At 54.0% G+C, this 224,303-nt stretch carries 234 protein-coding genes, 7 tRNA genes, 1 pseudogene and 1 riboswitch (1 of these 243 running past the window's edge); of the genes and pseudogenes, 142 read left to right on the top strand and 100 right to left on the bottom strand.

Features of this window, described 5'->3' with window-relative positions:
- The 11 genes from DF283_RS01205 to rpsP form a co-directional block, all read left to right on the top strand.
- Positions 1 to 129 carry the 3' portion of a cbb3-type cytochrome oxidase assembly protein gene (locus tag DF283_RS01205; protein ID WP_303672765.1) on the top strand. The gene continues 39 nt to the left of window position 1, outside the view, so the window shows 129 of its 168 coding nt (coding positions 40-168); its start codon lies off the left edge, out of view; its stop codon occupies positions 127 to 129.
- A 20-nt stretch (positions 130 to 149) separates the two neighbouring features.
- The gene (locus tag DF283_RS01200) at positions 150 to 326 is read left to right on the top strand and encodes a hypothetical protein (RefSeq protein WP_303672764.1); all 177 of its coding nucleotides are present in this window, start codon (positions 150 to 152) and stop codon (positions 324 to 326) included.
- An 18-nt stretch (positions 327 to 344) separates the two neighbouring features.
- The gene (locus tag DF283_RS01195; RefSeq protein WP_303672763.1) at positions 345 to 1,490 is read left to right on the top strand and encodes a c-type cytochrome; all 1,146 of its coding nucleotides are present in this window, start codon (positions 345 to 347) and stop codon (positions 1,488 to 1,490) included.
- 1 nt (position 1,491) lies between these two features.
- Complete coding sequence (locus DF283_RS01190) at positions 1,492 to 2,142, top strand: QcrA and Rieske domain-containing protein (RefSeq protein ID WP_303672761.1); 651 nt, start codon at positions 1,492 to 1,494, stop codon at positions 2,140 to 2,142.
- Positions 2,143 to 3,645 (top strand): cytochrome b N-terminal domain-containing protein, encoded by a 1,503-nt coding sequence (locus tag DF283_RS01185; RefSeq protein ID WP_303672760.1) that lies wholly within the window; start codon positions 2,143 to 2,145, stop codon positions 3,643 to 3,645. It begins immediately after the preceding gene.
- A 1-nt stretch (position 3,646) separates the two neighbouring features.
- Complete coding sequence (locus DF283_RS01180; RefSeq protein ID WP_303672759.1) at positions 3,647 to 3,976, top strand: hypothetical protein; 330 nt, start codon at positions 3,647 to 3,649, stop codon at positions 3,974 to 3,976.
- A complete protein-coding gene (locus DF283_RS01175; protein WP_303672757.1) occupies positions 3,973 to 4,284 on the top strand; it encodes a hypothetical protein in 312 nt (103 codons plus the stop codon). The genes DF283_RS01180 and DF283_RS01175 overlap by 4 nt, the downstream gene beginning before the upstream one ends.
- A 23-nt stretch (positions 4,285 to 4,307) precedes the next feature.
- Positions 4,308 to 5,456, top strand: a complete 1,149-nt coding sequence (locus DF283_RS01170) for a cytochrome b N-terminal domain-containing protein (RefSeq protein ID WP_303672756.1) — start codon at positions 4,308 to 4,310, stop codon at positions 5,454 to 5,456.
- A gap of 14 nt (positions 5,457 to 5,470) precedes the next feature.
- Positions 5,471 to 5,899 carry a hydrogenase iron-sulfur subunit gene (locus tag DF283_RS01165; protein WP_303672755.1) on the top strand — a complete coding sequence of 143 codons (429 nt, stop codon included), beginning with the start codon at positions 5,471 to 5,473 and terminating at the stop codon, positions 5,897 to 5,899.
- 144 nt (positions 5,900 to 6,043) lie between these two features.
- Positions 6,044 to 6,508, top strand: a complete 465-nt coding sequence (locus DF283_RS01160; protein ID WP_303672754.1) for a hypothetical protein — start codon at positions 6,044 to 6,046, stop codon at positions 6,506 to 6,508.
- A 74-nt stretch (positions 6,509 to 6,582) separates the two neighbouring features.
- The gene (gene rpsP / locus DF283_RS01155) at positions 6,583 to 6,900 is read left to right on the top strand and encodes a 30S ribosomal protein S16 (protein WP_333782272.1); all 318 of its coding nucleotides are present in this window, start codon (positions 6,583 to 6,585) and stop codon (positions 6,898 to 6,900) included.
- A gap of 91 nt (positions 6,901 to 6,991) precedes the next feature.
- Here rpsP and DF283_RS01150 read toward each other — a convergent pair whose 3' ends face one another.
- The 3 genes from DF283_RS01150 to DF283_RS01140 form a co-directional block, all read right to left on the bottom strand.
- Positions 6,992 to 7,942: a TolC family protein gene (locus DF283_RS01150; RefSeq protein WP_303672753.1), complete on the bottom strand. Its 951-nt coding sequence runs from the start codon at positions 7,940 to 7,942 to the stop codon at positions 6,992 to 6,994.
- A complete protein-coding gene (locus tag DF283_RS01145; RefSeq protein WP_303672752.1) occupies positions 7,939 to 9,210 on the bottom strand; it encodes a hypothetical protein in 1,272 nt (423 codons plus the stop codon). The genes DF283_RS01150 and DF283_RS01145 overlap by 4 nt, the downstream gene beginning before the upstream one ends.
- A gap of 304 nt (positions 9,211 to 9,514) precedes the next feature.
- Positions 9,515 to 10,090 (bottom strand): molybdopterin-dependent oxidoreductase, encoded by a 576-nt coding sequence (locus tag DF283_RS01140; protein ID WP_303672751.1) that lies wholly within the window; start codon positions 10,088 to 10,090, stop codon positions 9,515 to 9,517.
- Positions 10,091 to 10,427: 337 nt separating this feature from the next.
- Between DF283_RS01140 and DF283_RS01135 the strand changes: the two genes are divergently transcribed.
- The 11 genes from DF283_RS01135 to DF283_RS01085 all read left to right on the top strand — a co-directional run bounded on the left by DF283_RS01135 (position 10,428) and on the right by DF283_RS01085 (position 22,713).
- The gene (locus tag DF283_RS01135; RefSeq protein WP_303672750.1) at positions 10,428 to 11,519 is read left to right on the top strand and encodes an LptA/OstA family protein; all 1,092 of its coding nucleotides are present in this window, start codon (positions 10,428 to 10,430) and stop codon (positions 11,517 to 11,519) included.
- Between the two features lie 69 nt (positions 11,520 to 11,588).
- A complete protein-coding gene (lptB, locus tag DF283_RS01130) occupies positions 11,589 to 12,308 on the top strand; it encodes an LPS export ABC transporter ATP-binding protein (protein ID WP_303672749.1) in 720 nt (239 codons plus the stop codon).
- 9 nt (positions 12,309 to 12,317) lie between these two features.
- Positions 12,318 to 13,451 carry an LptF/LptG family permease gene (locus tag DF283_RS01125; protein WP_303672748.1) on the top strand — a complete coding sequence of 378 codons (1,134 nt, stop codon included), beginning with the start codon at positions 12,318 to 12,320 and terminating at the stop codon, positions 13,449 to 13,451.
- A gap of 127 nt (positions 13,452 to 13,578) precedes the next feature.
- Positions 13,579 to 14,745 (top strand): DnaJ C-terminal domain-containing protein, encoded by a 1,167-nt coding sequence (locus tag DF283_RS01120; protein WP_303672746.1) that lies wholly within the window; start codon positions 13,579 to 13,581, stop codon positions 14,743 to 14,745.
- Between the two features lie 291 nt (positions 14,746 to 15,036).
- A complete protein-coding gene (gene fliP, locus DF283_RS01115) occupies positions 15,037 to 15,819 on the top strand; it encodes a flagellar type III secretion system pore protein FliP (RefSeq protein ID WP_303672745.1) in 783 nt (260 codons plus the stop codon).
- Between the two features lie 12 nt (positions 15,820 to 15,831).
- The gene (fliQ, locus tag DF283_RS01110) at positions 15,832 to 16,113 is read left to right on the top strand and encodes a flagellar biosynthesis protein FliQ (RefSeq protein ID WP_303672744.1); all 282 of its coding nucleotides are present in this window, start codon (positions 15,832 to 15,834) and stop codon (positions 16,111 to 16,113) included.
- Between the two features lie 28 nt (positions 16,114 to 16,141).
- On the top strand, positions 16,142 to 16,927 hold the full coding sequence (gene fliR, locus DF283_RS01105) for a flagellar biosynthetic protein FliR (RefSeq protein WP_303672743.1): 786 nt from the start codon (positions 16,142 to 16,144) through the stop codon (positions 16,925 to 16,927).
- Positions 16,928 to 16,944: 17 nt separating this feature from the next.
- Positions 16,945 to 18,105 (top strand): flagellar biosynthesis protein FlhB, encoded by a 1,161-nt coding sequence (gene flhB / locus DF283_RS01100; RefSeq protein ID WP_303672742.1) that lies wholly within the window; start codon positions 16,945 to 16,947, stop codon positions 18,103 to 18,105.
- Complete coding sequence (gene flhA, locus DF283_RS01095; RefSeq protein ID WP_303672741.1) at positions 18,102 to 20,213, top strand: flagellar biosynthesis protein FlhA; 2,112 nt, start codon at positions 18,102 to 18,104, stop codon at positions 20,211 to 20,213. The genes flhB and flhA overlap by 4 nt, the downstream gene beginning before the upstream one ends.
- 31 nt (positions 20,214 to 20,244) lie before the next feature.
- Entirely contained in the window at positions 20,245 to 20,643 is a 399-nt protein-coding gene (locus DF283_RS01090) for a hypothetical protein (protein WP_303672739.1), read from the top strand.
- Positions 20,644 to 20,775: 132 nt separating this feature from the next.
- Complete coding sequence (locus DF283_RS01085; RefSeq protein ID WP_303672738.1) at positions 20,776 to 22,713, top strand: cation diffusion facilitator family transporter; 1,938 nt, start codon at positions 20,776 to 20,778, stop codon at positions 22,711 to 22,713.
- 20 nt (positions 22,714 to 22,733) lie between these two features.
- On the opposite strand, the gene DF283_RS01080 is transcribed toward DF283_RS01085, so the two are convergent.
- The 5 genes from DF283_RS01080 to DF283_RS01060 form a co-directional block, all read right to left on the bottom strand.
- Complete coding sequence (locus tag DF283_RS01080) at positions 22,734 to 23,666, bottom strand: M48 family metallopeptidase (RefSeq protein WP_303672737.1); 933 nt, start codon at positions 23,664 to 23,666, stop codon at positions 22,734 to 22,736.
- A 112-nt stretch (positions 23,667 to 23,778) separates the two neighbouring features.
- The gene (locus tag DF283_RS01075) at positions 23,779 to 24,195 is read right to left on the bottom strand and encodes a YybH family protein (protein WP_303672736.1); all 417 of its coding nucleotides are present in this window, start codon (positions 24,193 to 24,195) and stop codon (positions 23,779 to 23,781) included.
- Positions 24,179 to 24,859 (bottom strand): dTMP kinase, encoded by a 681-nt coding sequence (gene tmk, locus DF283_RS01070; RefSeq protein WP_303672734.1) that lies wholly within the window; start codon positions 24,857 to 24,859, stop codon positions 24,179 to 24,181. Before tmk ends, DF283_RS01075 begins: the two co-directional genes overlap by 17 nt.
- 74 nt (positions 24,860 to 24,933) lie before the next feature.
- The gene (locus tag DF283_RS01065; RefSeq protein ID WP_303672733.1) at positions 24,934 to 26,577 is read right to left on the bottom strand and encodes a R3H domain-containing nucleic acid-binding protein; all 1,644 of its coding nucleotides are present in this window, start codon (positions 26,575 to 26,577) and stop codon (positions 24,934 to 24,936) included.
- Positions 26,578 to 26,769: 192 nt separating this feature from the next.
- Entirely contained in the window at positions 26,770 to 27,786 is a 1,017-nt protein-coding gene (locus tag DF283_RS01060) for a 4Fe-4S dicluster domain-containing protein (RefSeq protein WP_303672732.1), read from the bottom strand.
- Between the two features lie 112 nt (positions 27,787 to 27,898).
- Here DF283_RS01060 and DF283_RS01055 point away from each other — a divergent pair.
- Positions 27,899 to 27,974: transfer RNA gene (locus DF283_RS01055), tRNA-Thr, on the top strand.
- 237 nt (positions 27,975 to 28,211) lie between these two features.
- On the opposite strand, the gene DF283_RS01050 is transcribed toward DF283_RS01055, so the two are convergent.
- Complete coding sequence (locus DF283_RS01050; RefSeq protein WP_303672731.1) at positions 28,212 to 28,943, bottom strand: AbiU2 domain-containing protein; 732 nt, start codon at positions 28,941 to 28,943, stop codon at positions 28,212 to 28,214.
- A 167-nt stretch (positions 28,944 to 29,110) separates the two neighbouring features.
- Entirely contained in the window at positions 29,111 to 29,620 is a 510-nt protein-coding gene (locus tag DF283_RS01045) for a globin domain-containing protein (protein WP_303672730.1), read from the bottom strand.
- A 247-nt stretch (positions 29,621 to 29,867) separates the two neighbouring features.
- On the opposite strand from DF283_RS01045, the gene DF283_RS01040 reads away from it, so the two are divergent.
- The 7 genes from DF283_RS01040 (at position 29,868) to DF283_RS01010 (ending at position 35,948) form a co-directional block, all read left to right on the top strand.
- Positions 29,868 to 30,548, top strand: a complete 681-nt coding sequence (locus DF283_RS01040; protein WP_303672729.1) for a Crp/Fnr family transcriptional regulator — start codon at positions 29,868 to 29,870, stop codon at positions 30,546 to 30,548.
- Positions 30,549 to 30,688: 140 nt separating this feature from the next.
- Entirely contained in the window at positions 30,689 to 31,279 is a 591-nt protein-coding gene (locus DF283_RS01035) for a hypothetical protein (RefSeq protein ID WP_303672728.1), read from the top strand.
- Between the two features lie 87 nt (positions 31,280 to 31,366).
- Entirely contained in the window at positions 31,367 to 32,455 is a 1,089-nt protein-coding gene (locus tag DF283_RS01030; RefSeq protein ID WP_303672727.1) for a glycosyltransferase, read from the top strand.
- Between the two features lie 107 nt (positions 32,456 to 32,562).
- Positions 32,563 to 33,024, top strand: coding sequence for a MarR family winged helix-turn-helix transcriptional regulator (locus DF283_RS01025; RefSeq protein ID WP_303672726.1), 462 nt, complete (start codon positions 32,563 to 32,565; stop codon positions 33,022 to 33,024).
- A gap of 65 nt (positions 33,025 to 33,089) precedes the next feature.
- On the top strand, positions 33,090 to 33,533 hold the full coding sequence (locus DF283_RS01020) for a DoxX family protein (protein ID WP_303672725.1): 444 nt from the start codon (positions 33,090 to 33,092) through the stop codon (positions 33,531 to 33,533).
- Positions 33,534 to 33,574: 41 nt separating this feature from the next.
- A complete protein-coding gene (locus DF283_RS01015) occupies positions 33,575 to 34,336 on the top strand; it encodes a pirin family protein (protein ID WP_303672724.1) in 762 nt (253 codons plus the stop codon).
- 376 nt (positions 34,337 to 34,712) lie between these two features.
- A complete protein-coding gene (locus DF283_RS01010; protein WP_303672723.1) occupies positions 34,713 to 35,948 on the top strand; it encodes a right-handed parallel beta-helix repeat-containing protein in 1,236 nt (411 codons plus the stop codon).
- Between the two features lie 69 nt (positions 35,949 to 36,017).
- Here DF283_RS01010 and trpA read toward each other — a convergent pair whose 3' ends face one another.
- From trpA to DF283_RS00965, 9 genes are all read right to left on the bottom strand, one after another.
- Complete coding sequence (trpA, locus tag DF283_RS01005) at positions 36,018 to 36,845, bottom strand: tryptophan synthase subunit alpha (protein WP_303672722.1); 828 nt, start codon at positions 36,843 to 36,845, stop codon at positions 36,018 to 36,020.
- Complete coding sequence (gene trpB, locus DF283_RS01000; RefSeq protein WP_303672721.1) at positions 36,832 to 38,019, bottom strand: tryptophan synthase subunit beta; 1,188 nt, start codon at positions 38,017 to 38,019, stop codon at positions 36,832 to 36,834. The genes trpA and trpB overlap by 14 nt, the downstream gene beginning before the upstream one ends.
- Entirely contained in the window at positions 38,007 to 38,729 is a 723-nt protein-coding gene (locus DF283_RS00995; protein ID WP_303672720.1) for a phosphoribosylanthranilate isomerase, read from the bottom strand. The genes trpB and DF283_RS00995 overlap by 13 nt, the downstream gene beginning before the upstream one ends.
- Positions 38,726 to 39,535 carry an indole-3-glycerol phosphate synthase TrpC gene (locus DF283_RS00990; protein ID WP_303672719.1) on the bottom strand — a complete coding sequence of 270 codons (810 nt, stop codon included), beginning with the start codon at positions 39,533 to 39,535 and terminating at the stop codon, positions 38,726 to 38,728. Before DF283_RS00990 ends, DF283_RS00995 begins: the two co-directional genes overlap by 4 nt.
- On the bottom strand, positions 39,516 to 40,520 hold the full coding sequence (gene trpD, locus DF283_RS00985; protein ID WP_303672718.1) for an anthranilate phosphoribosyltransferase: 1,005 nt from the start codon (positions 40,518 to 40,520) through the stop codon (positions 39,516 to 39,518). The genes DF283_RS00990 and trpD overlap by 20 nt, the downstream gene beginning before the upstream one ends.
- Positions 40,514 to 41,116, bottom strand: a complete 603-nt coding sequence (locus tag DF283_RS00980; protein ID WP_303672717.1) for an anthranilate synthase component II — start codon at positions 41,114 to 41,116, stop codon at positions 40,514 to 40,516. Before DF283_RS00980 ends, trpD begins: the two co-directional genes overlap by 7 nt.
- Positions 41,085 to 42,551, bottom strand: a complete 1,467-nt coding sequence (locus tag DF283_RS00975; protein WP_303672716.1) for an anthranilate synthase component I family protein — start codon at positions 42,549 to 42,551, stop codon at positions 41,085 to 41,087. The genes DF283_RS00980 and DF283_RS00975 overlap by 32 nt, the downstream gene beginning before the upstream one ends.
- Positions 42,552 to 42,919: 368 nt before the next feature.
- Positions 42,920 to 43,354 (bottom strand): ferritin-like domain-containing protein, encoded by a 435-nt coding sequence (locus tag DF283_RS00970; protein ID WP_303672715.1) that lies wholly within the window; start codon positions 43,352 to 43,354, stop codon positions 42,920 to 42,922.
- Between the two features lie 229 nt (positions 43,355 to 43,583).
- Positions 43,584 to 44,030 carry a hypothetical protein gene (locus DF283_RS00965; protein WP_303672714.1) on the bottom strand — a complete coding sequence of 149 codons (447 nt, stop codon included), beginning with the start codon at positions 44,028 to 44,030 and terminating at the stop codon, positions 43,584 to 43,586.
- Positions 44,031 to 44,470: 440 nt separating this feature from the next.
- On the opposite strand from DF283_RS00965, the gene DF283_RS00960 reads away from it, so the two are divergent.
- From DF283_RS00960 to DF283_RS00950, 3 genes are all read left to right on the top strand, one after another.
- Entirely contained in the window at positions 44,471 to 45,313 is an 843-nt protein-coding gene (locus DF283_RS00960) for a hypothetical protein (RefSeq protein ID WP_303672713.1), read from the top strand.
- A 121-nt stretch (positions 45,314 to 45,434) separates the two neighbouring features.
- Positions 45,435 to 46,025 (top strand): LPS export ABC transporter periplasmic protein LptC, encoded by a 591-nt coding sequence (gene lptC, locus DF283_RS00955; protein WP_303672712.1) that lies wholly within the window; start codon positions 45,435 to 45,437, stop codon positions 46,023 to 46,025.
- 42 nt (positions 46,026 to 46,067) lie between these two features.
- On the top strand, positions 46,068 to 47,048 hold the full coding sequence (locus DF283_RS00950) for a tetratricopeptide repeat protein (protein ID WP_303672711.1): 981 nt from the start codon (positions 46,068 to 46,070) through the stop codon (positions 47,046 to 47,048).
- Between the two features lie 20 nt (positions 47,049 to 47,068).
- Here the strand turns inward: DF283_RS00950 and DF283_RS00945 are convergent, their stop codons facing one another.
- A complete protein-coding gene (locus DF283_RS00945; protein ID WP_303672710.1) occupies positions 47,069 to 47,338 on the bottom strand; it encodes a hypothetical protein in 270 nt (89 codons plus the stop codon).
- 118 nt (positions 47,339 to 47,456) lie between these two features.
- Positions 47,457 to 47,530: transfer RNA gene (locus DF283_RS00940), tRNA-Met, on the bottom strand.
- A 91-nt stretch (positions 47,531 to 47,621) separates the two neighbouring features.
- Between DF283_RS00940 and DF283_RS00935 the strand changes: the two genes are divergently transcribed.
- The gene (locus DF283_RS00935) at positions 47,622 to 48,014 is read left to right on the top strand and encodes a hypothetical protein (RefSeq protein ID WP_303672709.1); all 393 of its coding nucleotides are present in this window, start codon (positions 47,622 to 47,624) and stop codon (positions 48,012 to 48,014) included.
- 26 nt (positions 48,015 to 48,040) lie between these two features.
- Here the strand turns inward: DF283_RS00935 and DF283_RS00930 are convergent, their stop codons facing one another.
- Together DF283_RS00930 and DF283_RS00925 are read right to left on the bottom strand one after the other, a co-directional pair.
- Positions 48,041 to 48,715, bottom strand: coding sequence for a hypothetical protein (locus DF283_RS00930; RefSeq protein WP_303672708.1), 675 nt, complete (start codon positions 48,713 to 48,715; stop codon positions 48,041 to 48,043).
- A gap of 113 nt (positions 48,716 to 48,828) precedes the next feature.
- Positions 48,829 to 50,157: a UDP-glucose dehydrogenase family protein gene (locus tag DF283_RS00925; protein WP_303672707.1), complete on the bottom strand. Its 1,329-nt coding sequence runs from the start codon at positions 50,155 to 50,157 to the stop codon at positions 48,829 to 48,831.
- A 271-nt stretch (positions 50,158 to 50,428) separates the two neighbouring features.
- Here DF283_RS00925 and DF283_RS00920 point away from each other — a divergent pair, with 271 nt between their 5' ends.
- The 4 genes from DF283_RS00920 to DF283_RS00905 all read left to right on the top strand — a co-directional run bounded on the left by DF283_RS00920 (position 50,429) and on the right by DF283_RS00905 (position 53,249).
- Positions 50,429 to 51,301 (top strand): flagellin N-terminal helical domain-containing protein, encoded by an 873-nt coding sequence (locus DF283_RS00920; protein ID WP_303672706.1) that lies wholly within the window; start codon positions 50,429 to 50,431, stop codon positions 51,299 to 51,301.
- 92 nt (positions 51,302 to 51,393) lie between these two features.
- Positions 51,394 to 51,585, top strand: coding sequence for a hypothetical protein (locus DF283_RS00915; RefSeq protein WP_303672705.1), 192 nt, complete (start codon positions 51,394 to 51,396; stop codon positions 51,583 to 51,585).
- A 517-nt stretch (positions 51,586 to 52,102) separates the two neighbouring features.
- Positions 52,103 to 52,336, top strand: a complete 234-nt coding sequence (locus DF283_RS00910) for a hypothetical protein (protein ID WP_303672704.1) — start codon at positions 52,103 to 52,105, stop codon at positions 52,334 to 52,336.
- A 70-nt stretch (positions 52,337 to 52,406) separates the two neighbouring features.
- Positions 52,407 to 53,249, top strand: coding sequence for a flagellin N-terminal helical domain-containing protein (locus tag DF283_RS00905; RefSeq protein ID WP_303672703.1), 843 nt, complete (start codon positions 52,407 to 52,409; stop codon positions 53,247 to 53,249).
- Positions 53,250 to 53,323: 74 nt separating this feature from the next.
- Here DF283_RS00905 and DF283_RS00900 read toward each other — a convergent pair whose 3' ends face one another.
- Entirely contained in the window at positions 53,324 to 53,716 is a 393-nt protein-coding gene (locus DF283_RS00900) for a hypothetical protein (RefSeq protein ID WP_303672702.1), read from the bottom strand.
- 308 nt (positions 53,717 to 54,024) lie between these two features.
- Between DF283_RS00900 and DF283_RS00895 the strand changes: the two genes are divergently transcribed.
- Positions 54,025 to 54,267 (top strand): hypothetical protein, encoded by a 243-nt coding sequence (locus DF283_RS00895; protein ID WP_303672701.1) that lies wholly within the window; start codon positions 54,025 to 54,027, stop codon positions 54,265 to 54,267.
- Positions 54,268 to 54,456: 189 nt separating this feature from the next.
- Here DF283_RS00895 and DF283_RS00890 read toward each other — a convergent pair whose 3' ends face one another.
- From DF283_RS00890 to DF283_RS00880, 3 genes are read right to left on the bottom strand one after another with little or no spacing between them, the layout of a single operon-like run.
- Positions 54,457 to 55,290: a carbohydrate ABC transporter permease gene (locus DF283_RS00890; RefSeq protein ID WP_303672700.1), complete on the bottom strand. Its 834-nt coding sequence runs from the start codon at positions 55,288 to 55,290 to the stop codon at positions 54,457 to 54,459.
- On the bottom strand, positions 55,287 to 56,183 hold the full coding sequence (locus DF283_RS00885) for a carbohydrate ABC transporter permease (protein WP_303672699.1): 897 nt from the start codon (positions 56,181 to 56,183) through the stop codon (positions 55,287 to 55,289). Before DF283_RS00885 ends, DF283_RS00890 begins: the two co-directional genes overlap by 4 nt.
- On the bottom strand, positions 56,180 to 57,574 hold the full coding sequence (locus DF283_RS00880) for an ABC transporter substrate-binding protein (RefSeq protein ID WP_303672698.1): 1,395 nt from the start codon (positions 57,572 to 57,574) through the stop codon (positions 56,180 to 56,182). The genes DF283_RS00885 and DF283_RS00880 overlap by 4 nt, the downstream gene beginning before the upstream one ends.
- 98 nt (positions 57,575 to 57,672) lie before the next feature.
- On the opposite strand from DF283_RS00880, the gene DF283_RS00875 reads away from it, so the two are divergent.
- On the top strand, positions 57,673 to 57,957 hold the full coding sequence (locus DF283_RS00875; protein WP_303672697.1) for a hypothetical protein: 285 nt from the start codon (positions 57,673 to 57,675) through the stop codon (positions 57,955 to 57,957).
- Positions 57,958 to 58,123: 166 nt separating this feature from the next.
- Here the strand turns inward: DF283_RS00875 and glmU are convergent, their stop codons facing one another.
- From glmU to lpxD, 5 genes are all read right to left on the bottom strand, one after another.
- The gene (gene glmU, locus DF283_RS00870; RefSeq protein WP_303672696.1) at positions 58,124 to 59,545 is read right to left on the bottom strand and encodes a bifunctional UDP-N-acetylglucosamine diphosphorylase/glucosamine-1-phosphate N-acetyltransferase GlmU; all 1,422 of its coding nucleotides are present in this window, start codon (positions 59,543 to 59,545) and stop codon (positions 58,124 to 58,126) included.
- A 93-nt stretch (positions 59,546 to 59,638) separates the two neighbouring features.
- A complete protein-coding gene (gene lpxA, locus DF283_RS00865; protein ID WP_303672695.1) occupies positions 59,639 to 60,502 on the bottom strand; it encodes an acyl-ACP--UDP-N-acetylglucosamine O-acyltransferase in 864 nt (287 codons plus the stop codon).
- 34 nt (positions 60,503 to 60,536) lie between these two features.
- Positions 60,537 to 61,049 carry a 3-hydroxyacyl-ACP dehydratase FabZ gene (gene fabZ / locus DF283_RS00860; protein ID WP_303672694.1) on the bottom strand — a complete coding sequence of 171 codons (513 nt, stop codon included), beginning with the start codon at positions 61,047 to 61,049 and terminating at the stop codon, positions 60,537 to 60,539.
- A 92-nt stretch (positions 61,050 to 61,141) separates the two neighbouring features.
- Entirely contained in the window at positions 61,142 to 61,990 is an 849-nt protein-coding gene (locus DF283_RS00855; RefSeq protein ID WP_303672693.1) for a UDP-3-O-acyl-N-acetylglucosamine deacetylase, read from the bottom strand.
- Between the two features lie 2 nt (positions 61,991 to 61,992).
- On the bottom strand, positions 61,993 to 63,159 hold the full coding sequence (gene lpxD / locus DF283_RS00850; protein WP_303672692.1) for a UDP-3-O-(3-hydroxymyristoyl)glucosamine N-acyltransferase: 1,167 nt from the start codon (positions 63,157 to 63,159) through the stop codon (positions 61,993 to 61,995).
- A 75-nt stretch (positions 63,160 to 63,234) separates the two neighbouring features.
- On the opposite strand from lpxD, the gene DF283_RS00845 reads away from it, so the two are divergent.
- The gene (locus DF283_RS00845; protein ID WP_303672691.1) at positions 63,235 to 64,521 is read left to right on the top strand and encodes a BaiN/RdsA family NAD(P)/FAD-dependent oxidoreductase; all 1,287 of its coding nucleotides are present in this window, start codon (positions 63,235 to 63,237) and stop codon (positions 64,519 to 64,521) included.
- On the opposite strand, the gene DF283_RS00840 is transcribed toward DF283_RS00845, so the two are convergent.
- Complete coding sequence (locus tag DF283_RS00840) at positions 64,518 to 64,703, bottom strand: hypothetical protein (RefSeq protein ID WP_303672690.1); 186 nt, start codon at positions 64,701 to 64,703, stop codon at positions 64,518 to 64,520. The genes DF283_RS00845 and DF283_RS00840 overlap by 4 nt on opposite strands.
- Before the next feature lie 304 nt (positions 64,704 to 65,007).
- On the opposite strand from DF283_RS00840, the gene DF283_RS00835 reads away from it, so the two are divergent.
- Positions 65,008 to 65,081: transfer RNA gene (locus tag DF283_RS00835), tRNA-Pro, on the top strand.
- Between the two features lie 330 nt (positions 65,082 to 65,411).
- Here DF283_RS00835 and DF283_RS00830 read toward each other — a convergent pair.
- From DF283_RS00830 to DF283_RS00800, 7 genes are all read right to left on the bottom strand, one after another.
- Positions 65,412 to 66,200, bottom strand: coding sequence for an enoyl-CoA hydratase-related protein (locus tag DF283_RS00830; RefSeq protein WP_303672689.1), 789 nt, complete (start codon positions 66,198 to 66,200; stop codon positions 65,412 to 65,414).
- A gap of 36 nt (positions 66,201 to 66,236) precedes the next feature.
- Complete coding sequence (locus DF283_RS00825; protein ID WP_303672688.1) at positions 66,237 to 66,614, bottom strand: hypothetical protein; 378 nt, start codon at positions 66,612 to 66,614, stop codon at positions 66,237 to 66,239.
- Between the two features lie 414 nt (positions 66,615 to 67,028).
- A complete protein-coding gene (locus tag DF283_RS00820; RefSeq protein ID WP_303672687.1) occupies positions 67,029 to 67,934 on the bottom strand; it encodes a thioesterase family protein in 906 nt (301 codons plus the stop codon).
- Positions 67,931 to 69,262 (bottom strand): (Fe-S)-binding protein, encoded by a 1,332-nt coding sequence (locus DF283_RS00815; RefSeq protein WP_303672686.1) that lies wholly within the window; start codon positions 69,260 to 69,262, stop codon positions 67,931 to 67,933. The genes DF283_RS00820 and DF283_RS00815 overlap by 4 nt, the downstream gene beginning before the upstream one ends.
- Before the next feature lie 45 nt (positions 69,263 to 69,307).
- Positions 69,308 to 70,543 carry an FAD-binding oxidoreductase gene (locus DF283_RS00810; protein WP_303672685.1) on the bottom strand — a complete coding sequence of 412 codons (1,236 nt, stop codon included), beginning with the start codon at positions 70,541 to 70,543 and terminating at the stop codon, positions 69,308 to 69,310.
- On the bottom strand, positions 70,534 to 71,979 hold the full coding sequence (locus DF283_RS00805; protein ID WP_303672684.1) for an FAD-binding oxidoreductase: 1,446 nt from the start codon (positions 71,977 to 71,979) through the stop codon (positions 70,534 to 70,536). Before DF283_RS00805 ends, DF283_RS00810 begins: the two co-directional genes overlap by 10 nt.
- Positions 71,980 to 71,990: 11 nt before the next feature.
- Positions 71,991 to 72,191 (bottom strand): hypothetical protein, encoded by a 201-nt coding sequence (locus DF283_RS00800; protein WP_303672683.1) that lies wholly within the window; start codon positions 72,189 to 72,191, stop codon positions 71,991 to 71,993.
- 177 nt (positions 72,192 to 72,368) lie between these two features.
- Here DF283_RS00800 and DF283_RS00795 point away from each other — a divergent pair, with 177 nt between their 5' ends.
- Positions 72,369 to 72,953, top strand: coding sequence for a B-box zinc finger protein (locus tag DF283_RS00795; RefSeq protein WP_303672682.1), 585 nt, complete (start codon positions 72,369 to 72,371; stop codon positions 72,951 to 72,953).
- A gap of 7 nt (positions 72,954 to 72,960) precedes the next feature.
- Here the strand turns inward: DF283_RS00795 and mutY are convergent, their stop codons facing one another.
- A complete protein-coding gene (gene mutY, locus DF283_RS00790; RefSeq protein WP_303672681.1) occupies positions 72,961 to 74,079 on the bottom strand; it encodes an A/G-specific adenine glycosylase in 1,119 nt (372 codons plus the stop codon).
- A 557-nt stretch (positions 74,080 to 74,636) separates the two neighbouring features.
- On the opposite strand from mutY, the gene DF283_RS00785 reads away from it, so the two are divergent.
- Both DF283_RS00785 and DF283_RS00780 read left to right on the top strand, forming a co-directional pair.
- Positions 74,637 to 74,834 carry a hypothetical protein gene (locus tag DF283_RS00785; RefSeq protein WP_303672680.1) on the top strand — a complete coding sequence of 66 codons (198 nt, stop codon included), beginning with the start codon at positions 74,637 to 74,639 and terminating at the stop codon, positions 74,832 to 74,834.
- A gap of 935 nt (positions 74,835 to 75,769) precedes the next feature.
- Positions 75,770 to 76,924 carry a hypothetical protein gene (locus DF283_RS00780; RefSeq protein ID WP_303672679.1) on the top strand — a complete coding sequence of 385 codons (1,155 nt, stop codon included), beginning with the start codon at positions 75,770 to 75,772 and terminating at the stop codon, positions 76,922 to 76,924.
- Between the two features lie 208 nt (positions 76,925 to 77,132).
- On the opposite strand, the gene DF283_RS00775 is transcribed toward DF283_RS00780, so the two are convergent.
- A tRNA-Arg gene (locus DF283_RS00775) sits at positions 77,133 to 77,206 on the bottom strand.
- A 758-nt stretch (positions 77,207 to 77,964) separates the two neighbouring features.
- Between DF283_RS00775 and DF283_RS00770 the strand changes: the two genes are divergently transcribed.
- From DF283_RS00770 to DF283_RS00755, 4 genes are all read left to right on the top strand, one after another.
- Positions 77,965 to 78,366 carry a flagellar FliJ family protein gene (locus DF283_RS00770; RefSeq protein WP_303672678.1) on the top strand — a complete coding sequence of 134 codons (402 nt, stop codon included), beginning with the start codon at positions 77,965 to 77,967 and terminating at the stop codon, positions 78,364 to 78,366.
- Positions 78,367 to 78,427: 61 nt separating this feature from the next.
- The gene (locus DF283_RS00765) at positions 78,428 to 80,557 is read left to right on the top strand and encodes a flagellar hook-length control protein FliK (protein WP_303672676.1); all 2,130 of its coding nucleotides are present in this window, start codon (positions 78,428 to 78,430) and stop codon (positions 80,555 to 80,557) included.
- A gap of 38 nt (positions 80,558 to 80,595) precedes the next feature.
- Positions 80,596 to 81,123, top strand: a complete 528-nt coding sequence (locus tag DF283_RS00760; protein WP_303672674.1) for a flagellar hook capping FlgD N-terminal domain-containing protein — start codon at positions 80,596 to 80,598, stop codon at positions 81,121 to 81,123.
- 133 nt (positions 81,124 to 81,256) lie between these two features.
- Entirely contained in the window at positions 81,257 to 82,477 is a 1,221-nt protein-coding gene (locus DF283_RS00755; protein WP_303672673.1) for a flagellar hook-basal body complex protein, read from the top strand.
- A gap of 116 nt (positions 82,478 to 82,593) precedes the next feature.
- Here DF283_RS00755 and DF283_RS00750 read toward each other — a convergent pair whose 3' ends face one another.
- On the bottom strand, positions 82,594 to 83,343 hold the full coding sequence (locus DF283_RS00750; RefSeq protein ID WP_303672672.1) for a CPBP family intramembrane glutamic endopeptidase: 750 nt from the start codon (positions 83,341 to 83,343) through the stop codon (positions 82,594 to 82,596).
- Between the two features lie 47 nt (positions 83,344 to 83,390).
- Between DF283_RS00750 and DF283_RS00745 the strand changes: the two genes are divergently transcribed.
- On the top strand, positions 83,391 to 84,647 hold the full coding sequence (locus DF283_RS00745; protein ID WP_303672671.1) for an MlaD family protein: 1,257 nt from the start codon (positions 83,391 to 83,393) through the stop codon (positions 84,645 to 84,647).
- Between the two features lie 705 nt (positions 84,648 to 85,352).
- Here DF283_RS00745 and DF283_RS00740 read toward each other — a convergent pair.
- The 9 genes from DF283_RS00740 to DF283_RS00700 form a co-directional block, all read right to left on the bottom strand.
- A complete protein-coding gene (locus DF283_RS00740) occupies positions 85,353 to 85,763 on the bottom strand; it encodes a ribonuclease III domain-containing protein (protein ID WP_303672670.1) in 411 nt (136 codons plus the stop codon).
- Positions 85,756 to 87,357 carry a cysteine--tRNA ligase gene (gene cysS / locus DF283_RS00735; RefSeq protein ID WP_303672669.1) on the bottom strand — a complete coding sequence of 534 codons (1,602 nt, stop codon included), beginning with the start codon at positions 87,355 to 87,357 and terminating at the stop codon, positions 85,756 to 85,758. Before cysS ends, DF283_RS00740 begins: the two co-directional genes overlap by 8 nt.
- Before the next feature lie 23 nt (positions 87,358 to 87,380).
- Entirely contained in the window at positions 87,381 to 88,001 is a 621-nt protein-coding gene (locus DF283_RS00730; RefSeq protein ID WP_303672668.1) for a CDP-alcohol phosphatidyltransferase family protein, read from the bottom strand.
- Positions 88,002 to 88,058: 57 nt separating this feature from the next.
- Positions 88,059 to 89,462: a glycogen synthase gene (locus DF283_RS00725; RefSeq protein WP_303672667.1), complete on the bottom strand. Its 1,404-nt coding sequence runs from the start codon at positions 89,460 to 89,462 to the stop codon at positions 88,059 to 88,061.
- Positions 89,463 to 89,543: 81 nt separating this feature from the next.
- A complete protein-coding gene (locus tag DF283_RS00720) occupies positions 89,544 to 89,957 on the bottom strand; it encodes an ExbD/TolR family protein (RefSeq protein ID WP_303672666.1) in 414 nt (137 codons plus the stop codon).
- Positions 89,958 to 89,960: 3 nt separating this feature from the next.
- Positions 89,961 to 90,482 (bottom strand): ExbD/TolR family protein, encoded by a 522-nt coding sequence (locus DF283_RS00715; RefSeq protein WP_303672665.1) that lies wholly within the window; start codon positions 90,480 to 90,482, stop codon positions 89,961 to 89,963.
- A gap of 25 nt (positions 90,483 to 90,507) precedes the next feature.
- Positions 90,508 to 91,182 (bottom strand): MotA/TolQ/ExbB proton channel family protein, encoded by a 675-nt coding sequence (locus DF283_RS00710; RefSeq protein WP_303672664.1) that lies wholly within the window; start codon positions 91,180 to 91,182, stop codon positions 90,508 to 90,510.
- 16 nt (positions 91,183 to 91,198) lie between these two features.
- Positions 91,199 to 92,332, bottom strand: coding sequence for a TonB C-terminal domain-containing protein (locus tag DF283_RS00705; RefSeq protein WP_303672663.1), 1,134 nt, complete (start codon positions 92,330 to 92,332; stop codon positions 91,199 to 91,201).
- A gap of 149 nt (positions 92,333 to 92,481) precedes the next feature.
- On the bottom strand, positions 92,482 to 93,453 hold the full coding sequence (locus DF283_RS00700) for a TraB/TrbI/VirB10 family type IV secretion system protein (RefSeq protein WP_303672662.1): 972 nt from the start codon (positions 93,451 to 93,453) through the stop codon (positions 92,482 to 92,484).
- A 202-nt stretch (positions 93,454 to 93,655) separates the two neighbouring features.
- Between DF283_RS00700 and DF283_RS00695 the strand changes: the two genes are divergently transcribed.
- Both DF283_RS00695 and DF283_RS00690 read left to right on the top strand, forming a co-directional pair.
- Positions 93,656 to 94,399, top strand: a complete 744-nt coding sequence (locus tag DF283_RS00695) for a hypothetical protein (RefSeq protein ID WP_303672661.1) — start codon at positions 93,656 to 93,658, stop codon at positions 94,397 to 94,399.
- A 223-nt stretch (positions 94,400 to 94,622) separates the two neighbouring features.
- Positions 94,623 to 94,919 (top strand): hypothetical protein, encoded by a 297-nt coding sequence (locus DF283_RS00690; RefSeq protein WP_303672660.1) that lies wholly within the window; start codon positions 94,623 to 94,625, stop codon positions 94,917 to 94,919.
- 189 nt (positions 94,920 to 95,108) lie between these two features.
- Here the strand turns inward: DF283_RS00690 and DF283_RS00685 are convergent, their stop codons facing one another.
- The 3 genes from DF283_RS00685 to upp form a co-directional block, all read right to left on the bottom strand.
- A complete protein-coding gene (locus DF283_RS00685; RefSeq protein WP_303672659.1) occupies positions 95,109 to 95,636 on the bottom strand; it encodes a YkgJ family cysteine cluster protein in 528 nt (175 codons plus the stop codon).
- 6 nt (positions 95,637 to 95,642) lie between these two features.
- Positions 95,643 to 96,251: a YkgJ family cysteine cluster protein gene (locus DF283_RS00680; protein WP_303672658.1), complete on the bottom strand. Its 609-nt coding sequence runs from the start codon at positions 96,249 to 96,251 to the stop codon at positions 95,643 to 95,645.
- A 238-nt stretch (positions 96,252 to 96,489) separates the two neighbouring features.
- Positions 96,490 to 97,149: a uracil phosphoribosyltransferase gene (gene upp / locus DF283_RS00675; protein WP_303672657.1), complete on the bottom strand. Its 660-nt coding sequence runs from the start codon at positions 97,147 to 97,149 to the stop codon at positions 96,490 to 96,492.
- Between the two features lie 172 nt (positions 97,150 to 97,321).
- Between upp and DF283_RS00670 the strand changes: the two genes are divergently transcribed.
- The 3 genes from DF283_RS00670 to rpsU all read left to right on the top strand — a co-directional run bounded on the left by DF283_RS00670 (position 97,322) and on the right by rpsU (position 98,907).
- On the top strand, positions 97,322 to 98,215 hold the full coding sequence (locus tag DF283_RS00670) for a hypothetical protein (protein WP_303672656.1): 894 nt from the start codon (positions 97,322 to 97,324) through the stop codon (positions 98,213 to 98,215).
- A 41-nt stretch (positions 98,216 to 98,256) separates the two neighbouring features.
- A complete protein-coding gene (locus DF283_RS00665) occupies positions 98,257 to 98,592 on the top strand; it encodes a histidine triad nucleotide-binding protein (RefSeq protein ID WP_303672655.1) in 336 nt (111 codons plus the stop codon).
- A 141-nt stretch (positions 98,593 to 98,733) separates the two neighbouring features.
- Positions 98,734 to 98,907, top strand: a complete 174-nt coding sequence (gene rpsU, locus DF283_RS00660) for a 30S ribosomal protein S21 (protein WP_303672654.1) — start codon at positions 98,734 to 98,736, stop codon at positions 98,905 to 98,907.
- 114 nt (positions 98,908 to 99,021) lie between these two features.
- Here rpsU and DF283_RS00655 read toward each other — a convergent pair whose 3' ends face one another.
- The 4 genes from DF283_RS00655 to DF283_RS00640 form a co-directional block, all read right to left on the bottom strand.
- Positions 99,022 to 100,374 (bottom strand): MlaD family protein, encoded by a 1,353-nt coding sequence (locus DF283_RS00655; protein WP_303672653.1) that lies wholly within the window; start codon positions 100,372 to 100,374, stop codon positions 99,022 to 99,024.
- A 117-nt stretch (positions 100,375 to 100,491) separates the two neighbouring features.
- Positions 100,492 to 101,298, bottom strand: coding sequence for an ABC transporter ATP-binding protein (locus DF283_RS00650; RefSeq protein WP_303672652.1), 807 nt, complete (start codon positions 101,296 to 101,298; stop codon positions 100,492 to 100,494).
- 2 nt (positions 101,299 to 101,300) lie between these two features.
- On the bottom strand, positions 101,301 to 102,125 hold the full coding sequence (locus tag DF283_RS00645) for an MlaE family ABC transporter permease (RefSeq protein ID WP_303672651.1): 825 nt from the start codon (positions 102,123 to 102,125) through the stop codon (positions 101,301 to 101,303).
- A 59-nt stretch (positions 102,126 to 102,184) separates the two neighbouring features.
- A complete protein-coding gene (locus tag DF283_RS00640) occupies positions 102,185 to 103,102 on the bottom strand; it encodes a UbiA-like polyprenyltransferase (RefSeq protein WP_303672650.1) in 918 nt (305 codons plus the stop codon).
- Between the two features lie 229 nt (positions 103,103 to 103,331).
- Between DF283_RS00640 and DF283_RS00635 the strand changes: the two genes are divergently transcribed.
- The 5 genes from DF283_RS00635 to fusA all read left to right on the top strand — a co-directional run bounded on the left by DF283_RS00635 (position 103,332) and on the right by fusA (position 108,855).
- Positions 103,332 to 104,585: a S1C family serine protease gene (locus DF283_RS00635; RefSeq protein ID WP_303672649.1), complete on the top strand. Its 1,254-nt coding sequence runs from the start codon at positions 103,332 to 103,334 to the stop codon at positions 104,583 to 104,585.
- Between the two features lie 25 nt (positions 104,586 to 104,610).
- Positions 104,611 to 105,333 carry a response regulator transcription factor gene (locus DF283_RS00630; protein WP_303672648.1) on the top strand — a complete coding sequence of 241 codons (723 nt, stop codon included), beginning with the start codon at positions 104,611 to 104,613 and terminating at the stop codon, positions 105,331 to 105,333.
- Between the two features lie 390 nt (positions 105,334 to 105,723).
- The gene (rpsL, locus tag DF283_RS00625) at positions 105,724 to 106,116 is read left to right on the top strand and encodes a 30S ribosomal protein S12 (protein WP_303672647.1); all 393 of its coding nucleotides are present in this window, start codon (positions 105,724 to 105,726) and stop codon (positions 106,114 to 106,116) included.
- Between the two features lie 40 nt (positions 106,117 to 106,156).
- Positions 106,157 to 106,627 (top strand): 30S ribosomal protein S7, encoded by a 471-nt coding sequence (gene rpsG / locus DF283_RS00620; protein ID WP_303672646.1) that lies wholly within the window; start codon positions 106,157 to 106,159, stop codon positions 106,625 to 106,627.
- 131 nt (positions 106,628 to 106,758) lie between these two features.
- Positions 106,759 to 108,855, top strand: coding sequence for an elongation factor G (fusA, locus tag DF283_RS00615; RefSeq protein WP_303672645.1), 2,097 nt, complete (start codon positions 106,759 to 106,761; stop codon positions 108,853 to 108,855).
- A 136-nt stretch (positions 108,856 to 108,991) separates the two neighbouring features.
- On the opposite strand, the gene DF283_RS00610 is transcribed toward fusA, so the two are convergent.
- The gene (locus DF283_RS00610; protein ID WP_303672644.1) at positions 108,992 to 110,158 is read right to left on the bottom strand and encodes a cytidine/deoxycytidylate deaminase family protein; all 1,167 of its coding nucleotides are present in this window, start codon (positions 110,156 to 110,158) and stop codon (positions 108,992 to 108,994) included.
- A gap of 226 nt (positions 110,159 to 110,384) precedes the next feature.
- Here DF283_RS00610 and DF283_RS00605 point away from each other — a divergent pair, with 226 nt between their 5' ends.
- Together DF283_RS00605 and serA are read left to right on the top strand one after the other, a co-directional pair.
- A complete protein-coding gene (locus DF283_RS00605; RefSeq protein ID WP_303672643.1) occupies positions 110,385 to 111,575 on the top strand; it encodes a pyridoxal-phosphate-dependent aminotransferase family protein in 1,191 nt (396 codons plus the stop codon).
- On the top strand, positions 111,568 to 113,169 hold the full coding sequence (serA, locus tag DF283_RS00600) for a phosphoglycerate dehydrogenase (protein WP_303672642.1): 1,602 nt from the start codon (positions 111,568 to 111,570) through the stop codon (positions 113,167 to 113,169). Before DF283_RS00605 ends, serA begins: the two co-directional genes overlap by 8 nt.
- A gap of 429 nt (positions 113,170 to 113,598) precedes the next feature.
- Here the strand turns inward: serA and DF283_RS00595 are convergent, their stop codons facing one another.
- On the bottom strand, positions 113,599 to 114,831 hold the full coding sequence (locus DF283_RS00595; protein ID WP_303672641.1) for a TonB family protein: 1,233 nt from the start codon (positions 114,829 to 114,831) through the stop codon (positions 113,599 to 113,601).
- Positions 114,832 to 114,991: 160 nt separating this feature from the next.
- On the opposite strand from DF283_RS00595, the gene DF283_RS00590 reads away from it, so the two are divergent.
- The 25 genes and pseudogenes from DF283_RS00590 to rplR all read left to right on the top strand — a co-directional run bounded on the left by DF283_RS00590 (position 114,992) and on the right by rplR (position 127,272).
- The gene (locus DF283_RS00590) at positions 114,992 to 116,032 is read left to right on the top strand and encodes an asparaginase (protein ID WP_303672640.1); all 1,041 of its coding nucleotides are present in this window, start codon (positions 114,992 to 114,994) and stop codon (positions 116,030 to 116,032) included.
- A gap of 63 nt (positions 116,033 to 116,095) precedes the next feature.
- Entirely contained in the window at positions 116,096 to 116,569 is a 474-nt protein-coding gene (locus tag DF283_RS00585) for a YkgJ family cysteine cluster protein (protein WP_303672639.1), read from the top strand.
- A 44-nt stretch (positions 116,570 to 116,613) separates the two neighbouring features.
- Positions 116,614 to 116,937: an MTH1187 family thiamine-binding protein gene (locus DF283_RS00580; RefSeq protein ID WP_303672638.1), complete on the top strand. Its 324-nt coding sequence runs from the start codon at positions 116,614 to 116,616 to the stop codon at positions 116,935 to 116,937.
- Positions 116,938 to 117,038: 101 nt separating this feature from the next.
- A tRNA-Thr gene (locus DF283_RS00575) sits at positions 117,039 to 117,110 on the top strand.
- Positions 117,111 to 117,131: 21 nt separating this feature from the next.
- Positions 117,132 to 117,212, top strand: a tRNA-Tyr gene (locus DF283_RS00570).
- Between the two features lie 214 nt (positions 117,213 to 117,426).
- Positions 117,427 to 117,498 (top strand) — tRNA-Thr (locus tag DF283_RS00565).
- A gap of 183 nt (positions 117,499 to 117,681) precedes the next feature.
- The gene (gene tuf / locus DF283_RS00560; protein ID WP_303672637.1) at positions 117,682 to 118,866 is read left to right on the top strand and encodes an elongation factor Tu; all 1,185 of its coding nucleotides are present in this window, start codon (positions 117,682 to 117,684) and stop codon (positions 118,864 to 118,866) included.
- A 35-nt stretch (positions 118,867 to 118,901) separates the two neighbouring features.
- Complete coding sequence (gene rpsJ, locus DF283_RS00555; RefSeq protein WP_303672636.1) at positions 118,902 to 119,237, top strand: 30S ribosomal protein S10; 336 nt, start codon at positions 118,902 to 118,904, stop codon at positions 119,235 to 119,237.
- Between the two features lie 112 nt (positions 119,238 to 119,349).
- Positions 119,350 to 120,021, top strand: a complete 672-nt coding sequence (gene rplC / locus DF283_RS00550; protein WP_303672635.1) for a 50S ribosomal protein L3 — start codon at positions 119,350 to 119,352, stop codon at positions 120,019 to 120,021.
- A gap of 13 nt (positions 120,022 to 120,034) precedes the next feature.
- A complete protein-coding gene (gene rplD, locus DF283_RS00545) occupies positions 120,035 to 120,688 on the top strand; it encodes a 50S ribosomal protein L4 (protein ID WP_303672634.1) in 654 nt (217 codons plus the stop codon).
- A complete protein-coding gene (locus tag DF283_RS00540) occupies positions 120,681 to 120,986 on the top strand; it encodes an uL23 family ribosomal protein (protein WP_303672633.1) in 306 nt (101 codons plus the stop codon). Before rplD ends, DF283_RS00540 begins: the two co-directional genes overlap by 8 nt.
- Before the next feature lie 5 nt (positions 120,987 to 120,991).
- Positions 120,992 to 121,822, top strand: coding sequence for a 50S ribosomal protein L2 (rplB, locus tag DF283_RS00535; RefSeq protein WP_303672632.1), 831 nt, complete (start codon positions 120,992 to 120,994; stop codon positions 121,820 to 121,822).
- 15 nt (positions 121,823 to 121,837) lie between these two features.
- Complete coding sequence (rpsS, locus tag DF283_RS00530) at positions 121,838 to 122,119, top strand: 30S ribosomal protein S19 (RefSeq protein ID WP_303672631.1); 282 nt, start codon at positions 121,838 to 121,840, stop codon at positions 122,117 to 122,119.
- Positions 122,120 to 122,130: 11 nt separating this feature from the next.
- Complete coding sequence (rplV, locus tag DF283_RS00525) at positions 122,131 to 122,490, top strand: 50S ribosomal protein L22 (protein ID WP_303672630.1); 360 nt, start codon at positions 122,131 to 122,133, stop codon at positions 122,488 to 122,490.
- A 12-nt stretch (positions 122,491 to 122,502) separates the two neighbouring features.
- Positions 122,503 to 123,174, top strand: a pseudogene (rpsC, locus tag DF283_RS00520) (30S ribosomal protein S3); the annotation flags it as partial.
- A 200-nt stretch (positions 123,175 to 123,374) separates the two neighbouring features.
- Positions 123,375 to 123,815 (top strand): 50S ribosomal protein L16, encoded by a 441-nt coding sequence (gene rplP, locus DF283_RS00515; RefSeq protein WP_303672629.1) that lies wholly within the window; start codon positions 123,375 to 123,377, stop codon positions 123,813 to 123,815.
- Positions 123,802 to 123,996: a 50S ribosomal protein L29 gene (rpmC, locus tag DF283_RS00510; RefSeq protein ID WP_303672628.1), complete on the top strand. Its 195-nt coding sequence runs from the start codon at positions 123,802 to 123,804 to the stop codon at positions 123,994 to 123,996. Before rplP ends, rpmC begins: the two co-directional genes overlap by 14 nt.
- 31 nt (positions 123,997 to 124,027) lie before the next feature.
- On the top strand, positions 124,028 to 124,279 hold the full coding sequence (gene rpsQ, locus DF283_RS00505; RefSeq protein ID WP_303672626.1) for a 30S ribosomal protein S17: 252 nt from the start codon (positions 124,028 to 124,030) through the stop codon (positions 124,277 to 124,279).
- A gap of 6 nt (positions 124,280 to 124,285) precedes the next feature.
- Positions 124,286 to 124,648 (top strand): 50S ribosomal protein L14, encoded by a 363-nt coding sequence (rplN, locus tag DF283_RS00500; protein WP_303672625.1) that lies wholly within the window; start codon positions 124,286 to 124,288, stop codon positions 124,646 to 124,648.
- Between the two features lie 10 nt (positions 124,649 to 124,658).
- Positions 124,659 to 125,021, top strand: coding sequence for a 50S ribosomal protein L24 (gene rplX, locus DF283_RS00495; RefSeq protein WP_303672624.1), 363 nt, complete (start codon positions 124,659 to 124,661; stop codon positions 125,019 to 125,021).
- Positions 125,022 to 125,040: 19 nt separating this feature from the next.
- Entirely contained in the window at positions 125,041 to 125,613 is a 573-nt protein-coding gene (rplE, locus tag DF283_RS00490) for a 50S ribosomal protein L5 (RefSeq protein ID WP_303672623.1), read from the top strand.
- A gap of 51 nt (positions 125,614 to 125,664) precedes the next feature.
- Positions 125,665 to 125,856 (top strand): type Z 30S ribosomal protein S14, encoded by a 192-nt coding sequence (locus DF283_RS00485; protein ID WP_303673092.1) that lies wholly within the window; start codon positions 125,665 to 125,667, stop codon positions 125,854 to 125,856.
- 35 nt (positions 125,857 to 125,891) lie between these two features.
- On the top strand, positions 125,892 to 126,287 hold the full coding sequence (gene rpsH, locus DF283_RS00480; RefSeq protein WP_303672622.1) for a 30S ribosomal protein S8: 396 nt from the start codon (positions 125,892 to 125,894) through the stop codon (positions 126,285 to 126,287).
- Positions 126,288 to 126,332: 45 nt separating this feature from the next.
- The gene (gene rplF / locus DF283_RS00475; RefSeq protein WP_303672620.1) at positions 126,333 to 126,884 is read left to right on the top strand and encodes a 50S ribosomal protein L6; all 552 of its coding nucleotides are present in this window, start codon (positions 126,333 to 126,335) and stop codon (positions 126,882 to 126,884) included.
- Between the two features lie 25 nt (positions 126,885 to 126,909).
- Positions 126,910 to 127,272 (top strand): 50S ribosomal protein L18, encoded by a 363-nt coding sequence (gene rplR / locus DF283_RS00470; RefSeq protein WP_303672619.1) that lies wholly within the window; start codon positions 126,910 to 126,912, stop codon positions 127,270 to 127,272.
- A gap of 179 nt (positions 127,273 to 127,451) precedes the next feature.
- Here the strand turns inward: rplR and minE are convergent, their stop codons facing one another.
- The 4 genes from minE to DF283_RS00450 all read right to left on the bottom strand — a co-directional run bounded on the left by minE (position 127,452) and on the right by DF283_RS00450 (position 131,217).
- Complete coding sequence (gene minE / locus DF283_RS00465) at positions 127,452 to 127,757, bottom strand: cell division topological specificity factor MinE (protein ID WP_303672618.1); 306 nt, start codon at positions 127,755 to 127,757, stop codon at positions 127,452 to 127,454.
- Positions 127,758 to 127,801: 44 nt separating this feature from the next.
- Entirely contained in the window at positions 127,802 to 128,623 is an 822-nt protein-coding gene (gene minD, locus DF283_RS00460) for a septum site-determining protein MinD (protein WP_303672617.1), read from the bottom strand.
- Between the two features lie 75 nt (positions 128,624 to 128,698).
- Positions 128,699 to 129,718: a septum site-determining protein MinC gene (locus DF283_RS00455; RefSeq protein ID WP_303672616.1), complete on the bottom strand. Its 1,020-nt coding sequence runs from the start codon at positions 129,716 to 129,718 to the stop codon at positions 128,699 to 128,701.
- A 245-nt stretch (positions 129,719 to 129,963) separates the two neighbouring features.
- The gene (locus DF283_RS00450) at positions 129,964 to 131,217 is read right to left on the bottom strand and encodes a Glu/Leu/Phe/Val family dehydrogenase (protein WP_303672615.1); all 1,254 of its coding nucleotides are present in this window, start codon (positions 131,215 to 131,217) and stop codon (positions 129,964 to 129,966) included.
- A gap of 111 nt (positions 131,218 to 131,328) precedes the next feature.
- Between DF283_RS00450 and DF283_RS00445 the strand changes: the two genes are divergently transcribed.
- The 4 genes from DF283_RS00445 to DF283_RS00430 all read left to right on the top strand — a co-directional run bounded on the left by DF283_RS00445 (position 131,329) and on the right by DF283_RS00430 (position 134,186).
- Positions 131,329 to 131,613: an RNA-binding S4 domain-containing protein gene (locus DF283_RS00445; RefSeq protein ID WP_303672614.1), complete on the top strand. Its 285-nt coding sequence runs from the start codon at positions 131,329 to 131,331 to the stop codon at positions 131,611 to 131,613.
- A gap of 87 nt (positions 131,614 to 131,700) precedes the next feature.
- Positions 131,701 to 133,017 (top strand): phosphopyruvate hydratase, encoded by a 1,317-nt coding sequence (eno, locus tag DF283_RS00440; RefSeq protein ID WP_303672613.1) that lies wholly within the window; start codon positions 131,701 to 131,703, stop codon positions 133,015 to 133,017.
- A 165-nt stretch (positions 133,018 to 133,182) separates the two neighbouring features.
- A complete protein-coding gene (gene hpf / locus DF283_RS00435; protein WP_303672612.1) occupies positions 133,183 to 133,641 on the top strand; it encodes a ribosome hibernation-promoting factor, HPF/YfiA family in 459 nt (152 codons plus the stop codon).
- 176 nt (positions 133,642 to 133,817) lie between these two features.
- Positions 133,818 to 134,186 (top strand): DUF4870 domain-containing protein, encoded by a 369-nt coding sequence (locus tag DF283_RS00430; protein ID WP_303672611.1) that lies wholly within the window; start codon positions 133,818 to 133,820, stop codon positions 134,184 to 134,186.
- 37 nt (positions 134,187 to 134,223) lie between these two features.
- Here DF283_RS00430 and DF283_RS00425 read toward each other — a convergent pair whose 3' ends face one another.
- Positions 134,224 to 135,651 carry a DUF58 domain-containing protein gene (locus tag DF283_RS00425; RefSeq protein ID WP_303672610.1) on the bottom strand — a complete coding sequence of 476 codons (1,428 nt, stop codon included), beginning with the start codon at positions 135,649 to 135,651 and terminating at the stop codon, positions 134,224 to 134,226.
- An 80-nt stretch (positions 135,652 to 135,731) separates the two neighbouring features.
- The gene (locus DF283_RS00420) at positions 135,732 to 136,535 is read right to left on the bottom strand and encodes a hypothetical protein (RefSeq protein ID WP_303672609.1); all 804 of its coding nucleotides are present in this window, start codon (positions 136,533 to 136,535) and stop codon (positions 135,732 to 135,734) included.
- Positions 136,536 to 136,571: 36 nt separating this feature from the next.
- Here DF283_RS00420 and ychF point away from each other — a divergent pair, with 36 nt between their 5' ends.
- From ychF to DF283_RS00370, 10 genes are all read left to right on the top strand, one after another.
- Entirely contained in the window at positions 136,572 to 137,675 is a 1,104-nt protein-coding gene (gene ychF / locus DF283_RS00415; RefSeq protein ID WP_303673090.1) for a redox-regulated ATPase YchF, read from the top strand.
- A 123-nt stretch (positions 137,676 to 137,798) separates the two neighbouring features.
- Positions 137,799 to 138,278: a hypothetical protein gene (locus DF283_RS00410; RefSeq protein WP_303672608.1), complete on the top strand. Its 480-nt coding sequence runs from the start codon at positions 137,799 to 137,801 to the stop codon at positions 138,276 to 138,278.
- Between the two features lie 45 nt (positions 138,279 to 138,323).
- The gene (gene tdh / locus DF283_RS00405) at positions 138,324 to 139,376 is read left to right on the top strand and encodes an L-threonine 3-dehydrogenase (protein WP_303672607.1); all 1,053 of its coding nucleotides are present in this window, start codon (positions 138,324 to 138,326) and stop codon (positions 139,374 to 139,376) included.
- 75 nt (positions 139,377 to 139,451) lie between these two features.
- On the top strand, positions 139,452 to 140,657 hold the full coding sequence (locus DF283_RS00400) for a glycine C-acetyltransferase (protein ID WP_303672606.1): 1,206 nt from the start codon (positions 139,452 to 139,454) through the stop codon (positions 140,655 to 140,657).
- Positions 140,658 to 140,763: 106 nt separating this feature from the next.
- On the top strand, positions 140,764 to 142,758 hold the full coding sequence (locus DF283_RS00395; RefSeq protein WP_303672605.1) for a bifunctional diguanylate cyclase/phosphohydrolase: 1,995 nt from the start codon (positions 140,764 to 140,766) through the stop codon (positions 142,756 to 142,758).
- Between the two features lie 106 nt (positions 142,759 to 142,864).
- On the top strand, positions 142,865 to 143,092 hold the full coding sequence (locus tag DF283_RS00390) for a hypothetical protein (protein ID WP_303672604.1): 228 nt from the start codon (positions 142,865 to 142,867) through the stop codon (positions 143,090 to 143,092).
- Between the two features lie 399 nt (positions 143,093 to 143,491).
- Positions 143,492 to 143,683, top strand: coding sequence for a hypothetical protein (locus DF283_RS00385; protein WP_303672603.1), 192 nt, complete (start codon positions 143,492 to 143,494; stop codon positions 143,681 to 143,683).
- A gap of 121 nt (positions 143,684 to 143,804) precedes the next feature.
- Positions 143,805 to 145,715, top strand: a complete 1,911-nt coding sequence (locus DF283_RS00380; RefSeq protein WP_303672602.1) for a tetratricopeptide repeat protein — start codon at positions 143,805 to 143,807, stop codon at positions 145,713 to 145,715.
- Positions 145,716 to 145,774: 59 nt separating this feature from the next.
- Positions 145,775 to 146,530 carry a DUF561 domain-containing protein gene (locus DF283_RS00375; RefSeq protein ID WP_303672601.1) on the top strand — a complete coding sequence of 252 codons (756 nt, stop codon included), beginning with the start codon at positions 145,775 to 145,777 and terminating at the stop codon, positions 146,528 to 146,530.
- Positions 146,531 to 147,034: 504 nt separating this feature from the next.
- The gene (locus DF283_RS00370) at positions 147,035 to 147,775 is read left to right on the top strand and encodes an isoprenyl transferase (protein ID WP_303672600.1); all 741 of its coding nucleotides are present in this window, start codon (positions 147,035 to 147,037) and stop codon (positions 147,773 to 147,775) included.
- A gap of 40 nt (positions 147,776 to 147,815) precedes the next feature.
- On the opposite strand, the gene DF283_RS00365 is transcribed toward DF283_RS00370, so the two are convergent.
- From DF283_RS00365 to DF283_RS00355, 3 genes are all read right to left on the bottom strand, one after another.
- Entirely contained in the window at positions 147,816 to 148,322 is a 507-nt protein-coding gene (locus DF283_RS00365; protein WP_303672599.1) for a RidA family protein, read from the bottom strand.
- Positions 148,323 to 148,353: 31 nt separating this feature from the next.
- Positions 148,354 to 148,617 (bottom strand): hypothetical protein, encoded by a 264-nt coding sequence (locus DF283_RS00360; protein ID WP_303672598.1) that lies wholly within the window; start codon positions 148,615 to 148,617, stop codon positions 148,354 to 148,356.
- A gap of 322 nt (positions 148,618 to 148,939) precedes the next feature.
- Entirely contained in the window at positions 148,940 to 149,131 is a 192-nt protein-coding gene (locus DF283_RS00355) for a helix-turn-helix transcriptional regulator (RefSeq protein ID WP_303672597.1), read from the bottom strand.
- 233 nt (positions 149,132 to 149,364) lie between these two features.
- Here DF283_RS00355 and DF283_RS00350 point away from each other — a divergent pair, with 233 nt between their 5' ends.
- Positions 149,365 to 149,781: a helix-turn-helix domain-containing protein gene (locus DF283_RS00350; protein ID WP_303672596.1), complete on the top strand. Its 417-nt coding sequence runs from the start codon at positions 149,365 to 149,367 to the stop codon at positions 149,779 to 149,781.
- 464 nt (positions 149,782 to 150,245) lie between these two features.
- Here the strand turns inward: DF283_RS00350 and DF283_RS00345 are convergent, their stop codons facing one another.
- Entirely contained in the window at positions 150,246 to 150,458 is a 213-nt protein-coding gene (locus DF283_RS00345) for a hypothetical protein (protein ID WP_303672595.1), read from the bottom strand.
- 60 nt (positions 150,459 to 150,518) lie between these two features.
- The gene (locus DF283_RS00340) at positions 150,519 to 151,337 is read right to left on the bottom strand and encodes a TrmB family transcriptional regulator (protein ID WP_303672594.1); all 819 of its coding nucleotides are present in this window, start codon (positions 151,335 to 151,337) and stop codon (positions 150,519 to 150,521) included.
- A 279-nt stretch (positions 151,338 to 151,616) separates the two neighbouring features.
- Here DF283_RS00340 and rplI point away from each other — a divergent pair, with 279 nt between their 5' ends.
- On the top strand, positions 151,617 to 152,120 hold the full coding sequence (gene rplI, locus DF283_RS00335; RefSeq protein WP_303672593.1) for a 50S ribosomal protein L9: 504 nt from the start codon (positions 151,617 to 151,619) through the stop codon (positions 152,118 to 152,120).
- 133 nt (positions 152,121 to 152,253) lie between these two features.
- Here rplI and DF283_RS00330 read toward each other — a convergent pair whose 3' ends face one another.
- Positions 152,254 to 152,856 carry a DNA-3-methyladenine glycosylase gene (locus tag DF283_RS00330; protein WP_303672592.1) on the bottom strand — a complete coding sequence of 201 codons (603 nt, stop codon included), beginning with the start codon at positions 152,854 to 152,856 and terminating at the stop codon, positions 152,254 to 152,256.
- Positions 152,857 to 152,932: 76 nt separating this feature from the next.
- On the opposite strand from DF283_RS00330, the gene murA reads away from it, so the two are divergent.
- The 3 genes from murA (at position 152,933) to DF283_RS00315 (ending at position 155,111) form a co-directional block, all read left to right on the top strand.
- The gene (gene murA, locus DF283_RS00325) at positions 152,933 to 154,237 is read left to right on the top strand and encodes a UDP-N-acetylglucosamine 1-carboxyvinyltransferase (protein WP_303672591.1); all 1,305 of its coding nucleotides are present in this window, start codon (positions 152,933 to 152,935) and stop codon (positions 154,235 to 154,237) included.
- A gap of 52 nt (positions 154,238 to 154,289) precedes the next feature.
- A complete protein-coding gene (locus tag DF283_RS00320; RefSeq protein WP_303672590.1) occupies positions 154,290 to 154,646 on the top strand; it encodes a hypothetical protein in 357 nt (118 codons plus the stop codon).
- Between the two features lie 72 nt (positions 154,647 to 154,718).
- Positions 154,719 to 155,111, top strand: a complete 393-nt coding sequence (locus DF283_RS00315) for a DUF309 domain-containing protein (protein WP_303672589.1) — start codon at positions 154,719 to 154,721, stop codon at positions 155,109 to 155,111.
- 136 nt (positions 155,112 to 155,247) lie between these two features.
- Here the strand turns inward: DF283_RS00315 and DF283_RS00310 are convergent, their stop codons facing one another.
- The 3 genes from DF283_RS00310 to DF283_RS00300 form a co-directional block, all read right to left on the bottom strand.
- On the bottom strand, positions 155,248 to 155,844 hold the full coding sequence (locus tag DF283_RS00310; RefSeq protein WP_303672588.1) for a superoxide dismutase: 597 nt from the start codon (positions 155,842 to 155,844) through the stop codon (positions 155,248 to 155,250).
- 149 nt (positions 155,845 to 155,993) lie between these two features.
- Positions 155,994 to 156,866, bottom strand: a complete 873-nt coding sequence (gene folD / locus DF283_RS00305) for a bifunctional methylenetetrahydrofolate dehydrogenase/methenyltetrahydrofolate cyclohydrolase FolD (RefSeq protein ID WP_303672587.1) — start codon at positions 156,864 to 156,866, stop codon at positions 155,994 to 155,996.
- Positions 156,867 to 157,035: 169 nt separating this feature from the next.
- Entirely contained in the window at positions 157,036 to 158,352 is a 1,317-nt protein-coding gene (locus DF283_RS00300; RefSeq protein WP_303672586.1) for a dicarboxylate/amino acid:cation symporter, read from the bottom strand.
- Positions 158,353 to 158,834: 482 nt separating this feature from the next.
- Here DF283_RS00300 and DF283_RS00295 point away from each other — a divergent pair, with 482 nt between their 5' ends.
- The 3 genes from DF283_RS00295 to DF283_RS00285 all read left to right on the top strand — a co-directional run bounded on the left by DF283_RS00295 (position 158,835) and on the right by DF283_RS00285 (position 162,272).
- Positions 158,835 to 161,105 (top strand): hypothetical protein, encoded by a 2,271-nt coding sequence (locus tag DF283_RS00295; RefSeq protein ID WP_303672585.1) that lies wholly within the window; start codon positions 158,835 to 158,837, stop codon positions 161,103 to 161,105.
- 121 nt (positions 161,106 to 161,226) lie between these two features.
- The gene (queF, locus tag DF283_RS00290; protein WP_443082978.1) at positions 161,227 to 161,598 is read left to right on the top strand and encodes a preQ(1) synthase; all 372 of its coding nucleotides are present in this window, start codon (positions 161,227 to 161,229) and stop codon (positions 161,596 to 161,598) included.
- On the top strand, positions 161,595 to 162,272 hold the full coding sequence (locus DF283_RS00285) for an Hsp20/alpha crystallin family protein (protein WP_303672583.1): 678 nt from the start codon (positions 161,595 to 161,597) through the stop codon (positions 162,270 to 162,272). Before queF ends, DF283_RS00285 begins: the two co-directional genes overlap by 4 nt.
- 94 nt (positions 162,273 to 162,366) lie before the next feature.
- Here DF283_RS00285 and DF283_RS00280 read toward each other — a convergent pair whose 3' ends face one another.
- Both DF283_RS00280 and DF283_RS00275 read right to left on the bottom strand, forming a co-directional pair.
- The gene (locus DF283_RS00280) at positions 162,367 to 163,251 is read right to left on the bottom strand and encodes a dimethylarginine dimethylaminohydrolase family protein (RefSeq protein WP_303672582.1); all 885 of its coding nucleotides are present in this window, start codon (positions 163,249 to 163,251) and stop codon (positions 162,367 to 162,369) included.
- 9 nt (positions 163,252 to 163,260) lie between these two features.
- A complete protein-coding gene (locus DF283_RS00275) occupies positions 163,261 to 163,740 on the bottom strand; it encodes a hypothetical protein (RefSeq protein ID WP_303672581.1) in 480 nt (159 codons plus the stop codon).
- Positions 163,741 to 164,147: 407 nt separating this feature from the next.
- On the opposite strand from DF283_RS00275, the gene DF283_RS00270 reads away from it, so the two are divergent.
- The 17 genes from DF283_RS00270 to DF283_RS00190 all read left to right on the top strand — a co-directional run bounded on the left by DF283_RS00270 (position 164,148) and on the right by DF283_RS00190 (position 178,526).
- Positions 164,148 to 164,717: a lytic transglycosylase domain-containing protein gene (locus DF283_RS00270; RefSeq protein WP_303672580.1), complete on the top strand. Its 570-nt coding sequence runs from the start codon at positions 164,148 to 164,150 to the stop codon at positions 164,715 to 164,717.
- A 3-nt stretch (positions 164,718 to 164,720) separates the two neighbouring features.
- Positions 164,721 to 165,497, top strand: coding sequence for a flagellar hook-basal body protein (locus tag DF283_RS00265; RefSeq protein WP_303672579.1), 777 nt, complete (start codon positions 164,721 to 164,723; stop codon positions 165,495 to 165,497).
- Positions 165,498 to 165,570: 73 nt separating this feature from the next.
- Entirely contained in the window at positions 165,571 to 166,362 is a 792-nt protein-coding gene (flgG, locus tag DF283_RS00260; protein WP_303672578.1) for a flagellar basal-body rod protein FlgG, read from the top strand.
- 33 nt (positions 166,363 to 166,395) lie between these two features.
- Complete coding sequence (flgA, locus tag DF283_RS00255) at positions 166,396 to 167,160, top strand: flagellar basal body P-ring formation chaperone FlgA (RefSeq protein WP_303672577.1); 765 nt, start codon at positions 166,396 to 166,398, stop codon at positions 167,158 to 167,160.
- A gap of 64 nt (positions 167,161 to 167,224) precedes the next feature.
- Complete coding sequence (locus tag DF283_RS00250; RefSeq protein ID WP_303672576.1) at positions 167,225 to 167,926, top strand: flagellar basal body L-ring protein FlgH; 702 nt, start codon at positions 167,225 to 167,227, stop codon at positions 167,924 to 167,926.
- A gap of 15 nt (positions 167,927 to 167,941) precedes the next feature.
- The gene (locus DF283_RS00245; RefSeq protein WP_303672575.1) at positions 167,942 to 169,075 is read left to right on the top strand and encodes a flagellar basal body P-ring protein FlgI; all 1,134 of its coding nucleotides are present in this window, start codon (positions 167,942 to 167,944) and stop codon (positions 169,073 to 169,075) included.
- A gap of 36 nt (positions 169,076 to 169,111) precedes the next feature.
- Entirely contained in the window at positions 169,112 to 169,531 is a 420-nt protein-coding gene (locus DF283_RS00240; protein ID WP_303672574.1) for a rod-binding protein, read from the top strand.
- 2 nt (positions 169,532 to 169,533) lie between these two features.
- A complete protein-coding gene (locus tag DF283_RS00235; protein WP_303672573.1) occupies positions 169,534 to 169,833 on the top strand; it encodes a hypothetical protein in 300 nt (99 codons plus the stop codon).
- Between the two features lie 16 nt (positions 169,834 to 169,849).
- On the top strand, positions 169,850 to 170,377 hold the full coding sequence (flgN, locus tag DF283_RS00230; protein ID WP_303672572.1) for a flagellar export chaperone FlgN: 528 nt from the start codon (positions 169,850 to 169,852) through the stop codon (positions 170,375 to 170,377).
- 150 nt (positions 170,378 to 170,527) lie between these two features.
- Complete coding sequence (gene flgK, locus DF283_RS00225; protein ID WP_303672571.1) at positions 170,528 to 172,081, top strand: flagellar hook-associated protein FlgK; 1,554 nt, start codon at positions 170,528 to 170,530, stop codon at positions 172,079 to 172,081.
- Positions 172,082 to 172,165: 84 nt separating this feature from the next.
- On the top strand, positions 172,166 to 173,119 hold the full coding sequence (gene flgL, locus DF283_RS00220) for a flagellar hook-associated protein FlgL (protein ID WP_303672569.1): 954 nt from the start codon (positions 172,166 to 172,168) through the stop codon (positions 173,117 to 173,119).
- A 113-nt stretch (positions 173,120 to 173,232) separates the two neighbouring features.
- Positions 173,233 to 174,261, top strand: coding sequence for a Cif family virulence factor (locus DF283_RS00215; protein WP_303672568.1), 1,029 nt, complete (start codon positions 173,233 to 173,235; stop codon positions 174,259 to 174,261).
- 42 nt (positions 174,262 to 174,303) lie between these two features.
- Positions 174,304 to 174,813: a signal peptidase II gene (gene lspA, locus DF283_RS00210; protein WP_303672567.1), complete on the top strand. Its 510-nt coding sequence runs from the start codon at positions 174,304 to 174,306 to the stop codon at positions 174,811 to 174,813.
- Positions 174,791 to 175,798, top strand: a complete 1,008-nt coding sequence (locus tag DF283_RS00205) for an RluA family pseudouridine synthase (RefSeq protein ID WP_303672566.1) — start codon at positions 174,791 to 174,793, stop codon at positions 175,796 to 175,798. Before lspA ends, DF283_RS00205 begins: the two co-directional genes overlap by 23 nt.
- 130 nt (positions 175,799 to 175,928) lie before the next feature.
- Positions 175,929 to 176,297, top strand: coding sequence for a hypothetical protein (locus tag DF283_RS00200; RefSeq protein ID WP_303672565.1), 369 nt, complete (start codon positions 175,929 to 175,931; stop codon positions 176,295 to 176,297).
- 33 nt (positions 176,298 to 176,330) lie between these two features.
- Entirely contained in the window at positions 176,331 to 177,020 is a 690-nt protein-coding gene (locus DF283_RS00195) for an ATP-binding protein (protein ID WP_303672564.1), read from the top strand.
- Between the two features lie 27 nt (positions 177,021 to 177,047).
- Positions 177,048 to 178,526: a sodium:solute symporter family protein gene (locus tag DF283_RS00190; RefSeq protein ID WP_303672563.1), complete on the top strand. Its 1,479-nt coding sequence runs from the start codon at positions 177,048 to 177,050 to the stop codon at positions 178,524 to 178,526.
- A gap of 15 nt (positions 178,527 to 178,541) precedes the next feature.
- On the opposite strand, the gene DF283_RS00185 is transcribed toward DF283_RS00190, so the two are convergent.
- Positions 178,542 to 179,516 carry a hypothetical protein gene (locus DF283_RS00185; RefSeq protein ID WP_303672561.1) on the bottom strand — a complete coding sequence of 325 codons (975 nt, stop codon included), beginning with the start codon at positions 179,514 to 179,516 and terminating at the stop codon, positions 178,542 to 178,544.
- A riboswitch (TPP riboswitch) is annotated at positions 179,505 to 179,615 on the bottom strand. Its footprint overlaps the gene before it by 12 nt.
- A gap of 228 nt (positions 179,616 to 179,843) precedes the next feature.
- Between DF283_RS00185 and hemE the strand changes: the two genes are divergently transcribed.
- From hemE to hemG, 4 genes are read left to right on the top strand one after another with little or no spacing between them, the layout of a single operon-like run.
- Entirely contained in the window at positions 179,844 to 180,899 is a 1,056-nt protein-coding gene (gene hemE / locus DF283_RS00180; RefSeq protein ID WP_303672560.1) for a uroporphyrinogen decarboxylase, read from the top strand.
- Positions 180,900 to 180,928: 29 nt separating this feature from the next.
- Positions 180,929 to 182,326, top strand: coding sequence for an oxygen-independent coproporphyrinogen III oxidase (gene hemN / locus DF283_RS00175; protein WP_303672558.1), 1,398 nt, complete (start codon positions 180,929 to 180,931; stop codon positions 182,324 to 182,326).
- Positions 182,327 to 182,358: 32 nt separating this feature from the next.
- Positions 182,359 to 183,411: a ferrochelatase gene (gene hemH / locus DF283_RS00170; RefSeq protein WP_303672557.1), complete on the top strand. Its 1,053-nt coding sequence runs from the start codon at positions 182,359 to 182,361 to the stop codon at positions 183,409 to 183,411.
- A 1-nt stretch (position 183,412) separates the two neighbouring features.
- Complete coding sequence (gene hemG / locus DF283_RS00165) at positions 183,413 to 184,774, top strand: protoporphyrinogen oxidase (RefSeq protein WP_303673088.1); 1,362 nt, start codon at positions 183,413 to 183,415, stop codon at positions 184,772 to 184,774.
- On the opposite strand, the gene DF283_RS00160 is transcribed toward hemG, so the two are convergent.
- Together DF283_RS00160 and DF283_RS00155 are read right to left on the bottom strand one after the other, a co-directional pair.
- A complete protein-coding gene (locus DF283_RS00160) occupies positions 184,758 to 186,860 on the bottom strand; it encodes an Eco57I restriction-modification methylase domain-containing protein (RefSeq protein WP_303672556.1) in 2,103 nt (700 codons plus the stop codon). The two genes, hemG and DF283_RS00160, sit on opposite strands and share 17 nt — an antisense overlap.
- A 460-nt stretch (positions 186,861 to 187,320) precedes the next feature.
- The gene (locus DF283_RS00155; protein WP_303672555.1) at positions 187,321 to 187,524 is read right to left on the bottom strand and encodes a hypothetical protein; all 204 of its coding nucleotides are present in this window, start codon (positions 187,522 to 187,524) and stop codon (positions 187,321 to 187,323) included.
- 547 nt (positions 187,525 to 188,071) lie between these two features.
- On the opposite strand from DF283_RS00155, the gene DF283_RS00150 reads away from it, so the two are divergent.
- A complete protein-coding gene (locus DF283_RS00150; RefSeq protein ID WP_303672554.1) occupies positions 188,072 to 189,151 on the top strand; it encodes a GNAT family N-acetyltransferase in 1,080 nt (359 codons plus the stop codon).
- A gap of 174 nt (positions 189,152 to 189,325) precedes the next feature.
- Here DF283_RS00150 and zntR read toward each other — a convergent pair whose 3' ends face one another.
- Both zntR and DF283_RS00140 read right to left on the bottom strand, forming a co-directional pair.
- A complete protein-coding gene (zntR, locus tag DF283_RS00145; protein ID WP_303672553.1) occupies positions 189,326 to 189,766 on the bottom strand; it encodes a Zn(2+)-responsive transcriptional regulator in 441 nt (146 codons plus the stop codon).
- A 392-nt stretch (positions 189,767 to 190,158) separates the two neighbouring features.
- On the bottom strand, positions 190,159 to 191,730 hold the full coding sequence (locus tag DF283_RS00140) for a bifunctional GNAT family N-acetyltransferase/carbon-nitrogen hydrolase family protein (RefSeq protein ID WP_303672552.1): 1,572 nt from the start codon (positions 191,728 to 191,730) through the stop codon (positions 190,159 to 190,161).
- 309 nt (positions 191,731 to 192,039) lie between these two features.
- Here DF283_RS00140 and DF283_RS00135 point away from each other — a divergent pair, with 309 nt between their 5' ends.
- Positions 192,040 to 193,887: a 2-oxoacid:acceptor oxidoreductase subunit alpha gene (locus DF283_RS00135; protein WP_303672551.1), complete on the top strand. Its 1,848-nt coding sequence runs from the start codon at positions 192,040 to 192,042 to the stop codon at positions 193,885 to 193,887.
- Positions 193,877 to 194,866, top strand: coding sequence for a thiamine pyrophosphate-dependent enzyme (locus DF283_RS00130; RefSeq protein ID WP_303672550.1), 990 nt, complete (start codon positions 193,877 to 193,879; stop codon positions 194,864 to 194,866). The genes DF283_RS00135 and DF283_RS00130 overlap by 11 nt, the downstream gene beginning before the upstream one ends.
- Before the next feature lie 79 nt (positions 194,867 to 194,945).
- Here DF283_RS00130 and DF283_RS00125 read toward each other — a convergent pair whose 3' ends face one another.
- The 9 genes from DF283_RS00125 to waaF all read right to left on the bottom strand — a co-directional run bounded on the left by DF283_RS00125 (position 194,946) and on the right by waaF (position 204,799).
- Complete coding sequence (locus DF283_RS00125) at positions 194,946 to 197,717, bottom strand: vitamin B12-dependent ribonucleotide reductase (RefSeq protein ID WP_303672549.1); 2,772 nt, start codon at positions 197,715 to 197,717, stop codon at positions 194,946 to 194,948.
- 143 nt (positions 197,718 to 197,860) lie between these two features.
- Positions 197,861 to 198,667: a flagellar biosynthetic protein FliR gene (locus DF283_RS00120; RefSeq protein WP_303672548.1), complete on the bottom strand. Its 807-nt coding sequence runs from the start codon at positions 198,665 to 198,667 to the stop codon at positions 197,861 to 197,863.
- Between the two features lie 9 nt (positions 198,668 to 198,676).
- Positions 198,677 to 199,189, bottom strand: coding sequence for a flagellar biosynthetic protein FliQ (locus DF283_RS00115; RefSeq protein ID WP_303672547.1), 513 nt, complete (start codon positions 199,187 to 199,189; stop codon positions 198,677 to 198,679).
- Between the two features lie 57 nt (positions 199,190 to 199,246).
- Positions 199,247 to 199,879 carry a flagellar type III secretion system pore protein FliP gene (fliP, locus tag DF283_RS00110; protein WP_303673087.1) on the bottom strand — a complete coding sequence of 211 codons (633 nt, stop codon included), beginning with the start codon at positions 199,877 to 199,879 and terminating at the stop codon, positions 199,247 to 199,249.
- 92 nt (positions 199,880 to 199,971) lie between these two features.
- Positions 199,972 to 200,424 (bottom strand): flagellar biosynthetic protein FliO, encoded by a 453-nt coding sequence (locus DF283_RS00105; protein WP_303672546.1) that lies wholly within the window; start codon positions 200,422 to 200,424, stop codon positions 199,972 to 199,974.
- Between the two features lie 38 nt (positions 200,425 to 200,462).
- Positions 200,463 to 201,809, bottom strand: a complete 1,347-nt coding sequence (locus DF283_RS00100; protein ID WP_303672545.1) for a FliM/FliN family flagellar motor switch protein — start codon at positions 201,807 to 201,809, stop codon at positions 200,463 to 200,465.
- Positions 201,810 to 202,180: 371 nt separating this feature from the next.
- Positions 202,181 to 202,435, bottom strand: a complete 255-nt coding sequence (gene rpsT, locus DF283_RS00095) for a 30S ribosomal protein S20 (RefSeq protein WP_303672544.1) — start codon at positions 202,433 to 202,435, stop codon at positions 202,181 to 202,183.
- Positions 202,436 to 202,595: 160 nt separating this feature from the next.
- Positions 202,596 to 203,660, bottom strand: a complete 1,065-nt coding sequence (locus DF283_RS00090; protein ID WP_303672542.1) for a glycosyltransferase family 9 protein — start codon at positions 203,658 to 203,660, stop codon at positions 202,596 to 202,598.
- Positions 203,657 to 204,799 carry a lipopolysaccharide heptosyltransferase II gene (gene waaF, locus DF283_RS00085; RefSeq protein WP_303672540.1) on the bottom strand — a complete coding sequence of 381 codons (1,143 nt, stop codon included), beginning with the start codon at positions 204,797 to 204,799 and terminating at the stop codon, positions 203,657 to 203,659. Before waaF ends, DF283_RS00090 begins: the two co-directional genes overlap by 4 nt.
- 87 nt (positions 204,800 to 204,886) lie before the next feature.
- On the opposite strand from waaF, the gene DF283_RS00080 reads away from it, so the two are divergent.
- Complete coding sequence (locus DF283_RS00080) at positions 204,887 to 206,299, top strand: tetratricopeptide repeat protein (RefSeq protein WP_303672539.1); 1,413 nt, start codon at positions 204,887 to 204,889, stop codon at positions 206,297 to 206,299.
- A gap of 16 nt (positions 206,300 to 206,315) precedes the next feature.
- Here the strand turns inward: DF283_RS00080 and DF283_RS00075 are convergent, their stop codons facing one another.
- Together DF283_RS00075 and DF283_RS00070 are read right to left on the bottom strand one after the other, a co-directional pair.
- Positions 206,316 to 207,479: a hypothetical protein gene (locus tag DF283_RS00075; protein ID WP_303672537.1), complete on the bottom strand. Its 1,164-nt coding sequence runs from the start codon at positions 207,477 to 207,479 to the stop codon at positions 206,316 to 206,318.
- Positions 207,476 to 208,897 (bottom strand): hypothetical protein, encoded by a 1,422-nt coding sequence (locus DF283_RS00070; RefSeq protein WP_303672535.1) that lies wholly within the window; start codon positions 208,895 to 208,897, stop codon positions 207,476 to 207,478. Before DF283_RS00070 ends, DF283_RS00075 begins: the two co-directional genes overlap by 4 nt.
- 348 nt (positions 208,898 to 209,245) lie before the next feature.
- Here DF283_RS00070 and DF283_RS00065 point away from each other — a divergent pair, with 348 nt between their 5' ends.
- Positions 209,246 to 210,706, top strand: coding sequence for a hypothetical protein (locus tag DF283_RS00065; protein WP_303672534.1), 1,461 nt, complete (start codon positions 209,246 to 209,248; stop codon positions 210,704 to 210,706).
- Positions 210,703 to 211,554, top strand: a complete 852-nt coding sequence (locus DF283_RS00060) for a hypothetical protein (protein WP_303672532.1) — start codon at positions 210,703 to 210,705, stop codon at positions 211,552 to 211,554. Before DF283_RS00065 ends, DF283_RS00060 begins: the two co-directional genes overlap by 4 nt.
- A 28-nt stretch (positions 211,555 to 211,582) precedes the next feature.
- On the opposite strand, the gene cdaA is transcribed toward DF283_RS00060, so the two are convergent.
- Complete coding sequence (gene cdaA, locus DF283_RS00055; RefSeq protein WP_303672530.1) at positions 211,583 to 212,557, bottom strand: diadenylate cyclase CdaA; 975 nt, start codon at positions 212,555 to 212,557, stop codon at positions 211,583 to 211,585.
- Between the two features lie 351 nt (positions 212,558 to 212,908).
- Positions 212,909 to 214,309 carry a diaminopimelate decarboxylase gene (gene lysA / locus DF283_RS00050; RefSeq protein ID WP_303672528.1) on the bottom strand — a complete coding sequence of 467 codons (1,401 nt, stop codon included), beginning with the start codon at positions 214,307 to 214,309 and terminating at the stop codon, positions 212,909 to 212,911.
- Between the two features lie 300 nt (positions 214,310 to 214,609).
- Between lysA and DF283_RS00045 the strand changes: the two genes are divergently transcribed.
- The gene (locus tag DF283_RS00045) at positions 214,610 to 216,265 is read left to right on the top strand and encodes a DNA-binding protein (protein WP_303672526.1); all 1,656 of its coding nucleotides are present in this window, start codon (positions 214,610 to 214,612) and stop codon (positions 216,263 to 216,265) included.
- Positions 216,266 to 216,268: 3 nt separating this feature from the next.
- Here the strand turns inward: DF283_RS00045 and DF283_RS00040 are convergent, their stop codons facing one another.
- Both DF283_RS00040 and DF283_RS00035 read right to left on the bottom strand, forming a co-directional pair.
- On the bottom strand, positions 216,269 to 216,616 hold the full coding sequence (locus DF283_RS00040; protein WP_303672524.1) for a hypothetical protein: 348 nt from the start codon (positions 216,614 to 216,616) through the stop codon (positions 216,269 to 216,271).
- A gap of 53 nt (positions 216,617 to 216,669) precedes the next feature.
- Positions 216,670 to 217,020: a hypothetical protein gene (locus DF283_RS00035; protein WP_303672522.1), complete on the bottom strand. Its 351-nt coding sequence runs from the start codon at positions 217,018 to 217,020 to the stop codon at positions 216,670 to 216,672.
- A gap of 536 nt (positions 217,021 to 217,556) precedes the next feature.
- Here DF283_RS00035 and DF283_RS00030 point away from each other — a divergent pair.
- The 3 genes from DF283_RS00030 (at position 217,557) to DF283_RS00020 (ending at position 221,257) form a co-directional block, all read left to right on the top strand.
- Positions 217,557 to 218,642 carry a tyrosine-type recombinase/integrase gene (locus DF283_RS00030; protein WP_303672521.1) on the top strand — a complete coding sequence of 362 codons (1,086 nt, stop codon included), beginning with the start codon at positions 217,557 to 217,559 and terminating at the stop codon, positions 218,640 to 218,642.
- Positions 218,643 to 218,655: 13 nt separating this feature from the next.
- Positions 218,656 to 219,213, top strand: coding sequence for a hypothetical protein (locus DF283_RS00025; protein WP_303672520.1), 558 nt, complete (start codon positions 218,656 to 218,658; stop codon positions 219,211 to 219,213).
- 343 nt (positions 219,214 to 219,556) lie between these two features.
- Positions 219,557 to 221,257 (top strand): DUF3987 domain-containing protein, encoded by a 1,701-nt coding sequence (locus DF283_RS00020; RefSeq protein WP_303672519.1) that lies wholly within the window; start codon positions 219,557 to 219,559, stop codon positions 221,255 to 221,257.
- A gap of 91 nt (positions 221,258 to 221,348) precedes the next feature.
- On the opposite strand, the gene DF283_RS12775 is transcribed toward DF283_RS00020, so the two are convergent.
- Entirely contained in the window at positions 221,349 to 221,741 is a 393-nt protein-coding gene (locus DF283_RS12775; RefSeq protein ID WP_443082975.1) for a transposase, read from the bottom strand.
- A gap of 169 nt (positions 221,742 to 221,910) precedes the next feature.
- Positions 221,911 to 222,216 carry a helix-turn-helix domain-containing protein gene (locus tag DF283_RS00015; RefSeq protein ID WP_303672518.1) on the bottom strand — a complete coding sequence of 102 codons (306 nt, stop codon included), beginning with the start codon at positions 222,214 to 222,216 and terminating at the stop codon, positions 221,911 to 221,913.
- Positions 222,217 to 222,425: 209 nt separating this feature from the next.
- Between DF283_RS00015 and DF283_RS00010 the strand changes: the two genes are divergently transcribed.
- Together DF283_RS00010 and DF283_RS00005 are read left to right on the top strand one after the other, a co-directional pair.
- Complete coding sequence (locus tag DF283_RS00010; protein ID WP_303672517.1) at positions 222,426 to 223,490, top strand: hypothetical protein; 1,065 nt, start codon at positions 222,426 to 222,428, stop codon at positions 223,488 to 223,490.
- Positions 223,487 to 223,927 (top strand): thermonuclease family protein, encoded by a 441-nt coding sequence (locus DF283_RS00005; protein ID WP_303672516.1) that lies wholly within the window; start codon positions 223,487 to 223,489, stop codon positions 223,925 to 223,927. The genes DF283_RS00010 and DF283_RS00005 overlap by 4 nt, the downstream gene beginning before the upstream one ends.
- The last annotated feature ends 376 nt before the right edge of the window (positions 223,928 to 224,303 follow it).

Genomic DNA, 224,303 nt, shown 5'->3' with positions numbered 1-224,303 from the left:
TATATCGCAGCTTTTGCCATTTGCGGCCTGTTTTTCCTGATAGCGTTTGCGGCCATGTTTTGGGCTTCTCGAAATGGCAAGCTGGATAATCTGGAAGATTCCAAGTTTCGCATGCTGCAAGATGATTAATCGGAGCGGAGTTTTTCTTTATGTCTGAAGAGAGCAATACAAGCGGACAACCAGCCAACCTCAACGAGGCGGCTTTGCCCAAGCCTTATGATGAATTTGAAGTTGGTGAGCATAAGGTTCCCTGGTTTTTATGGTTATTTTTCATCCTGATTGTAGGCTGGGCCTCCATTTCATGGATTCAGTTTTTTGGATATTAAGCAAAAAGGCTATATTAAATGGACTTCTCGTTTAAAATGCAGACTTTCAAAAAGCGACCGCCACTATCGGCATTGGCCTTGGTTGCAGCCATCACCTCCACTGTTTTATTGAGTGGATGCGGTAACGCTCCAGACAAGGCGAGTTTGGGTAAAGCCACCATTGCCGCTCAACCTGTGTTCAATCAACAGATGAGCGCCGAGGACTTCGCCTTCCCTTCCAAGCCGCCTTCCTTAATGAAAGGCCGGGAGGTTTTCCAGCAGCATTGCGTTAAATGCCACGCCACTTCTTTCTGGCAAACCCAAAAGGTGAAAGTGGATCTGGCGTACACCACACCGATTGATATGTATCGCTTCCTGACGCGTGGTGAAGTCAAGCAACTGGTGAATCAGCATGGTGAACTGGTGCCCGAGCTGCTCACGCCGGAACGCAAGAAATTGCTTCCCAAGGGACATCCGGCTTTCAGAAATGTCCTGAATGCCGATGAGCGCTGGTCTGCTATTTTTTATGCTCGTTACCTGGCGGGTGCGGGAGACATGAAGTCTCCGGACCCCAAGCAGGATCTGGCGGGCATTTTCGGTGGAAACTGTGCTGTTTGCCACGGTTCCAAAGGGCAGGGCGATGGCTTCTTGCATACGGGCAAAACGGGTAACCATGAGCTGCACGATGCGCCTCAACTCAAGAACTTACAGCCTGCTCCGGCCAACTTCCAGCAATACAGTCGTGTTTACAACCGAACGGACGCCCAATTGCTGAAGTACTTGTGTGAAGGGATTTATCCTTCCGCCATGCCCGCCTGGTATGGGGATGTAAACCTGGACAAAGAAACGGGTAAGCCCACCTTTGTCTTTGATGAAAAACTGTTGACCAATCTGGTTCGTTATGTGCGTGCCTGGGCCTACGACAACGATTTGAACCCGGATCTGCCAGAGGCTAAAAATCCTCCCCCAGGCCTGGGTGTTATTCAGTCTTGTGCGCCGTTGCCCACCAACCGCCCCTGGACGGAAGCCATGCAGAATAACGCGCCCAACAAAGGGGTCCGTTATCACATTATGCCTGCCGATCCCATCACGGGTGGGATGACGCATGTTGGTCCCGTGCCTGCTGATTCCGTGGTTCGGGAGGGATCTGCCTCAAAGAACGAGAAGCAAGGAGGGGCTATCTAAAATGAACCGACGAGATTTTTTAAAAATTATTGTCAGTATCCCCGTTTTAGGCGCTCTGGCTCTTTTTGTCTCTCCGTTGTTCCGCTATTTGCGCCCGTCTTCAGGCCCTTTGAAAACCACCTCCTGGGACTTTAAAGGCAAACCGACGGATTGGCACGGTATTTCCGGTTTGGTCAAGCAACCGGATATGCCTAAGGCTGAGAGAAGCGTGGAGTTTGATTTGTCCATGTTCCCTACCCCCTGGTCTTATCAGCCGTTTACTTTCAGCCAGCAGAGCAAAGAGTATACTTTTAAGCACTTTCAGGCCAGTAAAATCCCCGGCTTTGTAGTTCGCTTGCCGGAAGACAAGGACGGTAAACCTGACTTTATTGTGGTCAGTCGGATTTGTCCCCACATGGGTTGCGTGTTCAACTTCTTGCCGGATCCGGCCGAGGCAGCGGCATACAACTATCCATCCGCCAAGAATCCAATGTTTGCTTGCCCCTGCCACTTGAGCGTTTATGATCCGCTGCAATCTCAGGAAGTCAGCGGTCAATTGCTGGCCGGAAAAGTGGTAAGCGGTCCTGCACCCCGTCCGCCGCGTCATTTTCAGTATGACATGCAAGGTTCCAAGCTTGTTATTACCGCACTAGAAGCGGGAGGTATTGCGTAAATGGTAGCCACGAATACGTTTGATCCCAGACAGCTTCCTGCCCAGGCCTATAATTGGGTCATGGAGCGTGTACAGAAGATTGATTTGTTCGACGAAACCAAGGTGGATCTGCAGTCGGAGTCTCCCTGGTATCAGCTGGGTGGGCTCTATTATCTGTGCTGGGTGCTGGTCCTCATTTCCGGTGTCATTCTGGTTTCCTTGTATTTGCCAACCACCGCTCAGGCCTATAACTCGGTGGATTTGTTGTCTCACAACGCCCTGGGTTCCATCCTGCGGGGGATGCACAAGTACAGTGGAGACGCCATGATCATCGCGGCCACTTTGCGGGTCTATCGTATGTGGTTTACCGCCGAATACAAAAACAAGGGTGAACTGACCTTTATTTTGGGTATTTTGTTGTTGGTAATTGCCATGTACTCCGGTTTGAGTGGTTACCTGCTCATCTGGAACCAGCGTGCCTTCTGGGCGACCAAGGTTTTTGCCACCTTCCCAACCTACCTGGATATCACGCCAGCGAACTGGGCCTGGCCGTGGGATTTTGCGAACTATAAAAACTCCTGGCTGATCCCCAACATGATTGGTGCGGTCACCCAGTTGGTGGGAAATATCACGCACCAGGGATTCAGTACCTCGCAGATTTTGATGGGCGGTAGTTCCATTGGTCAGGCCACCATGACCCGCTTCTACTCCCTGCACTTCGCCTTATCCCTGATTTTGCTGGTTGTTTCAGAAATCTATTTCTATAAAAACCGCTTGAAGCGCATTAACCTGAAGAAGCCGCTGGTTATTTTGGTGATTGCCATGCTGGTGTTCACTGCCATTATCTTCCCAGCGGAATCTGGCACACGGGCCAACCCGGAGGTGACTCCCTTGCCTATTCTGTCTGACTGGTACTTTTTGGCCCTGTACCAGCTGCTGAAGTACATGGACCCTTATTGGGCCACCATCTGGACTCTGGGTATTCCCTTTGTGACCATTGGGTTGACCTTCCTGGATTTTGGTCCCGAGAGAAACTGGCTGAAGCGTCCCTTGTTCACCACCATTGGCATTATGGCGGCGATTGAGTTTGTGGTTTTCTCCATGCTTATCATCGCCAACATGGCCAACATTGAAACGGATCCCCCTTACTGGTTCGCGCACCTGATTGGCATGATCACCATTGGCCAGTTCTGGCACTGGGCCATGTACAAGCAGCGTTTGCCAATGACGGTGTGGGTTCTCTTTAACCTGGTGACCAGTACTTTTTATCTCATCTTCTGGCATTTGGTAGTGGAAAACACCAAGTTGGCGGGCGCTTTTGGCGGCCATAGCCTGGAGGCCTGGTTTGCCATGATGTTCCAGGGTGCTTCTGTTACCATCAACTTCTCCAATCTGTACTGGAGCTTGTTGTGGTTTGGCTTTGCCGTGGTTCAAATGCTGGTTGCCGGTTTCCTGTTCTGGATTGACCGGGCTCAGCGTGAAGCCCGCTTGGGCGCTTTGCAACCCGAAGGAGTCCGTGCCTAAGATGCCTCGGTTGTCGCAGGAGTATGATTTAGGTCAGAAGCCTTTGAACAGGATGGCTTGGTGGTTCTTCTTTCTTTTGGCTACCTTCATCGCATCGCTGGGCTTTCAGACCTTTAGAATCTTTACCCTGGAACCCACCTGGCCAAACGCTGGCTTGTGGTTGCTGGTGATGGTGCTTCTGTTTCAGTCCATTGGCATTCTGGCTTACGACAGCTACGTTCAGGAAAAGCACAAGGGTAACGTGCAAAAACCGGTAAAGTTATTTGATTGGATGATTCGGAAAGGTTTCTTACTGAGAATCACTTCTGAGAAAAAAGGAAAGAATCAATGAATTCATCAAAAAACAATTGGAGAGATTTTCTCGCTCTGCTGATTGCCGTTGCCTCATTGTTCGGGTTATGGGTCATGTTTAACGCTGAAGGCAGTGTCTGGCTGGTCACCCTGGTTGGCGGGCATCCTCAGGAGATCCTGAATCCGCTGGCTATTTCCAAGCAGTTTGAAGCTGTGATCAAGCCCGGTTTGCAGCAGTACAGCCTTGCTATCGGGGTAGTGTTATTCGCCGTTAGTATTTCTTATATTTTGCTAGGTGCGCAGGAAGAGATTTCTACTGCGTTGGATGAGCCTAAAAACAAGCAATAGACGTGCTAAAAGGAGTTAAGCCCGTGTACACCGAACCATTACAGAATGCCACACTTTGGCTTGAGAGAGGTTTAAACAAACTTTTTTCTCAAAAGTACAATCCTTTTTACTATCACGGGGCTTTGCCCAACTTTTTTATCTGGGCCCTGTTTATTTCCGGTTTGCTGTTGTTTGCCTACTACCAGCCCACGCTGGCGACTGCCTATGCGTCCGTTCGCTACATTACCTACGAGTTGCCGTTTGGTAACTTGTTCCGCTCCATCCACCGTTATGCCAGCGATGGCATGATGATTTTTGTGATTTTGCACATGTTTCGGGTATGGTTCACTGATCGTTACCGGGAATACCGGATCGTCCCCTGGGTAACCGGCGTGGTATTGCTGATTATCACATTCATCGTGGGTTTGAGCGGCTATCTTCTGATCTGGGATCAGGAGGCTGTGACTTTGGCCAACATGACTTTCAACCTGGTGGGTAAAACCCCGTTTGTGGGAGCCGCTTTGGCTGAAGCCTTGATGGCTGGCAAGATGATTACCGACTATACCCTGACCCGCATGATGTTCCTGCACCTGGGTATTCCGCTGTTTATGATGTTCATGTTGTGGCTGCATTACCTGCGCATTACCCGCCCGGTTTCCGAACCGCCTTTGGCGCTGGTGGTCATGTTGTCCGGTGTGTTGTTCCTGTTTTCCGCCGCTTTCCCGGTGGAGCTGGGTGTTCTGACCAACATGTCGGATCCCGCAGCCGCTCCCTTGCTCACGGCGGTCAGTCCGAATGTCTACTTTGACCTGCTGTACGCCTGGCCTCAATATCTTGCGGCTCACAACGTGGCTCCCTTGCTGGTTGTGTTGCTGGTGATTGCGGTGCCGGTGGGCTTGTTGATTCTGCCTTACCTGCAAAAGAAAGCACTGCGCGATCAATTTGCTGTGGTTACCCGTGAAAACTGTACAGGTTGCTCGCTCTGCTACAATGATTGCCCCTATGAGGCCATCGAGATGGTGGATCGTGGCAATGATGGCACCCGCTTCAAGCGGTTGGCTGTTGTGGATCCGGGACGCTGCGCGAATTGTGGTCTGTGTGTAGGCGCTTGTGCCTTCAAGGCCATTGAAATTCCCCGCCGGGATACCAACAATGTACTGGCTGAGATTGAAGCCGCTCTGACAGTTTCTTAATAAGGAAATCGCTGATGACTACTGAGAATCCCAAATTGATTGGCCTGGTCTGCGAGCGGAGCGTGGACTTTAAAGGTCACCTGGACGATGAAGGCAACATGCTGGATCATCCATCTGTCAAAATCATCCGCGTTCCTTGCAGCGGCCAGATTCAACCGGTTATGCTGGAAACGGCCCTCAAGAACGGTGCCAACGGTACTTTTGCCCTGGGTTGTCGTATGGGCGATTGCCACTACCGCGAAGGTAACAAGTTTTGCCGGGATCGCCTGATTGGCAAACGCATGCCCAAGTTAAAGCCCAGCGTGGATAAGCGTCGGGTGCAAGGCTACTGGCTATCGGCAGTTGAGTATGACAAGCTGAGCGAGCTGGTGGGGCAGTTTGTGGAGGACTGCAAGTCTTTACCCGCCCCGGAAGTAAAGTCCACCGCCAAGGCCGCCAAGTAGCCAGAGGAAGAGATTGAAATGGAAGATCGCAAGGATATTTCTCTATTTATCAAATACGTTTGGTTTTATCTCTTCTACTTTGCCCTAATACTATTGATCGCTAGCTTTGGTATTATTGCAGAGAGTTAGTAGGAGAGATTGATCATGTCTAATCACCCGGAGCATCCCGAAGAGCATCATTTTGACGTCAGTACCGCTGGCGGTCGTTTTTCGTGGTTTTTCAAGGAGTTTTGGCCCATCATTTTGCCAGCTTCTTGTTTTCTGTTAATGAACGCCATTCCACTGACCCTGTCCGGCATGATGCACAACTACTTCAGCGCATCGGATGTGGTTTGGGGTGGTTATGGCTTGTTGTTGATTGTTGAGTTTCTGGTGGCGGTGGCCATTGTGTGTCTGGTTCCTCACTTGCTGGGGGCTTACATGCTGCTGTTGTCCATTTATGGTTTGGTGACCGCTGAGAACGGCCACGCCTGGACTGCTGGATTTATCAGCGACGGTCACAATACCTGGATGATCAACACCATTTCCATTCTGTTCCTGACCTATGTGGCCATTGGAAATCTGGTGTTTCTGAATGCCCTGCGCAACCAAAGAAAAAGTCGCTTGTAACTCAAAACATCTTTGTGCTACAAATGTACCTTAAATAGTGTGTCCACGTGTATAACTAGGAGATTCCCCGATTTATGGTTAAGATTCGTTTGAAGCGTCAGGGTCGCAAACACCGTCCCTTCTACCGGATTGTGGTTACTGATATTCGTAATCGCCGGGATGGCGCGCCTTTGTCTGAGTTGGGGTATTACAATCCAATCTCCAAAGAGTTGAAACTGGACAAGCAAGCCGCTATGGACTGGATCCGTAAAGGCGCTCAACCCAGCGACACCGCTAAAAAGCTGATCGAGAAAGCCGATGACAATGGCAACCTGATCAAGCTGGAAGTGGTCAAGCGTGACAAGCTCTCCAAGAAAGCCGCCGAGAAGGCCAAAGCAGCCGCTGCTGAGTAAGCTGTCGCATTCTCAGGTGGTTTTTGAATAATTTAAAAAGAGGTCAGTATTGACCTCTTTTTGTATTCTGGTTGATTCTGGTTTTGTGAGCTTACAGTTTGGTGCTTGCACTCTTTTTTGAAGTCTGCTCCAAGGCAGAAATGGCGGCAGGGCCGACGAGTCCGCTGAGGGCCACCCGGCTGCTGTTGTAATTTTGTTCCGCGGTTTGCACTTCCTGTCTGGCCGATTCAACAAGGGATTGCATGAGTGGCTTGAGCGCCTCTGTGGTATTGTTGCTGCTTTCGGCCTGATTGCCGTGCTTTTCAATCATCTGCTCAGCCTCTTTGGCCAGTGCCAAGCGCTCCTTGGCGTGTTTATAGTTGTAATATAGGGTGATGAGCTGGCTTTGTAATTCCTCGACCTCTTTGGCCAAAATGACCATGTCGGCGTCGGTTACTCTGGACAGTGCGGAGTCGGAAGGGTTCCCGGCCATCATGTCCTGAATCATACCTGAGCCAATCAGTCCGGCGGGAGTGCCGGTCCACATGCTGCCTGCCACGCCGCCCAGGTGTACCAGACTGCCGATCATGCGTTTGGAGAAGTTATCGGCTTCCACGGGTTTACCGGTGGCATCTCGGCGAGAGAGTTTTTCTATGGCGTAGCGAATGGTTCCGCTGCGTTCCACGGCGGCTTCCCACAGCATGCCAATATCGGTCAGGGCCAACTCTTCATCATCCCGCACTTCATTGTAAATACCCTGATCTTCTCGCTGAATCGAGTCCGCCGTTTGATTCATCTGCTTGCGGACTTCCTGATCCAGTTTCAGTGCCGCTTCTGTAATGCTTTTATGGGTTTCCTCATCAATAACCGGTTTGGGCTCTTTTCGATGGGAGGCGGGCTTGGGTTTATTGGCCGCCGCGCTGCCGGTGGGAGAGGCCGTGGTTTTCTTGGCTTCAGGCTGTGCGGGTTTGGCGGCTTGTACAATGTTGCCCTGTGTCAGGCACAACAGGAGCAGGCTGTGAATGAGCCAGTGTTTGGGTTGTGAGGCTGGGTGCCCGTTCATTGCAGTCCAATCTCTCCTGTTTGGGCGTGATCCTCAATCAGCGAAATGGCCTTGGGGAGTTCCAGCGTGTGATGGGCGTCACTTTCATTGAGTTGTGGCCCAATTTCCATGGGCTGGAGCGGTTCGTTGTTTTGTGGTTTTTTACGGGTGTTTTGCTTGGGCATGCGCACTTTGGCTGGCGGTAGTTCGGGGCCAATAAGCTCGCCGGTTTTGGCTGTGCTGCTTTGCAGCACGCTTTCCATGGGAGAGGGGCCAATGAATTCCTCACGCTTCAGTTCTTTTATGTTCAGGCTGGCCGGTTCAATGGTCGGGGTGCTTAGGGCTGTGGCTGCGGACTCTGGCACGTGTACGGCCAACTCCAGTCGCTGGACCGCTTCCGGGCCAGCCAGTCGCTCCAGTTGTAGCCGGTTTAGCTTGGCCTTTTGCCGCAAGGCGGTTTCACTCAGCAGAGACTGATAATAGGCGGACCCTGCCGCCATAATGGCCAAATCATTCTTGGAGGCCAGCGCTTTGGAGTACAACAGGTTGTTTTTGGTGGTAATGGCGTGGCTTTGAGCCAGATTTTGCAAGGTGTTCTTGTAATCCTGGTAATTGTGGATAAGCCGGAGCTTGAGTTGATCGATCAGTCCGGCCAGCTGAATTTGCTCCGTGGCGGATAAGCTGTTGGGGTTGATCTGGGTTTTACCATTCACCAGATTCTGTAGGGCGTTACCCACGGCCATGCTGCCCATGTTCTGGTACATGCCGCTTCCCGGCAGCATGGCTGGCACCATGGTGGCCCCGGATATGAGCATGTTCAGGGTTTTGGTCATAAACCGGCTGGATTGCTTGTTTTGTAAATCAGCCGGGGTGGCCAGTTTTTCCAGAGAGAACCGGATGACCGGGTTCTTTTCCACGGTGGCTTCCCACAAGGATTCCAAATCGGCCTCGTCGATTTTTCGCTGGATTTCTATCAGGTTCTCCACCTGTGTGGCTTTAATCTGGGCGCTCAGGTCGGTGTCCAGCATTTCCACCTTGGGGGTGGCGTGCAATACCGGGGTCTGCACGGCGGATAATGCCACCGGCTCCAGGGGGTCATCAGTGCTGGTGACGGCCTGTTCCACCAAACGCGCGTTAATGGTTGCGATGGGGGGCAAAAAATCCCGTGAAGTGGTGCCAGCGGCCTGTACAGGGCTTGCTGAAAGGGTGCCTGCGGCAACAGTGACTGCCAGCCCAATGGCCAGCTGTTGTCTAAAAGCCCAGGATGCCGACGGCTTATGATGCTTCATGGTGTGATTTGCCTTGTTGTTGCTGGCCTGTGCCAATGAGAACCCTATAAGACATTATCCCAATAAAACCAGGGTATGGCGACCAATTTCTGAAGGGTGGATGAAAGTTTGTAAAAGTTAACACGCCTCAATCGCATATTATACATTTTGCAAAGTGCTAACCCTGAGCAAGGACGATATGAATGCTGTTCGGTTCCCTAAAGGGGCTGTTGGCAAAGATTCCGTTCCGGTCGTCTGCTGCGTGGGTGCCCTGCTTCCGCTTGGTGGGCCCACCGGCCTGAAGGCTGTCCGACCAGTCTGTGGGCTACCACTGCAATACTTCGCCCGGTGCCTGAATGGTTTCCATCCGCTGGAGGTCGCAGGCGTAGTAGCTTCCCGGCTGGATCAAAGCGTCGGGAGGATAGCCCTTGTTGGCAAAGTGGCCTTCGCCGCTCTCGGCAATTAGCTCCAGTTTTGTCAATTGCCCAAGGCCTTTGTGGGCGTAGCGGTCAAACACCATCAGGCGCAGTGGCCCGCCATGAGTGGCTGGTAGCCCTTTCCCCCGAACCCGCAGGCAGAATAGGGCGCGTTGCGCGTATAAATCTTTCAGGGCAATGTACTCTACCTGGCCGCAGGCATTGGTTTGTTTCAGGTATTGCGCTTCCGGTAGCGGGACAAGCCGGTGCAGCAATTCCTGCACCACAAACCCTTCCCAGGTATCCCGGTAGGTGTAGCCGTCGGCAAACACCAGTCGCCGGTTTTGCTGGATGCGGGTAAACTGGGCGAAGTCTTTTAAGGTAAATCGCTGGGGTTTTTCAACCAGGCCGTCGACTTCCAGTTCCCATTGGTTGCTGTTCACGGGGTGAAACCCATCCAGATAGCTGGCGGGCCACTTGTCCAAAGTCCCCTCGGGGGAGTGGCCCTGGGCAGTCGCGGTCGGGAGTAGGGCAGTATTATTTTGCTTGTGAAGACTGTAAAACATAGTTTCCATTCTAACATACGGGTTTTTGCCATGCGGTTTTTGCCAGAACTGGCCCCATTATCCCTTTGGACAGCCTCATCGGCCGGTGCTTGACGCGGGACGCCCTGCGTGTGCCGAGGGCCTTGGGTTGCTTTTTTCAAATTGAGCGGTTTGTTCTATCATAGTGGAGAAGAAAGTCGTACCATAGAAATGCCCTTTTCTTTTGGTTAATCCCCTGCAGGTGTTTATGAATTACTTTGTATATAAAAGAGCTGCCGTGGTAGCTTTTGCGGCCCTGTTATCCCCCTGGATTCTGGCCTCCTCTGCCACCTCCGCCATTACCCCGGATACCAGCAGCATCCGTATGACCGCTGACAAGCAGTCCTACAATCTGGAAAGTAAAAAATATATCCTGAGTGGACGGGTCACAGTGGCCTTTCAGGATATGAAAATCACCGGCAGCCGGGCCGAAGTGGATATGGACGAGGCGGGGAAGCCGCAGGTGGCCAACTTCTTCAACCGGCCCGCCTTTAAGCGTATCAAGCCCAGCGTGGGCGAAGATAGCGTGGTGGGTGATATCATCAAAGTTTATCTGGCGGAAGACCGCTACGGGGCTTTGGGCAATGTGGTGTCCCACATCGCCACGGTGGCCGCCGATCCGTTCCTGATTCGCTCGGATGTGCAGGAGTTTGACAATAAAAACAAGGTGGTTTCCGCCAGCGGGAACGTCAAGGTGGATTACAAGGGCTCCCAGGCCTTTAGTTCTCTGGCCAACGTGCGCATGAAGCCAGATGGCAAGGCCGAGCGCGTTATTTTTTCCGGCGGGGCTAAAATCAAGCAGGAAAATAGCGTCATTAACGGCGATCGGATTACTGTTATGGTGGATTCGGGCAACATGATTGCCGAGCATAATGTCACCACCAACGTTGACCTGAAAGAAGAAGCGGCCAGCCCCAAGCCCGCTGGCCCGGTGGCGGCACCCAAACCCCGCAAAGTCATCATTACTTCAGACTATCAGCAGTACGACAAGTCCTCGGACATTATGATCGCTAGTGGCCATGTCAAAATTATTTATGATGACTATGTGGCCGTGGGCCCCAAGGCTACTTTTAAGCTCAAGGGCAACGATCTGGATCGTATTTTCCTGACCGGGCGGCCCACCATTACCGAGCCGGGTCGGGTGATTACCGCCGATAAAATCACCATTACCACCAACCCCAAAAACTTTGACGCCGTGGGTAACGTCAAGGTGAACTTTAAATCTACCAAGCCGGTCCAACCGGCTACCGCTACCCCCGCTGGCAAAGGCGCGGGTGCTGCTGGCGGTGCTGGAAAGTCCCTGCCCTCGGATGATTCATCGGACTATTAACTACGTCGGGTGATGTTTTCTCCGGTCGGTTCTCCGTTTTATCTGCTTTAGTTTGGAACGCCACACACCATGCCTCTCATCGTCGAACACCTCCGTAAAAGCTATGCGGGCCGCCCTGTGGTGAATGATGTCTCTTTCGATATCAATCCGGGAGAGATTGTGGGCTTGCTGGGCCCCAACGGCGCCGGTAAAACCACCACGTTCTACTCGGTGGTCGGCATTGTCAAGCCGGATGCGGGCTTGGTGTCCCTGGATGGGCAAGTCATGTCCGATTTGCCCATTCACGAGCGGGCCCGGGCAGGCATTGGCTACTTGCCGCAGGAAACTTCTGTGTTTCGCAGCCTGAGCGTGGAAGAAAACCTGGCCCTGGTGCTGGAGTTTCAGCCCCTGACCGCCAAGCAACGCCAGCAACGCATTGATACCCTGTTGGAGGAGTTCAGCATCAGCAAGCTGAGAAGTGCTTCGGTTATCAGCCTTTCGGGTGGGGAGCGCCGACGGGTGGAGATTGCCCGGGCCATTGCCACCAACCCCAAGTACCTGTTGCTGGATGAACCCTTTACTGGGATTGATCCCATTGCCATTCAGGACATTCAAAAATTGATTGTGCTGTTGAAAGAGCGTGGGCTGGGCGTTTTGCTGACCGACCACAACCCGCGGGCCACCCTGTCGGTGGTGGATCGGGCCAATATTATTCACGATGGCCGGTTGATTTTCTCTGGTACCAATGTAGAAGTCGCTCAAAACGACATGGTTCGCCGGACTTATCTGGGCGAAGATTTCAGCTTGTAGGAGAGTCTCGTGGTCAAAGTGTTCAAGCGTTTCTCCCTACTGGACTGGTATCTGTGCAGCCAGTTGACCTTGATTATCCTGTTTGCGGTGGTCTTGTTCAGCATCATCTGGCTGGCCCCGGAGACCCTGTTCAAGCTGACCCAGTATGTATTTGGCGGTGACATCAATCCCGCCCAGGGTGCGCTGATGTTCCTGCTGCACGTGCCTCAGGTCTTGCCCCAAACCATTCCGGTGGCCGTGCTGTTGGGCACCATTATTTTGTTTCAGCGCTTAAGTCAGAATTATGAGCTGGTGGCCCTGTTGGCCAGCGGAATCAGCCCGGCCCGAATCCTGCGGGCCGTGTTGTGGGTGGGGCTGCTCTTTGGGGGGCTTCACGCTGTGGTTAACGAGTGGGTGATCCCTCAAACCGCCCCGGTGCTGGAAAAGTACTACACCGACGCCAATTTGAAAGACATTCCCGATCGCAATTTTTTGTTTGTGGAAAAGAATCACGACAAAAAACTGAGCAAGTTTTTCCTGATTGGCCAAATTCAAAAAGCGGCCCTCTCGGATTTCATCATCCTTTACTATGTGGAAACCCCGCAGGCCGGGGTGCAGATCTCTCGTATTATTCGGGCTGACAGTGGCCGCTGGGTGCCGGATCGCCACCAGTGGGAGCTGAATAACGGCATTGAGTACGTGTTGGACAGCGAAGGGGTGTATCAGGATATTCGTCCTTTTGCCCAGCAGCAGGTGCGTACCAACAAATATGCGTCTATTTTGCTGGATTACACCCGGCAAAACCCCATGATCATGCCCTGGGGCCAGCTTCGCCAGTACATCAAACTCATGAGAGAAGGCGGGCAGCTTCAGGAAATTCCCTTCTTTGAAGTGCGCTCCTGGCAGAAGTGGTCGGCCCCGGTGGCTACCCTGATATTTGCCTTACTGGGTGCCCTGCTCGGTATGGAGCGGGTGCGGGCCAGCCGAGTGTACGGGTTGCTGTTTGGAGTCGTGGTGGTCTTTTTCTACAGCATTCTGGTACCGTTTTCCGGCAGCTTCGGATCTTTGGATCTGGTGGCCCCCTGGCTGGTGGCCTGGATTCCACTGTTGGTGGCCGTGGCCATTACCTTTCTCTTGCGAAGCCTGCGACCGCAGCAAGGCTGAGCCATCCCGTTTTTTCTACGGCAGTTTGTCAGCACCCATTTGCCTGAATCTCGTCCGGCTGGATATGGTGAGGGGGCCCACACTTGCTCTAAAATAGAAGAGCCGAGGGAAAGTGTGAAGTGTTTGCATGGCCAGTTTTAAAAACTACTATCTGATTTTGGGGGTGGAGGCCTTTGCCGATGTCGATGCCGTGCGTAGCGCTTTTCGCAAGCTGGCCCGTCAGCATCACCCGGATCTCAATGCGGGCAACGCCCAGGCCGAGGAGCGTTTTAAGGAAATTAACGAGGCCTATGAGATTTTAAGCAACCCGGAGAAACGGGCCATGCACGATGCCAGTCTGCGGGCCATGAAGGGTAATGCGGGGGGCAATCCGGCGGAGGGCAAGGCGGCTTACAGCAAGCAGGGCGATCAAACGCCCAAGGGGAAGGCCAGTCCCCCGCCCGCTTCTGAAAAAAAGGCCCGGTCGGAGTCCGCCCCGGACTCCGCCGCGTCCACTGGCAAGCAAGCGGCGAATAAAGCCGAGCCGGGCAAGGACAAAGGCAGCACTACCTCCATTAATGACCTGTTTGAGTCCTTTTTGAAGAAGGGCTTTCAGGAGAAGTCGGCCAAGGCTGCCAATGCGGCAGAGGGCGTATTTAGCGCCAAAAAAGACAGCGGCAAAAAGTCTGAAGCACCTCAACGGGGCGAGGATGTGCAGGTGAAGGTCGCCATCACCCCGCAGGAGGCCATGGATGGGGTGGTGAAAACGGTCAATGTTCAGCACAATGAAATTTGCCGCCGCTGTTCCGGGACAGGCAAAGTGAACGGTCTGGTGTGTACCGCCTGTGGCGGGGATAAAATTCTGGTGCGCCTTAAAAAAATCGATGTGCGCATTCCCGCCGGGGTAAAAAACGGTTCCCGGGTGCGGGTGGCCAAAGAAGGGGGCCGTGGCTACGGCGGGGCGGAAAACGGGGATCTGTTCCTGCAAATTGAAATCAGCGTGGATGCGGGCTTGCGCATTGAAGGGCTGGATGTTTACGGGGATGTGGTGATAGCGTTGACGGATGCGGTGCTGGGCTGCGAAATCGAGGTTTCCACCTTGCATGGGCCAATGAAGATGACCGTGCCGCCGGGCACTCAGCCGGGCAAGGTGTTTCGACTGAAGGAGCGTGGGGTGCAAAGCGGCCTGACCCAGGGGGATCATTATGTCACCGTCTCTGTAGTGGTGCCGGATGCCTTGTCCGCTCGGGAGAAGGAGCTGTATCAGGAGTTGGCCCGTTTGCGTCCTGAGAAATCCCACTCCAAAAAATCTTAAAACGTGTTGGCAGGGCAGCCTTGCCAACACGTTTCTAAAACTGCGTGCAGCTCAAACAAACTGTGGAACTGCTTTGGGCAAAGTTGCCCAGCGTCTATCTTTAACTCGCTGTATTCATACAGTTACAAACGTGTGGTGAAAGCTGCCCTGACAAACGGTTTGGGGCCTGACGCTCCAGCCCGGAAGGGCCCCAAACCGACCACCCACAGCCTCCACCGTTTGGATGATGTTCACCGCCCCCAAAACCTCCATACTGTGGAGGAACGTGGTGAAAGTGTGGAGTTAGACCGGATGACCGGCTTAGGCATCAGGGCAGTTTGTGGATGGAAAACGTGGGCGCTGTTATTGGCAGGGCTGGCACTCGCTGGGCTGCTGGCCTCTCCGGCCATGGCTCAGGTGGGCATTCCCACCGTGGATATTAAAGTGGGCTCGGCCACCAACCCGCAGGAGGTCAGCAAGGGTCTGCAAATATTGGTGTTGTTGACCGTCCTGACCCTGGCTCCCGCTATTTTGGTGATGGGCACAGCCTTTACCCGGATTGTGATCGTATTATCTCTGGTTCGGCAAGCCATTGGTACGCCTCAGTTGCCGCCCAGTCAGGTGATTATTGGATTATCCCTAATCCTCACCTTTTTTGTGATGTCGCCCACCATCGATCGGATCAACAAGCAGGCCTTTCAGCCTTATCTTAAAGGTCAAATGCCGCAGGAGGAAGCCTTGACCAAGGCTATGGTGCCCGTGCGAACCTTTATGTTCAAGCAAACCGCTCCCAAGGATCTGGAATTATTTATGGGGCTGGCCAAACTGAAAAAGCCCAAAAACCGGGGGGAAGTGCCCACCTATGTGTTGCTGCCCGCCTTTACCATCAGTGAGTTGAAAACTGCCTTTCAGCTGGGCTTCATCATCTTTCTGCCGTTCTTGATTATCGATATGGTGGTCTCCAGCGTATTGGTGTCCATGGGGATGATGTTCCTGCCGCCCGCCACCATCGCCCTACCCTTCAAGCTGGTGCTGTTTGTGCTGGTAGACGGCTGGCATCTCATCTCTCAATCTCTGGTCAGTGGGTTTGGATAGGAGAGAGCGCCGATGACGGAAGCCGCATTTATCGATCTCCTGCAGAATGCCCTGTGGCTGATTATTTTGCTATCCGCGCCCATGTTGCTGGTGAACCTGATGGTGGGGGTGGCCATTTCCATTTTTCAGGCGGTCACTCAAATTCAGGAAGCCTCGTTGTCCTTTGTGCCCAAATTGCTGGCCTCGTTTCTCATTTTGATATTGGCCGGGCCGTGGATGACCCAGATGGTGTTGGATTATTCCAACCGGATTTTTGACACGCTGGTGACCGTGGCCAAAACCCCCAAGCAGTAACCGTAACGCCTTCAGGAGATGAATTGGTTTGGATTTGAGCCTGCTAACCTTAAATACCGTCATCGCCTTTTTGCTGGTGCTGTTTCGCATTACCGGCATGCTGGTCAGCGCGCCGCTGTTCAATATGCACAACATTCCAGCGCAGGTTAAAGTGGGCTTTGCCGTGGCCATGGCTCTCATTCTGTTTCCCCTGCACTCGGCCCATCTGGTTATTCCCAAGGATCTCATCCAGTTTTCCCTGTTGGTCCTTCAGGAAAGCGTTCTGGGCATTTTAATCGGCTTTACGGCCAATCTGGTGTTTATTGCCCTGCAAGTGGCCGGAGAGTTTTTCAGCATGCAAATGGGCCTATCCATCGCCAATTTGCTGGACCCGGTCACCAATACCCAATCAGCCGTGGTGGGACAGTTCTTTTTCTACTTTGCGGCCCTTCTGTTTTTAAACCTCAACATCCATCACGCCCTCATTGCCGGGGTAGACCGTAGTTTTAATGCCATCCCGCTGGGGCATTTTATCGGGGAAGGGAATTTGACCGGAGGGTTGATGGCGGAGCGTTTTATCAAGCTCAGTAGCGATATGTTTATTATGGCCATGATGATTAGCGTGCCGCTGATGTCGATTCTCATCTTGCTGGAAATTGCCCTGAGCTTTGTGGCCAAGGTCATGCCGCAAATGAATATTTTCATCGTGGGCTTGCCGGTCAAGGTGGGCGGTGGTTTGTTCGCTATGATGGTCAGCCTGCCGTACCTCAGCAGTTTACTGGGTGATCAGTACGCCACACTGATCAAAGTCCTGCTAAACCTGTACAAGACCTGATGGGGGTAGGCTAGTCCATGTCTGGAGAAAAGACAGAAAAGCCAACAGGCAAGCGCATCTCGGATGCGCGGGCCAAGGGACAGGTGGCCAAAAGCCAGGACTTCAACGCCGCGCTGGTCATGATTGCCGTCACCTGGATTATGGGATCGATGGGGCCATACACCGTTAATACGGTCTACGCCCAAATGCAGTACACCTTTGGCCAGTTGCTAACCAGCCCGGCGGTGTTGCAACCCATGACCCAGGATGGCTTTGACGCCATCTTCTCCGGCACCTTGCAGTCCATGATCTGGCTGATGCTGCCGTTTTTGCTTTCCGTGTGCGTGATGGCCGCCTTGTCCAACCTGGTGCAGGTGCGTCCCCTCTTCACCATGCAGGCCATCTCTCCCAAGCTGGATAAACTGAACCCGCTGAATGGCTTTAAGCGCCTGTTTTCTACGCGCTCGGTGATTGAAGTGGTCAAGGCCCTGCTCAAAATGACCATCATCGGCACCTGTGGCTATTCGGTCATCAGTGGGCATTTGCAGGAACTGATGGGCTTGGGCGCTGTGGATGTGCCCACCGCCTGGGGGGTCATCGTGGGCGTGGCCGGGGAAATCGCCAAGCAGGGCTGCATTGCCTTTTTAATCATCGGCATCGCCGACTGGCGCTATCAGGCTTGGGAACTGGAAAAGCAGTTGCGCATGTCCAAGCAGGACATCAAGGACGAACGCAAAAATTCCGATGGCGACCCCATGATGAAAAGCCGCATGCGCCAGATGGGCATGAAGATGATTCGCACCCGCCAGTTGGCCGCCGTGCCTACCGCCGATGTGGTGATTACCAACCCCACCCACTACGCCATCGCCCTGAAGTACGACCCGGACATTGCCCCCGCCCCGGTGGTGGTGGCCATGGGAAAAGATATCTTCGCCCAGAAAATCAAGGAAGTGGCCAAAGAAGCAGGTGTCCCCATGGTGGAAAACAAGCCTCTGGCTCGGGCCTTGTACCCGGTGGTGGAGGTGGAAGCCATGATTCCGCCGGATTTGTTTGTGGCCGTGGCCGAAGTGCTGGCCTTTGTGTTTGCCAAACATAAGGGACGTCGGTTGGCGGCCCAAAAGCGCTCCAAGGAGGCCGCCCAGAAAGAAGCGGCCAAACAGGAAGCCAAGCGCAAGCTGCGGGAGGAGGCTAGCGAATGAGCGCTCCCAACAAAAAAATGCCTCGGCTGGGCTGGAAGGACTTGCTAAAGCACAACGACGTGCTGTTGGCGGTAGGCATCGTGTTTGTGGTCACCATGATGGTGATCCCTCTGTCGCCCTTGATTCTGGATGTATTTCTGACCCTGAACATCGCCCTGTCGGTCACCATTTTGCTGGTCACGCTCTACACGCAGGAGCCGCTTCAGTACTCCACCTTTCCCACCATTTTGCTGTTTGCCACCTTGTTCCGGCTGGGCCTCAACGTCAGCACCACCCGGCTGATTTTGCTGAATGGGGAAGCCGGGCAAGTGGTTCACGCCTTCGGGAACTTTGTGATTGGGGGCAATTACGTGGTGGGTATGCTGATCTTCATCATCCTCATCATCATTAACTTCATCGTTATCACCAACGGTGCGGGCCGCGTCTCGGAAGTGGCCGCCCGCTTCACTTTGGATGCCATGCCCGGTAAGCAGTTGAGTATTGATGCCGATTTGAACGCCGGTATGATCGATGAAAAAGAGGCTAAGCGTCGTCGGCAAAACATTCAGCGAGAGGCCGATTTTTACGGAACCATGGACGGTGCCAGCAAGTTTGTGAAAGGCGATGCCATTGCCGCCATTATCATTACGGTCATCAACATTGTGGGCGGCCTGATTATCGGGGTGATGCAGATGGGCATGCCCTTGGAGCAAGCCGCCGCCACCTTTACCACCTTATCGGTGGGGGATGGTCTGGTCTCCCAGTTGCCTGCCCTGATTATTTCGGCGGCCACCGGTATTCTGGTCACCCGGGTCAACGATTCCGAGGTCTCTCTGGGGGATGAAATCGGCGGGCAGATGTTCCAGAATCCCAAGGTTATGGCCATTATGGGTAGCCTGATGCTGTTGATGGGCATGATTCCCGGTTTGCCCAACTTGCCCTTCCTCACCGTCGGAGCCTTGGCCGTGGGCGGGAGTTTTCTGCTGGTGAAAAATACCCGGGAAAAGGCCGAGATGAAATTGCTGGAAGACAACAAGGCCAAAACCGTTCAAAAGAAAAAGACCACCACGGAAAATGTTCTGGATTTGCTGCAAGTGGAAACCATGGAGCTGGAAATCGGCTATCGGCTGGTGCCCCTGATTGAGGCGGAAGCCGGAGGCGACCTGCTGGAGCGGATCGCCCAAATTCGCAAGCAGGTGGCGCTGGAGTTTGGTTTTGTACTGCCCTCCATTCGGGTGCGAGACAATTTGCAATTACCGCCCAACCAGTACAACATCAAGCTGCGGGGGGTAACCATTGATCAGGGGGAGGTCATGGCCGATTTGTGGCTGGCCATGAGTACCGATCCCGATATCATCGAGCCCATTCAGGGCATTGAGACCAAGGAACCCGCCTTTGGCTTGCCCGCTTTGTGGATTGAAGCCGACGAAAAAGAGCAGGCCGAAATGAACGGATACACCGTGGTCAGTGCTTCGGCGGTTGTCTCTACGCATTTAACGGAATTCATCAAGAAAAATTCGGCGGATATTCTGGGCCGGGCCGATGTCCAGAACCTGTTGACCAACGTGAAAAAGTCCAACGAAAGCCTGGTGACCGATTTGGTTCCCGATACGCTCACCGAAGCCGAAATTCAGATTATTTTGCAGAATTTACTGCGGGAAAAAGTCAGCATTCGGGACATGGTGACCATTCTGGAGTCACTGGGCTATCACTGCCGGGTGAACAAAGATCCGGATTACCTGACCGAGCAGGTGCGCATGGCCCTGTCCCGCAGTATTTGCAAGCAGCACCAAAACCCGGACACTGGAGAATTGCCCGTGTTAACCCTGGATCCGACTGTGGAAGAGCAAATGGCCCAGGGACTGACGCAAGACGGGCAGACTTTGGCCCTGGGGCCCGTGTTTACCCAAAAACTGTTTGCCGCCCTCAATCAGGAAATAGAGCGGGTCATTGGGGCCCACGGGGTGCAGCCGGTCTTGCTGTGCAATGCCCGCTTGCGGCTGCCGTTCAGGCGCATGATTGAGCGCATGCTGCCCCAAATTGCCGTGTTGTCCTATAACGAGATTGGCCCCAGCGTGAAGGCCACCGCTGTGGGCTCGGTGCGGGTGGATTTGGCCCAATTGGCTTAAACGGAGTCGCTGACGTGGAGTGTGTTTGGTCATGAAACTGAATAGCAAGGTAGGCGGAATCTGTGCCAGTTTGACTTTTCTGATTACGGCCATCCCCGGTTTTTACCAGCAGGCCCGGCCCACGGACTTGAATTTCATCGCCGCGAACAGTTTTTCCGGAATGGCGGTGGTGGAAACCTTGGCCATCAGCTTGCTGGGAGCCATGGCTGCCTGGATGATCGGCTACACCATTGGTGAGATCCTATCCAACCCGCAGAAGGCCGCCAAACAGAAAGCCCAACCAATGGAAGTGTCTGCTCCCCCACCCGTCGTCCCCACGGCGTCATCCGGGGTACCTGAGGACAATCCGGAGCCTGACGAGGACAGTGACCTGACAGCATCACCCGAATCGGCCACCGCTCCAGCGGCTGAAACGCCTGATTTGGAATAAACGCTGCTTTTTAGCGGTTTTGGGGAAGTGTTTGCTATAATAGGTTATTAAATTGGAATGGTTGCGTTGAAACTAAAGTTTTTGGCAACCCTGCCGATTTAATAATTACCGTTTTCCCTAAAGGAAAAAGGTGTGTTGGAAGTAAACCCGCAAGGTTACATGGGTACAGTCGAACCTCCAGGCAGTCCAAGGCCAGCCGATTATTCAGGGACTCCCACCTATATCGGCCCTCGTGAAAACGCATTTCAGCATGCGGAATCCTCACTTTGGGTCGCCTTTCTGGTCAACATCGCGGTGGGGGCCATCAAGTTCCTGGCCTGGATCTTTTCCCAAAGCCCGTCCATGTTCAGTGAAAGTTTGCACTCCTTTGGCGACGCCGTAAACAGCATTGCCCTGATTCTGGGGAACAAGTTCAGTCAACGCCCCCCGGATCGCAGCCATCCTTTTGGCTACGGGCTGGAAGCCAATGTGTGGGCCCTGGCTGCTTGCGTTTTTCTCATTGGTACGTCCGTCTGGGCGGTATCAGAAGGCTTTCAGCACTTTACCGCCAAATATCCGGAAGTGATGACCCTGCAGGGCTTCCTGACCTCTGCGGTCATTCTGGTTATCAGCATTTTACTGGAGATTGTCGCCGTGCGGCGGGCTTCCCAGGCGGTGCTGGAGGAAATGCAGATTACCCCGCGCAACGAGCTGGAAATTTTTACCCTGGCCTTTGCCAACATTAAAAACGTGTTGAGTCCCACCACTCGCTTTGTCTATTACGAAGACAATATTGCCTTGCTGGGTGCTTTTTTGGCCCTCAGTGCCATTTCGGTGTCCTATTTCGTGGTGCATTCCGGGCTGGTAGTGCCGGAATCGCTGGCTTTGCCCGCGTTTCTGTCCTGGGCGCTGATGCGCTTTGACGCCATGGTCTCCATGTTGATTGGCGGCTTGTTGGCTGGGATGGCCATCTATCTGTTCCGTCATAACCGGGGCATTCTGACCCAAAGTTCAGCCTCTCCCCGGGTGGAGAAAAAAATTACCGATTTGGTGACCAGTATGCACGGGGTTTCGGAAATTCTGGATCTCAAAACGCTGGATCACGGCATAGCGGGTTTGACCGTCCATTTGAAGGTTCAAGTAGATCCCTACATTCAGGTGAAAGATGTGGATGACCTGACCGAGCGCATCAAGCATAAAATTCAGCGCCGCATTGTGCAGGCCTCGCAGGTTTTTGTGGAAGTGCTGGCCGATGAATCCGAGATTGAATGGGGCGAAAAGTTCAATGCCCTGGTGGAACAAGGCCGTAAAGAGGGTGTACTGGACGCCCGCTCCGAAATTCTGCTGAAAAACGTCTATGATTTCAGCGAAGCTACGGTGAAAGACATTATGATTCCCCGGATTGACGTGGAATACGTGGATGTGGAGACCCCCTTGTCCGAAGTGGCTGACTTGATGATTGAAACCGGCCACTCTCGCCTGCCGGTGTTCAAGGAGAACGTGGATGATCTGGTGGGTCTGGTTCATTCTCGCGATGTGTTTGATCTCATCCGCAAAAACCAGATGGAAACGCCGCTGGCCAGCATTGTGCGGGAAATTGATATTTTTCCGGAAAACAAGGGCATTAGCGACTTACTGGAAGACTTTAAGCGCAACAAAATCCGGATTGCCGCCGTGGCCGATGAACATGGCGGCTTTGCAGGTCTGGTGACCGTGGAGGACGTGATTGAGGAGATCATCGGCGAAATTTGGGACGAGCATGAACCTGAAGAGCCCATGATGACCGTTCTTACGCCCAATCGGGTTCAGGTCAACGGAAAATGCGAAATTGAAGATCTCAACGAGCAACTGGATCTGAACATTCCCTTTGATGATTTCAAGACCGTGGGCGGTTATGTGTTTGGCGAATTGGGCCGAGAGCCGGAGGATGGCGATGAAGTCACCTTTGAGGATCTCAAATTTACCGTCAAAGAGGCTGATGGCCCCCGTATTGTCAGCGTGATGATTGAATCTCCCGTTCCGTTTCAGTTGAAACGTGAATTTTCCCCGGAGTCCAGCAAGGGCAATGGCCCGGTTAACGTGGCTGATTAGCGAAATTTTGCGGTTGGGACTTATGAATCGGCCGTGCCTACTTGTGCGGCGGCGGCTTTGAGGCGTTGCCACTCCGCAGGGCTCATCACCGGCTGGGGTTCCAGTAAGGGCGGCTGTTGGCGAACCGTCTGGCTGATGGCTTGTACCCTTTTGGACAGGCTGGGATGATTTTCTCCGTATATTTTCCATTCCAGTTGCCGCCACCATTGGGCCTTGCTTTTGTTGTGGGCCATGTTTTCAAAGGCGCTCAAGTAGCCATCGGTGCCAAAGCCCGCTTTGGCAAGCAACCGAATGGCATTGGTGTCCGCTCGGGCCTCGTCCTTGCGTTCCATAAAAGCGGCCCACTGGAAACTGCCAATCGGTACCAATAGAGAAATCCCCAGGCTTTTTACCAGGCTGCGCACTCGGAAAACCCACGCGGCCAGCTCATCCGCCAGGAGGGCGACACCGACTGCAATGCCATGACGAACTTTTTTAGCTTTAACGTCTTCAAACTGCACGTGGCTCAGCTCGTGTGCCAGTACAAAGGCCAATTCCTCCGGGGACTTGGCCTGTTTTAGGGCATCCAGATGAAAGACCACGGTGCCATTGCCATAGGCGGCGGCGTTATAAAACGGTTTATTCACTATCAGGATTTTATGGGGCTTGGGAATCCCGTTCCGGGCCGCGATTTGCCGGGCCATGCGTGTGAGCGGCAGGGTGGCTTCCGGCATATATAGTGGCTTTGAGCGGCGTAGCATCCACTCATCAATTTTGGAGGCGCACTGGCGATTTGGTGAGTGTGCGGTAGGCACTGGTCGGGTGGCGATGAATTCGTCCGGAAGGAGCATGGGCTCTGCAAGACGGAACGAATGGATGACTGGCGGGCCTTGAGGCACGGCGGGAGGGACAAACGGCGGATCGATAACGACCGGAACCATAGGCAGATAGGCTCCCATTGAATCCACAGACATGCAGAACTCCCTGTAACGGTTTAACCCACATCTTTTTTTAAAGACTGGCTCCAATATAAGGCACAGGCATTTGAAAATCCAGCGGATGACAGTGCCAAGATCAGGAGGCTTTTTAGCCGTCCACCGTGCTTGAGTCTTCCGTGCTTAAAAAGTTGGCATCCCGGATCAGGACCCATTGCCCGGTGGGTTCTTTGCGGAAAACGGATAAAACCGGCCCTTTGCGCTCTATGGCTTGTGCGCTGCCCTTGGGCGTAATGGTCAGATGGAGGTAGCTTTGGCAATAAGCCAGGTGACCCGATTCCTCCATGGCCTCAATGCGCCAATCCACAATTTGTAGCTGCACGCTTTGCCGAATGGCGCTGAAGCTGTTCAGAAAATCGTCTCGGGTGATGGGTGGATGATCCGCCACCAGAAAGACCGCATCCTCGGCCATCAGGGAGCCAATGGTGTCCAAATCTCCCAGCGTGGAGGCCTGATGCCAGGTTTGCATCAGGGAATAAATGGGGTGATTCTCAAAAGGCTTGGCCATGGCGGGTTTCCTGCTTGCAGAGAGTTTCTAAAGGTTTGAGGGCGGCTTCCAGTGTTTGCAGGACTTTGGGGTGCAAGGCCTCGGGGCTTTCCGTGGCATCGAACACCCGGATGCGTTGGGGTTCTTGTCGGGCCAGATCCAGAAAACCCGCCCGCACCTTGTTGTGGAATTCAGCCTTCTCTCCTTCCAGCCGATCGGCTTGCCCCCGGTGGTTGACCCGCTGGGCCAATACCGCCGGTTCCGCGTCGAACAGAACGGTTAAATCCGGCTGTTTGCCCTGGATGGCAATGTGGTTCAGCTCCCGGATGGTATCGATACTCAAGCCCCGCCCGTATCCCTGATAGGCCAGCGTGGAGTCCATATGCCGATCGCAAAGGACAATGGTGCCTTTGGCCAGGGCTGGAAAGACCACTTCATCCATGTGCTGGGCCCGGTCAGCGATGAATAGCAGCAGTTCGCTCAGCGGAAACACCGGCCCTTGCGAGTGTAGCAGAATCTGGCGTAGTTCCTGCCCGAAGGCCGTGCCGCCCGGATTGCGGGTGGTCAGCACGGAATAGCCCTGCGCGATTAAGGCTTCGGCGCACAGCGCCAGTTGGGTGGATTTTCCGCAGCCGTCCAGTCCTTCAAAGGTAACAAACAGTCCCTGCTGTAATACTGTGTCCATGTGTGTTTCATCCGCCCGACGGTATCGCTGGTTTCGCCTTCCATTATATACAAAGGGCTGAGCGGCGTCGGTGATCACTCCCGAATTTTGGGCGGCAATACTTTTAAGCGGCGGTTGGGCTCATCGCCAATGCTTACGCTGGTGAGATGGTGCTTTTCCACCAGTTCGTGCTGCATGCGGCGAATGTAGGAACGGCGGGGGGCCAGTTCCACGGCCAATTTTTCCGACAGGGCCGTATCAATGGCTTCTTGCGCTTCCCGCAAGGCCATTTCCACCTCATCTTCAAACGGGGTTTGGGCGATTTGTCCGGCAAAGGCCCCCGCTTCGGCGTCCAAGGCTTCCCGCAAGGCCCGCTGAATTTGGGGCATGGTGTTGGTTTTGGCGTAGAACACCGGCACTTCGTAATCCTGGGCCAGTTTCAGGATTTTGGAACCGGGCCGGGCGTTGGCCTTGATGGCAATCACGGCGTTGGCGTCATAAACGTTTTTGGTAATGCGCACATGGTGCAGATTCAGCCGCTCCAGAATGCGATCCAGATAAGACTTACTGATGCCATACACAAACACCCGATACTCTTCCTGCCCCACGGGCAAGGCGGCCAGGTCCCGAGGGTGTTCAGAAAACTCTCCCGGATTGAAGCTGCCGGGTTCCGGCTCCATGATATGGCCGGGCATTACTTCAAAATCGGTTTTTAAAACTTTGGTGGCCCCGGTTTCGCTGTCGATTTTACGAATTTCGGGGAACAGGGTCCAGCCCCGCAGCAGGTGATCCACGGCTTCGGCCACGTCCGGGTATACGGCCAGGGTATGGCGATCCCGAATTTCGATGCAGATATCGAAGGTGGGTTTTTTGGCCCGCTCCTGAATGGTTTTCTGAGAGGCCCGGCGTTTGGCCTCCTCATCGCCCAGGGTCACAGTCTGAATGCCTCCGGCCAAGTCGGAGAGCATGGGGTTTTTGACCAGATTTTCCAGGGTATGCCCGTGGGCGGTGGCCACCAGAATGACGCCCCGCTCGGCGATGGTGCGGGCGGCCATGGCCTCATCTTCAGTGCCGATTTCATCAACGATGATCACTTCCGGGGTGTGGTTTTGCACCGCCTCGATCATGGTTTCTTTCTGGCGATCCCGATCCGGCACTTGCATGCGGCGGGCCCGACCCACGGCCGGGTGCGGAATATCACCGTCTCCAGCGATCTCGTTGGAGGTATCCACAATGACCACCCGCTTTTGGCCTTCTCCGGCCAGCAGCATGGCAATTTCCCGCAGGCGGGAGGTTTTCCCCACACCGGGGCGTCCCAGCAGCAGCACACTTTTGCCGCTCTGGATGATGTCTTTAATGGGATCCACGGTGCCGGTGACCAGTTTACCCACCCGGCAGGTCAGGCCCACAATATCCCCTTGCCGGTTGCGCATGGCGCTGATGCGGTGCAGGGTGCGGGGAATCCCCGCCCGGTTATCGCTGGTAAAGTAGCCCATGTGCTTGACCACGTGATGAATTTCATCCAGGGTGACTTGCTGCTCGCCCAGTTCCAACAGTTTGCCTTCGGAAAAGCGGGCTTCCGGCAGGCGTCCGAGATCCATGACGATTTCAATTAAATCTTCGATATCAACCACTTGAAGCGCGTGCCGGATGCGCTCTGGGAGAATTTCAATGAGCAGTTGCAGATCAGTAGCGATGGCGTTTCCCTCAAAAATCACAGGATGAGATGGCGATACCACAGAATGTTGAGGCTGATTCAACGGCTGCAGAAAATTTCTGCTCGCTTGGGCAGGCTTTTTCAGTGTCACTTTCCTCTTGAATTGGTCCCTCTTGCCCTCATTATATATTAGGTTGGGCAGACTGTCCTGAAAATTTGACGCTGATGCCTATTTCTTATTTTACCCGGTTGTGCGGTTGGTGGCTACGCACGGCTAGAAAGAGCGCCATCGATCCTGTTGAAAGGCTTGTGTAATTCGGTGGGCTTGGTGTGCCGCCTCTTCCGGTGAAAGGTTCCATACCGCTTGTCGGGCCATGGTGCCCATGCCCACCCCGGCGATAAATTGCGCCTCGGGCGCTTGCAGCAGGGTGGCGGTATGCCGGTTGATACCGCCGGAAATGGTGATGATGGGCGGGGTCAGTCCGGCTTGCTCAAAGGCCAGGCGGGTTTGCAGGGCCGATTTCAGGGCCGGGCGGGAGGCCTCCGGGTGATCATTGCCCGACATGGGGGCGCCATCAATTTGCAGAAAGACGGGCAGCGGGTGGGTTTGCTGGGCGGTTTGCACAAAGCGAATCATCTGCTCTGCGGGAACAGTTTCGGGGCGGAAGCACAGGGCCAGGAGCTTGTTTTTTAGCAGGGGCCGCCAGCGAATGAGGAAGGCTTCCAGCATATAGGGATCGATATAGTGGCTGTGAATCTCCACCGCTTCGGTGGCCGGATGACTCAAGGCCGCTTCAATCTGGCTTTCCACCTGAAAGGGCAGTAAGTGCAGGGCCTCCGTGGGGCAGGTGGGCACACAGCGCCCGCAGCCATAGCAAAGATCCTGAGAAATAGCCAACGTATCCGGCAGGGTGATGGCTTGGGTGGGGCAGGCGGGCAAACACAGCCCGCACTGGATGCAACCGGGCTCATTCAGTTCAATTTTTCGGAAGTGCGGGTCTGGATCGAGGGGCACGCTGACCATCAGCACGGCGATTCTGCTTTGGCTGTTTTTCATTTCCTGCTGCACCAGGCCAATCAGGCTTGCGTCCGGGGCGATATCAATGCAATCCACGCCTGCCCTTGAATACGCCTGGCTGACGGTGGCGATTTTGCCCGCTTGCGTGAAGCTGCCCCCGCCAATGAGCTTGAAAAAGCGCCGCTGCAAAAGGGCTTGCCACATGCGGGCCTGAGCGGCGCTGAGTGAGGCGAGGGGGGCGGGTTTTGGCAGTGGGGAGAGGGGAAGGCTCATGGTGCTTACACCATAGCCAAAGGATGGGCGGGGTTCAACATGCGGCCCCGCTGCGTTTGCGGATTGCTTGTTTGCTGAGTTGGGTTTGAGGTATAAAATAGATTCATTCTATGCCGATGTAGCTCAGTTGGTAGAGCAACGGTTTCGTAAACCGTAGGTCACGAGTTCAAGTCTCGTCATCGGCTCCACTATTCAAGCGGCTTTCAGGCCGCTCTTTGTTTTTTATAAGGGCTTTCGTGGGACGTTCTTGGGGCAGTTGTCCTCGAAAACTGAATCAATATAGATTTTTTATGTCATTTTTTGTCTGGGTAGATTTTAAACAAGCTAAGTGATTCGCTCCGTTTCTTTACCCCCCCTAGCGCCCCAGAAGAAAGCACCTTCACAATCCATCTTATGAACTGAGCTTTAAACTTGTTGCCTGCCTTTTATTCTGACGCTTCTGGCTTGGCATCTATGTACTTGAGAATGTCACGCTGGAAGTAGTTTCGCCCATTGCGGCGTTCGTTTTCAGGGATGAAGGGCATAAGACACTCTTCAGGCATTTCTTGAACCATTTTTTTAAAGCGTCTTCCTCTTTCCAGCATGATCAACGCTGCGCGAGCATCTGAGTGGAAGTCTAATATTGGTTCAAAAAAGCAGGTGGTATCTGGGCTGTATGATAGCCCCTCTGGTAAGTGCCGGATGATGGCGTTAAAGATCGCTTCAAGCCTTGAAACACCTTCGCATAATTCCTCTAGGGTAATGGGGTATTCTTGACTGAAGTTATCCAGATCCAAATGCCCAAGATGCTTATTGCGCTTCTCTCTTACAGTCTCCAGAAGAATTGCTAAATTTTGTATTTGACTCTTGATGGAGCTGTAGTCTGGGTTTGAAGTGGGCACGATATTTTGCAGGAGTGTTGTAATAGTGAGATTGTTGTACCTTCCCATTGTAGGTGCATCGGTGAGTTTGGAAAGTCTCATGACAATTGACTCTACAATGGCATTTCTGCAATAGACAAAGAAAGTTCCAGCCGATTCGTTGATAATCTCGATACGGTTATTGTTTTTACAGAATAATTGCTTGTAAAACTCAATGTAGACACTTATCTCTCGCAGGATTTCATACACCTTTTTAAGCTGAGCTTCGCAAACGTGATTATCAACTTGTAGCGGCATTGTCTGACCTCTCAAAATAACGTGCCAAACTGTCAGGGGTTTACTTTGGCAGGCAGTGAGATAACAGCGTAACATGGCTGGGGCTTTAGGCAGCAGGCAACTTAACAGAATTGCTCTCCCCAATAACGGAGAGAGCAATAAGAGACTGGGTTTTATGAAAACCTTCTTTAAACGGCCAGAAGCCAGGGTTGGGGATCGGCGGGCTTAAAGCCATCGGCCTCGTAACCAGCGGCGCTCAGCTCGTCCTTGAACTGCTCCGGCTGCTTGGCGGCGTCAATCATAATGGATGCCACCAAATTCACCGCCTCCGTCCAGCTGGATTCCATCTCGTCCGTCCAACTGCCCTCTGTGGATAAATGCTCTTTCAGCACGGCAATCAGATTTTCTCCCACCGCCGGGTAATGGGCCGCTTCGGTACCATATTTCAGGTGACGAATACCCATGGCATGCAGGTAAGGCACCAATTTTTCGGTGTTGTTCACTCCGGCCACAATGGCTCCCAAGGAGGCCATTAATTTTTTGTGCTGTTGCTCCGGTGGGGTGTTGAACAAGGGGCGCACTGCCGGGTATTTTTCAAACAGGCGCTGGTAAAACCGCATGCCCAGCGCCTGTGCGCCGCCATTTTCCTGTTGGGCACGTTGAAAGGTTTCAGAAAGCAGGGCTGTGTTTAAGCTCATGGGATTTTTCTCCTTTAAAATACGACGATCGAGATTGTTTCACGCTTTGAGCGGGGAAATGGGCAAGACACGCTTTTCATACTCCATATCTCTTTTAGCATACCTTATGCGGATGGTGGGGGAATATTCGGGGTGAGGAATTCGTCTGTTCTCAGCATAAATGGCTCAGCCCTTTCGTGCCTTGACTCAGGTCAACTCTCCTCAAATCCCTGTGTTAGCATACAGGAAGCAACCCGGGAAACCCGCCATGTCTGCACCCATACTTCTTGAAAACCTACGGCACTGCTTTTTCTTTGACGCACTGGCTGAGAAGGACCTTCAGGCGGTCGTGGCCATGGCCGTACTGCGGCAGTATCGAGCCGGGCAAAGGATATTTTTGGAAGGGGAGCCGGTGGAGGCTTTCTTTCTGCTGGTTTCCGGCTTGGTGCAGGCCTATAAAATGGGCCCGGATGGCAAGGAAGTGGTTCTGCATCTGGTGCAGCCCGGAGATGTCTTTGCGGAATACCCGGTCTTTGGCGGGCTGGCCCACTATCCGGCCTCGGCCTTGTGTCTGGAGCCGGTCACCCTGATTGCCATACCCGCGGGCTCGTTTAAAGTGCTGGTTGCGGATAAGCCAGATATTTTACTGGCCATGCTGGCTCGCTTTTCCAGACGCATTCAGGAATTTGGGGCCATGATTGAGGACTTGTCCCTGCGCAGCGTGGATGCCCGCCTGGCTCGGTACCTGTTGGCCACCAGTGATCAGCATCAGGGGTCATCGATCGTTTTGATGCAAAAAAAGACGCTGGCCGCCATTCTGGGTACCGTGCCGGAAACCCTGTCCCGGGCCTTCAAGCGCTTCAGGCAGCAAGGGCTCATTCGCATGGACGGCACCATCGTGCAGATTCAGGACCGGGCAAACCTGCAGGCATTGGCGAATCAGGACTGAGGGCGTCTTGGAGGCAGGCCTCTTGAAGTCGAGCAATCCGGCGGGCCCCTGTGGTCAGGGGGCGTGCCCCTGAAGCCGAGTGGGTTTAACGCTGCTGCTTTGGGGGCATAACCGGGGTATTAACCGATAAAGTGTCAGCAATGAGCCAAGTCGAACAGTCATCGGAGAAAAAGCCGTTCCCCTTGAACGTGGTTCATAGCGGGGAAGGGTGGAGCATTGCCATCTTGTCGGAAAACGGGGAAAACCGGCAACTGCTGAAGCCCGGCTGGAAAGGAGAAAAAACGGCATCCTACCAGTTCCCCACCGAGCAAGCTGCCTGGAATTTCCTGAAGCAGATGTTTAATTTCTGCCTGCAACAGTCTCGCATGCAGCATACCGCCTCGGAAAAAATCAAGAATTGCAGTCAGTGTGGGGCTATTTTCAAAGCCACCGTGTTTGATCATTGTCATCACTGCTTGCAGGAAAATGAATTTGTTCTGCAGCAAATCTGGCAAGGCTTTTACTATCTGGCGGGCTCGGAAAAAGGGGCCCTGCAAAAAGCGGCCTTCCTGCTCAAAATTCCTTATGAAGAGTTTGCCCAGGTGCCCGATGCCTTTCAGGCCATGGTGCAGCGGCATTTGGAATTAAATATGGCCCTGGAAAAAGCCCGTGAAGAACGCCTTCAGCAGCAAAAAGTGGCAATGCCGGGTAGTGAACAGGCCAAGGGGTTGCGCAGCCAAACCTTTCGATAAGCTGGCCTCCATCATTTATGGGTTACGGTGACCCGCTGCAAGGCGCTAGGATGAGCCTAGTACTGACCCTTGCGAAAGGATGGACGGATGCCGGTTTCCCTGTCTCTGGCCATGATCGTTAAAAACGAGGAACGGGTGCTGGGGCGTATTCTGTCTCAGGTGGCTGGCCTTTGTGATGAATTGGTGGTGGTGGACACGGGCTCCACGGATGGGACGGTGGCTTTAGCCCAGTCCTTGGGGGCCCAGGTGTTTCACTTTGACTGGATTGATGACTTTGCGGCGGCTCGCAACGAGGCCTTTTCCCACTGTACGGGCGATTGGATACTGTGGCTGGATGCCGATGACCTGATCACAGAGGCCCATGGTCAGGCCTTGTTGGCTTTGAAGCAATCGGTGTTGAGCGATCAACTGGATGCGGTGGTGTGCAGTTATGAGATTGCCTTTGACGCCAATGGACAGTGTCTGATCTCCATGCCCCGAGAGCGCTTACTGAGGCGGGCCGCTGGCGGTTGCTGGCAATTCCCTATTCATGAGGCCTTTGTGCTGCCCGAGAACGCCGTCATTCTGGAGCGTCTGGATATTGCCATTGAGCATCACAAGCCGCCCGAGTATCGGGAACGTTCCGTGGATCGCAATTTAAAGCTGTTGGAGGCCCTGATTGAGCGGGGCGATCACTCCCCCCGTACCTGGTATTACTATGGCAAGGAATTGCGGCATCACGGGCTTTTAGCTGAGGCCATTGCGGCTTTTTCCCGGCATCTGGAACTCAATGACCATGAGCGCATCAGCGCTTATCAGGCCATGCATAATGCCATGGGCTGCTGCATGGAGCTGGAGCGTTACGAGGAGGCCCTGCGCTGGGGGCATCGGGCCTTGGCTACCGATGGTCGGCGGGCGGAGGTCCTGATGGATCTGGGGGTGGTGTACTATCGTTTGGGTCGATATGCCGAGGCCGTACCTGTCTTGGTGGCGGCCACCGCCTGCCAAAAACCCGGCGTGGGACTGATTGTGGAAGATTCTTACACCTGGAAGCCTTACCATTACCTGAGCCTGTGCTATGAAGGGCTGGGGGATTACCCAAAGGCCATTGATGCGGCCCTGAAAGCCTACCCCGGGATTCCGGACAAAGCGGTCATTCGGGACAATATCCTCTGTTTTGCCCGTAAGTTGGGTTAGACCGAGCTGATACCCTCAATTCAAAAAGAGCGCCTTGGCGGGGGTTGTTATTTTGCTTGAAATAAAGTATCTTTATATCAAGATAAATAAACCAGAAAAGGCAAACCATGCGTCACCCCCATCAGGAGCCGTATCAAAGCGCCCACCTGTGGCTAGTTCTGATGAAAGCCACCCAGGCCATCCGGGAGCATGACCTGAAAAGTATTGAATCCTCCGGTCTGTGTTTTTCTGATTTTGCCACGCTGGAAGTGTTGCTTCATAAAGGCCCCTTGCCGGTGAACCTGATTGGGGAAAAGGTCCAGCTGACCAGTGGTTCCATTAGTACGGCCATTGATCGTCTGGAAAAACGAGATTTGGTGCAGCGGCAGTCATCACTCACCGATCGCCGGGTTCGGCTGGTGCAGTTGACCGAAACCGGTCGGGCGCTGATTGAGCGGTTTTTCGAGCAGCATCTGCAAGCCTTGTCCGTGGCTACCTCCGGTTTAAGCGGTGAAGAGAAAACACAGTTAATCCACCTGCTTAAAAAACTGGGAAAGCAGGCCAAAAAACTGTCTCAAGGCACAGGCTGATCGCTTCTTTGGGCTCCCGAATTTGCACAAGCCAAGACCATACAAACCAACAAGGAGATGAATCGATGAACTTGAACACCTGCTTTCAATCTAAAACCTGGCCTTCGGTGGGCTTATTGGCCTTTCGTGTGGTCATGGGTATTGCCTTTGTCTTTCACGGCTTGCCCAAGGCCCAAAATGCCTTTGGCTGGATGGGGGAAGGTACTATTCCCGGCATCTTTCAGGCCTTTGCCGCCTATGCGGAAGTGCTGGGCGGCGCCGCTCTGGCCCTGGGCTTTTTAACCCCACTGGCCAGTCTGGTCTTGATTGGCACCATGGTGGGCGCTTTGGGTCTGGTTCACATCCCCGGCGGACACCCGTTTGTAAGCTCCAGCGGAGAGAGTTCTTCCGAATTGGCTGCAGTGTATCTGAGCGGTGCCTTGCTGTTTTTGCTGAACAGTGCTGGCAAATTTTCCGTGGACTACTGGCTGTGGAGAGCCAAATTCAATTCGGCGCAAACGTCTGCCTAGGTTAGGCCTCCCGTCACCACCCATCAGAAAGGAGCAGGGTTATGAACACGCTGGGCAAACGCACCGTTCGAGGCAGTCAGGAACGGGGACGCACCCGTATTGACTGGCTGGACAGTTACCATACTTTTTCCTTCGGCGCTTACGGCGCTTACTTTGATCCGCGCTTTCATCATTTCAGCGATTTGCGGGTGATCAATGACGATCGCATTCAGCCGGGCGGAGGCTTCCCCACCCATGGGCATCGGGATATGGAAATTCTCACGGTGGTGCTGAAAGGCGAATTGAGGCATCAGGACAGTCTGGGCAATGGCTCCATCATTCGTCCCGGAGAAATTCAGCGCATGACCGCAGGAAGTGGCGTGATGCACAGCGAGTTCAACGCCTCAGGCACAGAGTCTTTGCATCTGTTGCAAATCTGGATTCATCCCCAGGAAAAAGGCTTGCCGCCCGGTTACGAGCAAAAATCGTTTGTGGGGGACGCAGCTTCAGTAGATGCGTTGGAAGATTTGAGCAGTGCGGCGTTTCAGTGCATTGCCTCTCCTGCCGGGGAAGGCGCTGCGGTGCGTATTCATCAGGATGCCTATCTCTACCGGGCCTCTCTGGATGCGGGTCAACGGGCCACCTTCGATCTGTCCTCGAATCGCGCTTATTGGGTGCATGTGGCCACCGGTCAGGTGCAAACAGAAGGACAGATTTTACAGGGAGGGGATGCCGTGGGTCTGACAGAGACCGATGCGCTTCTGGAGCTGACGGCTCAGGCTCCTGAAACGCAGCTATTGCTCTTTGATCTGAGACAGCCCTGATCCGTACTGCCGGATTTTGCGGCAATTTTTTAATTTGGCTCAGCTTCGTGGTTTTTTGCATGGCGTGGCGTTTGAAAACGCAGGGGCCATGGCTTTTGCGAGGCTGGGCTTTCTTTTTTTGAAGCTCTGCATAAGGGTTGTTGGGGTTCGATTTGGTTCAAGATATTTTCACGCTTGAGTTTGACACTGTCCTCTAAAAAAGTTTATAAAAACAATATAAACCGTGAAACTTTCGCCTGGAGTGAGTAAAACCTTTGGCAGTGATCAGTCGTAAGCGTGGTTAAGTTTGTCCTGCCCAAGGTGAATGATGTGTTGTAGGAATAAGCGCTTGTTTGCTTTTAAGGCCAGCGCTTTTAAGAACAGTGGAGTTGGATCAATGAAAAAATCCCTAGGATTCTCTTTGGCTACGTTAACGGCAGTGGTGTTGTTGCAAAACAGCAATGCGTTTGCCTACCAGTTAAACGCGGCGGACAGAACGTTGTCTGTGACGCCCGGTCAAACTGCTCAGGCCACAACGGCTGATCTGAAAAGTGTGCTGAGCTATCTGTCCAGCTTGAAAGACAAAAGTAAGCCCTGGCGGGTGTTGATGGCTCCGGGTAAATATCTGGTCACCAGTCAGCTTACCGTTCGCAATTTGCAGAACGTGGAATTTGTCTCGGATATGAACAAGCCAGCCCAGCTGATTAAGGACGCCAGCTGGAATGCCACCACGGGTGGTGAATACCTGCTGAATGTGACCTACAGTAAAAATGTGTCCATGATCGGTATGCAGTTTTACGGCCAAACTGATTATAAAAATAATGCCGATCCGGTGTGGCCGGATCAGGGTGTTTACTTTGGTTCCTGCGATACGGTGCTGATTCGCAATAACGGCTTTTTCAACTTCGGAAATAGCGCCCTTCGGGTGGCCACCCACGAGCGGGATCCCATTCCCGGGGTGAACAGTCGCAACACGCAAGTGCTGAATAACCTGTTCAACAACGTGTATCAAATTTCCACCACCACCAACGATACCGTTCACGGCGGCACTCAGAATTACTTGCTGCAAGGCAACGTATTCTACAACCTGCGGGGGTCCATCAAATTCGCCACCCGCACGGCTGGGGCAGAGAACATCAAAATTCTGAACAACCGGGTCAATGGTGGCAGTCACTATGGCATTGAGATTAATAATTACAATAACGTGGAAATTCGTGGCAATCAGTTACAAAATATTCAGGAATTCGCCATGAATATCTACACCAATACACGGGCCACGGGCTCCTTTAACTGGGGAGAAAACTACACCATTGCTGATAATGTTATGACTAACGTGGGCAAGGGCTTGCGCTTTAGTACCGAACCTTACGCCGATGGCACCAAAGTGTATGGCAAGAATCTGCAAATCACCAACAACATCTTTAACGGGGTGACCAATGCCAGTTTCGGTGGGGCCGCCATCTCCCAAATCAACGGGAATATCAATGGTTTGAGTATTACGTCCAATCAGTTGAATAACATCGCCAATAAAAGGTACATCAGTTACACTTCTGGTAGCACCATTACCAGTTATTTGAATAACCTGGTTAATGGAGTTGCTTACGGACCACAGCAAACCACGGCAACCAAGTAATCCCGTAACGGAAAGCAGGCCGGTTTCATTACTGGCCTGCTTTTTCGTTTTTATGGTTCAAACTTTAAATCATGGGATGATTGGAGTGGACAACGTTTGAAGATAACGCTGAATGGGTTCTATGGAATCCTCCGGCCCGAGTTCCTGTATTTTGGCCATGACCGCGGACCCCACAATGACTCCATCGGCCCCCAAGCGAATCATGGTTTCCACATGCTCTCGTTTGGAGATGCCAAAACCCACGCACACAGGTAAGTCGGAACACTGGCGCGCCTGCGCCAATAAATGGCCCAGCGATTGATCGTAGCGTTCTTCCACCCCGGTAATGCCAAGACGGGAAACGGCGTATAAAAAACCACCGGATTGGGCCGCAATTTTGGGCAAACGCTCCGCGCTGGTGCGGGTGGAAATAATGGAGGTGAGCTGCAAGCCATGCTGATCCAGCGCGGGTTTGATTTCGGCGATGCCTTCCACCGGTAAATCAGCAATCAGCAAGCCATCGGCGCCCGCTTCGGTAATATCCCGGCAAAAGCGATCAATGCCCCGAACCAGTACCAGGTTGTAATACACCAATAAACTAATCGGAATGTGCGGATATTTTTGCCGAATTTGTTTCAGCAAACCCAAGGTCTGATCCACATCAAAGCCTGCTTCCAGAACCGTTCGGCCCGCTTGCTGAATGAGTGGCCCATCGGCCACCGGATCGCTAAACGCCAGCCCCAGCTCCAAGGCGCTGGCCCCACCGGCCACAAAGGCATCCACGCTCTCCAGACACCGTTGAGGTGTGGGCCATCCCAGCAAAGTAAAGGGGATTAGGGCGTGGCGTTTTTCCTGTTTCAGGCGGGCGAACAAATCGTCATAACGAGACTGAGTTTGGGCTTGTTTAAGCGTGGACATGCGGGGCTCCCTCCTGCTGGGCCATGACTTGGTGTAAATCTTTATCGCCTCGACCGGAGAGATTGATCAAGATAATCTGCTCCGGCGTTCCCTGAACGGCCAGCGTTTGGGCATAGGCCAGCGCATGGCAGGATTCCAGTGCGGGCAAAATGCCCTCGGTTTCGGCCAGCGTATGGAAGGCGGCCAAGGCCTCCGCGTCCGTGGCAGAAGCATAAACGGCCTCCCCAGTGTTTTGCAGGTGGGCGTGTTCCGGGCCCACCAAGGGGTAGTCCAGTCCGGCGGAAATGCTGTAGGTTTCTCGCACCTGACCGTCTTTATCCTGCAAGGCCAAACTCTTCATGCCGTGCAAACAGCCGGGGGTGCCTTTGGCCAATACCGCCCCATGATGCTCGGTCTCTAGGCCCAATCCGGCGGGCTCTACCCCGACCAGTTGAACGCTGCTATTGCGGAAGCCCTGAAAAATCCCGATGGCATTGGAGCCTCCGCCCACACAGGCCACCACTTGATCGGGCAACCGGCCCGCTTGTTCCAGAATTTGTTGATGCGCTTCTTCCCCGATAATTTGTTGAAAAAAGCGAACCAGCGTGGGATAGGGGTGCGGTCCGGCGGCGGTGCCCAGCAGGTAATAAGTGTCTTGCAGGTTGCTGACCCAATCCCGCATGGCTTCATTAATGGCATCTTTCAGGGTTTTGGAACCCACCTCCACCGCATGCACGGTGGCCCCCAATAATTTCATACGAAACACGTTGGGCTGCTGACGCTCCATATCCACGGCGCCCATATAAATTTCTGTGGGGATGCCCAGCAGGGCCCCGGCCATAGCCGTGGCCACCCCGTGCTGCCCCGCCCCAGTTTCGGCGATAATCCTCGTTTTGCCCATACGTTTTGCCAATAATGCTTGTCCAATGGCATTGTTGGTTTTGTGAGCGCCGCCGTGCAGCAAGTCTTCCCGCTTTAAAAAGATGCGGGCGCCATAGCGTTTGGAAAGATTTTTCGCCTCATACAGCGGGGTGGGACGTCCGGCGTAGTGCTTCAGTAAATGATGATATTCCTTTAAAAAGTCAGCGTCCTGACTGGCCTCTAAAAAGGCGCTTTCCACTTCTTCCAGCGCAGGTACTAACAGTTCCGGCACGTAAACGCCCCCGAAGGAGCCAAAAAAGCCTAGGGATTGCATGATGCGTTTTCTCCATGATTGGGTTGGGGTTTGAAATTTTTTACGCTGTGACAAAAACGCTTTATTTGATCGATGTCTTTTTGTCCGGGCCCTTGCTCCACCCCGGAGGCCACATCGACCCCAGCGGGCTGGAAGGTTTGCAAGGCTTGCTGAATATTATCCGGGGTTAAGCCACCGGCCAGCAGACACGGAAAATCGGATAAGAAAGCGCGCAATGTTTCGGTATCAGCGTCTGAACGAGCCATATCCAAAACGCTGGAACTGCCGCTGCCTTTGGGCAGATCCAAGAGCAGGGTTTGCACTTGAGGAATTTCCAAAAAAGCAGCCGCTTGACGGTGGAGCGCAGAGATTTCCAGTTCGGATCGTTGTGGCAGTTCTGGATGGAGTAGCAGGGTTTTAACCACAGGGACCGAAATCTGAGCGCAGAAGTCCGGGCTTTCCTGGCCATGCAATTGCACCCGATCCAGATTCAGGATTTGAAGGTAATGCTCAATTTCAGGCAGCGATTGATTCTGAAAAACGCCCACCACCTCTACCTTCGGATGTGTCACTCGTAGCTGCCTCATCATTTCTTTGGCCGATTCCAGCGGGACAAAGCGAGGGGTGTTGGGCACAAAAATGAGTCCCAACCAATCGGCGCTTGCCTGAGCGGCGGCCATGGCATCGGTCGGGTTGGTGATCCCGCAAATTTTAATTCGGGGTGCGATCATGCCAATAACGCCTGCAGTTTTTGGATCAGTGCTTCTGGGGTGGGTTCCCGCATGAGTGCGGAGCCGATTAAGAAGCCATCGCAGTGGGACTGCAATCTCACAATATCGGCTTTGTTCTGAATGCCACTGGCTGAGATTTTGAGAATGCCCTCTGGAATCCGTGGGGATAAGCGCTCCGTGGTGGACAGATCCATTTCTAACGTCTGTAGATTACGGTTGTTGATGAGCAGAATAGAAGGGTTGATTTCCAGCGCTCGGCGCACTTCTTCGGCATCCTGTACTTCAATCAGTGGGGTCATGCCCAGTGTTAAAACCAGCTCATTGAGTTCCGCCAGGTGCGAATCGCTCAATGACTTCACGATTAGTAAAACCGCCTGCGCCCCGGCATGCCTGGCTTCATAGACTTGATAGGGATCGATAATAAAATCCTTGCAAAGGGTGGGAAGGGTGACTTGATGGCTAACCGATTGCAGCAATTCTAAACTGCCTCCAAAATAGTGGGCATCGGTTAAAACAGATATGGCCACGCCGTATTGTGCATAAATGGGCAATATGGACGCTAAATCCAGCGTTTCCTGAAGCACCCCGGCAGAAGGAGATGCTGGTTTGATTTCCAAAATGTAGGCCGGTTTTTGGGTTGCGTTGTGAATGGGTTGAATGGCCCGCTCCAGGGCATGTGGCTGGGGAAAGGCCCGTACTTGATTCATCCATTGGTTGAGTGGCCGGTGTTTTTTTCGGTTCGCCACTTCTTCAAGCTTGTGGGCCACGATGGTGCCTAGGACGTTATCAGCAGGCAAACTGTTCATTGACCCTCCGGCATTGTTCCAGCGTGTGTAATGCTTTTCCGCTTTTTAAAATCTGTTTGGCTTCCTGAATGCCTTCCTTCAGCGTGGGAGTTTTTTGGGCGATGAGCAAGCCCGCACCGGCATTCAGGCATACCATGTCATAATACGGCGATTGATCATCGTCCCCTTGAAGCAGTCGCATAAAAATTTTCAAATTCTCCGTAGGACGATGCGCGTTGGGTGGCAATTCATGGTGGCTATTTTTAGACAGCGCATCAGACGAGAAATTAGCTGAAAAATCAGACGGGGAAAGAGTGATTTCAGAAACGCGATTTTGCTCCAGTTGCAGTACCTGCGTGTTGCCGTGGATATCCAGTTCATCCAAACCGGATTCGGCATTTACGATCCAACCCCGCTCACAGGTACCGGTGCTGATTAAATAATCGGCCATGCGTTGTTGCATACCGGGGTGGGAAACGCCCAGCAGCCGATAGGCGGGTTTCACCGGATTGAGCAAGGGGCCCAAAAAATTAAACAGGGTGCGGGTTTTCAAGGTACGACGCAACTGGTTAAACCCGGCCAATTGTGGATAACATTGCGGGGCGAACAGAAAAACCAGACCGCATTGGGCCAACACTTCCGGGATGCGATGCAAGTCCATCCGCTCCGAAAAGCCTAGTTGAGCCAACAGATCAAAACTGCCGCTGGCGCTGCTAAAGCCCCGATTCCCGAACTTCACCACTGGGATGCCCGCTGCCGCCAAAATAAAGGCCACCGTGGTAGAGGTATTAAAGTGGGGCAATCCGCTGCCGCCAGTACCGCAGCAATCCATCACCGGTACGGATGGTACAGCCAAAGGAAGGGCGGTTTCCTGCAGGCAGGCCAAGGCATCGGAAAACAGGGCGGGGGTAATGTGATCCGGGGTCAGTTGGCCCAGTAAATCCAGCGTTTCCGCTTCGCTGTATTCCAGATGAATGAGCTGGCGCAGTTGATCACGGCTTAGCATTGGGCTAGAAAATTCCTTAAAATCTGCTGGCCCTGCGGGGTGCCAATGGATTCCGGGTGAAACTGAATGCCGTACAAGGGCTGGGTACGGTGCCGCATGGCCATGGGAATGTTACTTTCGGCATCGCGGACGGTAATTTCCAAATCTGCAGGCAGGGTCGTTTCATCCACCAACAGGGAGTGATAGCGCATGGCCTCAAAGGTGGACGGAAGCCCCTCAAACAAGGGACTGGCAACCACCTGGCGCATGGGGCGGCTTTCCCCGTGGACGATTTCAGGGGCGGCAATGACTCCACCCCCCAAATAATGGGCCATGCCCTGATGGCCCAGACAGACGCCCAGCACCGGGCACTTCAGTTCCGCTTGCTTTTGGATAATCTCGGCGCAAATGCCAAAATCCGAGGGTTCCGCCGGGTGGCCGGGGCCGGGGGACAGGATGATGCGCTGTGGTTTTTTAGCCAGTAAGGTTTGGAAATCGATGCCATCGTTCCGGTAGACTTCCACCGGGGCGTCCGTTTCCGCTTGCAGCATTTGATACAAATTAAAGGTGAAGGAGTCGTAATTATCAATAATCACGACGGGTTGCGCTGCGGGCATCGGCGTCCATCCTTTCCGCCATCAGAATGGCTTTAATCATGCTTTTGGCCTTGTTGCGGGTTTCTTCGTATTCGGATTCCGGCACGGAGTGATGCACAATGCCAGCTCCGGCCTGAATGTGAGCCGTATTCTCCTGAATGAGGGCGGAGCGAATGGCGATGGCCCCATCGGCGTTCCCACTGGCGTCGATGTAACCCACCATTCCAGAATAAACGCCCCGCTGCTCCGGTTCCAGCTTGGCCAGCAACTGCATGGCCCGAATTTTGGGAGCGCCACTCACGGTGCCTCGAGGGAAGCAACTTCTCAGGGCATCATAGCCGCTCAAGCCCTCCCGGAGCTTGCCGGTGATTTCTGTAGCGAGGTGCATGACATGGGTGTATCGGAGGATTTGGGCGATTTCTCCCACCGCAATGCTGCCCGGTTGGCAAATGCGCCCTAAATCGTTACGGCCCAGGTCCACCAGCATGCGATGCTCGGCCATTTCCTTGCGGCAGGCCCGCAGCTCTTCAGCCAAACTGATGTCATCCGCTTCCGACTTGCCCCGGGGGCGGGTGCCGGCCAAGGCTTTCAGCGTTACTTGCCCGTTACGGCAGCGCACAAAGGTCTCCGGGGAGGACCCCAGATAAACGAACTCCGGGAATTTGAGGTAATAGGCGTAAGGAGAGGGATTGATGGCGGTCACCGTGCGGTAAATATCCAGCGGGCGGCACTGTACCGGTAACGAGAAGCGCTGGGCCAGCACAATCTGGAAAATTTGCCCTTCCACAATCCACTGCTTGGCCTGATGGATGGCCTTCATAAAATCGGCTTTGGGGGTGGCGTACTGGACGGTGTCAAAAACCTGCTCATCACAGAGTTGGGGCAGGGTGAGCAAGTGGAGTTCCTGAGTTTGCTGGTTCAGGGCCTGCTGAACGGTCTGGAACAGCCGGTGGGTTTCTGCGGCTTCCCGGTGAGAGACCAGGTGAATCCGCCGATACAGGTGATCGAAAATAATCACCGAATCGTACAGGCCCATGTACACATCGGGCACTTTCAATACGTCCTCGGCGGGTTGAGGAATCCGCTCAAAATACTGGGTGGTGCCATAGCCCAAATACCCTACCCACCCGGCGGTCAGGGGCAAATCGCTATATTCGGGGGGCAGCGTTTCCAGCGGGGGCAAGGTTTCCTGTTGCAGGGCCCGCAAGCGGCCCATGGGGTCGGTGCAGGTTTCCAGCCGCTCGGTGCCTTCCCGGTGATTCTGGATAATGGCCGCCCCGTTTTTCAAGCGAAAACTCAGCACGGCATCCAGTCCGATGATGGAGAAGCGGCCCACCTGCCGGTCCCCGTCGGTACTTTCCAGCAGAAACATCAGGGGAAAGGCCGATTGCAGGCGGTGAAATAGGGACACGGGCGTCTCGGTGTCCGACAGGTAACTTTGAATGGTCAGGGGCATAACGGCAGGGGCTCCAATGCGTTTGATTTCAAGCTAAAATTCAAGGCTAAAAACGAAAAAACAGACCCGGGGGCCTGCTTTCTGGAAATCTGGAGTCAATTACGAGCAATGCGTTCAAGGGTAATCAATCCAGCCCGACAGGCCAGTGAGCGGTTGGCTCCACCACCACTGCTGCAATTGGGTTGGTTGTGTTTCGGTTGAAAGCATGAAAATTACTGGGTCGTTATTGACGTTGAGCTACTATCATAGCCGCTCGTGGGCCTGCTTTGTCAAGCGATTATTTGCGAGGCCCGTCAATCCTAGTCAAAAGCGTCCACCCATCGAGGGGCAGACGCTTTGAGACGAGGTGTTGCAAAGGAAGGCGCTGGTTACTTGCGCATCATTTTGCGGACTTCTCCGATGTGGCTTTCCTCTTCGGCCACCATGCGGCGGGCGAACTCTTCAAACATCACGGATTTGTCCTTCACCAAATCCAGCAGTTCTTGATAAAGCTGCATTTGTCTGGATTCATGGGTCAGGGATTCTTCCAGAATGCTGAAGATATCGTGCTTGTGGGTTTCCAGCAGTTGGCCAATGCCCAGAGAGGGGTGTTCTCCCAAGTGGGTGATCAGCTCGCCGCTTTCCTGGGCGTGCAGTAAGGATTCACTGGCCTGACTTTTGAGCCAGGAGGTGATGGGAATACGGTTGGGGCCAAAAACCATAAACGAGTAGTGGGTATAACGCACCACACCGGCCAATTCCATTTCCACAATGCGGTTCAGGGTGTCCACGACTTTGGGAATGTCGAATGTATACTCCGCCATTGGCTCTCTCCTTGTTGTCTTTTAATGTGTTGAGAATAATGACCCGATTCGATTGATGTTGATCTTACCGGAGAGTGGTGCCATCTCCAAATGAATTTGCGTAAACCATTAGAATCGGGGTTATCGGGTTTTCTAAAGTATAAGGTCTGGCTAAAATGCTAAAGTCGCACGCAAAAAGCCCGAGTGGCTCTTCTGGAACGACTCGGGCTTTAATGCTGCAGGGAAAGCTCTAGTTCATGACGTTGAAACTTTGAGGCGAAATCTGTATTTTGCCTTGCTGTACCAATCGTGCCACTTGCAGCCACTTGGTTACATTGGGGGCCAACAAGCTGCCAGCCAGCTCCACTACGCCCAGTTTTCCGTTGCCGCTGGCCTCTTTGGACAAGCGGGCCGCCTTATACTGCTTTGGGAACAGCAGGGCGATGGGCAGGTGCAGGATCTTCCCGTCGGTCAGACCCAAGCCATCGTACAGCCGGGGGGACACCATCTGTATGCCGTTCATCAGCAGCCCGTCTTTTTTATTCTTCACCTGCTGAGTGACCAGCGTATCCGCCACATCCATGACATGGCGTCCCACTTTGGTATCCGTTAATCGCGTTGCTGACTCCGCTGCTTTGCGGACACGCTCTGGAACAAGGTTGTAAGCAGCGGATTCAAGACGACTTAGCTCAGGCATAATATGAAATCTCCCAGAGTTGTTACAGGTGTTGCGTGTGGTATAGATGCTGGTTTCGTGACCATCTGCACTAATAAAACAACTCAACGCAAGTTTGGAACAGGAGAAATGTCCTATCTTTATTTTTCTGCGCCGGGCTGCCCTGTGCTTTAAACCGGGAGAAGGCCCTGTTCAAGGCGTGGCGGGGTCTTGTGCTGGCAGATGGGGTCGCAGGCGGAGTGTTAAAAAATGTAAACAGATGGAGCCGTCTCGGTCAAAGCAATCTTTGAAGCGCCCGCAGGGCTTACGGGCCCGAAGTGCTTGCGGACGGTTGTGGGGCCTTTTCATGGCGCGTCTTTGTATATGGCTGCTAGCAAGAAAATAACTTGTGGGGGTTTCATAGGGTGGCAGTGGTTCATACCATTTTCGCACTGATGTTATCGCATGGATTGAGTAGTTCGTTGTTGATGGTTCTTGCTTCCAGAGCGTTCACGCCCCCGGTTACCCCCTCGCCTTCTGTTCAGTTGTCAGTCTGTCCGCTCCTGCAGCCGGAAGCCGCCGAGGCTTTGCTGGTTGAATTGCGGCAGAACCGCTGGCAGCGTTTGCGCCCGGAGTACGATGATCCCATTGGGATGCTGTTCAATAATCAGGCCCGACAATGGACCCTGGGCTGGAACGAAAATCAGGATGCGCTTTATCTGCTGGTGTGGGAAACGGAATCCTGGCAAGAGCAGGCCGTTTGGTCGTTGTATCGCAACGGAGAACTGCTGTATCAAGAGGCTGACGGGGGTTCCAGGCGCCGCAGCGACCTGTGTCAGGCGCTGCTGGAAAGTCCGCTGCTTCCCTGTGTTTCCGCTTTGGAGCTATTGAATCCGTTGACGGATTTTCGTTACTTTGAGCCCCAGCGGGAAGTCGCTGCCCAAATGCTGATCCAGACACTGCAGGCCCGGCCAGAAGTGTTTCAGGCCCTGACTCCGCCCTTGCTGGAAGCCTTGGGCGCTGAGTTGCACAGCCCGGACTGGCCGGTTCTGGATATTTTGAAACTGCACCGGGTCACTCATAAGCTGACCGTGCTTTCTGTGGTGGATGCTGGCTTGAAACAGGGCTGGATAAGACAGCCCCAGGACTTGCGGGAATTACGGCACCGTCTGGACGGGTTGGAACGTGCCATGGCCTTTTTGCAGGGGCAACTGTCCCTGTTATTCCAGCCGGGGTTGAGTCAGGCTCGCCATGCGCTTTCTCAACTGTGCGCGCAGAGGCACTGGGACGGGGTCATGGGGGTCGGGGAGCGGGTTCTGGTTTGAGCGAATAGTTTGCCGTTATTTTAGCCTGTTATTTTGCTATGATGAGCTATATCCTGCGGGCCTGCCGTTTTGGCAGGGCCACAACGCGTCCCCACCCTAACCTTGTGATTGCCTTTTTGCCATGAATTCCTATCGTAAACTGGTTATTTTTGTTCTATCCGCCCTGGTACTGGGGGGAGGCTGGGCTATCTGGAATGCCGATCAGAAGTTGAAGCAGGAGGAGGCCCTGCATCGCCAGCAACAAGCCTCTCAAAACAAGCAGGATAGTATGACCGGCCAAAATGTCTCCTTTACGGTGACTGAGGGCAAGGTTAAAAAGTGGAAACTGGAGGCGCTGAATGCTGTTTACAGTGAAAATAGGGCCCAGGCCACTTTAAAAGAGGTGAAGGGCGAATTTTATGACGCCGAAGGAAAGCCGGTCTTGCAGTTTTCCGCACCTGAGGGTCTTTATCTGACCAAGGACAATACGGTGACCCTGAGTGGCGGCGTGATTGCCAATTCGGCTCAAAAACAGGAAAACGGGGGCAAGGGCGGCCAAATGAAAGCGCCCACCATGACCTGGAGCGGCAAGTCCGATTGGGTTACAGCAAAAGGTGGAGCGGAACTGACATTTCCGCAAGGAAAATCCACTGCCCAAACGTGTCGATTTACGCTGGATTTCTCTAATATTCAATTAGAGGGCGGAGTGAACTCTTCACTCAGTCCCCTGTAGTCATAAAAACGCGAAATCTGCGTCATTTCGACGGATCTTTTCATGATCGCAGCTCCCTGGAACCTGATTTTAATCGTGGCAGGTGGATTGGCCTGTCTTTTGGCCTTGGGTGGGGGTGTGGTTTATCTTCGCTTCAGCCAGCGCAATGCCTCCTGGTACTACAATAAAGGCATTGATTATTATCAAAACAACAATTTAACCCGGGCCATTGACTGTTTTACCCGGGCAACCGCCCTGCAACCGGACTTTGCCGAGGCCCACTACAACCTGGGCCTGATTTATCAGCAGCAGGAAAACCCTGCCAATGCCAAGCAATGTTTTGAAAGTGTGCTGGACATTACAGCCGATGATTTGGAAGCGCTTTACAACCTGGCCTTAATCGAATACGAAGACGGCGCTTATCCCCAAGCGGAGGCGTTGCTCCGCAAGGCCCTTGAAATCGCCCCGGAGGACGCGGATTGCCATTACATACTGGGTCTGGTTTACGAGGCTGACAAAAAGTTGACCGAGGCCATGGAGGCGTTCCAAAAAGCCACGGATTACGACGCGACCAATATCAATGCGTTCCTCTTTCTGGGCAAGTTACAGGATCAGGCCGTTCAATTGACGGAAGCCATTCAAAGTTTTAAAAAAGTGCTGGAACTGGACCCCAACAATCTGGAGGCCAATTACGACCTCTCCATCTCTCTGGCCAAGAAGGGGGATTGGGAAGGGACCATTCAGTACAGCCAGAAAGCCATTCAAATCGATCCGAATTACGCCAAGGCTTATAACCAGTTGGGTTTGGCCCACTACTGCCAGGAAGAAATGCCGGACGCCATTGGGTTCTACCAAAAGGCCATCGAGATCGACCCGGCCTACGGCAATGCCTACAACAACCTGGGCTACGCCTACCAGAAAACGGGTCGGTATGCCGAGGCCATTGAAATGTTTGAACAGTACCTGAAAATCGGTACCGATGCGGAAGAAGAACTGGAGATACGAGAGCATATCGACCTGCTCAAGAAAAAAATGCTGGAGTAAAACCGCCACTCTGGCTCGGGTTATCGCTGCCCGAACACGGGTTCCAGTTGCAGGGCCACTCCGGAAATTTCCGTATCCAGAAAGGCCACTTTCTTCAGGGGGCCCGCCCCTTGCTTTTCAATCAGCTTGGGGGTTGTCGGACTGGCCATTTTAATCAGTTGCTTGATTTCCTCATAAAGCTGGGTGGCGTTATCGGCATATAAAACCAGCGGGGTGGCCAGAGAACGCATAAACACCAGCACACAAACCTGCAGGTTGGGCGGTAACGATGATGATGGGCTGGCGGACATCGGCCTTTCTCACTTTCACTTTTCCCGACGGTATTTATTTATATATTTATATATAAAGGTTGAACCCCAGAAGCGCAACCACCACGCAACCCAAACCCTGAAAATGGCCAATAAAAAATGGCATAGGCTGGAATCGAACCAGCGACACCGCGGGTATGAACCGCGTGCTCTAGCCATCTGAGCTACTATGCCATGGGTGATTATTATGGGTTGAATGGAGGGTGCTTGTCAACCAAGGGGGCCGCTATAATAACCATATTGTTAATATAGACCCCCAGGAAACATGAGCAGCCCCAAGGAAGATCCCGGACTCGATCCGGCGAACCGTTGGTATGACAATGATCCGGTGCTGAAACGGGCACTGGGACAATTGCATCAGGCCACCGATAAGCAACAGGCCCAGGTGGCCCTGAATATTATTAAAATTGTGGTGGAGCATCAACTGGAAGACCAAAGCCTGAAGGACCACAGCAGTGTGGCCATCGAGGACCTGGACAGTGCCTTGCCCTATCGGCGCTCCTGGGACGATCACCGTCAGCACCGCCGTTGGTATGACATGCACGAGACCTTGAGTTCGGCCATTCAGCTTCTGGGAGACTGCCCCGAGGACTTACAGGCCAAAATCATCCCTTCCATTGCTAAAATGATTGAAAAGACCCTTCAGTCCGGGCCATAAGCCCAAAATGAGAAGCCGCTTGCTTGTTATTGCTCGTGGAAAAAGCCGCCGCCGCACACAATTTCCACAACCTTCAATAAAAAACGGCGGGGGGCGTCGGCCTGATGAAAGTAGATTTCTTCCCCGGATAAGTGCTTCATGCTCATCACCGCTGGGGCGGTGGGATCGGCCGGGATATATAAAGAAGCGATTTCCTGATGAATCAATTCCGAAAAGGAGGCGGCGTGCAAGTTGCTGCGGGTGTCCAGGAAATCCCCATTCAGGGCGATAATACGCCCGGTGAAAACCGGCGGGCGTCCCGGTCGATTTAAGGCCAGTGGCTTGGTATTGCCCCGTGTGGTAAAGCTGATGGCGTGCCACAGAATTTGCAGGATGCCCACGGAGCGATCCGGATCCATTTGGGAGCGGATTCTCGGGAGCTGGGCTTCTTTTCCTTCCAGATGACGGGCTTCAAAAGCGGATTGGAAGCATTCCACAAAGTTTTCCATGTCCTGCAACAGGTAGTCAAAGACCTGATGGGTGTTTCGCATGGCCGCTTCATGCTCGCTCAACTGCTTTTGCATGTGGGCGGCCAGCATGTCCACTTTCTGCTGGATGGCCTTAACCGCGTTGGGTTCATAAAACACGCTACCCGGCCATACATCGGCCACTTTGCGAGGCAAAGGGCCACCCTGCAGCGATTGATCTTGTAAATTTGCCATAAAACGCTAACCACGCCTCTATTCTGGAACGCAAGGAGCCACGCCGGGGATCTCCTTAAGAGCGAATGTCCACTATTTTAAATGAATTGGGGCATATTGTTGCCGTGTTTTTCTTAAACTTTGGCCGGTACTTTATCCGGGGTGACCTTGCGGCGACCAATACTGACGTAGTGGTAACCCAGATTCTTCATCCGCTCCGGATTGAAAAGGTTTCGGCCATCCACGATCAGGCGGCAGTCGCTTTCCTGGCGCAAGCGCAGGAAGTTGACGTAGGCGAACTCGTCCCACTCGGTCAGGATGGCGATGGCGTCGGCGCCTTGGGCCGCTTCGTAAGCGGATTGACAATAAGTGACATCGGGAAGCAGTTCCTTGGCGGGCTCCATGGCCAGCGGATCGTAGGCCCGGATTTTGGCTCCTCGTTTTTCCAGCCCTCGCACAATGGTTAAGCTGGGGGTGTCTCGCAGGTCATCGGTATCCGGGCGGTAGGCAATGCCCCAAATGGCAATGGTTTTGCCAGACAGGTTCTTGCCCAGGGCCTCGTCAATCTTCTCGATAAAGCTGATGCGCTGATAGCGGTTGATGATGTCCACCTGCTTCAGCAGATCCAGGTTCAAATGGTACTCTTCGGCGATATTAATGAGAGAGTTGAGATCTTTGGGGAAAAAGATACCGCCGTAGCCAATACCGGCGTTCAGGTACTCTTGCCCGATGCGGCGATCCAGGCCCAGACCCCGGGCCACGCTGGTGATGTCGGCCCCGGTTTTCTCACAAATTTGGGCAATGGAGTTGATAAAGGAGATTTTGGTGGCCAAAAAGGCGTTGGTGGCGTGCTTGATCAACTCGGCGCTGTTGGTATCGGTCATGAGGATGGGGGCATTCAGGGGGCGATAGATTTCCACAATGGTATCGATGGCCCGCTTGCTTTCGGCCCCCACAATAATACGATCGGGGTGCATAAAGTCGTTGACCGCATGGCCTTCCCGCAGGAACTGGGGCACGGCGGCAATGTCAAACTCAATGCCCTCGGGCACCTGCTCCTGTAAGAGGGATTGCAGCCACTCCCCGGTTTTAATGGGCAGGGTGCTTTTCTCGATAATCAGGCGATAGCCGTCGATGCCTTCGGCAATGCTTTTCACCGCCGCCGTCAGGGCGCTGAAATCCGGCTTGCCAGAGGGCAGCAGCGGGGTGCCGATGCACAGGAAAATCACTTCGGAGTTGCGGACGGCTTGCACGATATCGGTGGTAAATTCCAGGCGGCCTTCTTCCCGGTTCCCCCGGATTAAGGGCTCCAGTGCTTCTTCATAGAAGTGGACTTTGCCTTGCTGGAGATCCCGCATGCGGCCTTCTTTCAGATCGGCGCAAACCACCTGATGACCCATTTCAGCCAGACACGTTCCGGTTACGGTTCCCACATAGCCCGACCCAATCACGGCGATTTTCACTGGCCAACCCTCGCTTTCCTACAAGTATCACGTGAACTCTCTCACTCTACTTTACCATAAAACTAGACGCTTCAAGGGGTTTGAGCCCAAAAATACTGGTGTAATCAAGACACCAAGCCCTTTCGGGCCATTGGGGTCATCCATTGGGAGGAAATCCCCGCCGGTCGCTATCAAGTTTTGACCCGACCCCACCGAAAGCAAAATCAACAACCCTGCCAAACACTGTCGCCAAGGAATGGCGATGGCGGAAACGTTAAGGAGAACGTGCCGTATGTCTTTAGTGCCCAATACTAATATTACCTCGCTGATTGCCCAGCGTCGGCTGGGGACCAATTCCACCAAGCTCAAGCAGTCGCTGGAGCGCCTTTCCTCGGGGTATCGCATCAACCGGGCCGCCGATGACGCAGCCGGGCTGACCATTTCCGAAAATCTGATGAGTTCCATCCGGCGGATGAATCAGGCCTCTCGCAATACCCAGGACGGCATCAGCGTGTTGCAAACCGCGGAAGGCTCTCTGGGTATTATCGGGGATAACCTGCAACGGGTGCGTGAATTGACCATTCAGGCGGCCAACGATACCAACGACGCGGTTGCCCGGCAATCCATCAGCAACGAGATCAAGTCATTGCTCAGCGACATCGATCGCATCGCCGCAGCGACCAACCTCAATGGCATTAACCTGCTGGACGGCTCAACCACCAGCGCGCCGGTTCAGATTGGGCCCAATTCGGATGCGGCCACCAATGTTCTGGATATCAGTTCGGCCCTGACCGATGCCAGTTCCGATGGATTGGGCATTGTGGGTTCAGCGCCAGCCACCTTCCTGAGTATTGCGGCCATTGATTTAAGCTCCAGTGCGGCGGCGACCAGCTTTCTGACCGATGTGGACGCTGCCCTGAGCGCGCTCAACGTCCAGCGGGCCAGAGTCGGCTCGTTTCAAAACAATCTGGAAAGCGTAAGCAGCAACCTGGAGCAAGGGGTGGAAAACTTTTCCGCTTCCAACTCCCGCATTCGAGACGTAGACATTGCCGCGGAGACGGCCCAGATGACCCAGTCGCAAATCCTGACCGAGGCGGCCACCACGGTGCTGTCGCAAACCAACCAGCTCCCCCGACTCATTCTCAGCCTGCTGCAGCGGCAATAAAGCCCCGTTCCGGTTTAAGCCACTGAATTTTTACTATCCCCAACCTGTTTGGATTATTTTGTGTTGCCCTTTCAACCAAGGAGACCCTGACTATGCCCAAAAGCCCGATCACGTTTATGCCGGATAGCGCCATACAACAAATTAACAGCCTGGGAGGGCCTGCCCTGCCCACGGGTGTTTCCAGCCAGACTTTAAAGGTAATCATGGAGAATCGGGCTGCCTCTGAGGCGGCGCTCTCCAGTTGCCGGGTGGCGCTGGCCATGGCCGGTCGAAAACGAACCTGAGCCATTCTGTTTCATTTAAACTGGTGCTTAAAGCCCCGCTGTTTACCAGGCGGGGCTTTGGCGTTTTGTGTTTGCGGGGGGCGATGTCAAGAAATGTAACGGTTTGCCTGTAAACCCTTCAGCCAGTCAGCAAGGTTGCCGATAGCCATTAGTGGATAAAAACAATTTCATCAAGCCCGGATAACGCTACCGACAGCCGTGATTCCAAATCAGCGTATTGAAGCGCAGGCACCCGCCAAAGGGTGGTAATGCAGGCGGAATCCTCCGGCCCCGTTTTATCCGGCTCAGGGTTATCAGGGATACAGGGAACACCAGATACCTTCTAACATTGAACATTTGTTGTTCACATCATCAAGGCTGGGAATTTGGCCTGCTCTGGTTTTCCCGCCCTGTTCGCCCTGGTTTTTGTGATTCGTTCATCAGCAGGTACGTTCATCAGGCAAGCATCGGGCTATCGCACTCTCAGGACGGGGGTGCCGGGTTCTAACACAGCCCATACAATGTAAGGAGACGTGGTATGCAACAACAGCCGAGTCCTCAGTCCCGTTCTAATCAGGCTGGTCCCTTTACGACTGCCCTCCATCACGGCGCATTTAGCAGTTGGAAGCAGCAGTCGGGTCTGCCGCACAGCGACAGTCAGGCGCAAGTGACCCAGGAGAATCAGCGCAGCCAGCAGATTTCACTTCATCTGGCCGATGTTGCCGCCAAGGCAGCGCTTCGGGCCAATCGCTCACCGTATAGTTCCGCCTAGGCTTGTCTGATCAGGACAAACCGTTTAGCAGGAACAGCAACCCCAACAGTGAGCAGGAGGAACCCGCCTTATGGCCATTACCTTGAATAGCAATGCCTTGGAATTAAACATTGCCCGATACATGAACCTGACCAACAATCGGTTGAACAAAAGTCTGGAGCGGTTGTCATCGGGCTATAAACTGAACCGGGCCGCCGATGGCGCTGCCCAGATGATGCTGGCTGAAACCATGAAAACCCAGATCCGGGGGTATGACGCGGCCACCACCAACCTGCAACAGGGCTTAAGCATGGTGGAAACCGCCGACAGCGCCTTGCAGCAAATTAACGAGCATTTGCAAAACATCCGGGAAATTGCCGTGGCGGCGGCCAATGGTACCAATAGTTCCGCCCAGTACACGGCTTATCAGGCCAGTTTAACGGCGGAACTGGCGGCCATCAATAGCATTGCCTCCGGTTCCACCTACGGCGATTTTAACTTGCTGGATGGCTCGATCTCCGGGGGTTCCGCCTTTAACATCCAAGCGGGGCCCAATAGTGGGGACACTATTGATATCAAAACCGCCTTTAGCAATAACACCACAGGGGCCAGTGGTCTGAACATCACCCAAACCACCCTGTCCACCACGGCCAACGCCACCACCCTGTTGGGACAGGTGGATACGGCCATTAATACCCTGACCAGCAACCTGGCCACCATCGGCGGCTTTCAAAACCGGCTGAGTGATCGAATGGATTACCTGAGCATCGCCAAAACCAATGTTTCGGCCTCGCTGTCCTCCATCCGGGATACCGATGTGGCCGCGGAGTCCTCGAATTTGGCCCGATTGCAAATCCTGCAACAGGCCGGGGCCTACGCGCTGGCACGGGTCAATACCTTCCCCAACATTGCCCTGTCGCTTCTCTCGGGATAATCGGGCTTTAGACTGGCTGTTTCTTTCTTGGCCGCCGTTGGTCTTTATTGGGCCAGCGGCGGTTTATTGGTAACTTAAGTATGAGGATCGTCCGGGGCTTCGATCTCTTCCGGCACCACGGGCAGGTTTTGATAGGTCACCAGGGTGATCAGGGTGTCGGCATCCACTGGCTGATCGTAGGTTTGGGACAAAAACTGTCGCAACGCTTCTTGCGTTGTTAAAGTGGACTTTAACCGCTGAAAATCCTCAGCGGTCAGATCTTTCAGGGCGCACTGGCGCAAATCGCCCACCACCTTGGCCTTGCGAATTTTCTTGTGATTCACCCGAATGTCCACCACCTCATCCGGCACCCAATAGCGATTTTCGTAGTACAAGCTGCCCAAACGGCAGGCCATGCGCAAGGCGTCGCAATCCTCGGCGATCACTTCCTCCCGAAAGACCAGGGGCCAATTAATTGCTTTTGCCATGCGCTCAATACCTCACCGCTCAACCGATTCTCAGGCTTCCCTGCTTTTTCACCACGGGGTAGAAATAGAGCAAGGGCTTCCCTGTTCATAATACTTGAAGAAAGTACAGAAAAGTTTAAATGGTAACAATGCGATCGATCCTACTTGATCCCGCTGTCCACCGCTCTTTTTCCGTCCTGCTTGGATCCATTGTAGTATATTTGCCGCTTGAGATCGCCTGAGGAGATCTCTATGCTGAATACACGGTAGTTTTGTGGATGAAGAGACGCTGGGACGCAAGCCCAGACGTTACTTGAGTTGTGCTGAGTATGAAAAAAAGTCAAAAAACACGCATTCGATCGTTGACGTCTCCCTGGATGTTGCAAGAAGGTCAGAGCCTGAGTCGAAATCAGGCCATTGCCCAGGTGCAAGACCAGTTGGCCCTGTCGGACGTCCATCCTCAGGCCCTACGCCTGATTGAGCTTTTCAACATCGAGCCGGAAGAACTCTCGGAAGCCGGATTGTCCTATGAGTCGCTCAAAGCCCTGGAACGCCACGCCCTGTTCATCTAGCCTTTGCGTTTGAAAACGAATCAAAACCAGTGCAAATCGGTGAGCAGGCTGCCCTATCCTGTTTTTAACTGTTTGAGTACAGCGTGTTCAAAGAAATCATTAGAACAGCCAAGGGCTTCTTCCCCTCTGTTTGCGCTGAACGAGTTTTAAAAATAGGATAGGGCAGCCTGCTCACCCATCACGATAGGGCTATTCCTTCACCCCGCCGGACAGTAAACCCTGCATAAACTGCTTTTGTCCCATCAGGAAAACTGCAATCACTGGCAGAATCGACAAGGTGGCCGCCGCCATCAGCACCGTCCAGTCGGTGGTATCCCGAAAACTGCCCTTCAGGGTGGCAATGCCCACGGGCAGGGTGCGCATGCTCTCCGAATTGGTCACAATCAAGGGCCACATAAAGCTGTTCCAGGTGTTGATAAACACAAAAATGGCCAAAGCGGCCAACGCCGGGGTGGCCAAGGGCAGGGCAATCCGCCAGAAAATCTGCCAGGGGTTGCAGCCATCCATACGGGCGGCCTCCTCCAGCTCCCTGGGCAGGCCATTGAACCACTGGCGCAGCATAAACACCCCAAAGGCCCCGAACAGCCCCGGCACGATCAGAGCGGCATAGCTATCCAGCCAGTGAAAGGTCTTCATCAGGAAGAACAGGGGCACAATGTTCACCTGGGGAGGCACCATCATGGTCATCAAAAACACGAAAAACAGCTTGTTTTTATGTGGGAACTGCAAGCGGGAGAAGGCGTAAGCGGCCATGGCCGAAAACAGGACATGCCCCACCGTGGTTACCACACTGACCAATACGCTATTGAAAAAGTACAAGGCCATGGGGGCTTGCTGAAACAGCCGCCCGTAATTCTCCCAATGCCAGCGGCTGGGCCACAGTCGGGGCGGCATCTGGAACACTTCATCCGGCCCCACCAAAGACGTAATGACCATGACCCAAAAGGGTAGCAGCATCAGCACCGCTCCGGTGGCCATCAGCAGCATGATTCCGGCGTTTTTCCAGCGGACGCTCTGCATCATGCCGTTTCATCCTCATACATCACCCATCGCTTGCGCAATTGCCATTGCAGCAGGGTTAAAGCCAGAATGGTCATAAACAGAATATAGGCAATGGCTGAGGCTGGGCCAATTTTGTAGAATTCGAAGGCGTTTTTGAACATCCAGTACACCAGCAGTTCGGTGCTATGCTCCGGTCCCCCTTGGGTCAGCAGATACACCGAATCGAAGGCCTGAAAGCCGTTGATTAGGGTCATAATGCCCACGAAAAACAGGGTGGGGGTAATCATGGGCAGGGTCACCCGCCAAAAGGTTTGCCAGCCGGTGGCCCCATCCAGATGAGCCGACTCGTACAAGGACGGGGGCACCGTTTGCAGCCCGGCTAGAAAAATAACCATGTTGTAGCCAATGTCTTTCCACACCCGTAAAATCATGACCGCCCACAAAGCGGTTTTGGGGTCATACAGCCAGGGAATGGACTTATCAATCAGGTGAGCCTGCTGCAACAGCCAGTTAAACAGCCCGTAGGAGGGATCGTACAGCCAGCCCCACACCAGCGACACGCTGACCATGGGGGTAATAAAGGGCAGAAAATAAGCCGCCCGGAAGAAACTCTGTCCCCGGAGGGCCCGGTTGAGCCATACGGCTAGCCACAAGCTCAGTACCAGCTCCAGAGCGCCGGAGACCAGCACAAAGATCCAGGTGGTGCCAAAGGAACGCCAGAACAGGGGATCGTTCAGCACTGCCGTGTAATTTTGCACACCCACAAATTGGGGCACGCCCAGCAGGTTCCAGTAGGAAAAGCTCAGTCCCAGCGAAGCCAGAATGGGGAGATAAGTAAAAATCAGCAGGCCCAGTAAACAGGGGGCCAAAAACAGCCAGGCCCAGCGACGCTCCTGTAACTCGTGGGGTTTCACGGGCTCACCTCCAACAAAGCGTCCAGCTTGGGTTTTACGGCGGCCATGGCCATGGCAGGATCTTGCTGGCCATCCCAGACGGGTTCCAAGGCCAGACCCAGTTCTTCGGCCACTTCATTCCAGCGGGGTGGGGTATGGGTGGGAACCCCCTCGGGGATCACATCCAGAAAGGCCTGCCCGTGGGCCGGCGCCTGATGGGGGGATAAAAACGCCGCCGAGGTGGCCACATCGGGCCGAGCCGGAACAATCAGGCCACTTTCGGTCACCGTGCGTACCGCTTCCCGGCTGAGTAAATAGCGAATCAAGGCAAAACTTTCCGTGGGGTGCTGGCTTTTGGCGGCAATGGCGTAGCCGGAGGCGTCGATGCCCACCCTGGACTGCCCACTGGGGCCGACGGGCAAGGGCACCACGTCCCAGCGGAATTTGGCCTGCTCCCGAAATACAGGGACACTCCATCGTCCACTGACCAGCATGGCCACTTTTTGCTGGAGAAAGAGCTGACTCATGCTGGTGCCGCCACTTTCCACTTTTTTGGGGGCCACATGCCATTTATGGCGCAAATCGGCGTAAAAGCGCAGTCCCTCAACCGCTTTGGCTTGATTCAGGGTAAAGCGGCGCAAATCCGGGCTGAATAAATCCCCCCCGGCACTCCACACAAAGGGCAGCCAGAACAACGGCGGGGTGCTGTAAAAAGAAACGCCAAACTGATCCGGGTCGCCGTCGTTGTTGGCGTCTACGGTCAAGCGATCGGCTATTTCCCGAAATTGCTCCCAGGTCCAGCCCGCCCGGGGTTCCGCCAGACCGGCCTGCCTGAATAAATCCCGGTTATAGAAGATCACCACATTGGAAATGTCTCGGGGCAGAGCGCCCAGAATCCTCTGGCCGTTGGGCAGCCGCCAGCGGAAGGCTTTGAGGGCTTGGGGGTAGAATTGGGCTTCTGATAACGCCTCAGAGGGCCCATTAGAGACCCTGTCAGAGTTCTCGTCAGAGGCGCCGGTGTTTTTGGCTCCGGGCGCCAAATAGGGGCGCAAATCCCGAAAAATGCCCTGAGAGGCGTAAATGGGGAAACTGAGGCTGTTGGTAAAAATGACATCGGGGGCCATGTCGCCCGCCACCAGAATGTGCAGCTTTTGGTAGTAATTTTCGGGGATGTGCAGCAATTGCACCCGTATTTGAGGATGGCTGCGCTCAAAATCCCGCAGTAGCGATTTCAGAACGGCCACCTCCTGAGCGCTTCCCCAGGTGGAGAGCTGAATCTGGACGGATCTGGCAGTGGGACGGGTCTGACAACCCACCAGCCCCGCCACTATCAGGCCAAGCGCCGCAAGCCCCAAAGTCTGCTTGCTTAGCCGCTTTGTAGCATCCTTGAATTTTTGTAAACTTTGGCCCATACACGCCCTATCCGGATCAATTCAAGGGGAAGCCCCTTTTTATAAGTATAGTTGTTACTAGCAAAGCCGTTCAAAGGGAATTTTTTAGGACTACCACCATGACCCTCCATCCTCAGCTTTCCCAAGTATTGGAACTGTATGACCCCCAACGGCTCAACGCCATCCTGCTTTGGCTGAACTCGGAATTCAAGGATATGTTAACCGGCCCAGAGAGCGATATCATCACTATGAACCAAAAAAGCGCCGTTCCGCCTGAACTGCCGCTGGATGATCTGGTACAGTTCTCCATTTTAAATGAATTTGGCATTGGCTTTGGTGAAAAAGCCGTTTTTCCCTGGTTGGCTCAGGAAGTCCGCCAAAAAGTGATTCATTCCGCGCCATAAAATCAGCCAAGACAGACTTCTTCACAACACGGTTGTACCTGTCTGACAGGTCTGACCGGGTACAGAGCGGCTTAAGACCGGGGTTAAGACTTGCACGCCGGGCAGCTTTTCAGCGATTCAAGAGCGCCAATCCTGACAAGCGTCATTCAGCTCTGGGCAGGCCATCCTAGGAAGTGACCTCGGTGATGCCCTTGGCCCGCTTGACCCAGTCGTTGATTTCCACCTGACGGCCCCGAGCGATGGCTAAATTCCAGGGTTTCACGTCTTTGGTGATCACCGATCCGGCGGCCACGCTGGCATTCTCGCCTACGCTGACCGGGGCCACCAACACGGAATTGCTGCCCACCTTGGCCCCGTGGGCAATGATGGTGCGTTCCTTGATATCGCGCACCGGGTCGTAGTTGGCCGTAATGGTGCCCGCCCCGATGTTCACGTCGCTGCCCAGCTCCGCGTCCCCCAGATAGGCCAGGTGGGCGGCGTTGGTATGGTGATCGATACGAGTCTTCTTCACTTCCACAAAGTTGCCGATGTTGACGTGATGGCTGATGTCCACCCCATCCCGCAGTTGGGCGAAAGGGCCCACGTTGGTAAAGGCCCCAATGCGACTATCTCGCACCACCGATTGCATGATTTTCACATCATCCGCCACTTCCACCGACCCGCTCATGGTGGTGTGCGGCCCAATCAGGCAACGTTTGCCAATGGTGATATCGCCCTGAAGATAGCAGCCGGGTAATACGGTGGAATCGGCTCCAATACGGACTTCCGGGGCAATAAAGGTGGAGGCCGGGTGCAGAATGGTGACCCCTTCCGCCATCAGTCGGTTCAGGGTGCGGGTGTTCAGGACGGCGTGGCATTGGGCCAGGTCAGCCCGGGCGTTGACGCCCAGCACTTCATCCGGGTCATCCAGATGGGACAAGCCCACCCGGTAGCCAGCTTGTACGGCCAGGGCAATCACATCGGTCAAATAAAACTCGCCCTGGGCGTTGTCGCTGGACAGTTGCTCCAGCAAGGGCGATATTTTGGCCCAGTTCAGACAGTAGACCCCGGTATTAATGGTTTGAACCTGCTTCTCCGCTTCACTGGCGTCTTTTTGCTCCACCACCCGCAAAATGGAGTGGCCTTCGGTAATTACCCGCCCGTAGCCAAAGGGATTGGCCAGAGTGGCCACCAGCACCGTCAAATCATTTTGGGCACTCTGATGGGTTTCCAAGAGGGTAGCCAGGGTCTCCGTGGTCAGCAAGGGCACATCTCCGGAGAGGATCAGCACATTGCCGCTGAAGTTTTGCCAGTCTGCCAGCTTTTGACGGACCTGTAACAGGGCGTGCCCGGTGCCCAACTGGGGTTCCTGTACCACGGTGCGAATGGCGAAGGGGGAGTCATAGGCATCCAGCGCCTGAGTGACTTGCTCCCGGCCATGGCCAATGATCACGCAGGCCTCTGAGGCCTGAAGTCCGCCCAGTGTATCCAGCACCCGCATCAGCAAGGGCTTGCCAAACAGGGGGTGCAAGACCTTGGGCAGCTCACTCTTCAGGCGAGTCCCTTTGCCTGCGGCTAAAATTACTGCCTTAAAGGAATTGTGTGGCATAAACCATCTCTCCTGAGGTTCTGAATTCCTCATGAACTTAACTCTGATGCACTCTTGAATGCGGCCAGTACCCAGCCAACTTTTGGTCTGAGCCTAGAGCAGGGTATCGGACAAAAGCTCCGCCTCGTCCGCATCGGTCAACAGATCCAGGTTGCCCGGCTTGCGGGCACTGCCTTTGACCCGGGTGGGCCGAAAAATGCCTTTGGCGGATTGCTGCACAAAAGTCACCAGCTCGGTAATGGCCGGATCGGGTTCAATTTCAGCGTGAATGGCTTCAATGGCCTGTTTGTAATTCAGGTTGGCAAAAAACAACAGCTTAAAGGCCCGTTTCAGGCGGGTGCGACTGGCCAGATCAAAGCCGCGCCGCTTTAAACCGACCTTGTTGATTCCGGCCACCACCGCCGGGCGGCCATCCAGCGTGGCAAAGGGAGGCAAGTCCATTCGGGTGGCGCTCAGTCCGGCCACAATGGCCAGTTTGCCGATCTTGACGAACTGGTGAATGGCGCAACTGCCACCGATAAAGGCAAAATCCCCGATTTCCACGTGCCCGCCCAATTGCACGGCGTTGGCCAAAATCACTTCATCGCCCAAAATACAGTTATGGGCCACGTGGGCATAAGCCATCAGCAGGGCTTTATCGCCAATCACTGTTTCGTTGCCTTCGCCGGTGGAGCGATTGACCGTAACGCATTCCCGAATAATGCTGCCCTGCCCGATGCGCACATAGGAGGGCTCTCCCTTGAACTTGAAATCCTGGGGATGACCGCCCAGAACAGCACCGGATGACACCTGGCAGTCTGCGCCCAGTTTTACATATTCCTGCAGAACCGCATGGGCATCGAGTCGGGTGCGATCGCCTACCACGCAATGCGGCCCCACAATGGCGTATGGGCCAACCTGAACCTGATCTCCCAGTTGGGCGGTGGGATCAATAATGGCGGTGGGATGAATCAGCATGGTTTCAGCCTCGATCTTTCTTGAGCGTAACCCGTTAAGCGGTTGGCGTGGACTCCCGATCTACCAGAGAGCAAATGATCTCGGCCTCTACGGCCAATTCTCCGTCCACGTATGCCTTGCAGGACATTTTGCCAATGGGCAGCCGCAGCTTTAGTATTTCGCACTCCATGTCAAAGCGATCGCCGGGGGTGACCATGCGGCGGAAGCGCACGTCGTTCATGCCGGCAAACACGGCCAGCTTCCCTTGCGCGCCGGGAATGGTATCCAGCAGCAGGACACCCATTTGGGCCAGGGCTTCCAGTTGTAAAACACCGGGCATGATGGGATCGCCGGGGAAATGCCCCTGAAAAAAGGGCTCGTTGATGGTGACGTTTTTGTAGCCCTTGATGCGTTTGCCCGGTTCCAGCTCAGTGACCCGATCCACCAGAATAAAGGGATAGCGGTGAGGCAGGATGCTCATAATGTCCCGAATACGCCGGGGGGACGGCAAGGCTTCTTGCCCGTTTGCTAGATCTTGGCTTGCTTTGGTGTTCGGTTTTTCATTCATTACCAGGCTTCCCACGTCAAAAACAGGCTCCATATCATCACTTGGGGAGCATTATAACCAAAGGGCTCTCAAATGAAAACGAAGCGGCACGGTTAGTCTGACAAACGCAAGGCGTTTCGTAATTTTTGGGCAAAGGGCACATGGCTGCTGTGTCCGGCGTTGAGGGCAAACACGTGGGCTTTGATGGCCAACGGATTGACGCCCATCAGGCTGAGATCGCCGATCAGATCCAGAGCTTTGTGATAAATGGGCTCGTCCTCATGCCGCAATGCCCGACTGTACCCGCCTTCTTCAAAGAGTCCCAGGGAATTTTCCAGGCTGGCCCCCAGGGCCAGGCCCCGTGCTTGCAGGGCGGGTAATTCACTGACATAGCCAAAGGTGCAGGCGGTGGAAATCAGGGCCGGGTTATCCGTCTGACTGTCCCAGCGCACCCAGCGGCTTTTTAAATCCGGGTGATCAAAGTCCACGCTGTAGCTGATTTTAAAATGCGTATCCGGCACGGCATAGAGGGCGATATCATCGTTATGACGGTAAAAAACCGCCTGATTCAGGGCAAGGCTGGGCGCTGGGAGCCGTAAGTCAAAGTGGGTGGCAAACACCTTCAGCCAATCCTGAGCGCTACCGTCCAGAATGGGCATCTCCGGGGCCCCGGAGACGGACACTTTCAAGTCAGACAGGCCTGCCAAAGCGGCGGCGCACAGAAAATGCTCCACGATGGATAGAACCGGGGATAATACTGGCCCGTTCCGGCTGGCCAACGTGACCCCCCGATCGGTCTGTACCACCGACGTTAGCCGGGCTGGCACCGCAGCGCCACCTTCCAGATAGAACACAATCCCATGGCCGGGGTCAGCCAGTTGAATCCTGACATCCACGGGCTTGCCGGTAATCACCCCAAGGCCAGAAACAAGGACAGGCGTGTCAGTGGTCGAGGATATCATCGTTAGGCCTCAACCTTTTCTGGCTGAGAGCTGCCAGAGCCCTGTTCTTCCAGCTCAGTCAAGCGTTTCTTCAGGGTTTTGACCTCCTGGAACAGTTCCCGTAGCTTGCCCATGTACATGAGGGTCTGAAAAGTTTCCCGGCGGGGCATGGCCGGAATGCCCACCACCACTTCCTTGGGCTCAATGTCTCGCATCACGCCGGACTTGGCCATAATAATGGCGTCATCGCCTACCTTCAGGTGATCGGCCAGACCGGCTTGCCCGGCGATGACCACCCGGTCACCAATTTCGCAACTGCCGGAAATGCCCACCTGAGAGACGATCAGGCAGTTTTGCCCTACCACGTTGTTGTGGCCAATCATCACCAGGTTATCAATCTTGGTACCCTTCTTTATTAAAGTGGCGCCCAGATTGGAACGATCGATGGTGGCGCAGGCTCCCACTTCCACGTCATCTTCCAGAATGACCGTACCGATGGAGTTGATACGCAGCACTTCAGTATTTTGCCCGGAAATTTTGCCACCGGACTTGGCCGCTTCCACGCTGCCCGGCTCCGGGGTGACGTAGCTGAAGCCATCGGCCCCAATGCTGGCGTTGTGCTGTAAAATGACCCGTTTGCCTATCATGACCCGTTCACCCACCCGGGCGCCAGAATGCAAGACGCACCCGGCATCCAGCCGCGCTTCCGCGCCCACGGTGACATGCGGCATTAACACGCAATTGGGGCCTACTTGGGCTTTTTCGCCAATATAGGCAAAGGCCCCGATAGAGGCCGAAGGGTGAACCTGAGCCGATGCTTCAATCACCGCGGTGGGATGAACCCCCTGATAGGCGTGCAAGGGCTTCTCAAACACACTCAGCAACGTGGCCAGGGCAAAACGGGGACGCTCTACGGTGATATACCCTTCAAAAAGGCCTTCCGGCACTTCAATGTCCGCGGCCACCACGGCGGTTTTCACGGGGATGGGGCTATGGGGCAGTATTTTCAAAGCCCCGGCGTCCAGAATCAGTACCGCTTCGTCTGGGGAGGTGATCATTTTGGGGTGGGCCAGACTGGTAATGGCGATGGCCCCGTTGCCTTTGAGGCTGGCGCCGGGAGTGACAGAAGCCAAAGTTTCCAGGGTAACTGGTGGTACCGGCAAATGGTTGGGACGAGTGGTTTCCGACATTGAGAGACTCCTTGAGGCCCTGTGAACAAGGCAGGCCAGACAGCAAAAATTGGGCTTTTTGATTATACTGGGTGCATGCCTGCAACACCAGACCCCGCCCTGACCCAGCCCAGTCCCGCTGGGGAATCCCGGCCTCGGATCGCCATCATCGGCGGTGGGGCCGCTGGCTTTTTTGCGGCCATTAATACCGCTGAAAAGAATCCTGCTGCGGAGATCACCATTTTTGAAGCCGGACACAAGCCCTTGCAAAAGGTGCGCATTTCCGGCGGAGGGCGATGTAACCTGACCCATCACTGCTTTGATCCGGTTCGGCTGGTGGAGTTTTATCCCCGGGGGCAGCGGGAGCTGAAGTCACTGTTTGCCCGCTTTCAGCCCAAAGACACTGTGAAGTGGTTTGAGCAACGGGGCTTAAAGCTGAAAATCGAGCCGGACGGGCGCATGTTCCCCCGCTCGGACAGCTCCGGGGAGGTGCTGGAGCTGTTTCACGCCCTGGCCAAACGCCACGGCATTCGGATTTATAACCAAAGCCGTGTGGACAGCATTCAGAAAACGGAGAGGGGTTTTGAAATCCGCACGGCCCAGGCAAGTCATCGGTTTGATGTTTGCGTGCTGGCCACCGGCTACAGCCCGATTGGGTGGGAGCTGGCCAAGGGCTTGGGCCATACCATTCTGCCGCCTGTGCCATCGTTGTTTCCGTTCACGATTCAGGATGCGGTGTTAAAAGACCTGCAGGGGATTGCTTTGCCTGAGGCCAAGGGAAAACTGGTGGTGAAAGGCACTCACAAAACAGAGACTTTTATGGCGGAAGGCCCGGTGCTGATTACCCACACCGGTTTATCGGGCCCCCTGATTTACCGCTTATCCGCCTGGGGAGCCCGGGCCTTGGCCGAAAGCCGCTATCAGGCCAGCCTCACTCTGGATTGCCTGCCCGCCCAGTCCGAAGAGGCTTTGCGGGACACGCTACAGGAGCGGTTCTTGCGCACGGAGGGCAAGAAAAAACTGGGAAACATTTCTTTTTCGGCGCTGCCCAACCGGCTGTGGCAAGCCTTGTTGGTGGAAAGCGGTGCCCACGTGGAAGAAAAGGCGGAACTGATCGGCAAGAAAACGCTGAATCGGCTGGTGGAGAATATAAAGCGGCTACCTTTGCGGGTCAGCGGCAAAAGCCCTTCCAAGGAAGAATTTGTGAGTTGCGGCGGGGTGGCCCTGAAAGAAGTGGATTTTAAAACCCTGCAAAGCAAGCGTGTGCCGGGCCTGTACTTTGGTGGAGAGATTCTGGATATCGACGGTTTGACGGGGGGCTTTAACTTTCAGGCCTGCTGGAGTGCTGGCTGGGTGATATCCGAAGCGATGAAAGACGCTTAAACGGCGCAGTGCTTCCTGAGTGGCTGTTCTCCTAGCCAACCGCAGTTCTGGCACTTTAAAGTGAGGATTTCCCAATACTCCCGGGCGGAGGTAGTACCTTGAGCGGGACGTCCCACCAGAATTTGCCGGGGAGCCAGATCCCAAAACCCACAGTGGGGACAATCGTCATAGCGAACGACCATACAGCCTTCCTTCCTATATATCGTTGGTTGCAAGAGCGGACAGGGGGGTGTTTTTCCAAAAGCGGTCTGATGCACAGCGCTAACGCCAGTTTAAGTTAAGGATGAGTTTAAGGCTATTCCCCAATCAGCTATGGGATAGTGTATTGATTGCAGATATACGTGGCGTTGTGCGCTTTTGCCAAACCAATTAAAAAGAGGATTTCCCGTTTCCTGTCCCACAGGGTTGCCATGCGTTACCCTTTCCCCCATAATACAGGGTGACCAAACACACCGTGGCCAAGTTCAGATCGGTCAGGTGCAGCATCGGGATGTAGCGCAGCTTGGTAGCGCACTTCGTTCGGGACGAAGGGGTCGCAGGTTCGAATCCTGTCATCCCGAAATTTAAACCCCTGGCACTGTAAGTGTTAGGGGTTTAAGTTTTTGCATAGGTGGGTTGCATCTGCGACCCCGGAGTCCTTCCAAGCAGAAGGGGGTCCCCGCTGAGCCTGCGAGGCGGGGCAAGGTCGCAGGTTCGAATCCTGTCATCCCGAAATTTAAACCCCTGGCACTGTAAGTATTAGGGGTTTAAGTTTTTGCATAGGTGGGTTGCATCTGCGACCCCGGAGTCCTTCCAAACAGAAGGGGGCCCCTGCTGAGCCTGCGAGGCTGATCAGATTCTTGTTGCCTAGAGTTGCTGAGGAGGTCTTGCCGCAAGGCGGACGGTGGCTATCAAGTGTGCTTCCACACCGGCGGACGCTTTTCCTGAAAGGCCTGCATCCCCTCTTTTTGATCCGCTGTGGCAAAATTGAGGTAAAACAACTTGCGTTCGTAGTCCAGCCCCTCTTCCAGCGTGGTTTCAAAGGCTTTCAAAATGGCTTTCTTGGCCAGTTGAACCGCAACGGCAGGTTTTTCGGCGATGGTGTGGGCCATGGCTTTGGCCTCGGTCATTACCTGATCATCGGCCACCACTTTGTTAATCAGCCCCAGTTCCAGGGCTTCCGCGGCCTTAAAGGGCCGTCCGGTTAAAATCAATTCCATGGCTTTGGCTTTGCCCACCGCGCGGGTCAATCGCTGGGTGCCACCAGCCCCCGGGATGACGCCAATATTGATTTCCGGCTGGCCAAACTTGGCGTTTTCACCGGCAATAATCAAGTCGCACATCATGGCCACTTCACAGCCACCCCCTAAGGCGAAACCATTGACGGCGGCAACAATTGGTTTTTTGATGAGTCGGATGCGATCCCAGACCGCCAAATCATCCTGACTCAGCATCTCGATGGCAGAAGCCTGAGCCATCTGCTTGATATCGGCTCCGGCGGCAAATGCTTTTTCTCCCCCGCTCAGCACCATACAGCCAATGGTGGGGTCTGCGTCCAGTAGTTCCAAAACCTGTATGAGTTCCCGCATCAAGTCCCCATTCAGGGCATTCAGCGCCTCTGGGCGATGCAGTTGTACCAAACCCACCCGTTGTTCCCGTTCGACCCGCACGTACTGCGGGTTGCCAAAAATGTTATCCATAATGCTTAACCCCCCACTATGCTAGCGATTCCCTCACTAGTTATCGCTGCCCCGGGTCATCTCGAAAATGTCCCCACTGGGCGATTCCTTCCGAATCCGGTTGACGACTTCCGTGGGTGGAATGTCTTCGCCAGTCAGCATGCGGTGCAGGTTGCGAATAAAGCCACTGCCATACGCCAGGGCGCGAGAATCTTTTTTGTTGGTGACCAGCTCTATAATAGCGCTGTTTTCTGAAGTGCCATTCTCTTGCCCATCCTTGGCTGGCTGGTTTTGCTTGATGAACACATCCAGATTTTCGCCAAACAAGACTGTGGAGTCTTGTTTGAGCCGCTCTGCCTCCAATTGCCTGAGTACTTGTGGCTGAACGCCCGAAAATCGAAGAATGCGTTGTGATAACGGACTTAGAGGATCCATCGGGATTTCCTTTTTAAGTTTGCTCTCTCTATTGCGTAGATCAATATCTGAAACAGACTACGGGATCACTCGTAGATGGGGAAATTTGCAATCATTCCGTTACAATTGCCCCGTTCTGGCACCTGTTTTTTGCGTGTTTAAAACCTGAAAAGCCTTTTGAATTCTGTTTTCTCAGGTTTTTAGCCCTACCTCTTTTCGCACTTTGTTTCCATTTACGCTGTGCTGGATAACTTGGATCAAAATATCAACAGCGAGTCAGTGTTTTTTATCAATAAAAAAATGTTCATTAGAATACCCCTATATTTTACATTTAAAAACATTTAAGTCAAACCCACTGCATCTATTATAGGAGCGCTTGATCCGCTTGAGGGGTTTTGCGAAGGACTGTAACGATTCCGGTGGATCGATCCCGCTTTAAAGAAGGCTGGGAAACGCCGCCAACTGATCGATGAGCGCTTGGCAAAAGCGGGTCAGGTTTTCTGGGCTTACGCTGAGGGTCAGGTGAACCGGGGCGGGGTGCGCACTGGAGGGTGTGCCATCCAGTGCCTGCACACGGAGCGCGCATTGGCACCAGCCATTCGGCTGTCTGTCCATTTCTACCCTTAAAATCGGCTCCAGAAAGTCGGAACGAAACCGGGCGGATTCCCCCGATGCAAGGGGCTGGCTGGCGCTCAGCCAATCCTCAATCTCGTGTCGTAACAAAAAAGGTCCTTCAAAAGTGGTTCTGGTGCCGTTCTCCGCAACCGTGATGCGGCAAATCAGCCATTCGTCGTACCGGGAGCAGGGCAGTTGGTTGGTTTCCCACTGTAAAAGTTCCAATTGCAGCCCGGTTTGTCCATCCTCATCCATCAAGGGAGCCGGAGGCGGAAACTTGGGCCCTGCCTCGGAATTCTGTTCTGTATCAGAAGTGGAGGCGGCGATTGGCTTCAAGTCGCTCAGTGGAGAAGTCACATACAGTTGCTCTTTACGCACCAGCGCTTGGGTCAGCAGGCCTTCCCCAACCTTGCGTGCCCCGTGCCAGGCTTGTACCCGGCTGATGACTTTACGGGCCTTCACCCGGGTGACGGTGGAACAGACCCGAACCGTCGCCCCCACCGGGGTGGCCGCCACATGCTTTAAATCAATGTGATAGCCCACACTCTCCTCATCTGGCTCCAGATAAGGCACCACATGCTGGCGGGCGGCCCATTCCATGTGATTGAGCATACTGGCGGTGGCGTACAGCGGATGAATCACCTGTGCCCCGAACTGGGGGCGCATGGCGTCGGTCACCTGAATGGAAAATTCAAAGTGGTGGCCCACCTGCAAGCCCGGTCTCATTGGCGTGGTTTTCCCTGAGTACCGGGGCGGTTGGTGCGGCCTGGTTGCGGGGAGCGATAGGCTTCCGCCAGAACCGAGATGGGATGCCGCACTTGCATGGGTAAATGCTGCGCTTCAATGCCTTTTTGCAATTGCAGCATACAGCCCGGGTTCCCGGTGACCACGGTGCTGGCGCCATTGGTCTGGCATGCGGCGCTCAGATGGGCCATTTTCTCTTGCAAAATCTCCCCGCTCAGCTCTGGATGCTCCAGATTAAAAATACCGGCGCTGCCGCAGCAGGCTTCCATGTTTGTCAGGGGTACCAGTTCCACACCGGGCACTTGGGCCAGCAGATCCAGGGGCTCCTGTTTGACTTTTTGCACATGATACAGATGGCAGGCGGCGTGATAGGTGATTTTCTCGTGCAACCCGTAATTCTTGAACGGAGCTAGCGGCTTTTGGGCCAGCAGAGCCATCACATCAATCAATTTTTCGGAAAATTCCGCGGCTTGGGGGGCAATACTGGAATCGCCGGCCAGCAGCTTGCCGTAATCCTTCATGGTCGAGCCACAACCCGCCGAATTGACCACAATCCAGCGGGGCTGAATGCGCAGGGTTTTGGTAATCAGGTCTTTGGCCCGCTCCCGGGTGATGTCGGTCTCTCCGGCATGGTGGGCCAATGCCCCGCAACAGTCCTGCTCCGGAATGACCACCCAGTAGCCGTTGGCGGCCAGCGCCTCTATGGTGTCCCAATGCACCGGGTTGTAAAAAATGTCCATCACGCAGCCAGTCAGCAGGGCCACGGTTTCCCCGGTGGAATCGCCAAAGCCCATGCCGGGGGTCAGGGCTTTTCGGGCTGGAATATCAGGCAGCAAGCCTTCCTGATGGGCCAGGGTTGGGGCTATCTTCAGCAAGCCCAATACCCGAACCAGCCATTGCAAGCCACTGCGCTGATAAATCCTCAAGAATCGCCCACCCCAAACCAACAGACGATGATTGGGCAACACCCGGCGGAAGATAAACCGCTTCAGTCGGCGGCTCAGGCTGGGATCCCGTTGGGCCAAATCCTCCCGGGTACTCAGCAAAATATTGCCGTATTGCACCGCAGACGGGCAAACCGTTTCGCAGCCATGGCAAGCCAGGCATTGATCCAGATGAGGCTTGACCGCTTCCGGCTCCAGTTGGCCTTCCAGCAGTTTTTTCATCAGGTACAGGCGTCCACGGGGCGATTCCGCTTCCGAGCCGGTGGCCTGATAGGTAGGACAAGCTGGCAGGCAAATACCGCAATGGATACAAGCCTTGAGCTTGTCCAGTTCCAGTTGCAGGTGGGGCAGGGGTGTATGGCTCATTGGGCCTCTTGGTGGATCTTTTGTGGGTTGGGGTGGAGATTTCAGCTAGGTTAAGGATAACTGGGCCGCAAACAGGATGTTACCGGGATCATAGCTGTTTTTTAAACGCCGGAGCAAGTCCCGCACCGCAGGATTCTGGGGCAAGTTGGCATCGGCGTAAATGCTGGTGGCTTCCGAAGCGTTGGTTACATCTTCAGGGGCTATTTGCTTGATTTGCAAAAAGCCCTGATGCGCCTCTGTCTGCTCTTTCAAATAGCGCAAGGCCGCGAAGGGAAGCTGATTGGCAAACAGGTACACCAGTCCGGCCGCCGGGCGCACCTGAATGCGAATAGAGCCCAGAGAGGGCTGCTTGCTGACCTGACTGACAAAGTCCTGCCATTGGCTGAGGGGAAAGGCCGCTTCCAGAATGGTTTGCTGCGCCGGGAATTGTTGCAGTTCAAACAGCAGCGCCTCACCGCTGCGGGTGTCCAGCACGGTGGGAGAACCGGTAAACTGTCCTGACAAATCAGCGGCCTGAGCCTTCACGATGGCCTCATCTCCAGCCAGCTCAAGTAGCAAGCGCCACTGGCCCTGATCCTGAAATAGTTCGCATACGTTGAGGGCCAGCCCGCTGGCAAGTATTTGCTCCACCAGTGGAAACGCCTGATTCAGTGAATCGGGCGATAAGCGCCATTGCTGGCGCGTTTCGGGCAGGGCGGCCAGCTTGAGGGTCACGGAAGTAAGTACTCCGAATTGATGGTAGCCGCCAATGTACAGCTTGGCTAAATCGTAGCCGGTTACGTTTTTCACCACATCCGCCCCGCTGATGGTCACTTGCCCATCCGGGGTGGCCACTTCCACCTTTAATACATAGTCTCGTGGATAACCCCGCAGACCGGTGTGCAGGGCCGGGCGTTCTTCCGCCAGAATTTGCCCGATGGTGAGTGTAGGCGGGTAGCTCAGCGGCCAGATCTGCCGGTGCGGAGCCACCGTGGCCAGCAATTCCCGGTAGGTCATGCCGCATTCCACCTGAATGATAAAATCGGCCACGGCATGCTGCCGGACTCGATTCAGGCTTGATAAATCCAGCCACAGGGCTTCTGGCAGCAATGCCGCATCGGTTGGGGTCAGGGCCACTGGCTTTTTTTGAGATTGAGCCCATTGCAAGAGTCTGGCCACCTGAGCGGGGGTTTGGGGGCTTAGCTTGTGGCCGCTGCGAGTGTCAAATTCCCAAGGGCAGGCCAAGCCCATTTGCTGGAGTTCCTTCAGGCTGAGAGAGGCGCTGGAGGCTGCTATATCCATAACCCCTCCCCGGTCAGTAATTGGGGGCTAACCGCATGGCGGGTTTCCCCGCAGGCTGTGCGCATGGGGAAAATTTTCTCCGGGTTGCACAATCCCACCGGGTCGATGGTGCGCTTCAGTTGCCGCATTTTTTCCAGCGATTCCGAGGAAAATTGCAGGGGCATCAACTCCGATTTTTCAATACCAATGCCATGCTCACCGCTCAAAGCGCCGCCCACCGACAGGCAGGCCTGTAAAATCTCTTCGCCCGCCTGCATGGCCCGGCGCACTTCATCGGGTTTGTCCGGATCAAACAGCACATGGGGGTGCAAATTCCCATCGCCCGCATGGAACACGTTGCAGATGATGACCTCGTAGCGCTCGGCCACGGCGTAAATTTTCTCCAGCAGGTTTACCAACTGGCTGCGGGGAATGACCGTGTCATTCAGGTAAAAGGCCGGGGCATACCGCCCATAAGCGGCTACCGTGGCTTTACGGGCCTTCCACAGGGCCAGGCGCTCGGCCTCGGTTTCTCCGGCTCGTACCTGGCTGACCCGGTGATTGTCTAAAATGGCCCGTAACTTTTTTTCATCCTGTAACACCTGGGCGGTGGGGCCATCCAGCTCAATCAATAACACTGCTTCCGCCTCTTCCGGGAAGCCCACCTGAAAGGCCTGATTGACCGCTCTGACCGTAAAGGCGTCCATAAACTCCAGCGCGGATGGCACCAAGCCGCTGCGAATGATGCTGGCCACCGTGCCTCCGGCATCGGTCACGCTCTCAAATGCGGCCAGATACACCCGTATTGTTTCCGGTACGGGGGTTATTTTTACAATGGCCTGAGTCATAATGCCCAAAGTGCCTTCGGAGCCCACCATGAGGCCCACCAGGTTGGGGCCGTGGCTTCGGCGATTTTGGCTGCCAATCCAGGTCAGCGATCCATCGGGCAAGACCATTTGCAGGGCCAGCACGTGATCCGTGGTCACCCCGTATTTAATACAGTGAATCCCCCCGGCGTTTTCGGCGATATTACCGCCCAAGGTGCAGGCGCTTTGGGAGGAGGGATCGGGGGCGTAGAACAGGCCGTAGGGCTTTAAAGCGTTGTTCAGGCTGGCGTTGATCACCCCCACTTCCACCGTGGCGGTGCGGTTTTTGGGATCAATGGCCACAATGCGGTTCAAGCGATTCAACCCGATTTGTACCCCGCCCTGCATGGGCAAGGCCCCGCCGGAGAGCCCGGTGCCAGCGCCTCTGGCCGTATAGGGGACACCGGCCTGAATGCAGGCTTGCACCATCTGAGCCACTTCCTCCGGGGTTTTGGGGAGGGCTACAATGTCCGGTTTTTTCTGAATGAGGGTGCAAGCGTCACATTCGTAAGCCATCAGTTCTTCGGGTTGATCCAGAACGTATCTGGCCCCCAGAATACTGCGGAGGGTGTGAACCAGGGCTTGCGACATGGTGAAAAATCTCAGGATTTGAATAGGGCTTGATCGTTGGATGGTTCATCCACATCAGGGGGCAAAACGCGCTTGCGGTCCTGATCGGACTTGGCAAACAGGCGGCAATCCAGAAATCCGGCAAACCAGCCCAGACCCAATAGAACCATCCAGCCATACTGATCGGGCGGATGACCGGTGCCTAATAAAGCGGCAATTCCTAAGCAAAGCACTATGAAAAACATACTGCTATTGTAGCTTTAAAAGGGGCCGATGCAAATGCCGATTCCCGGGCTCAGGCTTTCCTTCCATTGCCAAAATCCGCTACAGTAGAAGGGTTCCTGATCATTGATTTGGATCATTTATTTGGGCAAGGCAGCCTTGCCATTGATCTTTAAAAGAGGCCTGATTTGACCGATTCCAGCAATGTGCCCTGTACCACCCATCCGCAAACGCTGACCCGCTTGCGCTGCACCGAGTGCGAAACCCCCATTTGCCCCCGGTGCATGGTGATGTACGAGGTGGGCTTTAAATGTCTGGTTTGCGCCCGAAAGCGCCCCAATAGCCTGGAGCAGGTTCAGACCAGACACTGGCTGGCCGCAGGATTCAGCAGCCTAGGCTTCGGCTGGCTATACGGCTGGCTGCATCCCGTGTTAATGAGCGTGGGATTACTGTGGTTTTTGGGGTTGCCCATATTGGCCGTGTTGGTCACCTATGCCCTGGGCCAGCAGGCGGGCAGGCTCTCTCATCGGGTGTCCGGCCACAAGCGCCACCGGGGGTTGGCGGGGCTGGCATTCAGTAGCGCCCTTTTGGGGGCCTTCCTGGCCGCGCCCATTCAATCGGAACTGGGGATGCTGTGGTCTGTCATCAGCAGCGCCGCCAGCGATCCGGCGGTATCCGGCACTTCCAGCACCTTGTACGTGTTGGGGCAGGGCTTGCGGTTGTTGGGACTCATCGCTTTTTTGCGAGGCTTCCGTCAGGCTTTCCGGGCTTAGATCGGGTTTAGACAGGCTGGGCCTGATTGGCTTGCCATTCAGTTAGCATTTTTTCCAGCACCGTTTTATTGGCCTTGGGAAAGGCGAATTGGGGTAATTCATCGGGTGTTACCCAGCGCCAGGCTTGGGCCGCTTTGGGTTGCACATCGCCGCTGATGTATTGGCAATGATAGGCGTGCAGGGTGATTTTAAAATGAGTGTAGGCGTGCTTTACGCTGGTAATCAGTTCGCCCACTTGCACTTTTATGCCCAGCTCTTCATCAATTTCTCGAACCACTGTGTCGGTCAGCGTTTCCCTCGCCTCTTGCTTGCCACCGGGAAATTCCCACAGGCCGCCCAGCAAACCGCCTTCCGGGCGTTGCTGAATGAACACCTGATTGTCTTTCCAGATGACCCCCACGGCAATGGTATGGTGCGGGGTCTTGGCCTTGGCCGCCTTCACCGGACGCTCATGTTGCGTACCCCGATCGCAGGCCTGGCAAAAGGATTTGACCGGGCATAGCAGGCAGCGGGGATTTTGCGGCAGACACACCGTAGCCCCCAATTCCATAATGGCCTGATTGTATAAGTGGGGCTCTTCGCTTTCCGAGAGCAGGGTTTCCGAGGCCTGCCACAGTTGATGGACCACAGCGGTTTGCTGAATCTCTTGATCCACATCAAAAACGCGACTGAGTACCCGCTTGACGTTGCCATCCAATAAAGGATGCTTTTGCCCGTAGGCAAAGGTCAAAATGGCTCCCGCCGTGCTGCGGCCAATGCCGGGCAGGGCTTCTACTTCCGCTATGGAGTTGGGGAAAATACCGTTGTGCTTTTCCACAATGTGCTGGGCCGCTTTTTGTAGATTGCGGCAACGGGCGTAATAGCCCAAGCCTTCCCACAGTTTCATGACCTCATCCGGCGGGGCTTGGGCCAGGGCCTGCAGGGTGGGGTACTGGGCCAAAAAGCGTCGGTAGTAATCCAGTACGGTTTTGACCTGGGTTTGTTGCAGCATGATTTCCGAAAGCCAGATGGCGTACGGATCGGTGGTTTCCCGCCAGGGAAGCTGTCGATGATCCGCTTTGTACCAATCCGTCAGGGCTTGGGCGAATCCTGTTTTGAGACAAGGCGGGGTGGCTGGGGTGGGCATTGAAAAGAACCGTTTCATAAAAATGGGATTGGGGGTGGCAGAAGCATGCGGACTGGCTTGCCCTGGTTCATCATAGTGCTGAAAAGGGTTTTGACAAGCGCTTTAACAATTGGCAACAAAAGGCAATCGAAATCTTTTGATTGTTTTTATTTAATCAAGTTAGCGTAAATTAAGAAGTTTTTTCTAACACAATCATTATAGCCGTTTGCAAGTTCATTCCTGAGAGTTGATTTGAAATTTTAGAGAGAGCGCAAATTAAGGAGAAATATTGATGCTTCCCATTTCTAGCGGTTTACCCCAATTCCAGACATTAGCCATGCCTACTGTCTTACAGACTGCTACCCCCGGTTTGGGCGCTATGCCTATCACCGGCATGCCCGCCGGAGTCACCTCTGGTATTGTGGGTTCCATGCCATTAGCCGGAGCAGGCGCCATTTCCCCGCCTACCATGCCGACAATCGGTGGTTTGCCGCCATTTGGTCAAAGTGCAGCCAGTTCTTTCGCGGCTCCTCAGTTAGGGGGTGCTGCTCCAGACCTGGGGGCCCTCCTGCCAGCGCTTGTCACATTACTGGAAGCGGTGGCCAGTTGGATTTCCGGTCAGGGTGGTCAGCCAGGCACTGCACAGGATGCTGCCGCAGGTGCAGGTGCAGGTGCAGGTGCAGGTGTTGCTGCTGGAGCTGCCCCTGTTCCGGGAGCTGCTCCTGTTCCGGGTGCTGCCCCTGCTGCCGGAGCGGCAGGCGCTGCTGCCCCTGTAGGTGGTGCGGGTGGTGCCGGCGGAGGTTACTAGTACTCTCTCTTCTGCAATATCACATTAATCCAGGAGGCGGCTCTATACCAGGGCTGCCTCTTGAAGTATTTTTGTCCTGTAAAATTGGAAGTGGAATCTTTCTATGGTTTTGGAATGGTTAAACAGCGCTATAACTTGATGTAGCGGATTAGCGCTATTGGGAAATTCTACGCCCAAAAAATTTTTGCTCAGTGCCTCGTCTCAATACGTTTGCATCTGTTTGAGTCCAGTGAGTTCAAAAAATCAGGTTGTGTGGCTTGGCCCAGGGCGGCTTCCTGTCTGGTCTGATCCGCACGGTCTGATCGATACGATTTGAGTTATACACCGTTTAGAAACGTGTTGAGACGGTATATCGATCCAATTGTTTAACAAAATTTTATAAACCCAATAAAAAGGCAATTCTCCCCAGTTCAATGTTTTTATTTCAATGTAAGCGTAATGTCTAAATGCCCGTTAGTACCTAAACTCAACAGGGTCAGGCATTGACTTTGAGAAAGTTCCCTCTGTTTAGTGTTTTAAATAGCTGCAAGTGTTTATTCAATTAATCTTTGAGAGAGTATCGAGTTTGCAAAATCCTTGAGGTTTGAAGCGTTTACACCCAGAGAATTTAATTTTTAGCCCCAGTTTTTGAAAGAGATGAGCGCAAATTAGGAGAGTTAATCTATGGCTTTGTCAACGAGCAGTCTTCTGCAAATGCAGTCCCCACAAAATTTAATGGTCCGGTTGCAATCTGCACTTGCCGCTTTAGGTCGATTGCAAGGGGCACCGGCCGCACCTTTTGCACCAACGCCTGCGGGTACTACGCCAGTAGCCCCGGCTCCGGGAGCTGCTGCAGGGACCGCGCCCCCGGCACCCCCCCGCTATCCCATTGGTAACACGAATCTCTACCAGGCTTATACCGAGGTGGTCGATCAGGGTGGAAACATTGATCAGGATGAGGCCGATGAAAAGGGTGTAAACAAAGGCATCGTCGTGGAATCCTATGCGGCAGAATTTTATGGTGGGCGCCGCGCTCGATCTGGCGCAGAGGTGCAGGCAAATGTGCAGCGGCTCTACACGGATCTCAACTCGGCTGATCCCAGAGCCAAAAGCGCCGCTACGTTCGCATTGGTAGCCTCTCGGTATAAAAACTCTGGTGGCAACTACGATAATGACAGAATGAAAGAAATTTTAGAGGAAAAAGCGCCCGATCTGGCTAATCGCCCGGGTGTGGGTGATACGGACGTTGAAACGATAAGTGCTATGACTGAGGCCGTGCGGCGCGGTGCAGTGGATTTGTCTGATATTTACGTAAAAGATAGTCCGGATGATGCTGTTGAGAACACTGATCTCTATGAGGAGGCTATTGCGGCCGTCAATAGTGGTGATCTCAACTCTGTGCTGCCCAGTGATCAAAATGGCGGAGATGCCGGCAACTCTGGTAATTCCGGCAACTCTGGTAATTCTGGTAATTCTGGTAACTCTGGTAATTCCAAAAAGAGCCGTGGGGGTGCTCCTGTGGGCGTAAGTACCACACCCCCTGCTGGTCCGGGTGCTGCTGCTCCTGTTCCGGGTGCTGCTGCCCCTGTTCCTGGTGCTGCTGCCCCTGTTCCGGGTGCTGCTGCCCCTGTTCCTGGTGCTGCTCCTGCTCCTGCTACTGGGGCTCCCGCAACTCTGGATGCTGCGGCTGCGGCGGGTGGTCAACAGGCACTCATCGTTGCCTTGATCAACCTGATTATATTAATTCTGCAAGCGTTCATGGGAAGCGCTGCCCCGAATGCCTTCAGTGGTACTCTGGCTGCTACCCCTGGCGCCGCTGCCCCTGGCGCCGCTGCCCCTGCCCCTGCCCCTGCTCCTGCTGCCGCTGCCCCTGCTGCTTCAGGCCCCGCGGGTAATGCCGGTAATGCGGGCAATTCTGGCAATGCGGGCAATGCCGGTAATGCGGGTAATGCCAAGGACGCTCAAGCGGATGCCGGTGGTGCCGGTGGTGCTAAAGACGCTCAAGCGGATGCTGGTGATGCCGGTGATGCTGGTGACGCCGGTGATGCCGGTGATGCTGGTGATGCCGAGGACTGCTAACATCGCCAGCTTGTCTGAAAATATCAGAAATCGCTAAAACGTAGTAAGCAAAGAGGATTGATGACCGCCCAAGAAAAATCTGAAACAACCATTCAACACCGCAAAAGGTGACTCTGATGAGTCACCTTCTTGCTTAGAGACTGGCTCAGGCGGCAGGCGCTCGCTTTGCGTAGTGCGATTCTGAAAAAATGCGATGGAAGCTGGAAAATGCCCCCGGAGCGACTCGAACGCCCGACACCTTCCTTAGGACGGAAGTGTTCTATCCAACTGAACTACGGAGGCATTAGCTAAAATCCTAGCACAAGGCCCCAAGGGGGCCAATGGCATGCTGCCTCGGTCAAGCCCCGCCCTGGCACCCGGCGCCTGCCAAACTATCCAATAGCAGCCCGGACGGGATGGTATTACCATACAAAAAGTGGCCGTCGCACAGGGGAAGGAGGGAGGGTATGGGCTCACAGCGCGAAATTTATGTGCTTCTGGATGAGGACACCGCCCAGTTTCTGCACATGGCACAGGGGAGTCACCGGCCCGGCGCTGTCAGCCGGTTTATAAACAGTCTGTTGCGTCAGGAACGTTTTCGGCAAGGCTTCCCGGCCTATTACAGGCAACCTGATCCGCTGAAGCACTATTCAACGCCACAGGAAAAAGCAATGCTGCTGCGGAGCGGCCTTTTACCCCTTGGGTCTCCTTTATCTAATTTGTCTTGCTTGCCGCGCGCTCAAAAGAAAAAAAGCCTGCTAGCGTGGCTTATGGGCCTCTGGGTTTGAAATTCCCCCGCCCGGATGAGTTTGGCCGAAATAAACCACATGAACGAGGAAATCAACATCCGGCATGCCCTATCTTGTGAAAAGAACGAGTCCCCTCCCCGGGGAACCGGTTCGAAGGGTGTGTGACTAGTTGCTGTTTTTGGCAACCCGTCCGCAATCGGAAAGAGAAATCCACTTTTTATAAAACATCGGATAGGAGATACGGTCATCGCTCTCAAGCAATACCGTTTCAAGTTACAGGTCGTTCTGGATTACCGGGCTGAACAGCTCAACATGATTCAGCAACAGGTGGCCGAGGCGGAACATCAAAAGCTCCTGATTCAAAAGCGCATTCAGGACTTTGATACGGTCATCGCTCAGGCTTTTATCGACCAGCAACAGCAAATGACCGGAGGGGCCCTGAATCCTGATCAATTACAGCAATTTCCTCACTTCGTCTGGAGTCTGAAGCAAAACCGCTTTCAGGAAACCCAGCGCCTGCAAGCTCAGGAACAAAAACTGTCCCAACTGCGGGGGCTCCTGCAACAAGCCCTGATTAAAAAGAAATCTCTGGATACCTTGCGTGAAAAGGATTTTGCCAAATACCAGAAAAGTATTGAAAAAGCCGAAGAAGAATTCCTGGCGGAAATCGCCCTGACCCGGGCCTGCCGCAAAAACCCGGTCTCCTCACGGTAAGCACTGCCCCTCGCTAAAAATAATCATTCCTGAAAGTAAGTATTCAAGGTAAAGCGTTTCTATGCCCAGCCCACTTGACTTCATCCAGACCACAGCGCCCCCAGCCCCGGCTGGCTCCAGAATTGAACTGGAGACCAAAGCGGCTGCTGATGAAAGCGGCACCCCAACGGGCGAAGCCTTTTCCGCCGCCTTCAATCAGGCCTTGAATCAGGTCAATAGCAAGCTAAACAAAGCGGAGCCATCCAGCCCTGCTGGCACCGAGAAACCCAAGGACCTGTCCAGTGGTCTGGACGTAGAACGGACCGGGTCGGGCCAAGCCGGGCAGGCCGATCCTTCTGGCCGCAAGATTGGTAAAAAGGCCGAAGAGGACGCTACAATCGAGCTGGCCATGGCCGGGGGGCTAAACAGTCCCACGCTCTTCAGCGATGACTTGCAGGCTCCCGCAGAGGCGATTAGCCTACTGAATGAGGCTGGCCAAAGCGAAACCCAGTCCATTTCGGACGAGTCCGATCCGCAAACCGCCTTGATGCAGGACAACAGCACACGACTGGCCCTGTCTGTCGGCTTTGGGACGCTGTCCCCGGATGCCCTGCTGATGATGGGTTTGCCCCCCACGTTGCAGGCACAAGGCCCCATAACTTCCGTGGATTTGCCACCCATACCCCAGCCAGATAGCACGGTGCAAACCAGTCTGGGCATTGAGCCCGCTAGCTCTGACAGCAACCCTGCCGCTCGGCTCAATAACCCGGCCAGTGTTATGCAAACCGGTTTTACCGTTGCTTCAGCTTCTCCAGACACGCTGGACAAACAAGGGCCGGGCTTTGAACAAGCCCTGCAATCGGCCTTCCCGTCCCAGACTCAGGCGGCTCCTGTGGCGCAGGCGGGCGCCTCCCCTGAAAATCGGTCTGCCAAATCGCCAGACGCCCTGGCGCCTTCTGCGGCGGTGGAAATACCGGAGTTGCCCCAAACGCCCGGCCCAATCAGCACACCGGATGCTTCCACGGCTTCGAGTCCTCCCCAAAGTAATATTCAGAACCCGACCCAAAGCATTGTTTTGGGGACTTTTGAACCCGCTACCTCACCCCTCACCCCCTCATCACCGCAAATGACCCCAAATACGCAAACCCTGGCCACCCCCTTCAGCTTGCTGGCGCAGGGAATAGACCCAGCGGGGCAAGGGTTGCCCGCCGCATTCAACGGGCCTTCTGTCAAAGCGGCGGAAGATACGCTGGCTGCCTCCACCCCCCTGAGTGTGCCTTTGGACAGCTTCACGCAGGAAAACGCCTCCGGTTCCAAAGGGGCTGGCAGGATGGCCGACAGCAGTTCCAAGACTCCTTCTGGGAACCGCTCTGGGTCCCCCATGAACGAACTGCTCAAACCAATGGCCGACTTGCAAGAATCCCTCAGCGCCCTGAACGGTACCGTTGAAAGCCTCAGCCAGGACCCGGATTTCGAAAGCCCGCAGGGACTGTCAGAAGAACCTATATTCGAGATGTCAGGCCAAGCCCATCTAGCCAGCGATCCCTTGCCGTCCGCCGCTTTGGCAGGCCCTTTGCCCGGCTCTGCCGCGATTCATCAAAACCCGGCAGCCAATAGCCCGGACAAACTGCCATATTTTGCCTCGCTGGCTGAAAACCCGGTGGATCAAGTGGTGGATGGCACCGTTTACAGCGTTAAAAACGGGCAAAAAGAACTGATTTTAAAAATCAACCCGGATAATTTGGGCGAAGTGCGCATTCGCCTGACCAGCCTTGGCAACAACGAAGTGAGTGCCCGACTGATCGCCAGCACCCAGGAAAGCCACGAATTGCTGAAAACCCAATCGGAAACCCTGAAGGCCTCACTGGAAGCTCAGGGAATCCGTATTGAGAAGCTCAGTGTCCTGCTGGCCGGGCATGCCGACAACGGGGCCAATCCCAACAAACAGGACCAACCCTCTCATTTTCAGCAGCAATCATCCAACAACGCTCAGGCCCAACCTCAGTCCCAGCAGCAGGCATTCCAGCAATCAAATCAGTCATTTAGCCCGTTTTTTCAGGCCAATAACGGGGCATACCAAAATAAGCAGGGATTTGCCCAGAACCCCGGCGGCATGAACAACGGAACCGGTCACGGCGCTGAAGAGAGCAGCAGTCGATCGGCTGAGCCCGTGAGGCGGAATGATAACGGTCATGTGAGTGTGTTGGCCTAACCCTCAAATCCATCCGGGAAGCCCAAAGGAGAGAACCGATGAGTAATTACGAAACCCTCATCCAGATGCAAAACAATACCAACCAGGTGCAATACCAGGCCAGTCGCAAAAATCTGGGGAGCGGCAAGCTGGATCGGGAAGGGTTTATCCGGCTGATTATGGCCCAATTGCAGTATCAGGATCCCACCGAACCCAAAGGCAACGCCGAGATGCTCAGCCAGCAACTCCAGCTGGAACAGGCCGATCAGATGAAGGAAATTGTCAGCGCCACCAAGTTTTCCCAGGCGGGCAGTATGGTGGGCAAACAAGCCACCCTGATGGATGCTCGGTGGGACTTTACCAACAAAACCACGGGCACCCCGGAATGGGATTTCCAGACCAACCAGCCTAAAACCGTGACGGGCATTATCGAGGCGGTTCAATTCGACGCGCAGCTGGGCAAAGCGTTGGTGCGCATTAATGGCAATTACTACGACGCGGACGCCATCCAGCAACTGTCAGTGGCCACACCACCCGCCCAAACACCCGGCACCCCGCCCCCAGCTGAAACATCCAGCCAACCATAACCAAAGCTAAAAACAAGTATTCCAAATTTAACGGGTCATCTCATCCCAAATCATTCCGGTTTATCAGTCTTTATCAAATCCAGTTTTTTAAGTGTGTGAAAGAGAATCAGAGAGATAACGTGGAGGAAACTTTATGAGTCAAGGTATGTTTACCGCCGTATCCGGTATTCGGGCCAACCAAACCCGATTGAACGTCATTTCTAACAACGTGGCCAACGTTAACACACTGGGGTTCAAGTCCAGTTCCGCCAACTTTGCCACGGTGTTTGCCAGCACCCTCAGCGGTGGCTCAGCCCCCAACGGTATTTTGGGCGGTACCAACCCCCGACAAATCGGCAACGGCGCGCTGGTGTCTGAGATTGCCTCCAACTTCGGTCAGGGCGGTACCCAGTTTACCGGCAGAAATACGGATTTAAGCATCAACGGCGATGGTTTCTTCGCCGTGGAACGGGTGGACACCAACAACGGCAATAACTCCACCGATTATTACCTGACCCGGGCCGGTAACTTTACCTTGGACTCCAATGGGAATCTGGTCACCGCCTCCGGTAACCGTCTGCGTGGCAGTTCCCAGATTTCCGGCAGTAGCACAGCCACCCTGGGTCGCATCCAGGTGCCTACCGAATTTCAGATTACCAAGGAGCTGGATGCCGACGGTAAGGTTCAAAACGTTTTCTACTCGCCTATTGGCAGAAGTGCTGCCAACATTGCCACCGATTACGCGGCAGCCTTTGGGGCTCCCCCGGTCGGCAACTCTTTAAGTACGGTCACCGTTCAATTGCGTAGCTTCAGCGTGGGAACCGACGGTTCCATTTCCGCCACCTATTCCAACGGCGACCAAATCAGCGTCAGAACAGACTCTGCCAGTGTGACTGCGGCCAACGCGGCGGGCGACCCAACTCTGGTTCGTCGGGAGATCGTTCACCGCCCCTACGAAGGGGGCTCCTATCCGGCCAGCACCTATTCCGCCACGGATAACCCCTATGGCGGACAGGTGGCTCAGGCAACCGGACAAGAAGTGTTTACCAGCGGCATTACCCCAACCCCTGCCGGTGTAAACCCGATGGAAGGGATGCAGATGCAGTTGCAAACGGCCAGTGTCATTAACCCCGCCGGTCTTTTGTACGATGGAAACAACAACTTCCTGCAAAGCGCCAACAGCGGCCAAACCCAATTCGGGGTGGCGGGTAGTGGTTCTCGCGGCAACATCAACGCCGGTGCCCTGGAATCCTCCAACGTGGATCTGGCCGGTGAGTTCACCAACATGATCGTCTCACAGCGAGGACTAGAGGCTGCCAGCAAGGTGGTACGCGCCCAGAGCGAAGTGATGCAGACTATTATTCAGATCGTCTAGTTTTTCAGTTAAATCCACTCTTCCTTGAACCAATCCCGCAAGTTGTACGACTTGCGGTTTTCTTTTGGTTCAGTTCAAGGCCCACTGGCATTCGGATAAGACTGCCTTTGCCGGAATTAACCTGAACCGGACAACATTAAGACCGTGGCCAGCAAATTGTTAAACCAATGGGCCACCATGCCCGGAATCAGGGAACGGGTGCGCTCCCGCCAAATGGCGAAACACAGGCCAATGACGATCACGTGGGTCAAGGCTTTTGCGTTATTCAGGTAACTGCCGTGAAACAGCATAAAAATCAGGCTGCCGTAAAAAACCGATCCTATCCGTCCCCAGCGCTGATGCAGGGTTGATTGCACCAACCCTCTGAAAATTAATTCTTCCAGAATTGGGGCCGTAAAAACGGCGAAAAGCGACATGGCCCAGATTTGGGAGCGGGAAAAATCGGCAAAGGGATCGGTGCCCAGATTCAGCCCCGGCCACCACTGGGTCAGGGCCGCCCACAACAGGCTTAATAGCAGGGTCAGCCCACCACTCAGCAAAATGAGCAAGACCGTTTCCCATTGGTAGTATTGCCGGGGTCGGGTCATGGAAAGTCCCAGGTAATGGGGCAAATGCCCATACCGCCAGTGCAGTCCACCAAAAATGATCAGCCAGGTCAGCACGGTGACCCCTTGCTCCAGTATCACCTTGCGTACAGGCCCCATAAACGGATCAATCAGCAGCAGTATGTTGGACAACAGCAAGGGTACCAGAATATAGCCTGATAAAAGGCATACAAAAACCGTATATAAATCCCAGGGGGGCAGCTGGTCGGAACTCGGTGCGGACACTGTCCCCGGAGACAGGGCTGACTTAACTGGGGGCATCGATGCTTACTTTTCTCTGCACAAGCATGGTGTTGTATCCTAGTGTCATGAAGATCAATCGTTTTCTAAAATCTATCAACCAAAAAGTGCCCCTGGATAGGGCTATTATATCAGACCTGTTGCTGTGGGCGCTGATGGCCGCATTGCTGCTTTACGGCCTGTACATGGTGGCCATTGTGCTGCCCGCCAAGCGGGGCCAGACCATTCATCTGGAATTTTTGAACGCCAACGAGATCAGTCGGGGGGCTCCCGTTCGCCTGATGGGCACTGATATCGGGTTTGTGGATAACATTCGGATTGAGCGGGATCACGTGGATGTGACCATTCAAACCGATCCGGACGCCATCCAGATTCCCTCAGGCTCCGTTTTTACGGTGTTGTTTACCGGACTGGGTGGGGCCAAGAGTATTGAGGTGACCTTACCAGAGACCCCTGAACCCCCAAAAGATGGGAAGCCGGTCTATCGGGTCAAAGAACCCATTAGCATGCGGGATACCCTGAACGCCAGTTTGGACAGCGTGCAGGCCTTGCAAAAAGGCTCTGAAAATATCTCTGACTTTTTCGGGAAGCGAAAACCCGTGGAAGAACTGCAATTTAATATCAGGGAAGCCCTGGCAATGTCCACGGTGGCCACGCGCAATACGGCCAGCCTGAACCGGGCCCTGGGCAGCTTGCAAAAGGATGTTAATACTTACACGCAAGAAGGCATCAAAACTTTTCAGACCTTTTATGAGGGTGCCAACAAGGTCAACGCGATCACCCAGCCCAGCCAACTGCGACCATTGCTGTTATCGCTCGACAATGATCTCGACCATTTTCATCATGCGTTTGTCCGTGAAGGCAAATTGGCGCATCAAATTACCCATCAGTTGAATCGCTTTAACCAGCGCGTCATCCGGTTTAACAACAGTTTGACTCGTGTGGGGCAAGTTGTTTTGCGCAAGCCTTTGCCCCAGTGGCTGGATGATATTGAACGGGGTCAGCAGACCATGGATGGGGCCCTGGCTCGGCTGGAGCAAACCTTTCCTGCGGGTAAAACCTGGGATTTGGCCCCTGCCCGGCAGAAGGTACAACAGTTTAACCAGATTCTGCTGGACGGGCACAAGACAGCGGATACCTTGATACAAAAAGGGGTTATAAAGCCAGACGCATCGTCCGGAGCCGGTAATTCAAGCCATTGGAGCCCGTCGGATCAAGCGAGGCCGGGTATTGTCTCCCCCGAGGCTGACCGGGCCTTGCCCCAGGTATCGGATGCCACTTTTTGGCAGCCGGTGTGGGACATTATTCTCTTCTTCTTTTCGTAGGGTTCTTTCCGGTTTTTTCTGAAGGCAATAAAAAACGCCACAACCGAGTCGGTGGGCGTTAAAGCGCAAATTTGAAATTTGAGAGTTTTAAATTTATCCAGCCTTGTCCTTGTGATTGCATAAAAACAATTAATTTTTACTTTGGAACAGTGTGTAAATGTATCGTTACAACTGGAGCTGAATGCCGGTATAAACCCTTTTCCAGTGGCGCAATTACGGGCATCCAATCTTGATTTCAAATAGAATGCCGCATGAGAAGCGTGTGCGGTGAAAAAAATAAAAAACGCCACAACCGGTACGGTGGGCGTTAAAGCGCAATATGAAAGAAAGAAAGTTGATTTAAATTAAATCCAGCCTTGTCCTTGTGATTGCATAAAAACAATCAATTTTCACCTTGGAACGTCTTGTAAACGCATCGTTACAAGTGGGGGTGAAATGCTGAAAATAGAGGCTTTCTAGGGGCGCAATTTATGGGCATCCAATCTTGATTTCTAATAGGGTACCCAATGAGAAGCGTGGGTTGTGAAAAAAATAAAAAACGCCACAACCGGTACGGTGGGCGTTAAAGCGCAAATTTGAAATTTGAGAGTTTTAAATTTATCCAGCCTTGTCCTTGTGATTGCATAAAAACAATTAGTTTTCACCTTGGAACGTCTTGTAAACACATCGTTACAAAGAGGGCCCTAAAGCGCTGAGGCTGCCATTTTACCCTTCAGCGCCCGGGGGATTGAACAGCCAGGGCCGAGCCAACGCCCAAAGTTCAGAGAGTCGGGATGGCTGTTGCAGGGCCAAGGCCCCCAGCAAGGCCTCCAGGCCGGTGGCTTGCCGATGAGCCGCCTGATCCGAGCGACGGCCGGTGCCCACCCCCACATTGCGCCCCTGACGCACCAGCTCCAATTCCGCTTCCGTTAAATGGGGTTTGAGCTGATGAAACAAGGCCACCTGAGCGCTGGCCTTGGCGTGGCGGGTGGTAAAGTCGTGCAGGTCCCGGGACTGGGATAACCCTTGAGCCACGGCCAACTCCCGCAGAAACAGCTCAAACACGGCATCGCCCAAAAACGCCAGCGCCCGGGGATGGGGCAGGTTGTGGAATGCGGAATCCGCCGCTTCAGACACGCAGAATTTCCACGCCGTCTTTTTCCACCGTGGTGGTGCCGTCCTTGTTGTCGAGGATTTGCAAGCCAATATCTGTAAAATGCTTCCGAATGGCATCGGCTTGAGTCCAGTTTTTAGTGACTTTGGCTTGCTTGCGCATCTCAATGATTTCTGTGAACATCACTTCTGGCTCTGCATCAGGCTCTAACCATTTTCCGGTCATTTCCCGGTAGATTGTATTAATTTCATCTAAAGGCAAACTTTTCTTTTGAAATATAAGATTCAGATTAAAACCAAGAAGTGTAAAAATGGATACGCATTCTTTTAATTTAATTTTTACAGCCTCAGAACGCCCTTCTCTGAATGCATCCCGCAATTCAGCCAAAGAGGCATTCAGAAAACTCAGAGCCCGAGGCGTGTTGGAGTCTTCTGCCATTGCCAGACATAATGCGTACATATTTTTATATTGCACTGACACATCAGGCGAATAATTTTCAATACACCAGGACCGCAAATGGAACGCATCCATATTAAATGCGTCACAAATCATTTTTAATGCTTTATGCCGATCTTTTACCCAGTTTTCCGCGGCTTGCAAGGCTTCATCGTTGAAATCCACCGGCATACGATAGTGGTTGGTCAGCAAAAAATAGCGGATGGTATTGGCGTCGTAGCGCTCTAACAGTTTTTTAATGGTGGAAAAATTGCCCAGACTCTTGGACATTTTCTCCCCGCTGACATTCACAAATCCATTGTGCAGCCAATATTGGGCAAAGGGCGTACAGCCTGTCCAGGCTTCACTTTGGGCAATTTCATTCTCGTGGTGCGGAAAAATCAAATCGGCCCCACCGGCATGAATATCAATCTGCGCCCCAAACACGGCGTGGTTCATTGCGGAACATTCCATATGCCAGCCGGGACGACCCCAGCCTTTGTCCGTACCGTCGCCCGGCCACGGGGATTCCCAGCCATGGGGATCGCTCAAGGGCACCGCTTTCCACAGGGCAAAATCCAGCGGCGATTCTTTCTCGTCATCCACGTCCACCCGGGCCCCGGATTTTAAATCCTCCAGATGCTTTTTGAGCGCTTCCGGGTCATGGGTGCCAAATTTCAGCTTGCCGTAATCGGCCTTGGTGGAAACCCGAAAGTACACGCTGCCATCGACGGTGCGATAGGCCGCCCCTTTGTCCATCAAAGCCTGAATGCCTTGTAGCATGTCCCCAATATACTGGGTGGCTCGGGGCTCCTCATCGGGAGGAAGCACGTTAAGGGCTTTCATGTCCGCCGCAAAACTTTCATAATTTCGCTCAGCCAGCGCTGCAGGCGTTTCCCCCCGCTCTTTGGCCCGGTTCAGGATTTTATCGTCCACATCGGTTACGTTGCGCACGTACTTCACGTCGTACCCCAGAAACTTCAGGAAGCGATACAGCACGTCCCAGGTGATGTAGCAGCGGGCATGGCCCAGGTGGGCGTCATCGTAGACCGTGGGGCCGCACACGTACAGCTTGACCTGCTTTCCCGCCGGATCGAGCGGCGCAAAAGGCTCTAATTGGCCGGTCAAGGTATTGAACAGCTTGAGTTCAGGCGGCTGGTTTTCAGAAGTTGACTGGGCCATCACAACAAATCCTGCACTGTCATCTATGCGGAGGGCGCCGCAGGCTTGGTATCATCCGACAGGAAGCGACGCCCTTCAATCAGGACGGGCAAGCCACGGATCACGCAAAAGGCCACCGAAATATAGGTGCAACCCAGCCCCAACCCAGTGATGGGCGTGGCCACGTCCGGGGCAAAACCGGGGGTATGGCCCAGAATCATAAAGGCAAAAGCGGCCGCTTTGGCCACGGCGTAGGTGGTGCGGCTGAAGTTGGAACTAACCAGCAGCCAACCCAATTTGGACTGCTGCATGCTGGACTGCCCAAAGGCGGTAAAGCCTTGCTCCAGGGCCATAGAGCGCAAACCATCCACCACGATGCCCCGCACGATGACCACCAGCGGCACCCACAGGGGCAACCAGCCCAGGGCCAGAAAGGTGACCCAATACACCTGCTCCACAATGCGATCCCCCAGAATGTCAATGACCGCCCCCATCTTGGAGGTCTCATTGAATTTGCGGGCCAGATACCCATCCAGAGCGTCCATAGAGATGACCACGATGGTCAGCACAAAGCAGATCCAGTACATGGACTGGGTTTGGATGAACAACAAGCCCACGACCAGTAGGCCCAGCAGGGTACGAATGAGGGAAACCAAATTTGCCATGGCACTATTCTAACCCAGCCCTAGCCCTTGTCAAAGCCAGTGACGGCCCGGGCGCTTCTAGGCTGAAACTGGCGCGGGGTTGGCCAGACGTTGATACAACACCTTGTAGGCTTCGGCGCTGGGCTTCCAGCTGTGATCCGCTTCCATGCCACGGATGACCAGTTCCGACCACAGGGGGTTGTTGTGGTAATACTCTACAGCGGCCAGCACGTTTTCTTTCAGCTTGGCGGCGCTGTATTCGGCGAACTTAAAGCCATTCCCCCGGTGCGGCTGGTTGCGAACATCGGTAATGGTGTCCACCAAGCCACCCACGCCACGCACAATGGGCACCGTGCCGTAGCGCAAGGAAATCAACTGGCCCAAACCACAGGGCTCAAAAGCGCTGGGCATCACAAACATGTCGCTGGCCGCGTAAATCTTCTGGGCCATGGCCGTATTAAAGCCAATAAAACTGCGAATATTGCGGGCTTGGGCGTTTAAGGCCTTCAGCGCCTCTTCCATTTTCGGATCGCCGGTGCCCAGCAGCACCCACTGACAGTTGTGACCTTCGGCCTCCATGGCCTTCATGGTGGGTAAAATCAGATCCAGCCCTTTCTGATCGGCCAGACGCCCAATAAAGCCCAGCAATGGGGCTTGTGGGTCTATGGGCAGGCCCATTTCCACTTGCAGGGCCTCTTTGTTCTTGCCCTTGCCGTCGGCAAAGTTTCCGCGGTTGTAGTGCGCTGTGATAAACGCATCGGTTTCCGGGTTGTACAGGGTGGTGTCAATGCCGTTCAGGATGCCAGACACCTTGCCGGACACCTCCCGAATGACCGCATCCATACCTGCCCCGAACTCCGGGGTTTGAATCTCTTGCGCGTAAGTGGGAGAGACCGTGGTGATGGCATCGGCCTTGAGAATGCCTTCCTTCAGCCAGTTGATATCGCCGTACAAGCCCTGATAGTGCAGGTTGTGAATGGTCAGCACCGACTTTGTGCGGGAGAAATACTGATCGTAAGGCCGGATTTCAGCCAAGGTGGTGGCAATCGAGCCGGTGTGCCAGTCGTGGACGTGCAACACATCCGGGCGGTAGTGTACCCGGCGCAGCAACTCAAACACGGCCTGGTTGAACACCAGAAAGCCTTCCAGCTCCCATTCCGGCTGACCATATGGATAAACCTGCTTGCGGGCCCCGAACAAATCGAAGTTATCCACAAAGTAGACGGGTACGTCGCTGCGGGGCAGTACCCCCTGCCAAATGCTAATGGGGTATTTTTTACCGTGAAAATGAATGTCAAAGGCGATATCGGTTTTTTCCAGCCCGTGGGCCGCCGTGTCCACCAAACCGTACAACGGGGTAATAATCACCACCTGGGTGTCCTGTTGCTCGGCAATGGCCCTTGGCAAACTGCCAATCACATCCCCCAAGCCGCCCGCTTGAGAAAACGGCGCCACTTCCGCGGAACAGAATGCAATTTTCATGGTGGGATACCCCTGAATGAACACTAACAAGCTCGTTATATGCCAAACACATCCAAGGAGCTACTACCCAGCCGTAGACAATTAGCCGCCCTGGGGTGCCTCATCGGCGGTGACTGCCACTTTGGTGATGCCTGCGGTCTGGGCGGCGTCCATCACCCGGGTCAGGGATTCGTGGGTGGCTTCGGTATTGGTCTTGATAATCAGGCCGTCGGGCTTTTCGCCTTTCAGTTCCTTGAACTTGGTAATCAGGGCCATTGGGGAAACCCCAGCCCCGTCAATGGAGTACTGCCCGGAGGCGTCAATGGACAGCTGAATGGTCTTGGGCTCTTCCTTGGTGTCCTGAGAGGGGCCCACGGAAGGAACCGCCACTTTCAAGCCCTTGGTGTCCAGCATGGGGGCCACCACCATCATGATGATCAGCAGCACCAGAAAGATATCGGTCAGTGGGGTAATGTTGATTTCGTTGAAAACCTGTTTTCGTCCACCGCTTCGCATGATCTAGGCTCCTTCCTGCGTTAGGGGTCGCCCACCCATGGAGGTTTGCCGCAATTCTTCCTGGCGGGCCTCTTGCAACGGTTCCCCGGCCACCGTTACCTTGGTGAATCCGGCATCCCGGGCCGCTTCAAAGATCTTGAGGACCTGACCGCTTTTGGTGGCTTTGTCCGCCCGAATGATGATATTTTTCTCCGCCGGCTGCTCCGGGTTAGCCGCCGCGGACTCCACCGTGGCACTCCCGGCGGTGCTGACCAACTTGGCTTCTTCCGTTTTGAGCGTTTCCGTCAACTGATCCGGGTTGGCCTGCTGCCCCTGCACGTAAATCTGGCCGTCCTTGGCGATCTCGACAGTCAGCTTGTTCTGTTCGACAGGGGCTCCGCTTTGCAGGCTGGGCGGCTTAATATCCTTGCGGACTTGCTGCATCATGGGGGCTACCACCATCATGATGATCAGCAGCACCAAAAAGATATCGGTCAGCGGGGTAATGTTGATTTCGTTAAAAACCTGTTTGGAACCGGTTTTCATTCGTTCAGAATCCTAACTTGGCTTATTAGTAACCGGGTTGAGCCGGACGACGCTCCTGGGTACCCGCCACAGCCATTGGGTCACGCTCATCGGCAAAGCTCAGGAACAGCAGCTTCAGCAACTGGAAGTCGTCTTCGTAGCGGTTCACGATGCTTTGGAAGTAGTTGTTCAGGGCTACTGCCAGAATGGCCACGCCCAAACCGAAGGCGGTAGCGATCAGGGCGGAACCAATCCCGAACATGATTTCTGGAGCGCCGCTTTGGCCGCCCGCTTTGGACAAATCGCCAAAGGTAATCAGAATCCGCACAACGGTGCCAAACAAACCGAGGTAAGGGCAAATAGTGGCAATGGTTCCCAGGATGGGCAGGTTCTTCTCCAGCTTACGGGTGGCCAAAGAAGCGGTAATATCGTAGGAGCGCTCAAAGCTCTCCGGTTGTTCGGCCAGAACCCGAATGCCCTCTTCGGAGACTTCCCCGATGATGCCGCCCAACTGGGCGCTGAGCAACTGGGAATTTTCCAGGCTGCCCCGTTGTAACTCCCGTTGCAGACGGTGGATAAACTGCACCACGTCCCGGGAGTTCTTTTTGTAGAAGTAATGACGCTCAATGGTTACGGCCACGGTCAGAACGGAGCATACCAGGATTGGCAGCAAAACCATCCAGTCATTAGCAATGGCGAACCATAATAATTGAAAATCCATTAATCGGTATCTCCTCTTACCATTTCAAAGCCTGCTTCGGGTTCTTTGGGTTAAGAACATTATAATCAAACGCGAATTCTACCGGTAGTATGTCCTCCTTGAACTGGGGAGGAAGGGCTAGAAACGGCAGGGAAGCCACCACTGCCTGCTTGGCCGACTCATCCGCCTCAGTGTCCCCGGAAGACTTTTTCACATCGATTCTAATCACATTACCATCCCGAGCGATAAAAAGCATTAGGACGACTTTCCGACTTTCCGATCCGCGGGGGGGGACCCAGTTGCGCTTGATGCGACGCTCCAGGTCGGCCATAAAAGGGCCAAAGTCGATATCCTGCGCCACATCCACTCCCGGACTGGGAGAATTACCCGCCTGAGGATTGCCCATGGACGAGTTTCCAATATCGCTGCCAGAAAACTGACTCCCCTGAGAAGCAGGCTGAGCGGCCTGTCCGTTGGCAGCCGTGGCAGGAGGAGCTGTGGAACCTGAAACCGCCGAGGCATCGGAGGCAGGCTTCTCCTTGGAGGGAGTTTTAATGGTAGGCGTAACGGCAGGTTTTTCAGCGGTTTTCTGGGGATCGGGCGCCTTCTCGGCTAAAGGCTTTGGCTGAACCGCCGGTTGAGTCGACTGCGGCTTCACTGCGGGCTGTTGGGGCTTGGGCGGCTCCGACTTCTTGGCGGCTGCCTGCGGAGGTTCCTCAATGGCTTTCAGCGGCTGGCTTTTCTTGGGGGTGCCACCAGCCCGCTGATTGAAATTCCCCTTGAACTTGGGCTTATCAGGGCGGGTGGCCTTGGTGTCCTGTACCAGGGTAAATTCCAGATCCGGCTTTTGATGGGACTGGAACAAATCCCAGAAGTTGAAATGCAACAACCACGAGAGTAGCCACAATAAGGCCAAGGTCACCACCGTTAACACCACTGGCCCCACCACATGCAACAACGCGGACAGGCTGGTGGCCCGGCTCAGGGGCAGGCTGTCCAGCTCGGTGTGTATGGTTCCCACCCGGCTGACGCCTTTCTGAAAGCGTGCCTGAAGGTCTTCTACCGTGATGTTGGGGCCGGGGCGTTTTGCCCAACTGGCCTTTTTGCCAGCACCCTCGGATGCTTCCCTGTGTGTGGAAAGGTGGGGGGCTGGTTTTTCAGACTGAGACATAGTTTAACCGGCCTCTTCATGGCGCTTGAGTGGAGGGAAACGGACACCCGTTGGCGGGATATGCAATTCAATAAATCATAAGAAACCAGACCACCTCCAAAATTGCGGATCGCAGGTCTTGATGCCGTGATTCACTGAATTCAGCCAGTTTAGTAACCGTAATTCTGGTAAGGTTGGGGATTTTGGGGTGAATTATTGGGCCCATAATACTGAAAGCCCGAATCCGGCTGAGACTGAGGCTGATTGTAGCCGGGTGCGCCCATGGCGCCCGGTGAGGTGGTTAAAGGCTGATCCAGCACGATGTTGAGGGGTTGGCCGGATTCCACCACGGCAGGTCTTCCCTTTTGAACGGCAGAGCCCAAAGCCCCCATCCCGGCACCCAGAGCGGTTCCGTATATAGCGCCTCGGCCCACGCCGCCACCAGACAAGGGTCCCATAGCGGTTCCCAGGGCAGCGCCCAGGCCAGCACCCACACCGGTGGTCACCGCGGCCCGACCCAGACGGCCTGCGGTAGAGCCGCCTCTGATAATGCCGGTGCCATCTTCGGTTTGAATACGGGCGGATAAAGGAATCCGTTGTCCGTTGGGCAAAATGGCTGAGGTGAACCGAATGTCCAGCTCTCCGTTTTTACCGGCCCGGCCAGCGGGTTTGACCATCACCACTTGCCCTTCCATCTGGCTTCCGGCGGGCAGGATAATATTGGAGCCCGACGCGATGGGAGAGCCTAATGTGGCGTTAAAACGATCGCCTACACGGGCAAAGTCACTGGAAACAGGGCTGCTGAGCGTGGCAGAAACCACGGTGCCGGGAGGGGCGGTCACCACGTAGCCTTGCAAGGGTGGTTGCTGATACGATTGCCCGCCATACGGGGTGGTTGAATACTGGGACTGATTTTGTCCGTAAGTCTGGTATCCGCCATTGGCGTTGTTATAAGTATTGTTGTAGGAAGGATAACCGCCCGGTTGGTAGCCCCCGCCTTGCATGGGCGGTAAACTCTGGCTGATTTGGGCCACGGGTTGCGAGTAGGCCGGAGAATAATCGACGGGTGACGCGGCCATGACCAGGCCGGGCATCAGCATACCCAACGCTATGGAAGCCGCAATCTGACAAGATGCTTTCACCGAATAATCTCCTTTTTACTTAGCCACAGATGGGGAATGGCGCTTGTATGCAATGGGCCCAAACTATTTTATTCATGACTTGCAGCAGCGCAAGAATGTTCCAATTATACAACTCCTAAAGTAGGCACATTGGCAAGAAGTTTGGCATAATGCTACCAGGAGCATCCAGAGTATTTTATAGAGTGACAGGACCCATTGGCCAATGACCGCACTGCCACCCACAGCGTTTGACAATCTGATGCAACAGCTCAGTGGATTGCCCTTGTGGGTTAAGCAGGTTATCTATACCCAGCTTCGTCATGAACTGGAAGCCACCCTCTCCAAGCCCACGCTGGAAGCCTTTGGCCCAGAGCATACCTTGCAACTGTGGATCCCTGAAATCACCCGGCAGGGTTTGGTCGAGCTGGAAAAGCACAGTGGCCATGTTCCTCAAAGCATTCTGAAAATCCTGCACCTGTCCCGGTTTAAAAAGAATGTGCTGAGTATCACCATTCTTAACAACTGGACGCTGGAGCAAACCGCCATTTTTCTACTGGAAGCCATTGCCAAGGAATTGCTTTCCCCGCCCCGCTCCATGGTCATTTCCGGCACCATTGACTATCTGGCCGGTCGTACCCGGTTGGGAGAATATCTGGTCAAAATCAACCGCCTCAACATTCAGCAGCTGGATCAGGCCCTGCGTACCCAGCAGGCCATCGCGGAAGCCATGGGGGAGCGCACCGGGATTGCCAATGTCCTGATCAATCTGGGCTATATCAAAAAGGAAGACAGTGAAGCCATTTTGTTTTTGAAGGAAGAGAGCAAAAAGCCGTTTACGGGGCTACCCAATGTACTGCCCGGTGGAGGGAACGAGGCCGTGGCCCGACTTCAGGGGCAATTGACCCAGGCCATGCAGCGCATCAAGGATTTGGAAACCCTGAACTATCAGCTGCAAAAAAAGGGCTGAACAACAGGGTTTGTGTTCTTTTTCCCTGATTACAGGATGGCGATAGCACAAAAAGCATCGTCCTTGTTTTTATGCTGATACGGGATGTGTTTAGGGACTTAGTAGGGATATATTGCCAATTACGGGACATTAGGGAAGTTCATAGTCTAACCATTTCACGACTGGGACACACTTAGGGGGATTATTAGTTATGGGACTTGGGGCAAGCCAGGCGCGGCTATTAATGCTGACCGCGCGAAAATCCGATACGGAATTGCAGTTGCAAATGGTCAATCAGGCCAGAATGCAGATTTCCAATATGGTGTCCGCCTTGTTCGGTCGTCAGGTAAACCTGGAGCCGGATAGCGCTGATTCCAAGCGTTTGCAATCCACCATTTCCGCCATTCAGGAGCGGGATAAAGCATTGGAGCTGGAATCCAAGCGACTGGATACCCAACACCAGGCGGTTCAAACCGAGATTGACTCTGTTCAGAAAGTCATCTCCAAAAACATTGACAGTAGCTTTAAATTAATGGGCTAAGGGTCGGCTCTATCAGGCTGGTGACTTTCCTTGCCAGTTCAAGGTCAGGATGGCCCCGATCCTTTGGGTTCGCAGTGTGGCTCGTCCGGTTCGTGGCCGCTTGCAGGTGCATTGTTTCATGCGCCATATTGGTGCTTCTTCCCAATCCAGCGTCATTGGTCGTTTAAAACAAGTGCAATTTTGGGGTATTTAAAGAGACAGTCCCAACTGCTTCAAGATCGCATCAATTTTGGCCCAGTTTTCTTGTCCCTGTTGCTCAAACCCACAGCCGGGATGATAAATGGTGTTTTTATGGGGAAATGGATACATGCGGCAACCCACCGGTCGATCCTCATGCACCCCGCAGCGACCGTCCGCTAACACGTATTTGCACTTGAAAAAAGACACCTGATCCGGGTCCTGTCCCTTGGACCGGGCTGCTGTGCGCACCTTGTCCACAAATTCGGACGCAATTTCCCGGACCTGGGTCTGACTCTCATAGGGTAAAAAGACCGAGGCAAAATCCCGGGCCGATTCATGCCCTTCAGCTTCCGGGTTGGCCGCCAGCGCCAGAATCTCCTCATAGGACAAAGAGCCCTTGAAGGTGGCCACCCGACAACATTGCCCCCGCTGCTTGCACAGATGCTGGGGCAGTTTCATCAACTGTTCCACCTGATGGGCCAACCCCAACGGAGAGGGCAACGCGGAGGATGGCTGGGGTGGGCTCTGTTCACTCATGGTCATTTACCAGTAATGGGAGCCGAACATTTTCCAGGGCTTGATTTTTTCCAGCACCAGGGCGTTCAGATCGGCCAACGTGGTTTCGGGGCGAACCGGATGATGCACCCCATCCGGGGAAAGCTGCTCCATAATGTAGGCGCTGGTTTTCAAATCCCGAATCATGCGCTTCTGCTTTTCCCGCTGCTCAAATTGCCAGCCCTCAAAGCCGCAACCCGGCGGCATCACCGACCAGCCGTGACCCGGTGCCTCCCGGCAGCAACGGGGACGGCGCTCATAAATGGTACACAAACCCTCCGGGCTGACGTAACGGCAATGGTAGAAGGTCACCTCATTGACATCCATATCCTCCCGGTCGGCCACCGCCTTGAGTACCTGCTCCACCTGCTCCGGTTCCACCTGGCGGGCATCCTCAATGGAGTCATACGGCTCAAACACTTCCAGAAAGTCGATGGCCTCTTTATCACCGGCTTCCACCAGTGCTTTTAATTTTTTATAAGAATGAAAGGTGGTGGCAGAGCGGCAGCAGCGACCACATTTATGGCACAAATCGGGCAGACTGGGTGATTCCGCTTTTAAGTCGTCTGCGGTGCCATAGTAATTCAGGTCAAACATGGAATCAGCCTCAACTTACATCCGATTCACCGGGCCCAAAGCGAACCTGTTTCCTTCATCGGCACATCCCGAAGAATCTTTAAAAATCATAGCGTACAATTCCCTCCCGGAGCGATCGGGCTTTCCTAACGGAAAACCGAAGTCCCACCCGTCGGTCAGACTTCGGTTTTTCAGATCCCAAAAGAATGAGGGTGAAGGCCGCTTCGCCCAGAATATAAAGCGCTGTTCAACAGTCCCGCTAGACAGTCCCAAAGGTTCGATCGCCCGCATCGCCCAAGCCGGGCACAATGTAGGCCTTGTCGTTCAACCGCTCATCCACCGCGCCAGTGAAAATCTGGATGCCCGGATGCTGTTCGGTCAGATGCTGAATGCCTTCCGGGGCGGCAATAATGCTGACAAAGCGAATGTTCGAGGCCTTGGTACCCAATTTCTTGATAATATCCACGGCAGCCACCGCTGATCCGCCGGTGGCCAGCATGGGGTCCAGTACAAAAATCTGGGCCACGCTGTAGTCAATGGTGGAGGGCAGTTTGTTGTAGTAGGTCACCGGCTTGAAGGTCTCTTCATCCCGGTACAGGCCGATGTGGTACACGCTGGCCGAAGGCAAAATATCAATGGCCAATTCGGATAAAATCAGGCCCGCCCGCAGAATGGGGGCAATTAAAATGGGCACATCGGGGGACAGAATTTTGCATTCGGCCTTGGTAATGGGGGTTTCCACGATGGTTTTGGCCGTGGGCAGGCTGGCCGTGGCATCCATGAAAATCAGTTTGCCCAAACGGGTCATGGTGGCTCTAAATTGCTCGGTCGAGGTGTTTTTATCTCGCAGGATACTGAGGTTATGCTGCACCAACGGGTGATTGGAAACATTGACAGCGGGGTGGACGGTGGCGGTCATGGAAAGCTCCTGATGGCGATTGCTTGGACAAGGTAGTTTTTCATAGTAGCAAAAAGCCTGCCGCCACGGAACGGCCAAGATCTCAAAACGAATGTTCTCACAACACAGGGGCAACACCCTGGCTTGAGGGGATTTATTACAACAACCCCAATCAAAGGCAGACCGCAGACCCATGGGCAGCATCCCCATCCCCCCTACGCCTCGCTATACCCCGTCCCTCCCTCTGCCACCTTACCCACAGGGCAAGCCCGCTGTGACCATGGGTGTAGCGGCCGGGCTTGCCCCCCTTAGCGCCTATCAGCAGGCAGGGCTTGTCGCCCACACCGTTCAGGATCAGGCCATATTACAGCAGTCCCTGATTCTACTGGGGCAGGTGCGTCACTTGCCGGGTGATGATGCGTATCTGAGGGGCATGGGCGTTTGGCCGGTCTTTCAGAATGGTCAGCAGGCCTTGCAGACCATTCTGCAAAAAGGGATTCGGGTGGAATTTGGGGACATGGGCGACAGCCCAGCCCACGCCCAGTGGATAGCCGAGCAAAACCGCATCATGATTAACCAGCGCTACCGGGGCGATAGCAGTCCGGCCACGCGGTATGCCATTTCTGAGGCCCTTTACCACGAGGCTGGACACGCCGCCGGAAACGGGGATGACCAGTCCTCCATTCAGGAAGAGCTGAACTGTCTGGCCCTGAATACGCTGGCACACCGCTACCACCGGGCCATTAATCCGTATTACGGGCAAACGGCCACCCACAGTCCCCTGCTTTCCGATGGGGTGGCCCTGTACGCCCAACTATTTTTTGATTCAGACCCCCAAAAGCGGGCCCTCATTCGGCGGGTGGTGCAAAAATATGGCGATCTGCCTCTGGAAAGCCCGGGTCATCCGGTGCCCTATCTGGGGCCGGGAATGGCTTGGGCGCCTCGCTCAACAGGCCCCATGAACGTCCCGACTCCGCTGGCTCAACAAATTAAAACGGCTTACTGGCTGCAACAGGCATCGCCGCCCATTCGTCCCATCATCCCCGTCACGCAGGCTTTACAGCCCGCCATCTTCCCCGCATTATAGTCGGGTTCCCTAAACGCAGTCGGACTCAGGAGGGAGACTTTATGGCTGAAAATTGCCTGTTTTGCAACATGGTGGCCGGGGCCATTCCCTGCCAAAAAGCGGGAGAGAATGATCAGGTGCTGGCCTTTCACGATATTCATCCCCAAGCGCCTACCCATATTCTGGTGATCCCAAAAACCCACACTCCCAGCCTCTCGGAAACCGAAGATGCAACCCTGCTGGGAGCGTTAATGGCGGGTGTTCGGCAAGTGGCTACCGAGCAGGGCCTGACGGACTATCGGCTGGTGATTAACAATGGCCCCCAAGCCGGACAAACCGTCTTTCACCTGCATGCCCATATATTGGCCGGTCGCCCCCTGCACTGGCCGCCGGGCTGAGCGGAAATTGTGCGACATTAAAGTCCGGGGATGCCGGGATGTTCTTCCCTAGCTCAACGGATTGTAATGACTTTTTTTCTATGTTACCCTCACAAGACATTAAAAATTTAACGCCTATTTGAAAGCGGGGTGAAATCCGAAATGGCAGAAGTCCAGGTACAACCTGGTGAAAGTATTGAAAGCGCACTGAAACGGTTCAAAAAGAAAATTCAGAAAGCGGGCATCCTGTCCGAAATCAAACGGCGGGAGCATTACTTGAAACCCAGCGTCAAAAAGAAAAGAAAAGCCGAGTCCGCCCGTAAGCGTAAAAGCTAGTTTTTTCTCACTCGACTAAAATTTAAAAAGCCTCTCCAACACTTTGTTAGAGGGGCTTTTTAGTGTTTTTCAACAGCTTCTGGCCCGATATCTCAGGCACGGCGCGCAGAGGGCTTAAAACAGCAGTTTGAACAGGGTAAAGTGTCCGTTGAATTTCTTGGTCAGGACTTTCAGGTTTCGGGCCGCTTCCCGGGTATCATTCAAAATGGCGTCCACCTGCTTATCTTCATCATCCGTCAGGGCATCGACATTGTTCAGCACGGTGTTCAACCGGGTCAGGGAGCTATCCAGCTTGGCCGTAATGCTATCCACCCGGTTTTGCAGATCGGTGTCCTGCGCGGTTTTGCGCAGGGTCATCATTAACTGGCTGGCGTTTTTAGAGGTGTCTCGCGTGGCGTAGAGCGTTTCCTTCAGGGCCGGATCGTTAAGCAGTTGCTTCATGGCGTTGGAGGACTCCCGAAGCGACGCAATGGTGGAGCCCAGCTCACTTTTTAATTTTGGATCGCCAATAATGTGGTTGATGTTGGTGCTGACATCCGATACATTCTGGGCCAGCTGCTCACTGACTCCCACCAGCCGATCCAGATCTACCCGGGTGGTCTGGAACAGGGCGTTGGCCGTGTTCATGACTTCATGGGCCTGGGCGGTCAGGACTTCCGTATTTTTAACGGTGCTGTGCAGGCTTTCAATGGTCTCATCGGATAAAAGCTCGTTAATTTTCTCGTTGGTCAAGCGCAGGGCTTCCGCGGAATCCATCTGGATTTCAAGGAACCGCTTCAGACGCAGGGGCTCTTCCACCGTGAATTGCAGGTTTTTATCCGGTACCTGGGCCAAATAGGGCTCCTTGGGCAAGATGCGCAGGTAGTACTGCCCGTTTTTATCCAGCGTCAGTTCAAACAGGGGATCTTCCGGCATGACGGCCCCCGGCAGAGTGACCCTGTAAAACAGGCGATGACGCACCAGATTGCCATCCCGGGTCTGCTCGATGTTTTCCACCGTACCCACCCGGATATAACCTTTTTCATAGAGGAACTTGACCGGAATGCCTGCGTTAATGGCCTTGGCAGGCTCCTTGAACGTGGTCAGGGTCACTTCTCGCAACCGAGGGGGGGTAATTTCCAGAAATTGCTCACCAATCAGACCGGATTGCTCGATAGAGAGCATGGAGCCTCTGGGGATTTGGACGCCCAGGTTTTTATTCAGCCGAAAAGCCACCTGCACCCCATATTCACCATCACGCTTGGCCGCCTTGACCGATTCCACAAAGCCCACCCGAATGCCCATCATCTGCACCGGGGCGCCTTCCTTCATCCCATTCACATCCTCAAACCATTCCGTGCGAAGCTCGCCGCTGTCCAGGCCCCGTCCGCGCAGCCAAATCAAGGAAATCACCAGTAATGTAATGCTGACTAAGGTTAATAAGCCTACCTTGACTGTGGATGTTCTTTGTCGGTTTGCCGTATTCATTGCAAGCTGTGTCGCTCTATCTTCAATGTTGAATGGAAATGCGTGGAAAAGCCACGCTTCAGCATATTATACTGCAGCCAAGGGAAACCGTCAGATGCGACTTGGCTAGCAGCCGCATTACTCCTGGTCGGTCATGGGGCCTTCCAGGCTGGCCTGAGAGAACTGGCGGGCATAGGGATTCCGGGAGCGGAACAACTCCTGCGGGGTGCCCTCCCAGCAAATTTCGCCATCATGCAGCAAAATAAGGCGGTCGGTGCGATGGATGGTGGAAAACTGGTGGGTTACCACCACACTGGCCGCACTCAGGTCATCCCGCAGCTTGCGAATATAGTCCTCAATCACGGTGGATGCAATGGGGTCCAATCCCGCCGTGGGCTCATCGTACAAAATAATCCGCGGACGACTGACAATGGCCCGGGCAAAGCTGACCCGCTTCTGCATGCCGCCCGATAATTCGTTGGGATAGCGGTTCTCAATTCCTTCCAGCCCAACCATTTGCAGTTTTTCAGCCACAATGGCCTTGATTTCCTGCTGCGAATACTTTCGATGCTCTCGATTGCTTTGAATGAGGGCTTTTTCATAATCCCGATCGGGGCGCTCCAGCAGTGAAAAGGCCACGTTCTCAAAAACGTTCAGGGAGTCAAACAGGGCCGAGTACTGGAATACCAGGCTGTAGTTCGGGTCAGATAGCTCTACGGAGCCGCTGTCTGGTGTTTCCAGATTGCTGATGATCTTGAGCAGGGTGCTTTTCCCACAGCCACTGATGCCGATAATGCCCAGGGTTTCGTGGGCCCGGACCTCAAAACTGATGTCCTTCAGCACCACCTTGTTGCCGTAGGACTTGCGCACGTTACTGACCCGGATTAACACATCATCCGAGGAAGGGGAAATTGGTGGCTGCTGGCTGACTGCCTCATCCGACATGATTATTTGGTTCCATAAATTAAAAAGGTCAGGACATAATCGAAAATGGCCATTAATACAAATGACCATACCACAGCCCGGGTGGTGGCCACTCCCACTTCGCGGGAGCCTCCCGTGGTGTTGATGCCAATGGTGGTGGCCATGGAGAAAACAATAAAGCCAAAAACAGACGATTTCAGCATCATGGCGATAATATCCCGCAATTCAATCTGATGCCAGACCGAATCCAGATACTTGCCATAACTCAAATCGGCCACCAGACTGGCGATGATCATGCCGCCCGCAATACCGGCCACCGCGGTAATCACCGTCATGAGCGGCAGGGCCACAATACCCGCCAGCACCCGGGGCATCACCAGATAGCGGATGGGATTGACGTGCAACACCCGGAGGGCACTGACCTGGTTGGTAATCTGCATGGTGCTTAACTCGGCGGCGTAAGCGGAACCGGCCATGGCGATCACGGAAAAGGAGGTCATAATGGGGGCCAATTCCCGAATCATGGCCAGAGAAACCAAAGCGCCCACATAGTCCGCCGCGCCTTGGCGAACCATTTCCTTGGAAATTTGCAGAGAAATAACCATCCCGGAGAAAACCACCATAATCAGGGAAATCCCAATGGTATCGATGCCCACAAAGGCCAGCTGCTGTACAAACTGCTTGAAGCCAAACCGTCCGGTGAGGAAGAATCCGCCAATTTCCCGGGCGTTGTAAACGGCCGTGCCCAGGGTGTCCAGAAACACGCTCCACTCTCGACCCATCGCCGTTAAGGCGCGACGGGTGAACGGAAATAATCGGAGTTTTTCTGGCTGAGGTTTGGTCATCATTCTATTTTAGCGTGTTTTCCCCGTCGAATCAGCAGAGCGACCCGGCCTGTCCTTCCGGTTCAGGGCCCTGTCAGCCCGGAGATCCACTTATCCAGTAATACCAGCGCAAAAACCGCCATGCTGATTCGCCCGTTGATGGTGAAAAAGGCCTCATTGACCTTCTCCAGCCGAATCGGATTTTGGGCGTCCCCGCGAATCAGGCGATGTTCGTAGATCAACATACCGGCAGTCAAGGCAATGGCCACCCAGAATAGTGGCCCCACCGCATAGCCCAGGGCGAAACCAACCAGTAAGGCCACCGTTAAGCTGTGAAAAATCCGGCTCAGGCGCAAGGCTCCGGTCAATCCCAAGGCCACCGGGATGCTTTTCAACCCGGCCTCTTTATCAAACTCGTAATCCTGACAGGCGTATATCACATCAAAGCCAGCCACCCAAAAAACCACCGCAAAGCCGAACACCACAGGTTGCCAGGCAAGGGCCCCGGTCACCGCCAGCCAGCCTCCTACCGCTGAAGAGCCCAAGGCCACCCCCAAGACCAAATGGGCCAGGGGCGAAAATAGCTTCATATAGGAGTAAAGGGTCAAAATGGCGAAAGCCACTGGCAGCAACAGGCGACAAATCAGCGGTAGTTGCCAGGCCGCGCCTATGAACAGGAGGGCGGAGGCAAAAACCAACAGCCACGCCTCCCGTGCTTTTACCCGCCCGGCCGGAATGGAACGGTTTTGGGTGCGTGGATTCTGGCCATCAATAGGGGCGTCAATCAACCGATTCAGGCCCATGGCGTAAGTGCGGCCACCCACCATGCACAGCACCACCCATAAAACCGTCCAGGGGGAAGGCCATTGGGAATCGGGCACCGCCAAGAGCATGGCGGACAAGGCAAAGGGCAAGGCAAATACGGTATGCTCAAACTTGACCAGTTCGGCGTATTCCGCCAAACGAGCCCCAAGTGTGGACTTTGAAAGACCGCTTGCCATAAGCAGCACCATTTCCTGATTGCTTGATGTAAAATGCTGACTGGTAACTATTGACGCATAAATGTAGCCTGCTTGAAAAGAAAGCCATTCCTAAATCACGAAACCAAGTGAAAGTTTAAAAATTGCCGGTTAAAAAACGCAGAACTAAAACACAAGAACGAAAACAAAAAAGCTGAAACAAAAACGTTAAAAGGCAGCGTTAAAGCAGAGTTAAAAGAGATTATAGCCCATGCGCCATCCTGAACAGCCCACCCCTTCTGATGCCTCTGAATCCCTGACCGCTTCGTCCGCTTCGGAACGGGCCAATCACTTCAAGCACGTTGGTTGGCAATTCAATCTGATCAAACTGGGGAAGCTGGTGGCGTTTTCTTTTGGGGTTACCGTACTCAGCACCCTGATGAGCTGTGTGTGGCAATGGCCGTGGGGAGATCACGCCAGCGCTCCCACAGGAACTGCCCCTGTTCTGGCCGCCCCGGAGGCCGCGACATTAACCCCCGATGAAAAAATCAACATCAATATTTACCGCAACACCAGCCCTGCGGTGGTCAATATCAGTAGCACCGTGTTGTCCCTGGACATGTTTTCCAACATCATCCCGGAGAAAGGGTCGGGTTCCGGGATGATCATCACCCCGGACGGCTACATCCTGACCAACGGGCACGTGGTGGAAGATGCCCAGCAACTGGAAGTGACCCTGCTGGACGGTAAAGTCTTCAAGGCCAAACTGATTGGCGGCGATTTGAGTAAGGATGTGGCCCTGATCAAGATCGATCCGGGCGCTGTCAAGCTGCCCACCATTCAAATGGGCAATTCCGATCATCTGGAGGTGGGGCAGAATGTGTACGCCATTGGCAACCCCTTTGGCCTGAACAGCACCCTGACCACCGGGGTGATCAGCAGTCTTGGGCGAACCCTCAAGGCGCCCAATGGTCGCCTGATTGAAGGGATTATTCAGACGGACGCCGCCATTAACCCTGGCAATTCAGGGGGGCCGTTGCTCAATAGTTCCGGGCAGCTGATTGGCATTAATACAGCCATTTTCAGCCCCTCAGGCAGCAATGCGGGCATCGGCTTTGCCGTTCCCGCCAATACCGCCCGGCGCATCGCCGAAGACCTGATTGCCTATGGCCGGGTCATTTGTCCTTTTCTGGGCGTGGAAGTGGGCATGGAAATCAACCCTTACATGGCAAAAGCGCTACAACTCCCAGTCTCCAGGGGCTTGTTGGTCACCCGGCTTGTGCCCAACGGGCCAGCGGCTCAAGCGGGCCTGAAGGCGGCCAATCAGGTGCTGGTTGTTGGGAACCGCCAGATTCCGGTGGGCGGGGACATCATTGTGGCTTACGATGGCAAACCGGCTGAAAGTGCCGATCGCTTCATGAACTACGTGGAGTCCAAGCGTCCCGGCGATACGCTGAGCCTTAAGATCAATCGCAATGGAACACCGCTCAGTTTAAGCGTCAAACTGGCAGAACGGCCCCGCTAACCCTCACGTTTAACAAGGAACGCCCATGGCTAAAATTATTGTGGTGGATGACGATTTGGCCATCCAGACTCTTATTAAAGTCAATCTGGAGCTGCAAAAGCATCGGGTTTTAACCGCTAACGACGGTGTGGAAGGCTACGCCCTTATTCAGCAAGAGCTGCCAGACCTGATTATTCTGGATGTGATGATGCCCAACGCGGACGGCTACACGGTGTGCCAGCGGGTGCGTAAAAATCCGGCCACCGAACATATCCCGGTGCTGATGTTGACGGCCCTGGGCGTGGTGGAGGACAAGGTCAAAGGCTTTGATGTGGGAGCCGATGACTATCTGGTAAAGCCCTTTGAGCTGCCAGAGCTGCAAGTGCGGGTGCGGGCCTTGCTCCGTCGCAGCGGTCAATTGCCCAAGTCGGCCACCGCCACGGAAATCCTGTCTGTGGGTGATATCACCCTGATTCCGGAAAACCTGGAAGTTAAAATCCAGCACAGCATTGCCAAATTGACCCCCACGGAGTTTGAAATCCTGAATTGTCTGGTGCAAAATCACCATCAGGCCATTTCCCTCAGTAAGCTGCTGCAAGATGTCTGGGGCTATTCTCCCGATGATGACGTGGAGACCATTCGGGTGCATGTTCGGCACCTGCGGAGTAAGCTGGACAAGGTTTCCGGTGGAAAAAGCTATGTGGAGACCATCTACGGGGGAGGCTACCGCCTTATCCCGGAAGGATTGCTCAAAAACAAAAGCAAGTAGGTGTTTGTTTCCTTCAAAAGGCATTGCCTATCTTGTTATAAGTTGTTTTAGCTCGGTGAGAATGCCACACGGCAAACGTTTTCTCCCCTGTTGTCCGTAACTTCGATCTTCCTTGGCTTCCGCCGCACAAGTTGACATTGATTTTTGCTTTGGCTACAGTGATCATCCACGAAAGTGCCAGTCCCATGGTTTGATTTTAAATCCTTCGATTTGGAGTCAAAAAAAAGTAGTGGTCACTCTGGTCAACCTCACGAAGCGCCCCAGCATATTGCGGTATCGCCAATGCCTTCCCGCAAACGCCTTCCAAGGATTCGGCAATCGCTTTCGGAGCAAAAGCGTATACCCAATGCAGATTTAGTCATTCAATAAACCATTTCAGGAGGTCATCCCTTGCCCACAATCGCACAGCTCGTTCGGAAAGAACGGACCAAGTTCAAACGCAAAACCAAGTCCCCCGCTTTGGCGTCCAACCCCCAAAAGCGTGGCGTTTGCACCCGTGTTTACACCACCACTCCAAAAAAACCGAACTCTGCTTTGCGCAAGGTCGCTCGTGTGCGTTTGACTAACGGGTTTGAAGTAACCACCTACATCCCCGGCGTTGGCCACAACCTGCAAGAACACTCCGTGATCCTTATTCGCGGTGGTCGGGTTAAGGATTTACCCGGTGTTCGCTACCACACGGTACGTGGCACCCTGGATTTCGCTGGCGTAAAGGATCGCAAGCAATCCCGCAGCAAATACGGCGCCAAGAAAAATCAGCCCGCTGCCAAAGGCAAGAAATAGCAATAGCATTCAGAAGTAAGAAGCAAGGAGTTTTCCGTTTATGTCGCGTCGCTCGAAACCGAAAAAACGCATCCCAATGCCTGATTCCATTTACAACGATGTGGAAGTGGCCAAATTTATCAACCGCCTCATGATGAAGGGCAAGAAAAGCGTCGCTGAGCGTATTTTCTACGATGCGATCGAGCTGCTGGAAGGCAAGACCGACGATAAAGGGATCGATGTATTCCGCAAGTCCTTGCGCAAAGCCAAGCCGCTGGTTCGGGTAAAAGCTCGCCGGGTGGGAGGTTCTACGTACCAGGTGCCCATCGAAGTTCGTGAAGATGAAGGGTTGGCCATTGGCTCCCGCTGGTTGATTGAATACGCCAGAAAGCGTAAAGGTCGCTCCATGACCGAAAAGCTGGCTGCCGAGCTTCTGGACATTTACCGTGGTACTGGCGCTACCGTCAAAAAGCGGGAAGAAACCCATAAAATGGCCGAAGCCAACAAGGCCTTTGCCCACTACCGCTTCTAAATCCAATGTACCGAGTGGCACTTGTCTCCGACAGGTGTCACTCGGTTTTTCACCGTTTTTACATCCCTGTTCTCTCAATTGATCCAAGTCCTTGAATCCAAAGTTTTTTAATGAAAAAGAGGTTTTAAACCGTGGCCAGAAAAATTCAACTCGAAAAAGTCCGCAACATCGGGATTGCCGCGCACATCGACGCTGGTAAAACCACCACCACCGAGCGGATTTTATACTACACCGGTAAAGTCCACAAAATTGGTGAAGTTCACGAAGGAACAGCTGTAACCGACTGGATGGAGCAAGAACGGGAGCGTGGCATTACCATCACTTCCGCCGCCATTACCTCCAGTTGGAAAAATCACCAGATCAATATCATCGACACCCCTGGCCACGTAGACTTCACCATTGAAGTAGAACGTTCCTTGCGGGTACTGGACGGCGTGGTTGCCGTATTCTGCGCCGTGGGTGGCGTCCAGTCCCAGTCCGAAACCGTGTGGCGTCAAGCGGATCGCTACAAGGTTCCCCGCATGGTGTTTGTGAATAAAATGGACCGTACCGGCGCCAACTTTGAGCGGGTAGTCGGCCAGATCACCGGTCGTCTGGGTGCCAATGCCCATCCCATTCAGTTGCCCATCGGCGCTGAAGACCAAATGACCGGCATCATCGATCTGATCGAAATGAAAGCCCATATCTATAAAAACGATTTGGGAACCGACATTGAAGTCACTGAAATCCCCGCCGATTACGCCGACCAAGCCGCAGCTGCCCGTGAAAGTTTGGTAGAGGCCATCGTGGAACATGATGACGTCTTGATGGAAAAATACCTGGGTGGCGAAGAAATTTCCGTCGAAGAATTGAAAAAAGCCCTGCGTAAAGCAGTTTGCGACGTAAAAATCGTGCCTGTGGTCTGCGGTACCGCTTTCAAGAACAAGGGTGTCCAGTTGTTGCTGGATGCCGTCATCGACTACCTGCCTTCCCCCATCGACGTTCCCAGCATTCAGGGTAAAAACCTGGATGGCAGTGACGCTGAGCGCAAGAGCAGCGATGACGAACCGTTTGCCGCACTGGCGTTTAAAATTATGACCGATCCTTATGTGGGTCGTTTGACGTTCTGCCGGGTCTACAGCGGTGTGCTGCAATCCGGTAGCTATGTTTCTAACGCCACTAAGGGCAAAAAAGAGCGCATCAGCCGTCTGGTTCAGATGGAAGCCGATGATCGTAAAGAGATCGATGAAATCCGCGCGGGCGACATTTGCGCGGTAGTGGGCTTGAAAGACACCACCACCGGCGACACGTTGTGCGCTGAGAACGCACCGGTTATTCTGGAGTCGATTCACATTCCCGATCCGGTAATTGAAGTTGCCATTGAGCCCAAAACCAAGGCTGACCAGGAAAAGCTGGGCAACTCCATGTCCAAGCTGGCCGAGGAAGATCCCACCTTCCGGGTACGTGTTGATCAGGAAACCGGTCAAACCGTTATCGCCGGGATGGGCGAGCTTCACCTGGAAATCATCGTGGACCGTCTGTTGCGTGAATTCAAGGTGGAAGCCAACGTCGGTAAACCGCAGGTGGCCTACCGTGAAACCATTACCAAAACCGTGGAAGTGGAAGGCAAATACGTCCGTCAGTCCGGTGGTCGTGGTCAATACGGTCACGTCTGGATCCGTCTGGAGCCCCAAGAGCGTGGCACCGGCTTCGTCTTCGAAAATAAGATTGTGGGCGGTACCGTTCCCAGAGAATACGTGGGCCCTGCCTCCAAAGGGATTGAAGAAGCCCTGCAAGGCGGCGTAATCGCTGGTTTTGAAGTGATCGACGTGAAAGCCACCCTGTTCGATGGTAGCTACCACGATGTGGACTCCAACGAGATGGCCTTTAAAATCGCCGGTTCTATGGCCGCTAAAGCGGGCGTTCCCAAAGCGGGTCCGCAATTGCTGGAGCCTGTGATGAAGGTGGACGTTGAAGTGCCCGAGGACTTCATGGGCGATGTCATTGGTGACTTGTCCAGCCGTCGTGGCCGGATTGAAGGGATGGAGCCCATTCCGGGCACCGGTACCCAAAAAATTCGCTCCATGGTGCCTCTGGCTGAGATGTTCGGTTACGCTACCGACATCCGCAGCAAAACCCAGGGCCGTGGTACCTTCGCAATGGAATTCGCTCACTACGAGCCCATGCCGAACAACATCGCCGAACCTCTGATCGCCAAGTTCAGAGGGCAGGCTGCCGCCGCCAACTAGATTGGTAAACGGCTAAATACCTGAAAAGACCGGGAATATGCTTCCCGGTCTTTTTATGATGAAAGCAGATAGTGAATGACACCTGCACTAGAAGGCAGCCTGTTTACTCGCCTACAAGCAGGGCGCGCGCTCGAACTCAGTTTGTCTTGCCTTTTCCGTCCCGGTACAGTTCCGGCAAAAAATCCTTGATGGTGCGCACCTGAAGGGTGTCGTCCTCAATGGTCAAAATACGGGTTTCCGCAGAGCCCCGGTTACGGGCAATTCGCCCCAAGCTGGTGATGGGGGGGAGCTGGGTATCATCCCCATAATAGGCCACCGCCTGAATTTTTTCCGGTTTTGGGCTTGGCCCATTCTCATCGGCAGGCGCTTCCGGGCTCTTTCGGGTCAGCCCAGCGGCCACTGTTGCCAAATCAGCGGGGACATGCCAGCGAGTGGACCAATCCACCCGAGCCCCGGTAATTAATCGTCCTGAAGGGTAGAGCAACATGGCCACACCGGTCGGCACTCTGGAATCCCGGGCCAAAGACCGGTTGGCAAGGTAGGCGTTCTGGGCCTGATCCATCAGATCTCGGGCGGCTTTTGGGGACAGGGACGGATACTGATCCGGGGGGTGGGTATTTGCCAATGTGCTGAAGGTGACCGGTAAATCCGCCATGGGCCGATTGGTTTTGGAAAGGATTGTGCGTCCCTTGTAAAGCGGCAACATTTCCCGGACAGAGCGCTGGCGCATGATGGGAGGCTGCCCTGCGGCATTTTTTTCCAGGCTGATGACCGACGTGTCCGGCGGGCAGATGGGACTGGCCAGCCACTCCTGGCAATCCGCGCAGGGGATGGGGTGATCGTCTTTCAGGTTGGCGCTCACCAGATAAATCGTTTTCACCGGGGGCAGCGAAGTGGGCCCTTGCTGATGCTGACTTTGTTTTTGAATCCACTGATTTTGGGCGGCCCCAATGGCCAGACGCAAATCGCACAGGGTCAACTGGCGACTGGCTTCCACGTTGGCGCTTATGCCCTCGGTGCCATCGGCCAGTTTGACCAGCGCGGCGTAATGCCTGCCGGAATAGTTCGGGGCCAGTCGGGCCGCCGTTTGGGCGTGGCGTTGCAGCCGTTCCAGATGCTGCTGATGCGATTCAGGGCGAGAGGCCTGAGGGCCTGCTGAAAATTCAACGGTGTCCACCGCGTTGGCATCGCTGCCGTTCCCCTGAAATTTGAAGGAAGCATGGGTGTGAGCCTTGCGGGCAGGTCGTTGTGGTAGTGGAAGGGGTGTTGAAATCAAAGGCACGTTGAAAGATGGCAAAATCATGATTTATTCTCAAAAAGGAGGCCGGTGGGTGGGGGTAATGGCAAGGTAGGATTGCGGGTTACAGAACATTGATGAGAGAACGTTGGCGCTGTGCGACTGGAATGTTTGAATTAGAATGAGCGTAACACAAGCATGCTGTAGATCTCGATATCATTTGTATCTGCTCTGAGCCAACGACCGATGGTGTGGGTTTGCTTGTCACCGATAATTTTTTGGAAGGGAAGCCATGAAAAAAGCTGAATTGTTGATGATCCCCGGACCGACCCCACTTCCGGAGCCGGTACGTGAGATGATGAGTCGTCCGGCCATTGGGCATCGCAGCGCCGAATTCAAAGAGGTGCTGAAGCGTGTTTTCCCCAGTTTGCAATGGATTTTCGGGTCTAAAAATCAGGTGTTTCTTTATACAGCCAGTGGCACCGGGGCCATGGAAGCCTCGATGTCCAATACCCTGAACCCGGGGGATCGAGTGTTGGCGCTGGTGAATGGCGTATTTAGCCATCGCTGGGCCGAAATCGCCAAGACCCTGGGCTTGCAGGTGGAAACGCTGGATGTTCCTCCGGGTGAAGCGCATACTCCCGCCATGCTGCAGGAATATCTGGAGGCCCGCCGGAGTACGGACTACAAAGCGATTTTGCTGAATCATAGCGAAACTTCTACCGGGGTCCTCAGCCCCATCCGGGAGTTGGTGGCGATCAGTCGTCAAACCCATCCCGAGGCCCTGACCATTGTGGATACCATTACCAGTCTGGGCGCGACCCATTTTTCGCTGGATGACTGGGATGTGGATATTGCTGTTTCGGGCAGCCAAAAGGGTTTTATGTTGCCGCCGGGGCTGTCTTTTCTGGGCCTGAGCGATCGGGCCTGGAAAGCGCACCAGCAATGCCATCAACCCGGCTATTACTTTAATTTCACCCGTTACCAAAAGGCCCAACTGGAAAGCACCACACCTTATACCCCGGCCACCCCGCAAATTCTGGGTCTGGATGTGGCCCTGACCCTGATGCAGGAGGAAGGGCTGGCAAACATCATCCAGCGGCACGCTCGCCTGAGCCGGATGACCCGAGCCGGTGTTCAGGCGTTGGGACTGTCCCTGTTTGTTTCTGATCCGGCACTGGCCAGCCCCTCGGTTACCTCGTTCCTGCCGCCTGCCGGACTCACGGTCGATGCCATCCGGGCCGGGCTCAAAAAGCGTTTCGGCATTGTTATCGCCGATGGTCAGAAGGAGCTGAAAGGCAAAATCATGCGCATCGGTCATTTGGGGCATGTCTCCGAGCGGGAGGTGTTGACCACGTTGTCCGCGCTGGAGGCGGTATTGCTGGGCTTGGGCCATTCTGTTTCCCCGGGGACAGGGGTGGCTGCTGCCCTACAAGCCGCCGAAGCGTCGGTTGAACTGAAACAGGCGGTGACCCATGCCTAAACCCGTTGTCCTGATTACCGATAACATCAACCCCAAGGCCAAAGACATTCTGGCGGAGAGCTGCGAGGTAATTTTTGAGCCCAAACTCAGCCATGAAGAATTACTAGCAAAGATTGCAACCGTGGATGGCCTGATGATTCGCAGCGCCTCCACCGTATCCGCCGATGTGTTAGCCCGGGCCCAGCGTTTGCGCATTGTGGGCCGGGCTGGCGTGGGCACCGATAACGTGGATGTGACCACGGCCACCAAGCAGGGCGTCATCGTCATCAACTCCCCGGAAGGCAATACCGTTGCCGCTTCCGAGCATACCATCGGCATGCTGATGGCCCTGGTCCGGCACATTCCACAAGGCGACGCTTCCTTGAAAAGCGGGCAGTGGATTCGCAACAAACTGGTCGGCGTCGAAGTTTACGGCAAAACCCTGGGCGTGGTGGGTCTGGGGAAAATCGGTCGCCGGGTGGCCAAAGCCTGTCTGGCCATGGGGATGAAGGTCAACGTCTTCGATCCGTTCCTCTCCAAAGCCATGGCGGAAGAGCTGGGTGTACAGGTGGTCAGTATTGATGACATCATCGAAAAATCGGATTTCATTACCATCCACGCCCCCAAGACCAAGGACACCCAGAATCTGTTTAACCGGGACACCTTTGCCCGCTGCAAGCCCGGCGTGCGAATCGTCAATTGCGCTCGGGGCGGTATCATTAATGAAGCCGATCTTGCGGAGGCCATCAGGACCGGTCAGGTGGCTGGGGCCGCTTTGGATGTGTTCGAGCAGGAGCCGCCGGATATGAACGGCCCGCTCTTTCAGTTGGGCGATCACGCCTATAAGCTGGTCCTCACGCCGCACTTGGGGGCCAGCACCGAGGAAGCCCAGGTCAATGTGGCTTTGGACGTGGCCCAGCAGATCAAGGACTTTTTTGCTCACGGTTTTGCCAAAAGCGCGGTCAATATTCCGCTGCTGCGGCAAGAGCTGCTGGACCCCATCAAGCACTATATGCCCATGGCTGAAGTGCTTGGGAATTTTATCCGACAGCGGGCCCAGGGGGCAGCGCAGGCCATTGAAATCACAGCCAAAGGCGATTTGGGCAAGCATGCTATCGAGCCCTTGAGTCTGGCCGTGTTAAAGGGGCTGTTATCCACCGCCAAAGAGGGGGTAAACTACGTCAACGCCCCCAGCATTGCCGAGGAAAGTGGGATTCAGGTCAAAACGGCCACCACCAAAAACGCCGGCAACTACCTGAACTTGCTGGAAGTGAAGATGGTAACCGAAGATCGCACTTACACGGTGGCCGGAACGCTTATTTCGGATGAGATTTTCCGCATTGTGGATATGGACGGCTACCAAATGGCCCTGAAAGCCACCCCTCATGTGCTGATCACCCCGCACCATGACCGTCCGGGGATGATTGCGCAGGTGGCGACCGTCTTGGGAGCTACTGGCATCAACATCAGCGCTTTGCAGGTGGCCCGCAGTGGCCCTGAAGCGGGCGGAGAATCCATCATGGTCTTCAATCTGGATAATGCCCCGTCCGAAGCACTGCTCAGCCAAATTCGGCAACTTGAAGGCATTTACGACAGTCTGGCCATCAGTTTATAGGCCCACTGCATCTGCATGGGGCAACATTCTGGAGACGCTTACCCGGCACAAAGGAACGGAGCTTAGCAATTCTGCTTAATATTTTGTTTTTATTAATATAGAAACTTCCACTCCCATCCCTATTGTGTCATAAGACGTAATGTCACCTCGATTTCATTGAGGTGACTTCTTTTTTTCTTCAGGAAAATGTTGAGCCAAGGTGCTGACCCGTATCAGCCTAGCCTGTCACTTTAAAGATTTATGAATGCGTGACAACGTATAAGGCAATTATATCTTTTGTATTGTTTTTATTAGAGTAAGGTAATCCTACTTACACTCACACTCCTACCCCTATGTGACTTCAAGTGTTCGAAATCGCTGGCTTTTCACAAGTCAGCTTTTTTTTTGCCTAAAACGGCTTGCTCAGGTCTCCTTCAGCGAAAATTCAGCCTAGCGACGCTGGGCGCTGCCGTGACCGTAGATTTCGTAATCGAAGATGAACTGCACATCAATATCGTTGCCCCGATAATTGGGCGGCAACTGCTTAAAGGGGGCAGAAGCACGCACGGCCGCCAAGGCTGCCTGATCGGCAGCGGGCGAACCGGAGGACTGCTGCAGGCGCAGGCTTAACAGGCGGCCATCGCGGGACACCTTGAAGAGGGCGACCACTCGCTTACTGCGATCTTCCACCGGGGGAGCCCAGTTGCGACGAATGCGTCGCTGCAATTCTGCGATATAAGGGCCGAAATCGGGTTCCGCCATGGCGTCCACGCCATCTCGGCCACCACCGCCACCAGGCGAACCGCTTTGGTTGTATGAACCACGGCCACCGTTTCCGCCACCCCCTCCACCGGGGCTGCCAGCGCTACCAGGACTACCGCTTCCCCGTGAGGGACTCCCGCCAATAAAGCTGGAGCTGGGGCTACCACTGGCACTACCGCCACTGGTGCTGCCGGATGTGGACCCGCCACCGCTGGTGTTGGCTACAGGGCCACCGCCCAGGGTGGCTGAAGGATTTTTTGGGGCAGGCGTTTTGATGGTGGGCGCAATGGGATTGGGTGGCAAGCTGGGAGCCGCGCTCGCCACTTTGACAGGCCGTGGGGCTTTGGGTGCCGGTGGTGTTGGAGCCGGTGTGGGGCTGGGCGCTGGCGTGGGAGAGGGCGCCTGTTTGGGCGTTGGTGATGGCTTTTGGGCGACCTGCTGGGTCGGTTTTGGTTGAGGCCTTGGCTGTGGCCGAGATTGCGAACGAGACGGCGGGGCCGGGTTGGCCTTGGGCTGAGGGGCCACGGCAGGGCGTGGCGTTGATTTTTTCGCAGGGGAGCCTGCTGCCTGTTGAGAGACTTGTACCGGACGGTTGGCAATGCGCTTGCCGCCAGAACGACTATTGCGCTCGGCCCGGCGATTGGTGGGCTGACGTGGGGGCTGGGCGGGCTGGTTATCCACCAGCACGAATTCCACATCGGGTTGCTTCATTTGTGCGGAAAACAAGGGGATCTTGAAGCCAAAAAAGGCCATCAGCTGAATAAAGGCCACCAGCAGCAGAACCAGGGCCACGTGCAGAAACGCGGCCAACCCCAGCCATTTCCATAATTTGGAGTCATATTCCTTGCTGGAATACAGCCCCAGCCCAGTGGAAGGCGGTGCTTGGCTGGTGATGGCAGGTTGTGAATAGGGTGTTTTCACTGATGGCACTTATTATCAATCAACCATATAACTGTTTTGGATAAGTATTCTGGATTTGTCCTGGCAGCCGTCCCCATAAACTTGAGTATGAATGACGCCTTTTGCACCGGGGTGTTTCTATTCTAGAATAAATTTTTACAAACCGCTTTCGGAAAAAACAATGACGCCCCCATCTATTGAACCATCCGTACTGGTAACGGCGAACCGTTATTTAACGAACACCAGCGATGGAGAACTCTCTAATCGCGAAAGCCTGATTGAAAACATCCACTTGGGCTGGCTGGTGGTTAGCCATTACCAACGCGGATTACTGTATTCTACACCGGGAGCTTTGGAAACCGCTACTTTTTTTCGCTCCTCAGCCAAACCCTTTCAGGCTTATCCTTTGGTTGCCGATGAGTTACACCATCAACTCACGGAGGCGGAGCTGGCCCTGACCTGTGCCTCCCACGTGGGGGGCAGTCAGCACCTGGACTTGGCCCGTAGTATTCTGCGCAAGGCTGGATTGGATGAGAACTGCCTGCGCTGTGGTCCGCATAATCCCATTGATGCCACCATGCGCCAGGATTTGAGGCTATCGGGGCAGACTCCCACGGCCATTCACAACAACTGTTCGGGTAAGCATGCCGGTATGCTGTTCTACTGTCAGCAAAAAGACCTTCCTGTCGATAGTTATCTGCACGTGGATCACCCGTTACAACAAAGGATTTTCAGTTACCTTCGGCAGTGGGGGCGGGTTGAGGTCATTCCAACCGCCATTGATGGCTGCGGAGCCCCGGTTTTTTATCTGCCTTTGCAGACCATGGCCCTGTTGTACGCCCATTTGGGATCTGCCGAGCCTTTCGCGCCCTTGAGGGACGCCATGATCCGTTATCCAGAGATTGTGGGCGGGGAAGGGCGGGTGGACACGGTCATCATGCAGGCCAGTCGGGGTCGGTTACTGGCCAAGGTCGGCGCCGATGGGGTGTTGTGCGTGAGTCAAATTGATGCTGGCGAGGGTTTGGCCGTGAAAATTGCCGATGGCAACGAAGCGGTGCGTAACATGGCCGTGGTGGAAATTCTCACCCGGCTGGGCTGGTTGGATGCCCGGGCTGTTCAGGACGAGCGACTGGCCCCGTTTCAGGAGCGACAGCGGTTTAACACGGCGGGTAAAGCTGTGGGGCACTATCAAGTTCTTTACCCACCCCTGCCAAGGCCCTGAAAAGGCCAGCTCCGGCAGGTAGCGAATTAGTAATCAGAGAGAGGGCGAGGTTAAAGTAGCCGCATGGATTGGGAAACCTTATTGGAAATCCGCTGGCCCCGGAGCGCTTGCGATCAATCGGGCGAATGCTGCCGGGGAGCCGCCCAAAAAACGCCGTGGAATAATCTTCTGGTGCAGGCAGCGCAAGGGGAGCCGGTCGCTCGTGCCTTTCTGAATCAGTATCAGCCCTACCCGTCGCTGCGGGACGCAATTGCCAACGCTCCCGACGCGGTGGCCGCCTCCCGGCTGATCGCCGAACAACGGGGAGACGCTCCGGACTCGCTCGTCTTTTATCGTTGCATCTACCTGCAAGGCAGAAATCAGTGTCAAATTTATGAGGATCGCCCCACCTTGTGCCGGGATTTTCCCGAATCCCCCTTTGGGGCCATTCCAAAGTGCTGTGGATACTACCCTATTCAGCAGGACTGTCAGCAGAAAATTCAGACCCTTCGGGAGGAACTGGCCGAATTGAAAAGGCTGCAATCTATGCTTGAATAAATAGGGAGTCAACGAACCCCGGAACTACCATCAGGAGAGTGTCCATGCCCAAGATTTTTGCCGACGTGACCATTGTGCCCATTGGGACAGCCAATACCAGTATCAGCGACTACGTGGCCGCCAGCGAACGGCTCATCAAGGAATTCCCGGATGTGGCGTTCAAAATCAATCCCATGTCCACCACCCTGGCGGGTGAACTGGACCGTGTCCTGGAACTCATCCGCAGAATGCACGAGGCTCAGTTCAGTCAAGGGGCTTACCGGGTATCAACCAGCATCCGCATAGATGACCGCAGGGATCGCGGCAATACGATGGACAACAAGATACAGAGTGTGGCCCAAAAGGCCGGTCTGCCCGTTCAATTTTGATTGGACCTTGCTGTAAAAGACGAATGTTGACAGCAACGATTGAGGCCCTATGATAAATGGACTGCCATATTCCCGCTTTATCCAATCTCGGATAAAAATGGGCCGGTGTAGCTCAATGGCAGAGCAACGGTTTTGTAAACCGTAGGTTGCGGGTTCGAGTCCCATCACCGGCTAATGACAGTATCCCCACACCTGGGTAGGTGCCCGAGTGGTTAAAGGGGGCGGGCTGTAAACCCGTTGCGAAAGCTACGTTGGTTCAAATCCAACCCTACCCATACCAAAACCGTCTCTCTTGAGGCGGTTTTGTTCTTTTTGAAGTAGGATGGAAGCGGCTTCCAATCAGCTGGTTCCTACAAATGATAAAAAAATTACGGATAGATCCGATTAACCACTAGACAGACCAATTCCCTTTGTGATTTTCTATAGTTCCAAGATTTCACCCCCAGTATTCTGATAGCCTCAATAAGCAACTCAAAATACAAAACACATGCCCATGTGGCGCAGGGGTAGCGCATCCCCTTGGTAAGGGGAAGGTCACGAGTTCAAATCTCGTCATGGGCTATTTTTTTTTCTTTTTTTGTGGTTATCTAGCTCCACGTGTCCTTATTCAGCATAACTTGGCACCGCTCAATAGAAAGAATCAGGCGCGTAACTCGGAGATTCCCACCACAGGGCATATCCAGGTAGGTACAGGTTATCCAAACTTGTTTGAAATAATCAGCACGTAAAGGAGACAACAAAAACATGGCTCGCGAGAAGTTCAACCGGACTAAGCCGCACGTCAACATCGGTACCATTGGTCACGTTGACCACGGTAAAACCACGTTGACTGCAGCCATCACCACTGTGTTGGCTAAAGAAGGTAAAGCTCAGGCTAAAAAATTCGATGAGATCGATGCGGCACCTGAGGAAAAAGCCCGTGGTATTACCATTTCTACCGCTCACGTAGAGTACGAGACCGACAACCGTCACTACGCTCACGTTGACTGCCCTGGTCACGCTGACTACGTGAAGAATATGATTACCGGTGCCGCCCAGATGGATGGCGCTATTTTGGTAATTGCGGCCACTGATGGTCCGATGCCCCAGACCCGTGAACACATCCTGTTGGCACGTCAGGTTGGCGTACCTCAGTTGGTTGTCTTCCTGAACAAATGTGACATGGTTGATGATCCTGAATTGCTCGACCTGGTCGAAATGGAAGCCCGTGAACTGTTGAGCAAATACGAGTTCGACGGCGATAATATCTCCATCATCCGTGGCTCCGCTTTGAAAGCCCTGGAAGGCGACGCAAACTGGGTTAAATCCATTCAGGAACTGATGGACGCCGTTGACGCTTCTATTCCCACCCCTGAGCGTCCCATCGATCAGCCTTTCCTGATGCCCATTGAGGACGTATTCACCATCACCGGCCGTGGTACCGTTGTAACCGGTCGTATCGAGCGTGGTAAGGTCAACGTCGGCGATGAAGTTGAAATCATCGGCTTGGGCGACACCCGCAAGACCACCGTTACCGGGATTGAGATGTTCCGCAAATTGCTGGATGAAGGTCTGGCTGGTGACAACGTGGGCGCTCTACTCCGTGGTATCGATAAAACCGCTGTTGAGCGTGGTATGGTTCTGGCGAAACCCGGCTCCATCAAACCTCACACCAAGTTCAAAGCTAACGTATACGTTCTGAGCAAGGATGAAGGTGGTCGTCACACGCCATTCTTCAGCAACTACCGTCCTCAGTTCTATGTACGTACCACCGATGTGACCGGTACCATCAAATTGCCAGACGGCGTTGAGATGGTTATGCCTGGTGATAACATCGTGATGGAAGTAGAACTGATTGCTCCGATCGCTATCGAGCAAGGGATGCGTTTCTCCATCCGTGAAGGTGGACGCACCGTTGGCGCTGGCGTCGTAGACACCATCATCAGCTAATTAATGAATTTGACGAAAGAGTAGGAAGAAGGAATATGGCTACAACGGCAAAAAAGAAAGCTCCCAAACAAAATCGGGTACGCATTCGTCTCAAGTCTTATGACAGTCGTTTGATTGATTCATCGGCCCAAAAGATCATTGAGGTTGCTAAGGGTGCCCAAGGGAAAGTTGTTGGCCCGATTCCCCTTCCTACTCATCGTCAGGTTTTCTGTGTACTGCGTTCTCCGCACGTTAACAAAAAATCCAGAGAACATTTTGAAATCCGCACTCACAAGCGTTTGATTGACATTATTGATCCGGGTCAAGAATTCGCCAGTCTGCTCAGCCGGTTAGATTTACCGGCTGGGGTTGATATCGAAGTACGCTTGTAATACATTAAATTTTCCTCCTCAGGTTAGACACCCCATTCAGTCCTCCAGTGGATAAAGACAACTGAATAAGTTGAGACTCATACCACTTACTAGATAAGGAAAGGTAAACAAGGTGAGTTTTCCAAGACACCTCATTGGAAGAAAACGTGGCATGACCCAGGTCTTCGTGGAAGACGGGTCCGCTGTCCCCGTAACGGTTGTAGAGCTTTTGCCGTTAACGGTCACCCAGGTTAAAACCAAGCAGGATGCTGGTTATTCCGCAATCCAGGTTGGTTTTGTCCCGGCGAAGGGCAAGCATTTAACGAAAGCTCAACAGCAGCACTTGCTGAAAAACAACTTACCACTACTGCGCAAGCTGAAGGAATTCCGCATGACCGCAGAGCAGGTAGAGGGTTTCAAGGTGGGTGACACCATTCAGCCGGCTGGCGATGGTTCCTTCTTGAACGAGGGCGTATTGGTTCATGTAACCGGAAAGTCCATTGGTAAGGGCTTCCAGGGCAATACCAAGCGCTGGAATCACGGTCGTGGGCCGATGAGTCACGGTTCCAAGTCTCACAGATTGCCGGGTTCAATCGGTGCCGGTACCACCCCGGGCCGTGTCTTTAAGGGTTTGAAAATGGCCGGGAACATGGGTAACGAGCAGGTCACTGTCCGTAACCTGAAAGTGGTTCGCGTTATTCCGGAAAAAAATGTGGTTCTGATTAAAGGTGCTGTCCCCGGTGTGGAAGGCGGCTTCTTGACGATTCAGGCCAAGCCGGAACGCTGGAACGAGCTGAGAAAGTAAGGAGCAGGACATCATGGCTGAAGATAAAATCATTCTCAAAAAATTCTCAAAGGAAGGCAAAGAAGCTGGCCAGGTGGAAGTCTCCTCTGAAGTGTTTGGCATTGAACCCAATGTACACGTGCTTCACCTCGCGGTGCGTCGTGAACTGGCCAATGGACGCGCTGGCACTGCCTGCAGCAAGACTCGCGCTGAAGTGCGAGGCGGTGGTAAAAAGCCCTGGAAGCAAAAAGGCACTGGCCGCGCCCGTGCCGGTAGCATTCGCTCTCCGCTGTGGGTTGGCGGTGGTGTCACGTTTGGCCCCAAGCCACGTGATTACTCCTTTAATCTGCCTCGCAAAGTCCGTGCTTTGGCAATGCGGTCTTCCTTGTCTGCGGCTCAAGGCAAATTTAAAGTCCTCGATGACTTTTCTTTCTTGACAGGTCCAAAAACCAAAGATGTGGCTACTCTGTTGTCGGCTTTGGGTGTGGCGGAAAAGAAAGTATTGATTTTGGCTGACTACAAAACCACCGAAAACCAGTTTATCTACCTGGCTGCGCGTAATCTTCCCGGTGTTAAGTTGTGTCTCCCGCACAACCTCAGCGCCAAGGATCTACTGGATGCTGATGCTGTCATTGCCAGCAACAACGCGATTCAGGAAATCAATGAAAGGTATGCCTCTTATGTCTAAGACAGCCCAGCGTTCTGAACTCTACAATTTGTTGAAGCGCCCGATTGTTACAGAAAAGACTACGTCGCTGGCTGAACTAAGCCAATACGTTTTTGAAGTTGCTCGGGATGCCAACAAAATCGAACTGACCCAAGCCTTTGAATTGGCTTTCCCAGGTCGCAAGGTTCGTGCAGTGCGTTTAATTACTGTTCCTGCCCGTACCAAACGTTACGGTAAAAGAATTGGTCAAACCCAGGAAAAACGGAAAGCCGTGTTTTCTATCACCGGTGAGCCAATTGAACTCTTCACAGGAGTATAAGTGTAATGGCCGTTAAGCAATACAAACCAACCTCTGCCGGTGTTCGCGGTATGTCCAAGCTGGAAACAGCTGACATTACCACTCATGAACCCCACAAGCCTCTGCTGCGTAAGCTCAAGAAGCACGCAGGCCGTAACAACTATGGTCGTATCACCACCCGTCATCAAGGCGGCGGCAATAAAAAACATTACCGTCTGATTGATTTCCGTCGGGACAAGCGTGATATTCCAGGGGTTGTCAGCACCGTAGAGTACGATCCCAACCGGAACGTGCGTATCTCCTTGATTACGTATGCCGATGGTGAAAAACGCTACATCTTGAAGCCGGAAGGCTTGAAGGTAGGTGACACCGTTATGGCGGGCATTAACTCTGAAATCAAGCCCGGCAACGCCTTGCCTTTGAGAAATATTCCTTTGGGTTCTGTTGTCCATAATATTGAGATGATCCCAGGGCGTGGTGGTCAGATGGTTCGTTCGGCTGGCGGATCTGCCCAGCTGGTTGCCAAGGAAGGTGATTTTGCGACGTTGCGTCTGCCTAGCTCCGAAATGCGGATGGTGCGTATTGATTGCTATGCCACCATTGGTAGTCTCAGCAACGCCGAATACAAGAACTTGAGCCTGGGCAAAGCTGGACGCAAGCGTCACTTGGGGATTCGTCCCACAGTGCGTGGTTCTGTAATGAACCCTGTGGATCACCCGCACGGTGGTGGTGAAGGACGCGCTCCCATTGGTCGTCCTACCCCTGTAACCCCGTGGGGCAAGCCCACCTTGGGTTACAAGACCCGTAGCCGCCGCAAGGCCTCAAATAAATACATCGTCAGACGACGCACGAAATAGGAGTTATACGCAGTTATGCCTCGCTCTTTAAAAAAAGGTCCCTTCGTGGATGACCACTTGGAAAAGAAAGTGGACGCACTCAACAAGGTCGGTGATAAAAAAGTTATCAAGACTTGGTCTCGTCGTTCCATGATTATTCCGGATATGATTGGTCACACTATCGCCGTACATAATGGCGCCAAGCATGTGCCTGTCTACGTTACAGAGCAAATGATCGGTCACAAGTTGGGCGAGTTCGCCCCCACCCGCTTCTTTCGCGGCCACGCCGGCAGCGATAAGAAAGCTGGCAAGAGATAGGACGAACAATTATGGCAACCAATCCATTAGAAGCTCAAGCAAAACAAAAGTACATCATTATGTCCCCTCGTAAGCTGCGTCGCGTGGTAGATACCATCCGTGGCAAGCGAGTTCCTGAAGCATACAACATGCTCCGTTTAATGCCTTACGAAGCCGCACGGGTTGTTTTGAAGAAACTGATCGAAGCGACCAGTAACGCTCAGGTGAAATTCGGCGTTGAAGATCCGGCGCAGTTGGTAATCAGCCGCGCGTTCGCTGATGAAGGTCCTTCTTATCGTCGCTTCAAGCCTCGGGCTCAAGGGCGTATCTACAAGCGGGAGAAGCCGACTTCACACCTGACCGTTGCAGTGCAAGTTAAAGAAGCCAAATAGAAGGAAGATACCGTGGGACAGAAGGTTCACCCGAAAAGCGTCAGACTCGGCATCATCCAGCCTCATGAAGTGACCTGGATTGCTGGCAACAAGAAGATGTATGCCATTAACGTTGCCGAAGATGAGAAAATTCGCAAATTCGTTAAAAAGAAACTGAAAGCTGCTTCCATCAGCCGCGTTGAAATTGATCGTAAGGCCCAGCGCCTGATCATTCGTATCATCACGGGTCGCCCGGGTATGGTCGTCGGTCGTGGCGGACAAGGTCTGGATACCCTGCGCAAGGAACTGCAAACTCTGACCAGCCGTAAGGACATTCAGATTGATGTTCTGGAAGTCAATCGGATCGAAGCTGATGCCATGTTGGTTGCTGAATCCATTGCCCAGCAACTGGAAAAACGGATCGCTTACCGTCGGGCGATGAAACAAGCCATTCAACGCTCCATGCGTGCAGGCATCAAGGGTATCAAGATTATGATCGCTGGACGCTTGGGTGGTGCTGAAATTGCTCGTACCGAGTGGACCAAAGAAGGCCGCATCCCGCTGCATACGTTCCGTGCTGATATTGATTACGGTGTTGCCGAAGCGCTCACCATGTTTGGTATCATCGGCGTGAAGGTCTGGATTTTCAAAGGCGAAGTCATGCCGGGTGAAACAGCCATTTCTAATGTGAAACAGAAATCTGCCCGCCCCGAAGAAGGTCAGCAGCAGCGTTCCGATCAGGGCTTGCAAGGTGCTGGACGTCGTGGCGCTCCGGGTGGCCGCGGTGGTGAAGCCAGCCGTGGTAACCGTGGTGGTGGTCCAGGCCGTGGTCGTGGGCCTCGTAAAGATAACCCGGTTGTATCCCCTTCGGTCGACACAACCCCATCCGAGGAGTAAATATCCATATGTTAATGCCTAAGCGAACCAAATATCGCAAACAGATGCGAGGTACCATGAAAGGTACCGAAACCAGAGGCACCAGCTTCGAGTTTGGAAGTTTTGCCCTGCAAACCCTGGATCCAGGTTGGTTAACCAGTCGTCAGATTGAGGCCGCTCGTCGGGCCATGACCCGGAGTATCAAGCGGGGCGGAAAAATCTGGATTCGTATTTTCCCAGACAAGCCGATTACCAAGAAACCTGCCGAGACCCGGATGGGTTCCGGTAAAGGTAACCAAGAGTACTGGGTTGCCGTGGTGAAACCGGGCAAACTGCTTTTCGAAATGGAAGGCGTGAACCGTGAACTGGCTACCAAGGCCTTGGCTTTGGCGGCTCAAAAATTACCGGTTCGGACCAAAATTCTATGCAAAGAAGATATCCTGGGAGGTTCCACTCATGAAAATAACTGAAATGCGCGAGCTTACTCAGGACGAACTCAATACGCATATTGAAAAGGCCCGTAAGGCGTTGTTTGAAGCGCGGTTCAAGCACTCGATGAACCAGCTCGAAAGTACCGCTGAATTGCGCCAGCTGCGCCACCAGATTGCCCAGCTGCAAACGGTCTTGACTCAAAAAGCACAGCAAGTCTGAACCCAATCCAAATAAGGACATTTATTTAGCCATGCCCAAGAAGGAAAAAGTCGGAACAGTAGTGTCAAACAAAATGGATAAAACCATTGTTGTTGCTATTGCCGAGAAACACCCCCATCCCAAGTACGGGAAAATTCAAAACAGGACGGTAAAGTTCAAGGCTCACGATGAGAAAAACGAATGTCACGAGGGTGATTTGGTACGTATCGTCGAAAGCAGCCCGTACAGCAAAGACAAAACCTGGTGTCTAGCCGCTGTTCTGGAACGGACCCAGGAGGTATAGAGCGCCATGATTCAACAAGAAAGCAGATTGCAAGTAGCGGATAACTCCGGAGCCTTGGAACTCTTGTGCATCCGGGTTCTGGGTGGCAAGACCTACGCAGGGATCGGCGATGTTATCATTGCTGTGGTCAAAAAGGCTCAGCCCAACGGCACCGTGAAGAAATCCGATATTGTTCGCGCGGTTGTAGTGCGTACCAAGGCGCGTCGCAAACGGGCTGATGGTTCTACTATCGGTTTTGACGAGAACGCGGCAGTTATTGTAAATAAAGAAGGCAATCCTCGTGGTACCCGCGTTTTTGGACCTGTAGCACGTGAACTGCGTGATAAGAACTATATGAAAATCGTATCCCTCGCCCCAGAAGTTCTGTAGGAGAAAAGTAATGTTACAAGCCAAGTCATCCAAGAAACGCATTGCGCTTCCCCTCCACTACAGTGTTAAAAAGGGCGATACGGTGATGGTCATCGCTGGCAAGGACAAGGGCAAGACCGGCACGATCAAGCGTGTTTTCCGTAGTAAGGGAAAAGTGCTGGTAGAAGGCGTCAACATCATCAAGAAAGCGGTTAAACCTAATCCGATGGTCGGTCAGCGTGGCGGCATATTGGAAATGGAAGCACCGCTTTATGTGTCCAAAGTGATGTTGTACGATACCAAGAACAATCAGGCCAGCCGCATCAAGACGGAAATGGTAGACGGCAAACGGGTCCGTGTTGCCAAAAAAACCGGCGAACAGTTTGACGCATAACCAGTTAGGAATTTAAGCAATGACATTAAAAGAGCGTTACGAAAAAGAAATCGTTCCGGCCTTGCAAAAGGATCTGGAGCTGAGTAACAAGTATCAGGTTCCTCAAATTCTGAAAATCGTAGTCAACGTTGGTCTGGGCGATGGCGCTCAAAATGCCAAGTTGTTTGACAATGGTGTGGAAGAGCTGCAGATGATCACCGGTCAAAAGCCGTTAATCACCCGAGCCAAGCAGTCCATTGCCGGTTTCAAGATCCGTCAGGGGATGCCCATTGGCGCGAAAGTCACCCTGCGTGGCGACCGGATGTATGATTTTTTGGCAAAGTTGACCGGCATTGTCTTGCCCCGTATTCGTGATTTCCGTGGTCTGAATCCCAACGGTTTTGACGGTTTGGGTAATTATAACCTGGGCCTGAAGGATCAGTTGGTTTTCCCCGAGATCAACTATGACAAGGTTCAGCGTATGCGTGGTTTGAATATCACCATCGTGACCTCCGCCCGGACGGATATGGAAGCCCGAGCCTTGCTTGAGCAGTTTGGTTTCCCTTTCCAGAAGAAGTCCAAGTCGGAAGCCCCCAAAGCACAAGCATCGTAATCGCGAAAGCATTCAAAGGGAACAGGAGATTCCATTTTGGCTAAAACATCCATGATTGTTAAAGAGGAAAAGCGCATTGTAAAGGTCGCTAAGGGCAAGTTGCCCAAGGTAAGACTCCACAATCGTTGCAGCCTGTGCGGCCGTCCTCGTAGTTACTACCGCTTGTTTGGTACTTGCAGACTGTGTCTGCGGAAATTGGCCAGTGAAGGTAAACTGCCTGGCGTGACCAAATCCAGCTGGTAACGAACCATAGAAGTAAGAACAAGGGTAAACTAACCATGTACAATGATCCGATCGCTGATATGCTGACCCGCATTCGGAATGCCTCGAATGTCGGCCATCCAATGGTGGAAGTACCCGCCTCTAAATTGAAGACGGAACTTGCAAAAGTACTTCAAAAGGAAGGCTATATCAGAAGTTATGAAATTCGTGAAGCGGATAATTTCAAAACGCTTCGTGTGCTGCTTAAATATGACAGCGAAGGGTATCCTCTGATTCGTAAGCTGGTGCGGGTAAGCCGCCCAGGTTTGCGTAAGTACTACAAGGTTGATAACCTGCCCCGTATTTTAGGTGGTGGTGGTACGGCCATCGTTAGTACGCCAAAGGGTCTGCTTTCCGATCGGGAAGCACGTAAGGCGCACGTTGGCGGTGAAGTACTCTGCTACGTGTACTAATCCCGGCCACACTGAAGCAGAAAAGATTAGAGAAGGTTTTATACCATGTCACGAATTGGTAAATCTCCTATCCGGATTCCGGATAAAGTAGAAGTCAAGCTCGAAAATACCGCGGAAGGTACCAAGGCGATTGTTAAAGGCCCGTTGGGTACCTTGACCCGCGTTTTTCGTCCTGAGGTAAGCATTACCCAAGAGGGTGGCGAGCTGGTTGTTGCGCGTCGCGATGAAAGTCGGATGGCACGCGGTTTGCACGGGCTGAGTCGTACCTTGTTGAACAACATGGTCATTGGTGTCAGTACGGGCTTCTCCCGCAAATTGGAAATTATCGGGGTGGGATACCGAGCTCAGGTACAGGGCAGCAAGCTCAGTCTGGCCTTGGGTTTCAGCCATCCTGTAGAGATCGAAGCGCCTGAAGGCATCTCTTTCAAGGTTGAAGCCAACACTAAGCTGGAAGTCAGTGGACCTGACAAAGAGTTGGTCGGCCAGTATTCTGCTCTGATTCGCAGCAAGCGTCCGCCAGAGCCTTACAAAGGCAAGGGTGTGAAGTACGCTGAAGAGCGTATCCGCCGTAAAGCCGGTAAAGCAGGCAAGAAGTAAGCAATAAGCAGCAGGTACCAGGATTATGCTCAGTAAACCCAATCGCAAGGAAGTTACTCGTAAACGGCACTACCGGCTTCGTCGCCGCCTAACTGGCAGCACCGAACGTCCCAGATTGGCTGTTTACCGTAGCGGTAAGCACATTTACGCCCAGATCATTGATGATATCAAAGCCGTCACTGTGGCTTCGGCTAGCACCTTGGACAAGGACCTCCGCAGTGCTTCCGGCGCCAACGTGGAAGCGGCCCGCAAAGTCGGCCAATTGGTTGCCACCCGGGCGCAAGCTGCTGGTATCACCAGCGTGGTGTTTGACCGCGGCGGTAATCTCTACCACGGACGCATTGCCGCTTTGGCTGAAGCTGCCCGTGAAGCTGGTTTGGAATTCTAGTCCCAAGCAAGCATTCTGTTTAAAAAAGACTCGACCACCATATCGGGTCTTTTTTATTGCGCATTTTTATTATGTTTTAATTTCATTGCTTTTGATTTTTGTTCATTTGGGCTTGCTATGTAAAAAGACCTGACTCGATGCCAGGTCTTTTACGGTTTTCTCAGTCCTAGGGTCTGGAATTAGACCCCGGCTCGCGTTCTCAACACCGGGATGTTGGCCACCAGGGCAATGGTATTGGATTCACTTTCCAGGTTCACTTCCAGGGCATCTTTGTCGATTTCGACATATTTTGAGATGACTTCAACCATATCGTCCCGCATTTGTCCCAAAACCACCGGGGAGAGTTGTGTGCGGTCGTGCATAAGTACCAGACGCAGGCGATTTTTGGCATCGCCGCGCGCCGAGTTCATATCAGCCATCATATCCTGCTCAATAGTTCTTTTAGGCGGGTCCACCCAGTCTACAAGTTTTCGTAGCCAACCCATGTTGAATCTCCTATTGTTGTCTCAAAACTTTTATAAACCTTGGCCTAGGCGCTTTTGGTAAAAAAGCCTTTCAATTTGTCTAGCCATGAGGTTGGAACGTCCAGGTTCAGGAAAGGCACATCCTCGCCAGCTACCCGACGGGCGATATTGCGGTAAGCCTGTCCAGCCAGGGAATTTTCGGTGTTCACAATGGGCTCACCTTTATTGGTGCTGATAATGATTTCCTGATCTTCGGGAATGACGCCCAGCAATTTGATGGACAAGATTTCCAAGACGTCATCCACATCCATCATGTCATTGTTCTTGATCATGCCAGGGCGTACCCGGTTGATAACCAGCTTGTAGTTCGTGATTTCTTCCTTGGATTCCAGCAAGCCGATGATGCGATCCGCGTCGCGAACCGAAGACATTTCGGGGGTGCAGACTACAATGGCTTCAGTGGCGCCAGCGGTGGCGTTGAGGAAGCCTTGCTCAATACCGGCAGGGCTATCCACCAGAATAAAGTCAAACTCTTCAGCCAATTGTTCGCTGACGGACTTCATTTGCTCTTCGTTCAAGGCCGATTTATCACGGGTTTGAGCAGCAGGTAGCAAACTGAGGTTGGGCATCCGCTTATCTTTGACCAAGGCCTGACTGAGTTTGCAACGCTCTTCCACCACGTCCACAATGTTGTAGACAATGCGGTTTTCAAGGCCCATCAGCAAATCCAGGTTGCGAAGGCCGATATCGGTATCCACCAGAACCACTTTGTACCCCATACGGGCCAAACCGGCTCCAATATTGGCTGTGGTGGTGGTTTTACCCACCCCGCCCTTACCGGAAGTCACGACGACGACCCGTCCTTTTTCTTTTTTGGATTTTGTCATGGAGAGAGCTACCTCACTTTGATTGTTTTCAGTGCTAATGCTTGGGAAAATTAGGGGTGCCGCGTGGCAAAAGGACTAGCCTTTGGGCAGCATGGTTTTAAAGATCTTAATTTCGCCATCAGCCACCCGGGCCACCTCGGGGGACAGCATGTGATGGTCTGCGCCATCCTTGTGGTAGTAGATACGATCGGGGCGTCGGGCAATATAATCGGCAATGCGCAACTGTAGTGCTTCAATCTTCATGGCCCGGATTTCAGACTTGTAGTTGCCTTGGGCACCCGCATGGGCAATGCCTCTCAGTTCTCCCCAGACCACAATGTCCCCACCGGCAGTGATTTCACTACCTGCATGGACGTCACCCACGATGACAATGTTTCCGTTGAAGCGAACCGTTTTCCCGGAACGCAAGGTTTGCCGGAGATACAGGGTATTCACGGCAGAGTCGGGATAAGCGACCACCTGTACCTGACCCGATTCCAATGCCTCAAAGACACCCTCGGTCAGAGCGACCTGCTCCGTATCCAAAACCACTTCTAACTGTTCCAGTGGCTGCTCTTCCACAGGCTGGGTGTCCAGAATCGCCTCCGGCAATTCTGGCGGTTCCAGAGATTGCGGTGCCACTACGGCGAACGTTTCGACCGTTGCGGCCGCTACGCTGGTTTCCTCTGGCGGATTAAAGTTGGGTAGCTGCACTTCACCCACTGATGCAGGCTTGGACTTCAGGGGCAACTGAGCGCCCACGTTGGTTTTCTTTAGTGGCAAAGGCTGACGCAAAGGCGTCCAGCCGGTGGTGAGTTTTTCTTTTACGAACAAGCCTTCATCAAGAGCGGCCTGCTGGGTTTGGGGCAAAGTGGCGTAAACAATGCCCACCCCCGCATTCGCCCGCTGAATTTGCTGTTTGATTTTGGTCAACACTCCACGGGTTAAAAGCAAATCGCCTGCGTTGATGTCCACCATAACGCCAGCCGGGGCGTTGGCCAGACGGCCTACGAATTCATCAGCGGCCTGACACGCCTGTGCGGAATTACCGGCCCAGGAAATATCCAAAAGCAATGCGGCTTCACGATTTTGGTGGCTATCCTGCAGTTCAACCATAGTGCTATCCTGGGGCCTCTCTTCCATATTCGGGCTCATACTCAAGACACCGAATCAGGCAACTCTCTGACAAAATCTCAAAAAAGAACTGACTGAGGCCTGCGTAACGGGACTGCATCAGCTGGGCCGTTCCATTTAAGGATTTGGGAGTATCATAGCAAGGCACAAAGCGAGACAGCCATAACTGTTACGCTTTTTGAATGTAAACTCTTATGAAGGCGGCCTGTTGCAGGCAGCGCCAGCCGCTAGGGGTACAGGCCCCGCAGCATTTTGGCGGAAGCCACCCGACCGACCCCAATCATCATGGCCGCGGTGCGATTGTCCACCTTTTTGTTGGTGGACACCTGATAAACCTCTTCAAACGCCCGGCCCATCAGGTAGCCCAGCTTCTCATTGACCTGCTCTTCGCTCCAGAACAGGTGCTGAATGTCCTGCACCCATTCAAAGTAAGAGACCACCACGCCGCCAGCGTTGGCCAGAATGCCGGGAATGATGAAAATGCCCTTGTTTTGCAGAATCAAATCCGCTTCGGGGGTGACCGGGCCATTGGCCCCTTCCGCCAGAATTTTGCACTTGATGCGATCGGCGTTATGCTCGGTAATTACGTTGGCCAAGGCCGCTGGTACCAGAATATCCACTTCCAGCTCCAGCACATCCTTGTTCTCAATGGTGTCCAGATCGTCAAAGCCCACCACGGTGCCTCGTTCGGCCACGTAAGAGAGCAGGCGAGGTATATCCAGTCCCTTGGCGCTGTACACGCCGCCCTGCACATCGGACACTGCCACCACTCTAATACCTTGCTGGTGCAGATACTTGGCCGTAATGCTACCCACGTTGCCAAAGCCCTGCACGGCGGCGGTGGGTTCATCCTTGCCCAGTTGCAGCTTTTCCAGAGCCATTTTGACTGTATGGGCCACACCCCGACCGGTGGCTTCCTTGCGACCCAGTGATCCGCCCACGGAAACCGGCTTGCCAGTCACTACCCCCGGCACGGCGTAGCCGATAAAGTTGCTGTAGGTGTCCATAATCCAGGCCATGGTGTTTTCATTGGTGTACATGTCCGGGGCGGGAATGTCTTTTTCCGGCCCGATCATGGATAAAATCTCGGTGGTGTAACGACGGGCCAATCGCTCCATCTCGTTCACACTCATTTCTTCCGGGAAGCAGCAGACCCCGCCTTTGGCCCCGCCGTAGGGCAGGTTCAAGAGAGCGCATTTCCAGGTCATCCACATGGCCAAAGCGGCCACCTCTCCCAGATTGACCTCGTGGTGAAAGCGAATGCCGCCCTTGGTAGGCCCCAGGGTCTGATCGTGCTGCACCCGATAGCCGCTGAACACCTTGGTTTGACCGTTGTCCAGCTTGATGGGAACCGAAACGATCAACGCCTTGCGAGGGTAACGAAGCCGCTCATGCACCCCGGCATCCAGATTCATCAATTGGGCCACATGATCCAGTTGCTTCTGAGCGTTCAAAAATGTTTCGTTATAAAATTCCTGCATGGTTCCCTCTCAAACGCGGACGACGTCTCTCATAATCGATTATCACCGATAATCCTTGTTTTTGGCATTATGAAGCGGATGAGCCGTTTTTGCAATTTGGAAATCTTGCCTATGCGACTGGATAAATACCTCAAAGTCTCTCGTCTGGTGAAGCGCCGCACCGTGGCCGCCGAATTGTGCCAGGGCGGACACGTCAAGCTCAACGGGCAAACCGCCAAGCCCGCGGCGGAAGTAAAGCCCGGACAAACTCTGGAACTGCGCTTCGGTAACCGCCTGCTCACCGTCAAAATTGCTCAAACCCCGGAAAAAGCCGTACCCGCCCAATTGGCTGACACCTTGTACGAAGTCGTGCAGGAAATTCAGCTGCAACCCGCCCCCCGGGAAAACCCGCTATAGGCAAAAACGTCCTCAGGCATTGGTTTTCAAAATGCCTTCCGGCTATAATGCTTTCAAAATGCCATTTGTTTATTGGAGAAACACCCCATGGTTTCCTTTATCGAGCATGTAGAAGCCCGTGAAATTCTAGACTCTCGCGGCAATCCCACTGTGGAAGTGGAAGTGACCCTGTCCGGGGAGGCCATTGGCCGGGCTGCCGTTCCCTCCGGGGCCAGTACCGGCTCTCGGGAAGCCCTGGAGTTGCGGGACGGGGATAAGGCCCGCTACGCAGGCAAGGGGGTGTTGCAGGCCGTTGAGAACGTCAACGAAACCATTAACCGGGAGCTGGTGGATCGCAACGCCTTTCATCAATCCGAGATTGACCAGCTTTTGATTGATCTGGACGGTACCCCCAACAAAAGCAAGCTGGGCGCGAACGCCATGCTGGGCGTCAGTATGGCCGTGGCCCGGGCCGCCGCCGAAACTGTCAAACAGCCCTTATACCGTTATCTGGGCGGCGTGAACGCCACCATTTTGCCGGTGCCCATGATGAACATCATCAACGGCGGGGCCCATGCCGACAACACCATTGATATTCAGGAATTCATGATCGTCCCGGTGGGCGCTTACTCTTTCTCTGAAGCCTTGCGCTGGGGCGCCGAGATCTTCCACACCTTGCGAAAAGTGTTGGCGGAGCGCAACTTGGCCACTGGCGTTGGCGATGAGGGCGGATTCGCCCCCAACCTGAAAAGCGCCGCCGAGGCATTGGAGCTGATCATCCACGCCATTGAGCGGGCTGGCTACAACACCAAGGATCAGGTCAAACTAGCTCTAGACGTAGCCGCTTCCGAGTTCTATAAGAATGGCCACTACGATATGACTGGCGAAGGCAAGAAGCTGAACCGGGAAGAAATGGTGGCCTATCTGGCCGACCTGGTTGAGCAGTACCCCATCATCTCCGTGGAAGACGGCATGGCCGAAGGCGACTGGGACGGCTGGAAGCTGCTGACCGAAGCCATCGGCCACAAAGTGCAACTGGTCGGCGATGACCTGTTCGTCACCAACCCGGCCATTCTGCGGGAAGGTATTGAAAAAGGCGTGGCCAACAGCATTCTCATCAAGCTGAATCAGATTGGCACCCTCAGTGAAACCCTGTCCGCCATTAGCATGGCCCAGCAAGCGGGTTACACCACGGTCATCAGCCATCGTTCCGGGGAAACCGAGGACAGCTTCATTGCCGATTTGGCCGTGGCTGTTAACGCCGGACAAATTAAAACCGGTTCACTGTGCCGCTCCGAGCGGATTGCCAAATACAACCAACTGTTGCGCATTGAGCAGGAGTTAGGTCCGGTGGCCCAGTATGCTGGCCCCAGCGCCTTTAAGTGTCTGCGTCACGCTGGTAATCCGGTGGCCATTGCCAAATAGACCGGACTCTAGCGTTTCTTGAAACTTGCCGAATGGCCGAATCGTCTCAGGATGGTTCGGCCATTGGCTTTGGGTCCCTTTTGCTGGGGCCGGCTCATGTAGAAGGACTACTTGAAAAAATGCCAAAGGGGTATAATAGAGGAGTCTAGAGAGGAGCGGGAGACTATGAAACTAATCGTCAACGGTCGTAATATCGAGCTAACTGATGCGATTAAAGCGTATGTTTCCGAAAAAATCGGACGGTTGGAGCATCATTACGATTTTATTCAGGAAATTCACGTATTCCTAAGCGTGGAAAAGAACCCCCGTATCAATGAAGGCCAGCTGGCGGAGGCCACGGTGGTGGTCAACCGGGCGGTTTTGCGGGTAGAAGTCTCCTCCATTGACCTGTATGGCAGTATCGACAAGCTGGTGGACAAGGTGGAACGGGTTCTCAGCCGTCATAAAACCAAACTGCTGGGCCGGGCCAAGTCCGCCAAGGGCGAATCCATCCGCAAGGCTGGCATCGAAGAAGAGGCCGAGAGCTTATTGGGGCCGGATGAGGATGACTTGCTACAAGGCGTCTTCCTGACTTACGAGGATCAAGAGGAAGCCGAAGCCACCACGGAGGGTTACCGCAGTTAAATTCGGCCAACTTCCTAAAAACCCTATTTAAGGCTACTATTAAAAGCACTCATCTTTTGACACAAGGTGAGTGCTTTTTTACGGCATTCTTTTTTAGGGCACCGCACGGTGGTGGTCAAACCAGCCGTTGTATTGCCAGTCGATTCAGGGTTTTATTCGTTTTAAGGAGTGAGCGCGTGGTCAATCCAGTATCCAGTGAGCCGAACAGTGATGATAAATTGTGGGCCGGGTTGAGTTATGCGGGCCTGGGCCTCTTCATGATTCCAACCATTGTTATTCTTCTGATGAAAAAAGGGGAATCCGCATACATTAAATTTCACTGTCTACAGGCTATATTTTTTGGCCTGATAGATTTCATTATTTTTACGCTTCTTGGTATTTTTGCCATGATCCCGCTTGTAAATATATTGGCCGGATTGGCGTGCTTTTTCATTGGTTTGGGCCTGCTTGGTGCGTGGGTTTACTTAATGATTATGGCTTTTACCGGCAAAGACTTTAAAATCCCGGTGCTGGGCGATTTCATTGACAACAATTTGATGCGCTAACAAGCGCTATCCAGCAATCCGGTGGAACCGACAATTTCTAAAGCCGGTTTTGGCGCTTTAGGTCCAGATAGCGGGCAATGAGCGTCTCATCCAGTGTTTCCGGGGCGGCATCCACCACCATGGCCTGATGGCCCTTGCACAGGAGTTGCCGGGTTTCTTCACGCAGGGCCAGTAAATCCAGAGCCACCCCTTTTTGATACGCCGCATAAGGCGATGAGGGCAGCATATTTGCGGTGCTGGCAATTTGCGAATCGGCCAGCGTGACCACCATTAGTACATGATTGCGGGAAAAACTTCGCAGGCTTCTGATCAGACTGCGAGAGGCCATGGGGTCGATCAAATCGGTCAGCACCACCACCAGAGAGCGCCGCTTGAGCCCTCGGGCGAATTGCAGCATCACGCTCTCATAATCCGGCTCCACCGACTGGACTTCTACCTGCCCCAGGGCGTCCAGCAGACGACTGAGATGATGCCGCCCCTTGCCCATGGGAATGTTGGCCAAAATTCGGTTGGCGAAAACTCCTGCCCCCACGGCGTCTCCCCGATCAATGGCCACTCCCATAAAGGCCAGGGCGGTGTTCAAGGCCCAGTCGAATTTTTGCAGGTGCTTGACCGGGACATTCATGGCCCGTCCGGCATCCACCAAGACCAGAATGGGCTGCTCCACTTCGTGGGCGAAGGTGCGCACCACCGGGGCATCCAGCTTGGCGGTAGCCTGCCAGGCCAGTTTACGGACATCATCGCCCGCGAAATAATGCCGAAGTCCACTGAACTGGGTACCTTCCAGCCCTAGAGAGCGCTTTTGCAACTCCCCGGCGTTTTGAGCCCTGGAGGCCTTCAGGCGCATTTGTCGAATTCTCCGCAAATCGGGAACCACCTGAACCGTCTCCGACCGTCCGCCGCTCAAGGTCAACCACAGCAAACCCAGTCGGCTTTTATAGCGGGCGTGAATGCTCTCAAAACGATACAAACCCCGGCGCGTGGGCAGTACCTCATAATTGACGGACGCGTGGCTGAAGGCTGGCACGGTCACCTGTAAGTCCAGAGTGGCTCCCGTCTGGCCGTGTCGCAGCCCTTCGGGTACACTGTCCCTCAGGGTGAGGGCCAAGGGCTGAGGGCTATTATTGACCACACTTAACTGAATCCCTTGTCTCTGGCCGATGGAAAACTTCTGCCCCATGGCGCGACTCAGGCTGAGATAGCGCGCGGGTACACTGAGCAAAAAGCCGTCTATCATCAAAAGCAACATGAGGAGTGGCGTGTAGAAAGCGGCCACCCAGCTCAGCCAGGGCCACCACACACTGAGGGCCAACAGGGGAACCGGCACTAAAATCAGCCCCAAGGTCAATCCCGTGGGCTGCGCCCGTCGTATCCAGCCCAGTAGCAGAGCGGTTCCGGCCACAAACGCCAGCTGCAAGGTGCTGTCTCTCAACTGATCCAGCAAGGCCAGTTCACTTCCGCCCAAAGTCGTTCCCTCTATTGATACGGCCTACCATCATGCTTGAATCCATTATCTCGCAGAAAAGCCAGCCAGCCTCACCTTCTCTAGCCGGAACGGTAGCGACCCTGCCGATAGCGGACGGGTTTAATCCAGCGTTTCAGAGGGTCTACGTACAGGCGGCGCTCGTCATCCCGATAGAGCTGGAAATGCTGCCCCTCTTGAGCCTTATAGACCATCCAGGCCGTGTAAGCGCCAATCATGGCATCCAGCACGGAGCTGGGCATGAGGTTGGCGGGCACATCCTGAATATACAACTGCTGCTTGAGAGCCGCTTGCAAGGTGCGGCAACCCTGGGAACTGCGATGGCGGAAGGGCATGTTTAAATCGTAGCGCAGCTTGGCGTGGGCCGTAAAAAAGTTCAGCATCAGGATGCCCCGCTCATCCACCGCTTCATAAAACTCCTTGGCCCGCTGGGCAAAGCGCTCGGTGGGCACCACCTCCTGAGTGGCGTTAGGAATGGAGGAGCGCAGGTGCAGGGGATGCATTTTAATCTGCTGCTGCCGCCATTTGCTGGGTATGCTCAGGCTTTTGGGAATATCCAGCACCACCAGCAAGTTTTCCGGCGGGGCCAAATTGTCCAGAAACAGCAAAATGTCATCATTGTCGCTGAGCTTGTCCATGCGCAGAATGCGCCGTTCCCGGTCCAGAACGGCGATGCCGGTTTCCAGGCTGTCGATGGGGGCCATATCAATGCCCACAAACAGCCATTTGTTGCCCAGGCTGGCTCGTTGGGTCGAGCCGGTCAACTCCGGCAGATCCTTGATCGTGATTTCGTGTTTCAGGTAGATTGATGATGCGGACATGGCATTATCATACCCCAGACCGGGCTCAATCTGTACGTCCCCCATTACACACCCTTACACGGAACCACACGGAGACCCTTTATTTTGCAAAAGGCCGGAATCGTCGGACTTCCCAACGTCGGAAAATCCACCCTGTTTAACGCCCTTACCTCTTCTTATCAGGCGGAAAGCGCCAACTACCCCTTCTGTACCATTGAGCCCAACGTGGGCATCGTGAAGGTGCCCGATCCCCGTCTGGCCGTGCTGAAGGAGCTGGCTAAAACGCAGACGGTCATCCCCGCCGTGTTTGAATTTGTGGACATTGCCGGGCTGGTGCGTGGCGCCAGCAAAGGCGAAGGCCTGGGCAACCAGTTTTTGGCCAACATTCGGGAAGTGGATGCCATTGTGCATGTGGTGCGCTGCTTTGAGGATACCGATGTGGTGCATGTGGAAGGCAGCGTCGATCCCCTGCGGGATCTGGAAACCATCCACATTGAGCTGTGTCTGGCCGACTCCAGCTCCATGGAAAAGCAAATGGAGCGCCTGCGCAAACAGATCAAGCAGAAAGACAAGGAATCGGAAGAGAAGCTGGCCCTGTTCGAGAAGATCAAGCCCATTATTGACGGGGCCGGGGTCATTGATCACAAAACCCTCAGCGCTGAAGAGCAGATCCTGCTCAAGCGCTCCCAACTGCTCAGCACCAAGCCGGTCATTTACGCCGGGAACGTGGCCGAAGGCGACTTGGCCAACCCCTTGGGCAATCCGCACTTTAAAAAGCTGTTTGACCGGGCCGCTGAAGAGGGCCGTATTGCTGTGCCCATTTCCGCCCAGATTGAAGCGGAACTGACCCAGCTGGATGAAGCTGAGAAGTCGGGCTATCTGGAAAGCCTGGGCGTGCAGTCCTCTGGCATTGACGGCTTGATTCAGGCCGCTTTTAAAACCCTGAGTCTGGAAACCTACTTTACGGCTGGCGAAAAAGAAGTGCGGGCCTGGCCTTATGATAAGGGCATGACCGCCCCCCAGTGCGCCGGAGTCATCCACACTGACTTTGAAAAGGGCTTTATTCGGGCTGAAGTGACCGCTTACACCGATTATGTGACCGTCGGCGGCGAGAAAAACGCCAAGGAAAAAGGCTTGATGCGCCTGGAAGGCAAAGACTACATCATGAAAGACGGCGACGTGGTTCACTTCCGTTTTAATGTGTAATCCAAACTGACGGCTCAAGCAGTGAATGAGCGCTATTAATTTTCTATCTTGAGGAACGTTTAACCGAGATAATAGCTTTAAAAAGCTGCTGTATTTTTGCACCCTTCTAAAGGGGAATCAATCATGTCAACGCTGCCGCCTTGGTATCAGCCACCCTATACTTATCCACAACCCACTTATCCCTTGCCGCTAACAGCACAAAAGCCGGCTTTGGCTGCCTCAAAGCCTGTTCACCCTGTTTTTAATAAAGATCCGCTTCAGCCCATCCCACTTAAAGAGGCATCCATCTTGGCGTTTGCCGGTGGGGCTTTATTTGGTGTAGGTAAATGCCAGTTAGCTTTAATTACTGGCAAAAACGCTATGAGTCATGCAAAAGCACTTTTGCTGAGCCCAATTTCAGCCTTTGCAGGAATGCTTTTTATTTCCATGCCTATCTTACAATGCGTTGCACTCTGGAATTTTTTGCTTGAGCGGAAAAGACGTAAAGCACTCGGTCTTCCTCCCGCCCCATTATGGCCAAAGTCATCTGATTTTAAGGAGGGTTGCCGAGCCTACTGGGCAGGCATTAAAAGCCTCGTTTCATCCAGTGCGACTTCGCAGTAGGATATTCACACTTTCCCCCTGAACCCCTGAACAGTAAGGAACGCCATGCCAGCCACTAGCATTCAGACCATGCAAGCCATCCAAAAGGCCGCCCCGGAAAAAGGCTTTAAAGTCGCCACTGTGGATAAACCCCAACCCGGCCCCAAAGAGGTGTTGATCAAGGTGAGTCTGGCTTCCGTGTGTGGGACCGACTTCCACATTACGGAATGGGATGAGTGGAGCGCCAACCGCATCCAAACCCCGTTGGTGTATGGGCACGAGTTCTGCGGGGTGATTGAAAGCGTGGGCGACAAAGTCCACGGACTCAAGCCGGGCGATTACGTCTCCGCGGAAATGCACCTGCCTTGTGGTCACTGCTTGCAATGCCAGCAAGGGCACAAGCACATTTGCGAGAACGTGAAGATCTTCGGCATCGATTTGCCGGGCTGTTTTGCCGAGTACATCGCCATTCCGGCCAAGCAGGTGGTTAAACTGCCCAGCTCTATCAAGCCGGAATATGGCGCTTTGCTGGATTCCTTGGGGAACTCCGTGCATGCCGTGTCCAAGGCCGATGTGTCCGGGAAAACGGTGCATGTGGTGGGTTGCGGGCCGCTGGGCCTGTTTGCCATCGTGGTGGCCAAAGCCATGGGAGCCCTCAAGGTTTTCGCTTCCGATGTGTCCCCCTTCCGCCTGGAACTGGCCGAAAAGGCCGGGGCCGATGCCGTGTTGGCCGCCGATAAGGTCAATGTGGCGGAAGAACTTAAACAAAAAACCGGCGGCAGCGGGGTGGATGTGGTGCTAGAAATGTCCGGCAGCCCCATCGCCATAAACGGGGCGCTGGAAAGCCTGCGCTTGGGTGGTACCGTGGTGCTGATGGGGATTCCCAAAGGTAAGGTGGAGCTGGATATCAGCAAGGACATTATTTTCAAGGAAGCCAAAGTGGTGGGGGTCAATGGCCGCCAGATTTTCCAAACCTGGTTACTCATGCTGGATCTGATGGAAGCGGGCAAGCTGGATCTGGACTTTATTATCACCCACCAACTGCCCATGAGCGAGTTTGGCCAAGCCATGGAACTGATTCGCCAGGGCGTCAGCGGCAAGATCCTGCTGAAACCCTGATAAAAGCCCATTGGGGCTATGCTACAGTAAGAATAGGGCCAAACAGCCCATAAGATTTACCCAGAGGATTGCCCCATGACTGCCAGCACTGAAAAAAAATCACATCGTCTGGACTTTTTGAAAGATGAAATCCAGCGCCTGAAAGACGAACATTTATACCAGGCCCTGCAACCGTTTGAAGGGCCGCAGGATGCCGAACTTTCCATGAACGGACGGCAAATCCTCAATTTCTCCTCCAACAACTATCTGGGCTTGGCCAATCACCCCAAGCTGATTGAAGCGGCCATCCAGGCCACCCGAGAACTGGGCGTGGGCGCGGGTGCGGTGCGCACCATCATCGGCACCATGGGCATTCACGAGCAACTGGAAGAAAAGTTGGCCCGCTTCAAGCACTGCGAAGCAACGTTGGTGCTGCAATCCGGATTTACGGCCAACATGGCGGCCATTCCCCCCATTATGGGCGAAGGCGATGTTATTATCAGCGATGCCCTGAACCATGCCAGTATCATTGATGCCGTGCGCCTCAGCCGTGGGGCCAGCAAGGATATTTACGCCCACAGCGACATGAACGCCCTGGAAAGCGTGCTTAAAAAGCACAAAACCGCCCGCCGCAGGCTGATCGTCACCGATGGCGTGTTTTCCATGGACGGGGACATCGCCAAATTGCCGGACATTGTGTCGTTGGCCGAGCAGTATAACGCCATCGTCATGGTGGATGACGCCCATGGCAGCGGTGTCTTGGGCAGTCATGGCCGAGGTACCGTGGATCACTTTGGCCTGCACGATCAGGTGGATATTGTGGTGGGCACCATGTCCAAGGCGCTGGGCTCGATGGGTGGCTACGTGGCCAGCACCCAGGCCATGCGAGAGATCATGGTCAACAAGGCCCGCCCGCTGCTGTTCAGCACCCCGCATCCGCCGTCGGTGGTAGCGGCTTGTCTGGCGGCCATTGAACTTTTGGAGGCCGATGACGCCCTGATTCAGAAGCTGTGGTTCAACACCCGCTATTTCAAAGCGGGCATGAAGTCCATTGGCTTGCCCATTGATAGTGAAACCCCGCTTTGCCCGGTGATTGTGGGCACCAGCGAAAAGGCCCAGAAGCTCAGCCAGCGCTTGTTGGAAGAGGGCATTTATGGTCGGGCCATTGTATTCCCCACCGTGGCCGCCGATAAAGCCCGGGTGCGGGTTATCATCAACGCCTGCCACACTCAGGCCCATCTGGACCGGTGTATTGAGGCCTTTGAAAAAATCGGGAAAGAACTGGGTCTGCTCCAGCGTTAGTCCTGAAAAACTGCCAGTTCATGCCATCTTTACAATATGTTAGAATTGCTGAACTAGGCGTGTGTAACCGCTTTCATTCCGGGAGACAGCGGGGAGTTTTTTCAGCGTGGAAAAGCAGGAATTGCCCAAAAATGAAGCCAGGCCGGTCAGCAAGCGGCTGGCCGCCAAATGGAACCAGTTTTGCAGTCACTTGTCCCAGCGGGTGGATCAGTGCGCCAACGGCATTTTGCATGCTGAAAAAGTGCAGATGGGCAAAAAGCCCCACGGCTCTAAACTGGCCAAAACCAAGCTGGCCACCCCGGAAGAAGAAATTCGGCGACTGGTCAGCTCCGCCGCCTCATTGGCCGATGTGTGGGAATTTTTCCTCAAGCGCCTGAAAAGCGGGACGCCCATCGACTTTCTGTGCTTTTCCATCAAGGATGAACGGGGAGAGTTTATTCAGGTCCGCTTTATTCATACCGGAGTCACCTCCAGACAGAGCGAGCCGCCCCGCATTTCCACCGCCGACACCAGTAATCATCTGGTGCAGGCCTACAATCTAAAAGATACCACCTTTTCCCCCTACCTCAAGTCGCTGGGCGCCGATATTCTGTCCCATACGCCCTGGGCGGCAGCGGATGCCGAGCCTGGCACCAACAGTTTTAACCTGTTCAGCGTGCCCTTCATCGCCGGGGGCGAGGCCATTGCCATGCTCACCCTGGGTTTTAAGGAAATGGACGCCTTCTCGCAGGCCAAGCTGTCCTATGTGTACACCCTGCGGGACCAAATCGCCCAGCTCATCTGGAACCTCATCCTGCAGGACCGTATGAAAAGCCAGACGCAGGTGGATAGCCTGACCGGCCTGATGAATTACAGCTATTTTCAGGGCGTTTTAGAACGGGAAATGAGCAAGGCCGAATCCAATCAGGGCTCGGTTTCTATCATGATTCTGGACATCAACAACATCGAGGATATCAACCAGACGTTGGGCCATCAGGCGGGCGACGAGGCCATTTGCCATCTGGCCTCCACCGTCAGAAGGCTGAGTCGGGGTCTGGATACCATTGCCCGCTATGGCGGGGATGAAGTGGTGGTCATTCTGCCGGAAACCGGCCCAAAAGCCGCCGATGAAATCGCCCATCGTTTTTTGGAAGGGCTCAAAATCCGCCTGCCCGAGCAGCTCCGACATTTGTCCATCAGTATCGGGCACGCCACTTACCCGGATGACACCAAAACCCGGGAGAAACTGCTCAAACTGGCTGAACAGGCTTTACATCTGGCCAAGTTCAAGGGCAATAAAGCCGGAGAATCCGCCTGCATTGCCTGCGGAGAGATTGATCAGCTCAACGACAAGACGGTGATTGAGGTCTTTGCCTCGCAGGTGGCCCGCAAGTACGACAATATTCACGTGCCCAGCGTCTACCAGGAACTGGTCAACCACATCGAGAAAAAGACCCCCAGCAAAGCCCAGACCGATGACCTGATGCTGGAAACCATCACTTCGCTGGCCGGGGCCCTGGAGGCCAAGGATCGCTACACCCGGGGGCACTCTCAAGCGGTGGCCAACTATGCTGTGGCCTTGGCCCATGCCTTAAAAATGACCCCCACCGAGGTGGAGGAAATTCGGGCGGCGGCCTTCCTGCATGACATCGGTAAAATCGGCATTCCCGAGGATATTTTGTGCAAGGACGGCCCGCTGAATGAAAAAGAGTGGGAAATCATGAAACAGCACCCGGTCATCGGGGCCCAGCAGATTTTATACCCGGTGGCTTCTCTTCGACCCATCATCCCGGCGGTGGAATGTCACCACGAAAACTGGGACGGCAGCGGCCATCCCCACGGGCATAAAGGCGAAAAAATTCCGGTGGGGGCCCGCATTGTGTCTATTGTGGACGCTTTCCATGCCCTGACCTCCGATCGGCCCTACCGTAAGGCCATGCAAGTGGCCAATGCCCGTAAAATTCTGGAAGCGGGGGCCGGTACCAAGTGGGACCCCGGTCTGCTGGAAGCGTTTTTCAATATGTTCACCATCGCCACCCCCAAGGCCCCGGAGGAAAGCAGCACTTCGGTCAGTCCCATTTTACCGGTGCAACTGACCCTGAAAAGCGCCATCGCAAATTGACTTTGGCCGGGTGTTTTCCTTAAAATAAAAAGCCTTGCCATGTACGGAATGTACCCATCATCATCGCATTATCGGCAACCATCTAACAAAGGGAGCGCTTTACCGCATGACCACCATTACCCAGATCGCCTGCGATCTCAACGAAAAAGTAACCAACCGCTATGCGCTGGTGCTGGAAATTGCCGAACTGGGCAAGCGCCTGCTGGAAGACAATCGGGACAAACTGGGCCACGATCCCTTTTCCAAAGCGTCCACCTCTTCCGAGAAGGTGATTTACCAGGCCTTGATCATGAAGTCCAGCGAGATTGATATCGGCGACGGCTTGATCGGCTAAATCAGCTTTCAAAGTTTCTGAAATAACGGCTTTCGGGCCGTTATTTTGTTTTGGAATCATCCAAAGACAGAGACGATTGAGGTCTGATGCGTTTCTGTTGCTTTCTTTTTCGCCCGGCCTTCTCTTCCGCGAGGAGAATGGTCGGATGAATATGAGGCTACTCACATTAAAGTCCAGCTGGTATAATAGGCTCAAGAAAAAACGGAATGATTTAATCCAATTAAAGGTTTCTTGAGGCAAGAAAGAGGGATACGCTTTTAACCAGTTGGTCCGCCTGCGCCTGCTGTCGCATGGCTTGGGAATGGGCCGATGATTGGGGTAAGAACGACATTTACACACGATCCAATTGGGTAAACTCCCACAGTGAACAGAGGAGAACAAGTGGCTATGAACCGGCCCATGAAAAAGTATGTTGAAAAATTTGAGGCCCTGGATCTCACCGCAGGACTGTATCAAACCCGCTCACTCAAACGCCAGCGCTATAAGCAAAAAGATTTTATCGAGTATTTGGACGCCTACGACACCCTGAATTTTGAGTCTGAGCTGGGCTGGCCCGAAGCCGGGCAAGCCGAATGGGAAAATCGGGCCTGAGCTGACTCAACGCCAAATTTCACGGAGTGTGGTGCAACCTCATTCAAAGGGAGCTTGTGAACAGGCTCCCTTTGGTTTTTGATAGGCATAATCAATCTGTATAAATGGCTTTAGAGACGGCATGAAGAAAACCATACGCAGCTTTCTGGGCAGTTTTCTGGATACAGTCGGGCAGTACAACCGTATTGTGTCCGATTACTTGCGTGCCGTGGAGTCCTCCCCTGACCATGGCATGGCCTATGTGAACTGGGGTGTGGATTTGGCCCAGAACGGCCAGCTGGAAGAAGCGCTGGCCAAATTCAAGCAGGCCAGCGAGATTGCCCCCAATCGCTACGAGCCTTACCTGAACTGGGGGGTGGCTCTGGCCAAGCTGAACCGGCTGGATGAGGCCATTGAACAGTTTAAATGCTGCATTGAAAAAGATCCCGGACAGGTCAACCCCTACATGCTTTGGGGGGCGGTTCTCATGACTCAGGGGAAGGTTGAAGAGGCCTGCCAGTTGTACGAGAAGGCCATTGCCTTGAACCCCGGAAATCCGGAACCCCACGTGAACTGGGGCATTGCTTTGGCCCGGCAGGGCAATTACCGGGAGGCCATCAAGCATTTCAGGCAGGCCTTGGCCATCTCTGGCCATCAGCCCCAGGTTTATTTTTTATGGGGAGCCATTTTGGCCGAGCTTCAGGACTATCAGGGGGCCATCGAAAAATTCAGGATTACCTTGCGCTTTCTGCCCAAGCACGCCGAGGCCTTTTACTTCTGGAGCGTGGCCCTGAACCGGTTGGGACGCTATGAAGAGGCCCTGAGCAAATCCCGCAGGGCGATTGAACTGGGTTGGGAGAAGGCGGAGGCCTACCTGAACCAGGGCGATATTCTGGCCAATTTAAAGCGGCCGGATGTGGCCATTGAGAACTACAAGCAGGCCACCCTCCTCAACCCGGAACTCCCGGAAGCCTATCTAAGCTGGGGGATTGCCCTGTGCCAGCAAGGGCACTATGAGGAAGGTTTTCAGCAATTTGCCCACTGCCATGCCCTGCAGGCGGATTTTCCGGGACTGGAATCCGAATGGGGACAACAGCTATTGGAGTGTGGCCAGTTTGAAGCGGCCTTGCCGCATTTGAACAAGGCGTTTGCCCAAGAGCCGGACAACCTGACCCTGATTATGAATCTGGCCCTGGCCCTGATCAAAACCGGCCGCTCCGAAGAGGCCATTCCGCACCTGAAGGCCATTGAGCAACGGGATCAGTGGAACCCGCAAGCCCATTATTTGCTGGGCACCTATTACATGGGGCTGGAAGACTGGCTCAAAGCCAAAGCGCACTTACAAAAAGCCCTGATGGAGAAGCCCGACCTCGATGATGCCGCTGTCAATCTGGCGCTGGTGCTGTGCGAACAGGGGGAAACGCTGGAGGCCGTGCGGCAGATGCGTCCCATCATCCGCCGTAAGCCGGAGTCGGCCCAAATTAACTTTTTTTACGGCTTGGTCTTGTACCGCCACGGCGATCTCAAGGACGCCCTGAACAAGTACCGCAAAACCCTGCAACTGGAGCCCGAACACCGGAGCGCCAGGGTGGCCATGGCGGAAACCCTGATGCAATTGGGCGAATCCGGCGAGGCTCAGGACTTTCTGCTTCAGGTGTTGCGGCAGGAGCCACAGAACGTACCCGCCCTTTACCTGCTGGGTTTGTGCCACATGCGGCTGGCTGAGGCGCTCAGCGCTTCGACAGAGAGGCAAGTGCAATGGCAAGCCGCTCAAGCCACCTTCCATAGCCTGCTGGGGATAGTTCCCGGACATTTGGAGGCCCAGGTCAATCTGGCCCTGCTGGCGGGCTTGCTGGACTCCGTAGAGGCCTTGAACAGCGGGTTTGGCCTGTTGCTCAACGACGCCTCCCCGGCAGAGAGTGCCCTGATTTGTTATTACTGGAGTGAAGCCCTGCGCCAAGTGGGAGAAGTCGAGGCCGCCACCGAGAAATTGGCTCAGGCCAAGGCCCTGAATCCTGACATTGAAACCCTCATGCAAAGTGTTGCCTTATAGCAGGCATGCTTCCATTATAATGACATTCATATCAACTGTTGTTTGGAGAGACATTCATCATGAACGCTCGTATTAACGCCTTAAAGTCCGCATTAAAAGCCCGCAACGCCGTTAAAGTCATTGCCGGCATCGCTAACCTGGATTTGGACCATGTCCTGCAAGTGGTTCGGTCCGCTGAAGCCGCTGGCGCCGTGGCTGTGGACGTGGCTGCTCACCCTGAAATCGTGAAAGCCGCCAAAGAGGCCACCCAAGCTGCCGTGTTCGCCTCCAGCGTAGAGCCTGCCGCGCTGGCTGCCGCCGTTGCCGCCGGTGCCGATGTGGCCGAATTGGGCAACTTCGATGCCCTCTACGATCAAGGCCTGTTCCTCAGCGCCGATGAAGTGCTGGAACTGGCTCAGCAAACCGTGTCTGCCGTTCAGGGTCAAGCGCTGGTGTCCATCACCATTCCCGGTCACCTGACCGTGGAAAGCCAAGTACGCTTGGCTGCTCAACTGGAAGCCCTGGGTGTGGATATCATTCAAACCGAAGGCGCGAGCCGCGTTCTGGCCGCTGAGCCCACTGTAAAATCCATGAGTCAGCAAGAAAAAGAAGCCATCACCCTGCGCAACACCCGTGCTTTGTCAAAAGCCACCCGCTTGCCCATCATGACCGCCAGCGGCATTACCGCTGACAATGTGGCTGCCGCTCTGGAAGCCGGTGCCAGTGCCGTAGGCGTGGGTAGCTTTGTGAATAAAGCCCAAACCGAAGCGGAGATGGTGGAGCGCTGCCAGGCCGTGGTGGCCGCTAGCGCCCACACAATCAGCGTGGCCTGCTAGGCTTTCTGCATTATCCGGAACCGCCGGATCTCAAAAACTGCCTGCTGGTCGGGCAGTTTTTGCGTTTTTGAGGAAAAGTCAGGCTGTTTTGTGAATTAGCCAGCAGTCTAATAAAAATCCGTCCGTTGTTAGACCAGTGGGGGGCTGTTTTGCTATAATTGTCTGGCGAAAGTTAAACAAAACGAACTACTCAATTCTCCAGCTTTACCAACAAACACACCTACTACTACACTATGTCATCTCCTCTAAACTGGTAAGGCTGTTTTTCTTTAGGGGCAATCTAGTCCGAGCCGTTGCCTCTAAAAAAAGACATTTTGAGCGTTAGGAAACCCGTGGTAGCCTACTTCAGAACCGATGGTGTTCTCTGATCTCCGGATTCAGGGCTTTGGTGAAGGGTGTTGACCAGAGCGGGCGATGGTCCGGCCAGCACTGCTGGCCCCGTGAGGGCGGCACCGGATAATCTGCGGGTTTGTATTGCGGAGCGCTTGTCCTAAAATAAACCGAATGATTACCACAGAAGTCAGTACCCAATTTACCGAACTGCTCACCAGCAGTGGACTCCAGCATGTGGCCATTATTATGGATGGCAATCGCCGCTGGGCCAAACAGCGGCACTTACCCACGCTGGTGGGTCACAAGAAAGGCGTGGACGCTTTGAGGACGCTGGTTCGCTTTGGTTCGGATCATGGGCTGAAAGCGCTGACTGTCTATGCCTTTTCCACGGAAAACTGGCGGCGCAGCACCGAGGAAGTGGGCTATTTGCTGCGCTTGTTTGTGGAAGCCCTGTCCAAAGAGCTGGCCGAACTGCACCGTAACAACGTGCAAATTCGCTTTATCGGGGATATTTCAGCCTTTCCCCCGGATTTGTACAACCTGATTCAGTCCGCCCACGAGCAAACTGCCCACAACACGGGCCTGAAATTCCAGATTGCCGCCAATTACGGCGGACGCCATGAGTTGGCTCAGGCCATGCAACAATTGGCTCAGGAGGTGCAGGAGGGTCAATTGTCCCCCACAGACATTACGGAAGCCCATATTGACGCCAAACTTTACACCCACGGGCTGCCCGATCTGGATTTGCTTATCCGCACCGGCGGGGATTCCCGCATTAGCAACTATTTGCTGTGGCAAAGCGCCTATGCCGAATTCTATGTCACCGACCTGCTGTGGCCGGATTTCAGTCCGCAGGCTTTTGAGCGGGCTGTGGAAGTTTTTGCCCGGCGGGAACGGCGCTACGGTCAGTAATCGTTAAACCGTATCGCTCTGGCAATCGCTATAGACGGATTTAAGCGACCTCGACCACCAGTTCCACTTCCACGGCGGCGTTTTTTGGCAAGCTGGCCACGCCCACGGCAGAACGCACATGTTTTCCGGCTTCGCCGAAATACGCAACCAGCAAGTCAGAAGCGGCATTCATCACCTGGGGTTGCTCATAAAAGTTGGGGGCGCTGCTCACAAAGCCGGTCAGCTTCACAATGCGCTTGACCCGATCCAGACTGCCCAGGGCATGCCGAAGCAGGCTCAGGGCGTTTAAAATACACAATCTGGCCGCTTCCTGGCCTTCCGCAACGCTGACATCCCAGCTGCCCACCGCGCCCGTCACGGCAACCTGACCCTCTTTCATGGGCAATACACCGGAGGTGTGGACTAAATTACCCACCTGTACCGTGGCCACATAGCTTCCAATGGGCAAGGGGGGTGGGGGTAAAAGGGCCTCCAGTTCAGACCGCTGGTCTGCTGATTGGGTGGGAGGAGAAACCGTATCCTGGGTCATGGCAAAAGTCTTTCTCAATTGAAGCGGCGCCTTTTCACAAGCCACCGGGCTATATTAAATTCATGCGGGGATGCCCTGCAAGCTGAAAGGGGTTTTTAGCGCCAGCATCCAGCACAAGAGTATAGGCTAAAAGTCGCTGAATGTCCTCATGGCACTGCTGAAAGAAGGCATCCGTCCGGGCGTTGTGCAAGCCAGCCATCTCCAGGGCCCATAGCTCAAAAAACGGATCGCCGGTCTGCAGCAAGCAGGCTGATCGGCCTGAAATTTTGCTTTCCTGCCTGTTTTCCTGCTTCATTTCTGGCCATTGCTGCATGCGGAACTGTCACCTCAACACGCTTACCGGGGGAGCCCAATCATTCCAAAGCGATGCCGAACCAAATCACCCGCCTGCGATTCGCACCCAGGCGGTCAAACGGGTTGTCTTCTTTAAAATAAAACCCGACTCCCCGAGTGGATTGAGTCCCGGTGGTTTGGTGAATGGGGGCAACGCTGCTCAGTAGGAGGGGATTCTGCATCCTTTTACCGTCTGCTAGAAAACTTCGGAGATACGGAGGCCCTCAGGCGGATATTGATTTCGCACAGAAACGTTACAAGTTTGCCGTGACAGGCCTGCCGCCCGATACCCGGCTTGGCCTCTACTCGGCCAATAAATCCTCAAAGGTGCATTCCAGCAGGCGGCACAACCGAACCAGGGTCAAAAATCGAGGGTAAGCCCGTCCCTGATTCCAGTACATGACCGTTTGATGATCCACATCCAGCCTGTCGGCCACTTTGCGCATGTTCCAGCCTTTTTTACGATACGCCACTTCCGCAATCAACAATCGCATCCCGTACAACCCTCACAATCCTGAAAACCGAAGATAAACCCTACAGAGACCCTTCATTTTGGATTAAAATAAGTAAAGTTTAGCTGCATTTAAGCGCCCGCCTTGCCTCTGGTCTCATCGTGTCGATACAACTGAACCAATAATATCATTTTTGAAAGATGAGCGATCATAAATGAAATTTACGATTTTTTTAGCGGTGGTGCCCTCTGTCCGGAGAAGGATTCTGTTTTAGCATGAAACCGTCAGAGAAGAGACTGGGTCTGGCTATCCAGCTGTTGTTAATGAGAAGCGGTCTGCAAATTGAGGAGTTGGCCCAGCAGATGGGCATTACCGGCGATGCGCTTTCCAATTTGATCCATGGGCGCCGTCGATTTAAGGATGACACTCTGGTCAAGCTGGCAAACACGCCCGCCCTGCAGGAAGAAGGCCTCCTGCTCAGCCAGCTAAGAGCCCTGCGAGCGGTTGATGAGTATAAGTTTGAAGAGCTGATACTGGCTTTGGTGGAGTATATTCGACAGGGTGAAATTGAGCGGCTCCCTAAAGATTTTTTTCAGAACCTTCAGGCCAGCATGGAGCGGGACGGGGTTCCCCCAAGCCTTGCAAGTAAGCGGCATGCGCTGTTTTCACTAATTCAAGAAGACCCTTTATAAACTCCTGACTATCCATTGCCAAGTTACCTCTTCCGCATTGTACTTTAGGGCCGGGACGCCTGAACGACCGCTGCTTGCAGGTATTACCCCAAATCGATTTCCCAAAATCCGTTTCATCTTTCAGCGCACTAGGCTCTCAGCGGCTATCCCGGCACTCACTTCTCTCTTTATACCGAAAACAAATGCTTAACAAAGCAGGTAAATATTCGGTTTTCACACAAAACCGAAGTTTTGAGTTCCATATCTTCGGTTTTACGGCAGGGGCGTCTTAAGGGAGGGCGTTTAGTTCAGGCCAGAGGATCTTCTGCCCTGTTCGGTTCGATAGCATGACCGGCTTGATTTTATCTACCCAAAAAAGACACCAGGGCACGGCGCCAATTTTTAACCCGACAACGATCTCGTGACGCTATCCGGCGATTTCATTCGGTGATTCTACGCGGGGTTTGACCAAGACGGCCCGTGAGTTACATGCAAAATTTGAACATGGCCCAAAACACGGAAACGGAATACAGGGTCATGGCCACACCACGGACCGGACTACCTTCCGGAATGACCACCAGCAACAGAATGCCAGCGATGAAAAAGAGGGTGAACATAATCATCAGGCGTTCTTGCGAGAATTTTTTACGAGGCGCGGCAGGCTTGGATTTTTCCAGTTTCGGCGATTGTGAGGTCATAACAAACTCCATCCTGATTGGTGGCGTTTTGTGGAACCGTATCAGTTTAGCACAAGCCCATCAAACCCCTAAGGCAGCGGTCACGTTCCCCAAAATTTTTCGACGTAACCGTAACATGTCCTTGCCGTACAGCCTTTCCAGTTCAGGCTGTAAATTGCTTTCAATATCCAGCAGGAAAATATCGTGGACAATCAACTCTTTAATCACCAGCACGATGCCGGGGTTCCGGGTCACCACCGCCTGAGGGGGACGATCCGCCTGGGAAACGGTTCCCACCAGGCCCTCCTTGTCATCCACGGAGAGAATCATCCAGCGCCCACCCAACGATTGTTCGATACTGCAAGCCAGTCCGTGCTGATAGACCTCCAGGCCTTCCAGCTCGCAGTAGTCGTAACCGACCAGACGCACATCCACCCCTCGGTCTTTGGCGGCCAACAAGGCCGCATGCAAGACGGCAGCGTCATCTTTCCAGAATTCCATAAATATAGAGCGCTTGGCGCTGTTAATCATGTCCAGGGCGTACTTGAAAATGGACTCCTGCCCACGCATGTTGATGACGGGCTCTACGGTTTCCTCGGCAATACTGGGTAAGGCCTGCCGCAGGTAATCGATTGAACCCTGAAACGACTTTTCCCATCGATCCAGCAGTTCTTCCGGACGGATGGGCATGTAGGTCACCGGCTTTCCGCCAATGGCCACCACTGCGTTGGCGGATTCCAGCGCTTTTAAGGTATCGTAAGCCCGGGCCTGCGGGACGCCAGACTCTTTGCTGACCTCGTACCCCGTGGCGGGGTGCTGCTTGAGCAGTGCCAGATAGACTTTTGCTTCGTAGGTATTGAAACCCAGCTCTTTTAATTTGTCTATCAGGCTGTCTGACACCGTTAAAACCCTCGAAAACCCATATACCGCCAGGAGACCACCATTGGCGCACTGATCTTTAACACTGCTGATTGTAGCATGTGACTTTGTTCACCTTTGGTCATCCTGATTCTTCTAAGGATATAACGATAGAAACAATTGATGAAGCTCATGTTGCTATCTCGTCACAATCGCAAGCTGCGTTCAATCGTGGCATGATCATGGCTGCTGCTTGCCAGCTTTGCTTTTGTGTTATATTAATGACCCCCTACACTCTGGAAAGGAATTGGAGACACACCCATGCAGGTAATTTTAACCAAAGATGTGGATACGCTGGGTAGCAACGGCGATATCATCGAGGTTTCCGACGGTTATTACCGCAACTACCTCGGGCCACGTAACATGGCCGTCATCGCCACCAAAGGATCCCTGGCCGACTTGCAGCGTCGCATCGACCGCATTCGCGCCAAAGCCGAGAAAAAGCATCAGGAAGACCTGGCCAAGGCCGAAAAAGTGAATGCCCTGCAACTGATTACCCTGGAAGCCAACGCTGGCGACACCGGTAAACTGTACGGCACCATCACCACCAAGGAACTGACCAAGGTTCTGCAGGAGAAAACCGGCTACGAAATCGAGCGCCGTAACGTCAACGTGGATCACCCCATTAATAAAGTGGGTGAGTACACGGTGTACGTGAAATTCTCCGCCAAGGTTTCCGCCCAGGTGAAACTGGCAGTGAAAGCCATCAAGGCCAAGCACGAAGAATTCGTACTGGAAGACGCTTTCGCAGGCGAAGAAAACTAAAACTTGCCATCGGCAACCCAAAATCAGGCAGTCCATCTGCCTGATTTTTTGCGTGATAATGCGTGATGAAACCTGACAAGGAGGGCGGCTTGCCGCTTCAGTATTGGCGCATCGAGGGAACGATGACGGTGCCCTAAACACTCGCCGCTTTGACTGACACCCAGGGATTGTCCTTGATATAAAAGCGCCAGGGATAGTCCATCGCCTTGGTAATGCCGATTCGGGTGGTCTGAATCACTTGACCATCGGAGTAGTCCTGCCCCGCACTGAGGCAGAGCCCATGTTCCCAGCGGGTCAAGGGAAGTCCGTTTGCGGCTTGGCGGGTAATGCCCAGCGCCTTGGTCAGGCGTCCCGGCCCATGGGTTTTGAGGGACTGATCTTCAACCGGCTCCAAAGCCCGAAACAATACCGCCCCTGCTGTACCGTGCGGTTCGGTCACCACGTTTAAACAGTGATACATGCCGTAAATCAGGTATACATAGGCGGTTCCCGGATGGTGATACAGGGTTTCCGCCCGTCCGGTGGTGCGGTTGTAGGCATGGCAGGCCGGATCGTTCTGGGTATAGGCCTCCGTTTCCACAATGCGGAAGGCCCGCCAAGCACTGGTGGGGGGATGAAACTGCCACAACTGGCAGCCCAGCAGGGCACGGGCCACAGTCACTGTGTCCTGTGCAAAAAACGCGGCAGGCAGAATGAGGCAATCAGGGGGCTCGGTCGGTTTTAATTCATCCAACAAGGCGGTGCCACCGTTTCTTAATATATGTTATATTAACCAATATCCCCCCTACGAAGACAGCGTGGAGAATCCAGGGTTGACTGAAAAATTAATCATTCACGGCGGCAAGGCCCTGCGCGGTGAAGTTGAAATCTCGGGCGCCAAAAATTCCGTTCTCAAACTGATGGCAGCCACGCTGTTGACTGGAGACAGCATTGAACTGCGAAATGTTCCCCACCTCAGCGATGTGGGCGTCATGACCCAGGTACTCAAGCATCTGGGTTGCGATGTGGACCAGCAGGACGATGATCGCCTGTATATTCAGGCCAAAAACATTACCAGTTGCGAAGCCCCCTACGATCTGGTGCGTAAGATGCGAGCCAGCTTTGATGTGCTGGGCAGCTTGCTGGGCCGTTTCGGCGAGGCCCGTGTGGCCCTGCCCGGTGGCTGCTCCATTGGCAAGCGCAGCGTCGATTTGCACGTCAAGGGCCTGATGGCGCTGGGTGCGGAAGTCGAAATCAACCATGGCTACGTGGAAGCCAAGGCCACCCGTTTGGTGGGCGCTGAAATTTTGCTGGATACCCCCAGCGTGGGCGCCACTGAGAACATTATGCTGGCTGCCACCATGGCGGAAGGCTCTACCATTTTGTCCAATGCCGCCCAGGAGCCCGAGATTGTCGATCTGGCCAATTTCCTGAATGCCATGGGTGCCGATATCAGCGGCGCGGGCACCAACGAAATCGTGATCAACGGGGTGAAGCCCGGCACCTTGCACGGTACCACCTACAGCGTGATGCCCGATCGCATTGAAGCGGCCACCTACCTGATGGCCGGCGTGGGTACTCTGGGGGATGTGACGGTCAACAACGTGTTGCCGGTGCATTTAAGCTCCCTGACCCATAAACTGATTGAAATGGGTGCCGATATCGAGATGCCCACCCCCAACAGCATTCGCATTCGCAGCGATCGCCGTCTGCAAGCCCAAAATATTGTGACCCAGCCTTATCCGGGCTTCCCCACTGACCTGCAAGCGCCGTTTATGACCTTGTTGAGTACGGCGGATGGGGTCAGCATCGTCAAAGAAACCATTTACGAGAATCGGTTTAAACAAGTGGGCGAACTCAAGCGCATGGGCGCCGATATTTCCGTGGAGCGTGATGTGGCGGTGATTACGGGTGTACCGCATCTCAGCGGGGCGGAAGTCAATGCCCACGATCTGCGGGCCGGTGCCGCCATGGTCATTGCTGGTGTTATGGCCGAAGGAGCTACTCAGGTCTTCGATCTCCACCATCTGGATCGGGGTTATGAAGACGTGGTGGGCAAAATGCAAAGTCTGGGAGCCACCATTGAGCGAGTCCCGGATAACTCCGAGCGCCCGGTGAGCGAAGAGACATCTGCCTGAACATTGAACACAGCTATCTCGGCAGGATAGAGAGAGTAATCGGTAATCTTCCATGAGCGAAACATCCAATCCCTCGGGTACCCCCCGGCGCTGGTACGATCAGGATCCTCTGCTCGGTGAGGTGCTGGAATTGCTGCGGGCCTATCCCGCTGATGTCCGGGAACAGGCCGAGACCTTTCTCCGTAAAGTCGAAGAGCAAATCGGCAAAGAGGCCCTGGAGAAGTTTTATCAGCTGGCCAAGCCCGAAAAAATGGGCAATCGCTGGTACGATCAGGATCCCATTGTCTCTAAAGCCGTGGAATTGCTGCGGGTGGTTCCCCCGGCCATTCAGCGTCAGGCGGCCAACCGTTTTCTGGAATCCATGAAAAAGCAGGGCCTCACGCCCACCCTGCTGAAAACGGACACTTGAGCCACGGAAACCCCGGCTTTGAGTGTGTTACCATTCGCTGGTGACTATGGTTCTGAAAGCTGATGGGGCACGATGAGCGATTTAAAGTCGGACGCTGAAGCCTTGCTGACAGAGGCGATGGCGCTGTTCAATCGACAGGCCTTTTTTGAGTGCCATGAGGTGCTGGAAGAACTCTGGCGTCCCCTGCCGTCGGGCCCCGAAAAGACTTGCTTGCAGGGCTTGCTCCAGGTGGGCGTCGGTTTTTACCACTGGCAGCGGGGCAATGCCGTGGGGGCGCGTAACAAGCTGCAATCCGGGCTGGAAAAGCTGGACGCGGTGGCCCGACAATTCGAGTATTCGCCGCCGTTCTCTTTGGAGCAAGTGATTATTGGCTCCCGATTGCTTTTGAACAGGCTGCTTGAACATCGGGACGCCGGGGAACGTCTGCCGCCCTATCCGCAATCAGAAATTCCTAAATTAGATTGATTCTTAATTAGAAAATTTTCCCATTTAAGAATCAATCAGCATTTAAAATTTGGACCAACCCACCAAAAAAATACCCTGACCGCACTCCTAACAAGGCGTATCAGGGTATTTTTAGAGTTTATGGAGGGCGGTTAGCCTACTTCAGGCGGGATTCCACCACTTTCCAGTTGATGTTGCGGAAGAATGCTTCGATGTATTTGCCGCGCTCGGTGGCTTTGTAGTCGCCCACGTAAGCGTGTTCCCATACATCCATCACCAGAATGGGGGTGAAGCCAGCGGGGTGGCCGTTCTCGTGGTCGGTGATCCAGAAGTTTTGCAGGCGGCCGGTGATGGGATCCTGGTACAACACCGCCCAGCCGATGCCTCGCATGGCCCCAGTGGCTTTGAAATCAGCCACCCAGGCATCCACGCTGCCAAAGTATTCTTTCAGGGCTTCGGCCAGTTTGCCGCTGGTGGGGGCAGCGCCGCCGTTGCCGATCATGTTTTCAAAGTAGTACTCGTGCAGGCGAATGCCATCGTATTCAAAGGCCAGGCGACGACGAATCTCGTTGTACTCCGGGGTGCCGACTTTTCCGGCTTCCCGCAGCTCGGACAGTTTGTCGTTCAGGGTGTTGGTGTTGGTGACATAGCCTTTGTACAGGGCGTAGTGGGTTTCCAGCTGCTCAGCGGAAATACCATCCAGTTGCAAATTATAAGTTTGAGCCTCATAGGGCTTCACTTGGGTGGCGGGCATTATGGGCCTCCTCTTTCATTTCAGTCGAGATTATACGGAAATCAAACCCGAACTATTGGGCTCAATATACCACAAACAGGCGGGCTTGTCCCTGCGCCCAATCAGGCTTTAAACCCTGATTGGCCCTTGGAAGTATCCGCAGACTGTGTCTATGCGTTGCGTTGACCTTGCCGATAGAGAAACAGGGTGTTGGCCATGAGGGTGGCAATGGTCATGGGGCCCACCCCACCGGGCACCGGGGTGATGAAACCGGCCTTTTGACTGGCGCTGGCAAAGTCTACATCGCCCACCAGCTTGCCATCCAGGCGGTTAATGCCCACATCAATGACGGCGGCCCCCGGCTTGATGAAATCGGCTGTCACCAGATTGGGTACACCCACCGCTGCCACCAGAATATCGGCCTCTCGGCACACTGCGGGCAAATCGGCGGTTTTACTGTGGCAATAGGTCACCGTGGCGTTCTCCTGCAGCAATAGCAAGCCCATGGGCTTGCCCACAATGTTAGAGCGTCCCAGTACCACGGCGTTTTTACCCGCCAGCGGGACGTTATAGGCTTTGAGCAGGGTCATGACCCCAGCTGGGGTGCAGGGCTTGCAGGCCGAGGGGTCACCGCTCATCAGCAGGCCCATATTCAGGGGATGCAGACCGTCCACATCTTTTTTGGGGTCAATGGCTCGAATGACAGACAGGGTATCGATATGCCTGGGCAGGGGCAATTGCACCAGAATACCCTGCACACTGGCGTCCTGATTCAGGCGGGCGATTACGGACAACAGTTCCGTCTGCGAAATCTCGGCAGGGTAGGTCAATAGTTCAGACAACATGCCGATCTTCTGGGCGGTTTTGGCTTTTTTGCCCACATAAACCTGACTGGCCGGGTCATCCCCCACCAGAACCACCACCAGTTTGGGCAGTGACAATCCTTGTGCCTTGAGTTGGGCCAGTTCCAGAGACAGTGAGTCCAGTAAATTCCGGGAAGTCAGCTTGCCATCGAGAATGCAAGCGGTGGCGGGCGAAGTCATTGTTATACGCTCCTGTGGGGGTGGGGCAAACTGGGTTTATTGTCTCCTGAAGCCCTGCCTGATGCAAGGCATGCCCCGAAAGTTGCTCTGAAACTTGACCTGAAATTTAAAAGGATGGTCCCGGCGATGAGACCATCCTTCCTGAATGTAAGGCCTGAAAGCCCTTTGGTCACACCAACAGGGGGGTGCGAATGGATTCGTTGACTGTTTCCTCTTCAAACACCTCATTTTCGGTGCCAAAAACGTTCATCTTGTCATCGTCAAACACGCCTTCCCAACGGGCCACCACGGCGGAGGCCACGCAGTTGCCCACCAGATTGATGGAGGTACGGCCCATGTCCAGGAAGTGATCGATGCCCAGAATGACAGCCACCCCTTCCATGGGCAGGTGAAAGGCGCTGAGGGTGGCCGCCAGAACTACCAGTGAGGCTTTGGGTACCGCCGCCACCCCTTTGGTGGTGAGAATCAGGGTCAGTAGCATCACCAGCTGGCTTTGCAGGCTCATTTCCACGTGGGCCATTTGGGCCACGAACAGGGCGGCCAAGGCCACATACAGCGTGCTGCCATCCAGGTTGAAGCTGTACCCCGTGGGCATGACAAAGCTAACCACATTTTTAGGAACGCCAAAGCGTTCCATTACTTCCATGGCCTTGGGCAAGGCGGATTCGCTGCTGGCCGTGGAGAAAGCCAGCAGAAAGGGCTCTTTGATGGCTTTCATCAGGCGGAGGAATGGAATGCGGGCGATGGCGCAGGCGGAGCAAAGCACCAGCAGAACGAAAATCCCCAGAGCGAAGTACAAAGCGCCCACTAGTTTGGCGTATACCAGCAGAATCTTCAGTCCGTTCGCCCCGACGGTGGCCGCAATGGCCGCCATGACCCCCATGGGGGCAAAGGCCATGACTTTGTTCACAAATTCAAACATGATTTCAGACAGGGATTGCAGCACCCCCAGGATGGGGCGGGCTTTTTCTCCGGCAGAAAGAATAGCCAGGGCAAAAAACACGGAAAACACCACTAGCTGTAAAATATCGCCCCTGGCCATGGCGTCAATCACGCTGGTGGGAACCATATTGACCAGCGTATCCCACAGGGTGTGGTGCTGAACGGTTTCGATATTGCCGGTAATGGCGCCCAACTGGGCCACCCCTTTGGCGCTCAGGGCGCTCATATCGATGCCGTCACCGGGACGCAACAGGTTGGCAACCACCATGCCGATAATCAGGGCCGGTATGGTGGCCAGTTCAAAATAAATCAGGGTTTTGGCCCCCAGGCGCCCCAGGTTCTTGTGGCTACCGGTGCCCGCGATTCCGATGACCAAAGTGGCAAAAATCAGCGGGGCAATCAGCATTTTGATCATACGTAAAAAAATGTCGGAGAGCGGTTTGATTTGAACGCCCACTTCCGGCCAAAAGTGGCCCAGGGCAATACCCAGCACCATACCCGCGACCACTTGAACCACCAATGAGGGCTTTGTCAGCCTTGCCATAGAAATTCCCACTAATTTGCCCCCTTACTGTTAAAAAGAGTCCATTGTTTGCGAGAAAGCGCCATTGCTATTCCTTATTGACTGAACTGAACTGACTGAATCACTACTGAGTCACGATTTACCACGTTCCGCTTGCTTTATTAACGGCGCACAAAAAGAAATCGTGCTACCAACCCCGAAAATACATGCTTAACACTGAACAGTAAGAGTATACCGAAAAATACGATGCCGTCCCGGTCTTTTGCCGTCAACCCTAAAGGTATGTTAAGCGGTTTTTGCTCTCAAAAGGCAGGCGGAACAATGATCTCGCAGGATTGGTCCTGAAAAGTACCAAAAAGCATTGAAGATATTTTTGGATTTGCCGAATCATCCAATAATCCCAATTTGCCATCCCCATTGAGAGGAGACCTCCGCTCGTGAATCTCTGGCCTTTCTCAAAAAAAACGAACCCCAGCCCCCTCACGCCAAAGCAAGTCCAGAAAATGGAATTGCCTCCCGGTGTGATTTTGGCCAGCCCGGACGAACCGGATACCCTCACCGCCGCTCCTTTGGCTCAGTCCAGATCAGTGGACTCCTTGGACTCAGCGGGATCTGTGGGGTTTGCAGGATCTGCCAGCGCACCTGAATCGATGGTTCAGCCGGAGGCGTTCTCCCCGCCAGCCCCTTCTTTTGAGGATCTGGCTCTTCTTCCGGCGGAAGAATCCCAGCCAGCAGATGATGAACCTGCTACGGGCTCTTCTCCTGTTCCGGCCACCAGCCCGAAAGATCTCTCCGACTTTTTTGAAAAGCATCAACTGGAGTTGATCGCCACCGGTTCAAAGCACAGCGGGCCTCCGTCCCAGGCTTCGTCCTCAGTGGAGGCTGCTCCTTTTCATCCTTCCCTTGAAATGCCCACAGAGTGGCTCGATCCGGTGCCGGGCCTTGATCCACTTTCACCACCGCAGGGCACCGACTTATCGTCCGGGCATGCCAGCACGCAGGCGTTCCTGTTAGCGCCGGAAGAGACGGAAACACCCGGGCTGAGCCCTTATTTTGAGGGGCCTTCTGTGGATCTGAACGCCCCCTTTAGTGCCTTCCCCGTTTCCTCCCCGGAGGCACTGCAAGATCCAATGCTGGACGCAATGCCAAGCGCACTGCCCAACACGCTGGAAACCCGACCGTTGCCTCCGGTAGAGACCCCTGTGCATGTCCCTGTGACTGTTGATGATGCAGTTGACGATCCTGCAGCCGGGATTTATCCACTCACGGGTATTTTTGCCCCGGTGGCGCCGGAGCCCGCCACCTCCCCTGAGGACTGGTTTGCCTTTGATAGTTTCCTAAAGCCATCCGGTGCCGATGATGCCCTGATGAGTACCGTTAATACCTTCCCGGCCTCGGTACAGGCCGCATCGTTCCCGGAGGCTGAAGGCTGGGACGCTGAAAGCTCGGCTGATCATTCGGCTGAAAATCTCGTTCAGCATTCAGAAGCCTTTTTCCTGTATCCAACCCCGGAGGCTCAGTCTGCTGGCCAGACGGATAGTCCTCCACTGTCGGCAAATCCCTTCAACCCTTGGGAGCCTGCCGATGCGATGAGCCCCGTCGATCTCTGGATGGCTCAGGGGATGGCTCAGGCATCGGATGCAGTTTCCCTGCCGGGTGGGCAGGACGAGTTCCGCTTGCCGATATTGCCAGATTCAGTGCCACCCAATGCCGTTCCTTCGGAGGGGTTTGCCTCGGCAATGGATGATCTGCAATTGGGGCCTGAGATTCTGGGAAGCCCGGAAAGTCCTGTGTCATTGTTTGACACCCCCCCAGAGGTTGTAGCCCCGTCCTTGCCGGATGACTTGGGTCTGCCGTTGCCGGATGGCTTGAGCCTGGATGACGAGACGTTCGATCTGGACCGCATTCTGCTGGGCACCGCCGATCCCGCCGAACTTCCGGGCCAACCCGGTCTACCCCCTGAAATGCCGCCCTCTGAAATATCGCCTTCAGTTGTTCTGGCTGACAGTGTCGAGCCTTCGGACGCGGATATTCTGGAGCATTACTTCGGGGATGAGGCTCAGGGCCTGAAGGGGCACGACAATCTGGACTCCTATGATTTTGGCCATTACGAAGATCCGGACGCCCCCGCGGAAGCCTTTGTGCTGGATGAAGCGCCACAGCCCGCCGCTGCGTTCCTCGACAACCTGTCTTACGACCAGTATTACACCGAGCCGGAAAGCGAGCTGAGCTTCCGCGCCAACCTGTGGGCCTCTGAAGAGCAGGATAGCGATGGTCAAAACAGCGATGATCGGGACAGTATGGAAGAGCAGGCTACCAAAGCCCTTCCAGACAACAGTTACGCCTCTTTCTTGCTGGACTCTGACTTGCTGGGATCTGGCAGCAGCGATGACACAGCCGGGCCGGACGGCTGGCCTCCGTCCGATATGGAATCGGGTACGAGTATGGAGCCAACAGATCTGGCCGACCGGGAATCGCCCACCACGGCGGCTTCACCAGAACCGCAAGTGACCGCCGAGTCTCAGCCGGAGCCCGCAAAGCCATCGCCTGAAAAACTCGTGCCTGAAAATATGGCGGAGCTTGCGCTCTTGCTGGAATCCAGAATTGCCTCTGAGCTGGCGAAAGAAACGGTACTTCCCCATAGTGAGTCCATTTCGGATGCCATAGATACGTTTAGCCAGGACGTACTGCTGCACAGCAACCGATTTCTGGGCCGTAGCATTGATCGGCTGGTGGATGCCTACTTTACCCAGCGAAATCAGAATAACGCTTGAAACTGTGTTCGCGAATGGAATTTAGGGACTATGTTCCGTATAATGTGCTTGTTGTAGCAGATTAATGGAAAGACGTCTGATGACCCCCACTGGTAGCTTAAGCGAACTTGAAAAGCAAAAAATGTACACCGAAGCCCCGGTGATTGATACCTTTGACAATCCCCGTCCCAACCGGGATTACGTCAATTCCATCAAAGTGGCCGAATTTACCTCGGTTTGCCCCAAAACCGGCCTGCCGGATTTTGGCACCATCAGCATTGACTACGTGGCCGATCAGAAATGTCTGGAGCTGAAATCCCTGAAGTATTACTTCCTCAGCTACCGGAACCGGGGCATTTTTTATGAAGCGGTGACCAATCAGATTCTGGATGACCTGGTGGCCACCTGCCAGCCCCGCTTTATGGAAGTGACTGGCGATTTTAGCGCTCGTGGCGCTATTTCCAGTACCATTGTGGCCACCTATCGAAAAGAGGGCTTTGAGTTCAAGCCATGAGAAACCGACGGACTGCCGGGCTATACGTGTTCACGGGGGCTGCCCTCTTGTTGGCCGTTATTCTGCTCTGGCAAGGGGCGTCCTCCAACGATGCCCGGCAGCACCTGGACAACCTGTTGGGGCAAGCCAGCGCCAACGGCCCGGAGGGGGAAGCCGCTCCGGCGACGCCCGCGCCTTCCCTGCCAGACCCCCTGAAGTTCCCGGATCTGGAGAATTCGATTTTTGGCATGCCTGTGCCCACCACGGACATTATGGTGGAAGAGACCTCCAGCGCCTATGTGCTGCGGGTGCCGTTGGCCAAGCCGGAGGATTCTTCGGCCATCAAGGTGGAGGTGACCCCGCACCGCATTGAAGTCTCCGGGCAGACGGGCAGCCAAAGTGAAGGCCAAACAATCTCTTCGTCCTTCATGCAAACCTTCAGCACCGCCCAGGAAGTGGTACCGGGGCAAGTGTATCGACAGACCGAGCAGAATGGCAAGCAGACCGAACTGGTGATTACCATTCCCAAAAAAGTGGGTGGAGACGCCAAATCCTCTGCGGCTGAAGCCGGAATGGGGGAAGGGGAGGAAGGCACCTCGCTGACTCCCGAGGAGAATCCGGCCCCGGCTTTGCAGCCCCCACCACTCCCCGCCAACGACAGTCCGCTGGATACCTTCAGTAATCGTATGATCTAGACGATCCAGGCGGCTTTCCAGGCGTCATGCAGACGGCGTTGTGGACAGGAAACGCTCTTGAAAACGAGCGCTCTGGGCTACGTCCGGTTCGGACTCAGGCAATGCGCAGGGTCAGGCATTTGGCGGAGCCGCCCGCCTTGAGGAATTCGCTGAGATCCACTTCAATCACCTGAAAACCCCGTTGCTTCAGGTCATCCACCAGTTTGCCAGAGCCCTGATTCAAAATGACCGTATCCCCAATGTTGACCGAATTGCAAGCAAAGCGGGCCGCCTCCTCCGGCGAAACGGGTATCAGCTTTTTCTCCGGTACGTTGGCCTCAATGACCGCTCGGCCGTATTCATCAAAGGCGTCGGGAGAGTAAATCAGGTGGCCGTCCTGCAAGGGGCACAGGCACACGTCAATGTGATAGTAGCGATCGTTGATCAGCTCCATGGACAGCACCGGCAAGTCAGTCGCTGCGGTCAGCAAACTATGGGAGGCAATGTCGGTGCGGGTTTTGTAACCGGCAAAGACCCGATCCTGCCAGATCAGGGCATCGCCCGCCCCTTCAAAAAATACGTGATCCGGCATTAGTACCGGTAAAAAGCCGTGTTCTTCAAACCACTGGGCGCAAATAGGCTCTTCGGCCCGGCGTTCCGGGTGCTTGTAGTGGGCGATAATGGCCATATCGTTGTACACAAAGGCGGCGTTGGCCGTAAACACCAAATCGGGCAAGCCTGGTTCGGGAGTCAGTAATTCCACATTGGCTCCCGCTTTTTTGAGGATGGTTTTATACAAGGTTTCCCACTGTCGCTGGGCCAGCGCTTCATCGCAGGGCGGGGCTTCCTGCATCCAGGGGTTAATGGCGTAGGATACGGTGAAGTAAGTGGGCGGACACATTAAAATGGTGGGCTTGCCCGATTTGGAAAAAGGCGTGCGTCCCACTGGATGGGGGTTAAACCAGTCACTGCTCAGGGGGTGCGAAGAGGATGGGCTCATACCGGGCCTCTACCAATCCAAACCGTGAGCGCCACGGACCACGGTGTCTCCTTTACGAACCTGGGCCACCGGAATCATTTGGGCCTGTCCGTTCTGGATGCGTAAACACCAGTCGTTGCCGTTTTCCACAGGGGCCCATTGACCGTTTTGCCTGATTTTTCGAGGTAAGCGCACCCGGTAGGCCTCCTCGGAAAGCATACCATCTTCGGCGCAGAGGAGGGTCTCTGCATCGCCTACCTCTGGCACGGCCCCATACGGGGTTACCGCTTCCAGAAGCCGCTCCAGCGTATCGGCGTCGGGAGCCAACAGGGTGAGATTGATGGAGGAAATGTCTTTTTTCAGGCTGCCCACGTGGATATCGTTGATACGGTAATCGCCGCCCAGTTGCTGAACCCGGTCAATGACCTTGGACAGGGTCAGGGAATCAATGACGTGCCCCTTTAACTCAACGGTGCGAGCCAAACCGGCCTGTTCGACCAAACCGCCCATTTTTCACTGCTCCTTCCACTCAAGTTTACCAAGTTATCAATACTGTATCTGAAATCCAGCGGCCTGACCACACCCACCCAATGCTCAAGGCTGTTTACGACCCGGGCTTCAACCAGTCCCTGGAATCGTCCATGTGGTTGACCACCGTTCGCAGGAAAAACCGACCAATGGGTCAAGTTTTATGAGGAGCTTGAAAAGGAAAAATACAAGAACAGGTGGAATCTACAACCGACCCTCCTTCAGACAACCGATGAAAGGCCTTCTGTAAAGGGTTATGCTGAGCGAGGGTGTCTGGACGACCGGAATACCCGGTTTGAACAGATATCCCCATCAGGGCTTTTCTCACCGCCGTCGTGGTCAACGGCCAATACTTCAGGGAACTCGTGAAAGCGTTAGGAAACCATACCGTGAGCTTGGAAAACCTCCAATCGACCTTGCAGCGCATTGCGGACATTGAAAGCCGCATTGGCACTTTGCTGCCAACTGCCCAGCCTGCCACCCCTCAGGGGGCGCCCACGTTCGATGAGGCCCTGGGACAAGCCCTTAGTGAGACCATGGGCAATCAAGCCGCCGCTCCGGTGCCTGCGGCCTTGTCCGGCTTAATTGAGGTTCAGGCGCAAGCCAATGGTCTGGATGGGGATCTGCTGAAAGCTATCATCAAGACCGAATCCAACTTCAACCCCAATGCGGTCTCCCCCGTGGGCGCTCAGGGGCTGATGCAGCTGATGCCCGGTACGGCAGCCGAATTGGGGGTGTCCAACAGTTTCGATCCTGTTCAAAACCTTGCCGGGGGTGCCAAGTACCTGAAAACGCTGCTGAATAAATATCACTCTGTTCCGCAGGCGGTGGCCGCGTATAACGCTGGTCCCGGGGCCGTGGATAAGTACAACGGCATTCCGCCGTACAAGGAAACCACCCAGTACGTGCAAAAAGTAATGCAATCCTATCAGGCGTATCAAAACGCCCAAGGGGGTTAACCCATGCTGAGAGGTCTGTATACCGCCGCCGCCGGAATGCTGGCATCCACCACCGGGACCGACACGCTGGCCAGCAACCTGTCCAACGTGAATACCGTGGCTTTCAAAGGCAACAAGGTCAATTACCAGACGTTCCCCGAAATGCTGATCAACCGCATGAGCAGCCAGGGACAAGAGCGGGTGGGTACCCTGATGGCCGGCAGTAAAGTACACGGCAGCTTTGTTAATTTTGCCCCCGGAGCCATGAAGCAAACTGGTAATACCTTCGATTTGGCCATACAGGGCGATGGCTTCTTCACCGTGAAATCCAAAGTAAATGGCGATACCTACTACACCCGCGCTGGCAACTTTACCATGGATCAAAACGGATTTTTAACCACTGTAAATGGTGACTTTGTGCAGGGTAAATTGGGCAACGTGCAAATGGCCCTGGACGGTGGCCCCTTTAACATCAACGGGCAAGGAAATGTGAGCGGCCGCAACGGCATTATCGCTCAACTGCAAATAGCCCGCTTTGAAAACAACCAAGCCCTGGAAAAACTCAGCGATAACCTGTTTCAGGCTACCAACAACAGCAAACAACTCCCGGAACCCAAAAACGGCGATCCTCTGGGTTACCAGATCAACAGCGGCATGCTGGAAGAATCCAATATCAACCCGGTGGCCGAATTGGTCAATAACATTCAGGGGCTGAGATTGTATGAAGCCCTGCAAAAAAATATCCACATCCACAACGATACTCTGGGCAAAGCGGTGAACGAAGTCGGTCGTCCCCGCTAGGCCCTGAAATCCAGATTGTCAGAATTTCCACTTTAACCCCGTTTTGTTTTAAACCCCGCAATCGGAGGCCCGCATGCTTAGAGCCCTATATACCGCAGCCACCGGCTCCAACAGCCAACAGTTCAATATTGATGTCATCGCCAACAACGTGGCCAACGTAAACACCACCGGCTATAAAAAGGCCCGGGCCGAATTTTCGGATTTACTGAGCCAGACCTACTCGGCGGCTGGGGCCATTGGCGATCAGGGAACCACTGATCCGGTGGGGATTCAGGTGGGTCTGGGGGTTCAGGTAACAGCTACCCAGCGTATTTTTCTGCCCGGTTCCATTCAGCAGACCGGCAACCCACTGGACTTGGCCATACAGGGCGAAGGGTTTTTCCAGGTGCAAACCGATGGCGGCAACATTGGTTATACCCGGGATGGCAACTTTAAGCGCGATGCCAACGGTACAATGGTAACCAGTGACGGCTACCCGGTACAACCCAACATAACCTTGCCCAACGACGCCACCGAAATTGTCATTGGCCTGAACGGAACCATCTCGGTGCGGCAAGCTGGCTCTATTACCTTAAATCAGGTGGGTCAGTTGCAATTGGTGCGCTTTGCCAACCCGGCAGGTCTGGAAAGTATTGGACGCAACCTGTTTCAGGAAACTCCCGCTTCCGGGGCGGCTGTTCAAGGCACCGCCGGACAAGGCGATTTCTCCAAAACCACCATCACTCAAGGCTTCTTAGAAGGTTCTAACGTGCAAATCGTGGAAGAGCTGATCAACCTGATCAGCGCCCAGCGTGCCTTTGAAGCCAACTCCAAAGTCATTAAAGCCGCCGATGAACTGCTGCAAACCGCCAACAACACCGTTTAATCATAATCCTAACCCTAACCCAAGGATGATTCCATGACCCGCATTGTATTCAAATCCTCGCTTTTTTCCCTGTTTGCTTGGCTGCTGGGGCTTTGCGGCGGGTTATGGCAATCTTCGGAGGCCGTGCTGCTGACCGAAGGGCAAATTAAAGACAAAGTGGTGGCCCACGTTCAGGAAAAAGTGGCTCAGGTGGTGGACCCTGCCGACGCCAAAAACATCCGCGTTTCCATTGTCCGGGTTCCAGCGGCCCCCTTTGATTTCCCGGCGGCCAAAACCCCGCAGGAGATTAAAGTCAGTCTTACCTCCCGGTTGGGGGAAGTGTACTCCCCCCGGGGCATCGTGCAGGTTTCCCTGCAGGATGGCAGCGGTCATCAGCGGGAAATTGGGGTACCCGTCCAGATTGGCATTCAGAAGCCGGTTTGGGTGGTAAAAAACGTGGTTAACGCTAACGAACCGCTGCGAGCCTCTGATTTTAGCCTGCAAAGCAAGGAGGTCAGCAATTGCTATAACTATGCGGTGGGTGCTGAACGCAACCTGAATCAATATCTGGCCCGGGTCAACCTGAGGCCCGGCGATATTCTGGACGCCCGTAAAATCGTCATCCCCCCGGATGTCACCTACAACAGCCCGGTGCGTATTTTTCTGTCCAATGGCGATGGCATGACGGTCACCGTGCCGGGTATTGCCTTGGCCAACGGCAAAATCGGGGAAACCATCCGGGTGCGTCAGGCCGTGTTTCAGCGCAAGGACTACAGCGCCAAAATCGTGGATAAAAACAAGGTATTGGTTGAAATGTAACCCATTACCCCGGTCAAGACACGCGTTAAGCCAAATCAGGGAAGTTCAGGGAGAATCAAACAAGATGCAAAGCCACAGCCCTCAAAAACGCCAGTCGCTCCAAGCCCTTTGGGTGGGTCTGCTCTTGCTGGCCGCACTCAGCCATATGGCTTCCGCTCCTGCTGAATCCCTGTTCCGGGCCAGCACCACGTACACGAGTCAGGAGCCAGTGTACTCCCGCTCCCTGTTTACGCCGCCCATTGCCCGAGCCGTGGGCGATCTGGTGACCATTCAGATCAACGAAACCACCCAGAATCTGATTCGCAGTGACATCCGTATGACCAAAGAGCAGAGTATTAACCAAAACGGCAGTAATTTATTTAACAGCATGCTGGGCTTTATGCTGGGCAAGTTGCCCTTCAACACCAGCCGCATCAACACCACTTTGCAGGCGCCTAATTTTAACGGCTTAAACAATAACAACCAAATGAACAGCCGGGCCGAAATCAACCGCACCACCGGGCTGGTGGATACCATTACCTGCCAGGTGGTGCAAGTGCTGCCCAACGGCGATTTGATGGTACAGGGGCAAAAAACAGTGCAGGGCAGCAAGGAGCGTACCGATCTGGTTGTCACCGGGATTATCAAGCCCTACTACCTGAACCGCCGCAACGAAATCAGCTCCAATATGGTGGGCAACTTCCAGATGATGCAAGGCGGCAAGGGCATTCTCAGCCGTCAACAAAACGACGGTATCGCCAACAAGATTTACCAGTTCTTTAACTAGCGAGGCGAGATGGATATGCGTGGATTGAACTCAACTCAAAGCAAACTCATCGCCTGGGGGCTTCTCGTCGTTGGCATCGTGGGCCATGCCCTGTTGGGGTTTAGCGCTTCGGCGGCCACCTTAAGGGTAAAGGACATTTCTCGGGTGAAAGGGGTCCGGAATAACCAGCTGGTAGGGTACGGTCTGGTGGTGGGCCTCAGTAAAACCGGGGACAAAAGCCGCTCTACCCAAACCAGTACAGCCAATCTGATTAACAACTTCAACGGGCGTTTGAACAACGACAACGACATTCGCTCCACCAATACCGCCGCCGTTATTGTTACGGCCATTGTGCCGCCCTTTGCCAAGGAAGGGGACCCGCTGGATGTCATGGTCTCTTCCATGGCCGATGCGGCCAGTCTGGAGGGGGGCGTTCTGGTGAATACCGAATTGCGAGCCCCCAACGGGGAGGTGGTGGCACTGGCTCAGGGGCCCTTGTCCACCGGCGGCACCTCGGTCAGCGCCAGTGGCTCTTCCAAGCGCACGGCCATTACTACCTCCGCTCGTATTCCCAATGGGGCCATTATGGAGCGGGAAATCCATACCGATATTGGCGATGAAAACGGGATGGATCTGGTGCTGAACCGCACGGACTTTACCCTGGCCAGCCGGGTGGCGGAATCCATTACCAAAAGCGTGGCCCCGGCCCGAGCTATTGACGGCAGCACCGTACGGGTATTGTTTCCCGATCAGTTTATTGATAACCGGGTGGCCTTTTTATCCAGGGTGGAAAACGTAACCGTGAACGCCACTGAAGAAGTGGCCAAAGTGGTCATTAACGAGCGTACCGGTACCATTGTGATTGGCAACAATGTCAAACTGTTGCCCGCCGCCGTGGCCCACGGGGGCATTACCGTCAGCGTCAGTACCGAAAACAGTGTTTCCCAGCCGGACAGCTTTAGCCCGGGTGGGCAAACCGTGGGTATTTCTAACAGTAAAATCTCCATCGACAAGGCCCAGGGCAGTCTGGTGAAGCTGGGGGCCAACGCCACCTTGCAGGATCTGGTAGCCGCCCTCAATGCGCTGGGGGTCACGCCCAGTGATCTGATTTCCGTGCTGCAGGCCCTCAAAGCCTCTGGCAGCCTGGAAGCGACGCTTGAGATTATCTAGTCTCAGATTATCGGATACGAAACAGGAATCAATGTTATGGATTTCAATGCTCCAACCAGCGGCACCCAGTGGCAAGGTCAGGCCCAAACGGCCAAGCTGCTGGAGTTACAGCGCCAGTACCAGAATCCTGAAAATCAGGATCAGAAAAAGCTGAAAAAGGCCGCTCAGGAATTTGAGGCCATTTTTGTGCAGCAAATGCTGGATGCCATGGACAAAACCATTGATCGCAAAGACAGTTTTTTAAATGGCGGCAGCAGCGAGGAGTACTTCCGCAGCATGCTGAACGAGGAGATCTCCAAATCCATGACCACGAAGCAAGGGGGCAGCGGCTTTGGCTTGGCGGAAAGCATTTACCGGCAAATGGCCCAAAACGGCAAAAAGAATGAGAGTGGAGCGAGCGGGGCCATGGGTGCCGCGCCAACGATGGTTCAGGGAACAAATGGTGAGGTGAAATAGGCATGCGTATTGAATCCGGCGCCCAGTCGTTACAAATGCTCAAAGCCCAACAGGCCTGGGAAGCCCGTCGGGCCAGCAAACCGCAAACACCGGCTAGCGAGTTTCCGGCATCCAGAATTGAACTTGAAACCCCACCAGCCCCAGCGGCCCTTCCCAGCCAGCCCATCTCTCCGCAATGGCAGCGTACGGTCAATGACATTCAAAATATTGCGGCCAAAGCAGGGTTTGTGGGTGTGACCGAACAAGACATCCGTCGGGCTTACCAGCAGGGCGAAAGCCTGTTGGCCGACTACCGGGTATAGGAGGAGCGCGAAAGCCATGAGTAACAACCATTCATCCATGCCTCAACCCATTCAGGATCTGATCAGCATCCTGCAGCAGGAACGAGAGCAGCTGGAAGCGGCCCGGCAGCAGCTACAGCTGAAGCAACAGGCCTTGGTGAGCGGAGCCATTGATCAACTGCCCCCCATTGATCGTCAATTGAGCGCCATCGGCAAGCAGTGCGCCACCCTGAGCCGGAATCGGGAGGAACTGTCCCGGCAGTCTGGTTGGGGACAGCGTCCCCTGAAGCAGATTATTGCGGAACTTCCTGCCCAGTACGAGCCACGCCTGACCCGGTTGCGGGAACAGTTAACCCGCCTGGCCCGGGACGTGGAACAGTCGAATCGGGAAACCCGGGACTTGTTGACCCTGTCCCTTAAATGGACGCAGGATACTATTGCGGTGGTGCGGGGCGCCCTGAACCCGGACCCGGCCAGCTACAACGCCCACGGGGAAAAGCAGCAGGCCAAGGGGGGGCATCAGCCCACCAGTCCCGATCAGTCGACTATCAGTCATTCCGCTTAAGCAAGCGTTTGGCCACTTTTTATTTAGTTCATCTCATCCAGTTCACCCAGAATTTGTTTTCGATCTTCCAATTTTCAGGTTCATCCAGTTTGCAGGTTCATCACGGCATATACCCCGGGGAAAACGCATCCCCAGTGAGAGAGGTTCACCATGATTACACCGGGATTTTTCGGCCTTTATAATGCCCACCGTGGACTCATAGCGGCTCAAAACGCCCTGAGTACTATTAACCACAACGTCTCTAACGCCAACACGCCGGGGTATAGTCGCCAACGGGTCGACTTAATGGCCTATAACGCCTATGCCTTTCCCAACAACTCCCAACTGAATGCCGGGCAAATTGGGCAGGGCCCAATTTTGCAGCAAGTGACCCGTATGCGAGATCAGTTTCTGGATGCCCAGTTTCGCCTGTCCAACAGTGCGCTGGGGCGGAATGAATCCACCCGGGATGTCCTCAAACAACTGGAAGGCATCCTGAATGAGCCCTCCACCAGTGGGGTGAATGATGCCCTGCAGAGCTTTTTTGATTCCGCGCAGGCCCTGAGCGTTAACCCGCAAAACGCCGCCGTGCGCTCCACCTTTGTGCAACAAGCGCTGGATCTGGTGGATGTTTTTCAGCAACAGGCCTTGCAGCTCTCCGATCTGCGGCAGAATCTGGTGGGCAGCCCGCTATCGCCGAACAGTTTTGGAACCAGTCAGCTGGCCATTACTGTGAGCGATATTAACCAGAAGCTGGCCAGCATTGCCGCCCTGAACCAGAATATTGTCAGTATCAAAGCCTCGGGCGCGGCACCCAATGACCTGCTGGATCAGCGGGATAAGCTGCTGGATGATCTCTCCAATCTGGTGGACATTGATGTGACCTATTACGACAATGGCCAGATTGATTTGAACATTGCCGGACAAACCATGATACGAGGCGTCAATCAACTGGATAGTCTGCAAGCCCTGGAAAATACGGGTGCCGCCCCTACACCGGATGATGTTCCGGCCCTGGTCAGCACGGTGAATGGGGGCGTGGTGCTGAATGATGGCACGGGTGATGAAATCACCAGCGGGAAGATCAAGGCCATTCTGGATATGGGGGGTAATGATCCCAACCTGAGCAGCGTGCGCAACCTGATGGGCAAGCTGGATACCCTGATGGGCACCGTGGTGGATCAGCTGAACATTCTGCAGGTGGGTCAAGTCGCCCCGCCCCTGCCCGCCGGTCGGGATCAGAACGGGAACCTGGCCACGGATGCTCTGTTTCTGAATGATGCCACGCTCAATCCGGGGCAAACCCTGAATATCTTCCACTGGAAGGTGAATCCGGCCATTCTGGCCGATCCCAAGCTGATTGCGGCAGCCATTGATGACAGCACCGTGGCGGGTGGGTTTGCCGGGGTGGGCGATGGTCGGAACGCTTTGGCCATGGCGCAACTGAAAAATCAGACCTTTGCCAATCTGGGAACCGGGCTGGTGGATTACTTTAACAGCACCACGGCCAAATTGGGCATTGATTCTCAAAGCTACAAAAACGGCAGCCAGAACCAGAAGAATCTGAATATGTCGGTGGAGCAGCAACGCCAGTCTATTTCCGGGGTGAATATCGATGAGGAAACCATTGATCTGCTGCGTTATCAGCGCATGCTGGAAGCCACCTCCAAAACCATCAGCATTCTGGATCAGGTGACCCAAAGCATCATCGGGCTGGTCAATTAAGGCCTGTTAATGCCCGAGAATATCGGACCAAGGGCAGTTTGCCCGAGAAGATTTGACCAAGGAAAACTGTAAGGACCTTCCGCCATGAGTATCAGCCGCATCACCACCAGCTACATGAGAAATCAGGCCCTGGGCTACCTGAATACCAACATGTCCCTGCTGTCCTCCTTGCAGCAAACTTTATCGTCCGGGCAAAACATAAACGTTCCCTCGGACAATCCGGTGGGTTTAACCCGTATTCTAGCCTTATCCAATACCCTGAAAACTGATGACCGATACAGTAGCAACATTCAGGATTCCATTGCCGAGGTGAATACCGCCGATAATGCCATCAGCAGCATGGTGGCTCTGGTTCAGCGGGCCCAGGAATTAACCACACAGGCGGCCAACTTTACCAACAATCAGGACGGGCGAAACGCCATTGGGCTGGAAATTGACCAGATCATCAACCAGCTGGTGCAACTGGGGAATACCGATATTGGTGGGAAGTACATTTTTGGCGGGTTTAAAACCGATGGCCCTCCCTTCAGCCGCACCGGCGATGATGTGACCTACACCGGAAATCCCGTCACCGAATCGTGGGAGCGGGAAGTGGAAATTGCCCGAGGCGTCAAGGTTACCATTAACGTGAATGGGCAGGATATGATGGGCAGCAGCGCGGTGACTGCCGGTCCACCGGTCACTGTGAGCGGTTCGGGGATTTTTAGAACCCTGGTGCAACTGAAACAGAATTTGGCCGACGCCAGCAACCCGTCTCAATTGGCCGATATCCGCACCCGGCTGGACGAAATGACTGCGGATATGAATACCGTTCTCAGCAAGCAATCCATCATCGGGGCCACTTCAAACCGATTGAGTTTGACTCAGGATCGCATTGATGAGCGCAAATCCATTTTGACCCAGGAATTTGCCAGTATTCAGGACATTGACATGCCCGCCCTGATTTCCAATATTAACCAGCAACAAAATGTGTTTGAAGCGTCCCTGAACATCACGGGACGACTGATGCAAACCAGCCTGCTGAATTACCTGCGGTAGTTCAAATCCGGATTCAGAAGCCCTCTGGAAAGCTGAACTTTAATTTTTAAAGGCGTCCGGGTATTGAATCGGGTACAATAATGTCACGTTCGTTAAACCAGACTGAGTAAATCATGCGTAAAACCCTCTTTCCCCTGGCCTTTATTTTGACCTTGGCACTCTCCGGCAGTATGGCGCCTCAGGCTTTTTCAGCAAAGACCGTCAGTCCCTCCGCCCCTCATTTAGAGGTGAGCAAAGCCGATCTTCAGGATGCCAACGCGGTGCAAGAGGTGTTGCGTGATTTGATGACCGCGTCCAACCGGCATGATCTGGAAGGTGTGCTTAAGCATTACTCGCCCAATTTTTCCAGCGGGGACAGTTTGAGCCTGTCCGACATTCGGGGTCTGATTAAAGACACCTGGCAGATGTTCCCGGACATCAAATACAGCAGCCAGATCACCGAAATTCGCATCAACGGCAAGTGGGCCACGGTGGAAAGCCTGGATACGGCCACCGCCACCGCCAAAGTGGACCCGGTGGTCAGCACCAAGCCCGGCACCATGAAAAGCCGCTCCCGCGGGATGTTGTACTTGCACCGGGTGGGTAAAACCTGGGAAATTATCAGCGACGCCACCCTGTTTGAAAAAGCCACCATTACCTATGGCCCTTTTGATGGCGTGAATATTGATGTGGAAACCCCCGAGCAGGTGTTCGCCGGAGACTCTTACACAGCCAAAGTACAGGTGGATGTGCCTGCCGGTAACATTGCCTTTGCCACCCTGACCCAGGAACCGTTGACCTATCCGCAGCACAGCAGCAAGGACAAGTTCCGCACGTTATCCGCTGAAAAAACCGACTTGGAGCGGATTTTCAAGGCCAATGCCACCAGTAACAACGAAGTGGTCACGGCCACGGTCGGCTTCACCGAAATCGGGCAGGATGATCAGGAACGCCCCACCATTAACCTGAAGGGGATTTTAACGGTGGTGAAGCGGGTTAATGTTATTCCCAAAAGCACCTACAAGGTGGAAAGCCCTGAGCAAGGCGTCACCCGAACCACAGCGGATGGCAAAGTCAAGGTAGAGCCTGCCGTGCAAGCCAATCCGGCGGATGACAGCGAGGAAGGGCCCATGGACATCGAGCCGGAGAGTCCTCAGGAATAGTCGCCACGTCGCAGTAACGCTTCCGATAAGTCTTGATACACGATGATAAACAGCAGCCGTTGGAACCTGATTTTCTGGATTGTTTGTTTTGCGTTGCTGGATCAGGGGAGTAAATGGCTGGCCAAAGCCTATTTATCGCCGGGGGTATCGGTGCCCATCATCCCGGGGGTTTTTCAGCTCAGTTTGGCCTTTAATACCGGTGCCGCCTTTAGTTTGCTGCGTCATCAGCCCCAGTTGCTCAGCGCGTTTACCTCGGTGTTGTTTATTGTTTTGCTCACTTATGCCCTGTCCCGCCGCCAGCTTGCCAAAGGTGAACCATTGGCCATGGCCCTGATTTTAGGGGGAGCGCTGGGGAATTTGGTGGATCGGCTGACCACCGGGCGGGTCACCGATTATTTTGATGTAGTGGCCATCCACTACCCCATTTTTAATGTGGCCGACAGTTTTATTTTTGTGGGCGTGATTTTAATGATTGTGACGGTTTTTAGAAGCGCGCCCGCCAACGATTCCACGGCTGGTACCAATGCCCATGAACCACCCGCTCAATCCTGATGGCACGGGCACCCAGCACAGCCTGCTGATTTCTGAAGAAGATCAGGGGGAGCGGCTGGACAAGCTGCTGGCCAGTGAGCTGGAAGAATTCTCGCTGTCTCGGGAGCGTCTGCAATCGCTGATCAAGGACGGTCAGGTGCGGGTCAATGATCAACCGGCCCGGAAGGCTTCTCTGCGATTGAAAGAGGGCGATCGGGTCACCATCCACATCCCGGAAGCCCGGCCCATTGCCCTGCAACCCCAAGCCATTCCGCTCAGTGTGGTGTTTGAGGATGATCAACTGCTGGTGATCAATAAACCCCGTGGCATGCTGACCCACCCCACGGGTCGGGAGCGGGAAGGCACACTGGTCAATGCCTTGCTGGCCCATTGCGGGAGTAGTTTGTCTGGCATTAACGGGCAAATCCGTCCGGGGATTGTGCATCGGCTGGATCGGGATACCTGTGGCTTGCTGATGGTGGCCAAAACGGACGCCGCCCACTTTCATTTATCGGCCCAACTGAAAGACAAGACCGCCCGCCGGGACTACCGGGCCATTGCCCAGGGCAAGTTTACGGAAGACACCGGCACCGTGGACGCCCCCATAGGACGGAATCCCAAGCACCGGGACAAAATGGCCATTTTGGAAGACGGGCGGCATGCCGTTACGCATTGGCGGGTGCAGGAGCGCCTGAATGACAAGTTCGCCCTGCTGGAACTGAGTTTGGAAACCGGACGAACCCATCAGATTCGAGTGCATATGAGCCATATTGGACACCCGCTATTCGGTGACCCACTCTATGGCAGTGGCCTGGAGAAAACCCTGAAGCTGAAAACGCCGGGCCAGATGTTACAGGCCTTTCGTTTAAGTTTTATTCACCCCAGTGGGGAGCGGTTGACCTTTGAAATTCCGCAAGACCCTGAAATCAGCCGTATGTGGCGCTTACTCTCCGAGAAAGTCAACGGGGGTGGCACAAGCGTTTTTCCAACGGTTTGTGAACAATAAAGGCTCCAATGATTAAATTGTCAGTCAAAAAATTGAAACTCGAATTGGTTTCAGGCAAAATGAGCGCATCCATGCTTTTTCCCTTTACTTTGCTTTTTACATTCAATTTCAACTGCGAAGGCGGTGCGAAATGCTGAAAGTCCAAAAATTGCTTCTGAATCTGCTGGCCCTGCTGTTGTTGAGCGCTGCCCTGCTACTGGTGTTTCAGAATATGGATATTCCCGAGCAGCACGTCAAATTTTTAGGGGGCACCCTGATTGATTTGCCGCTGGGTGCCTTGCTGGCCATGGTAGCGCTGATGGTGGGCGCCTCTATCCTGCTGAAAGCCTGGGAACGCACGCTGGATCTTGGCAATCAGTACAAAAAAATTAATCGGGATTTGGAACGCAAGGACGTTTCTCGCGAAGAGGCTGAAAGCAAGGTCAAGGTTCTGGAAAATAAAGTGGAAACACTGGAAAAAGCCCTGACTGCGGCCATTAAAAGCCAGCAATCCCCATAATATTTTGACGAGGACAAGGTTTCACCTGAATCCATGAAAGCCATTATCGAAGTGACCGGGCAGCCCGGCTCCGGCAAAACCAGCGTGGTTATCAGCCTGGGAGAAGAGTTGACACCCGCCTCCGTACTGTATATCGATGCCTCCCCGGATCGGCAACTGACCGAGGCGTTGGCCCCCACCTTGCCGGAACTGACCCTGGGCCGACTGGTTTCCGAGCATTCAGCGGCGGCCCCCAGCCGGGAAGCCGTGGACTGGGTCTTTCAGGACCTCACCGTTTCCGTAGGGGAGGAGCAGGAACTGCTAACGGTGGGTGAATTGCCCCTGACACTCAGTGAAATTCAATTGCAAAAACTGCAATACGGCCTAACCCGGCTGATTGAAAATTACGATTACGTGATTCTGGATGGACATCATCCGGTTTTGCACGGGCTCCTGCCGGAAGAAACCCTGCAATTGCTGGACATCGTCATCCCTCGGGATTTTTCAGGTTGGCGCCTGACCAATGGACGAGCCTTTGTGCGAACCCCGGCCCTGATTCTCAACCAGTACGGCAATCAGGATCTGCCCGCCTCGCTGGAAGAGGCTTTGCAGGCCCAGCAGATTCAACTGATTGGCAAGCTGCCCCACTACCCCTCTGAGGAAGAGCGGGCCCGTCAGTTTTCCACCGCCTTTGGAGATTGCCTGCTCAGGCTGAATATTCCCCTGCACCCGCACGCACACTAAGCCACCCGGATCGGTTTTTAATCCCCCATGAACGTATCCCCCGTTTTTTTACTTGGCTACTTTGTGGTCATTCTGCTGATCGCCCGGTTTTTTTCCCGGCGGGTGGAAACGCTGAAGGACTTTTTTCTGGCCGGACGCCAAATGGGCGCCTTTCCGGTGGCCCTGACCCTCGCGGCCTCCTGGTTCGGGGCTTCCTCCACCATGGGCTCTATTAATGCCTTTCATCATCAGGGCCTCAGTGGGGCCTGGCAGTTGGTGTTGCCCTCTGTACTATCCTTTGTGGCCATTACCCTGTTTATGGCCAAGCCCGTGGCCAGGCAGTCATACCTGTCCCAACCGGAAGCGGTGGCCGCATACTACGGCAAACCGGGGCGCTTCCTGCTGGCCTGCATTATTTTGGCCGCCACCACCACCCTGATTGGCTCCCAGATGGTGGCCGCCGGACAACTGTTTCACAGCGTGTTCGGGCTGGATTTGGTGTGGGCCACCGTTCTCAGCACCCTTGCCGTGGTTAGTTACGCCATGTGGGGCGGGTATTTCACGGTGGTCATTACCGATATCGCCCAAATGGTGTTTATTGTGCTGGGTTTCCTCATTTTGCTGGTGTTTACGGCCACCACGGCCCTCCCCGATGCGGCTGCCTGGCAGCATTTTTTGAGCCATCAGCCGCCCCACTTCTGGGATGTTACCCACGGCTGGCAGCAAAATATTTTTTTGGTGATTACCTTTGTGCTGGCCTGGTGCATTGCCCCGGAAATGTGGCAGCGCATGTCCTCCACCAAAAACCCGGAGCTGGCCTTTAAAGCCGGATGGCAAGCCTTGTGCGTGATGGTGCTGTTGTTTTCCATCATCGTGATCATCGGCCTGCTGAGTACCCGGATCATCGACCAAAGCGACGCGGTACTCATTGATCTGGCCTTGAAAATCCCGGTGCCGTTTTTCAGCGCTTTGGTCTTACTGGGCTTTTTATCGGCGGTCACCTCCACCATGGACTCCTCGCTGAACGTGGGTAGCCTGACCCTCACCCGGGACATTTATCAGGGCTTCCTGCGTCCCCAAGCCAGCAACCAAGAGCTAATTCGGGTCAGTCGTATCGCCACGGTGTTGATGGTGCTTCCGGCCATGGCTCTGGCGCTGGCGTTCAAGGATCTCATCCACATTTTGTGGATTTCCGCCGATATTTACGCCTCCGGCATGTTTGTGCCGGTGGTGGGCATGTTGTACCTGAAGAATCCGCCCAAGTGGAGCGGGGTATTGGCCATGGGCTTTGGCATCAGCGCCGTCATCCTCAGCGCCCTGACCCAAAACGGTATCCTGCCCAATGTGCTGGGGCTGCCCGGCTGGCCGTATTCCACCCTCATTGGCATTGGCCTCAGCGGGTTGGGCTTTGCTCTGGGCTATGCCTGGCAGCCCGGTCGTCTCAATCTGCCCGAACGGCAGGACTCCCAAACGCAGACTGACGACACTGAAAACGCTCCGGTCACGGCCTTGGCGGACTTGGGCTAGTTTAGCTGCCTTCACTCACAGGCCACTGGCAGGCCACGGGGATGGGGGTTGACGAAACGCGGGCGCATAGGACTGCACCGGGGGAAGTCGGTGGGGAGAGGCTCCGTTGCCTAGTCGCCCCTGCGCAAAGTAAAGCGCCGCAGACGCAGACGAAGAAGGCAAAGCCCCCATCAACGGTTGAGGGATAGGGTAAGAAACGGACATTAAACGTTGAGCTATCATTGCATCTTGTGCTTCCGGTGCTTCCGGCTTGTTTTTTCGATTCAGGGCACGGTTCACGCCCCACAGCGCCCCGGTCAGCAGGGCCAAATACCCGGACAGGGCCGCCGTGGACACCAGCGCAGTCTTTTTCAGATTTGGCTGGCCGCCGGGCAGTAAGTGCTGATCCACCTTGTTTTGCAGCCAGCGAATGGCCGTGTTGCTGGATCTGGCCCCGGCCAGTTCAGCGGCCTGTTCCTTTAAGGTGCCTTCCAGCAGATTGAGTCCTTTTTGCAGGCTTTGGGGGTTGGGGCAAGCCGCCTTCAGGATGGCGCGGGCCTTTTGCTCGGAAATGTTTTGCTCCAGCCCTTTTTCCTGCTTCAGGAATTTACAAATCAGCTCGGTACTGACATAAGGGCGCACAAAGGCAAAGCCGATAAAGCTCATGGCCACCCCGCCCACGATCATGGCCACTTGCTTGCTGGATTCATCCAGTGTGCGTCCATTGTTATCGAAAACCCGGTTCAAGGCCTCCTTGGTCAGCTCCCCGCCGCCAAAATAACTGAGCAGGCCAATGGTGCCGCTGATAAACTGGCGCACCACCTCGTTGACCTGCTGGTTATACTTCACCAAGGGCAATTTGCTAGAGCCGCCCATTTTCCAAAACACCACCAGCGGGGTGATCACGTTGGTGACCACCGGGGCCAAGCCATTCAGCCAGTACACAAACCGGGCCTGAGCCGGTGAAAGCTCCGACTGTTTTGGGACATGAGACAAAACAGGTGATGACATGGCGTTTCCTTCGCTGGCATTATCCAGAGCAGGTTCAAGGGTTTCACCGACCAGACGGTGCTCTCAGCCAGCTTGACGCCAGCACCCCGATATCTTTAACCATCAACTTACTACAAGCCTCTTATGATCTCAAGCCTGCAAAATGTCGGGCCTTTCATTTTCGGACCTCTCTCATTTCCGGGTTGATGCCTGAAGCGGGGCCTTGTTTTTGATTCCGGCAAGTTTGGAGTATGATAGCAGGTGTAGCACATGCCTCATCTGCCATTGCCTCCTCCAATTGTCCCCTGATCCGATGCCCACAGGCCAACCCCAAAAAGGAAATGCCCCGTGACTTCCCCAAACCCCACTCCCCGCTTGATCAAAGCCTGCCGTAAAGAAACGCTGGACCGCCCCCCAGTCTGGCTGATGCGCCAGGCCGGACGCTATATGCCTGAATACCGGGCCGTGCGGGAAAAACTGAGCTTTCTGGAACTCTGCAAAACGCCGGATGCGGCGGTGGAAGTGACCATGCAGCCCATCAACGCCTTTGGTATGGATGCGGCCATCATTTTCTCTGATATTTTAATTCCCCCGGAAGCCATGGGCATGGAAGTGGTCTTTGGCGATGGCGGCCCCCAGTTCCCCAACCCCTTGCGCAGCGCCGCCGATGTGGATCGCCTGATTATTCCTGATCCGGTGGAAAAAACCGGCTTTGTCATGGAAATTATTCGGCGCATGCGACAAGAACTGGCCAGCCATCCCGATAAGGCCCTGGTGGGCTTTGCCGGTTCTCCCTGGACGCTGGCCACTTACATGATTGAGGGCGGCGGCAGCAAGCACTTCGCTAAAATCAAAGGCATGATGTACGAATCGCCGGATGTACTGCACCGGTTGCTGGGCAAACTGGCCGAAACGGTCACCTTGTACCTGAACGCCCAGATTGAGGCGGGCGCCCAGGCCGTGCAACTGTTTGACACCTGGGGCGGCATTCTGAACGAAGCCGATTACCGGCGCTTTATTCTGCCCTACCATCAGCAGATTATCCGCAACTTAAAGCGGGATGAGACGCCGGTCATTTTATACGTCAACAACAGCCGGGGCATTTTGCCGCTGATGGCCGAAGCCGATCCCGATGTGATCAGCATTGACCCGCTGACGTCCATCAGTCAGGCCCGACAGATTGTGGGCTCCCGGTTCGCCCTGCAAGGCAATCTGGATCCCATCGCCTTGTTCAGCAGTCCGGAGGTCTTGAAGCCACTGGTGCAATCCCTGATCGCCGAAGGCGGCAACCAGGGCTACATCTTTAATTTGGGTCACGGCATTTTGCCGCCCACCCCGGTGGACAATGTGCGCTTGCTGGTGGATCTGGTGAAAGAAAGCGCCCTGACACCCGCTCACTCTTAAACTAAAAGACGAAACGCAAGGATCTCCGCATGCAAAGCATGGCATCCAAGGCACTGTTGCAGAAATACAACACCTCCGGCCCCCGATACACCAGCTATCCGACGGCCCCGGTGTGGCAGGACAGCTATAATGCCGTCGCCCACGAAAAAACCATTCGGGACACCAACCAGCCGCCCGGTAGCAATCCGCATCCGTTGTCCTTATATGTGCATTTGCCCTTTTGCGAAAGCCGCTGCCTGTTTTGCGGCTGCAATGTGGTCATCACCCAACAGCGGGATCAGGCTGAAAAATATCTGGGTTACCTGTTTAAGGAAATGGAAACCATTGCCAACTGGATGGATCGCAGCCGCCCAGTGGTGCAGTTCCACTGGGGCGGCGGTACACCCACCTATTTGTCTGAAGAACAAATGGCCCGCCTGTTTAAATTCCAGACTGAACTGTTCCAGTTGGCTCCCGGCGCTGAAGTGGCCATTGAGGTGGACCCTCGGGTCACCACCCCGGTGCAGCTTGAATTACTCAAGGAATTGGGCTTTAACCGCATCAGTCTGGGGGTGCAGGATTTTAACTCGCAGGTGCAGGAGGCCATCCATCGAATCCAGCCACTGGATATGACCGCAGCCACCACCGAGCATTGCCGACAACTGGGCTTTGAAGGGCTGAATTTTGATTTAATCTACGGGTTGCCCCATCAATCGGTGGAAAGTTTTGAAAAAACCGTGCGAGAGGTGATTCAACTCAGCCCGGATCGCATTGCCCTTTATAGTTACGCCCATGTGCCGTGGCTCAGCCCCCACCAGAACCAAATCCCGGAAGCGGCCCTGCCGGAAAGCGAAACCAAGTTCAATATTCTGCAAACCGCCCAGCAACTGCTGACGGAAGCCGGTTACCTCTACATCGGTATGGATCACTTTGCCAAACCCACCGATGAACTGAGTCTGGCCCTGCAAAATGGCAACCTGCACCGCAACTTTATGGGCTACACGGTGCAGCACGGCAACCTGCCCAGCGATTTATACGGCTTCGGGGTCAGCGCCATCAGCGGGTTGCAAGGCCAATTCGCCCAGAACTGGCGCAAATTGTCCCAATATTACGAGGCCATTGAAGCCGGACGCATCGCCACCATGCGGGGTTATGAACTGAGCGCTGAAGATCGCTTGCGGCAAGCGGTAATCCTGGCCGTTTTGTGTCCCGGAAAAATCAGCTACAGGGACATTCAGCAACGCTTTGGCGTGGATTTTCAATCCCACTTTGCCGATGCCTTCCCCAAGCTGGAGGACATGGCCGCCGATGGTCTGGTGGAACTGACCGAAACCGGCTTGAGCGTGACGCCCTTGGGCCGCCTGTTCAGCCGCAACATCGCCATGCCCTTTGATGCTTATTTGCCCCAACTGAGTGGGGACAAACCGACTTTTTCCAAAACGGTTTGATGGTTCACGTTTGATTGCCAAGGAGCTTCCACATGAGTTCACCGAAAACCGGCATTCTATTTCTCAATCTGGGCGGCCCGGACAGCCTGGAGAACGTCAAACACTTTCTGTTCAACCTGTTCGCCGATCCCGATATTATTAAATTGCCCCTGTCTTTTATTTTTCAAAAGCCACTGGCTTGGCTTATTTCCACCAAGCGGGAAGAACTGGCTCAGGAAAATTACGAGATCATGGGTGGCAGCTCCCCCATTCTGAAATATACTGAAGCGCAGGGAGAGGCCCTCTCGCGGGCGCTGGCGGAAAAAGGCTACCCGGATCTGCCGGTGTACATCGCCATGCGCTACTGGCACCCTTTTACGGAAGAAGCGGTGGATGCCATGGTGAAAGATGGCATTCAGCGGGTGATTGTAGTGCCCCTGTACCCGCATTTCTCCTACACCACCACTGGCAGTAGTCTGAACGAGCTGAAACGAGTTTTGGATCAAAAAAACGTGCGGTTTGAACTGCAAGTGGTGCCGCCGTATCACGATCATCCCCTGTATTTAGAGGCCATGCGGGAGTGCATTGAGGAAGGGCTCAATAGCAACCCGTGGACGTGTCCCAAGGACGAGGTGCAGATTCTATTCAGTGCCCACAGTTTGCCGGTGAAGCACGTGAAGCGCACCAAAGATCCGTATCCCGAGCAGATTTACGCTTGCGCGGAAACCATTGCCACCCGCTTTTTCCCCAATAATCCGTGGGAATTGGCCTACCAGAGTCAGGTGGGTAAAATGCCCTGGCTGGGGCCAGCCACGGAAGGCGTGCTGCCCTATTTTGCCGCCAATCACCGGGACAATATTTTAATGGTGGCCCTCAGCTTTGTGTCCGATCACGTGGAAACGCTGGTAGAGATTGATCACGAGTACATTCCCCTGGCCAACGAGTTGGGGATTGAGCATTGCTACCGGGCCCCCTCGCTCAATACCAACGCCAGCTTTATTCAAGCCCTGTGCGAGTTGACGATTGATCAGCTGGAGAACAAGCCGGGGAATGCCGCTGAGTTTTCCACCTTTCCCGAGCTGATTCAAGCGCAGGCCAGTGGCTAACATGCAATCCGTGGATACCCTGATTATTGGGGCGGGTCTGAGTGGCCTGACGGCTGCGTATCGCCTGCATCAACAAAACCGATCGGTGATGGTGCTGGAAGCGGCCGACCGGGTGGGTGGCTGGATTCAAACCCACCACGAGGGGGGCTACACCTTTGAGGGTGGCCCCAATACCTTCCCCAGCACGGCGCAGGAACTGATGGACTTGTGCCGGGAGTTGGGTCTGGAACCTCAGGCGACCCAGGCATCGGCCAGCAAACGCTACTTGTACCTCAATGGCAAACTGACCGCTTTGCCCCAAAAACCGTGGCAAGTCCTGACCACCCCGGTGCTGTCCCCTTGGGCCAAACTCCGATTGCTGAAAGAGCCGTTTCAGCCGAAATGCCAAGCCGATGACATGAGTGTGGCCGGTTTTCTAACGCACCGGGTGGGGCGAGCGGTGGTGGAGAATCTGGTCGATCCCTTTATTAGCGGCATTTATGCTGGCAATGTGAATACCCTGAGCATGCCCGCCGTGTTCCCCAAGCTGTGGCAGTGGGAGCAGGAGTATGGCAGTATTTTTAAGGGTTTGCGTCATCGTCCTAAAAAAGAGCCCACTCAACCCAAGTCCAAAATGCAACTCATGAGCGTAGCGGGAGGATTACAAACCCTCACCCACCGTTTGGCCCAAGCCCTGCCCGCCCACGCCATTCGCTTGCGGTGCCCGGTTCAAGCCATCGAAAAAGCCGACGCCACGACCTATCAAGTCAGACTGAACGGCGGGGAAATCTTGCAGGCACAGCACATTATTCTGGCCGTGCCTGCCTTTGTGGCCGCCGCCTTACTGGACACCCTAAGTCCCGATGCGGCAAGCCTGCTCCGGCACGTTCCCTATAGCAGTTTGGCGGTGGCCCATTTGGGCTTTCGGGTTGAACAAATACCCCATGTGCTGGATGGCTTTGGCTGCCTGATTCCCCGCAAAGAGAATATCCCGCTATTGGCCGCTATTTGGGCCAGCAGCCTGTTCCCGGAGCGAGCGCCTCAAGGGCATGTGCTGCTCAGTAACTTTATTGGGGGCGCCCATTATCCTGAAATTCTGAAGCAAAAGGCGTCCCAAATTCAGGGGCAAGTCACCCGGGATCTGCAAACGGTCTTCCATCTCAAAGGTTCGCTGGAGCCTGTGTTTAGCCACATTCAGCATCACCCCAACGCTATTCCGCAATACAACTTGGGGCACGTGCAACGCATCGCGGGCATTGAAGCCGTACTGCAAAAGCACAAAGGCTTGCATTTAGCGGGGAATTATCTCCATGGCATTGCCCTGAACGCCTGTGTGCAATCCGGCACGACTGCTGCCCAAGCCATTCTCACGCAAAGCCCATAGCGTTATAGGCAGCCCTCACGCATGCCACTTCCTCTGGACTGCATTGATACAGTTGAAAAACCTGTTTATTCAGCCTGTTCAAAAGCGTTTTGCGTTCTAATGCTGATACAGGCTGGGCCAATTTTTGGCTGATTGTTGCCAGCGTTTCTATCGCTGCTTCCGTAACGGAGGGCGGCTGGGGAAACACCTGCAAGACGTCTTTATCAATTTGCAGCCGCTGCCCTTTGCGTTTTTGATGATACAACCAGAACCAGCCCAGCTGGCTGTTCAGCAGGGCTGTCCAGAAATGCGCTTGTCCTGCATTCTCGGGTTGCAAGATGTAAAAGCCTTCAGACACATAAGCAGGGTGTTCCACCACGGCAAAGGCGGGATAGGGCACTTGCCGGGGGCAGAGTGTTTTGCAAGGGTTTTCAAACCAGTGGGGCTGCCGGGGACGATGCAAACCATAGGGCTTGAAGGCGGCGGTCAACACGGGGGCAAAACGATCGAGATGGGCCCGGAGATTGGAGTAGCGATCAGGATGTGTGGCTATTTTTTTCCGGGCTGGGGCATCGGTGTAAATCAGTTGGTACAACGCCTTGTTTTGTTGAAATCCCTGAAAGGGTAAAAAGCCGGTGGGTCCATAGTAGGGCTTCAGCAAAGCCCGTTCAAAATCGTTGAAAGAGAGCGCTGCCACTTCCGCGTCCGTCAGCAAAAAAATGCCCGCATCCTGGGAAAATTGGGCTTGAAAGGATGGCGTTTGCTGCCGCCAATCCGATTTTTTCAAACGTCCCTGGGGCAGCACAATGCCCTGCTGAATGGCTTTTTCAGGAATTAGTGTGTGCAAGTCGGATAAGCGATGGAGGAGATCGATGGTCTGTTGTTCGCCCACTACAAATTTTCCGGAACGGGCATCGTTTAATATACAGGCCGCCGATAGCCCAGACTCAGAGAGGCTTTCTACCGTCTCCGCTGTTCCCCATTGGATGGATTGCCTGCTAGCCTTCTCGACGTTCTTAAGATTTGACAACGATTTCTGCCAAAGGAGCAACGAGGGATGATGACCGGGTGCGTTTTTAAAAATGGGACTGTCCCCAAAACGCCATAATTGCCGGAATCGCCCTGTTTCCCACAGTAGCGTTCGCAGCGACTGGCTACTGGTTCGCTGCATCCAGTAAATGGGCAACACGTAAGCCAGTTGTCCGTTGGGCGAAAGGTGCTGAATGGCCCAGGCGGTAAAGGCGTCGCAGACATCCATTTTGGCCTGATAAAAATCGGTGTGCTGAAGTGCTTTAAAACGTTCAGCCTGCTTGCGTACTTCCGAGACAAACGGTGGGTTGCCCACAATAAACTGCCAGCGCAGGTCTGGAAAGGGCGAGGCGTTCAAGGTATCCGCCGCCATCAAAGTTGCCGCCATCAAATTGGTATGAGTAAAAAACGATTCGTCCGCACGGTCTTGGGCCTCAAGCCAGTGGGCCCATTGCCACAATCGGCATTCGGTTATGGCCACGCTCAGCGGATCAATGTCGATGCCGTATAACTGATGCCGGATGGCGAATTGGGCGTTACCCTCAATGTGGATGGTCGTAAATTGCTCTTGAAGTCGCTGATAAAATTCGCTGAGGCACTGTAAAGCGGCCACTAAAAATACCCCGGTGCCACAAGCCGGATCGATCACTTTCACCCCCTGAACCTCGTCCACCAGTGTTTGCGCTGCTTGCACCTGATTTTCTAAAATGGCCCCTGCAATGGCCTGATAGCGCTGCTGTAGAAAAACGCCCAGGGTTTGCCGTACCAGATAGCGGGCCATGGGCTCCGGGGTATAAAAAACCCCTTGCTGCAATTCGCCCTTTTTTTTGCGATTTTGTCGGGCCAATCGCGCCTGGGTTTGCTCATACAAAGCGACCCAATGGTCATCGGGTTGTGGCCATATTGCCTCCCAGCCTTGCCATTGGGAAAGTCGCAATCCGGGCGGGATGTATGAAATCGACGATGGATTGTTCTCAGAAATCGTTGGGGTCAACTGGCTGAGCATGCTTTGCCAGACCAGGGCGGAAAGGTTGTCAGGGTGAGAGTCGGCATGGAATGGCAGTGGGGTGGTGGGCATCGTGTTATTTTACGCCATATCCGAACGGAAGAAAATAAAAAACCCTTTTAGGCTTGGCCACAAAAGGGTTGAAAGAATGAGCTTGTGACGCGAACGAAGAGCCACTGTCCGCCCACAAAGAAAGAGAGAGAGAGAAAGAAAGTAAGTAAGAGAAAGAAAGAGAACCATCCATAATGATGTTGCATCTCCGGGGCCACGCATGCCGGGAGACTCGGCCAAAACCAGTGGGCAAGGTCAACTTGCCCGACTGATTCTGAACCGCTGCTGCTTGCCGGGAAACCCTTTGGGAGTTCCTGGCTAAACTTCCACACTGTTCAGTCCAATCGCCTATTTCCTGATCATTCAGATGACATCAAGCCGGGAGGGGCTTGCCATCCATGCTTGTAGCTCAGCTCGAAACTTAATTCAAAGCTCAATTAAATCGTGGGAAAAATCCAGTGGATGAATTGATAGGATGGATTTATACCATCTGGGCCTGACGAACCACTTCCAGAGCCGCAGTGGGCCTTGGCTCCCCAATAAACAAGGCAAACACCTCGTTGGAGACCTCATCCAGCAGGGCATCCATATCGTAAGACACTTTTATTTCGGTTAAACCGTTCACGGTAGAAACGAAATTCAACTCACCATAAACCAATGCTTTGGCATTCGGAAAATATTCCATACAACACAGCCTCTCTAAACACACACTCACTTCACTCAAAGCCCGGGGATACCAACCGGGGATACCCCATGGATGGGTTCATCACCAGCCCGGTGAACCTCTCCACTGATCTCATATTACAACAATAGAAATTAAAAACAATCATTTAGAATGAAGAGGCTCGGTTCGCTTTTGTGGCCATCTATCCAGCCGATAAAAAACGCATATCTTCCGCTGCTTTGCTGGATATGCCAATCTCTCCAAATCCCCTGTTTTTGGATACAAGTTTTTACTTAATATGTGTAAATAATTGTGGGCAACTGCCATTAGTCTGGATTGATCAAACTGCCTCAAGGGAGCATTGGGGCATTTTTGAGGTAAGGCGGCCTTACTTTTTTCAAACGTGCGGATGGACGCAAGCCCTTCTGCAGGTATGTGACGGAAGGTCAATTTTTTCTCCCGGATAGTTTTTATCCTAATACGCAAATTGATACCTGTCTTTGATTGCTATTCCGTGTGGGGTTCGGCCAACCGAAGCCCAATTGAGCCCATAACCCTGGGACTGCCCATGATTGCTGAATCAACTGTGCTATCAGAGATCCATCATCCTTATCAGTTACAAAGCTTTTTCGAGTGTTGGTGGCAGTACCTGTCCCCCAAGTTTGACATTGTGGATGTCCACCACAATCTGGCGATTCATCGCCGTGAAATGTGCAAGGGCGTTGCGCTGAAGGAGCTTCGTTACGCAGGGTGGAACAATGCCTGGTCTCAGGATTTTGACCAGCGTTGCTACGAGCAATTTGCCAGCCTGCAGCCCCAAAGCCAGTGGGATTATTTGGCGTTAACCTGGCCGGAGAGTCGCCGGGCGTTTCAGCGGTTTGAGTTATTGACGGAACTGGGGCTTGAAATATTCCAAAAACCCAGTTCCACCGCTTATTGGGTTGATTTGCACCATGGCTTCGATGCTTATTTGAGCCAGTTGAGTGCCGCCAAACGGAAGGACATTCGTCGCAAACTCAAAAAATCGGAAGCGCTGCATCCTGAGCTGCGGCGTTTTTCAGGGATTGATGGCATTCAGCAATTTTTTTCCCTGTTTTTTAAGCACCATCTGGCGTACTGGACACAAAAAGCCGGACATTCCTATTTTAGCGATCTCCGTGAGCGGGACTTCATCGTGGCATGGGCACAAGCGCTGGAGGAACAGGGCGCTTTGCTTCTGGAAGGGTTTTATCTGAACGGTACTCTTACCAATCTGACCATGAATATTCTGATGGGCCATACACTTTACTCCGTCATGACCATCAACACCGGAGAGTATCAGGAGTTCGCTCCAGGTTTGCTGAGCCTGTACCACCGCATGGCAAGGGCTACGGAGTATAACATACTGCAAATCAACCTGGGAGACGGGGAGCATGGCTACAAAGCCGGAATTGCCAACCGCACCGATCCCTATTACTCCCTGTTATTGGCCAACCCGAAATCAATCCGGGGGCAGGCATACGTGAATTATGTCAAATATAAAACGTTAAGCCCAATCCAAATACCGGAGATAACGGGCATTTCTGCGAAAATTCCAGACCTCGGGCGTTTGTTTCTGCCCGGCTTCATTCCTGGAGGGGCGGTTGCGTCGCTTGTTTCTGTGGCGTAAAAGCCAGGCCCCATCTATCACTCAATAGACGGGGCCGGAGAAGGGGGCATGGCGGGGCATTGTATGGTTACTGCTGGTGGCAGCTGCATTGCGGGCCACATTCGCACGGATCGCACGTGCAGGGATTGCAGTTACACTCTTTGGTTTGTTCAGCCTGGGGCATGAAACTGCGTACTAACAGGTTTTGCATGAGTTTTCACCTCCTTTCTCTTGAGTGTTATCTTCCAGACAATTCAGAATGGGGCAATGATCCACGCTGCCGGTGCCGGAACAGGCCGAAGCCAGATCCTTCAAAACGTTTTTCATGGCCTGCAAGCTCTGGATTTTGGCTTCAATCGCCTCAATTTTATGCTCGGTGAGGCGTTTTACCTCACTGGCAGAGTGATCGGCGTTCAACTTGAGGGCCAGCAGCTCTTTCACTTCCTTCAGGGAGAAGCCCAATTCCTGGGCCTTTTTGATAAAGCGCACCCGCTTCACATCATCGGGGTGATACAGCCGATATCCCGCCTCGGTGCGGGTGGGTTCCGGCAACAAGCCCTCTCGCTCATAATAACGGAGTGTTTCCGGGTTCACGTTGGCCTGCTTGGCCAGTTCTCCAGATTTCAGGGAATGCATGGGGGTGTCCTCCGTATGAACCTACTTTAATCCCTGTACCTTGGTACGGGGTCAAGGGTACGGAGTCAAGCCCTGAAAACGAATTTCTTTTCGCATCCCAAAATGCCCCGGCAATCACCCCAAAGGCAAGGAGTAAAGATAACAGCCCGGTCTCTAAGAGACTATCCGAAAAGCCTCCATTCCGGGCGTCTACTGCGTTCGTGTGCTGCTCAGCTTCGTTACTTATCAGTATAAGCGCCTTGCTTGCGCTGCTCCGGCCTTGTCGCCACACCGGACTAAATACTTTTCGGATAGTCTCTAAATGGATTATTCCAACTGAAAGCAGAAAAAACCTACACGGAAGTAATCAGTCGGGGAGGATTTTTGGCAAATACCATCCCAATGGAAGGAGACTACTCTTTGCTTCTGAGCTTCTTATTTTTATGCCACACCACACTATAGAGGTCGTGACGACGATCCTTCAGGTTCATTACCGTGCCAGAATGGCGGGCCCGATAAATATATTCCAGTCGCAAATCGGCAAATGCCACCGTTTCCACGTTGGGGGTGGTGTCGGCGGCAATGCCATCGCGGGCAAAGTAGAAATCGCACGGGGTTAAAATACAGCTTTGGGCGTACTGAATGTCCATGTTATGAACCCGGGGCAGGTTACCCACGTTACCGGACATGGCCACATAACACTGGTTCTCAACCGCTCTGGCCTGAGCCGAATAACGCACCCGCAAATACCCTTGGCGCTCATCGGTACAGAAGGGGACAAACAAAATATTGGCCCCCTGATCGATCAAGTGCCGGGCCAGTTCCGGGAATTCGCAATCATAACAAATCAAAACCCCAATGGGGCCGCAGTCGGTCTGGATGACGCTGAGGTTGTCACCTCCCTGAATATTCCACCAATACCGCTCGTTGGGCGTAGGATGAATCTTGGGTTGCTCATGAATGGAACCATCTCGCAAACACACAAAAGTCACGTTCTGGATGGATCCGTCCTTCATTTTGGTGGGGTGCGAACCGGCAATGATATTGATGTTGTACTTAATGGCCAGCCGCAGGAACATTTCCTTGATTTTTTCCGTATATTCCGTTAGCCGATCAATGGACTTATCCGGCGGAATGGGTTCATTCTCAATGGAGAGCAACTGTAAGGTAAACAACTCCGGGAACACCACGAAATCCGAGCGATAATCCGAAACCACATCCACAAAGTAGGTCACAATTTGTTCAAACTCTTCAAAGGAATGAATGCGTCGCTGCTCGTATTGCACCGTAGCCACCCGCACCGATTCCGGCAATCGACCGGCATTGGTGCGTGATTTTCCCTCTGGCTCCGGAGCTTCCGGGTTCCGCCAAACCATATGGGTGGCCGTGCCCATGGACTCCTTATCGCTGGGCAGGTAATCGGGCAAAATCCCCATAATTTCAAAGCCCTGGCGCAACTGAAAACTGGTGGTGGGGTCGTTGATTTTACGGTCTTTGACCTGCTCGACATATTGCTCCACCGAGCCCACTTGCTTCAGCCGCTTCTTCAGCATCGGCATGCGCCCGCCAAAGACGATACCCTTCAGGCGATAGTATCGGCATAATTTTTTGCGCTCGCTATACAAGCGCTCCCCAATGCGCAAGCCCCGATAATCAGGATCCACAAAGATTTCCATGCCATAAAGATACTCCCCCGTGGCCAAGTGGGTAGAGCCGTAGCCGCCGCCCGTAATTTGACGCCAGGTGTGAGGGGCCATCGCCACTTGCTCCGATACCCGTATGGTGGCGCAATAGCCCACGATTTTAGAATCGTATACGGCCACAAACTGCCCTTCCGGGTAATTGTTGAGCTGGCCTCTCAGGATATCCAGTGAGTAAGGCGGTATATCGGGATACACTTTTTCAGAGAGGCGCTGAATTTCAACCAAATCGGCTGGAGTGGCATTGCGGATGACCAGTTTGGCGTTGGTGGCTTTGTTTTTCATAAGGAAGAGATTTACCAATCGGTTGGGGATTAAAAAATAGTAGCATACTAAGCTGGCTGACCTTCTGACCCGAACGGCCCTCTCAAACATTGGACAAGGGCTTGTGCAAAATCCTTAACGCACTTTTTGGTTTCTGCTAGAATAGGCACACTTTGGAACCGGTGCGCCCAGTTTCCGCTGAATTCAACGATTCCAAAGACCTCGGCAACGTCCAGTTTGGAATCTGGCCGGGTCTGGTTTATTCCTTGAACCCCAGGCAGGCTCTCCAAACTCTCAGGAATAGTCAAGACAAAGAAAGAGCAATACAAGATGAACCGCACGCATGATTTATGCTGGATGATCGGCGGCCCACAAGGGACAGGGGTTGACTCCTCGGCCACCCTGTTTGCCCGCTCCTGCGCTGTAGCCGGCTACTGGGTCTACGGTCGCCGTGAATACCACTCCAACATCAAGGGGGAGCATAGCTACTTTCAAGTTCGGGTGAAAACCGAGCCTGTTTACAGCCATACCGATCCCGTCAACCTGTTGGCCACCTTTGAAAACTCGACTGCCCAACTGCACGCCTTTGAAATCGTGGACGATGGCGCTTTCATCTACGACCCCAAAGTCACCGATCCCGCCAAGCTGGATTTAAAACCGGGCGTCTTGCTGTTCCCCATCCCCTTTGATCAGATTCTGGAAGAGATTGCCCAGGCCACGGGCAAAACCCAAACCAGCCTGTCCATCATCAAGAACACCATTGCCGTGGCTGCCTCCATGGCCCTGTGTCAACTCGATATCAGCGCTATTGAAGAAGCCCTGAACGGCATCTTCACCGGCAGCAAAGCCAAGCTGGTTTCGCTGAACATGCAAGCGGCCACCAAGGCTTACGAAATCATGAAAAACAACCCGGATACGGCCAAGTTCAATTATGTAATGGAAAAACCGGCCACGGTTCCGGCCAAAGGCTCCCGTTACCTGCTGAACGCCGCTGTGGCTACTGGTTTGGCCAAGCTCAAAGCGGGTTGCCGTCTGCAAACCTACTACTCCATTACCCCGGCCGTGGATGAGTGCATTTACCTGGAAGACCTGTCCGAGTACGGTTTGCCGGTTGTGCAGTGCGAAGATGAAATCGCAGCCATCAACATGGCCATCGGTGGTGGTACCACTGGCGTTCGGGCCTCCACCTCCACCTCTGGTCCCGGTATGGACCTGATGACCGAAGGTCTCGGCTGGGCGGGCATCAACGAAGTGCCTGTGGTTATGTTCAACTACATGCGGGGCGGCCCCTCCACCGGTTTGCCCACCCGTCATGAGCAAACCGACATGCTGGCCTGCCTGTTCAGCGGCCATGGCGAGTACCCCAAGATCGTCATGTGCCCCGGCGATGCCCGCGAGCAGTTCTACGACACCTTCAAGGCCTTCAACTACGCGGATCGCTACCAGACCCCGGTCACCTTCATCAGCGATAAGTTGCTGGCCAACAACACCGTGTGCTTCCCCAAGTTCGATGACAGCAACATGAAAGTCGATCTGGGCGTAATGGCCGGTAAAGACGCCAAATTTGATGAAAACAACATTGAAGCGGCCCTGCAAAAGTTCCCCCGCTTCAAAATCACCGAAGACGGCATTTCTCCCCGTGCCCTGCCCGGCATGCCCGGCCACATCTACTGGATGACCGGTGACGAGCATTGCGAGTATGGCCACATTACCGAAGAGCCGGAAATCCGCATTCCCATGCAGGAAAAGCGGATGAAAAAGCTGGATCTGGCCGCTCGGGAAATCCTGCCGGAAGATCAACTGGTGGTTCATGGGCCGGAAAACGCCCCTATCACCATTGTCAGCTGGGGTTCCACCAAGGGCGTGATTCTGGACACCATTAAAGTGCTGAAAGAAAAGCACAATCTGGATGTCAACTTCATTCAGATCCGCCTGTTGAGCCCATTCCCGGTAGATGCCTTCAAGAAAGCCATGGCGAACGTGAAACGGGCCGTGGTGGTGGAAAGCAGCTTCGGCGGTCAAATCACCCAACTCATCACCATGCGCACGGGTATCCAGATTGAGCATGAAGTGCTGAAGTGGAGCGGTCGTCCGATTTCTGAAACCGAGCTGGTTGCCGCCATTCAAGAAATTAACGAGAAACAGTCCAGAAAGGTGGTATTGTCCTATGGTCTCTAGTCCCACCCCCTTGAAAACACCGCTGAAGGGCTCGCAGCTCAAAAGCGACATCCATTCCGAATGGTGCCCCGGTTGCGGCGACTTCGGGATTACCAATTCCATTCAGCAAGCCATCGCTGGTCTGGGCATGAAGCCTTGGGAAACCTTCATCGTCTCCGGTGTGGGTTGCTCCGGTAAAGTGCCTCACTACATCCACACCTACGGCATGCACACCCTGCACGGTCGCTCGCTGGCGTTTGCCCAGGGCGCCAAGCTGGCCAACCCCAACCTGCACATCATCGCCGCCGGTGGCGACGGTGACGGCTACGGGATTGGCGCGGGTCACTTTGTCCACGCCGGTCGCCGGAACATGGACATGACCTACGTGGTGTTCAACAACGAAGTGTACGGTTTGACCAAAGGTCAGGCCTCCCCGACTTTGGCCCAGGGCGCACAGCCCAAGTCCCTGGCCCTGCCCAATCCAACCACCGCCATCAACCCGGTGACCCTGGCGTTGGCCTGCGGCTACACTTTCATTGCCCGTAGTTACGCCTTCGATGCCAAGCACCTGAAGGAAACCATCATGAAAGCCATCCAGCACAAAGGGATGGCTCTGATTGATGTCCTGCAGCCTTGCCCCACCTACAACAACATCCACACGAAGGACTACTTCGCCGAGATGGTGGATGTGGGCGGCAGCCAGGTTCCTCGGGTTTACTATCTGGAGAACGAAGGCTACGATGGCGTGGTGAAAAACCCCAACGACATCAATGAAGTCAACGCCAAGCAGGCTCAGTGCTTCGAGCAGGCCCACAAGGTGGAAGACCGCGTGGCGCTGGGTGTGTACTACCAGATTGAACGCCCCACGTTCCAGGACATTCTGAAAAAGAATATTCCGCTGCTGAACGAGTTCACCCCGGTGGAACTGCCCTACTACGACCCTCAGACCATGATCGCCAACACCGATCTGTCCAAGGCCGCTGCCGATTTCACCATTTAATCGGCCGGGTCATTACCAATCTAAAAGCCCCATCGAATTGCTCGGTGGGGCTTTTGCTTGCAGCTAAAACAGAACCGTCTCAGGCGCAGCCTTGAGAGTGCCCGCAGTTGTGGCAGCGATAACAGGCCCCATCCCGAAGGGTCGGGTTGCCACACTGGCTACAGGGCGGCGCCTCTGCCCACAGGTGGGCCAACGACGAGTCAGGGGCACTCGTCCCCGCATGGGGGGAAACAAGTTCTGCTTGCGGCAGGCGACTTAGAATGCGTTGGGCCTCGGCACCGCTGGGAGGTGCCTGGGCCAACTCAAAGCGACCTAGATACGCCACGCCCAGAATGCGAGTGATCAGATCCACCAGCGAGCTGCATTGACGCACATGGGGATGATCGGTTAAGCCAGCCGGGCCAAAGGCGGTAAAGGCGTAGGCTTCCACAAAACGGGTCAGGGGAACCCCGGCCTGCAAGGCCAGAGACACGGCGTACAGCCAACATTGCAGCAAAGCCTTCACCGTCTCATCGGTGAAGATTCCCTCAATGCGAATGGCGGCCAAGCGATGATCGGAAAACGTTTGGGCCTGAAGGCGCAAGGCCTGGCCTGCCACAGCCACCGTAATCGGCTGCTCTGCTTGTAAAGATTCTGTCGAGGGAAGCGTGGAAGCCTGACTAGAAAGCGGTTGGGTACTCAAGGGCTGAGAAAACTTGCAACCATCCCGGTACAAGGCCACCCCCTTCAGGCCCAAGCGCCAGGCGGTGACATAAAGCGCCTCAATATCTTCTACCGTGGCCGAATGGGGCAGATTGACTGTTTTGGAAATGGCCCCGGACAAAAAAGGCTGTGCGGCGGCCATCATGTGGATGTGGGCCATGGGGGCGATGAAGCGGGTGCCCTGCCCGGAGGCCGTGGCGCAATCGAAAATGGCGTAATGGGCCTCCTGCAAGCCGGGAGCCCCTTCCACGGTGCCGGTCTGATCCACGTAGGCCACAATGGCCTGCTGTTGGGCTTCGGTGTACCCCAGCCCTTGCAGGGCCTGAGCCACCCCGTGGTTGACCATTTTCAGGGTGCCACCCCCGGAGAGCTTTTTCCACTTAATCAGGGCGAAATCCGGCTCGATGCCGGTGGTGTCGCAATCCATCAGCAAGCCAATGGTACCCGTGGGGGCTAAAACCGTGGCCTGTGCATTGCGATAGCCATACCGTTGCCCCAGAGTCAGCACCTCATCCCACACGCTCACCGCTTCTGCCAGCAAGTCTGTGGGGCAATGGTCGGGCTGAATATCCGCCAAGGCCGCTTGGTGCTTACGCATGACGGTCAACATGCTTTGCTGATTCTCGGGAAAGGCGGGAAACGCTCCCAATCTTCCTGCCAGTTCGGCGGAAGTGCGGTAGGCTTCTCCGGTCATCAGGGCAGTAATGGCCCCGGTGATGGCGTAACTCTCGGGACTGTCATAGGGCAGGCCCCAGCGCATCAGCAAGGCCCCCAAATTGGCGTAGCCCAGCCCCAACGGACGATAATCGTGGCTGTTTTGGGCGATACGGGCGGTTGGGTAAGAGGCCAGGTCCACCAAAAGCTCCTGAGCAGTGAAAAAGACCCGGCAAGCCTGCCGAAACGCCGGAGTATCAAACTGCCCGTCCGGTTGCACAAACTTCAGCAAGTTGAGTGAGGCCAGATTGCAGGCCGTATCATCCAGAAAATGAAACTCCGAGCAGGGGTTAGAGCCCCGAATCCGCCCACCGGTGGAGCAAGTGTGCCACTCGTTGATGACATCATCAAACTGGACGCCTGGATCGGCGCAAGCCCAGGCGCATTCGGCAATTTGTCGCATTAAATCTCTGGCCTGAAAAGTCTCACAGACCTCCCCCGTGGTGCGCAGGGTGGTTTGCCAGGGCTCATCATTCAGGTAAGCCTGCATAAAGCGGTTGTTCAACCGCACCGAATTATTAGAGTTCTGCCCCGCCACGGTCTGGTAGGCTTCCCCGTTAAAGTCCCCCGAGTACCCGGCCTGAATTAGAGCCTGCACTTTTAGCTCTTCCTTGCGCTTCCAGTGGATAAAATCCACAATTTCCGGGTGATCCATATCCAGACAAACCATTTTGGCCGCCCGTCGAGTGGTGCCCCCGGACTTGGTGGCCCCGGCCCCCCGATCCAGCACCTCCAGAAAGGACAATAAACCCGAAGAGTATCCGCCGCCGGACAGTTTTTCCTGCTTGCCCCGAATGCGAGAGAAGTTGGTCCCCGTGCCGGAGCCGTACTTAAACAGCCGGGCCTCGGTTTTCATCAGCTCAAACAGCCCCATCAGGTCATCATCCACCGATTGAATAAAGCAGGCCGAACATTGGGGATGCTGGTAGGCGTTGGCGGTGGATTCAATCTGTCGGGTTTGGAGATTCCAGAACCAGCTGCCCCCGCTGCCTGCAATGCCATACTGATGCCACAACCCGCAGTTGAACCACACGGGCGAGTTAAAAGCCCCCATCTGGTGCAGTAACAAGTGGGTCAGTTCGCTTTCAAAACTGTTGGCGTCTTCGGGGCTGGCAAACAGGCCCACCACCTCTCCCTGTTGGCGGATGGTGGTGGTAATACGGTTCAAGACCTGCTTCAGGCTGGTTTCACTGCCCGAGCCCGGGACCCCCAGCTTGCGGAAGTACTTGGAGGCCAGAATGTCGGTGGCCAACTGGGACCACTCGATAGGCACTTCCACATCCCGCATTTCAAAGACCACTTCTCCGGTGGGGCTGGTAATGCGAGCCTCCCGGCGCTCGAAGGTCACCGCGTCAAAGGGGTGCAGCCCTTCCCGGGTGAAAAATCGCTGAAAGCGCAAACCCGGCTCCGGGTTGGGGTTGGGGCCAGCGGCCATACGAATCACTCCTTAAACGGAAATCAATCCTCACACTCCCCTGATCATACCCTGTGTGGTCGGGCCGGACATCCTCCTAATCATCAGGCGAGTCTCCTTGCACAACCTGTTTCTAAAACTGCGTGCAGCTCAGACAAAGGCGCTTAAAAAATATGGGCGTACTCGTTGAGGTAGTTGCTCAAGGCCTGTAAAAATACGGTCATGGTCATCAGCATCACGGCGATGCCAATGGACGGCTTCAGGGCAAAACTGAGCTGAAAGACGGGCATCTGCTGGGCGGTTCGGTTCATGATGCCCAGCATCAGATCCACGGCCATAGTCACCACCATAATGGGCGAGACCAACTGCACCCCAATCAGCACAATATTGCCGGAAAGCGTCACCAGATAGTCCACACTGATGGCCTGGGCAAAGTTATGCTGCATGGCATACAGGGGAAAGACCTGAAAGCTGCGCTTCAGGGCGCTCAGCATCCAGTGAACGCCGCCCAGTTCAATGAACAACAAAATGGTGATGTTGTTAAACAGCGTTTCTAGCAACATGGCCTGCTTGCCGCTGGCCGGGTCCATAATCATGGCGGAGGACAAGCCGATCTGGTTGTTCATGACGTTCCCTGCGGCGTAGGCGGCCTGCAAAATCATATCGGCCATAAAGCCCAGAAAAGCCCCCACCACAATATTCAGCACCAACTGAATCAGAAAGGAGGGATAGTCTCCGCCGGGGGACAGGGGCCCGGTATCCTGATGGGGTGGTACCAGCCAGGCCATGGCTCCGGTAAAGAAAATAGCCGCGCTGATTTTAAGCACAATGGGAATGTTCTTGCGGTTAAAAATGGGCCCGGTGGTGGTAAAGGCCAGCATGCGGAAAAACATCAGCAGCACCCCATCGACCACCGGCCCCAACTGGTGGTGCAGCCGACCGAACGATTCCAGAGCCGCGTCAAAGTGCATGCGCCTGTCCTACCGCTTGCCGTCTTTTTGCAGGGTCATTTTCTCGGGGATACTGAGGGCACCCCCTTTGCTCCCGCCCTGCCGCACCTTGAGGGTGGCCCCCGCGGCCCCGTCGCTGTCTGGCATTTCCCACTGGGCGGCAAACTCTTTTAATTTAGCGCTGTTAGCGCCTTCTTTGGCTTGCAACTCAAAAAAGTGTTTGGCCCGCAATTGGCCCGGGGTTTGGTGCCGGGTGGTGGGCATCACGAAGATGCCGTCCTCGGGGACATCGCTGAAGGCAATCTGCATGGATTCCCGCACATAGTCCGTCATCATGTTCATCATCAGGCCGCCGCCCAGCAATATGACCGCAAAAACCCCCACGATTTTGGGGGCGGCAGCAATGGTTTGCTCCTGCACCTGGGTGACCGCTTGCAAAATACCCACCACCAAACCAATGGCAGCGGCCATCAGCACGGCAGGCAGGGACATCAACAGGCTGAGCATCAGCCCCCGGCCCAAATGTTCCAGCAATATCTCCATAACAGTCCGTCCTCACTGAGGGCTTGCAGCCCATGACGCCTCGCTCGGCGGGGTTCTCTAGTTAAAGCTCTGTACCAGCCCGTTTACAATCAGGCTCCAACCATCCACGGCCACAAAAATCAGGATTTTAAAGGGCAGGGAAATAATGGTGGGCGATAACATCATCATCCCCAGGGCCAGCAGGATATTGGCCACCACCAGGTCAATGACAATAAAGGGAATGAAAATGATAAAGCCGATTTCAAAGGCGGTGCGCAGCTCGCTGACCATAAAGGCCGGGGCTACTTCCCACAGGCTCAAATCCTTAGGGGATTCTGGCGGTTTATTTCGGGACAGTTGTAGGAAAAAGGCCACGTCCGACTGTCGGGTTTGCCGCATCATAAAGGTTTTCAGCGGTTCAGAACCACTAATCATCATCTGAACCACCGAGCCGTTGCGCCGCATGATGGGGTCCAGCTTTTGACCAATCTCTCCAAACACGGGGGCCATGGTGTACATGGTCAATATCAGGGACATGCCCACCAGCACGATGGCCGGAGGAACCTGCTGGGTTCCCAGTGCTGTTTTTAATATTGAAAAAACAATCATATAGCGCAAAAAACTGGTCATACTCACCACCACCAGCGGGATGAGCGACAACGAGGCCATCAGGATGATTAGCTGGAGGGCCGGGTCCAGCTTTCCAAACATCACATCCACAGCGCGTCTTTCCTTTCCTTACATCGTTCCTGAGAGAGAGAAAAATCAATCCGTACCACGCCCGCCATCCACAACGGCATTTGCTATTTCATTCGGGAAGATACAATCCACTGGATGCTTTGGGCGAATCGGGCCCCAAAGCCCTGCCGTCTGGGGACGGTGCGGGGCACCACGGGGGGAGCGAACCAGGGCTCTAGCCGCTCGGTTTCCGTGACCACCGGAATTTCTTCCACGGTCACTTCACTGGCCACCGGTTCCAGTTTGGACAGCAGATTGGTTTCCTCCCCGGAGGCGGCGATTAAAAAGCGTTCGGAGCCGGAACGGATCACATAAACCGTGTTCCGGGGATCCAGCGGCAGGGAGGATTCCACCTGCAAGGTGGGTACCTGTGGGTCCACCTTGGTGGATCCGCCTGATAACAGGCCTGAGGAGCGACGGGCATACCAGTAGGCGCCATAAATCAGGCCCACGGCCCCCAGGGTGTACAGCACGAACGTGCCCAGATATTGCCACAAAGCGCCTGTGTGATTCATCATGCCAGTCTGTCCTTTAAACTTGTCTATTCAAGCAACAACTACCAGTTCTCTTCGCCGTCCGCGGCCTCATCAAAATCATCGTTCAAAAAGCTGTCCAAATCCATTTCACCCGTCGGCTCAGTGGGGGGAGAGGCCTCCTCAACTGGCGGTGCTTCGGCTGGCGTGAGCGCTTCCTGAGCGGGTAATGCCACCCGCTCGACAGGATTTTCGCTGGATGCGGTGGGGGCTAGAACCCGACTGACCCGTATCCCGAATCGATCGCCCACGATGATCAGCTCGCCCAGGGCCAGGGCCTTGCCGTCCACACTTAAACTGATCTGGTTGTGCAGCAGGTCATCCATCTCAATGACCAGCCCTTCGCTCATCTGCTTTAACTGGCGTAAGGGAATTTTCACCGGCTCAAATTCGGCAGCAACCTCAATCATCAGGTTATCCCAAAGGTTTTGCCGGGCTGAAGCGCCTGAGTTCTGGGTGTCCATCGGGCTGTCCATCTCGTCAAACTCCTGTTCGTAAGGCATGGTAATGGCCTGTGGGTGAGCGATCCTGGCGGAAAAGGGCAGGTGTTGCCCTGATTGTGTCTCCACCAGCGCCATCTGATCCAGTTGGCTGTTCTCCAGCACAATCAAATCGCCCGGTTCCAGGTGATCCAGGTCGGCCAGGGGCACCCGGCTGCTGCCCACGTAAATTCGGACGGGAGCTAGCACGTGAAAAAAAAAGTCATCGGGGACGATGGCCACAGGCTGGGCGGATACCGTGCCTTGCTTCAGGGCGGAAGCGGGTACACTGAGGACGATTTTCCCCACTTCCAGCGCATCCATCAGGTGAGCGGCCTGCACTGGCCCCAAGGCCTGCCTCAGCTGCTCGGCGGACTCATCCAGATTGGCCACCCACAACAGTTGAACCAGCTCCTGCTGGTGGGAGGGAGCCGGTTTTTTGAGCAGCTGTTTTTTGAACAGGGCCAGCAAATCCCGGCTTAATTCATTCAAAATGCTGGCTTCCAGCGGGCTGAGCCGTCGGAAGCTAAAACCGGCCTCGCTTTGGGGGCGTCTTCCCAAAACCCGGTTGAGCAGGCTGGCGCACAGAGATTCGGATAAGCGTAACAGCGCCGAAGGCGGTGGGCTGGCGTCGGTGTCGGTTTGCTTCTCCAGCTGAAGCTGGGAGACATGGAAGTCATCCAGACGCCAAAAGTAATGCGGTTTCTCGCTGATGCCCAAAAAGGTCAGCTTCACGGGGACGCCCCAGAACTGGGAAATCAGCTCGCTCAAATGTGGGCTTAGCTGCGCACAGGTCTGAATTTGAGCCTGCCAGGGACTGACCCGTCCCACCCGGGGAAGCGAGTACGACCGATTATGCAACTGGCTCGCCTTTCGGCTGTCCAAACTCATATCCATACGCTTTTCACCAATCAGCGCTCTCTTCCAGCTCGTTTCTGCAACAGCATACCGAATTGCCCGAATGCAGGCATCCATCCAGTGGTCTACGCAAGTCCGCCTTGCCATCGGCCAATGGATGAGGGTTCGCCCTTGGGCTGAGGTTCCCGCCAGCGCCGCTTGGCAAGGCTGTGTTCCGCTGGGGTTTGCCAGCAGACAACTGCCCCCGAAAAGCCCCGTTTGGCCTTTGAAAAGGCGCTGGCTGGGCGCCCTGTTCTCCAGCAGGGAGCAAAATGGCACCTCGGGGAGGCTGACCTTGATTGTAAGCACTAAAAAGTCCTTTGCCATACAACAAAGGACTTTTTAAAGTGCAAGAATGCGGTTGTCTAGGCAGCCGTGTGATTCAGCGCCACCGCGATTTTGGATTTGTAGCGCGCGGCGGTATTCTTGTGCAGAATGCCTTTGAGGACAGCGCGATCCAATAAGCTGTAAGCCAGTTTCAACCCTTCCTGACGGGCGGCTGGCTCGCCGTTCAGGGCTTTTTTCATGGCGGTTCTGATGGCGGATTTGAAAGCAATGTTGCGTTGGCGGTTGCGCTCGGCAACATCAACACGTTTCTTGGCGGATTTAATTCTTGGCAAGATGCAATACCTTTTTACGGTTGAGGGGACACACTAAATACGGGTTCGATAAAAATCGGTAAATCTTAGGCTTTCACTTATAGCATCAACACAAAAGGCGATCAACATGAGGGCAACAGGGCCCATGGGGCAACGCGGGGCAAATGCGAGCAGGGGCCACTCACCTCTCAGGTGTCCCCGCAGGAGGGTTTGGGAGTAGGGCGAGAACGGCGGATTCCACCTGCGCCACTGAAATCTGGCGCATGCAGGCCAACTGCCGCTCAGCATCCGTATAGGGACAATCGGCCTGTTCACAGGGCCAGCAGGCCAAGTCCCCCGGGGGCGTGATCATCCTGGACGCTCCATGGGCCAATGGGCCGGTTCGGGATAAAGCGGTTGGCCCGAAAATACCCACCACCGCTACCCCGGTGGCGGCGGCCAGATGCATGGGCCCGGTATCGCCGCCCACCACCACATCACATTGGGCCAAGACACTGGCTGTGCCCAGAATGTCGTAGCGTCCGCAGTGGTTTTGCACCCGTGGATTGCTGTGTCCCGGCGCTGTGGCCAGTTCATCCAGAATTTGCTGAACCAATGCCCGTTCCTCCGGGCCACCCACCAACAGCACCTGAAGTTCTGGGTTCTGGCCCAACAGTGTCTCAATCAGCCGGACGTAAGCGGAGATTGCCCAGGCCCGGTTGCCGCGTTTGGCCCCCACGCCCGGAATCAGGCCTACCCAGACAGCGCCGTCGGGCTTGACGGGAACGGCCGCCTGCCTTAATACGCTGGGGGGTAAGGCGGGAATCGTGGGTAAACCATCGGGCAGCGCTGGAAATAAGCGCTGGAAAGGCTGGTAAAAGTCGCTGGCGGCATGCCGACGGGGGATGGCCCGTTGCCCTTGCCCCTTGCTGCGTAATTTTTCCTTACGATACACTGCACTGCCGCGAGGCCTGACCAGCGCGGTGAACAGCAGCGACTTCAGCGACGGGTGCAGATTGATGACCCCATCCATCCCCACTTTACGGAACTGTCCGGCCAACTGCCCCAAAGCCCAGAGGCCTTGCCCCTTCTCCCACGTCCACACCCGATCCACGCCTGCAAACGAGGCCACCAAGGCCCGATAGGCGGGGCTGGTTAGCCAGTGGACTTCCATCTCCGGATACGCCTGCTTGAGCGCCTGAACGGCGGCGGAGGCATGAATGAGATCGCCCAAAGCCCCCCAGCGAATCACCAGCAGGCGCCTCATGCCCAGGGCTCCTGAGTCAGTGGCGCTGAGGAAGCCGCCAGCCCCAAGGCCTTCCGAACCTGTTGAAGTACCTGCTGCGGGGTTAGTTGACTCATGCAGGCCGTGGTTTTTAGGGGGCAATCCCGCTCAAAACAGGGTTGACAGTCCAGTTGGGCGGTCAGGATGGTGTGTTGCCCGCCCACGGGGCCCGTTCGGCCGGGGGCGGTGGGGCCATACAGCCCGATGATTTTAGGCCCGCCCACGGCATCAGCAATGTGCAGGGGGGCGCTATCCAGCCCAATCAGTAAGTGAGCCCGCTGAAACAGGGCGTATAAATCGGGCCAATCGGTTTGGCCCACCAGGTTCAAAACTTGCGGCGACCCGGCATGCTCTCCCAGAATGGTGGTGGCCCGAGGGGCGTCACTGGCAGCCCCCAGCAGCACCACCGAAACGTTCAGTTCAAGCAGCAAAGGCAGCAGCTGGGCCCAATGTCCCATGGGCCAATGTTTGCTGGGCCAGCGGGTAAAGGAGGCCAGCACCACTAATGGCTGGGAAGGCAAGGGTAGTAAAGACAGTAGGACCTCCACCTTGGCCGCCGTCTGTGCAGGCAGCGGGGGGAGTATGAATTCAGGGGCTTCGACCTGACAGCCAATGGCCCGGGCAAAATCCAGATAGCGCTGCACGGCAGGTGTCTGGGCATCCCGGATGCTCATGGGAGGAAGCCGGTGGTTGTAGAACCAATCGGCACTTTCCCGGGTGGCCTTAAAGCCGTACCGCAGCGGGATTTTCGCCAGCCAGGGCCAAATAGCGCTTTTCAGGAGGCCTTGCACATCAAAACTGAGTTGATAGCCTTCGGCTCGTAGCTCTCGCACAAAAGCCTCCACCTCCTGCCATAAGGATGGCCACTGGGCGGGTTTTGCCAGGCAGGAGAGCCAGCGCTTGCGATGGGAAACGTGCAACCGATCAATCAGGGGATGATTTTCCAGCAGGGGGGCGGCGGAGGCCTCCACCAGCCAGCCCACAAAGGCGTTGGGATACTGGCGTTTCAGGGCCGCCAGCAAGGGCAGGGTGTGCGTCACATCGCCATGGGCGCTCAGTCGCACGATTAAAATGCGTCGGGCGGCGGGAGGATTAGAAACGGAGGGTTGAGGGTACTTCATGGGATACGGCGGTTGCCTGCGGCTGGTATGAACAATGTAACTTATAATGAAAGTAAGGGTCAAAAACAAAATTAGCGGGAATCTCCATTGGATTGGTTGCATAACAGCTCGGAGTTGATGATGGTGGCCATACTGGTCACCGTGGTTTCCGCTGCCATTATCTTTATTTTGCTGCGCAAGCCCCCCGAAAAATCAGTCTCTTCCGGCAATACAGGGTCTGCCTCGACCCCCGGCAGCCCTGCGGAACCTTCTCCCAGAGATCACAATAGCCTGATTGAGCATCTGAATCAGGGTAACGCCTACGTGCGGAAGTTCCAGTACGAACAAGCCTTATATCACTTCAAGGAGGCCATCAAACTCAAACCGGAAGACCCCTCCATTCACTTTAAAGTGGGGCGCCTGCACCTGCAGCGGGAAGATTTCAAGAATGCGCTGGCCGCCTTTAAGGCTTCGCTGGAGTTGAATCCCAAGCAGGTGGAAGCCCACTATGAAATGGCCCGCGTTTATCAGCACCTGCACAATGCGGAGAAAGCCAGTAACGCCCTGAGCAAGGCGCTCAAGATCAACCCGGTTCACACAGAGTCTCTCAAGCTGCAAATCAAGCTGCTGGAGCAGGAAAACCGCTATCAGGAAGCGCTGGAGCCCCTTCAAAAGCTGATTGAAATCCTCCCTGACCCAACCAAATATCAGGAATTGCTGGCCGAATATCTGATGAAACTGGGTGACTACCCCAAGGCCATCGCCTCTCTGGAGAATCTGATTAGCCTGAACCCGCAGGATCAGCTGTATTACTGGGGTAAAGTGGGGCAAGCCTACTTCGATCAGGGCGAATATGTCCGGGCTATTGAACAGTTCAAGCGAATTTTGCAAGAGCAGGCCACCGCCAGAATGGATGCCACCTTTATCCGGGCCATTAAAAACCAGTTGGCCGCCGCCTTGTGCAACGAAGGGGTCAAGCTGTATCAGGCGCAAGACCCCCGGGGAGCCATTCAGCACTATCAGGACGCCTTGGTTTACGATGATAGCAACGCCGATATCCACTACAATCTCGGGAAAGCGCTGATAGAAGCCAAGGACAATGGCAAGGCCATGCGTCATTTTGAGCTGGCTTTGTCCATTAATGCCAACGATGCCAGCTGCCACTATGAACTGGCCGTTTTGCAGGATCAAAAAGGTCTGGTTCAGGAAGCCCTGACCCATTACCAGAAGGTGCTGGAGCTGGAACCCCACAACCCGAGGGCCTGCTTTGGGCTGGGTACGCTGTACGGCGTGGAGGGCAATCTGGAGAAAGCCATTCAGCTATTGAGCGCTGCCATTCGGCTTGACCCCAACTACACCGACGCCTTTTACAATCTGGCTGTGGCCCTGGAGCGCAAGAAAGACATTAACAAGGCCATCAAGTTCTATAAAAAGGTACTCAGTCTGGATAAAAACCATGAAAAAGCCAGAAGCAATCTGGCCCACATCCAGCACACCCATAAACAGGGGCTTCGGCGCTAAAGATGGGACGGGTGGCCTAGCGAATGAACGGATTCATGGGTCGCTGAGCCAAAGCCGGGGAGGCAAACGGATTCAAGGCGGGCTGAAAAGGAATCGCCTGCTGACGGAAAGTCGGCGTCAGGGTGGGGGCTGGCAGCACCGGGGATTTTTCCACCGCTGGGGCAGGAGCCTGGGCTTTCATGGCCTGCTTTTTCTCAAACTGCCGTTTATTCCAAACCCCGTTAATCCACATGGGGAACCAGCCAATAAAGGCAATCAGTACGGCGAAACTCAGCATATCGGAGGGCAGACGGCGTACCTTGGCGTAATTTTCCAGTGCCCCTTTGGCTTGCCCCTGCAAGCGGGTGGCAATCTTCAGGATCTGCTTGGAACCGTCTTCTTTCCCCAGATTCAGGGCGTTTTCGACGCTCTTATCTACAAGATTAAACTTCTCAAACGTTTTTTCGGCTGCATCCAAGGCCGCTTTCTTGTTAATGTCCGCATCCGGCTTGGGCGCATGGGTTTTCACAAAGTTTTTAACACTCTGCTTCAATTGGTTTAAGGCGTCAGCGACCGGGGCCTTCGCGTATTTTTGCTTCAGTTCAACATTGTCTAGGGCATCAATGGTCTTTTGCAGGCCACCATCGTTCAGGGCATTAATGGCCTTTTGCAGGCCTTCGCCGTTGCCTTCTTTCACCACCTGCCACAGGGCTTGGGGGTTATCAATCTTGTAATTCCGAAAATCCGAGTAACTGAGCATGCCGCCCTCTTTGGGCTTCACCAGATTCACCCCGGTTTTGCTCTGGGTGAATTTGCTGACCCCATAAACCAAAGGGGCCAAGGCGAACACAAACAGGGTGATGGCGGTCAAATCCCGGCGCAACACATCGCCCATTTCCCGGAAGTCGTTGTTTTCCTTGCCCCGCTGGTAAGCCCGGTACAAGCGGGGGCCTACGGTACCGGGGTATAGCAGCAACAACAAGGGCAGACGGGGCGGCTCCGCCAGCAGGGCTTTAACAGGCCCCAAGGAAACACTGGTATATTGCGAAAAGTCGGATTTCAACTGATTGCCGATAAAGCGGCTGACTCTTTCTCCCAGTTTGGGGGTCAGGGCTTTTTCGGCCTTTTTCGGCAGATCATAAGTCCACTGGGCGGCCTGGTAAGCAAAAGGCTCACTGGCGCCAAAGCGAATCTGGCTCATGCTTGCCCCCCTTCAGTCCACTGTCTGGAGGTGGGGCTGGCATAGCCGCCGCGTTGCAGGCCCAACGGAGCAGTAAACGGGGAAACCCGCCCGTGGGTCAGGCTAGCCGGAGCCGCCGGGTTCAAGACGCTGGCTTGTCCCCAGCGTGAAAAAGCCGGTTCCCCACCAAAAGGCAAACCGGCTTGAAAAGGCATGACTGAAGGCTGCTGACAGCCAGGACGCTTGTTGTCGTGATGATGATTCTTGCGGGCAGCGGCTTCTTCTTCCTTCAGCAGGCGGGTGGCCTGATAGGTACCGTGATTTTGCGCCCAGAAGGCCAGCTTCACCAGATAGGCCGCAGTCAGAATGGTCACTCCTGCGCCCATCAACCACTTGTTGCGCATCAATTGCTTCCAGGTTTTTTCAGCAACATCGCCCGCCACGGTTTGGCCTTCTTTTTCCATGTTGGCCCACAGTTTGTTCAGGAAGCCCCCCACCCGGGAAACGTCGTTGCGAATTTCGGCGAAATTGCGCTGTTTCACCAGGCCGCTTTCCAGCTTATCCGGGCGATAGGTGAACCATGTTTTGCCGGTGTTGTTCAAAGGCGCTGTGTCCTCAATGACTCCACCCAACTGGGTATAAGCGTTTACGCGATACTCGCGGTTAAAGTCCCAGAGCTTGCTTTTCAGTTCCTTAAAAGCCTCTTCGCCTTTAGAGGACGGTTTCTCTTTGGTAACCAAGCGTTTAAACCCGTTAGACACTCGTGTGAAACCATTATTCTCGGCAAAGGCCACAGACTCATTCACCTCGGCGTTCACCCAGTCTCTAATCAGCCCCTGAATGTCTTTTGCCATCTTCTGAGCTTTTATTTTAGTTTCAGGCTTGACATGCGGTGCCTGCAAACCGTGATCGGCCACCTGCTCAATATCGGCAAATCCCTCACGCAGGTATTGTTTGGCCTCAGCAATCAACTCGGATTTATCAGTAAAAGTCTTTTTCCCCACACGAGCCTGCAACCCCTCGCCCAGACCCTTGATGCTCTCTGCCGACAGCTCCACAGAAGGATTCAGGGTGGCCCGGTTTAACATGTACGCCACAGCGGGTACCGCCAACAGGCCAGGGCCTGTAGCGATTTCTCGCTTGGTTCCCTCGTAAAAATTGACCCAGTTCAAGCCCTTCCAGTTCCCGGACAGCCAGGCCCCCACCTGCTCCCGGAAAGGCTTGTTTTTAACCGCCGGATCCTGACTGGGATCGTAGGAAACCTTGCCTTCCTGCAAGGAGGTCCACACCCGGGGCATCCACATCGCCACCATGTCCTGGGCCAAAAAGCCCCACAGGAAAACCTCGGTGATATTTTGAAAGGTATTGACCGAACCGTTCAGGAGGGCGCCCCCAAACTTCACGCCCGAAGCCGATCCGCTTTGGGTGGAAGGCGCCATTCTCCTGTCAGCGGCCTTTGGGCGCACGGCAGGGGGCAGGTGATGGGGAGGTTTGTAGCCTCCATGTCCAACCGGTTGGGTCATCGTTGAGAATTACACATCCACTTGGGAAAAATACTGACTGAAATCCGAGGTGAGTCTATAAAAGAGAGTCAACATGATCTGGTGCTAGCTTGTTAAGAAATGTGAATGAGGTTTTTTCGGTGGATGAACTGGTTTAATCTTAATCAGTCCAGGGTGATAAACCCCTATAAATGTAACACTTATTAACAAACTAACACGCATGTCCCTGCTTGGTTTTAATACCAGCGGATAGTGTTCTTTTAACTGTACGTAAGACTGATGGTAATGGAAGCAAAACCACTCACGCTATACTCCCATTCCAGCCGCCAGTACCGAAAGCCCAGTCAACCGTCCACGCCCAAATTCTCGGGGCTGGTTGATGGATTTTCCAACCTGATCGGTTTTGTTGACAGCAATCGGCTACTGGAGCTGATGGCCTCCGACGGGATTGGCATGATTGTGCCCCGTACCGCCCTGGCCTACCATAAGCGGGGAGCGGATGATGGGCGGGAAACCTTCCTGCGGGAATTTTCAGGATTGGTGGGAAATGTGCTTATTACCGGCTGGTTTGGCTGGGGCATGCTCAAGATGCTGGGCAACCGGGTGAATCGCTACAACCCGCATGGGCTTCCGCTGGACGCCCACATTAATGCCGCCAACCTGAACGCCTTTAACCAGCTTTATCAGTCCGCCCTGGCAAACAAGCTGAATGCCGGTGAAGCCCGTACAGCCTTTGTGAACACTGTTTTGGGCTCAATGGTGTCTGACAATCCCCAGTTTATGTGGGCCGCCCAGCGAGAGAGTCTGGAAAAAATTGAAGATCCTGAACAGCGCCTGAAATTTTTAAAGGAAAATTTAGCCAAGATATTGGGCCCAAAGGCCGCTGACGCAGAAATCGAAAAACTGGGTGGCACACTGACCAACGGCCAACTGGATACCTTGGGCAAGACATTGGAAGCCCGCAACGGGAAACTCTCCCCGGAAGCGTGTGAGGAGTTGGCCAAGTTCTTTGAGCCCAAGGGGGCCGTCCCTGACAAGCCTGATATGGGCACCCTGAAACTGGATGAGGCCGCTGAACAGCGGTTGAAGCAGTTTGCAGGGGATGATTCCGCCGATAGGCAGATGGCCAAAAAGCTGAAAGATGAAACCTACCATAAAAAAGCGCTGAAGCAGACCCGGTTTAAGCTCTATCAGGACTCTAGGCAAGGTACGGAAACCTTCGTGGAACTGGTGGACAAAAAAGCGCTGGATTATGGGGTCACCGGCACCATTCATATTGAAAAGGGCTCGGAGCGTTTGTCCGGCTTTCAGAATCGTAAAAACGTGCTGCGGGAACTGAAGTATTATCTGGAGCATTATATTGACCGGGCCACGCACGAATCGAAGGGTGATGTGGCGGTGCTGGAAAACAAACTGTTTGGGCGGGCCCAATCGGGCTTTTTACACCAGGTACTGCCCAAGGCGGAAGATGGCCTGATCACGGCTGCCGTCAAGCACAAGCATGCCCTCACCTGGATTCCGGTGGCTTTGTCCCTAGGGGCCGCGGGGCTTTTTACCTTTTATAATCAGTACATTACCGCCCAAAAGCATGGCGGGCGCATGTTCTTCCCCGGAGAAGGCAGTTTACCGGGTTTGACCGCTCATCAGAAATCCGCCTTGTTGCCGCCTCCCGCGCCGCCTCATCACAACTTCCGACCGACCGCCGGCTTTCAGCAGTCCTCCGTCAGTGGGGGGATTCTGGCATGATTCAGCAGACAGGTGCCCGCATTCACAATACCGCTTCCGATACCTTGATTAGCCCACATCCAGCGGTTCTCCGCAAGGCAGCCATTCCCAAGGTTCAATTTGGCAGTGCCGCGCCAACCGGCCTGAAGCAAGTGCCACCCAAAATCAGCAAGGCCTTGCAGTACTTTGACTTTCGGGATCTGGGCTTTTCCCACGTGGGGCAGATCCAGCTGGTGTACGCCGGTTGCATTTTGTGGCGACTGATTGCGGCCAACGAGCGGCGCAAAGCCAGCCCCTCCCAAAGCTGGAACGAAATCCGGGAAAGCGCCTTACGGGATTCCGTGGGTTACGCCTTCTGGTTTTTTGGCACCCCCACCCTTCAACGGCTCTACCTCAAGGTGTTTCCATCCCAGGAAATGGAAAAGGCCCTGATCCAGCCCAACCGAAACAATGAGACCGGGCTTTGGGCCACCCTTAAAAAGTGGAATCCCATTTCAGGCTATGCCATCCCCACCAGTGAACAGGTGCGGGACATGAAAACCCAGGCCATCGCCCGCCTGGAAAACGCCAGCATCGAAAAAAGCAGTGGCAATTTCCAGCGGGTGGAAAAATATTATAAAAAACTGTTACATCACCGGAACATGGCCACCGGTATGGGCTTACTTTCCACCATTGGTTTGTTGGGCATTGGCATCAACTATCTCAACTTTTATCTGACCCAGAAAAACGTCAGAGCGCGCGAAATGGCGCTGCAAAAACCTTCCTTTCCCCGTCCGCCCCAATTGCCCAGATTTCAGCCCATTGTGTCGGCTTCTCCTGTCCCGATGAATCAGGCGCCCAATGGTCTACCCCTGCAACAACACGGCTAGCAGCACAAGAGATCAAGGCGGTCAGGGTTTAATGACCGGCGCCGGGTTTGGGCTTGCTTCCGCTTGAAGGCAGGTTTTTCCCCTGAAAGATTTTCTGAAATGGCCCAGGAGACGACTCTCCCCCGAACAGGCCGGACAACTTTTCCCCCAGCGGCACTTTTTTTTCATCGGGGCGCTCCACGGAGACGGCGTACCAACGGCCCAACGTCTTGCGCAATTCCTCGGCATTGGCCATTTTTTCCAGCTTGCCATCCTGCACCAGTGAAACCGAGCCCGTTTCCTCGGAAATCACGATGCACCGGCTATCAGAAATTTCAGTCAGGCCAATGGCAGCCCGGTGCCGGGTGCCGTACTGCCAGCTCAGCTTGGGATCTTCCGTTAAAGGCAGCAGTACGCCTGCGGCTACTACCCGGTTATTGGTGCCAATCAGCACCGCGCCGTCGTGTAAGGGGGTGTTATGGTGAAAAATGGTCAGCATCAGCTCGGTACTGAGTTTGGCATCCAGGGCGGTGCCCATTTCCAGGTAATCGCCACCGTGGCTGTTGGGAGATTCCAGTACGATCAGGGCGCCCCGCTTGGCTTTGCTGAGAAAGCGCACCGTTTCGGTTAACTCGTGTATCAGGTATTCGGCCTTGGACTCTTCCGGAGACTGGGTGACTGAACTGCCGCCAAATAATTCGCCCTGCCCCAGAAACAGGAGCATGCGGCGCAATTCCGGCTGAAAAATAACAATCAGGCCGATAAAGAGGATTTGAATGGTGGCGGCAAAAATGTTTTCCAGCATGGGCATATGGAAAATGTTGGCCAGCCACCACATGCCCACAAACAGCATCAACATAATGAACAGCCCTTTCAAGAGCTGTTCGGCCTGGCTTTTGCGAATAAAACGAACGTAAACGTAATAGATAATCCCCGTCAGAATGGCGATTTGAGCCAGCACGTTGACCACAGGCAAGACGGCCTGTTGGTCAGGGGCCCACTGCTGGATTATCCATTCCATCATCTAAACTTACCAATGTTGCTAATTGAATAGGGTATTGGAAACCGTCGCTTGCAAAAGACCTAGGATCTAAACCCGACTCACCTGGAATACGGCCTGTTTGCAAAAAAGTTTCAGAGACGGGGTGTTTCCAGGCAAGCGATATTGATCCGCGCCCTGGATTCACCCGAGAGACACACCGTTTCAGAAAAAGCGCCCTTGACTGGTGGATCAAGAACACTTTTTTTTATTTTAACGCATATCGCATTGGCTTGCGATCCAGCACAGCAATTTTCCAGCATTCAGTCCAGCGCTTGGGGGCAAAAAGCGGAGTAGAGGGTCTGAATTGATAAAACGAGCCTTTAATTGGCTCGCTTAGGCCAAAGACGAGGAGGCTTCGCCCACCCGGCGCAGATGAGCGGGGATGAGATCCTGCTGAATGATGGTATCGTAGGTTTCCCGTTGAACCAGCACGTGTGCTTTGCCGTTCCCTACCAAAACCACCGCCGGACGGGGAAAGCGGTTGTAGTTGGAGGCCATGCTGTAGTTATAGGCGCCTGTGCCAAATACCACCAGCACATCGCCGTTCTCCAGGCGGGGTACTGGCAGGCCCTTGATCAAAATATCGCCGGATTCGCAGTATTTGCCTACAATGCTGACCGTTTCTTCTACAGGCGCGCCCACTTTATTGGCGACCAGCGCGGAATATTGTGCCTGATAGAGCGCCGGGCGGATGTTATCGCCCATGCCCCCATCCACGGCCACGTATTTACGCACGCCGGGCACATCTTTCATACTACCCACCGAATACAGGGTCAGGCCTGCAGTGGCAATCAGGCTGCGGCCCGGTTCCATCAGCAATCGGGGCAAGGGGTAGTTTAATCGCTTGGCATAGGCGGCCAGCTTTTCGGCGATGCGGGTCACCGCATCGGGCACCGCCGGAGGATCGTCCTGTCCGGTGTAGGTAATGCCCAGACCGCCCCCCAAATCAATGTCTTCCAGTACCAGCCCGCTGTACTGTTCCCGAATATTGTAGTAGATGTTCATCATGACTTCGATGAGGTCTTCATAGGGTCTGACCTCAAAGATTTGAGAGCCGATGTGCGCGTGCAGTCCCTTCAGGACAATGGTCTCCCGGAATTCTTCCAGAATGCGGTCAATGGCGACTGGTAACTGGCTTAAATCAAAGCCGAACTTGCTGTCCACATGGCCGGTTTTAATGTAATCGTGGGTGTGGCACTCAATACCGGGGGTAATGCGCAACAGGACATCCACTTTTTTACCCTTGGCGGCGGCAATTTTGTGAATCAGCTCCAGATCCTGGAAGTTATCAGCGGAAATGCGGCCGATTCCATGGTGAATGGCCAGCTCCAGCTCCTGGGCGGTTTTGTTGTTGCCGTTAAACAGCACCCGCTCCATGGGGAAACCGGCCTGAATGGCCGTGTACAACTCTCCACCAGATACCACGTCCAGCCCCATGCCGCACTGCTCCATCAGTTTGACCAGTCCCATGTTCATGTTGGCCTTGCAGGCGTAAAGCGGCAAACTGGCGGCGGGATAAGCGGCAGCCAGCGTTTGGGTATAGGCTTTGGCGGCGGCCCGAATGGTGGTTTCATCCAGTACGAACAAGGGGGTGCCATGGGTGCGGGCCAGTTCCACCAGATTGACCCCGCCCACCAGCGGTTGATTGTTGTCATCCAGCGTGTAGGAAATGGGTTTCAGGGAGGTGTTGGGCGCCGGTTGCTCCAGCTCGCCGGGGAAGAATGCGCTGCTCATGTGCAATCCTTTTTGGGTGAAAGGGGGAAAGTGCTTTCATTATGCCCTATGAGGATGGGCTTGTAAATTTGGGGCCGATCCTTAGAAGAAGGGCCGGGGAGGAAGCGCATCAAATGCGAAAGCCGGATGCGGTCTACTGGGGAAATCGTAAAGCTCCTTCGCTGGGCATCTTTCAAATCGGATGCCAGAGTGGTTTGAGCCTAAATTCAATTCTCCCTCAACTCCGTCCCCATTGTTTTCTGCCGGACGTGAAACGATACGCCAGACAAAATCAAGCCCCTACTACTAGAGGAGGAACCAATGCGCTTTGCACCCAGATATAGAATAAATCCGCCCAGTGTCCTATACGCCTCAGCAGAGGAGGAAGGCTGTGGTATTGACCCCAGAACCGGCGAATATACCTGCACTGCCCGGGCTGAAAGATCTCCAGACCCAGAACCCGATCCAAATCCAGACCCGGAGCCGGAACCGGAATCTGACCCTGAATCAGCGGCACAGATCGATAAGACCTTTGTGGTGGCGCTATTTAGTATGCTGGCGGATACCATTGCCAGTGCCTTAACCAGGCCCTTAACCTTCGCCAACGAGGAACCGTTGACACTACCCGCCAGGCCCAGGCCGCCTTTGCCTGTTGTGGAACCACTGCCTTTACGGGCCATTCCAGAGGCGGCCCCTTTGCCATCCGCCCGGTTAAACCCCATGGTGGGGGATAGGCTACAAACACTGAGAAACCAGGTACAAGTTCAACTACAAGAAAGATGGCAGGCCAACCAGCAAGCGACCCAAAAGGGTGAAGCGATCGCAAAGGGAATCGTTGAAGCAAGCCAGCAGCCTCCATTACCCATCAACGACTGGCCAAGCAGTTCGCCATCGTCAGTGGCTTACAGTTCGCCGGAACCAGCCTCAAATTCTCTAGTGGCTCAAGCCTTTCAGAATTTATTCAACCCGTCAGTCCAACAATTCATCGGTCCGATTCAGGAAGATTCCGGCTGGATTCAAGCCAATATCGCCCACGCCAGCAAGCCCGTCGGGTTTCAGGAGCAACTACAGGCTACGCAAAATGCTGTTTGGAAACGCCAGCAAGTGGAGGCTCAGCAGGCTTATTACCAAGCGCAAATTGAACTAGCCCAGGCCCAAAGGCGAGCAATTGAACTTCAGAATTGGGCGAACGAACAGGCAACTCAAAGACAGGCACGGCTTATCGCCTCTTCTGGTGAAATAGTAACGGATGTGCCTGATAATTTAATCGCGGAATCCGGTAGTGTTTCCTTGCGTTACAAACCACCCAAATCTGGAGAAAAAGCGATTGGCCCCAAGTCCAACTTCCCGCCAAAGCCAATTTATTTTAACAATGACCAAGAGTTAAGCGACAAGATTTGGTACCATTTTCTCAATGGTGAAGGACAGCCTGTGGAAATCAACCTGGCCAAACTGGATTTCTCTAACGACATCAATATGCCCAAGTTATTTTCCGCCCAGCTTCGACAATTTTTATCCAATCCCGATAACTTAAAACGTAAGGACCGCAAGGCCATCATTGAGCGCTTGTCCGGTAAAAAGCTGGAGGATGGTTTTCCGGTAAGCAACGGGAAAGTGGCTTATCTCACTTTCAAAGATGTTTTTACCGACGTTGAACCCAATTTAGATAAAACTATTCTTCCAGGTAAATTCGCAGCATTTGGCAGAATGCTTTTAAATGTCAAAAATCCAGAGCTCCTGATTGATTATTCAAAACAAATAGTAACTCTGCAAGCCAGAATTTATCCAATTGGCAAAAAAGGGGAGCTTGATCGATTTGACTTTGATAACGATCCCCGAAGAGGAATAAAATGGAATTTGGGTACAGAGATCGTCCATAGAACAGCCCCACCAGGCAGCACCAGCTATAACATATATGGAAGGGGAAGCGGCCTTTATAAGAAGACATATAAGATTCAGGACTTTATTATCAAATAACATTCAGTCCGGCTGTTTTTTTAACCATTTCATTCGTTCTGTTTGACTTTCTCCAGTGACATAAAGACCTGAATCTTCATTCCCTGTCCAGTCATCATAACAAAAAAAATGAGTTGGGTGCTTATAACAAACAATATAAGCTGGAAAAGCGCCCCCCAAAACCTCCTTAAAATACGGCCCCCGGAATTCATATACTGGTACGCTATGTGAATCCGCATAGCGTACCAGCCTCGTTAGGGCTCTTCCCGCCGCCTTGTCTTTGGTGTAATCGGCAGGATCTTCACTATCCCACAGGTGGGCGCAGCCTTGTAAAAATACAAACCCACTCAGCAGTAAAATACATTTTTTCATACAGCTTATCTCTTTTGTTTTACAGAATTAATCCGGCTGACTTTTTGACCATTTTAACCAGGTTGTTTTTCAAGCCATAAATTTCTATCGTCCTTTGGTACTCCTCGTTTATAAAGACCTGAATCCTCAATACCAGTCAAATGATCGTGGCAATAGTAATATGAATTTGGTATTTTAAAGCACACTCGGTAAGTTGGAAAATCGCCGCCTAAACTCTCCATAAAATACGGCCCTCGAAACTGATACACTGGTACGTGATGCAGATCCGCATAGCGTACCAGTTTTTCCATCGCAGCACCCGCCGCCTTGTCCCGCGTGTAATGAGCTGGATTCTCATCTTCCCAAAAGTTAGCGCAGCCTTGTAAAAAGATGAATCCACTCAGCAACAAAACACATCTTTTCATCCTGTACGTCCTTTACTCTCCGTGAAACCTATCTTCCCAACTTTGCACTCAATTGAACCGGATAAATGTTCGGCTTTTCAAAATGGTTGCAATGGATAACCACGCTTTTATCAAAATCCTGACGCAAAATCTTGACGCCGCAAGGATTTTTTACCCCCTACTCTCGCAGCAGTAAAGGCTGAAACACCCGCCACATCAAAGCCAACGACCGAGGCTCGTGGTACTTTGGCAAGCCAAAAGATCGATGGGCTCAGTTCCCCAATACAGGCCTTTTCCCGAATGCCGGTTTTTGCTTTGCCCCTCGAAACCTGGAAACCCTTGGGAGAGAATGGTGGGCGATACTGGACTCGAACCAGTGACCTCCACAATGTCAATGTGGCAGAGGCTAATAATATCAGAAATCCTCAATTAGTATCCATTTGATGTGGAGCGGGTTTTGGCATATTCTTGTGGTTGGTATTGATGGGCTGTTTTTGATGAGAATTGTCCTGAAGTGTCCCATGAGTGTCCCACGGGACAGTGAACGAGGTCTTGTAATGCCATCCTTCGAAACACGCATAGATAAAAATGGAAAGGTGTCTCATCGGGCAAAAATCCGCTTGACAGGATTCCCGGCGCAATCGGCTACCTTTGAACGCAAGACAGACGCAAAGCTTTGGGCGCAAAAGACAGAGGCGGCAATAAGAGAAGGGCGATATTTTAAGTCCTCCGAGTCGAGCAAGCGGACCTTAGGGCAGCTAATCGACAAATACATCCAGGTGAAGTTGCCATTACGGGGCAGGGATAAAGAAACCGTTGGTCCACAGCTACGATGGTGGAAGTCGCAACTGGGTGTTTATTTACTGAAGGATGTCACTCCTCCCTTAATAGTTGAACAGAAAGATAGGTTATTACAGGAGCCTATGCTTAAGAAGGGACAGAAAACGCCTCGGCAATTATCTAATGCAACGGTAATACGCTATCTGGCCTCATTGAGCGTTTGTTTTAGTTATGCCGTGGAAGACTTGGGTTGGCTTGACTCTAATCCAATTAAAGAAATTAAGAAGCCTCAGCCTGAAAGAGGGCGAGTACGCTTTCTTTCGGATGTCGAGCAGGAAAGACTATTAATCGCCTGCCAAAGCAGTAAGTGCCCATATCTATACACAGTTGTAATGTTAGCTTTGCTGACAGGAGCTCGTTATGGTGAAATTATGGGCTTAAGATGGCAAGACATTGATTTTGAACGTAAAACCTTGTTATTTGAGAAAACAAAAAATGGAGAGCGCCGGAGTGTTGCGATTGTTCCACTGGCCTCTCAACTTCTTGAGGCTTTAAGTAAAGCACGACGCATAGACTCTCCCTACGTCTTTGCTCGAGATGATGGCAAGCAGCCTAAAGACATTCGTAAGCAATGGGAAAAAGCGGTTAAAGAAGCCAATTTGGCGGATTTTCGGATTCATGACTTACGACATACGGCGGCTTCTTACTTAGCCATGACTGGTGCCAGTATGCTTGAAATTGCCGATATACTCGGCCATAAGACTCTTTCAATGGTGAAGCGGTATAGTCACTTGAATGACAGTCATACAGCAGGCGTCTTAAAGAAGATGGCCGAACACCGGTTTGGTAAAAGCTTTGAATAGGAGTGTCGCATCAATGCCGAAAGCCATAAGGTGTAAAATTGCGGAAGTGGAGGCTGTTCTAAAACGTGCACAGATAGATCACTTAATACGCAGTTGGGGAGCCCGGATTGAAGGCGATGAGTTTTTTTATATCGAATTGTCTCAAGTTGGAGTACTTTGGCAGCAAGCGGGTTATTTCGCTGGGGAGGACCCGAATTCTGAAATTGAGAGGGCGGACCAAAGCCCTTTGTGGGCACTCTCCGTAGGGCTGCGAAAGCTTATGGGCTATAAAACATATAGAGAGACTTTAGAGCCATTTATGCCATCGGAGGACCTTGTAAATGATGAGGGTATTCTGGTTAGGTTTGCGCAAAGAAAAGGGTTTACACAACTTGAGATAAAGCGTGTTTTGGAAGTTTGGACAGAGTTCAATGGTAAAGCTACTTTTAAAGAGTTGGCAGAAATATGGCAGATGAATGAAGAGTCTGCTCGTAAAACAATCGGCCGGATGAAGAAAAAGCTAGGTAAGCCAAAAAAGCTTTGGAGCATTCGGATTATTCAAAGCGCTGTAGAACTCCAAAAGGTTACGTAAGAACGATGTGGGGTTTGCGGATAAGCCCATTTCTAAAAATTGTCTAAGGTCTGTCTCAAAGTTGTCCTACGTTATTGCAAGGGTTTTTGGATGCCTGGCAGCCTGAATCCTTTGATTGGCCTGCTTTTTGGCTCTGTCTTTAAATCGTCTCAGAACTGTCCGGGCATCGGACAGTTTTTACCCTCATGATGCACCTGTTAAAAATAAACAGGAATCAACAACATGCATCAAATCTTCTCAATTCCGAATGAGCTTGTTCCCTTGAGCAAGATGGATCAATTTCAACATGTGCTGAGTGTGCCAGCGATTCGTTGGCACAGGTTCAGGAATACTAATGGTTTCAATGAAAGAGTCTGTCGCAAATTTGGGCGAAAAGTCCTTGTACACCTGCCTTCTTTTTTTGAATGGCTGCAAGGTGAAGGTTTCTCGGCTCACCCTCAAGCAGAAGGGGAAGGCAATGAGTAATATAGAAAAAGCAAGTCTTGATAACGAGGCTTATGAAGCCTCTAAACAGGTGATTGACGCTTCCTTGGACTCTTTGAACGCAAAGGATTTCTTTCACCTTCGTTTAGCGGACGCTATTGAGGAGTCGGCTAGGTTGAAAGGTGCCCCCGTGGAATGGTTCATCACTATTCTACTGCCCGTCTTTTGTAGTCTGATTGGGCAATGTTCCATTGCGGCAGCTCCCACGTATTTTCAGCCGTTTGTTCTTTTTTCTTTGATTCTGGCAGGAACCGGAACGGGTAAGAGCCCTGTTATGAAAGAATGTGTCTCTCCATTGTCTCGCATTCAGAAACAGAGTTATGAGCGGTATCTGGAGGCCAAGCGAGCTTATGATGACTTGTCGGCCGAGGATAAGGCCTCTGCTCATTGTCCAGAGCAGCACCTTTTTCTGGTTGAGCAATTTACGATTGAGTCTTTAGGGCTCCTTAAGAATCCCAATGGCGGTTTGTTGGTCCGTAGTAACGAGGCGGAAAATCATTTCAAAATGATGGGCGCTTATAAAAAAGGGGCTAGCCAAGGTGCGGACCCTCTCTACTGGAACCTGCTGCATGATGGTGAGTCCATAACGACCACCCGTGTTAATGAGGTGCGCCGGATATCGGAGCCTCGTATTTCCTATGTGGGAGCAGGGCATCCTGATGCTACTCCGGCTGCGATGAAACGTATCCTAGGGGAGGAGCAGGATAGTGATATTCGAGGTTTCTTCGCCCGTTATTTGATTTGCGCCAAGCCCACTGGGCTGAGTCAATTAAGCATTGAGGTGCCCGATTGCGCCCTTGATGATTTACTCATGACTCTTTGCTCTGCGTTGGTTAGCCGTCCCATTGGCTACCTGTCAGAGCAAAGAGCCCACGATGACAATCGATACTTGCGTTTCAGTCCTGGGGCACAAAAGCGCCTTGTCGCCTTTAGGAATGAGGTAAATCAACTGATTCAAAGCGCCAATGAGGACTCAGTGCGAGCTATTTATCCCAAGATGGAGGCTAACGCAATTCGGATTGCTGGAGTGCTTCATGTAGTCAACAGTTTTCTGACGGACTTGGAGAATCCAGAAGTGCCTGTATCGATTGATGAGGCAACCTTTGAGGCGGCCTTGAAACTTGCCAGGTACTACGCAAGGCAGTCTGAAGCGCTCTTCCGGCTGAACTGTAAAGGGGAGCATGATCCTGTCGCCGCAAAAGTGAGAGCGTTTATTTCGAAGAAAGGAAAGCAAGGGGCTATTCATCGAGATATTCAGCAAGGCACCAAATATAAGCAGGAACAGATTCGACCCGCAATTGCCCAGTTATTAGACGCTGCCTTGATTCAAGAAGTAGAAGGGCGGTTTTATAACCCTAGCGATGCGCCTCTGGTTGAAACTGTTGAAGAGATGTTGAATGAGTTTTCAACGCCAGAAAGGCCGGTGCTTGAAGAGGTTGAGCCTGATGTTGATGAAGTTGACCCGGTTTCACAAAACACCTTCCAGATAGTTGATATTTCCTTTGTAGAGGAGGACAACGATCAACAATTCAACGATGAGTCTGAATGCCTTATCAGTTAAAGGGCTTGGTCTGTTGGAGGCCCAATCAACACTTTCCAACAAGATCAACACCTTTTGCGTTGCTCCCTATTTTGGGGAGCTTTCGCTTTGCTTATGGTCGGTTAGTCCAAAATAGCTTTGAGTAGTCTTTACATTGATGTTCTGTTTTTTTGTGTTGCCGTATTTGCCACAATGATTCCGTTATTTCAGGTCTGTAAACCGCTCTCGGCTTTTTTAGATGAATCCGAGCGTTGGAAGCGGAGAGCAAGCGAGCCCACTTCAAGACAGTGGTAGGTGACAGGTTAAGTCGTTTGGAAATCTGATTGGAGCTCAATCCCTGTTCATATAAATCAGCGGCCTTGTAGAGGCAATCAGCAGGCTTATGCCGAAGCCGGGAAAGTGTATAAGCATAAGCGCAGGCTTGGCACTTCCAGCGCTGGCGGCCTAGAGCGTGGCCGTACTTGTAGGGGGAGGGCTTTTTACAGCGGGGGCAATTGGGTCTCATGCCTTTATTCTAAGGTGAGAGGCACTGGAAGAAAAGCGGGTTGGGGTTTAATTTCATTAGTGGTGGAAAAAACAAGTTTTTAGGATTTAAGGGTGGGGAGGCAGTCTGTAAATTGGCCCATTCTAGTTGGCTCACACCTGTTTTCCCGCCATGGCCTTTATGCAAACCTTTATTGGCCCATTTGGTGTAAGCGAGCTAAAAGTTCTTCTTTATTCAAGTTTTCAAAAACACAGGCCAGCATAGCCTCTTTTTCATCTGGGTTTGTCAGGAAAAGTTCTTCGTAAAAAGTCTTTCTGAGTTCAGGGTAGGGTATTTCAAAAAATGCGGCTAATTGTTTTATTTTGCTTGGTGATGGCACGTTTTCGCCAGATTCATACCGACTGATTGTAAACCGGGGAATGCCGCTGCCCTTCTCTACATCCATTAGAGAAAGGTTGCCTCTTAGTTCTTTTAAGCGGTCTCCCAAACGGGACATTTGACAAGCTCCGGCTGAAGTGATAACTTCAACTTGTCACGAGGTGCGTGACGCAATCATTTGACTTGAACCGCCTGAATTTATAGGCGGAGCAACCGCTTATAATACCACGCCCGGAATGGGTTGTCGTTGTGTTGCCCCGATAAAAACCATTGAGCCCAAGTTTCTTATGGGCTTCTCAATTACTGCCGCTTTGAAGGAATAGGTCCATGGCTAGCTCACAGGAGCGCTCTGAATTAGAGCGTCGCTTTGAAATTCTTTTCTCTCAGGTTTTCCGGTGTGACTGGCGGGAGTACCTGAGCGCTCAGTATGAAGTCCAGGCGGATGGTCAAACCTACTATATTGACTACGTTTACCAAGGGCCGAACCAAAAAATCGGGATTGAGCTGGATGGGCGAGAAAAGTTTTTTCGCTATAAGCATGTCTTCTCCAATTTTTTCCAGCGCCAGAACGCTATCCAGCTAGCGGGAGTCCGTATTTATCGGTTTAGCTGGGCTGATGTTGTGGAACAAGGGGGCTGGCGAGCCCGAAAGCAGTTGCTGCAAATATTTAAAAGCGAAATTTCCAAGCATTCCCAGAGCTCCAATAGCGCACCCCTTTTGTTACCCGCTAGAGTGTCTGGGCAAAGCTATCATCCACAACCCATGCCATCTCAGGCTTTTAAATCTTATACAGAAGCGGAAGTCATTGATTACCAGCCATGGCCGCCCGAACAGAAACTGACGGGTTTCCAGTGGGGTGTGCTTGCCTTGCTAAGCATTGGCACTTTGTTTCTGGTGATAAATGCCCTACGCCCTTCAGCGCCTCCAGAAGAGGCGAAAATGCCAGAGCCTATATCAACCAGTGCGCCAGCCCAAACAGAGCCTTTGCGGATCAGCCAGCCCTCACAGGCTCAATCCTCATTCAGCCACCAGCCTCCTCGGGTTGCCAAGTCATCGCCTATCCACACCGTTCCTCAAGCTAAAGCGCAAAAGCCGGTTACTCATCCCGTTGGAGTGACACCTCCCTCCAAATCTCCAATCTTGCCTCCTTCGTTAAATCAGACGGAGCCTCAGCCTGTCCAAATTGTGTCAGAGCCCATAGAGGCAAAGCCTGCCACTGCCACTTCTTCTGCCAGCGTGTCTACGCCAGATGAAATCGTGGCCTTTAATCAGCAGAGTGGTATTTACCATAAGCCCAATAGCTACTGGGCGAACAAGTGTACCCGTAATTGTATCTATATCCCTAAGAGCCAAGCCATTCAGATGGGCGGACGGCCCAGCCGGTCTGAATGATGAAGGCTTTGTTCTCCCTTTTGCTCTTTCTGGCTTTTGCTTCTCCTGCCATGGCCGAGCGGTTTGTCTCTTGCCATGATGGGGATACTTGCACTTTGGAAAGCGGTTTAAGAGTCCGGTTCGCAGGGATTGACGCTCCTGAAATAGGCCAACCCTTTGCGCTGGAAGCAAGAGATTATCTGACTCAGATGGTGGAAGGTCGAGAATCCCGGCTGGACTGTAGTGGCTGGAGCTATAAGCGTCGAGTCTGTGATGTCTTTGTCAACGGCATGGACGTTCAGAAGGAACTGGTCGGCTGGGGACTGGCTTATGACTATGAGAAATACTCTGGCGGTCGATACCAAAACGCACAAGCTTTTGCCCAAAAGATGGGCCGAGGGGTATGGTCATTTCCTGATGGCGGGTTCCGTCCTTGGGATTACCGCAGGCGTAAGTAGTGAATAGGCTTAAAGTTTAGCGATAAGCGCAAATCAGGCTGCGACAAATCTTGCTCCCTAAACAGAAGAAGCGGCGTGAGCCGCCGGTCTTCTCCGAAGGAGTCCTGAGTAGCCGAAAGGACGGATGAGGACAGGGGGGCGTCGCATTTGGCTTGCGTAAATTTTGTCCACTCTTGCTAATAGGGTGCAATGGCAAGAACAAGTCTTAAACGGGTATAGATGGTTGAGACTGCGCAACAGTATTGGACTGTAGTTCGAGCCAATACGGTAACTTTGGGTTAGAATTCCAGGGTTTAGAAGAGGATAGAGTATGCCTTGGAAGCCCTTGAGTGACGAGCAATGGGAACTGATTGAGCCAGTGATTCCCAAGCAGCGG

The organism is Vampirovibrio chlorellavorus (assembly GCF_003149375.1).
GTDB lineage: Bacteria > Cyanobacteriota > Vampirovibrionia > Vampirovibrionales > Vampirovibrionaceae > Vampirovibrio > Vampirovibrio chlorellavorus_B.
This window is presented reverse-complemented; position numbering and strand designations above follow the sequence as displayed.

Bases quoted from the DNA above. Each gene is read 5' to 3' on its own strand.
- DF283_RS01200 (WP_303672764.1), top strand. From the start codon at position 150: ATGTCTGAAGAGAGCAATACAAGCGGACAACCAGCCAACCTCAACGAG.
- DF283_RS01195 (WP_303672763.1), top strand. From the start codon at position 345: ATGGACTTCTCGTTTAAAATGCAGACTTTCAAAAAGCGACCGCCACTA.
- DF283_RS01190 (WP_303672761.1), top strand. From the start codon at position 1,492: ATGAACCGACGAGATTTTTTAAAAATTATTGTCAGTATCCCCGTTTTA.
- DF283_RS01185 (WP_303672760.1), top strand. From the start codon at position 2,143: ATGGTAGCCACGAATACGTTTGATCCCAGACAGCTTCCTGCCCAGGCC.
- DF283_RS01180 (WP_303672759.1), top strand. From the start codon at position 3,647: ATGCCTCGGTTGTCGCAGGAGTATGATTTAGGTCAGAAGCCTTTGAAC.
- DF283_RS01175 (WP_303672757.1), top strand. From the start codon at position 3,973: ATGAATTCATCAAAAAACAATTGGAGAGATTTTCTCGCTCTGCTGATT.
- DF283_RS01165 (WP_303672755.1), top strand. From the start codon at position 5,471: ATGACTACTGAGAATCCCAAATTGATTGGCCTGGTCTGCGAGCGGAGC.
- DF283_RS01160 (WP_303672754.1), top strand. From the start codon at position 6,044: ATGTCTAATCACCCGGAGCATCCCGAAGAGCATCATTTTGACGTCAGT.
- rpsP (WP_333782272.1), top strand. From the start codon at position 6,583: ATGGTTAAGATTCGTTTGAAGCGTCAGGGTCGCAAACACCGTCCCTTC.
- DF283_RS01150 (WP_303672753.1), bottom strand. From the start codon at position 7,942: ATGAACGGGCACCCAGCCTCACAACCCAAACACTGGCTCATTCACAGC.
- DF283_RS01145 (WP_303672752.1), bottom strand. From the start codon at position 9,210: ATGAAGCATCATAAGCCGTCGGCATCCTGGGCTTTTAGACAACAGCTG.
- lptB (WP_303672749.1), top strand. From the start codon at position 11,589: ATGCCTCTCATCGTCGAACACCTCCGTAAAAGCTATGCGGGCCGCCCT.
- DF283_RS01120 (WP_303672746.1), top strand. From the start codon at position 13,579: ATGGCCAGTTTTAAAAACTACTATCTGATTTTGGGGGTGGAGGCCTTT.
- fliP (WP_303672745.1), top strand. From the start codon at position 15,037: ATGACCGGCTTAGGCATCAGGGCAGTTTGTGGATGGAAAACGTGGGCG.
- fliQ (WP_303672744.1), top strand. From the start codon at position 15,832: ATGACGGAAGCCGCATTTATCGATCTCCTGCAGAATGCCCTGTGGCTG.
- flhB (WP_303672742.1), top strand. From the start codon at position 16,945: ATGTCTGGAGAAAAGACAGAAAAGCCAACAGGCAAGCGCATCTCGGAT.
- flhA (WP_303672741.1), top strand. From the start codon at position 18,102: ATGAGCGCTCCCAACAAAAAAATGCCTCGGCTGGGCTGGAAGGACTTG.
- DF283_RS01090 (WP_303672739.1), top strand. From the start codon at position 20,245: ATGAAACTGAATAGCAAGGTAGGCGGAATCTGTGCCAGTTTGACTTTT.
- DF283_RS01080 (WP_303672737.1), bottom strand. From the start codon at position 23,666: ATGTCTGTGGATTCAATGGGAGCCTATCTGCCTATGGTTCCGGTCGTT.
- DF283_RS01075 (WP_303672736.1), bottom strand. From the start codon at position 24,195: ATGGCCAAGCCTTTTGAGAATCACCCCATTTATTCCCTGATGCAAACC.
- tmk (WP_303672734.1), bottom strand. From the start codon at position 24,859: ATGGACACAGTATTACAGCAGGGACTGTTTGTTACCTTTGAAGGACTG.
- DF283_RS01060 (WP_303672732.1), bottom strand. From the start codon at position 27,786: ATGAGCCTTCCCCTCTCCCCACTGCCAAAACCCGCCCCCCTCGCCTCA.
- DF283_RS01050 (WP_303672731.1), bottom strand. From the start codon at position 28,943: ATGCCGCTACAAGTTGATAATCACGTTTGCGAAGCTCAGCTTAAAAAG.
- DF283_RS01045 (WP_303672730.1), bottom strand. From the start codon at position 29,620: ATGAGCTTAAACACAGCCCTGCTTTCTGAAACCTTTCAACGTGCCCAA.
- DF283_RS01040 (WP_303672729.1), top strand. From the start codon at position 29,868: ATGTCTGCACCCATACTTCTTGAAAACCTACGGCACTGCTTTTTCTTT.
- DF283_RS01035 (WP_303672728.1), top strand. From the start codon at position 30,689: ATGAGCCAAGTCGAACAGTCATCGGAGAAAAAGCCGTTCCCCTTGAAC.
- DF283_RS01030 (WP_303672727.1), top strand. From the start codon at position 31,367: ATGCCGGTTTCCCTGTCTCTGGCCATGATCGTTAAAAACGAGGAACGG.
- DF283_RS01025 (WP_303672726.1), top strand. From the start codon at position 32,563: ATGCGTCACCCCCATCAGGAGCCGTATCAAAGCGCCCACCTGTGGCTA.
- DF283_RS01020 (WP_303672725.1), top strand. From the start codon at position 33,090: ATGAACTTGAACACCTGCTTTCAATCTAAAACCTGGCCTTCGGTGGGC.
- DF283_RS01015 (WP_303672724.1), top strand. From the start codon at position 33,575: ATGAACACGCTGGGCAAACGCACCGTTCGAGGCAGTCAGGAACGGGGA.
- DF283_RS01010 (WP_303672723.1), top strand. From the start codon at position 34,713: ATGAAAAAATCCCTAGGATTCTCTTTGGCTACGTTAACGGCAGTGGTG.
- trpA (WP_303672722.1), bottom strand. From the start codon at position 36,845: ATGTCCACGCTTAAACAAGCCCAAACTCAGTCTCGTTATGACGATTTG.
- trpB (WP_303672721.1), bottom strand. From the start codon at position 38,019: ATGCAATCCCTAGGCTTTTTTGGCTCCTTCGGGGGCGTTTACGTGCCG.
- DF283_RS00995 (WP_303672720.1), bottom strand. From the start codon at position 38,729: ATGATCGCACCCCGAATTAAAATTTGCGGGATCACCAACCCGACCGAT.
- DF283_RS00990 (WP_303672719.1), bottom strand. From the start codon at position 39,535: ATGAACAGTTTGCCTGCTGATAACGTCCTAGGCACCATCGTGGCCCAC.
- trpD (WP_303672718.1), bottom strand. From the start codon at position 40,520: ATGCTAAGCCGTGATCAACTGCGCCAGCTCATTCATCTGGAATACAGC.
- DF283_RS00980 (WP_303672717.1), bottom strand. From the start codon at position 41,116: ATGCCCGCAGCGCAACCCGTCGTGATTATTGATAATTACGACTCCTTC.
- DF283_RS00975 (WP_303672716.1), bottom strand. From the start codon at position 42,551: ATGCCCCTGACCATTCAAAGTTACCTGTCGGACACCGAGACGCCCGTG.
- DF283_RS00970 (WP_303672715.1), bottom strand. From the start codon at position 43,354: ATGGCGGAGTATACATTCGACATTCCCAAAGTCGTGGACACCCTGAAC.
- DF283_RS00965 (WP_303672714.1), bottom strand. From the start codon at position 44,030: ATGCCTGAGCTAAGTCGTCTTGAATCCGCTGCTTACAACCTTGTTCCA.
- lptC (WP_303672712.1), top strand. From the start codon at position 45,435: ATGAATTCCTATCGTAAACTGGTTATTTTTGTTCTATCCGCCCTGGTA.
- DF283_RS00950 (WP_303672711.1), top strand. From the start codon at position 46,068: ATGATCGCAGCTCCCTGGAACCTGATTTTAATCGTGGCAGGTGGATTG.
- DF283_RS00945 (WP_303672710.1), bottom strand. From the start codon at position 47,338: ATGTCCGCCAGCCCATCATCATCGTTACCGCCCAACCTGCAGGTTTGT.
- DF283_RS00935 (WP_303672709.1), top strand. From the start codon at position 47,622: ATGAGCAGCCCCAAGGAAGATCCCGGACTCGATCCGGCGAACCGTTGG.
- DF283_RS00930 (WP_303672708.1), bottom strand. From the start codon at position 48,715: ATGGCAAATTTACAAGATCAATCGCTGCAGGGTGGCCCTTTGCCTCGC.
- DF283_RS00920 (WP_303672706.1), top strand. From the start codon at position 50,429: ATGTCTTTAGTGCCCAATACTAATATTACCTCGCTGATTGCCCAGCGT.
- DF283_RS00915 (WP_303672705.1), top strand. From the start codon at position 51,394: ATGCCCAAAAGCCCGATCACGTTTATGCCGGATAGCGCCATACAACAA.
- DF283_RS00910 (WP_303672704.1), top strand. From the start codon at position 52,103: ATGCAACAACAGCCGAGTCCTCAGTCCCGTTCTAATCAGGCTGGTCCC.
- DF283_RS00905 (WP_303672703.1), top strand. From the start codon at position 52,407: ATGGCCATTACCTTGAATAGCAATGCCTTGGAATTAAACATTGCCCGA.
- DF283_RS00900 (WP_303672702.1), bottom strand. From the start codon at position 53,716: ATGGCAAAAGCAATTAATTGGCCCCTGGTCTTTCGGGAGGAAGTGATC.
- DF283_RS00895 (WP_303672701.1), top strand. From the start codon at position 54,025: ATGAAAAAAAGTCAAAAAACACGCATTCGATCGTTGACGTCTCCCTGG.
- DF283_RS00890 (WP_303672700.1), bottom strand. From the start codon at position 55,290: ATGATGCAGAGCGTCCGCTGGAAAAACGCCGGAATCATGCTGCTGATG.
- DF283_RS00880 (WP_303672698.1), bottom strand. From the start codon at position 57,574: ATGGGCCAAAGTTTACAAAAATTCAAGGATGCTACAAAGCGGCTAAGC.
- DF283_RS00875 (WP_303672697.1), top strand. From the start codon at position 57,673: ATGACCCTCCATCCTCAGCTTTCCCAAGTATTGGAACTGTATGACCCC.
- glmU (WP_303672696.1), bottom strand. From the start codon at position 59,545: ATGCCACACAATTCCTTTAAGGCAGTAATTTTAGCCGCAGGCAAAGGG.
- lpxA (WP_303672695.1), bottom strand. From the start codon at position 60,502: ATGCTGATTCATCCCACCGCCATTATTGATCCCACCGCCCAACTGGGA.
- fabZ (WP_303672694.1), bottom strand. From the start codon at position 61,049: ATGAATGAAAAACCGAACACCAAAGCAAGCCAAGATCTAGCAAACGGG.
- DF283_RS00855 (WP_303672693.1), bottom strand. From the start codon at position 61,990: ATGATATCCTCGACCACTGACACGCCTGTCCTTGTTTCTGGCCTTGGG.
- lpxD (WP_303672692.1), bottom strand. From the start codon at position 63,159: ATGTCGGAAACCACTCGTCCCAACCATTTGCCGGTACCACCAGTTACC.
- DF283_RS00845 (WP_303672691.1), top strand. From the start codon at position 63,235: ATGCCTGCAACACCAGACCCCGCCCTGACCCAGCCCAGTCCCGCTGGG.
- DF283_RS00840 (WP_303672690.1), bottom strand. From the start codon at position 64,703: ATGGTCGTTCGCTATGACGATTGTCCCCACTGTGGGTTTTGGGATCTG.
- DF283_RS00830 (WP_303672689.1), bottom strand. From the start codon at position 66,200: ATGGATAACATTTTTGGCAACCCGCAGTACGTGCGGGTCGAACGGGAA.
- DF283_RS00825 (WP_303672688.1), bottom strand. From the start codon at position 66,614: ATGGATCCTCTAAGTCCGTTATCACAACGCATTCTTCGATTTTCGGGC.
- DF283_RS00820 (WP_303672687.1), bottom strand. From the start codon at position 67,934: ATGAGACCGGGCTTGCAGGTGGGCCACCACTTTGAATTTTCCATTCAG.
- DF283_RS00815 (WP_303672686.1), bottom strand. From the start codon at position 69,262: ATGAGCCATACACCCCTGCCCCACCTGCAACTGGAACTGGACAAGCTC.
- DF283_RS00810 (WP_303672685.1), bottom strand. From the start codon at position 70,543: ATGGATATAGCAGCCTCCAGCGCCTCTCTCAGCCTGAAGGAACTCCAG.
- DF283_RS00805 (WP_303672684.1), bottom strand. From the start codon at position 71,979: ATGTCGCAAGCCCTGGTTCACACCCTCCGCAGTATTCTGGGGGCCAGA.
- mutY (WP_303672681.1), bottom strand. From the start codon at position 74,079: ATGCCCACCCCAGCCACCCCGCCTTGTCTCAAAACAGGATTCGCCCAA.
- DF283_RS00770 (WP_303672678.1), top strand. From the start codon at position 77,965: ATGATTCAGCAACAGGTGGCCGAGGCGGAACATCAAAAGCTCCTGATT.
- DF283_RS00765 (WP_303672676.1), top strand. From the start codon at position 78,428: ATGCCCAGCCCACTTGACTTCATCCAGACCACAGCGCCCCCAGCCCCG.
- DF283_RS00760 (WP_303672674.1), top strand. From the start codon at position 80,596: ATGAGTAATTACGAAACCCTCATCCAGATGCAAAACAATACCAACCAG.
- DF283_RS00755 (WP_303672673.1), top strand. From the start codon at position 81,257: ATGAGTCAAGGTATGTTTACCGCCGTATCCGGTATTCGGGCCAACCAA.
- DF283_RS00750 (WP_303672672.1), bottom strand. From the start codon at position 83,343: ATGCCCCCAGTTAAGTCAGCCCTGTCTCCGGGGACAGTGTCCGCACCG.
- DF283_RS00745 (WP_303672671.1), top strand. From the start codon at position 83,391: ATGAAGATCAATCGTTTTCTAAAATCTATCAACCAAAAAGTGCCCCTG.
- cysS (WP_303672669.1), bottom strand. From the start codon at position 87,357: ATGGCCCAGTCAACTTCTGAAAACCAGCCGCCTGAACTCAAGCTGTTC.
- DF283_RS00730 (WP_303672668.1), bottom strand. From the start codon at position 88,001: ATGGCAAATTTGGTTTCCCTCATTCGTACCCTGCTGGGCCTACTGGTC.
- DF283_RS00725 (WP_303672667.1), bottom strand. From the start codon at position 89,462: ATGAAAATTGCATTCTGTTCCGCGGAAGTGGCGCCGTTTTCTCAAGCG.
- DF283_RS00720 (WP_303672666.1), bottom strand. From the start codon at position 89,957: ATGCGAAGCGGTGGACGAAAACAGGTTTTCAACGAAATCAACATTACC.
- DF283_RS00715 (WP_303672665.1), bottom strand. From the start codon at position 90,482: ATGAAAACCGGTTCCAAACAGGTTTTTAACGAAATCAACATTACCCCG.
- DF283_RS00710 (WP_303672664.1), bottom strand. From the start codon at position 91,182: ATGGATTTTCAATTATTATGGTTCGCCATTGCTAATGACTGGATGGTT.
- DF283_RS00705 (WP_303672663.1), bottom strand. From the start codon at position 92,332: ATGTCTCAGTCTGAAAAACCAGCCCCCCACCTTTCCACACACAGGGAA.
- DF283_RS00695 (WP_303672661.1), top strand. From the start codon at position 93,656: ATGACCGCACTGCCACCCACAGCGTTTGACAATCTGATGCAACAGCTC.
- DF283_RS00690 (WP_303672660.1), top strand. From the start codon at position 94,623: ATGCTGACCGCGCGAAAATCCGATACGGAATTGCAGTTGCAAATGGTC.
- DF283_RS00685 (WP_303672659.1), bottom strand. From the start codon at position 95,636: ATGAGTGAACAGAGCCCACCCCAGCCATCCTCCGCGTTGCCCTCTCCG.
- DF283_RS00680 (WP_303672658.1), bottom strand. From the start codon at position 96,251: ATGTTTGACCTGAATTACTATGGCACCGCAGACGACTTAAAAGCGGAA.
- upp (WP_303672657.1), bottom strand. From the start codon at position 97,149: ATGACCGCCACCGTCCACCCCGCTGTCAATGTTTCCAATCACCCGTTG.
- DF283_RS00670 (WP_303672656.1), top strand. From the start codon at position 97,322: ATGGGCAGCATCCCCATCCCCCCTACGCCTCGCTATACCCCGTCCCTC.
- DF283_RS00665 (WP_303672655.1), top strand. From the start codon at position 98,257: ATGGCTGAAAATTGCCTGTTTTGCAACATGGTGGCCGGGGCCATTCCC.
- rpsU (WP_303672654.1), top strand. From the start codon at position 98,734: ATGGCAGAAGTCCAGGTACAACCTGGTGAAAGTATTGAAAGCGCACTG.
- DF283_RS00655 (WP_303672653.1), bottom strand. From the start codon at position 100,374: ATGAATACGGCAAACCGACAAAGAACATCCACAGTCAAGGTAGGCTTA.
- DF283_RS00650 (WP_303672652.1), bottom strand. From the start codon at position 101,298: ATGTCGGATGAGGCAGTCAGCCAGCAGCCACCAATTTCCCCTTCCTCG.
- DF283_RS00645 (WP_303672651.1), bottom strand. From the start codon at position 102,125: ATGATGACCAAACCTCAGCCAGAAAAACTCCGATTATTTCCGTTCACC.
- DF283_RS00640 (WP_303672650.1), bottom strand. From the start codon at position 103,102: ATGGCAAGCGGTCTTTCAAAGTCCACACTTGGGGCTCGTTTGGCGGAA.
- DF283_RS00635 (WP_303672649.1), top strand. From the start codon at position 103,332: ATGCGCCATCCTGAACAGCCCACCCCTTCTGATGCCTCTGAATCCCTG.
- DF283_RS00630 (WP_303672648.1), top strand. From the start codon at position 104,611: ATGGCTAAAATTATTGTGGTGGATGACGATTTGGCCATCCAGACTCTT.
- rpsG (WP_303672646.1), top strand. From the start codon at position 106,157: ATGTCGCGTCGCTCGAAACCGAAAAAACGCATCCCAATGCCTGATTCC.
- DF283_RS00610 (WP_303672644.1), bottom strand. From the start codon at position 110,158: ATGATTTTGCCATCTTTCAACGTGCCTTTGATTTCAACACCCCTTCCA.
- DF283_RS00605 (WP_303672643.1), top strand. From the start codon at position 110,385: ATGAAAAAAGCTGAATTGTTGATGATCCCCGGACCGACCCCACTTCCG.
- serA (WP_303672642.1), top strand. From the start codon at position 111,568: ATGCCTAAACCCGTTGTCCTGATTACCGATAACATCAACCCCAAGGCC.
- DF283_RS00590 (WP_303672640.1), top strand. From the start codon at position 114,992: ATGACGCCCCCATCTATTGAACCATCCGTACTGGTAACGGCGAACCGT.
- DF283_RS00585 (WP_303672639.1), top strand. From the start codon at position 116,096: ATGGATTGGGAAACCTTATTGGAAATCCGCTGGCCCCGGAGCGCTTGC.
- DF283_RS00580 (WP_303672638.1), top strand. From the start codon at position 116,614: ATGCCCAAGATTTTTGCCGACGTGACCATTGTGCCCATTGGGACAGCC.
- tuf (WP_303672637.1), top strand. From the start codon at position 117,682: ATGGCTCGCGAGAAGTTCAACCGGACTAAGCCGCACGTCAACATCGGT.
- rpsJ (WP_303672636.1), top strand. From the start codon at position 118,902: ATGGCTACAACGGCAAAAAAGAAAGCTCCCAAACAAAATCGGGTACGC.
- rplD (WP_303672634.1), top strand. From the start codon at position 120,035: ATGGCTGAAGATAAAATCATTCTCAAAAAATTCTCAAAGGAAGGCAAA.
- DF283_RS00540 (WP_303672633.1), top strand. From the start codon at position 120,681: ATGTCTAAGACAGCCCAGCGTTCTGAACTCTACAATTTGTTGAAGCGC.
- rplB (WP_303672632.1), top strand. From the start codon at position 120,992: ATGGCCGTTAAGCAATACAAACCAACCTCTGCCGGTGTTCGCGGTATG.
- rpsS (WP_303672631.1), top strand. From the start codon at position 121,838: ATGCCTCGCTCTTTAAAAAAAGGTCCCTTCGTGGATGACCACTTGGAA.
- rplV (WP_303672630.1), top strand. From the start codon at position 122,131: ATGGCAACCAATCCATTAGAAGCTCAAGCAAAACAAAAGTACATCATT.
- rplP (WP_303672629.1), top strand. From the start codon at position 123,375: ATGTTAATGCCTAAGCGAACCAAATATCGCAAACAGATGCGAGGTACC.
- rpmC (WP_303672628.1), top strand. From the start codon at position 123,802: ATGAAAATAACTGAAATGCGCGAGCTTACTCAGGACGAACTCAATACG.
- rpsQ (WP_303672626.1), top strand. From the start codon at position 124,028: ATGCCCAAGAAGGAAAAAGTCGGAACAGTAGTGTCAAACAAAATGGAT.
- rplN (WP_303672625.1), top strand. From the start codon at position 124,286: ATGATTCAACAAGAAAGCAGATTGCAAGTAGCGGATAACTCCGGAGCC.
- rplX (WP_303672624.1), top strand. From the start codon at position 124,659: ATGTTACAAGCCAAGTCATCCAAGAAACGCATTGCGCTTCCCCTCCAC.
- rplE (WP_303672623.1), top strand. From the start codon at position 125,041: ATGACATTAAAAGAGCGTTACGAAAAAGAAATCGTTCCGGCCTTGCAA.
- DF283_RS00485 (WP_303673092.1), top strand. From the start codon at position 125,665: ATGATTGTTAAAGAGGAAAAGCGCATTGTAAAGGTCGCTAAGGGCAAG.
- rpsH (WP_303672622.1), top strand. From the start codon at position 125,892: ATGTACAATGATCCGATCGCTGATATGCTGACCCGCATTCGGAATGCC.
- rplF (WP_303672620.1), top strand. From the start codon at position 126,333: ATGTCACGAATTGGTAAATCTCCTATCCGGATTCCGGATAAAGTAGAA.
- rplR (WP_303672619.1), top strand. From the start codon at position 126,910: ATGCTCAGTAAACCCAATCGCAAGGAAGTTACTCGTAAACGGCACTAC.
- minE (WP_303672618.1), bottom strand. From the start codon at position 127,757: ATGGGTTGGCTACGAAAACTTGTAGACTGGGTGGACCCGCCTAAAAGA.
- minD (WP_303672617.1), bottom strand. From the start codon at position 128,623: ATGACAAAATCCAAAAAAGAAAAAGGACGGGTCGTCGTCGTGACTTCC.
- DF283_RS00455 (WP_303672616.1), bottom strand. From the start codon at position 129,718: ATGGTTGAACTGCAGGATAGCCACCAAAATCGTGAAGCCGCATTGCTT.
- DF283_RS00450 (WP_303672615.1), bottom strand. From the start codon at position 131,217: ATGCAGGAATTTTATAACGAAACATTTTTGAACGCTCAGAAGCAACTG.
- DF283_RS00445 (WP_303672614.1), top strand. From the start codon at position 131,329: ATGCGACTGGATAAATACCTCAAAGTCTCTCGTCTGGTGAAGCGCCGC.
- eno (WP_303672613.1), top strand. From the start codon at position 131,701: ATGGTTTCCTTTATCGAGCATGTAGAAGCCCGTGAAATTCTAGACTCT.
- hpf (WP_303672612.1), top strand. From the start codon at position 133,183: ATGAAACTAATCGTCAACGGTCGTAATATCGAGCTAACTGATGCGATT.
- DF283_RS00420 (WP_303672609.1), bottom strand. From the start codon at position 136,535: ATGGGGGACGTACAGATTGAGCCCGGTCTGGGGTATGATAATGCCATG.
- DF283_RS00410 (WP_303672608.1), top strand. From the start codon at position 137,799: ATGTCAACGCTGCCGCCTTGGTATCAGCCACCCTATACTTATCCACAA.
- tdh (WP_303672607.1), top strand. From the start codon at position 138,324: ATGCCAGCCACTAGCATTCAGACCATGCAAGCCATCCAAAAGGCCGCC.
- DF283_RS00400 (WP_303672606.1), top strand. From the start codon at position 139,452: ATGACTGCCAGCACTGAAAAAAAATCACATCGTCTGGACTTTTTGAAA.
- DF283_RS00390 (WP_303672604.1), top strand. From the start codon at position 142,865: ATGACCACCATTACCCAGATCGCCTGCGATCTCAACGAAAAAGTAACC.
- DF283_RS00385 (WP_303672603.1), top strand. From the start codon at position 143,492: ATGAAAAAGTATGTTGAAAAATTTGAGGCCCTGGATCTCACCGCAGGA.
- DF283_RS00380 (WP_303672602.1), top strand. From the start codon at position 143,805: ATGAAGAAAACCATACGCAGCTTTCTGGGCAGTTTTCTGGATACAGTC.
- DF283_RS00375 (WP_303672601.1), top strand. From the start codon at position 145,775: ATGAACGCTCGTATTAACGCCTTAAAGTCCGCATTAAAAGCCCGCAAC.
- DF283_RS00370 (WP_303672600.1), top strand. From the start codon at position 147,035: ATGATTACCACAGAAGTCAGTACCCAATTTACCGAACTGCTCACCAGC.
- DF283_RS00360 (WP_303672598.1), bottom strand. From the start codon at position 148,617: ATGCAGCAATGGCCAGAAATGAAGCAGGAAAACAGGCAGGAAAGCAAA.
- DF283_RS00355 (WP_303672597.1), bottom strand. From the start codon at position 149,131: ATGCGATTGTTGATTGCGGAAGTGGCGTATCGTAAAAAAGGCTGGAAC.
- DF283_RS00350 (WP_303672596.1), top strand. From the start codon at position 149,365: ATGAAACCGTCAGAGAAGAGACTGGGTCTGGCTATCCAGCTGTTGTTA.
- DF283_RS00345 (WP_303672595.1), bottom strand. From the start codon at position 150,458: ATGACCTCACAATCGCCGAAACTGGAAAAATCCAAGCCTGCCGCGCCT.
- rplI (WP_303672593.1), top strand. From the start codon at position 151,617: ATGCAGGTAATTTTAACCAAAGATGTGGATACGCTGGGTAGCAACGGC.
- DF283_RS00320 (WP_303672590.1), top strand. From the start codon at position 154,290: ATGAGCGAAACATCCAATCCCTCGGGTACCCCCCGGCGCTGGTACGAT.
- DF283_RS00315 (WP_303672589.1), top strand. From the start codon at position 154,719: ATGAGCGATTTAAAGTCGGACGCTGAAGCCTTGCTGACAGAGGCGATG.
- DF283_RS00310 (WP_303672588.1), bottom strand. From the start codon at position 155,844: ATGCCCGCCACCCAAGTGAAGCCCTATGAGGCTCAAACTTATAATTTG.
- folD (WP_303672587.1), bottom strand. From the start codon at position 156,866: ATGACTTCGCCCGCCACCGCTTGCATTCTCGATGGCAAGCTGACTTCC.
- DF283_RS00300 (WP_303672586.1), bottom strand. From the start codon at position 158,352: ATGGCAAGGCTGACAAAGCCCTCATTGGTGGTTCAAGTGGTCGCGGGT.
- DF283_RS00295 (WP_303672585.1), top strand. From the start codon at position 158,835: ATGGAATTGCCTCCCGGTGTGATTTTGGCCAGCCCGGACGAACCGGAT.
- queF (WP_443082978.1), top strand. From the start codon at position 161,227: ATGTACACCGAAGCCCCGGTGATTGATACCTTTGACAATCCCCGTCCC.
- DF283_RS00285 (WP_303672583.1), top strand. From the start codon at position 161,595: ATGAGAAACCGACGGACTGCCGGGCTATACGTGTTCACGGGGGCTGCC.
- DF283_RS00280 (WP_303672582.1), bottom strand. From the start codon at position 163,251: ATGAGCCCATCCTCTTCGCACCCCCTGAGCAGTGACTGGTTTAACCCC.
- DF283_RS00275 (WP_303672581.1), bottom strand. From the start codon at position 163,740: ATGGGCGGTTTGGTCGAACAGGCCGGTTTGGCTCGCACCGTTGAGTTA.
- DF283_RS00265 (WP_303672579.1), top strand. From the start codon at position 164,721: ATGCTGAGAGGTCTGTATACCGCCGCCGCCGGAATGCTGGCATCCACC.
- flgG (WP_303672578.1), top strand. From the start codon at position 165,571: ATGCTTAGAGCCCTATATACCGCAGCCACCGGCTCCAACAGCCAACAG.
- flgA (WP_303672577.1), top strand. From the start codon at position 166,396: ATGACCCGCATTGTATTCAAATCCTCGCTTTTTTCCCTGTTTGCTTGG.
- DF283_RS00250 (WP_303672576.1), top strand. From the start codon at position 167,225: ATGCAAAGCCACAGCCCTCAAAAACGCCAGTCGCTCCAAGCCCTTTGG.
- DF283_RS00245 (WP_303672575.1), top strand. From the start codon at position 167,942: ATGCGTGGATTGAACTCAACTCAAAGCAAACTCATCGCCTGGGGGCTT.
- DF283_RS00240 (WP_303672574.1), top strand. From the start codon at position 169,112: ATGGATTTCAATGCTCCAACCAGCGGCACCCAGTGGCAAGGTCAGGCC.
- DF283_RS00235 (WP_303672573.1), top strand. From the start codon at position 169,534: ATGCGTATTGAATCCGGCGCCCAGTCGTTACAAATGCTCAAAGCCCAA.
- flgN (WP_303672572.1), top strand. From the start codon at position 169,850: ATGAGTAACAACCATTCATCCATGCCTCAACCCATTCAGGATCTGATC.
- flgK (WP_303672571.1), top strand. From the start codon at position 170,528: ATGATTACACCGGGATTTTTCGGCCTTTATAATGCCCACCGTGGACTC.
- flgL (WP_303672569.1), top strand. From the start codon at position 172,166: ATGAGTATCAGCCGCATCACCACCAGCTACATGAGAAATCAGGCCCTG.
- DF283_RS00215 (WP_303672568.1), top strand. From the start codon at position 173,233: ATGCGTAAAACCCTCTTTCCCCTGGCCTTTATTTTGACCTTGGCACTC.
- lspA (WP_303672567.1), top strand. From the start codon at position 174,304: ATGATAAACAGCAGCCGTTGGAACCTGATTTTCTGGATTGTTTGTTTT.
- DF283_RS00205 (WP_303672566.1), top strand. From the start codon at position 174,791: ATGAACCACCCGCTCAATCCTGATGGCACGGGCACCCAGCACAGCCTG.
- DF283_RS00200 (WP_303672565.1), top strand. From the start codon at position 175,929: ATGCTGAAAGTCCAAAAATTGCTTCTGAATCTGCTGGCCCTGCTGTTG.
- DF283_RS00195 (WP_303672564.1), top strand. From the start codon at position 176,331: ATGAAAGCCATTATCGAAGTGACCGGGCAGCCCGGCTCCGGCAAAACC.
- DF283_RS00190 (WP_303672563.1), top strand. From the start codon at position 177,048: ATGAACGTATCCCCCGTTTTTTTACTTGGCTACTTTGTGGTCATTCTG.
- DF283_RS00185 (WP_303672561.1), bottom strand. From the start codon at position 179,516: ATGTCATCACCTGTTTTGTCTCATGTCCCAAAACAGTCGGAGCTTTCA.
- hemN (WP_303672558.1), top strand. From the start codon at position 180,929: ATGCAAAGCATGGCATCCAAGGCACTGTTGCAGAAATACAACACCTCC.
- hemH (WP_303672557.1), top strand. From the start codon at position 182,359: ATGAGTTCACCGAAAACCGGCATTCTATTTCTCAATCTGGGCGGCCCG.
- hemG (WP_303673088.1), top strand. From the start codon at position 183,413: ATGCAATCCGTGGATACCCTGATTATTGGGGCGGGTCTGAGTGGCCTG.
- DF283_RS00160 (WP_303672556.1), bottom strand. From the start codon at position 186,860: ATGCCCACCACCCCACTGCCATTCCATGCCGACTCTCACCCTGACAAC.
- DF283_RS00155 (WP_303672555.1), bottom strand. From the start codon at position 187,524: ATGGAATATTTTCCGAATGCCAAAGCATTGGTTTATGGTGAGTTGAAT.
- DF283_RS00150 (WP_303672554.1), top strand. From the start codon at position 188,072: ATGATTGCTGAATCAACTGTGCTATCAGAGATCCATCATCCTTATCAG.
- zntR (WP_303672553.1), bottom strand. From the start codon at position 189,766: ATGCATTCCCTGAAATCTGGAGAACTGGCCAAGCAGGCCAACGTGAAC.
- DF283_RS00140 (WP_303672552.1), bottom strand. From the start codon at position 191,730: ATGAAAAACAAAGCCACCAACGCCAAACTGGTCATCCGCAATGCCACT.
- DF283_RS00135 (WP_303672551.1), top strand. From the start codon at position 192,040: ATGAACCGCACGCATGATTTATGCTGGATGATCGGCGGCCCACAAGGG.
- DF283_RS00130 (WP_303672550.1), top strand. From the start codon at position 193,877: ATGGTCTCTAGTCCCACCCCCTTGAAAACACCGCTGAAGGGCTCGCAG.
- DF283_RS00125 (WP_303672549.1), bottom strand. From the start codon at position 197,717: ATGGCCGCTGGCCCCAACCCCAACCCGGAGCCGGGTTTGCGCTTTCAG.
- DF283_RS00120 (WP_303672548.1), bottom strand. From the start codon at position 198,667: ATGCACTTTGACGCGGCTCTGGAATCGTTCGGTCGGCTGCACCACCAG.
- DF283_RS00115 (WP_303672547.1), bottom strand. From the start codon at position 199,189: ATGGAGATATTGCTGGAACATTTGGGCCGGGGGCTGATGCTCAGCCTG.
- fliP (WP_303673087.1), bottom strand. From the start codon at position 199,879: ATGTTTGGAAAGCTGGACCCGGCCCTCCAGCTAATCATCCTGATGGCC.
- DF283_RS00105 (WP_303672546.1), bottom strand. From the start codon at position 200,424: ATGATGAATCACACAGGCGCTTTGTGGCAATATCTGGGCACGTTCGTG.
- DF283_RS00100 (WP_303672545.1), bottom strand. From the start codon at position 201,809: ATGAGTTTGGACAGCCGAAAGGCGAGCCAGTTGCATAATCGGTCGTAC.
- DF283_RS00090 (WP_303672542.1), bottom strand. From the start codon at position 203,660: ATGAGGCGCCTGCTGGTGATTCGCTGGGGGGCTTTGGGCGATCTCATT.
- waaF (WP_303672540.1), bottom strand. From the start codon at position 204,799: ATGAAGTACCCTCAACCCTCCGTTTCTAATCCTCCCGCCGCCCGACGC.
- DF283_RS00075 (WP_303672537.1), bottom strand. From the start codon at position 207,479: ATGAGCCAGATTCGCTTTGGCGCCAGTGAGCCTTTTGCTTACCAGGCC.
- DF283_RS00070 (WP_303672535.1), bottom strand. From the start codon at position 208,897: ATGGCGCCTTCCACCCAAAGCGGATCGGCTTCGGGCGTGAAGTTTGGG.
- DF283_RS00065 (WP_303672534.1), top strand. From the start codon at position 209,246: ATGGAAGCAAAACCACTCACGCTATACTCCCATTCCAGCCGCCAGTAC.
- DF283_RS00060 (WP_303672532.1), top strand. From the start codon at position 210,703: ATGATTCAGCAGACAGGTGCCCGCATTCACAATACCGCTTCCGATACC.
- cdaA (WP_303672530.1), bottom strand. From the start codon at position 212,557: ATGATGGAATGGATAATCCAGCAGTGGGCCCCTGACCAACAGGCCGTC.
- lysA (WP_303672528.1), bottom strand. From the start codon at position 214,309: ATGAGCAGCGCATTCTTCCCCGGCGAGCTGGAGCAACCGGCGCCCAAC.
- DF283_RS00045 (WP_303672526.1), top strand. From the start codon at position 214,610: ATGCGCTTTGCACCCAGATATAGAATAAATCCGCCCAGTGTCCTATAC.
- DF283_RS00040 (WP_303672524.1), bottom strand. From the start codon at position 216,616: ATGAAAAAATGTATTTTACTGCTGAGTGGGTTTGTATTTTTACAAGGC.
- DF283_RS00035 (WP_303672522.1), bottom strand. From the start codon at position 217,020: ATGAAAAGATGTGTTTTGTTGCTGAGTGGATTCATCTTTTTACAAGGC.
- DF283_RS00030 (WP_303672521.1), top strand. From the start codon at position 217,557: ATGCCATCCTTCGAAACACGCATAGATAAAAATGGAAAGGTGTCTCAT.
- DF283_RS00025 (WP_303672520.1), top strand. From the start codon at position 218,656: ATGCCGAAAGCCATAAGGTGTAAAATTGCGGAAGTGGAGGCTGTTCTA.
- DF283_RS00020 (WP_303672519.1), top strand. From the start codon at position 219,557: ATGAAAGAGTCTGTCGCAAATTTGGGCGAAAAGTCCTTGTACACCTGC.
- DF283_RS12775 (WP_443082975.1), bottom strand. From the start codon at position 221,741: ATGAGACCCAATTGCCCCCGCTGTAAAAAGCCCTCCCCCTACAAGTAC.
- DF283_RS00015 (WP_303672518.1), bottom strand. From the start codon at position 222,216: ATGTCCCGTTTGGGAGACCGCTTAAAAGAACTAAGAGGCAACCTTTCT.
- DF283_RS00010 (WP_303672517.1), top strand. From the start codon at position 222,426: ATGGCTAGCTCACAGGAGCGCTCTGAATTAGAGCGTCGCTTTGAAATT.
- DF283_RS00005 (WP_303672516.1), top strand. From the start codon at position 223,487: ATGATGAAGGCTTTGTTCTCCCTTTTGCTCTTTCTGGCTTTTGCTTCT.